Origin of the sequence: Aureimonas mangrovi (genome assembly GCF_014058705.1) — a bacterium.
Classification (GTDB): domain Bacteria; phylum Pseudomonadota; class Alphaproteobacteria; order Rhizobiales; family Rhizobiaceae; genus Aureimonas; species Aureimonas mangrovi.
Genome location: NZ_CP059692.1, coordinates 315,001 through 545,686 on the forward strand (window position 1 = coordinate 315,001; position 230,686 = coordinate 545,686).

At 66.9% G+C, this 230,686-nt stretch carries 200 protein-coding genes, 5 tRNA genes, 2 rRNA genes, 2 pseudogenes and 1 riboswitch (1 of these 210 cut by a window edge); of the genes and pseudogenes, 120 read left to right on the forward strand and 89 right to left on the reverse strand.

The annotated features are described in order from the left end of the window. The first annotated feature begins 590 nt into the window (after positions 1–590). Both H1343_RS01470 and rrf read left to right on the forward strand, forming a co-directional pair. A 23S ribosomal RNA gene (locus H1343_RS01470) occupies positions 591–3,506 on the forward strand. 348 nt (positions 3,507–3,854) lie between these two features. Continuing rightward, positions 3,855–3,969, forward strand: a 5S ribosomal RNA gene (rrf, locus tag H1343_RS01475). 1,001 nt (positions 3,970–4,970) lie between these two features. On the opposite strand, the gene H1343_RS01480 is transcribed toward rrf, so the two are convergent. Next, on the reverse strand, positions 4,971–5,990 hold the full coding sequence (locus H1343_RS01480) for a 1-aminocyclopropane-1-carboxylate deaminase (protein ID WP_185984228.1): 1,020 nt from the start codon (positions 5,988–5,990) through the stop codon (positions 4,971–4,973). A 141-nt stretch (positions 5,991–6,131) separates the two neighbouring features. On the opposite strand from H1343_RS01480, the gene H1343_RS01485 reads away from it, so the two are divergent. After that, on the forward strand, positions 6,132–6,602 hold the full coding sequence (locus H1343_RS01485) for an Lrp/AsnC family transcriptional regulator (RefSeq protein WP_185984229.1): 471 nt from the start codon (positions 6,132–6,134) through the stop codon (positions 6,600–6,602). A gap of 78 nt (positions 6,603–6,680) precedes the next feature. After that, positions 6,681–7,712, forward strand: coding sequence for an IS110 family RNA-guided transposase (locus H1343_RS01490; RefSeq protein ID WP_185984230.1), 1,032 nt, complete (start codon positions 6,681–6,683; stop codon positions 7,710–7,712). Between the two features lie 388 nt (positions 7,713–8,100). Here the strand turns inward: H1343_RS01490 and H1343_RS01495 are convergent. Next, a tRNA-Ala gene (locus H1343_RS01495) sits at positions 8,101–8,176 on the reverse strand. A gap of 243 nt (positions 8,177–8,419) precedes the next feature. After that, on the reverse strand, positions 8,420–8,833 hold the full coding sequence (locus H1343_RS01500; protein WP_185984231.1) for a TIGR02300 family protein: 414 nt from the start codon (positions 8,831–8,833) through the stop codon (positions 8,420–8,422). A 234-nt stretch (positions 8,834–9,067) separates the two neighbouring features. Here H1343_RS01500 and aroA point away from each other — a divergent pair, with 234 nt between their 5' ends. From aroA to ftsH, 10 genes and pseudogenes are all read left to right on the forward strand, one after another. Further along, a complete protein-coding gene (gene aroA, locus H1343_RS01505) occupies positions 9,068–10,423 on the forward strand; it encodes a 3-phosphoshikimate 1-carboxyvinyltransferase (RefSeq protein WP_246333192.1) in 1,356 nt (451 codons plus the stop codon). A 712-nt stretch (positions 10,424–11,135) separates the two neighbouring features. Beyond that, positions 11,136–11,813: a (d)CMP kinase gene (gene cmk, locus H1343_RS01510; protein ID WP_185985413.1), complete on the forward strand. Its 678-nt coding sequence runs from the start codon at positions 11,136–11,138 to the stop codon at positions 11,811–11,813. Between the two features lie 254 nt (positions 11,814–12,067). Continuing rightward, complete coding sequence (gene rpsA, locus H1343_RS01515) at positions 12,068–13,768, forward strand: 30S ribosomal protein S1 (protein WP_185984232.1); 1,701 nt, start codon at positions 12,068–12,070, stop codon at positions 13,766–13,768. Between the two features lie 314 nt (positions 13,769–14,082). Continuing rightward, positions 14,083–14,159, forward strand: a tRNA-Arg gene (locus tag H1343_RS01520). 545 nt (positions 14,160–14,704) lie between these two features. Then, entirely contained in the window at positions 14,705–15,181 is a 477-nt protein-coding gene (locus tag H1343_RS01525; protein ID WP_185985414.1) for an Hsp20 family protein, read from the forward strand. A 96-nt stretch (positions 15,182–15,277) separates the two neighbouring features. Continuing rightward, positions 15,278–15,785, forward strand: a pseudogene (locus H1343_RS01530) (Hsp20/alpha crystallin family protein). An 80-nt stretch (positions 15,786–15,865) separates the two neighbouring features. Next, positions 15,866–16,624, forward strand: a complete 759-nt coding sequence (locus H1343_RS01535) for an NADH dehydrogenase ubiquinone Fe-S protein 4 (protein WP_246333475.1) — start codon at positions 15,866–15,868, stop codon at positions 16,622–16,624. 9 nt (positions 16,625–16,633) lie between these two features. Continuing rightward, positions 16,634–17,353, forward strand: a complete 720-nt coding sequence (locus H1343_RS17170) for an SPW repeat protein (RefSeq protein ID WP_425484616.1) — start codon at positions 16,634–16,636, stop codon at positions 17,351–17,353. A gap of 102 nt (positions 17,354–17,455) precedes the next feature. Next, positions 17,456–18,838, forward strand: a complete 1,383-nt coding sequence (locus tag H1343_RS01550) for a DegQ family serine endoprotease (RefSeq protein ID WP_185984233.1) — start codon at positions 17,456–17,458, stop codon at positions 18,836–18,838. A 15-nt stretch (positions 18,839–18,853) separates the two neighbouring features. Next, entirely contained in the window at positions 18,854–20,710 is a 1,857-nt protein-coding gene (ftsH, locus tag H1343_RS01555) for an ATP-dependent zinc metalloprotease FtsH (protein ID WP_185984234.1), read from the forward strand. Here ftsH and H1343_RS01560 read toward each other — a convergent pair. Continuing rightward, complete coding sequence (locus H1343_RS01560) at positions 20,707–21,408, reverse strand: histidine utilization transcriptional repressor HutC (protein ID WP_185984235.1); 702 nt, start codon at positions 21,406–21,408, stop codon at positions 20,707–20,709. The genes ftsH and H1343_RS01560 overlap by 4 nt on opposite strands. Further along, positions 21,405–22,766: a formimidoylglutamate deiminase gene (locus H1343_RS01565; protein WP_185984236.1), complete on the reverse strand. Its 1,362-nt coding sequence runs from the start codon at positions 22,764–22,766 to the stop codon at positions 21,405–21,407. The genes H1343_RS01560 and H1343_RS01565 overlap by 4 nt, the downstream gene beginning before the upstream one ends. Before the next feature lie 121 nt (positions 22,767–22,887). Between H1343_RS01565 and hutI the strand changes: the two genes are divergently transcribed. From hutI to hutU, 4 genes are read left to right on the forward strand one after another with little or no spacing between them, the layout of a single operon-like run. Beyond that, on the forward strand, positions 22,888–24,057 hold the full coding sequence (gene hutI, locus H1343_RS01570; RefSeq protein ID WP_218624081.1) for an imidazolonepropionase: 1,170 nt from the start codon (positions 22,888–22,890) through the stop codon (positions 24,055–24,057). Beyond that, positions 24,054–25,595: a histidine ammonia-lyase gene (hutH, locus tag H1343_RS01575; protein ID WP_185984238.1), complete on the forward strand. Its 1,542-nt coding sequence runs from the start codon at positions 24,054–24,056 to the stop codon at positions 25,593–25,595. Before hutI ends, hutH begins: the two co-directional genes overlap by 4 nt. After that, a complete protein-coding gene (gene hutG / locus H1343_RS01580; RefSeq protein WP_185984239.1) occupies positions 25,592–26,389 on the forward strand; it encodes an N-formylglutamate deformylase in 798 nt (265 codons plus the stop codon). Before hutH ends, hutG begins: the two co-directional genes overlap by 4 nt. A gap of 3 nt (positions 26,390–26,392) precedes the next feature. After that, entirely contained in the window at positions 26,393–28,072 is a 1,680-nt protein-coding gene (gene hutU / locus H1343_RS01585; RefSeq protein WP_185984240.1) for a urocanate hydratase, read from the forward strand. Positions 28,073–28,096: 24 nt separating this feature from the next. On the opposite strand, the gene H1343_RS17130 is transcribed toward hutU, so the two are convergent. After that, positions 28,097–28,372: an aminotransferase class I/II-fold pyridoxal phosphate-dependent enzyme gene (locus H1343_RS17130; protein ID WP_343048889.1), complete on the reverse strand. Its 276-nt coding sequence runs from the start codon at positions 28,370–28,372 to the stop codon at positions 28,097–28,099. A 183-nt stretch (positions 28,373–28,555) separates the two neighbouring features. On the opposite strand from H1343_RS17130, the gene H1343_RS01590 reads away from it, so the two are divergent. Genes H1343_RS01590 through H1343_RS01600 form a run of 3 tightly spaced genes read left to right on the forward strand, consistent with a single transcriptional unit; the run spans position 28,556 to position 32,393 of the window. Continuing rightward, entirely contained in the window at positions 28,556–29,179 is a 624-nt protein-coding gene (locus tag H1343_RS01590; RefSeq protein ID WP_185984241.1) for a (2Fe-2S)-binding protein, read from the forward strand. Positions 29,180–29,181: 2 nt separating this feature from the next. Next, entirely contained in the window at positions 29,182–30,198 is a 1,017-nt protein-coding gene (locus H1343_RS01595) for an FAD binding domain-containing protein (protein WP_185984242.1), read from the forward strand. Next, the gene (locus H1343_RS01600) at positions 30,195–32,393 is read left to right on the forward strand and encodes a xanthine dehydrogenase family protein molybdopterin-binding subunit (protein WP_425484617.1); all 2,199 of its coding nucleotides are present in this window, start codon (positions 30,195–30,197) and stop codon (positions 32,391–32,393) included. Before H1343_RS01595 ends, H1343_RS01600 begins: the two co-directional genes overlap by 4 nt. Before the next feature lie 293 nt (positions 32,394–32,686). Here the strand turns inward: H1343_RS01600 and nikR are convergent, their stop codons facing one another. Then, positions 32,687–33,100 (reverse strand): nickel-responsive transcriptional regulator NikR, encoded by a 414-nt coding sequence (nikR, locus tag H1343_RS01605; RefSeq protein WP_185984244.1) that lies wholly within the window; start codon positions 33,098–33,100, stop codon positions 32,687–32,689. 100 nt (positions 33,101–33,200) lie between these two features. On the opposite strand from nikR, the gene nikA reads away from it, so the two are divergent. From nikA to nikE, 5 genes are all read left to right on the forward strand, one after another. Further along, positions 33,201–34,769, forward strand: a complete 1,569-nt coding sequence (gene nikA, locus H1343_RS01610; RefSeq protein ID WP_185984245.1) for a nickel ABC transporter substrate-binding protein — start codon at positions 33,201–33,203, stop codon at positions 34,767–34,769. Between the two features lie 3 nt (positions 34,770–34,772). Continuing rightward, positions 34,773–35,717 carry a nickel ABC transporter permease subunit NikB gene (gene nikB / locus H1343_RS01615; RefSeq protein ID WP_185984246.1) on the forward strand — a complete coding sequence of 315 codons (945 nt, stop codon included), beginning with the start codon at positions 34,773–34,775 and terminating at the stop codon, positions 35,715–35,717. A 68-nt stretch (positions 35,718–35,785) separates the two neighbouring features. Further along, positions 35,786–36,583 carry a nickel ABC transporter permease subunit NikC gene (nikC, locus tag H1343_RS01620; RefSeq protein WP_425484646.1) on the forward strand — a complete coding sequence of 266 codons (798 nt, stop codon included), beginning with the start codon at positions 35,786–35,788 and terminating at the stop codon, positions 36,581–36,583. After that, on the forward strand, positions 36,580–37,368 hold the full coding sequence (locus tag H1343_RS01625) for an ATP-binding cassette domain-containing protein (RefSeq protein WP_185984248.1): 789 nt from the start codon (positions 36,580–36,582) through the stop codon (positions 37,366–37,368). Before nikC ends, H1343_RS01625 begins: the two co-directional genes overlap by 4 nt. Beyond that, entirely contained in the window at positions 37,365–38,159 is a 795-nt protein-coding gene (nikE, locus tag H1343_RS01630) for a nickel import ATP-binding protein NikE (protein WP_185984249.1), read from the forward strand. The genes H1343_RS01625 and nikE overlap by 4 nt, the downstream gene beginning before the upstream one ends. Positions 38,160–38,217: 58 nt before the next feature. Here nikE and H1343_RS01635 read toward each other — a convergent pair whose 3' ends face one another. From H1343_RS01635 to H1343_RS01645, 3 genes are all read right to left on the reverse strand, one after another. Then, the gene (locus tag H1343_RS01635; protein WP_185984250.1) at positions 38,218–39,603 is read right to left on the reverse strand and encodes a PepSY-associated TM helix domain-containing protein; all 1,386 of its coding nucleotides are present in this window, start codon (positions 39,601–39,603) and stop codon (positions 38,218–38,220) included. 258 nt (positions 39,604–39,861) lie between these two features. Beyond that, positions 39,862–40,272: a DUF2946 family protein gene (locus tag H1343_RS01640; protein WP_185984251.1), complete on the reverse strand. Its 411-nt coding sequence runs from the start codon at positions 40,270–40,272 to the stop codon at positions 39,862–39,864. Positions 40,273–40,962: 690 nt separating this feature from the next. Then, positions 40,963–41,880 carry an AraC family transcriptional regulator gene (locus H1343_RS01645; protein ID WP_185984252.1) on the reverse strand — a complete coding sequence of 306 codons (918 nt, stop codon included), beginning with the start codon at positions 41,878–41,880 and terminating at the stop codon, positions 40,963–40,965. A gap of 259 nt (positions 41,881–42,139) precedes the next feature. Here H1343_RS01645 and H1343_RS01650 point away from each other — a divergent pair, with 259 nt between their 5' ends. The 5 genes from H1343_RS01650 to H1343_RS01670 all read left to right on the forward strand — a co-directional run bounded on the left by H1343_RS01650 (position 42,140) and on the right by H1343_RS01670 (position 47,108). Beyond that, a complete protein-coding gene (locus H1343_RS01650; protein ID WP_185984253.1) occupies positions 42,140–43,243 on the forward strand; it encodes a Gfo/Idh/MocA family protein in 1,104 nt (367 codons plus the stop codon). A 46-nt stretch (positions 43,244–43,289) separates the two neighbouring features. Then, on the forward strand, positions 43,290–44,312 hold the full coding sequence (locus tag H1343_RS01655) for an aldo/keto reductase (RefSeq protein WP_185984254.1): 1,023 nt from the start codon (positions 43,290–43,292) through the stop codon (positions 44,310–44,312). Positions 44,313–44,393: 81 nt separating this feature from the next. Then, entirely contained in the window at positions 44,394–45,353 is a 960-nt protein-coding gene (locus H1343_RS01660; protein WP_185984255.1) for a quinone oxidoreductase family protein, read from the forward strand. Between the two features lie 22 nt (positions 45,354–45,375). Further along, positions 45,376–46,407, forward strand: coding sequence for a homoserine dehydrogenase (locus H1343_RS01665; protein WP_185984256.1), 1,032 nt, complete (start codon positions 45,376–45,378; stop codon positions 46,405–46,407). After that, the gene (locus H1343_RS01670) at positions 46,404–47,108 is read left to right on the forward strand and encodes a glutamine amidotransferase (RefSeq protein ID WP_185984257.1); all 705 of its coding nucleotides are present in this window, start codon (positions 46,404–46,406) and stop codon (positions 47,106–47,108) included. Before H1343_RS01665 ends, H1343_RS01670 begins: the two co-directional genes overlap by 4 nt. A gap of 42 nt (positions 47,109–47,150) precedes the next feature. Here the strand turns inward: H1343_RS01670 and metE are convergent, their stop codons facing one another. From metE to H1343_RS01690, 4 genes are all read right to left on the reverse strand, one after another. Continuing rightward, positions 47,151–49,490: a 5-methyltetrahydropteroyltriglutamate--homocysteine S-methyltransferase gene (gene metE / locus H1343_RS01675; protein WP_185984258.1), complete on the reverse strand. Its 2,340-nt coding sequence runs from the start codon at positions 49,488–49,490 to the stop codon at positions 47,151–47,153. 105 nt (positions 49,491–49,595) lie between these two features. Continuing rightward, positions 49,596–49,818, reverse strand: a riboswitch (cobalamin riboswitch). Positions 49,819–49,876: 58 nt separating this feature from the next. Continuing rightward, a complete protein-coding gene (locus H1343_RS01680; protein WP_185984259.1) occupies positions 49,877–50,407 on the reverse strand; it encodes a response regulator transcription factor in 531 nt (176 codons plus the stop codon). Then, the gene (locus H1343_RS01685) at positions 50,404–51,567 is read right to left on the reverse strand and encodes an ATP-binding protein (protein WP_246333196.1); all 1,164 of its coding nucleotides are present in this window, start codon (positions 51,565–51,567) and stop codon (positions 50,404–50,406) included. The genes H1343_RS01680 and H1343_RS01685 overlap by 4 nt, the downstream gene beginning before the upstream one ends. A 197-nt stretch (positions 51,568–51,764) precedes the next feature. Beyond that, complete coding sequence (locus H1343_RS01690) at positions 51,765–53,090, reverse strand: MFS transporter (protein WP_185984260.1); 1,326 nt, start codon at positions 53,088–53,090, stop codon at positions 51,765–51,767. Between the two features lie 188 nt (positions 53,091–53,278). Between H1343_RS01690 and cyoA the strand changes: the two genes are divergently transcribed. Genes cyoA through H1343_RS01720 form a run of 6 tightly spaced genes read left to right on the forward strand, consistent with a single transcriptional unit; the run spans position 53,279 to position 58,895 of the window. Continuing rightward, positions 53,279–54,475 (forward strand): ubiquinol oxidase subunit II, encoded by a 1,197-nt coding sequence (gene cyoA, locus H1343_RS01695; RefSeq protein WP_185984261.1) that lies wholly within the window; start codon positions 53,279–53,281, stop codon positions 54,473–54,475. Beyond that, a complete protein-coding gene (gene cyoB, locus H1343_RS01700) occupies positions 54,472–56,472 on the forward strand; it encodes a cytochrome o ubiquinol oxidase subunit I (protein WP_185984262.1) in 2,001 nt (666 codons plus the stop codon). Before cyoA ends, cyoB begins: the two co-directional genes overlap by 4 nt. Next, positions 56,472–57,104 (forward strand): cytochrome o ubiquinol oxidase subunit III, encoded by a 633-nt coding sequence (gene cyoC, locus H1343_RS01705; protein WP_185984263.1) that lies wholly within the window; start codon positions 56,472–56,474, stop codon positions 57,102–57,104. Before cyoB ends, cyoC begins: the two co-directional genes overlap by 1 nt. Then, entirely contained in the window at positions 57,101–57,535 is a 435-nt protein-coding gene (gene cyoD / locus H1343_RS01710; RefSeq protein WP_185984264.1) for a cytochrome o ubiquinol oxidase subunit IV, read from the forward strand. Before cyoC ends, cyoD begins: the two co-directional genes overlap by 4 nt. Beyond that, complete coding sequence (locus tag H1343_RS01715; RefSeq protein WP_185984265.1) at positions 57,535–58,308, forward strand: SURF1 family protein; 774 nt, start codon at positions 57,535–57,537, stop codon at positions 58,306–58,308. Before cyoD ends, H1343_RS01715 begins: the two co-directional genes overlap by 1 nt. Then, the gene (locus H1343_RS01720; RefSeq protein WP_185984266.1) at positions 58,305–58,895 is read left to right on the forward strand and encodes an SCO family protein; all 591 of its coding nucleotides are present in this window, start codon (positions 58,305–58,307) and stop codon (positions 58,893–58,895) included. The genes H1343_RS01715 and H1343_RS01720 overlap by 4 nt, the downstream gene beginning before the upstream one ends. Here the strand turns inward: H1343_RS01720 and nagA are convergent, their stop codons facing one another. The 3 genes from nagA to H1343_RS01735 are packed head-to-tail and all read right to left on the reverse strand — an operon-like array spanning position 58,896 to position 61,827. Next, positions 58,896–60,047 (reverse strand): N-acetylglucosamine-6-phosphate deacetylase, encoded by a 1,152-nt coding sequence (nagA, locus tag H1343_RS01725; RefSeq protein ID WP_185984267.1) that lies wholly within the window; start codon positions 60,045–60,047, stop codon positions 58,896–58,898. After that, complete coding sequence (locus tag H1343_RS01730; RefSeq protein WP_185984268.1) at positions 60,044–61,069, reverse strand: SIS domain-containing protein; 1,026 nt, start codon at positions 61,067–61,069, stop codon at positions 60,044–60,046. Before H1343_RS01730 ends, nagA begins: the two co-directional genes overlap by 4 nt. Beyond that, entirely contained in the window at positions 61,066–61,827 is a 762-nt protein-coding gene (locus H1343_RS01735; protein ID WP_185984269.1) for a GntR family transcriptional regulator, read from the reverse strand. Before H1343_RS01735 ends, H1343_RS01730 begins: the two co-directional genes overlap by 4 nt. A gap of 284 nt (positions 61,828–62,111) precedes the next feature. Here H1343_RS01735 and H1343_RS01740 point away from each other — a divergent pair, with 284 nt between their 5' ends. The 6 genes from H1343_RS01740 (at position 62,112) to H1343_RS01765 (ending at position 68,271) form a co-directional block, all read left to right on the forward strand. Continuing rightward, entirely contained in the window at positions 62,112–63,014 is a 903-nt protein-coding gene (locus H1343_RS01740) for an N-acetylmuramic acid 6-phosphate etherase (protein ID WP_185984270.1), read from the forward strand. An 81-nt stretch (positions 63,015–63,095) separates the two neighbouring features. Then, positions 63,096–64,376 (forward strand): ABC transporter substrate-binding protein, encoded by a 1,281-nt coding sequence (locus tag H1343_RS01745; RefSeq protein ID WP_185984271.1) that lies wholly within the window; start codon positions 63,096–63,098, stop codon positions 64,374–64,376. A 67-nt stretch (positions 64,377–64,443) separates the two neighbouring features. Then, a complete protein-coding gene (locus tag H1343_RS01750; RefSeq protein ID WP_185984272.1) occupies positions 64,444–65,367 on the forward strand; it encodes a carbohydrate ABC transporter permease in 924 nt (307 codons plus the stop codon). 8 nt (positions 65,368–65,375) lie between these two features. Further along, the gene (locus H1343_RS01755) at positions 65,376–66,215 is read left to right on the forward strand and encodes a carbohydrate ABC transporter permease (RefSeq protein WP_185984273.1); all 840 of its coding nucleotides are present in this window, start codon (positions 65,376–65,378) and stop codon (positions 66,213–66,215) included. A 35-nt stretch (positions 66,216–66,250) separates the two neighbouring features. Continuing rightward, entirely contained in the window at positions 66,251–67,261 is a 1,011-nt protein-coding gene (locus tag H1343_RS01760; protein WP_185985418.1) for a Gfo/Idh/MocA family protein, read from the forward strand. A gap of 14 nt (positions 67,262–67,275) precedes the next feature. Next, the gene (locus tag H1343_RS01765) at positions 67,276–68,271 is read left to right on the forward strand and encodes an ABC transporter ATP-binding protein (protein WP_185984274.1); all 996 of its coding nucleotides are present in this window, start codon (positions 67,276–67,278) and stop codon (positions 68,269–68,271) included. 43 nt (positions 68,272–68,314) lie between these two features. Here the strand turns inward: H1343_RS01765 and H1343_RS01770 are convergent, their stop codons facing one another. After that, positions 68,315–68,458 carry a hypothetical protein gene (locus H1343_RS01770; RefSeq protein ID WP_185984275.1) on the reverse strand — a complete coding sequence of 48 codons (144 nt, stop codon included), beginning with the start codon at positions 68,456–68,458 and terminating at the stop codon, positions 68,315–68,317. 174 nt (positions 68,459–68,632) lie between these two features. Here H1343_RS01770 and H1343_RS01775 point away from each other — a divergent pair, with 174 nt between their 5' ends. Then, positions 68,633–70,726, forward strand: coding sequence for a TonB-dependent siderophore receptor (locus tag H1343_RS01775; protein WP_185984276.1), 2,094 nt, complete (start codon positions 68,633–68,635; stop codon positions 70,724–70,726). Positions 70,727–70,811: 85 nt separating this feature from the next. Here H1343_RS01775 and H1343_RS01780 read toward each other — a convergent pair whose 3' ends face one another. Then, the gene (locus H1343_RS01780) at positions 70,812–71,858 is read right to left on the reverse strand and encodes a siderophore-interacting protein (protein ID WP_185984277.1); all 1,047 of its coding nucleotides are present in this window, start codon (positions 71,856–71,858) and stop codon (positions 70,812–70,814) included. Positions 71,859–72,392: 534 nt separating this feature from the next. Here H1343_RS01780 and H1343_RS01785 point away from each other — a divergent pair. The 10 genes from H1343_RS01785 to H1343_RS01830 all read left to right on the forward strand — a co-directional run bounded on the left by H1343_RS01785 (position 72,393) and on the right by H1343_RS01830 (position 83,486). Beyond that, a complete protein-coding gene (locus H1343_RS01785; RefSeq protein ID WP_185984278.1) occupies positions 72,393–73,340 on the forward strand; it encodes an ImuA family protein in 948 nt (315 codons plus the stop codon). Positions 73,341–73,485: 145 nt separating this feature from the next. Next, the gene (locus H1343_RS01790; RefSeq protein WP_246333483.1) at positions 73,486–74,904 is read left to right on the forward strand and encodes a Y-family DNA polymerase; all 1,419 of its coding nucleotides are present in this window, start codon (positions 73,486–73,488) and stop codon (positions 74,902–74,904) included. Beyond that, complete coding sequence (locus H1343_RS01795; protein ID WP_185984279.1) at positions 74,904–78,350, forward strand: error-prone DNA polymerase; 3,447 nt, start codon at positions 74,904–74,906, stop codon at positions 78,348–78,350. Before H1343_RS01790 ends, H1343_RS01795 begins: the two co-directional genes overlap by 1 nt. A 125-nt stretch (positions 78,351–78,475) precedes the next feature. After that, positions 78,476–79,588 carry an S-(hydroxymethyl)glutathione dehydrogenase/class III alcohol dehydrogenase gene (locus H1343_RS01800; RefSeq protein ID WP_185984280.1) on the forward strand — a complete coding sequence of 371 codons (1,113 nt, stop codon included), beginning with the start codon at positions 78,476–78,478 and terminating at the stop codon, positions 79,586–79,588. A gap of 44 nt (positions 79,589–79,632) precedes the next feature. Continuing rightward, positions 79,633–79,914, forward strand: a complete 282-nt coding sequence (locus H1343_RS01805) for a BrnT family toxin (protein ID WP_185984281.1) — start codon at positions 79,633–79,635, stop codon at positions 79,912–79,914. Positions 79,915–79,936: 22 nt separating this feature from the next. Then, entirely contained in the window at positions 79,937–80,137 is a 201-nt protein-coding gene (locus tag H1343_RS01810; protein WP_246333198.1) for a BrnA antitoxin family protein, read from the forward strand. Between the two features lie 17 nt (positions 80,138–80,154). Then, complete coding sequence (locus H1343_RS01815; protein ID WP_185985420.1) at positions 80,155–80,619, forward strand: GNAT family N-acetyltransferase; 465 nt, start codon at positions 80,155–80,157, stop codon at positions 80,617–80,619. 32 nt (positions 80,620–80,651) lie between these two features. After that, positions 80,652–81,488, forward strand: a complete 837-nt coding sequence (gene fghA / locus H1343_RS01820) for an S-formylglutathione hydrolase (protein WP_185984283.1) — start codon at positions 80,652–80,654, stop codon at positions 81,486–81,488. 21 nt (positions 81,489–81,509) lie between these two features. Then, a complete protein-coding gene (gene gndA, locus H1343_RS01825) occupies positions 81,510–82,934 on the forward strand; it encodes an NADP-dependent phosphogluconate dehydrogenase (protein WP_185984284.1) in 1,425 nt (474 codons plus the stop codon). A 108-nt stretch (positions 82,935–83,042) separates the two neighbouring features. Then, entirely contained in the window at positions 83,043–83,486 is a 444-nt protein-coding gene (locus H1343_RS01830; RefSeq protein WP_185984285.1) for a hypothetical protein, read from the forward strand. Positions 83,487–83,502: 16 nt separating this feature from the next. On the opposite strand, the gene H1343_RS01835 is transcribed toward H1343_RS01830, so the two are convergent. From H1343_RS01835 to H1343_RS01845, 3 genes are read right to left on the reverse strand one after another with little or no spacing between them, the layout of a single operon-like run. Then, the gene (locus tag H1343_RS01835; RefSeq protein ID WP_185984286.1) at positions 83,503–84,030 is read right to left on the reverse strand and encodes a hypothetical protein; all 528 of its coding nucleotides are present in this window, start codon (positions 84,028–84,030) and stop codon (positions 83,503–83,505) included. 49 nt (positions 84,031–84,079) lie between these two features. Continuing rightward, entirely contained in the window at positions 84,080–84,832 is a 753-nt protein-coding gene (locus tag H1343_RS01840) for a pseudouridine synthase (protein WP_185984287.1), read from the reverse strand. Further along, complete coding sequence (locus H1343_RS01845) at positions 84,829–85,764, reverse strand: class I SAM-dependent methyltransferase (protein WP_246333200.1); 936 nt, start codon at positions 85,762–85,764, stop codon at positions 84,829–84,831. Before H1343_RS01845 ends, H1343_RS01840 begins: the two co-directional genes overlap by 4 nt. A gap of 95 nt (positions 85,765–85,859) precedes the next feature. On the opposite strand from H1343_RS01845, the gene H1343_RS01850 reads away from it, so the two are divergent. From H1343_RS01850 to H1343_RS01860, 3 genes are all read left to right on the forward strand, one after another. Next, positions 85,860–87,014 carry a CaiB/BaiF CoA transferase family protein gene (locus H1343_RS01850; RefSeq protein ID WP_185984289.1) on the forward strand — a complete coding sequence of 385 codons (1,155 nt, stop codon included), beginning with the start codon at positions 85,860–85,862 and terminating at the stop codon, positions 87,012–87,014. Positions 87,015–87,087: 73 nt separating this feature from the next. Beyond that, positions 87,088–88,755 carry a long-chain-fatty-acid--CoA ligase gene (locus H1343_RS01855; RefSeq protein ID WP_185984290.1) on the forward strand — a complete coding sequence of 556 codons (1,668 nt, stop codon included), beginning with the start codon at positions 87,088–87,090 and terminating at the stop codon, positions 88,753–88,755. A 222-nt stretch (positions 88,756–88,977) separates the two neighbouring features. Then, positions 88,978–89,054: transfer RNA gene (locus H1343_RS01860), tRNA-Met, on the forward strand. A gap of 476 nt (positions 89,055–89,530) precedes the next feature. On the opposite strand, the gene H1343_RS01865 is transcribed toward H1343_RS01860, so the two are convergent. Together H1343_RS01865 and H1343_RS01870 are read right to left on the reverse strand one after the other, a co-directional pair. Then, positions 89,531–90,640, reverse strand: a complete 1,110-nt coding sequence (locus H1343_RS01865; protein ID WP_185984291.1) for an aldo/keto reductase — start codon at positions 90,638–90,640, stop codon at positions 89,531–89,533. Positions 90,641–90,664: 24 nt separating this feature from the next. Further along, positions 90,665–91,633 (reverse strand): MBL fold metallo-hydrolase, encoded by a 969-nt coding sequence (locus H1343_RS01870; RefSeq protein ID WP_185985421.1) that lies wholly within the window; start codon positions 91,631–91,633, stop codon positions 90,665–90,667. A 155-nt stretch (positions 91,634–91,788) separates the two neighbouring features. On the opposite strand from H1343_RS01870, the gene H1343_RS01875 reads away from it, so the two are divergent. Together H1343_RS01875 and H1343_RS01880 are read left to right on the forward strand one after the other, a co-directional pair. Further along, entirely contained in the window at positions 91,789–92,679 is an 891-nt protein-coding gene (locus tag H1343_RS01875; protein ID WP_185984292.1) for a LysR family transcriptional regulator, read from the forward strand. A gap of 198 nt (positions 92,680–92,877) precedes the next feature. Next, positions 92,878–93,300, forward strand: coding sequence for a metallopeptidase family protein (locus H1343_RS01880; protein WP_185984293.1), 423 nt, complete (start codon positions 92,878–92,880; stop codon positions 93,298–93,300). Positions 93,301–93,303: 3 nt separating this feature from the next. On the opposite strand, the gene H1343_RS01885 is transcribed toward H1343_RS01880, so the two are convergent. The 3 genes from H1343_RS01885 to H1343_RS01895 are packed head-to-tail and all read right to left on the reverse strand — an operon-like array spanning position 93,304 to position 95,076. After that, complete coding sequence (locus H1343_RS01885; RefSeq protein ID WP_185984294.1) at positions 93,304–93,978, reverse strand: TIGR02117 family protein; 675 nt, start codon at positions 93,976–93,978, stop codon at positions 93,304–93,306. A gap of 7 nt (positions 93,979–93,985) precedes the next feature. Then, positions 93,986–94,192, reverse strand: coding sequence for a DUF1737 domain-containing protein (locus tag H1343_RS01890; protein WP_185984295.1), 207 nt, complete (start codon positions 94,190–94,192; stop codon positions 93,986–93,988). Next, a complete protein-coding gene (locus tag H1343_RS01895) occupies positions 94,189–95,076 on the reverse strand; it encodes an HpcH/HpaI aldolase/citrate lyase family protein (RefSeq protein WP_185984296.1) in 888 nt (295 codons plus the stop codon). The genes H1343_RS01890 and H1343_RS01895 overlap by 4 nt, the downstream gene beginning before the upstream one ends. Positions 95,077–95,183: 107 nt before the next feature. Between H1343_RS01895 and leuD the strand changes: the two genes are divergently transcribed. Then, on the forward strand, positions 95,184–95,789 hold the full coding sequence (leuD, locus tag H1343_RS01900; RefSeq protein ID WP_185984297.1) for a 3-isopropylmalate dehydratase small subunit: 606 nt from the start codon (positions 95,184–95,186) through the stop codon (positions 95,787–95,789). Between the two features lie 124 nt (positions 95,790–95,913). Beyond that, the gene (leuB, locus tag H1343_RS01905) at positions 95,914–97,026 is read left to right on the forward strand and encodes a 3-isopropylmalate dehydrogenase (protein WP_185984298.1); all 1,113 of its coding nucleotides are present in this window, start codon (positions 95,914–95,916) and stop codon (positions 97,024–97,026) included. 70 nt (positions 97,027–97,096) lie between these two features. Here the strand turns inward: leuB and H1343_RS01910 are convergent, their stop codons facing one another. The 4 genes from H1343_RS01910 to H1343_RS01925 form a co-directional block, all read right to left on the reverse strand. After that, positions 97,097–98,734 carry a BCCT family transporter gene (locus H1343_RS01910; protein ID WP_246333201.1) on the reverse strand — a complete coding sequence of 546 codons (1,638 nt, stop codon included), beginning with the start codon at positions 98,732–98,734 and terminating at the stop codon, positions 97,097–97,099. A gap of 133 nt (positions 98,735–98,867) precedes the next feature. Next, positions 98,868–99,434: a hypothetical protein gene (locus H1343_RS01915; RefSeq protein ID WP_185984299.1), complete on the reverse strand. Its 567-nt coding sequence runs from the start codon at positions 99,432–99,434 to the stop codon at positions 98,868–98,870. A gap of 70 nt (positions 99,435–99,504) precedes the next feature. Beyond that, positions 99,505–101,274, reverse strand: coding sequence for a sodium:solute symporter family protein (locus H1343_RS01920; RefSeq protein ID WP_185984300.1), 1,770 nt, complete (start codon positions 101,272–101,274; stop codon positions 99,505–99,507). A 24-nt stretch (positions 101,275–101,298) separates the two neighbouring features. Continuing rightward, on the reverse strand, positions 101,299–101,562 hold the full coding sequence (locus H1343_RS01925) for a DUF4212 domain-containing protein (RefSeq protein WP_185984301.1): 264 nt from the start codon (positions 101,560–101,562) through the stop codon (positions 101,299–101,301). A gap of 179 nt (positions 101,563–101,741) precedes the next feature. Here H1343_RS01925 and H1343_RS17060 point away from each other — a divergent pair, with 179 nt between their 5' ends. The 3 genes from H1343_RS17060 to H1343_RS01935 all read left to right on the forward strand — a co-directional run bounded on the left by H1343_RS17060 (position 101,742) and on the right by H1343_RS01935 (position 104,012). After that, positions 101,742–101,864, forward strand: a complete 123-nt coding sequence (locus H1343_RS17060; RefSeq protein ID WP_281374684.1) for a hypothetical protein — start codon at positions 101,742–101,744, stop codon at positions 101,862–101,864. Positions 101,865–102,064: 200 nt separating this feature from the next. Continuing rightward, the gene (locus tag H1343_RS01930) at positions 102,065–103,096 is read left to right on the forward strand and encodes an aspartate-semialdehyde dehydrogenase (RefSeq protein WP_185984302.1); all 1,032 of its coding nucleotides are present in this window, start codon (positions 102,065–102,067) and stop codon (positions 103,094–103,096) included. Between the two features lie 253 nt (positions 103,097–103,349). Continuing rightward, on the forward strand, positions 103,350–104,012 hold the full coding sequence (locus H1343_RS01935; protein WP_185984303.1) for a YiaD family glycine zipper/OmpA-like lipoprotein: 663 nt from the start codon (positions 103,350–103,352) through the stop codon (positions 104,010–104,012). A gap of 277 nt (positions 104,013–104,289) precedes the next feature. On the opposite strand, the gene H1343_RS01940 is transcribed toward H1343_RS01935, so the two are convergent. The 3 genes from H1343_RS01940 to H1343_RS01950 form a co-directional block, all read right to left on the reverse strand. After that, a complete protein-coding gene (locus H1343_RS01940) occupies positions 104,290–105,810 on the reverse strand; it encodes an argininosuccinate lyase (protein WP_185984304.1) in 1,521 nt (506 codons plus the stop codon). A gap of 89 nt (positions 105,811–105,899) precedes the next feature. Then, a complete protein-coding gene (locus tag H1343_RS01945) occupies positions 105,900–107,450 on the reverse strand; it encodes a tripartite tricarboxylate transporter permease (protein ID WP_185984305.1) in 1,551 nt (516 codons plus the stop codon). Further along, positions 107,450–107,899, reverse strand: a complete 450-nt coding sequence (locus H1343_RS01950; protein WP_185984306.1) for a tripartite tricarboxylate transporter TctB family protein — start codon at positions 107,897–107,899, stop codon at positions 107,450–107,452. The genes H1343_RS01945 and H1343_RS01950 overlap by 1 nt, the downstream gene beginning before the upstream one ends. 300 nt (positions 107,900–108,199) lie before the next feature. Between H1343_RS01950 and H1343_RS01955 the strand changes: the two genes are divergently transcribed. The 8 genes from H1343_RS01955 (at position 108,200) to H1343_RS01990 (ending at position 117,641) form a co-directional block, all read left to right on the forward strand. Continuing rightward, on the forward strand, positions 108,200–109,738 hold the full coding sequence (locus H1343_RS01955) for a cryptochrome/photolyase family protein (RefSeq protein ID WP_185984307.1): 1,539 nt from the start codon (positions 108,200–108,202) through the stop codon (positions 109,736–109,738). 106 nt (positions 109,739–109,844) lie between these two features. Continuing rightward, positions 109,845–111,167, forward strand: a complete 1,323-nt coding sequence (gene ugpB, locus H1343_RS01960) for a sn-glycerol-3-phosphate ABC transporter substrate-binding protein UgpB (RefSeq protein WP_185984308.1) — start codon at positions 109,845–109,847, stop codon at positions 111,165–111,167. A 72-nt stretch (positions 111,168–111,239) separates the two neighbouring features. Beyond that, the gene (gene ugpA, locus H1343_RS01965; protein ID WP_185984309.1) at positions 111,240–112,124 is read left to right on the forward strand and encodes a sn-glycerol-3-phosphate ABC transporter permease UgpA; all 885 of its coding nucleotides are present in this window, start codon (positions 111,240–111,242) and stop codon (positions 112,122–112,124) included. Continuing rightward, positions 112,124–112,972 carry a sn-glycerol-3-phosphate ABC transporter permease UgpE gene (gene ugpE / locus H1343_RS01970; RefSeq protein WP_185984310.1) on the forward strand — a complete coding sequence of 283 codons (849 nt, stop codon included), beginning with the start codon at positions 112,124–112,126 and terminating at the stop codon, positions 112,970–112,972. Before ugpA ends, ugpE begins: the two co-directional genes overlap by 1 nt. A gap of 4 nt (positions 112,973–112,976) precedes the next feature. Continuing rightward, the gene (gene ugpC, locus H1343_RS01975) at positions 112,977–114,041 is read left to right on the forward strand and encodes a sn-glycerol-3-phosphate ABC transporter ATP-binding protein UgpC (RefSeq protein WP_185984311.1); all 1,065 of its coding nucleotides are present in this window, start codon (positions 112,977–112,979) and stop codon (positions 114,039–114,041) included. Positions 114,042–114,120: 79 nt separating this feature from the next. After that, positions 114,121–115,953 carry a dihydroxy-acid dehydratase gene (gene ilvD, locus H1343_RS01980; RefSeq protein ID WP_185984312.1) on the forward strand — a complete coding sequence of 611 codons (1,833 nt, stop codon included), beginning with the start codon at positions 114,121–114,123 and terminating at the stop codon, positions 115,951–115,953. Between the two features lie 111 nt (positions 115,954–116,064). Then, positions 116,065–116,757 carry an orotate phosphoribosyltransferase gene (locus tag H1343_RS01985; protein ID WP_185984313.1) on the forward strand — a complete coding sequence of 231 codons (693 nt, stop codon included), beginning with the start codon at positions 116,065–116,067 and terminating at the stop codon, positions 116,755–116,757. A 65-nt stretch (positions 116,758–116,822) separates the two neighbouring features. Further along, positions 116,823–117,641: a sugar phosphate isomerase/epimerase family protein gene (locus tag H1343_RS01990; RefSeq protein ID WP_185984314.1), complete on the forward strand. Its 819-nt coding sequence runs from the start codon at positions 116,823–116,825 to the stop codon at positions 117,639–117,641. Here H1343_RS01990 and H1343_RS01995 read toward each other — a convergent pair. Further along, a complete protein-coding gene (locus H1343_RS01995) occupies positions 117,638–118,225 on the reverse strand; it encodes a class I SAM-dependent methyltransferase (RefSeq protein ID WP_210270060.1) in 588 nt (195 codons plus the stop codon). The genes H1343_RS01990 and H1343_RS01995 overlap by 4 nt on opposite strands. A 4-nt stretch (positions 118,226–118,229) precedes the next feature. Next, positions 118,230–119,618 carry an esterase-like activity of phytase family protein gene (locus H1343_RS02000; protein WP_185984316.1) on the reverse strand — a complete coding sequence of 463 codons (1,389 nt, stop codon included), beginning with the start codon at positions 119,616–119,618 and terminating at the stop codon, positions 118,230–118,232. 169 nt (positions 119,619–119,787) lie between these two features. Between H1343_RS02000 and H1343_RS02005 the strand changes: the two genes are divergently transcribed. Next, a complete protein-coding gene (locus H1343_RS02005) occupies positions 119,788–120,822 on the forward strand; it encodes a TAXI family TRAP transporter solute-binding subunit (protein WP_185984317.1) in 1,035 nt (344 codons plus the stop codon). 83 nt (positions 120,823–120,905) lie between these two features. Then, positions 120,906–122,945, forward strand: a complete 2,040-nt coding sequence (locus H1343_RS02010) for a TRAP transporter permease (protein ID WP_185984318.1) — start codon at positions 120,906–120,908, stop codon at positions 122,943–122,945. A 67-nt stretch (positions 122,946–123,012) separates the two neighbouring features. On the opposite strand, the gene msrB is transcribed toward H1343_RS02010, so the two are convergent. Further along, complete coding sequence (msrB, locus tag H1343_RS02015) at positions 123,013–123,462, reverse strand: peptide-methionine (R)-S-oxide reductase MsrB (protein ID WP_185984319.1); 450 nt, start codon at positions 123,460–123,462, stop codon at positions 123,013–123,015. Between the two features lie 212 nt (positions 123,463–123,674). Here msrB and H1343_RS02020 point away from each other — a divergent pair, with 212 nt between their 5' ends. The 5 genes from H1343_RS02020 (at position 123,675) to H1343_RS02040 (ending at position 132,442) form a co-directional block, all read left to right on the forward strand. Then, positions 123,675–125,273 carry a peptide ABC transporter substrate-binding protein gene (locus H1343_RS02020; RefSeq protein WP_185984320.1) on the forward strand — a complete coding sequence of 533 codons (1,599 nt, stop codon included), beginning with the start codon at positions 123,675–123,677 and terminating at the stop codon, positions 125,271–125,273. 72 nt (positions 125,274–125,345) lie between these two features. Beyond that, the gene (locus H1343_RS02025; protein ID WP_185984321.1) at positions 125,346–126,263 is read left to right on the forward strand and encodes an ABC transporter permease subunit; all 918 of its coding nucleotides are present in this window, start codon (positions 125,346–125,348) and stop codon (positions 126,261–126,263) included. Then, complete coding sequence (locus tag H1343_RS02030) at positions 126,256–127,407, forward strand: ABC transporter permease (RefSeq protein ID WP_185984322.1); 1,152 nt, start codon at positions 126,256–126,258, stop codon at positions 127,405–127,407. The genes H1343_RS02025 and H1343_RS02030 overlap by 8 nt, the downstream gene beginning before the upstream one ends. 1 nt (position 127,408) lies before the next feature. Continuing rightward, positions 127,409–129,067: an ABC transporter ATP-binding protein gene (locus H1343_RS02035; protein WP_185984323.1), complete on the forward strand. Its 1,659-nt coding sequence runs from the start codon at positions 127,409–127,411 to the stop codon at positions 129,065–129,067. 75 nt (positions 129,068–129,142) lie between these two features. Then, on the forward strand, positions 129,143–132,442 hold the full coding sequence (locus H1343_RS02040) for an autotransporter outer membrane beta-barrel domain-containing protein (RefSeq protein WP_185984324.1): 3,300 nt from the start codon (positions 129,143–129,145) through the stop codon (positions 132,440–132,442). A 44-nt stretch (positions 132,443–132,486) separates the two neighbouring features. Here the strand turns inward: H1343_RS02040 and H1343_RS02045 are convergent, their stop codons facing one another. Then, positions 132,487–133,290: an exodeoxyribonuclease III gene (locus H1343_RS02045; protein ID WP_185984325.1), complete on the reverse strand. Its 804-nt coding sequence runs from the start codon at positions 133,288–133,290 to the stop codon at positions 132,487–132,489. Between the two features lie 134 nt (positions 133,291–133,424). On the opposite strand from H1343_RS02045, the gene H1343_RS02050 reads away from it, so the two are divergent. Further along, a complete protein-coding gene (locus tag H1343_RS02050; protein WP_185984326.1) occupies positions 133,425–134,303 on the forward strand; it encodes an alpha/beta fold hydrolase in 879 nt (292 codons plus the stop codon). Positions 134,304–134,310: 7 nt separating this feature from the next. Here H1343_RS02050 and H1343_RS02055 read toward each other — a convergent pair whose 3' ends face one another. Together H1343_RS02055 and H1343_RS02060 are read right to left on the reverse strand one after the other, a co-directional pair. Beyond that, positions 134,311–134,958, reverse strand: coding sequence for an outer-membrane lipoprotein carrier protein LolA (locus tag H1343_RS02055; RefSeq protein WP_185984327.1), 648 nt, complete (start codon positions 134,956–134,958; stop codon positions 134,311–134,313). A 167-nt stretch (positions 134,959–135,125) separates the two neighbouring features. Next, positions 135,126–138,266 carry a DNA translocase FtsK gene (locus tag H1343_RS02060; RefSeq protein WP_185984328.1) on the reverse strand — a complete coding sequence of 1,047 codons (3,141 nt, stop codon included), beginning with the start codon at positions 138,264–138,266 and terminating at the stop codon, positions 135,126–135,128. 241 nt (positions 138,267–138,507) lie between these two features. On the opposite strand from H1343_RS02060, the gene H1343_RS02065 reads away from it, so the two are divergent. Beyond that, positions 138,508–138,819 carry a GNAT family N-acetyltransferase gene (locus H1343_RS02065; RefSeq protein ID WP_185984329.1) on the forward strand — a complete coding sequence of 104 codons (312 nt, stop codon included), beginning with the start codon at positions 138,508–138,510 and terminating at the stop codon, positions 138,817–138,819. A 77-nt stretch (positions 138,820–138,896) separates the two neighbouring features. On the opposite strand, the gene H1343_RS02070 is transcribed toward H1343_RS02065, so the two are convergent. From H1343_RS02070 to tesB, 3 genes are all read right to left on the reverse strand, one after another. Beyond that, positions 138,897–140,234 carry an ammonium transporter family protein gene (locus tag H1343_RS02070; protein WP_185984330.1) on the reverse strand — a complete coding sequence of 446 codons (1,338 nt, stop codon included), beginning with the start codon at positions 140,232–140,234 and terminating at the stop codon, positions 138,897–138,899. Between the two features lie 8 nt (positions 140,235–140,242). Beyond that, a complete protein-coding gene (locus H1343_RS02075) occupies positions 140,243–140,581 on the reverse strand; it encodes a P-II family nitrogen regulator (RefSeq protein WP_185985423.1) in 339 nt (112 codons plus the stop codon). 220 nt (positions 140,582–140,801) lie between these two features. After that, positions 140,802–141,677 (reverse strand): acyl-CoA thioesterase II, encoded by an 876-nt coding sequence (gene tesB, locus H1343_RS02080; RefSeq protein ID WP_246333208.1) that lies wholly within the window; start codon positions 141,675–141,677, stop codon positions 140,802–140,804. Between the two features lie 152 nt (positions 141,678–141,829). On the opposite strand from tesB, the gene H1343_RS02085 reads away from it, so the two are divergent. The 7 genes from H1343_RS02085 to cysN all read left to right on the forward strand — a co-directional run bounded on the left by H1343_RS02085 (position 141,830) and on the right by cysN (position 149,278). Next, positions 141,830–143,089, forward strand: a complete 1,260-nt coding sequence (locus H1343_RS02085; protein WP_246333215.1) for a ubiquinone biosynthesis hydroxylase — start codon at positions 141,830–141,832, stop codon at positions 143,087–143,089. 163 nt (positions 143,090–143,252) lie between these two features. Beyond that, positions 143,253–143,585 carry a DUF2849 domain-containing protein gene (locus H1343_RS02090; protein WP_185984331.1) on the forward strand — a complete coding sequence of 111 codons (333 nt, stop codon included), beginning with the start codon at positions 143,253–143,255 and terminating at the stop codon, positions 143,583–143,585. Between the two features lie 62 nt (positions 143,586–143,647). Next, on the forward strand, positions 143,648–145,333 hold the full coding sequence (locus tag H1343_RS02095; protein WP_185984332.1) for a nitrite/sulfite reductase: 1,686 nt from the start codon (positions 143,648–143,650) through the stop codon (positions 145,331–145,333). After that, the gene (locus tag H1343_RS02100) at positions 145,330–145,839 is read left to right on the forward strand and encodes a DUF934 domain-containing protein (RefSeq protein WP_185984333.1); all 510 of its coding nucleotides are present in this window, start codon (positions 145,330–145,332) and stop codon (positions 145,837–145,839) included. The genes H1343_RS02095 and H1343_RS02100 overlap by 4 nt, the downstream gene beginning before the upstream one ends. Before the next feature lie 16 nt (positions 145,840–145,855). Beyond that, positions 145,856–146,641, forward strand: coding sequence for a phosphoadenylyl-sulfate reductase (locus tag H1343_RS02105; protein WP_185984334.1), 786 nt, complete (start codon positions 145,856–145,858; stop codon positions 146,639–146,641). Positions 146,642–146,684: 43 nt separating this feature from the next. After that, the gene (cysD, locus tag H1343_RS02110; RefSeq protein ID WP_185984335.1) at positions 146,685–147,587 is read left to right on the forward strand and encodes a sulfate adenylyltransferase subunit CysD; all 903 of its coding nucleotides are present in this window, start codon (positions 146,685–146,687) and stop codon (positions 147,585–147,587) included. Further along, entirely contained in the window at positions 147,587–149,278 is a 1,692-nt protein-coding gene (gene cysN / locus H1343_RS02115; protein WP_185984336.1) for a sulfate adenylyltransferase subunit CysN, read from the forward strand. The genes cysD and cysN overlap by 1 nt, the downstream gene beginning before the upstream one ends. Before the next feature lie 23 nt (positions 149,279–149,301). On the opposite strand, the gene H1343_RS02120 is transcribed toward cysN, so the two are convergent. From H1343_RS02120 to trxA, 3 genes are all read right to left on the reverse strand, one after another. Next, on the reverse strand, positions 149,302–149,493 hold the full coding sequence (locus H1343_RS02120) for a Trm112 family protein (protein ID WP_185984337.1): 192 nt from the start codon (positions 149,491–149,493) through the stop codon (positions 149,302–149,304). Between the two features lie 19 nt (positions 149,494–149,512). Further along, entirely contained in the window at positions 149,513–150,190 is a 678-nt protein-coding gene (locus tag H1343_RS02125) for an LON peptidase substrate-binding domain-containing protein (protein ID WP_185984338.1), read from the reverse strand. Between the two features lie 114 nt (positions 150,191–150,304). Further along, positions 150,305–151,327: a thioredoxin gene (gene trxA, locus H1343_RS02130; RefSeq protein ID WP_185984339.1), complete on the reverse strand. Its 1,023-nt coding sequence runs from the start codon at positions 151,325–151,327 to the stop codon at positions 150,305–150,307. A 232-nt stretch (positions 151,328–151,559) separates the two neighbouring features. On the opposite strand from trxA, the gene H1343_RS02135 reads away from it, so the two are divergent. Next, a tRNA-Gly gene (locus H1343_RS02135) sits at positions 151,560–151,634 on the forward strand. A gap of 278 nt (positions 151,635–151,912) precedes the next feature. Here H1343_RS02135 and H1343_RS02140 read toward each other — a convergent pair. The 6 genes from H1343_RS02140 to H1343_RS02165 are packed head-to-tail and all read right to left on the reverse strand — an operon-like array spanning position 151,913 to position 158,868. Then, positions 151,913–152,386, reverse strand: coding sequence for a DUF6644 family protein (locus tag H1343_RS02140; RefSeq protein WP_185984340.1), 474 nt, complete (start codon positions 152,384–152,386; stop codon positions 151,913–151,915). Beyond that, entirely contained in the window at positions 152,377–152,844 is a 468-nt protein-coding gene (locus H1343_RS02145; protein WP_246333217.1) for a hypothetical protein, read from the reverse strand. The genes H1343_RS02140 and H1343_RS02145 overlap by 10 nt, the downstream gene beginning before the upstream one ends. Before the next feature lie 31 nt (positions 152,845–152,875). Continuing rightward, positions 152,876–155,026, reverse strand: a complete 2,151-nt coding sequence (locus H1343_RS02150; protein ID WP_185984341.1) for a xanthine dehydrogenase family protein molybdopterin-binding subunit — start codon at positions 155,024–155,026, stop codon at positions 152,876–152,878. A gap of 19 nt (positions 155,027–155,045) precedes the next feature. Beyond that, positions 155,046–157,205: a xanthine dehydrogenase family protein molybdopterin-binding subunit gene (locus H1343_RS02155; RefSeq protein ID WP_185984342.1), complete on the reverse strand. Its 2,160-nt coding sequence runs from the start codon at positions 157,203–157,205 to the stop codon at positions 155,046–155,048. Between the two features lie 2 nt (positions 157,206–157,207). After that, entirely contained in the window at positions 157,208–158,227 is a 1,020-nt protein-coding gene (locus H1343_RS02160) for an FAD binding domain-containing protein (protein WP_185984343.1), read from the reverse strand. Next, entirely contained in the window at positions 158,227–158,868 is a 642-nt protein-coding gene (locus tag H1343_RS02165) for a (2Fe-2S)-binding protein (protein ID WP_185985426.1), read from the reverse strand. The genes H1343_RS02160 and H1343_RS02165 overlap by 1 nt, the downstream gene beginning before the upstream one ends. Before the next feature lie 139 nt (positions 158,869–159,007). Between H1343_RS02165 and H1343_RS02170 the strand changes: the two genes are divergently transcribed. Next, positions 159,008–159,598: a TetR/AcrR family transcriptional regulator gene (locus tag H1343_RS02170; RefSeq protein WP_185984344.1), complete on the forward strand. Its 591-nt coding sequence runs from the start codon at positions 159,008–159,010 to the stop codon at positions 159,596–159,598. Between the two features lie 175 nt (positions 159,599–159,773). Here H1343_RS02170 and H1343_RS02175 read toward each other — a convergent pair. The 15 genes and pseudogenes from H1343_RS02175 to H1343_RS02245 all read right to left on the reverse strand — a co-directional run. Next, positions 159,774–160,270: pseudogene (locus H1343_RS02175) on the reverse strand (DDE-type integrase/transposase/recombinase); the annotation flags it as partial. Between the two features lie 253 nt (positions 160,271–160,523). Then, the gene (locus H1343_RS02180; RefSeq protein WP_246333219.1) at positions 160,524–162,053 is read right to left on the reverse strand and encodes a phospholipase D-like domain-containing protein; all 1,530 of its coding nucleotides are present in this window, start codon (positions 162,051–162,053) and stop codon (positions 160,524–160,526) included. A gap of 38 nt (positions 162,054–162,091) precedes the next feature. After that, the gene (locus H1343_RS02185; protein ID WP_185984345.1) at positions 162,092–162,415 is read right to left on the reverse strand and encodes a hypothetical protein; all 324 of its coding nucleotides are present in this window, start codon (positions 162,413–162,415) and stop codon (positions 162,092–162,094) included. Beyond that, positions 162,415–163,002 carry a phosphatidylglycerophosphatase A gene (locus H1343_RS02190; protein WP_185984346.1) on the reverse strand — a complete coding sequence of 196 codons (588 nt, stop codon included), beginning with the start codon at positions 163,000–163,002 and terminating at the stop codon, positions 162,415–162,417. The genes H1343_RS02185 and H1343_RS02190 overlap by 1 nt, the downstream gene beginning before the upstream one ends. A gap of 172 nt (positions 163,003–163,174) precedes the next feature. Further along, a complete protein-coding gene (locus H1343_RS02195; RefSeq protein WP_185984347.1) occupies positions 163,175–164,242 on the reverse strand; it encodes a CNNM domain-containing protein in 1,068 nt (355 codons plus the stop codon). Next, on the reverse strand, positions 164,239–165,615 hold the full coding sequence (locus tag H1343_RS02200) for a hemolysin family protein (protein WP_185984348.1): 1,377 nt from the start codon (positions 165,613–165,615) through the stop codon (positions 164,239–164,241). Before H1343_RS02200 ends, H1343_RS02195 begins: the two co-directional genes overlap by 4 nt. 252 nt (positions 165,616–165,867) lie before the next feature. Beyond that, positions 165,868–166,521, reverse strand: coding sequence for a DedA family protein (locus H1343_RS02205; protein ID WP_185984349.1), 654 nt, complete (start codon positions 166,519–166,521; stop codon positions 165,868–165,870). Positions 166,522–166,628: 107 nt separating this feature from the next. Continuing rightward, positions 166,629–167,261 (reverse strand): DUF2076 domain-containing protein, encoded by a 633-nt coding sequence (locus tag H1343_RS02210; RefSeq protein WP_185984350.1) that lies wholly within the window; start codon positions 167,259–167,261, stop codon positions 166,629–166,631. Positions 167,262–167,306: 45 nt separating this feature from the next. After that, positions 167,307–168,029 carry a Bax inhibitor-1/YccA family protein gene (locus tag H1343_RS02215; RefSeq protein WP_185984351.1) on the reverse strand — a complete coding sequence of 241 codons (723 nt, stop codon included), beginning with the start codon at positions 168,027–168,029 and terminating at the stop codon, positions 167,307–167,309. A gap of 61 nt (positions 168,030–168,090) precedes the next feature. Continuing rightward, positions 168,091–168,867 (reverse strand): anti-sigma factor family protein, encoded by a 777-nt coding sequence (locus tag H1343_RS02220; RefSeq protein WP_185984352.1) that lies wholly within the window; start codon positions 168,865–168,867, stop codon positions 168,091–168,093. Continuing rightward, positions 168,857–169,396: a sigma-70 family RNA polymerase sigma factor gene (locus tag H1343_RS02225; protein ID WP_185984353.1), complete on the reverse strand. Its 540-nt coding sequence runs from the start codon at positions 169,394–169,396 to the stop codon at positions 168,857–168,859. The genes H1343_RS02220 and H1343_RS02225 overlap by 11 nt, the downstream gene beginning before the upstream one ends. Positions 169,397–169,541: 145 nt before the next feature. After that, positions 169,542–170,054, reverse strand: coding sequence for a DUF808 family protein (locus tag H1343_RS02230; RefSeq protein ID WP_185984354.1), 513 nt, complete (start codon positions 170,052–170,054; stop codon positions 169,542–169,544). Positions 170,055–170,819: 765 nt separating this feature from the next. After that, on the reverse strand, positions 170,820–173,921 hold the full coding sequence (locus H1343_RS02235; protein ID WP_185984355.1) for an efflux RND transporter permease subunit: 3,102 nt from the start codon (positions 173,919–173,921) through the stop codon (positions 170,820–170,822). After that, entirely contained in the window at positions 173,921–174,994 is a 1,074-nt protein-coding gene (locus H1343_RS02240) for an efflux RND transporter periplasmic adaptor subunit (protein ID WP_185984356.1), read from the reverse strand. Before H1343_RS02240 ends, H1343_RS02235 begins: the two co-directional genes overlap by 1 nt. Before the next feature lie 11 nt (positions 174,995–175,005). Next, positions 175,006–175,587, reverse strand: a complete 582-nt coding sequence (locus H1343_RS02245) for a TetR/AcrR family transcriptional regulator (RefSeq protein WP_185984357.1) — start codon at positions 175,585–175,587, stop codon at positions 175,006–175,008. 198 nt (positions 175,588–175,785) lie between these two features. On the opposite strand from H1343_RS02245, the gene H1343_RS02250 reads away from it, so the two are divergent. Beyond that, on the forward strand, positions 175,786–176,337 hold the full coding sequence (locus H1343_RS02250; RefSeq protein WP_210270061.1) for a hypothetical protein: 552 nt from the start codon (positions 175,786–175,788) through the stop codon (positions 176,335–176,337). A gap of 369 nt (positions 176,338–176,706) precedes the next feature. Here H1343_RS02250 and H1343_RS02255 read toward each other — a convergent pair whose 3' ends face one another. Next, positions 176,707–177,162, reverse strand: coding sequence for a cyclic nucleotide-binding domain-containing protein (locus H1343_RS02255; RefSeq protein ID WP_185984359.1), 456 nt, complete (start codon positions 177,160–177,162; stop codon positions 176,707–176,709). Between the two features lie 143 nt (positions 177,163–177,305). Beyond that, the gene (locus H1343_RS02260) at positions 177,306–177,989 is read right to left on the reverse strand and encodes a response regulator transcription factor (protein ID WP_185984360.1); all 684 of its coding nucleotides are present in this window, start codon (positions 177,987–177,989) and stop codon (positions 177,306–177,308) included. 20 nt (positions 177,990–178,009) lie between these two features. Here H1343_RS02260 and H1343_RS02265 point away from each other — a divergent pair, with 20 nt between their 5' ends. Then, positions 178,010–178,630, forward strand: coding sequence for a L,D-transpeptidase family protein (locus tag H1343_RS02265; protein ID WP_425484621.1), 621 nt, complete (start codon positions 178,010–178,012; stop codon positions 178,628–178,630). 155 nt (positions 178,631–178,785) lie between these two features. Then, on the forward strand, positions 178,786–181,134 hold the full coding sequence (locus H1343_RS02270) for an FdhF/YdeP family oxidoreductase (protein ID WP_185984361.1): 2,349 nt from the start codon (positions 178,786–178,788) through the stop codon (positions 181,132–181,134). Positions 181,135–181,338: 204 nt separating this feature from the next. Here H1343_RS02270 and H1343_RS02275 read toward each other — a convergent pair whose 3' ends face one another. Continuing rightward, entirely contained in the window at positions 181,339–182,253 is a 915-nt protein-coding gene (locus H1343_RS02275) for an NmrA/HSCARG family protein (RefSeq protein WP_185984362.1), read from the reverse strand. Positions 182,254–182,353: 100 nt separating this feature from the next. Here H1343_RS02275 and H1343_RS02280 point away from each other — a divergent pair, with 100 nt between their 5' ends. Beyond that, the gene (locus tag H1343_RS02280; protein WP_185984363.1) at positions 182,354–182,767 is read left to right on the forward strand and encodes a winged helix-turn-helix transcriptional regulator; all 414 of its coding nucleotides are present in this window, start codon (positions 182,354–182,356) and stop codon (positions 182,765–182,767) included. 158 nt (positions 182,768–182,925) lie between these two features. On the opposite strand, the gene H1343_RS02285 is transcribed toward H1343_RS02280, so the two are convergent. The 6 genes from H1343_RS02285 to pimC form a co-directional block, all read right to left on the reverse strand. Beyond that, entirely contained in the window at positions 182,926–183,549 is a 624-nt protein-coding gene (locus H1343_RS02285; RefSeq protein ID WP_246333499.1) for a class I SAM-dependent methyltransferase, read from the reverse strand. Positions 183,550–183,778: 229 nt separating this feature from the next. Continuing rightward, complete coding sequence (locus tag H1343_RS02290) at positions 183,779–184,000, reverse strand: DUF3072 domain-containing protein (protein ID WP_185984365.1); 222 nt, start codon at positions 183,998–184,000, stop codon at positions 183,779–183,781. 52 nt (positions 184,001–184,052) lie between these two features. Continuing rightward, positions 184,053–184,493, reverse strand: coding sequence for an EVE domain-containing protein (locus H1343_RS02295; protein ID WP_185984366.1), 441 nt, complete (start codon positions 184,491–184,493; stop codon positions 184,053–184,055). A 4-nt stretch (positions 184,494–184,497) separates the two neighbouring features. Continuing rightward, the gene (locus H1343_RS02300; protein WP_185984367.1) at positions 184,498–184,788 is read right to left on the reverse strand and encodes a YciI-like protein; all 291 of its coding nucleotides are present in this window, start codon (positions 184,786–184,788) and stop codon (positions 184,498–184,500) included. A 63-nt stretch (positions 184,789–184,851) separates the two neighbouring features. Further along, positions 184,852–185,991 carry an acyl-CoA dehydrogenase family protein gene (locus H1343_RS02305; protein WP_185984368.1) on the reverse strand — a complete coding sequence of 380 codons (1,140 nt, stop codon included), beginning with the start codon at positions 185,989–185,991 and terminating at the stop codon, positions 184,852–184,854. 17 nt (positions 185,992–186,008) lie between these two features. Continuing rightward, positions 186,009–187,211, reverse strand: a complete 1,203-nt coding sequence (gene pimC / locus H1343_RS02310; protein WP_185984369.1) for a pimeloyl-CoA dehydrogenase large subunit — start codon at positions 187,209–187,211, stop codon at positions 186,009–186,011. A gap of 161 nt (positions 187,212–187,372) precedes the next feature. Here pimC and H1343_RS02315 point away from each other — a divergent pair, with 161 nt between their 5' ends. The 9 genes from H1343_RS02315 (at position 187,373) to H1343_RS02355 (ending at position 198,037) form a co-directional block, all read left to right on the forward strand. Further along, positions 187,373–189,484, forward strand: coding sequence for a 3-hydroxyacyl-CoA dehydrogenase NAD-binding domain-containing protein (locus H1343_RS02315; protein ID WP_185984370.1), 2,112 nt, complete (start codon positions 187,373–187,375; stop codon positions 189,482–189,484). 289 nt (positions 189,485–189,773) lie between these two features. After that, positions 189,774–190,637, forward strand: a complete 864-nt coding sequence (locus H1343_RS02320) for a branched-chain amino acid ABC transporter permease (protein WP_185984371.1) — start codon at positions 189,774–189,776, stop codon at positions 190,635–190,637. Beyond that, positions 190,637–191,647, forward strand: a complete 1,011-nt coding sequence (locus H1343_RS02325) for a branched-chain amino acid ABC transporter permease (protein WP_185984372.1) — start codon at positions 190,637–190,639, stop codon at positions 191,645–191,647. The genes H1343_RS02320 and H1343_RS02325 overlap by 1 nt, the downstream gene beginning before the upstream one ends. Further along, positions 191,640–192,419: an ABC transporter ATP-binding protein gene (locus H1343_RS02330; protein ID WP_210270096.1), complete on the forward strand. Its 780-nt coding sequence runs from the start codon at positions 191,640–191,642 to the stop codon at positions 192,417–192,419. Before H1343_RS02325 ends, H1343_RS02330 begins: the two co-directional genes overlap by 8 nt. Further along, positions 192,406–193,113, forward strand: a complete 708-nt coding sequence (locus H1343_RS02335) for an ABC transporter ATP-binding protein (RefSeq protein WP_185984373.1) — start codon at positions 192,406–192,408, stop codon at positions 193,111–193,113. The genes H1343_RS02330 and H1343_RS02335 overlap by 14 nt, the downstream gene beginning before the upstream one ends. A gap of 42 nt (positions 193,114–193,155) precedes the next feature. Further along, positions 193,156–194,316, forward strand: a complete 1,161-nt coding sequence (locus tag H1343_RS02340) for an ABC transporter substrate-binding protein (protein ID WP_185984374.1) — start codon at positions 193,156–193,158, stop codon at positions 194,314–194,316. Positions 194,317–194,430: 114 nt separating this feature from the next. Further along, positions 194,431–195,663 carry a TetR/AcrR family transcriptional regulator gene (locus H1343_RS02345; protein WP_185984375.1) on the forward strand — a complete coding sequence of 411 codons (1,233 nt, stop codon included), beginning with the start codon at positions 194,431–194,433 and terminating at the stop codon, positions 195,661–195,663. Between the two features lie 47 nt (positions 195,664–195,710). Further along, positions 195,711–196,958 carry an acyl-CoA dehydrogenase family protein gene (locus tag H1343_RS02350; RefSeq protein WP_185984376.1) on the forward strand — a complete coding sequence of 416 codons (1,248 nt, stop codon included), beginning with the start codon at positions 195,711–195,713 and terminating at the stop codon, positions 196,956–196,958. Continuing rightward, complete coding sequence (locus tag H1343_RS02355) at positions 196,955–198,037, forward strand: phosphotransferase family protein (protein ID WP_246333221.1); 1,083 nt, start codon at positions 196,955–196,957, stop codon at positions 198,035–198,037. The genes H1343_RS02350 and H1343_RS02355 overlap by 4 nt, the downstream gene beginning before the upstream one ends. A 45-nt stretch (positions 198,038–198,082) precedes the next feature. On the opposite strand, the gene H1343_RS02360 is transcribed toward H1343_RS02355, so the two are convergent. Beyond that, complete coding sequence (locus H1343_RS02360; RefSeq protein ID WP_185984377.1) at positions 198,083–199,285, reverse strand: acetyl-CoA C-acyltransferase; 1,203 nt, start codon at positions 199,283–199,285, stop codon at positions 198,083–198,085. 172 nt (positions 199,286–199,457) lie between these two features. Between H1343_RS02360 and H1343_RS02365 the strand changes: the two genes are divergently transcribed. From H1343_RS02365 to H1343_RS02375, 3 genes are read left to right on the forward strand one after another with little or no spacing between them, the layout of a single operon-like run. After that, positions 199,458–200,234, forward strand: a complete 777-nt coding sequence (locus H1343_RS02365) for an SDR family NAD(P)-dependent oxidoreductase (protein WP_185984378.1) — start codon at positions 199,458–199,460, stop codon at positions 200,232–200,234. Further along, positions 200,231–201,229 carry an NADPH:quinone oxidoreductase family protein gene (locus H1343_RS02370; RefSeq protein WP_185984379.1) on the forward strand — a complete coding sequence of 333 codons (999 nt, stop codon included), beginning with the start codon at positions 200,231–200,233 and terminating at the stop codon, positions 201,227–201,229. The genes H1343_RS02365 and H1343_RS02370 overlap by 4 nt, the downstream gene beginning before the upstream one ends. A gap of 2 nt (positions 201,230–201,231) precedes the next feature. Beyond that, on the forward strand, positions 201,232–202,974 hold the full coding sequence (locus H1343_RS02375; RefSeq protein WP_185984380.1) for a class I adenylate-forming enzyme family protein: 1,743 nt from the start codon (positions 201,232–201,234) through the stop codon (positions 202,972–202,974). Between the two features lie 3 nt (positions 202,975–202,977). Here H1343_RS02375 and H1343_RS02380 read toward each other — a convergent pair whose 3' ends face one another. Further along, positions 202,978–203,967 carry an NAD(P)H-dependent glycerol-3-phosphate dehydrogenase gene (locus H1343_RS02380; protein ID WP_185984381.1) on the reverse strand — a complete coding sequence of 330 codons (990 nt, stop codon included), beginning with the start codon at positions 203,965–203,967 and terminating at the stop codon, positions 202,978–202,980. An 11-nt stretch (positions 203,968–203,978) separates the two neighbouring features. After that, the gene (gene tsaD, locus H1343_RS02385; RefSeq protein ID WP_246333505.1) at positions 203,979–205,052 is read right to left on the reverse strand and encodes a tRNA (adenosine(37)-N6)-threonylcarbamoyltransferase complex transferase subunit TsaD; all 1,074 of its coding nucleotides are present in this window, start codon (positions 205,050–205,052) and stop codon (positions 203,979–203,981) included. Between the two features lie 160 nt (positions 205,053–205,212). Here tsaD and hemC point away from each other — a divergent pair, with 160 nt between their 5' ends. From hemC to H1343_RS02415, 6 genes are all read left to right on the forward strand, one after another. Next, on the forward strand, positions 205,213–206,166 hold the full coding sequence (gene hemC, locus H1343_RS02390; protein WP_185984383.1) for a hydroxymethylbilane synthase: 954 nt from the start codon (positions 205,213–205,215) through the stop codon (positions 206,164–206,166). Beyond that, positions 206,151–206,873 carry a uroporphyrinogen-III synthase gene (locus H1343_RS02395; RefSeq protein ID WP_185984384.1) on the forward strand — a complete coding sequence of 241 codons (723 nt, stop codon included), beginning with the start codon at positions 206,151–206,153 and terminating at the stop codon, positions 206,871–206,873. The genes hemC and H1343_RS02395 overlap by 16 nt, the downstream gene beginning before the upstream one ends. Before the next feature lie 89 nt (positions 206,874–206,962). Continuing rightward, positions 206,963–208,423: a COG4223 family protein gene (locus tag H1343_RS02400; protein WP_185984385.1), complete on the forward strand. Its 1,461-nt coding sequence runs from the start codon at positions 206,963–206,965 to the stop codon at positions 208,421–208,423. Between the two features lie 11 nt (positions 208,424–208,434). Further along, a complete protein-coding gene (locus H1343_RS02405; RefSeq protein ID WP_185984386.1) occupies positions 208,435–209,937 on the forward strand; it encodes a heme biosynthesis protein HemY in 1,503 nt (500 codons plus the stop codon). 5 nt (positions 209,938–209,942) lie between these two features. Continuing rightward, positions 209,943–210,413: a tellurite resistance TerB family protein gene (locus tag H1343_RS02410; protein ID WP_185984387.1), complete on the forward strand. Its 471-nt coding sequence runs from the start codon at positions 209,943–209,945 to the stop codon at positions 210,411–210,413. A gap of 60 nt (positions 210,414–210,473) precedes the next feature. Then, a complete protein-coding gene (locus H1343_RS02415) occupies positions 210,474–211,196 on the forward strand; it encodes a glutamine amidotransferase (RefSeq protein WP_246333507.1) in 723 nt (240 codons plus the stop codon). Positions 211,197–211,336: 140 nt separating this feature from the next. Here H1343_RS02415 and H1343_RS02420 read toward each other — a convergent pair. After that, positions 211,337–211,412 (reverse strand) — tRNA-Ala (locus H1343_RS02420). 165 nt (positions 211,413–211,577) lie between these two features. Here H1343_RS02420 and H1343_RS02425 point away from each other — a divergent pair. From H1343_RS02425 to H1343_RS02435, 3 genes are all read left to right on the forward strand, one after another. Next, entirely contained in the window at positions 211,578–211,880 is a 303-nt protein-coding gene (locus H1343_RS02425; RefSeq protein ID WP_185984388.1) for a YggT family protein, read from the forward strand. 65 nt (positions 211,881–211,945) lie between these two features. After that, positions 211,946–212,503: a hypothetical protein gene (locus H1343_RS02430; protein WP_185984389.1), complete on the forward strand. Its 558-nt coding sequence runs from the start codon at positions 211,946–211,948 to the stop codon at positions 212,501–212,503. Then, positions 212,500–213,072, forward strand: a complete 573-nt coding sequence (locus tag H1343_RS02435) for a hypothetical protein (protein WP_185984390.1) — start codon at positions 212,500–212,502, stop codon at positions 213,070–213,072. Before H1343_RS02430 ends, H1343_RS02435 begins: the two co-directional genes overlap by 4 nt. Positions 213,073–213,124: 52 nt before the next feature. On the opposite strand, the gene ppa is transcribed toward H1343_RS02435, so the two are convergent. The 6 genes from ppa to H1343_RS02465 form a co-directional block, all read right to left on the reverse strand. Further along, positions 213,125–213,664, reverse strand: a complete 540-nt coding sequence (ppa, locus tag H1343_RS02440) for an inorganic diphosphatase (protein WP_185984391.1) — start codon at positions 213,662–213,664, stop codon at positions 213,125–213,127. Positions 213,665–213,754: 90 nt separating this feature from the next. After that, on the reverse strand, positions 213,755–214,801 hold the full coding sequence (gene ltaE, locus H1343_RS02445; protein WP_210270062.1) for a low-specificity L-threonine aldolase: 1,047 nt from the start codon (positions 214,799–214,801) through the stop codon (positions 213,755–213,757). 33 nt (positions 214,802–214,834) lie between these two features. Continuing rightward, entirely contained in the window at positions 214,835–215,341 is a 507-nt protein-coding gene (locus H1343_RS02450) for a GNAT family N-acetyltransferase (RefSeq protein ID WP_185984392.1), read from the reverse strand. Positions 215,342–215,554: 213 nt separating this feature from the next. Beyond that, positions 215,555–217,384, reverse strand: coding sequence for a translational GTPase TypA (gene typA / locus H1343_RS02455; protein WP_185984393.1), 1,830 nt, complete (start codon positions 217,382–217,384; stop codon positions 215,555–215,557). Positions 217,385–217,561: 177 nt separating this feature from the next. Continuing rightward, on the reverse strand, positions 217,562–218,950 hold the full coding sequence (locus H1343_RS02460; protein ID WP_185984394.1) for a GntT/GntP/DsdX family permease: 1,389 nt from the start codon (positions 218,948–218,950) through the stop codon (positions 217,562–217,564). Between the two features lie 96 nt (positions 218,951–219,046). Beyond that, on the reverse strand, positions 219,047–221,098 hold the full coding sequence (locus tag H1343_RS02465; protein ID WP_185984395.1) for a M3 family metallopeptidase: 2,052 nt from the start codon (positions 221,096–221,098) through the stop codon (positions 219,047–219,049). Positions 221,099–221,260: 162 nt separating this feature from the next. Here H1343_RS02465 and H1343_RS02470 point away from each other — a divergent pair, with 162 nt between their 5' ends. Both H1343_RS02470 and H1343_RS02475 read left to right on the forward strand, forming a co-directional pair. Next, positions 221,261–221,767, forward strand: coding sequence for a MarR family winged helix-turn-helix transcriptional regulator (locus H1343_RS02470; RefSeq protein ID WP_185984396.1), 507 nt, complete (start codon positions 221,261–221,263; stop codon positions 221,765–221,767). Between the two features lie 97 nt (positions 221,768–221,864). Next, on the forward strand, positions 221,865–223,076 hold the full coding sequence (locus H1343_RS02475; protein WP_425484622.1) for a multidrug effflux MFS transporter: 1,212 nt from the start codon (positions 221,865–221,867) through the stop codon (positions 223,074–223,076). A gap of 3 nt (positions 223,077–223,079) precedes the next feature. Here H1343_RS02475 and H1343_RS02480 read toward each other — a convergent pair whose 3' ends face one another. Further along, positions 223,080–224,093: an LLM class flavin-dependent oxidoreductase gene (locus H1343_RS02480; protein ID WP_185984398.1), complete on the reverse strand. Its 1,014-nt coding sequence runs from the start codon at positions 224,091–224,093 to the stop codon at positions 223,080–223,082. Between the two features lie 154 nt (positions 224,094–224,247). Here H1343_RS02480 and H1343_RS02485 point away from each other — a divergent pair, with 154 nt between their 5' ends. After that, positions 224,248–226,032, forward strand: a complete 1,785-nt coding sequence (locus H1343_RS02485; RefSeq protein WP_210270063.1) for an L-lactate permease — start codon at positions 224,248–224,250, stop codon at positions 226,030–226,032. Between the two features lie 89 nt (positions 226,033–226,121). Further along, positions 226,122–227,615, forward strand: coding sequence for a sodium/proline symporter PutP (gene putP, locus H1343_RS02490; protein ID WP_246333241.1), 1,494 nt, complete (start codon positions 226,122–226,124; stop codon positions 227,613–227,615). Positions 227,616–227,637: 22 nt separating this feature from the next. Here the strand turns inward: putP and H1343_RS02495 are convergent, their stop codons facing one another. After that, the gene (locus H1343_RS02495) at positions 227,638–228,858 is read right to left on the reverse strand and encodes an argininosuccinate synthase (protein ID WP_185984400.1); all 1,221 of its coding nucleotides are present in this window, start codon (positions 228,856–228,858) and stop codon (positions 227,638–227,640) included. 40 nt (positions 228,859–228,898) lie between these two features. Then, positions 228,899–230,113, reverse strand: coding sequence for a chromate efflux transporter (chrA, locus tag H1343_RS02500; protein WP_185984401.1), 1,215 nt, complete (start codon positions 230,111–230,113; stop codon positions 228,899–228,901). 131 nt (positions 230,114–230,244) lie between these two features. Here chrA and H1343_RS02505 point away from each other — a divergent pair, with 131 nt between their 5' ends. Continuing rightward, positions 230,245–230,686, forward strand: the 5' portion of a protein-coding gene (locus tag H1343_RS02505) for a LysE family translocator (RefSeq protein WP_185984402.1). The gene runs 200 nt beyond the window's last position; 442 of the gene's 642 nt are visible here — the first part of the coding sequence; the start codon lies at positions 230,245–230,247; its stop codon lies beyond the right edge, outside the window.

Consider the following 230,686-nt stretch of genomic DNA (forward strand, 5'->3'; position numbering starts at 1 on the left):
AAAGGTTTGCAGCCTTGGCCATTCGGGCCGAGTGTCTGCCTGTTCTGATGACAATGTGAAGAGAAGACGGGTCCTGAAGGATCGCTTGCGCTTAAGTCGCGATGCGATCCTGTCCGGGGCAGGGTGCCAGAAGGTTCATCGCCTCCTGGGTTCACGCTCTGCGCCATACCCGGTCGCGGTAAGGCTTCGGCCTTGTTGCGATCACCGATTGATGTGCCTGACCGCCATCATCGGGGCCCGTCTCTGGAAGCTGGTCTTTTTGCCATTCGAGAAGATGCGCCCGAACCTCTCCAAGGCGGTTCGAGCGTTTGTCTCAAATGGCTGGACGTCCTCGCAGGACGCCGTCACCCGTTGCACGCGGGCCGGTGTTGAGGATGTCCGAAGAGAATGAAGCGACAATGTTCGTCTCTCTCATTCCTGGCCTTCAGCACGCTCCTCGACGACAGGAACGCCAAACCGAGGCATCGCAAGATGCTGAGGCAAGGCCGAACGGCCGTCGCGGCTCGTGCCGCGCGCCCCGCGTAGACGGCGATCTCGATAGATCGTCGGCGTGAGCGGAAACGGAATTGATGAGCATTGGCGATGAGAACGATCAAGTGTCTTAAGGGCATCTGGTGAATGCCTTGGCATGCACAGGCGATGAAGGACGTGATACGCTGCGATAAGCCATGGGGAGCTGCGAATAAGCTTTGATCCGTGGATTTCCGAATGGGGCAACCCACCTCGATCTCTAGAAAATTAGAATGGTTTTGGACGGCTGGACGCCTCGATCCCGATTGGGATCGCAAGGCCGAACGGCCGTCGGGTCTGTTGGCCCGCGCCAGCGCAGACGGTCGGCCCTTGGCCGGTCGGCGTGAGCGACGCAAAAACCCTTCTGGTTTCTAGAGGTCATCAAAGAGGTATCTGACTCTGAATACATAGGGGTTAGAAGCGAACTCGGGGAACTGAAACATCTAAGTACCCGAAGGAAAGGACATCAACCGAGACTCCGTCAGTAGCGGCGAGCGAACGCGGACCAGGCCAGTGGCCTTGCAAGAGAGAAGCCGAACCAGTTGGAAAGCTGGACATAAGTGGGTGACAGTCCCGTAGGCGCAATGCTCTGCAAGGTCCTCGAGTAAGGCGGGACACGTGAAATCCTGTCTGAAATTGGGGGGACCACCCTCCAAGCCTAAGTACTCGTGCATGACCGATAGCGAACCAGTACCGTGAGGGAAAGGTGAAAAGCACCCCGACAAGGGGAGTGAAAGAGAACCTGAAACCGGATGCCTACAAACAGTGGGAGCCATCATTGGTGACCGCGTACCTTTTGTATAATGGGTCAGCGACTTAGTCTGGCGAGCGAGCTTAAGCCGATAGGTGTAGGCGCAGCGAAAGCGAGTCTGAACAGGGCGTTCAGTTCGTCGGATTAGACCCGAAACCGAGTGATCTAGCCATGAGCAGGTTGAAGGTGCGGTAACACGCACTGAAGGACCGAACCCGCATCTGTTGCAATAGATTGGGATGACTTGTGGCTAGGGGTGAAAGGCCAATCAAACTCGGAAATAGCTGGTTCTCCGCGAAATCTATTTAGGTAGAGCGTCGGATGAATACTCCAGGGGGTAGAGCACTGAATGGGCTAGGGGGACTCACCGTCTTACCAAACCCAATCAAACTCCGAATACCTGGAAGTACTGTCCGGCAGACACACGGCGGGTGCTAACGTCCGTCGTGGAGAGGGAAACAACCCTGACCACCAGCTAAGGTCCCCAAGTTATGGCTAAGTGGGAAAGGATGTGAGGATCCCAAAACAACCAGGATGTTGGCTTAGAAGCAGCCATCATTTAAAGAAAGCGTAACAGCTCACTGGTCTAGATTTAAGGGTTCTTGCGCCGAAAATGTACCGGGGCTCAAGCCATACACCGAAGCTGTGGGTGTGCAGTTTACTGCACGCGGTAGCGGAGCGTTCCGTAGGCCTGTGAAGGCGGACCCGTGAGGGCCGCTGGAGGTATCGGAAGTGCGAATGCTGACATGAGTAACGATAAAGGGTGTGAGAGACACCCTCGCCGAAAGTCCAAGGGTTCCTGCTTAAAGTTAATCTGAGCAGGGTTAGCCGGCCCCTAAGGCGAGGCCGAAAGGCGTAGTCGATGGGAACCACGTTAATAATCGTGGGCCTGGTGGTGAGTGACGGATTCCGTGTGTTGTACATCCTTATCGGATTGGTTGTGCAGCGAAGGGGTCCCAGGAAATAGCCCCACCGTATAGACCGTACCCGAAACCGACACAGGTGGACTGGTAGAGTATACCAAGGCGCTTGAGAGAACCGCACTGAAGGAACTCGGCAAATTGCACGCGTAACTTCGGAAGAAGCGTGACCTCGCAGGACGCAAGTTTTGTGAGGTGGCACAGACCAGGGGGTAGCGACTGTTTATCAAAAACACAGGGCTCTGCGAAGTCGAAAGACGACGTATAGGGTCTGACGCCTGCCCGGTGCTGGAAGGTTAAGAGGAGAGGTGCAAGCTTTGAATCGAAGCCCCAGTAAACGGCGGCCGTAACTATAACGGTCCTAAGGTAGCGAAATTCCTTGTCGGGTAAGTTCCGACCTGCACGAATGGCGTAACGACTTCCCCGCTGTCTCCAGTGCGGACTCAGTGAAATTGAATTCCCCGTGAAGATGCGGGGTTCCTGCGGTCAGACGGAAAGACCCCGTGCACCTTTACTATAGCTTTACACTGGCATTCGTGTCGGCATGTGTAGGATAGGTGGTAGGCTTTGAAGCGTGGGCGCCAGCTCGCGTGGAGCCATCCTTGAAATACCACCCTTCTCGTCATGGATGTCTAACCGCGGCCCGTCATCCGGGTCCGGGACAGTGTATGGTGGGTAGTTTGACTGGGGCGGTCGCCTCCCAAAGAGTAACGGAGGCGCGCGATGGTGGGCTCAGACCGGTCGGAAATCGGTCGTCGAGTGCAATGGCATAAGCCCGCCTGACTGCGAGACGGACATGTCGAGCAGAGACGAAAGTCGGTCATAGTGATCCGGTGGTCCCGCGTGGAAGGGCCATCGCTCAACGGATAAAAGGTACGCCGGGGATAACAGGCTGATGACCCCCAAGAGTCCATATCGACGGGGTTGTTTGGCACCTCGATGTCGGCTCATCGCATCCTGGGGCTGGAGCAGGTCCCAAGGGTTTGGCTGTTCGCCAATTAAAGCGGTACGTGAGCTGGGTTCAGAACGTCGTGAGACAGTTCGGTCCCTATCTGCCGTGGGTGCAGGAATATTGACAGGATCTGTCCCTAGTACGAGAGGACCGGGATGGACGTACCTCTGGTGGACCTGTTGTGGCGCCAGCCGCAGTGCAGGGTAGCTATGTACGGTCGGGATAACCGCTGAAGGCATCTAAGCGGGAAACCCACCTGGAAACGAGTATTCCCTATCAGAGCCGTGGAAGACCACCACGTTGATAGGCCGGGTGTGGAAGTGCGGCAACGCATGAAGCTTACCGGTACTAATAGCTCGATCGGCTTGATCGTTCTCATTCGCCAATGTTCATCTCGGGCCCTGCCCGAATGAACATTGTCTCTTCAGCAGTCTCCTCCCGCCAACCGGCATCTGGCCGGTTGCCTGCGGAGGGCCGGGCCATCAGGTCCGCCGACCTCTTGCGGGTCGGGACTGCCGTATTCTCTTCAACATGGACCAGCTTATCGCCTCGCATGCTCTTCTCTCGAGGAGCAGGCGCCTTCCGAGATCCGACGGGGATCGAGGATCGGCTCGAAGGAGCCGGCGGAACCTTCAGGTTCCGGCCCGCTGCAGACGATCGCCCCGCAGGCGATCGGCGTGAGGCGAGAAGCAAAGCTTCCAGAATTGATGCCATTTGCCGACCTGGTGGTTCCAGCGAGGTGGCTGCACCCGTTCCCATTCCGAACACGGCCGTGAAACGCCTCAGCGCCTATGATACTTCGTCTTAAGACGCGGGAAAGTCGGTCGCTGCCAGGTCTGCAAATCGCATCATCCAGTTCTCTTCCATCTCGACACCTTAAACGCCCCGTCCGGAGAAATCCGGCGGGGCGTTTCTGCGTTCCGGCCAACGACTTGCCATTCGCCGGCACCCCATGCCGTAGGGTCCTGTCCCCCGCCGATCTGTGAAATCCAGGCCGGGCCCGTCGTCGCCGGCGCCGCCACTGCGAGGCCGTAGTCGCACGCAGGCAGAGTGCGAGCGGGGCTCGATGACGGGGAAAGCGCCGGGCGAAGAGGGGCGCGCAGGGCCGGGCTTGCGCAGCACAAGGCTCTGGCCGCCGAAACAATGCCGTGCGCGCCTTCCGCGACACCACCCGGCGCGGACAAGATCAAGGCGCCGCGCGGGCGCAAGGACACCGACGGCGCAGCCGGGATGCCTGCCGCGCGAAGGCGGCAAAGGGCCGCGGTCGGTCCTGCGAAGGGCGAAGACGGCAGCCGCCGGGCCGGAAGGGGGCGGTCGACGAGGCAGGGCCGAACGCTGCCTCGCACCGGCACGCATGGGACCGCGACGGCGTTCCGCAGACAAGCTGCGGACGGTCGGACCGCCATGGGCGGCGCTGACAAAATTGGTCCGTCAGGTTGGGCGACCCCGGTGCAGCTATGGGCAGCTATGGCAACCGAGGCCACAAAGGCGGGCTCAGCCCCGGCAGCCCCAGGCAGCCTCGTCGCCACGTTGTACCGGGCGCGGCGGACGGCGGGTCCATCAGAGCGGCGCGCAGCGTGATGCTTCCATCGAAAACGCACGGGGCAGCAGACGCAATCGAAAAAGCCCACGACCAAAGGCCGCAGGCTGCCAGCACGAAGCACGAACCGCGCCCGGCACGCCGCAAACGCATCACGGCACGCCCGCTCAGCTCCTCATAAAAGCCCGAGCAACGTAGCAACCGTCCGTATGCCGCGTAAAAGCCCATGAACTGCATGCCTGAACACGGTCGTTGGGACAGAGCGGCACGGCTGGGCGAGCATGGAAGCGGCCACCATCAACCCTGCCCGTAATAGCCCGCATACCCATTCAGAGCCGGCGCACCTCCCAGATGGACGTAAAGTACCCGAGAATCGGCCGGGAAGAAGCCCTTGCCGACGAGGTCGATCAGGCCCTGCAGCGATTTTCCCTCATAGACCGGGTCGGTGATCATGCCCTCCGTGCGTGCGCCGAGCCGGATCGCCGCACTCGTCTCCTGCGACGGCACACCGTAGGCCGGATAGGCGTAGTCCGGATTGATGACGATCTCGTCTTCGCGTACGGCGCGGCCGAGCTCGACGAGTTCCGCCGCGTTGTCCACAATCCCGCGAACCTGCGAGCGGGTCTGTTCCGGCGTCCCGGATGCGTCGATGCCGATGACGCTCTCGGCGCGGTCCTGTGCCGCGAAGCCGACGATCATTCCGGCCTGAGTGGAGCCCGTCACGACGCAGACCACGATGTAATCGAAGCGGAAACCGAGGTCCGCCTCCTGGGCTGCGACCTCTTCGGCGAAGCCCACATAGCCGAGCGCACCGTATTTGTGGACCGAAGCCCCCGCGGGGATGGGGTAGGGTTTGCCGCCGGCCTCTTCCACCGAGCGGATCGCGTCCTCCCAGCTCCTGCGGATGCCGATGTCGAAGCCGTCTTCGACGAGACGCGAATCGGCGCCCATCAGGCGGGTCATCATGATATTGCCGACGCGGTCGTAGACGGCGTCATGGTGCGGCACCCAGCTTTCCTGGATGACGACACACTTCATCCCAAGCTTTGCGGCCGTCGCGGCCACCATGCGCGTGTGGTTCGACTGCACGCCGCCGATCGACACCAGCGTGTCGGCACCGGACGCGATGGCATCCGGCACGATGTATTCGAGCTTGCGCAGCTTGTTGCCGCCCATCGCCAGCCCCGAATTGCAGTCCTCGCGCTTGGCGAAGATCTCGACTTTTCCACCGAGCGCGGCGGTCAGGCGCCGCAGATGCTCGATCGGCGTCGGGCCGAAGGTGAGGGGATAACGATCGAAGCGCGTGAGCAGGGACATAGGTGGGGCTCCGTGGTCAATGAGAGCCCAAAGGATAGTAAAGGCAAGGCGAAAGGTGCTCTCGAAAGTCGAGGCTTTCGCGCTGCGAGCAAATCGGATTTCTTTCGCCGGGAGGCATTTCTTTCAATCGGACGCACAGAAATGGAAGAAGCTTCGACGCTGGATCGAACGGACTTGCGGATTCTCCGCGTGCTGCAGGGCAATGGTCGCCTGAGCAACGCGGAACTCGCCGCGAGGGTGAATGCCAGCCCGGCCACATGCCACCGCCGCACCCAGCGCCTTGTCGACGAAGGCTTCGTTCGCAGCGTGCGCGCCGAAGTGGATCCCAACGCCGTCGGGCTCGGCGTGCTGGTCCTCGTCGGCGTCGTGCTCGATCGCTCGACGCCCGAAAGCTTCGCAGCCTTCGAGGGCGCCGTGACGGGCATGAAGGAGGTGCTGGACTGCCACCTCGTCGCCGGTGAGTTCGACTATCTTCTGAAAGTGCGCGTACGCGACATCGGCGGCTTCAACAAACTGCACGGCGAACGGCTGCTGACGCTGCCGGGCGTGCGCCAAATCCGCACATTCTTCGTGATGAAGGAGGTGAAGGAACACGGTCCTTTGTCGTTCTGAGCGGCGGGTGATGGGGTGGACGCCCCGACGGCATCGTCGCGCCAGAATGGGCGTTTCAACCATTCACAGGAGGCGTCCGTGTCCGAGGTTACCACGATCGGCCTGGATATCGCGAAGACCGTGTTCCACGCCCATGGCGCCGACGAGCGCGGCCGCGGCGTTTTCTCCAAGCGCCTGACGCGGGCAAAGCTACTGGCCTTCTTCGCCGCGCAGCCACGCTGCATCGTGGCGCTGGAGGCGTGCGGCGGGGCCCACCATTGGGCTCGCGAGCTGACGGCGCTGGGCCATGAGGTTCGACTGATCCCGCCTGCCTACGTGAAGCCGTTCGTGAAGCGGCACAAGAACGATGCGGTGGATGCCGAGGCGATCTGCGAGGCGGCGCAGCGACCAACCATGCGCTTCGTGGCCGTTAAGAGCGAGGAGCAGCAGGCATCGGCCCTCGTGTTCCGGACCAGGGACCTCCTCGTTCGCCAGCGCACCCAGCTCATCAATGCCATTCGCGGTCATCTGACCGAGTATGGCTGGGTTGCGCCGAAGGGGCCTGCCTATGTCTCGATGCTGAGTGATCTGCTCGACGACGAGCTGGGGGCCTCGTTGCCGCCGGCAGCGGTCTCAATGTTCCGCGTCATGCTCGACGTCCTCGTCGATCTCAACGAGCGCATCATCGCTCTCGACAAGGAGATCGCCCAGCGTGCCTGCGAGCAGGAGACGGCGCGGCGGTTGATGACCATTCCCGGGATCGGGCCGATTACCGCGACGGCGCTGCTGGCCCTGGCGCCGGCAGCCGAGACCTTCGCTAAGGGGCGGGACTTCGCCGCCTGGGTCGGCCTGACACCGTTACAGCACTCGACCGGGGGCAAGCAGAAGCTCGGCGCGACCTCGAAGATGGGTGAGCGAACGCTGCGTCGCCTTCTGATCATCGGGGCCAGCGCGGTGATCATCCAGGCCACGCGGCGCGGCACCGCGAAGGGATCGTGGCTGGAGCAGATGCTGGCGCGCAAGCCGCGCATGCTGGTGACGGTCGCACTCGCCAACAAGATGGCGCGCATTGTCTGGGCCCTTCTGGCGAAGGGCGGAACTTACCGAGCTCCGATGGCGGTCGCGGCGTAAGCCGGGGTCGTCGTCAGAGGCCGTCGGAACGCGAGGTCGGTCGAAGGAGGGTATGGCATAACAGTCGGCGAGACGGGGCCGGAAGAACCAGTGCTTTCCACCGTGCCATCGAGCACGCTCTGGGTGTTTTGGTTCCGGTCCGCGAACTCCCATACGGGCCCGCAGCCATGCGCTGCATCAGAGGCCGGACAGATGGCAGCATCCGACATCGTGCCAACCCGACAAAAACCACTTGCGCCCAAGGGGGCGTCCACAGATGAAAAGCCGCATTCGGCTTTCGCGGAGGGCGTATTCGATGAACGATCTCTGCGCGTCCGCGTCGCGGGGCGGTCAAACGAAAAACGGCCTCCCGCGCGGAAGGCCGTTTCGTCTGTCTTCACAGAATGTCTGGTGGAGCCAATCGGGATCGAACCGACGACCTCTTGAATGCCATTCAAGCGCTCTCCCAACTGAGCTATGGCCCCATGCGCCGGGCGGGCCGGCGAACCGTTCGTCGGGCCGGAGGGCCCGAAGGACCCGCTTGGGAGCGGGTCGAACTCGTTGGCGGGTTCGTATTCGAAACTTTCCGGAAGATCAAGCGACCCGAAGGGCTTCGCGCCCAAGATGACAGTTTTTCTTCACCCGTATTCCGTCACCGGCGCAGCATCGCTTCGCGGGACGAGCCGGCGCCGTGACGCGGCGCCGGCCACAGCGCGTTCGGCCCTGGCTCAAACGTCTTCCTCGTCGTCGCGACCACCGATGATGTCGGTCATGTCGTCGTCATCGTCCTCGTCTTCCTCGAGGAAGGTGTCGGCGTCGTTGTCGTCGTCCTCGATCTCGACGTCGTCATCCTCGTCGACATCGGGCATGTCGGACTTGCCGTCGTCGTTCTCTTCTTCCTCCACGTCGGACAGCGAGACCGTCTCCTCGTTCTCGCTCTCCTCCGTGGTCTCCACCTCCTCGACCTCTTCTTCCTCTTCCCGCTTGGTCGAGGTGCGCCCGCCGGACTTCACCGTCTCGAAGAAGGAGAGGGGATACTCCTTGCCCGTGAAGGGCGAGACGATCGGGTCCTTGTTCAGGTCGTAGAATTTGCGGCCCGTCTCGGGGCAGACGCGCTTGGTGCCAAGTTCGGGATTCGCCATGAACGCCTCGTTCTCGATCTTACAGATGGGCGGGCGGGCGCCCCGAATCGAGAGCCGCACGCCGCGATGGCCAAGCAGAACATGACATTGGCCGCCGGGAAATCGGAAGGTCCCTTACGGCGTCGTTTCCGCCTTGTCAAAGCGCGATTCCCTCGCCCTGCGCACGGCAGGTGACGGCCGGGCGGCAGCCATGCTAGGCGGTCGCGGGAAGCTCTGAAGACAAGCGAGGCGAGAATGGCCGGTCACGGTGGACAGGCGCAGGCGATGCGCGCGGCGGCGGGGCGCGCCCTGACGGGTTCCGTGCGCGTGCCGGGCGACAAGTCGATCTCCCACCGCGCCTTCCTGTTCGGCGGGCTCGCAGCAGGCCGCACGCGCGTCACCGGCCTGCTGGAAGGCGAGGACGTTCTGGCCACCGGCCGGGCCATGCGTGCGATGGGCGCGCGCATCGAGCGCGACGGCAAGGCCTGGGTGGTTGACGGCGTCGGCAATGGCTGCCTCCTGGAGCCCGAGGCCGCGCTCGATTTCGGCAATGCCGGCACCGGCGCCCGGCTGACCATGGGCCTCGTCGGCACCTACGACTTCGCCGCCACCTTCGTCGGGGACGCTTCGCTCTCGGCGCGCCCGATGGGCCGCGTCCTCGATCCGCTGCGCCTGATGGGTACGCAGGTGCTCTCGCGCTCCAAAGGGCGCCTGCCGCTGACGCTGCAGGGCCCGCGCGCCGCCGCCCCGATCGAGTATCGCGTGCCCATGGCCTCTGCGCAGGTGAAATCGGCGGTGCTGCTGGCGGGCCTCAACGCGCCGGGCGTGACCACCGTGATCGAGCCGGTGATGACGCGCGATCACACCGAGAAGATGCTGCAGGGCTTCGGCGCGGCGCTGAGCGTGGAGACGGACGCGGCTAGCGTGCGCACCATCCGCCTCGAAGGGCAGGGCAGACTTTCCGGTGTCTCCGACTTCGCCGTTCCGGGCGATCCGTCCTCGGCGGCCTTCCTCGTCGTCGCCGCGCTGATCGTGCCGGGCTCGGACGTGACGATCGAGAACGCCCTGATGAACCCGACGCGCACGGGGCTGATCGAAACGCTGATCGAGATGGGCGCCTCGATCGAGATCCTGAACCGGCGCGTCTCCGGTGGCGAGGACGTCGCGGACCTTCGCGTGCGCCACAGCGCGCTGCGCGGCGTCGACGTGCCGGCCGAGCGCGCGCCCTCGATGATCGACGAATATCCGGTGCTGGCCGTCGCCGCCGCCTTTGCGGAAGGGGAGACGCGGATGGAGGGGCTGGACGAGCTGCGCGTCAAGGAGAGCGATCGCCTCGCCGCCGTCGCCGCTGGGCTCGCAGCCAACGGCGTGACGCACGAGGAGGGCGAGGACTGGCTGACCGTGACCGGGCGGCCGGACGGGAAGGGCTATGGCGGCGGCACGGTCGCGACGCATCTCGACCATCGCATCGCCATGAGCTTCCTCGTTCTGGGGCTCGCCACGCCCGAGCCGGTGAGCGTGGACGACGCGGCGATGATCGCGACGAGCTTTCCCGAATTCACCGGCCTCGTGAGCGAGCTCGGCGGCACGCTGGAGCCCGTCGCGGGTTGAGCGCGGCCCAGACCCCGGACGGCGCGCGGTGCTGAGGTTCGACGGGGACAGCCTCTTCGGCCTCGCCGTCATCGGGGCCGGGCTCCAGTTCGCGCTTCTGGCGATCCTCGCCCTGGCGCTCGTCGCGGGGGCCTTCCATCTGAGGCGCCCAAGCGTGCGGACCGCGCGGCTCCTCTGGATTGCGCTGCTTCTGGCGCTCGTCTGGCTGTTCCTGTCGATGGGGGTCGGCATCGCCCTGCTGGCCCTCGCCGATCGGGGCACCCTGGTGGTCCTCGCGCTGCTCCTGCCGCTGGCCGCGGTCTACGGCCTGCGCAAGGCGCGGCGACACAAGGCGGCGATGGGCGAGAGCGGGCGCGGCCTCGCAGCGACGATCCTGTCGATGACATGGCCGCCCGTCCTCATGGCGCTGTCTCTCGCCCTGGCGCTCGCCGACATTGCGCTGGAGCGCGGCCGCGAACTCGCCCTCGTCCTGGCGCTGTACGGTCTCGAGGCGGGCCAACCCTTGCCGGCGAGCGTGGAGACCGGGAACGGCGTGGCGGATGCGGTCGTAGGGCTGCTGACGCTTCTGGGCTATGGCGCGCTCTTCCTGTTCTTCCTCTCGATCCCCTTCGTGATCGGCAGCTTCCTTGCGATCGTCCTCGTCATCCTCGACCGGCTGGGCTGGGACGCGCCGCTGAAACACCGCATGGGCGAGACGCCCGACAGGACCGCCATGAAAGCTCTACCGACCGCCAAGCCCACTGCTGCTGCCCTGACCATCGCGATCGACGGGCCCGCGGCCGCCGGCAAAGGCACGCTCGCCAAGCGTCTCGCGGTCCACTACGCGCTGCCCTATCTCGACACCGGCCTTCTCTACCGCGCCGTCGGGCGCCGCGCGGCTGAAGCGGGCATCGACCTCGACGATCCGCAGGCGGCCGGTGCGGTGGCGCGGGCGCTTGAACCAAGCGCCCTCGACGACGGCTCGCTGCGCGGGCGGGAAGCCGGCGAACTCGCCTCGCGCATCGCGGTCCACCCGCCGGTGCGCGCCGCGCTCGTCGCCTTCCAGCGGGGTTTCGCGGCAAGGCCGGAGGGCGCCGTCCTCGACGGGCGGGACATCGGCACGGTGATCTGCCCGCACGCGCAAGTGAAGTTCTTCGTCACCGCCAGCCCCGAAGTGCGCGCGCGCCGGCGCACCGACGAGCTGGCCGCCAAGGGCCGGGACGTCGACTACGAGACGATCCTTGCGGAAGTGCGCGAGCGGGACCGGCGCGATGCCGGCCGTGCGGAGGCGCCGCTGAAGGCCGCCCCCGACGCGCACTTGCTCGACACCAGCGAAATGGATATAGAAACGGCCTTCCGGGCGGCCTGCGATCTTGTCGATCGCGTCCTGGCCGAACGGGGCGGAGCCTGATCCCTCGCGCGTCTTCCGGCACAGCCGGGAAATCCCATCGCGCCGGCCGGGGCTCCTGACGAAGATTGCATTTCCTGCCTGCGGCGGTCCATCCGCGCCGAACGCTTAAGCGCCTTCGATGGCGCAAGCGTCGCCCGAGCCTCGTTTCGAGGCCGGGCTGGTCCCCGCGAAGGCAGGCCCGAAACACGAACCCAGCCGGCGCGGCGACCCGGGCGGCCCCATGAGGACGGGGCGCCGGGTTCCAAGGAGAACGAATGTCCAACGCAGCAGTTTCACGCGACGATTTCGCCGCGCTTCTCGAGGCCTCCTTCCACGAGCATGACGTCGCCGAAGGCGCCGTCGTCAAGGGAACGGTCGTCGCGATCGAGAAGGACATGGCCGTCATCGACGCCGGCCTGAAGGTCGAGGGCCGCGTCGCCCTCAAGGAATTCGGCCAGAAGGGCGGCGAGAGCACCCTGAAGGTCGGTGATGTCGTCGACATCTATGTCGAGCGCATCGAGAACGCGCTGGGCGAGGCCGTCCTGTCGCGCGACAAGGCGCGCCGCGAGGAGAGCTGGGTCAAGCTCGAGGTCAAGTTCAACGCCGGCGAGAAGGTCGAAGGCCAGATCTTCAACCAGGTCAAGGGCGGCTTCACGGTCGACCTCGACGGCGCTGTGGCGTTCCTGCCGCGCAGCCAGGTCGACATCCGCCCGATCCGCGACGTCGGCCCGCTGATGAACACGCCGCAGCCCTTCCAGATCCTCAAGATGGACAAGCGTCGCGGCAACATCGTCGTCTCGCGTCGCACCGTCCTCGAAGAGAGCCGCGCCGAGCAGCGCTCCGAGATCGTCCAGAACCTCGAAGAGGGTCAGGTCGTCGAGGGTATCGTCAAGAACATCACCGACTACGGCGCCTTCGTCGACCTCGGTGGCATCGACGGCCTGCTGCACGTGACCGACATGGCCTGGCGCCGCGTCAACCATCCGACCGAGATCCTGCAGATCGGCCAGACGGTGAAGGTCCAGATCATCCGCATCAACCAGGAGACGCACCGCATCTCGCTGGGCATGAAGCAGCTCGAGGCCGACCCCTGGGAAGGCATCGGGGTCAAGTACCCGATGGGCGTGAAGGTCACCGGCCGCGTCACCAACATCACCGACTACGGCGCCTTCGTGGAGCTGGAGCCGGGCATCGAGGGCCTGATCCACGTCTCCGAGATGAGCTGGACCAAGAAGAACGTCCATCCGGGCAAGATCCTCTCGACCTCGCAGGAAGTCGAAGTGGTCGTGCTCGAGGTCGATCCGGTTAAGCGCCGCATCTCTCTCGGCCTCAAGCAGACGCTCGCCAACCCGTGGGAGTCGTTCCGCGACATGTTCCCGGTGGGCACGATCGTCGAGGGCGAGGTCAAGAACAAGACCGAGTTCGGCCTCTTCATCGGCCTCGACGGCGACGTGGACGGCATGGTCCACCTCTCCGACCTCGACTGGAACCGTCCGGGCGAGCAGGTCATCGAGGAGTTCAACAAGGGCGACATGGTCAAGGCGCAGGTCCTCGACGTCGATGTCGACAAGGAGCGCATCTCGCTCGGCATGAAGCAGGTGGGCGGCGATCCGTTCGTCAACGCTGCCGAGGCGGGCGAGCTGCGTCGCGGCGCGATCGTCACCTGCGAAGTGACGGGCGTGACCGACGGCGGCCTCGAGGTGAAGATCGTCGATACCGACCTCACCTCCTTCATCCGCCGCGCGGACCTTGCCCGCGACCGCGACGACCAGCGCCCCGAGAAGTTCTCGGTCGGCCAGAAGGTCGACGCGCGCATCACGCAGTTCGACAAGAAGGCGCACCGCGTCGGCGTGTCGATCAAGGCGCTGCAGATCGCGGAAGAGAAGGAAGCGGTTGCCCAGTACGGCTCGACCGACTCGGGCGCCTCGCTCGGCGACATCCTCGGCGCGGCTCTGAAGAACCGCGAGGGCGAGTAAGCCTTTTGCCGGCGCGCCTTCGGGCCCGCAGGCACCTCACGATCGAAAGGCCCGCGGCAGGGATGTCGCGGGCCTTTCTCTTTGTCGAGAGGCGGTGACGTGATGCGTGCGAGCCGCCTCGGCGGTCATCTCCGCGGGCTCGGCTGGTTCGCAGCTTTTCGGCAGACTGCAAGCTGCCGGGGTGCGCGGAGTTGTGTGGTCGACGGCCGGGCCTGGCTCCGGGCCGTTGCCTGGCGGACGGTGATCGGCTAGGAACAGACTGCGTGACGTTCGGCTGCGCTGCCGATCCCACGCGGATGCGCCAGCCGCATTCGGCACCCGTAGCTCAGCTGGATAGAGCGCTGCCCTCCGAAGGCAGAGGTCACAGGTTCGAATCCTGTCGGGTGCGCCATTTCAGTACAGAACCACGAACATTGAGACGCGGAGGATCCTGTCCGGTGACGGCCGCAACGAGGGCTCCCTGCTGCCGGTGATCCGGATAGTCTTGTCGCTGCCGCCGACACTGCCGAGGAACGATCACAGGGCGGTTTTCAGCGCCAATACGTCGCTCTGCCTCAGAAATTCGTTCATCACCCGCGCGAACGCTTCAACTTTTTCGGGGGATCGACTGCGCCGGGGTTGGTTCCCTGCGACGGGGCCAGATCGAACGCAGCGTTGGCCCGCTCGGTTCGCCCTTCAGCGCAGTGATCCGGACGAGGGGTCGGTGCGACGCCCGGATTTTTTGGGAAGAGTTTCGAGGCGATCGGCTCGACGAACACGTCGGGGACTGCTGCAACTCGTCTTATAACTTTCGTCTGAGGGGGGCCTTGAACCGCAAATTGGCTGAAACTAAATCGCTGCCGCCTGACGCCCTTTCGGGGTCGGGATGCCGAGTGGATGCGACAGCATCCGGCGGCACGAGAACTTGTACCATGTTGCTCAACGGAGGATGTGGCTATGAGAACCACTTTCGATTTTTCTCCTTTATTCAGGTCGAGCGTCGGCTTTGACCGGATGCTGAACGCGCTCGAGGCTGCGAGCCGCGTCGAGAGTATCGACAACTGGCCCCCTTATGACATCGCCAAGCTTGGCGATGACGACTACCGCATCACCATGGCGGTAGCCGGCTTCGGCCAGGACGAACTGACCCTCACCCAGGAGCAGAATATGCTTTTGGTGTCCGGTCAGAAAGCCGACGAGGACAACGACCAGTATCTGCATCGCGGCATTGCCGGGCGCGCTTTCCAGCGTCGCTTCGAGCTGGCCGACCACGTCAAGGTCGTGAATGCCCGCCTCGTCAACGGTCTGCTGACGATCGATCTCAAGCGCGAGATTCCGGAAGAGATGAAGCCGCGCCGGATCGAGATCGCGGCCGGCGAGGCGTCGCACGAGATCGAGACGAAGCAGATCGAGGCTGAGCAGCAGGCCGCTTAAGGCCCTTCCACCAGCGCACTCCGCGCACGGCGTCGGGCACCGCCCGGCGCCGGCAGGAAAGCTTTGCCTATCGAATGAACGGAAAGGAGAGAAACAATGAGTGTCCGTGATCTGATCCCCTGGGGCCGAAGCAATGGCAATCAGGCCCCGAGCGTTTCGCGAAAGCGATCGCGACCCGTTCCTGTCGCTGCACCGTGAAGTGAACCGCCTGTTCGATGACGTCTTCCGCGGCTTCGGCTCGGGCCTGCCGTCCGTCGGCAGCTTGGCGGGTTTCGGCCGAGACTGGCCGACCGTCGAGATTTCCGATGGCGAGAAGGAAATCAAGTTGACGGCCGAGGTGCCCGGCCTGGAGGAGAGGGACATCGAGGTCCTGCTCAATGACGGCGTGCTGACCCTGAAGGGCGAGAAACGGTCGGAAACGGAGGACAAGGAGAAGCAGTTCTCCGAGCGCTTCTACGGCCGCTTCGAGCGTCGCATTCCGCTCGGCTACGAGGTCCAGGAGGACAAGGTCGACGCCCGGTTCAAGAACGGCGTCCTGACCGTGACGCTGCCCAAGAGCGAGAAGGCACAGTCGCAGGTCAAGCGCATCGCCATCAAGAGCTGACCCGGGGCGGGCCGTCGGCGGTGGGCCATCTGGCGGCCGCCGACGGTATCCTTCGCCGCATAAAGGGAGGGATGGAAATGATGGACAGTTTCACACACGTACACGAAACCACGAAACCGCATGTCCCGCACGCAACGCCTTCCAACGACAACCGGCACACGCCTCTTTCGCTGGTACGCCGGGCCTTCCCGGACGGTGCGGTCGCGCGCATCTTCAAGCCCTCGCGCGCGGTGACGACTTCAGGCAAGGCGCGCACCAAGGGCTGGCGCCTGGTCTTCGAGCGACTCACCGCGCCCTTCATTGAACCGCTCATGGGCTACACGGGCGGTGACGATACGCTGACCCAGATCGAGCTGCGCTTTCCGACGCTCAAGTCGGCCGTCCGCTACGCGGAGCGGCAGGGCCTTGCCTATGTCATCCAGACCGCGGGCGCGCAGGGCAGAAGCGGCGGCAGCGAACGCGCTGGCGGGACGCCCGCACGCAGCGGCGGTTCGACGCCTGCCTTCTGCGACGCGACGCTCGAGCGGCTCGGGCTTTCGGATCTCCAGGAACGTTACGGTCGCGCCCTCAATGGCGCGGCGAACCGCAACGATCCCTCCGGTCCGGAAAGCTGGCCAACGCCCATGGCCGTGGTCCGCGACCCGGCGCTGACGCTGGAGGCCAAGCGATCGCTCCTCATGAACTGGGCGTGGACGGAGTACCTGATGGATCAGGCGACCAGCGAAGGGATGCCTGAAAACGGCCGGCCCACACGCCTCGGCGAGGTCGAGCAGGCGCTGCTCACGCTGGAACGCGAGGCTGCCGATCGGAACGATTCGGGCACGCGAATGGCGGCATGAGGTGAAGAGATGGATCCGTATGTCGTCTTTGATTGCCAGAAGGTTCTGCCCAACCGGTTTGCGCTGACGCTTGCCGCTGCCGCACGCAGCCGGGCGCTCGGTCGCGGTGTCGAGCCGAGGCTCGACAAGAGCGATGCCGGCGCGAGGGAGGTGGCGCTGTATGAGATCGCAGCGGGCATGTTCGCGCCTAGCGAGCTCGCAGCGTTTCTGGCGGACAGGGCGGAAGGCCATCTCTTCCGCCTGCCGATTCCGTTCCCCGGCTTTGCGGCGGCTCGAGCGAGGCTGTTGCCGCCGCATCCGCCTTCCCCTCGCGGGAGACGGTCCATTGCTGACGCAGCCCAACCGACAAGGAGGAACGGAACGATGCTGAACTCTCAGTCTTCCGATAAGCGGGCCGTGCTCGACAGCGTGAATGTGGTCGCCGGTCTCGGTCTTTTGCTGTCGCCCTGGTATCTTGGATACGCGGCCGAAACCTATGCTGCGTGGAATGCCTGGGTCGGCGGGGCCGCCATTACCCTGATCGCGATTGCTGCACTCTTCGCGTTCCATGAGGTCGAGGAATGGGCCAATCTCGGGCTTGGCCTCTGGACGGTGATCGCACCGTGGGCCCTCGGTTTCCAGGCCGTCGCCGCCCCGATGTGGGCCCATGTGATCGCCGGCCTCGCGGTCGTCATCATCGCAGCGACCAGCCTGTGGTTCACGACGAACCGTCCACTCTCGACAGCATGATTTCGTAACCGGCCCGGCCTCTCCGCCGGGCCGTCTTTTACGCCTCCGTCCGACGCCAGGCGGAAAGGAGGAAGCAACCGTCTGGTCAAACGGAGATCGCTCATGTTCAGGAAGATCCCAGCCCTGCGCCCCGCCGTCATCGCGTTGTGTGCAGCTTTTGCTTTGGCGGGAGGGCTGCCGTTCGCCGCTGTGGGGCAGACCGTGCCGGGTATCGCGGGAGAGCTTCCCACCCTTGCCCCCGTGCTGGAACGGGTCACGCCCGCCGTGGTCAACATCTCGGTCGTTTCGCAAACGCCCGGCACGTCCAATCCGCTCTACAACGACCCGTACTTCCGACGCTTCTTCGACCTTCCCGACGCGTCCCCGCCGCGGCAGCGCATGAGCGCCGGTTCCGGCGTGATCGTCGATGCGGCCGAAGGCCACGTGCTCACCAACCATCACGTGGTGGCGAACGCGCGCGAGATCACCGTCACGCTGAAGGATGGGCGCAGTATGAGCGCCGAACTCGTCGGCTCGGACCAGGCAACGGACATCGCCCTTCTGAAGATCGAAGGCAGCAATCTCGCTGCGCTGGAGATCGGCGATTCGAACCGCCTCAAGGTCGGCGACTACGTGGTCGCCATCGGCAATCCGTTCGGCCTTGGGCAGACGGTGACCTCCGGTATTGTCAGCGCGCTCGGCCGCAGCGGCATGAGCAATGACGGCTACGAGGATTTCATCCAGACGGACGCTTCCATCAACCCGGGAAATTCCGGTGGTGCGCTGGTCACGCTGGATGGCAGGCTCATCGGCATCAACACGGCGATCCTCACACCCGCCGGAGGCAATATCGGCATCGGCTTCGCGGTGCCGAGCAACATGGCGGTGTCCGTCATGAACCAGTTGATCGAGCACGGCGAGGTCCAGCGCGGCAGGCTGGGTATCGGCATCCAGGATCTGACGCCGGACCTGGCAGAGGCGCTCGGGCTCGGGGAGATCCGCGGAGCGGTGATCGGCAATATCGAACCCGGCTCGCCGGCCGAAGAAGCCGGACTGCAAGTGGGTGATGTGGTCACCGCCGTCGACGGACATCCCGTGCGGAGCGCAACGGATCTGCGAAACCGCATCGGCCTCACGCCTGCGGGCAGCGTTGTCGGCCTGACGATCCGGCGCGGCGATGCCGAGGAGACCATCGACGTCACCATTGCTGGAGATCCCGGCGCGTCCGCCGACCTGTCCGCCACGCCGCTGGATGGGGCCCGGATGAGGAATGCTTCACCCGGCGAGGCGCAGCAGGCCGGCGCTGCGGGCATCGTGGTTGAAAGCATCCTGCCCGGCAGCCCGGCGGCGCGAAACGGCCTCCGACAGGGCGACATGATCGTGACGGTGAACCGGTCACCGGTCTCGTCGCTGGCCGAACTGCGACGCGCGATCGCGGGCCAGAGGCCCGCACTGGCGCTGGAGATCATCCGCAACGGCGCCCGGCTTCTGCTGGTCGTGCGATAACGGAGCGGGGGCACGATGGACGTGAACAACAAGACGCAGTTCAACATCTGGTACTGGATCGCCGCCTTCTTCATCCTGATGGCCTTCCAGTATCTGTTCACCACGGCCACGCAGGTGGCTCAAATTCCCTATAGCCAGTTCGAGACCTATCTCGAGCAGGGCCAGATCGCCGACGTGGCAGTGTCGGATCGCTTCATCCAGGGGCGGTTCAGGGAGCCCGTCGACGGCCGGCCGATGTTCGTCACCACCCGTGTCGAACCCGACCTGGCGCGGCAACTCCAGGAACACGGTGTCGTTGTCACGGGGCAGATCGAGAGCACCTTCCTGCGCGACCTCCTCTCCTGGGTCGTTCCGGTGGCGCTGTTTATCGGCATCTGGATCTTCATGCTCCGGCGCATGGGCGGCGGCATCGGCGGCGGATTGATGCAGATCGGCAAGTCCAAGGCGAAGGTCTATGTCCAGTCGGATACCGGCGTGACCTTCTCGGATGTTGCGGGCGTTGACGAAGCCAAGGACGAACTCAAGGAGATCGTCGACTTCCTCAAGGACCCGCAAGGCTACGGCCGCTTGGGCGGGCGGATGCCGAAAGGCATCCTGCTCGTCGGCCCTCCCGGCACCGGCAAGACGCTGCTCTCCAAGGCCGTGGCCGGCGAGGCCGGTGTTCCCTTCTTCTCCATCTCCGGCTCCGAATTCGTGGAAATGTTCGTGGGTGTCGGCGCCGCGCGGGTGCGCGATCTCTTCGAGCAGGCGCGGGCCAAAGCCCCGGCCATCATCTTCATCGACGAGCTCGATGCCCTGGGGCGCGCCCGCGGCATCGGACCGATGGCCGGCGGCCACGACGAAAAGGAGCAGACGCTGAACCAGCTCTTGGTGGAGCTGGACGGTTTCGATTCCTCGACGGGCCTCGTGCTGCTGGCCGCCACCAACCGGCCCGAGATCCTCGACCCGGCGCTGCTGCGCGCCGGCCGCTTCGACCGCCAGGTGCTGGTCGACCGGCCGGACAAGACCGGCCGTGTGCAGATCCTCGGTGTGCATCTCAAGAAGGCCAAGCTCGCCCGGGACGTCGAGCCCGAGAAGATAGCGGCGCTCACCCCCGGCTTCACCGGGGCGGACCTCGCCAACCTCGTCAACGAGGCGACGCTGCTTGCGACCCGCCGCAGGGCGGACGCCGTGACCATGGACGACTTCAACAACGCGGTGGAGCGCATCGTCGCCGGCCTCGAGAAGCGCAACCGGCTGCTCAATCCGAGGGAGCGCGAGATCGTCGCCTATCATGAGATGGGGCATGCGCTCGTCGCCATGGCGCTGCCGGGCGTCGATCCGGTGCACAAGGTCTCGATCATCCCGCGCGGCATCGGCGCGCTGGGCTACACCATCCAGCGACCGACCGAGGACCGCTTCCTCATGACGCGCGAGGAACTGGAGAACAAGATGGCGGTGCTCCTCGGTGGCCGCGCGGCGGAGAAGATCGTGTTCGGCCATCTCTCCACCGGCGCCGCGGACGACCTCGTCAAGGTCACCGACATCGCCCGCGCCATCGTCACCCGCTACGGCATGTCGGAGAAGCTCGGCCATGTCGCACTGGAGCAGGACCGTCGCTCCTTCCTGGCCACCGACCAGCCGTATTACGGCCCGCAGGAGCGCGGCTATTCCGACGAAACCGCCGCCGCCGTGGATGAGGAGGTGCGCCGCATCGTGGACGAGACCTTCGACCGTACGATCGACCTGCTCACGGAACGCCGCGACACGCTGGAGCGGACCGCCCGCCTCCTGCTCGAAAAGGAAACGCTCGACGAGCGGGAAATACAGGGGCTTGTCGGCGGGCCGAAAGATCCTGCCGCCTTCAACGAGATTGAGACGGACAAGGCCTAGAGCTCCGTGCGCAGGCGGTGCGTCTGCGGATGCACCATGCGCACATAGGTGATCGGCCGGGCGAGCAGCCAGGTTCGGCGCTCGCCGACGAAGACCGGCGCGGCGGGCGAGACGTTCAGCCGCTCGGCCTCTTCCGCGTTCGGAAGCGCGGCAAGAAAGGCGAACTCGGCGCGCGAGAAGGGGGCTGCGGCGACCAGCCACTCGTTCGGCCCCTGCGTCTCGAAGCTTTCGCTGAGCGCGCGGGGTGCTGCGGCCGGATTGATCAGCCGATCCTCGAACTGATAGGGCCGCTCGTCGGCGAAGTGCAGGCATTTGAGATGCAGCACCGTCTCACCCGGCTCGACGCCGAGCCGGGCCGCATCCTCGTCGCCGGCGGCGCGTTCGTCACGCGACAGAAGTGCATAGCGATAGGCGGCGCCGGACGCGGCGATTTCGGCCGCGACGATCGGGATCGCGAAGCGCGCCTCACGCACCGGATGGGTGGCGACGCGCGAGCCGACCTTGCGCTTGCGCTCGATCAGCCCGGCGCGCGCCAGTTCCTGCAAGGCGCGATTGACGGTGGCGCGCGCGGCGCCGAACTCGGCCGCCAGCGCTTCCTCGCCCGGAATGAGCGCGCCCGGCCGCCACTCGCGCTCGCCGATGCGCCGGGCGATCTCGTCCTTGATCGCGCGGAAGGAGGAGCGGGACGCCGGCTTCACAGGCGGCCCATGACATCTGCGAGAACGGCGCGGTAGCGCGCGGCGATCGCATCGCGGTAGAGGTGACGGCCACCCATCACGACATGGCGGCCGGCCGACCAGACGTCCGTCACGGCCCGGTCGTCGCCCGTGAAGATCCAGCCGTTCAAAAGGCCGTCGTCCTTGCCCGAGCCGGCGAAGCGCGCCGGGTCGAGCGCCACGAGATCGGCGAGCGCGCCCTCACGGATCGCGCCGCTTTCGCGTCCGAGCGCACGCGTGCCGCCCTTCAGCGCGCCGTCGTAGAGGCGCCGGCCGACGGAGCCGCCGGGTTCTGCGAGAACGGCGCGGCCCTTGTGCTTGAGGCGCTGGGAATATTCGAGCTGGCGCAGCTCCTCGCCTGCGGTGATGCGGATGTTGGAGTCCGAGCCGACGCCGAAATGCCCGCCCTCTTCGAGAAAGGCGACGCCCTCGAAGATGCCGTCGCCGAGATTGCCCTCGGTGACGGGGCACAGGCCCGCGACGGCGCCCGAGCGTGCAAGGCGGCTCGTCTCCTCGCCTGTCATGTGTGTCGCGTGGATGAGGCACCAGCGCGGGCCGACCTCGAAATTGTCCATCAGCCATTCGACCGGTCGCCGCCCGGTTGCGGCGAGGACCTCCTCGATCTCGGCTTCCTGCTCGGCGGCATGAAGGTGGAAGGGGGCGTCCGGTAGAAGCTTTTCCAGAGCCGCGATGTCCTCGGCGGGAGCGGCTCGCAGCGAGTGCGGCGCAAGGCCCATATGCGTGTCGAAGGGAAGCGCCTTCAGGATCTCGCGCGAGCGCTCGACGAGCTTGACGAAGCGGTCGAGATCGTTGCCGAAACGGCGCTGACCACCCGCTAGCGCGCGCCCGTCGAGCCCGCCGGTGCGGTAGTGGACGGGCAGGAGCGTGAGACCGATGCCGGTCTGGCCGGCGGCCGCGGCGATGCGTCCGGCCAGTTCGCCGAGGTCGTCATAGGGCAGGCCGCTCGGTGCGTGGTGCAGATAGTGGAACTCGGCGACCGCGCCGAAGCCGGCCTCCAGCATCTCGGTGAAGGCGAAGGCCGCAATCGCTTCGATCTCGTCGGGGGTCAGCACGTCGAGGAAACGGTACATCAGGACGCGCCAGGTCCAGAAGCTGTCGCGCCCCTCTGGCCCGCGCGTTTCCGTCAGCCCGGCCATGGCGCGCTGGAACGTGTGGCTATGAAGATTGGAAAGGGCCGGCAGAAGCGCTGGCACGGTGATGTCTGCTGCCGGGTCTGCACTTTTCGATACGCTTGCGATCCGTCCGTCAGCACCGGTCTCGACAACCACGTCCTGCGCCCAGCCATCGGGAAGAAGCGCCTGTTCGGCCTTGATACGCATAGGCTTGGTCCTCGGACACCGCAATTGACAGTATATGTCTATACATAATAGCGTTCGGGCTCAACCGATACGGAGGACCCCTGTGGCTCGACGCCTTCTGACCGATCTGACGCTGGCCACGATGGAGCCGGGCGGCGCACCATACGGGCTCGTAGAGGGTGGCGCGATCGCGATCGAGGACGGCCGGATCGCCTTTGCCGGGCGTGCCGCCGATCTCACTGACGACTGGCGCTGTGTCCGCGCGGAGGGTTTCGACGGGAGGCTCGCGACGCCGGCGCTGATTGACTGCCACACCCATCTCGTCTTCGGCGGAGACCGGGCGCGCGAGTTCGAGATGCGGCTCAACGGCGCCGCCTACGAGGAGATCGCGCGGGCCGGCGGCGGTATCGTCTCTTCGGTGAAGGCGACGCGCGCCGCCAGCGAGGACGCGCTTTTCGAAAGCGCCGCGCGCCGGCTCGACGCGCTTCTGGCAGAGGGCGTTTCGACGGTCGAGATCAAGTCCGGCTACGGGCTGACGATCGAAGACGAGCTCAAGATGCTGCGCGTGGCGCGGCGCCTCGGGGCCGAACGAGGGGTGCGCGTGCGCACCTCGTGGCTCGCGGCCCACGCGCTGCCACCCGAATACAAGGGCCGCGCGGACGAATACATCGCTGAAGTGGTGTTGCCGGGCATGGAGAAGGGCGCGGCCGAGGGGCTGATCGACGCCGTCGACGCGTTCTGCGAGGGGATCGCCTTCTCCATTGAGGAGACGCGGCGCGTCTTCAGCCACGCGCGCAGGCTCGGCCTGCCGGTGAAGCTGCACGCCGAGCAGCTTTCCGATCTCGGCGGGGCGGTGCTCGCGGCCGAGTTCGGCGCGCTTTCGGCCGATCATCTGGAGCATCTGTCGCCGGCCGGCGTCTCGGCGCTGGCGAAGTCCGGCACGGTCGCGACGCTCCTGCCGGGCGCCTACTACTTCCTGCGCGAGAGCGTGGCACCGCCCGTGGCGGCGCTGCGCGAGGCCGGGGTGCCGATGGCGCTCGCGACCGACTGCAACCCCGGGACCTCGCCCCTGACCTCACTCCTCCTCACCATGAACATGGGCGCGACACTCTTCCGCATGACGCCGGAGGAGACGCTGGCCGGGGTGACGCGCGAGGCAGCGCGCGCCCTCGGCCTGCAGGACGAGATCGGCACGCTCTCGCCCGGCAAGCTTGCCGAGATCGCGGTCTGGGACGTCGAGAGCCCGGCCGAGCTCTCCTATCGCATCGGGTTCAATCCGCTCCACGCGCTGGTGAAGGAGCCTTGCGCATGACCATCGTCCTCGACCCCGGCGCCGTGTCGCTCGCCACGCTGGAGCGCATCTATCGCGGCGCGGAAGCGGTGAGGCTCGCCCCATCCTGCGCGGCGCGCGTCGCGGCGGGCGCCGAACGCATCGCCGAGATCGCCGGCGGGGATGCGGCCGTCTACGGCATCAACACGGGCTTCGGAAAGCTCGCCTCGGTACGCATCGCGCCCGGCGACGTCGAGACGCTCCAGCGCAACCTCATTCTCTCTCATTGCTGCGGCGTCGGCGAGCCGCTCGCGCCCGAGATCGTGCGGCTCGTGATGGCCGCGAAGCTGATCTCGCTCGGGCGCGGCGCGTCCGGTGTGCGGCCCGTCGTCGTGGAACTGATCGAGGCGATGCTGGAGAAGGGGCTTTTGCCGGTGATCCCCGGTCAGGGTTCCGTCGGCGCCTCGGGGGACCTCGCGCCACTCGCCCACATGGCCGCGGCGATGATCGGCGAGGGGGAGGTGAGCGTCGACGGCGCGGCCCGTCCTGCGGCCGAGGCGCTGCGCGCGGCGGGGCTGGAACCGGTGACGCTCGCCGCCAAGGAAGGGCTCGCCCTCATCAACGGCACGCAGGTCTCGACGGCGCTGGCGCTGGCCGGTCTCTTCCGGGCCCATCGCGCCGCGCAGGCCGCGCTCGTCACCGGAGCGCTGTCTACCGATGCGGCGATGGGATCATCTGCGCCGTTCCACCCCGAGATCCACACGCTGCGCGGCCATCGCGGGCAGATCGAGGCGGCGGGTGCGCTGCGCGCGCTTCTGGAGGGTTCTGAGATTCGCGAGAGCCACCTGACCGGCGACGAGCGCGTGCAGGACCCCTACTGCATCCGCTGCCAGCCGCAGGTCGACGGAGCCTGTCTCGACCTTCTGCGGCAGGCGGCGGCAACACTCGTTATCGAAGCCAACGCCGTCACCGACAATCCGCTGATCCTCTCGGACGGCTCGGTCGTCTCGGGCGGCAATTTCCACGCCGAGCCCGTGGCGCTCGCCGCCGACCAGATCGCGCTCGCGGTCTGCGAGATCGGCGCCATCGCGCAGCGCCGCATCGCGCTCCTCGTCGACCCGGCGCTGTCCTTCGGCCTGCCGGCGTTCCTAGCGAAGAACCCCGGACTCAACTCCGGGATGATGATCGCCGAAGTAACCTCCGCGGCGCTGATGAGCGAGAACAAGCAGATGGCGCATCCGGCTAGCGTCGATTCGACGCCCACCTCCGCCAATCAGGAGGACCACGTCTCGATGGCCTGCCACGGCGCGCGGCGGCTTCTCCTGATGACGCAGAACCTTGCCAGCATCGTCGGCATCGAGGCGCTGACGGCCGCGCAGGGGCTGGAGTTCCGCGCGCCGCTGACGACGTCCCCGGAACTGGCGCGCGCACATGCGGCGATCCGCGCCGTCGTGCCCTCGCTCGACGAGGACCGGTACATGGCCGGCGATCTCGCGGCGGCGGGCGATCTCGTCGCTTCCGGCGCGCTGGCCGGCACAGTTTCGCCGGACATCCTGCCGAATCTGGAGAGCGTCGCTTGAGCCCGTTCGAAATCCGACGGGGTTCGTCCCCGGTCATTCTCGGCCTGCCGCACACCGGCACGGACGTGCCGCCGGACGTGTTCGAGGCGCTGAACGAAGAGGGCCGACGCCTTCGCGACACCGACTGGCACATCCACCGCCTCTATGACGGCCTCCTGCCGGAGGTCACCACCGTGCGCGCGACGTTCCATCGTTATGTCGTCGACGCCAACCGCGACCCCTCGGGCGTCAGCCTCTATCCCGGTCAGAACACGACGGGCGTGGTGCCGACGACGGATTTCGACGGAAACGCCATCTGGCGTGAGGAACCCGACGAGGCCGAGATCGCGCGGCGGATCGAGGCGTTCCACAGGCCCTATCACGAGGCGCTTGCGGCCGAGATCGAACGGGTGCGCGGCGTCCACGGCGTTGCCATCCTCTACGACTGCCACTCCATCCGCTCGCAGATCCCCTTCCTCTTTGAGGGGCGGCTGCCGGACTTCAACATCGGGACGGACGGCGGCAAGACCTGCGATCGGCGTGTGGAGGCATCGGTCGTCGAGGCCACCGCCGCCGCCGCGCCGGCCTATACCAGCGTCCTCAACGGCCGGTTCCGCGGCGGCTGGACGACGCGCCGTTACGGACGGCCGCAAGATGGCGTCCACGCGATCCAGATGGAGTTGGCGCAGGCGACGCACCTCGCCAGCGAGACGCTGCCCTTCGACTACGATGCGCACAAGGCCGAGCCGCTGCGCACCATCCTCTCCACGATCCTCAAGCGCCTCGAGGCGCTGGCGCCCGCGCTGAAAGGCTGAAGAATGTCCCTCATCGATCGTCGTCACAACGCGCGCACCGTGCGCGCCGCCACGGGACCTGAGCTTTCGGCCAGGAGCTGGCTCACCGAGGCGCCGCTGCGCATGCTGATGAACAATCTCGACCCGGAGGTGGCCGAGAACCCGAACGAGCTCGTCGTCTATGGCGGCATCGGGCGCGCGGCCCGCACCTGGGACGATTTCGACAAGATCGTATCGGCCCTGCGCGAACTGTCCGAGGAGGAGACGCTGCTCGTCCAGTCCGGCAAGCCGGTCGGCGTCTTCCGCACCCACAGGGACGCGCCGCGCGTCCTCATCGCCAATTCCAACCTCGTGCCGCACTGGGCGACCTGGGACCATTTCAACGAGCTCGATAAGAAGGGGCTGGCCATGTACGGCCAGATGACCGCGGGCTCCTGGATCTACATCGGCACGCAGGGCATCGTGCAGGGCACCTACGAGACCTTCGTGGAGGCCGGGCGCCAGCACTACGGCGGCGATCTCAAGGGCAAGTGGGTGCTGACGGCAGGCCTCGGCGGAATGGGCGGCGCGCAGCCGCTGGCCGCCGTCATGGCGGGCGCCTCGTGCCTCGCGATCGAGTGCAACCCGGATTCCATCGATTTCCGCCTGCGCACCCGCTATGTCGACGAGCGGGCCGATACGCTGGACGAGGCGATGGCGATGATCGAGCGCTGGACCGCCGCCGGGGAGGCGAAGTCCGTCGGGCTCCTCGGCAACGCCGCCGAAATCCTGCCGCAGATGGTGGCGCGCGGCATCCGCCCCGACATCGTCACCGACCAGACATCGGCGCACGACCCGGTCAATGGCTATCTGCCGGCCGGTTGGACGATGGGCGAGTGGCGTTCGACGCGCGAGAGCGATCCGAAGGCCGTGGAGAAGGCGGCCCGCGCCTCGATGCGCACCCATGTCGAGGCGATGCTCGCCTTCCACGCGGCCGGCGTTCCGACGCTCGACTACGGCAACAACATCCGGCAGGTCGCAAAGGACGAGGGGCTGGAGAACGCCTTCGATTTCCCCGGCTTCGTCCCGGCCTATATCCGCCCACTCTTCTGCCGGGGCGTCGGCCCGTTCCGCTGGGCCGCGCTCTCGGGCGACCCGGAGGACATCTACAAGACCGACGCGAAGGTGAAGGAACTGCTGCCCGACAACCATCACCTGCATCGCTGGCTCGACATGGCGCGCGAGCGCATCGCCTTCCAGGGCCTGCCGGCCCGCATCTGCTGGGTGGGGCTGGGCGACCGGCACAAGCTCGGCCTCGCCTTCAACGAGATGGTGGCGAACGGCGAATTGAAGGCACCCGTCGTCATCGGCCGCGATCATCTGGACTCGGGCTCCGTCGCCTCGCCGAACCGCGAAACGGAGGCGATGAAGGACGGCTCGGACGCGGTCTCCGACTGGCCGCTCCTCAACGCGCTCCTCAACACGGCATCCGGCGCGACGTGGGTCTCGCTGCATCACGGCGGCGGCGTCGGCATGGGCTTCTCGCAGCATTCGGGCATGGTGATCTGCGCGGACGGCTCGGACGATGCCGCGCGGCGCCTGGAGCGCGTCCTGTGGAACGATCCGGCGACGGGCGTCATGCGCCACGCCGATGCCGGCTACGACATCGCGCTCGACTGCGCCCGAGAGAAGGGGCTGAACCTGCCCGCCATTCTCGGGAACTGAGCGGTGGCCGTCACGCACCTTCGCTCAGGCGACGATCGTCGCATGGTCTGGGAGAACGGTGCGAGCGCGGCCGTCGCGGCGACTTGCGCTGCCGCATTCACGTCGAAAGGGCGACCTCGCCGCTTCGATCAGCCGGCGCACGTCCGGGCTCGAGCAGATCACATAGCCGGTACGAAGGCCCGCAAGCCCGTATGCCTTCGAGAAGATCCTGGGAACGACCCAGTCGATTCCGTCGCCCGATCGCGTCAGGCGCTCGATTGATCGGCCCCAGGCAGGCTTCTGGCAAGGCAGTCCTACCACCGGCGTCCAGACCGCTGCTGAGCGGGGCCTGCTAACTCACTCAAGCGCTTTGCGAAAGCGAGCTGATCGGATCGCATCGAACTGCGATCGGATCTGCATAGCGCTCTGCGTTCCTCTCGGTGTTGATGTCAGACATCAGCATCAGAACTTCGATTGAGTTCTCTACCACACGGATCGTTTGAGATGAGCGACAATCCAGACGAAAAGAGCGGCCATTCTCCCAACCGGCGGCGATTCCTTATCGGATCAGCGCTGACGGGAACCGTTCCCCTGCTTCCACGCGAGGCATTGTCGCAGACGACGGGGCGCGCCTCCGCCGCGCAAGATAACAGTGTGCCCGTCGACGTCGATCTTCACGTGAACGACCGGATGCACCGAGTGGCCGTCGACGTCCGGACAACTCTTCTGGACGCACTTCGCGAACATCTCGGGCTGACCGGCGTCAAGAAGGGGTGCGACCATGGCCAGTGCGGGGCCTGCACCGTCCTCGTCGAAGGCCGACGCGAACTCTCGTGCCTGACACTTGCTGTTTCGGTCGGCCGAAGAGAGGTCACGACGATCGAGGGCCTGGCTGCTCCGGAAGGCGCCCTGCATCCCATGCAGCAGGCCTTCGTCGACCACGATGCCTTCCAGTGCGGATATTGTACGCCCGGCCAGATCCTGTCCGCGATCGGCTGCGTCCAGGAAGGCCACGCCGGCTCGCCGTCCGAAATCAGGGAGTACATGAGCGGGAACATCTGCCGGTGCGCCGCCTATCCCAATATCGTCGCGGCCGTCACGCAGGCGCGCGACGAAATGGCGGGTTGATCATGCGACCTTTTCAGTACTCACGACCGTCATCCACCCCGGAAGCAATGCTGGAGGTGCGGAACATTCTCGCGGCCGGGTCGCTATCGTCCGCGTCGTTCCTCGCAGGCGGCACGACGCTTCTCGACCTGATGAAACTGGATGTCGTGCGTCCCGACCGGATCATCGATCTCGGCGCTCTTGCCAGCGAGTTCGGCGCCGTGCGGCGAGATGGTTCTTCGCTGCGCCTCGGTGCCTTCGCAAAGATGGCCGAGGTGGCCGCGCATCCCGACGTTACTGCCGAGTACCCGGTCATCGCGGAGAGCCTGCGGCTTGCGGCGAGCGCGCAACTGCGCAACATGGCGAGCCTCGGCGGCAACGTGCTTCAGCGCACGCGCTGCGCCTACTTTCGCAACCCTTCCTGGGAAGCCTGCAACAAGCGGACACCGGGAAGCGGATGCGCCGCGCGCGATGGCGCGAACCGCATGCATGCCGTTCTGGGCACGAGCGAGGATTGCATCGCGACATACCCGGGCGACTTCGCGCAGGCTCTCCTCGCTCTCGACGCCTCGGTCGCGATCATCGGCCCCCGAGGCAACCGCACCATCGCCTTCGCTTCGCTGCACCGACGGCCCGACGCGACCCCGCATGTCGAGACGAGCCTGGAGCCCGGCGAAATCATTGCGGAGTTCATCGTTCCAGCCGCCGCCTGGACGCGCCGGTCGCTCTATCTGAAGATCCGGGATCGGCAATCCTACGAATTCGCCGTAGCCTCGGTCGCGGTCGGACTGGATCTCGATGACGGGATGGTTCGCGAGGCGCGTATCGCACTCGGGGGGCTCGCGACCGTTCCCTGGCGAGCGCAGGAAGCCGAAGACGCATTGCAGGGGCGCCCGCTCACGGAGGAAGCCGCGCGCGCTGCTGCTCTCGTGGCTTTTCGGGGCGCGGTTCGCCAATCTCACAACGCGTTCAAAATCACGATCGGCCAGGCGGCACTGGTGCGCGCGCTCCTTCAGGCTGCGTCGATGGAGATTCGATGATGAGCGAGACCCTGTTTCCAGAACCGACCGGAACCATGGGTCAGGCCGTTCCGCGCTACGAGGCGCGCGCGAAGGTGACCGGCGGCGCGAATTACCCCAGCGACGTGCGGCTCGCGCGGACCGTCCACGCCTATCTTCATACGAGCCGGATCGGACGCGGCACCATTCGCGGCTTCGATCTCGAAGCAGCAAGAGCGGTTCCGGGCGTCATCGACATCCTGACGCACGAGACGATCGGCGGTCAGGTTCGGCCGGTGCCGGCCATCTATGCCGGCGGATACGCTTCGGATTCGGTCCTGCCCCTCGGCTCGGCCGAGATCGCCCATTGGGGACAGCCGATCGCGCTCGTCCTCGCCGAAACCTACGAGGCCGCCCGCGAGGCCGCGAACCGGATCGGCGTCAGCTACGAGGAACATCGCGCACTGGCCGTGGATCTTAACTCCGACCAGGCGAGCCCGCAGGAGCTGGAGCCGATGGCCCTTGCGGTGGGGGATTTCGCGGCGGCCTATGATACGGCGCCGGTGACGATCGACGCCTTCTACACCACCCCAGCGCAACACCAGAACCCGATGGAGCTCTTCGCCACGCAATGCGTCTGGGAAGGCGATCGGCTGACCGTCTACGAGCCAAGCCAGTACGTGAACAACGTCAAGTTCGGGCTGGCCGAGCAACTCGGCATCGATGCCGACCGGATCCGTGTCATCAGTACCTATGTCGGGGGTGCATTCGGCGCTAAGGGGTTCCTGACGCAGCGCACGGCGCTGGTGGCGGTCGCCGCGCGGCGTCTCGGACGTCCTGTCAAGCTGGTTGCGACGCGCGAACAGGGTTTCACCGTTTCCGGATATCGGGCCGAGAGCCGGCACCATGTCCAGCTGGGGGCCGACCGTGACGGCCAGCTCACGGCGATGCGGCACGAAGGATGGGAACTGACCTCGCGTGCCGACACGGTCGCGATGGCGGGGGTGTCAATGACGGCGAGGCTTTACGCCTGCCCGAACATCGCGGGGCGGGTGAACGCCGTTGCTGCAGATCGCTCGACCCCCGGCTTCATGCGAGCGCCCGGCGAGATGCCCTACGCCTTCGCGCTGGAGACGGCATTGGACGAGCTTGCCTATGAACTCGACATGGACCCGATCGAGTTGCGCCGCGTCAACGATACGCAGACCGAGCCGGTCGGCGGTCTGCCTTACACGAGCCGCTCGCTGATGCGCTGCTTCGACGAGGCTGCCGCGGCCTTCGGATGGGGCGGGCGGTCGCCGCAGCCCGGATCGATGCGGGATGGTGATTGGCTGGTCGGATGGGGATGCGCCGGCGCCTTCTATCCGGCCTATGCCGGCGATTCGGCAGCGCGTGTCCGGCTCTCGGCGGACGGGCGGGTGCACGTCTCGAGCGCGGGGCACGAACTCGGCCAGGGCATGTACACGATGATGGCTCAGGTGGCGGCCGAGGAGCTGGGCGTTCCCGTCGATCGGGTGACGGTCGCGCTCGGTGATACGGACCTTCCCCCCGCCATCGTCGCGGGGGGATCGGCGTCGACGGCCAGCGTCGCGCCCGCCATCATGGCCGCATGCGACGCCATCCGCGGGCGCCTCGGCATCGAAGCCGGTTCCGACGTTCTGTCGGCGCTGGAGGCTTCAGGTATCGGAACGATCGAGGAATTCGCCGAGTCGCGCGCCCCCGGCAACCCGCCGGACAGCATCCAACGCCTCTATCGTGGAGCGGCGAGCCCCAACGGTGGCGTGCATCTTGCCGATCGCGTCCAGTTCGCCCTGGGAGCCCAGTTCGTCGAGGTTCGCGTCCATGCGCGCACGCGCGAGATTCGTCTGCCGCGCGCTATCGGCGCCTTCGCCGCGGGTCGGATCATCAACCCCCGCACGGCCCACGGTCAACTCGTCGGCGGCATGATCTGGGGCATCGGGTCCGCGCTCCACGAGCACAGTGAGATCGACGGACGGAACGCGAGTTACATCAACGCGAACCTTGCGGATTATCTCCTGCCAGTGAACGCCGACGTCATCGATGTGCAGGCGATCATGGTCCCGGAGGAAGATCGGCTCGTGAACAGTGCGGGTGTGAAGGGTGTGGGGGAGATCGGAGTCGTCGGTGTCGCGGCAGCCATTTCCAACGCCGTGTTCCACGCCACCGGACGACGCCTCCGCGATCTCCCGATCAGACTTGAGCACATCGACGCCTGAACAGGTTCTGCCGGTCTCGAACGAGCCAATCGCCTTTACCCTTGAGCATGCGAAGAACGGCGCGCTGGTGGCCTAAGGCCGATCGATCCGGTGAATCGACCGGCGCGAGAACGGGCGTTGCGGAAGCGAAGGTCCGTTCGATGGAAGAAGGCTACGCCGTCGCGGACTTCAGCCCCAATACGGTGGTGTTGCAGGATGCGCCGAAAAAATGGTGAAGCCCGTCCATCGCCGCGTGGTGGTTCGGCGCCCCATCACGCTTGGCCATTGAAGCCATCCGCTTCGACGGTCTGACCTCACCTCGCGCTGCCCGGCTGCGGAACGATCTTGAGTTCGCCATAGGCGACGGCACGCTGCGAGATGATCGTGTCGGCGAAGTGTCGCACCTCGTCGCCCTGTCCCTTGAGCACGCTGATTTCCAGACACCGAGATGCATCCAGATGGACATGAAGCGACGCGACGGAGATATCGCGGTGATGGTGATGGGATGTCGTCAGGCGGCGAGCTAGATCCCGTGCCTCGTGATCGTAGACGTAGCTGAGAACGCCGACGCACTCTCCGACTTCGCCGGCCTTCTGTGCGGCCGTCCGCAGGCCCAGCCTTGTTAGATCCCGGATCGCCTCGGACCGGTTGGGATAACCGTCGCGCTCGATCATCCGGTCGAGCTCGCCCATCAATTCGTCGTCGATGGTGATCGTCATGCGTTGCAATCGATTGCTCCTGGGGTCGAAGGCAGGAAAGGGCTGGACGGCCTACGAGTATGATGATTTTTCTGTTTCGTCATACTAACGATTGCTTCAGGACACGGTCGTGCGCTCGTTCCCCAGCCTCTTTCTTGCGGCCTGCATTCTCTCGGCTTCCCTGTCCGCAAGCCCGGCTGCCGAGCGCCTGAACTTCTCCTGGCCGGTGAATGTCGGCCCGCTCAATCCGCATCTCTACTCCCCGAACCAGATGTTCGCCCAGAGCATGGTTTACGAGCCCCTCGTCAAATACCAGCGTAACGGAACGCTGGCCCCCTGGCTCGCCCAGTCCTGGGAGATTTCCGAGGATGGGCGGGTGTACACCTTTCACCTGCGCGAAGGCGTCACCTTCTCGAACGGCGAGCCGTTCGACGCCGCGGCGGTGGTCGCGAACATCGATGCCGTGCTGGCGGTGAGGGAGCAGCACAACTGGCTGGAACTCGCCAATCAGATCGAGACGGCGGAAGCTCTGGACCCCGGAACGGTGCGCCTGACATTGAAGGACGCCTACTATCCGATCCTCGAGGAACTCGCCCTGCCGCGTCCTTTCCGATTTGTCGCGCCGTCGCAGTTCGTCGACGGCGGCACGAAGGACGGGATTGAGGCACCGATCGGCACCGGCCCGTGGGTTTTGCAGGAGACGCGCCTCGGCGAGCACGATCTCTTCCGGCGCAACAAAACCTATTGGGGTGACGAGCCGGCCTTCGACGAGGTGAACGTCAAGGTGATCCCGGATCCGAACACCCGCGCCGTTGCGATGGAGACGGGCGAGATCGACCTGATCTACGGCACGGAAGGCCCGATTTCGCCCGATACCTTCGAGCGCTTCAGGGCGGCGGGCCAGTTCACGACCGAGCTGTCGCAGCCGATCGAGACGCGCGTCTTCGCGCTGAACACCGATCGCGGACCGACAGGCGACCTTGCCGTGCGGCGGGCGATCAACCACGCGATCGACAAGGATACGATGATCGCGACGGTTCTCTACGGCACGCAGGAGCGCGCAGATGCCTTGTTCTCGCCGCGCGTGCCCTATGCCGATGTCGGTCTCGAACCCTACGCCTACGATCCGGAAGGGGCGGTGCGTCTGCTCGAAGACGCCGGCTGGGCCGCGCAGGGCGACGGCGTCAGGGAGCGCGATGGCGAGCCGCTCGTCATCGAGCTGAACTACTTCGGCACCGACGCGGTGGTCCGGTCGATCGCCGAAGTCATCCAGGCGGATCTCGCGCGGGTGGGCATCGGCATCACGCTTGTGGGCGAGGAGGAGAGCAGCGTCTACGCGCGCCAGCGCGACGGTCGCTTCGGCATGATCCTCAACCAGACATGGGGCGCGCCCTTCGATCCGCACGCCTTCTTCTCCTCCATGCGGGTGCCCTCCCACGCCGACTATCAGGCCCAGCTCGGCCTGGCCGACAAGGACGAGATCGACGCGGAGATCGGCGAGGTCCTGACGACGAGCGACGAGGCGGAGCGAACGGCACTCTATGCCGACATCCTGACGCGGCTTCATGAAGAGGCGGTCTATCTGCCGCTCACCTTCACCAACATCATGGCGGTCGCCCGTCCGGAACTCGGGGCGATCCCCTTCGGAGCCATGGCGAGCGACATTCCGTTCGAGGACATCCGACCCGAGGGTCGTTGACGCATGGCGGGTTTCGTCCTCCGGCGCGTCCTGCTTCTCGTGCCGATGCTGTTCGCCGCCTCGCTGGTCATCTTCCTGCTGCTGCGCCTCGGCCCCAGCGATCCGGCATTGGATTACCTGCGCCTGTCGCGCGTGCCGCCCACGCCTCAGGCGCTGGAAGAGGCCCGCATCCTTCTCGGCCTCGACCGGCCGATCGCCGTCCAGTATCTAGACTGGCTCCGGGGGGCGCTTCAGCTCGATTTCGGGGTCTCCTACGCGACGCGCAGACCGGTGCTCCCGGATCTCCTCCACTATCTGCCGGCGACGCTCCAGCTTGCCGGCGTCGCCCTTCTGCTCACACTCTGCGTGTCGATCCCGCTCGGCATGTGGGCCGCGCGTCATCGCGATCGCATGCCGGATCAGATCGTTCGCCTCGTCGCCTTCGTCGGCGTGTCGATGCCGAATTTCTGGCTCGGCTTCCTGCTGGTCCTCTTCTTCTCCGTCCATCTCGGCTGGCTCCCGGCCATGGGGCGTGGAAGCTGGGCGCATCTCATCATGCCGGCCATCGCCATCTCGCTGATGTCGCTCGCCATCAACGCGCGGATGCTGCGCGCCTCCATGCTCGAGGTGGCCGGGCAGCGCCACGTGATCTATGCGAGGCTCAGGGGCCTAGGCGAGCGGCGGGTGGAGCGCAGTCACGTCCTGCGCAACGCGCTCCTGCCCATCATCACCGCGACGGGCATGCATATCGGCGAGCTGATCGGCGGCACGCTCATCATCGAAAGCATCTTCGGCTGGCCCGGCATCGGGCGATACGCGGTCGCTGCCATCTTCAACCGCGACTATCCCGTGATCCAGGGCTTTGCGCTTCTGATGGTCGCGATCTTCGTGATCTGCAATCTCGTCGTGGACATCATCTACGCCTATGCCGACCCGCGCATCCGTCTGTCAGCGGAGGGGGTCGAGTGAGCGAGCTCGTCGTGCGCGGAGACCAGAGGACAGCAGGCCGTCGCCAGGCGCTCGGCCGCACCGGACGGATCGGACTCCTGCTCGCGCTCGTCATCATCGCGGCCGCCATCTTCGGCCCGTGGCTCAGTCCTCACGATCCGGACGCCGTGAACCTGGCCGCCCGCCTTCAGGAGCCGAGCGCCACCCACTGGCTCGGCACCGATCACCTCGGGCGCGACATCCTCTCGCGACTGATCGTGGGAGCCGGCGTCTCGCTCGGCTCCGTCGCCGCGACGCTCTCGCTGATCCTCGCGCTCGGTATCGTGATCGGCGGCACGTCCGGCTTCATCGGCGGGCGGACCGATCAGATCATCATGCGCTGCACCGACGTGTTCCTGACCTTTCCCACGCTCGTCCTCGCGCTGTTCATGGTCGGCATGCTCGGAACGGGGCTCGTCAACGTGATCCTGGCGATCGCGCTGTCGCACTGGGCCTGGTACGCGCGGATCGTGCGCGGCATCGTCCTGTCGCTGAAGCACCGCGATTTCATCCTCGCCTCCCGCCTTTCCGGAATGAGCGGTGCTCGCATTTTCGCAACGCACCTCCTGCCGGCGACCCTCTCGCAGCTCGTCGTTCTCGCGACGCTCGATATCGGCCACATCATGCTGCATGTCTCCGCTCTGTCCTTCCTCGGGCTCGGGGTCGCGGCGCCGACGGCCGAATGGGGCGTGATGCTGAACGATGCGCGCCAGTTCGTCTGGACCGAGCCGCATCTGATGATCTGGCCGGGTCTAGCGCTCTTCCTGTCGGTGATGGCGTTCAATCTTCTCGGCGACGCCATCCGCGACCGCCTCGATCCGACCTTGCGCATGGAGCACGCCCATTGACCGCCGACCGGCTCGAGATCGAGGCGCTGACCGTCCAGACAAGACGGCAGGGCGATATCCGGACGTTGGTCGACAGCGTTCGCCTGGCTCTCAACCAAGGCGAGGTCCTGGCGCTTGTGGGTGCCAGCGGTTCGGGCAAGTCGCTGACCTGCGCGGGTGCTCTCGGCGTTCTGCCGCCGGGGGCGTGGCGTGCGTGCGGGCGGGTGACGATCGGGGGCCAGGAGCGGTCGCCGGAGGAGATGCGCGGTCGCCTCGTCGCCACGATTCTCCAGAACCCGCGCAGTGCCTTCAACCCCGTGAAGACCATGGGAGCTCATGCGCGCGAGACGCTCGATGCTCTGAACGTGCCGAAGGCGAAGTGGGACGATATCACCCGTGCGGCGATGGCCGACGCCGGGCTCGATGATGCGACGCACATTCTGCGGCTCCATCCCTTCGAAATGAGCGGTGGCATGCTCCGGCGCATGATGATCGCGCTCGCCTTGATGGTGGACGCCCCGTTCCTCTTCGCGGATGAGCCGACCACGGATCTCGATCTCGTCATCCAGCGCGAGATCCTCGATCTCCTCGATCGCCTCAGGGCCGAGCGCGGTCTCGGCATATTGCTCGTCACGCACGACATGGGCGTCGTCGCCCGCCTCGCGGACCGCGTGTCGGTGATGGCGGACGGCCGCATCGTCGACGAGGACACGGTGATGAAGGCCTTTCACAGACCTTCCCATCCGACGACGCGCGCTCTGGTTGAGGCGCATCTGTCGCTCTACGACCCGGAGCTCGCGGCTTGAGCGTCCTGACTGCGCGGAACGTCTCGCACGCCTACAGGACCTTCTCGCTCGTCGGCGCATCGAATCGCAAGACCGTTCTCGACCATGTATCCATGGAGATCGCAGCCGGCCAAACGGTGGCGCTTCTCGGTCGCAGCGGTTGCGGAAAGAGCACGCTGGCACGCCTCCTCGTCGGTCTCGAAAGACCGGACGAAGGCGAGGTCCTGTTCGAAGGCCGACCGGTCGACGCGCTTTCGAGGGAGGAGTTGCGGGCGTTCCGCCGTTCGGTGCAGATGGTGTTCCAGGACGCAGTCGGTGCCGTCGATCCGCGCCTGACGGTGGGCGAGATCGTCGCACAGCCGCTTCGTCACCTCTTGCGGCTCGATCGTGCCGAATGCAGGAGCAGAACGGCGCGGTTGCTTGGTCTGGTCGGGCTTGATCGCAGCGATGCCGACAAGCTCCCGGGCAGGATGAGCGGCGGTCAGTTGCAACGTGTCTGCATCGCCCGCGCGCTTGCGCCGGAGCCGCAGCTGATCGTCCTCGACGAAGCGGTGTCCAACCTCGACCTGCATCTCCAGATCCGGATGATCGACCTTTTCGACGCCCTGAGGCGAGAGACCGGCGTCTCCTATCTGTTCGTCACCCATGACCTGCGTCTCGTCGAGCGCTTCTGCTCGCGCGTCGTCGTCATGGACGCGGGGAGAATTCAGGAGGCGGCAGACGTATCGCGGCCGCTGGCGCTGACCTCTTCGGCGGGTCGTGCCTTGCACGAAGCGGTGCTGCCGGCGATGCCCGCGCTGAGGCAGACATGATTCAGGCTCGGGCCTGCTCCTGCGTCCAAGCCGCCGGAACAGGCCGATCGCCTCCTTTTCAGCCTGACGTCGCTTGGCGGAACGACCCGCTCTTCATCCGGCCGACCAGCCAGTCGAGCGCGAGCATGACTAGAAGCGAAGCGCCAACGAGCGGGAAGACGATCCCGCCGACGACCAGGATCGCCAGCAACCCGCGAAACACCCTCTTGTCCTTCGGCATCGGCGGCACACCCATCGAACGGGAGGGCCGTCGCTTCCACCACATCACCGCGGCCGAAACGGCGAGAAGGACGTTGCCGAGGCAGACGAGGACGAGCAGGACCTGATTGGCGAGCCCGAACTGCTGGCCCATGTGGAAGTTGATGCCGAACTCCAGCCAGCGTCCCATCGGCCCGTAGTCGGCATAGCTCATGTCGACCAGAGGTTCGCCCGTATACTGGTCGAGATGGACGACGCGCTGTTGCGAAAGGTCATCCGGATAGACCGAGGCGGAAAAGACACCCGTCGGCGTTTGGGGCAAGTTGACCGCATAGCCGCGGTGCAGCCCGAGGTCCTCGAAGGTGCGGACCGCATCGTCGACGCCGATCGGCTGTGCCTTCGCGACCGCGCTCGGCGACTCCGGTATCTGCGCCTGTTCCATCGACCAGGCCGTCAGTCCCTCCTCCGACAGGCGCTGACCGGACATCGGCACGTCGACGCGCACGCCGGACGGGTAGCCGAAGTTCGAGCCGTTCGCCCACTGGTTCACCTGTCCGCCCCAGACCTGGCTCCAGGGCATGCCTGTCACCGCAAGGAAGACGATGAAGCCGCCAAGGAAAAGACCGAGGACGGCGTGCATGTCACGCCAGAACACGCGCTTCCTGCGATCTCCGCGCACGGTGACGACGCCGCCCTTCTGCCCCCGCGGCCACCAGAGGAAGAGGCCGGTGCCGACGAGCAGGATCGTCCAGCCGCCGGCGATTTCGATGACGCCTCGCGCGACTGGGCCGAAATAGCGCAGTGAGTGCAGGTAGCGGATCGTCCACATGACGGTGCCTCGGTCGGCCATCGAGCCAAGGACCTGCCCGTCGTAGGGGTTCACGTAGACCGCGAGGCGCCCGTCATAGACCGAGTTGATGGTAATCTCGGCCGAGGCGTCCGGCGTTGCCGGGTCGGTATACTTCACCGCCGTGCCGGGATGGGCCGATAACGCCGCCCAGATCATCTGCGACGGAGAGGAAAGCTCGACACCCTGCTGCACCTCGACCCTTTTCAGGTCGGCATGGACGAAGGCGTCGATCTCGTCCCGGAACAGATAAAGGGCCCCGGTGATCGACAGGGTGATGAGGAAGGGCAGGACGAAGAGACCCGCGTAGAAGTGCCAGCGCCAGACGGCGCGGTAGAGATCGGTGGAGGCTTGCGAACGCGATGCGCCGCTCGCCCGTTCGGCGGTGAAGTCGGACATGGGTTTGGTCCCGGCGGAAGAGAGAAGGACAGGCGGTGGCGATCAGGCCACGCAACTCAGGACGAGCCTGACGAACGGGAGATGTCCAAGCCCTGTTCGGTCGCGATACGTGTGCCATCGCCGCTGCATGTCACTCGAAACCGCTGGCTCGCTCTTCGAAGTGCTCTACGAAAGCGTACCGATCAGGGGATTGGAGGGCAGCAGAATTCAGCTGCCGGACATCGAAACTCTGCCGGCAAGGCAGAGCGAACCGATGTCTCAGACCCGTCCCGTCGGTGGGCCCGTTCGATCCGGAACGAGATCGGGATCGACGGCCGTCGGCATCAACGCCTCGACGATCGCCGTCGTTCGAACGTCGTTCAGTTCGAGCGTATAGGCCGGACCGAGATCGACGTCGTCCAATGCCGCAGGGATCACTGCGACGTCCGCCACGCGGCAGAGAGGACAGTGGACGTTCCTGTCCGAATCGTTGTCGTCGGCCTTTGCCACGCCGCCCGGCGAGAGTGGAGAACAGATCACGAAATCGATGTCGCCACCGCCAGACGCGGCGACCTGCGCGACTCCCATGGCGCTGGAAACGACTGTCTGAAGAAACAGCAACAGGACGGCCAACGTCAGCACGGCAAGCGCGCTGCTCCGATCGTCCAGAATGCTACGAAATCTTCTCATCGGGCGTATCTGGCACGGATCGCGACCCTTGTCATGACCGCAGCAGCGGATCTGACATGTGGGCGGTCAGCAAGAAGCCTCTACAACTCCATCGACGCGCAGATCGGTCTCGTGGTCCTCATCCGGCTTGCGCGCACGGCCTTGAGGTCAGCTCAGCAGCCGGTCGGCTCTTGCGACGGTGGAGCCGCGCGCAACCTGAACCACCGGAGAGGAGAAGCGCGCCCTCACGCGGAGACATTGACCAACGCTCTGCCGATCCTTCCGTCGCCTGCTTCGTCGGTGCGATGAACCGGATCGAAGGGGTTGCCCGGAGCGGGATACTCCAGGCAGGAGCAGACGCCGCATGCATCCGGCTGACCGTTGGCGGATCGGACCGGACGATCGCCGTGTGGTGCGAGGGGTTGGACGAAATGTCCAATCGTGCTCGCCGTTCGGTGGGGCCTATCCAGCGGGCCGTTGCCGCCGGTCGATCGATCGGCCGCGGCGAATGAGCCGGAGAAGGAGCCCGAAATGATCCAGGATCGACGCCTTATCGAAGCAGGCCTTGCCTGCATCGCGGTCGCACTCATCTGCATGGCCGGTCTCTACGCCAGCGCCCTCTAAGCCGCCTCGCGAGCTTATCTCTGGTGCGGAGACGCCCGTGTCCGCACCCTCGATCGGGCCCGTGAACTCGTCAGGTGTCCCTGCGTCTCAGGCGGAGGCGGATTGTCGACCGCGTGTCGAGCCTGGCCGCATCACCGCCCGCAGGGTTGCGGCGTCGTCGCTCGGCGTCAGGTTGAAGAGCCGGCGATAGTCGCGGTTGAACTGCGATATGCTCTCGTAGCCGACGCCATAGGCGACGGACGAGATGGTGCCGGCTCCCGAAAGGTTGCGGCGCGCCTCCTGCAACCGCACACGCTTCTGGAACTGCACCGGCGACATCGACGTCACCGCCTTGAAGTGCCTGTGGAAGCTCGGCACGCTCATGTTCGCCTTGTCCGCCAGCTCGGGAATGCTCAGCGCCGCACTGAAATTGTCGCGTATCCAGGCGGTCGCGCGCCCGATCCGGGCCGCATGGCCGTTGGCGAAGGCGAGCTGGGCGAGAAGCGGGCCGTGCTCGCTGTGCAGGAGCCGCCAGACGATCTCGCGCCGGATGAGGGGCGCCATCACCGGGATGTCTCGCGGCCTGTCGAGCAGCGAGACGAGGCGGATCATCGGATCGATCAGGTCCGGCGAGAGGGGATGCTTGCCGGTGACGAGGCTCGCGGGCGCCTTGGGGAGGTCGCCCGCCTGCTCGCGCAGGAGGTCCGCGACGACGGAGGGGTCGAGCTCGAGGTGTACGGCGAGATAGGGCGCGGAGGGGCTGGCTTCGGCCACCTGAGACGTGACGGGCACGTCGGCCGTGCACAGAAGCGATTCCCCGGCCGCGTAGCGCACCGGCGTCTCGCCGATCATCATCTCCTTCACCCCTCGCGCGACGAGCCCGAAGGACGGCTCGTAGAGGGAGTGCATGGCCTGCGAGGGCAGGTCGGTGCGTCCGACCTTGAGCCCTTCGATCGCGGTCGCGTAATCATACTGCGCATGGCGCTCGATGATCGCGACGAGGTCGTCGAAGCGGGGTTGCGTCATGGGGTACGGCCCTCCTTCTCGGGGCTTCGGGCTGCCGCGCGGGCGGACCGTCACATCACCAGCACTCGGCGCGCGGCGCTATGCGTATTCTATCAACGGCGCGCCCGATCGTCTCAAACGCGTCCACGCCGCGGCATCCGCTCCGGTTGAGAGCGGCGAGCCAGCCTGTGATCGGATCTGCGTAGAGAGGGAGAGGGGCTCATCACTAGCTTCGAGGTCGAGGCGCCGAACGCGGCGCAGGCAGACCGGAGCATGACACATGTCGGACGGGAAATTTCGCGTCGGGATCATCGGGGCGGACACTCAGGCAAGTTGGGCCGGAGCCTCGCACGTTCCTGCGCTGGCCTCGCAACCTTTACTCGTTCTCTCGGCCGTGGCGACGCGGCGCGAGGAAAGTGCGAAGGCCGCCGCGCAGGCCTTCGGGACAGAGCGCTGGTTCGCGGACCCCTACGAGATGATCCGCGACGAGGCGATCGACCTCGTCACCGTTGCGGTGAAGGTGCCTGCCCACCGCGATCTGGTGATGGCGGCGCTTGCGGCCGGCAAGGCGGTCTACTCGGAATCCCCGCTTGGGGCGAGCATCGCCGAGACCGAGGAGATGGCGGCGGCCGCCGGTTCGCTGCACACGGCGATCGGCCTGCAGGGTCGGCACAATCCCTCGGTGCGGCGCGCGGCCGAGCTGGTCGCGTCGGGTGCGATCGGCCGGCCGATGTCGGCGCGCGTCGGCGCCACGACCTTCGGCTACGGTCCGCAGTCGCCGGCCTCCTACGACTACTTCAACAAGGCCGCGTCCGGCGCGAGCTTCCTGACCATCACCACCGGCCACGTCCTGGACGTCATCGAGGCGGTGCTCGGCGATATCACCGAAGTCGACGCGCGCACCGAGCTTTTGTGGCCGCAGGTCGAGATCGTGGACACCGGCGGGCTGTCGGACCGCGAGATCGCCGACCACGTCGATCTCGTCGCCAAGACCCGCAGCGGGGCGCCCGTCTCCGTACAGGTGCTCGCGGGCGTTCCTGCCGAGGACGCGAACTTCACCTTCGAGATCCGCGGCTCGGCCGGCTGGCTGAAGCTCACCGGTCATCATCTCGCCGGTGTGCAGGTTGGCGACCTCGTCTTGAGCGCGAGCGTCGGCTTCGACGCACCGGACGCGCCTATCGCCTCGGGCGTCGGGCCGACGGCGGCCGACTTCTGGGCCGGCGCCGCGATCAATGTCGGCGAGGTCTACGCCTCCCTCGCTCGGGACATGGCGGCCGGAACCCACGAGACGCCGGGTTTTGCCCACGCGCTTCATAACAGCCGCCTCGTCGCTGCTGTCGAGCACGCGGCGGCGACGGGCGAGCGGCAGCGAAACCTCGCCTGACCATACCCTTCGCGACAACAGCTTTGAACAATTGAGGTGAGACATCATGCGTATGCGCAAATTTGGAAACTCCGGCCTGATCGTGTCGGAGATCAGCTTCGGCGCCATGACCTTCGGCGGAACGGACGGCATCTGGGGACAGGTCGGCAGGCTTGGCCAGGAGGAGGCCGACGCCCTGGTCAAGGCCGCGCTCGATGCCGGCATCAACCTCTTCGACACGGCCAATATCTACGCGCATGGCCGCAGCGAGGAAATCCTCGGACAATCGCTGAAGAACCTCGGCGTGGCACGTGACGACGTCGTGGTCGCCACCAAGGCGGCATCGGCGATGGGCGAGGGGCCGAACCGGCGCGGTGGCTCGCGTGGGCACATTCTCGCGGAGGCACGAGCCAGCTTGAAGCGCCTCGGGCTCGATCATATCGACCTCTACCAGATCCACGCCTTCGACCCCGCCACCCCGATCGAGGAGACGCTGGAGGCGCTGGACACGCTCGTGAGGGCCGGCGACGTGAACTATGTCGGGCTGTCGAACTGGGCCGCCTGGCAGATCATGAAGGCGATCGGCATCACACGCGCGCGCAACCTCGCGCCGATCACCTCGCTGCAGGCCTACTACACGCTGGTCGGGCGCGAGCTCGAGCGGGAGATCGCGCCGCTCCTGTCCTCGGAGGGCGTCGGCCTCATGGTGTGGAGCCCGCTCGCGGGCGGCTACCTCACCGGCAAGTATTCGGATGGCGGCGACGGTGCGGGCGGCCGGCAGACCGATCTGGACTTCCCGCCGATCGACCGGGTGCGCGGCGAGCCGCTGATCGAGGTGCTGCGGGCGGTGGCCGACAAGCACGACAGCCAGCCGGCGCAGATCGCGATCGCCTGGCTCCTGAAGCAGCCCGTCGTCTCGACCGTCCTCGTGGGGGCCAAGCGCGTGGAGCAGCTTCAGGCGAACCTCAGGGCCATCGAGATCGCGCTCGACGAGGAAGACATGGCACGGCTCGACGCTGTGAGCGCCCTGCCGAACGAGTATCCGGGCTGGTCGCTCGCGCAGACTGCGGATCGCGCCGTCTTGGCCTGAGTTGCGGCCCAAGGTGGACGAAAGCGCGCTCCGTCACGACATGGGGGCGACTTCAGTGTTCGCTCACTCTCGGAGAACGACATGAAAGCGGCGATCTACGACCGGAACGGCGGCCCGGACGTCCTGCGATATGCCGATGTGCCGGACGCCCGGCCCGGTGAAGGCGAGGTGCTGATCGCCGTCGAGGCGATCTCGATCGAGGGCGGCGACCTCATCCATCGGCGCATCGCGCCGCCGCCCGGTCCAGGCCATATCGTCGGTTACGCGGCTGCCGGCACGGTCGTCGCTACCGGCGCCGGCGTTACGACGAGAAAGGTCGGCGAGCGGGTGACGAGCTTCGCGCTCGCCGGCTCGCATGCCAGCCTGCGCGCCGTGCCGGCCCACCAGACATGGCTCGTGCCGGAGGGCCTCGACATGGCGGATGCCGCCGCGTTGCCGATTTCCTTCGGCACCGCCCACCACTGCCTCTTCGCGCGCGGCGCGCTGAAGGCCGGGGAGACCGTCCTGGTACAGGCGGCGGCCGGCGGCGTGGGGCTCGCCACGATCCAGCTTGCCAAGGCGGGCGGCGGTCGCGTCATCGCCGTCTCCAGCGGCGCAGACCGCTTGGAAAGGCTTCGTGAACTCGGCGCCGACCATGTTCTCGATCATCGCAGCGACGATATCGCCGAGGCCGTCCGCGAGTTGACCGAGGGCCGTGGCGCCGATCTTGTGGTCGACCCCGTCGGCACGACGCTCCCGGTCTCGCTCAAGGCGCTCGTGCCGGAAGGTCGGCTCGTCTTCGTCGGCAATGCCGGCGGCGGCGCGCTGAATCCGGATCTGTGGCCCGCAATGGAGGCGAACCAGACGCTGCTCGGGGTCTACATGGGCACGCAGTTCGGCTATCCGCAGGTTGCGGCGACAGTGGACAGGATGCTGGCGGACGTTGCGGCCGGAACCTTGCACGTGCCGATCGACCGTCGCTTCGCGCTGGCCGAGGCGGCGAAGGCGCATGAGCACGCCGAGCGGGGCAAGCCCTTCGGCCGAGTCGTCATGCAGCCGTAAGAGGCGAAGAGGGGACGAGCGGATGCAGGATGTGAAGGTGGCCGTCGCGGGGTTCGGCGGTGTCGGGCGCGCGACGGCGAAGCTGCTTCTAGAGCGACGCGAGCGCTATCGCGCCGTCCATGGCGCCGATGTACGGCTCGTGGCCGTCTGCGGTTCGCGCGCCGGGCTGTTCGATGCCGACGGGCTCGAGGCCGACCGCCTCGACGCGCTGGAGGACGGCCTCACCGGGCCGGACTTCGTCGCGACAAGCGGAGCGGACATCCTGATCGAGGCCGGGCCGACGGACATCCGCACGGGCGGGCCGGGCCTTGCCTATCTGACGGCGGCGCTTTCCGAGGGGCGCGATACCATCGCGATCTCGAAGGGCGCTCTCGTCCATAGCGGCCGGCCCTTGCGCGAACTCGCGAGACGCTCCGGCGCGCTCCTGAAGATGAGCGGCGCGGCGGCCGCTGCGCTTCCGACGATAGACCTCGTGCAGCACAGTCTTCTCGGCTGCACGGTGCTGAAGGTCGAAGGCATCCTCAACGCCACGACCAACTTCCTTCTCGACGCGATGACGCAGCGCGGGCTCGATTTCGCCGAGGCGCTGCGCGAGGCGCAGGCCAAGGGCTTCGCCGAGGCCGACCCGCGCAACGACACGCAGGGGTGGGACACGGCGGCCAAGCTCCTGATCCTCGCCAATTTCGGGCTCGGCCTCGATATCGCGTTGGACGACGTGACCGTGACCGGCATCGAAGGCGTGACCCGTGCCGACCTCGAGGGCTGGGCGCGCGACGGGGTGGCGCCCCGCCTCGTCGGCAGCCTCGTGTGCGAGGGTGACGCGATGCGCGCCGAGGTCGGCATTCGCACCTATCGGGCTGACGATCCGTTCGCGCTCGTGAGCGGCAAGAACAAGGCGATCCGCATCGTGACGGACGCGATGGGCGAGACCTTGGCGATCGGGGCGGGCACCGAGCCGCTCGCGACGGCGGCGGCCGCGCTGAAAGACCTCGAACACATCCTGATCGCGCGGGCGGGCGGGAGAACGGCTTCGACGATGGAGAGCATTCTATGACGGCACGCAGCGTGCAGGCCCTTCGCCATGTCGGCTTCGAGGACCTCGGCAGTTTCGAGGCGCCCTTGCGCGCGGCTGGCTACGGCATCGAATATGTCGACGTCGCCGAACGCGACCCGGCCTCGCTCGACCCGCTCGGTCCGGATCTTCTCGTGGTGCTCGGCGGGCCGATCGGCGTCTATGACGACGCGGCCTATCCGGTGGTGACGGCCGAGCGCACGCTTCTGAAGGCGCGCCTCGAGGCGGGTCGGCCGACGCTCGGCATCTGCCTCGGCGCGCAGCTCATGGCCGCCGCGCTCGGCTCGCGCGTCTATCCGGGGCCGGCCAAGGAGATCGGCTGGTCGGCGCTGGAGCTGACCGAGGCCGGGACGCGCCATCCCATCGCCGCGCTGGAGGGCGTTCCGGTGCTGCACTGGCACGGCGACACGTTCGATCTGCCCGAGGGCTGCGAAAGGCTGGCCTCGACACCGATCTGCCGCAACCAGGCGTTTTCGCGCGGACGCAACGTCCTTGGGCTGCAGTTCCATCCCGAGGCCGTGGCGGCGCGTTTCGAGCACTGGCTCCTCGGCCATGCATCCGAGCTCGCGACCTCCGGGATCGATCCGGTGGCGCTGAGAGTGGATGCAGCGCGCTACGGCGCCGGGCTGGAGAGCGCCGGCGCCGCGATGCTGGCACGATGGCTCGATGGCCTCGAAGCATGAGGGGCGCCCGGCGGACTGCCGCCGGGCGCTCACTTGTGAACCTCAGGCGGAGGCGCGCAGTTCCTTCGCCGCCGCCACCATGTTGACGAGGGCAGGGCGCACCTCGTCCCACTTGCGCGTCTTCAGGCCGCAATCCGGATTCACCCAGATCTGGCCGGCCGAAAGGCGGGCGAGCGCGAGCTTCAGGAGATCGGTCATCTCCTGGGTCGCCGGAACGCGTGGCGAGTGGATGTCGTAGACGCCGGGGCCGATCTCGTTCGGGTACTTGTAGGTCTCGAACGCCCCGAGAAGCTCCATGCGCGAGCGCGAGGTCTCGATGGAGATGACGTCGGCGTCCATCGCGCCGATCGCCTCGATGATGTCGTTGAACTCCGAGTAGCACATGTGGGTGTGGATCTGCGTTTCGTCGGCAACGCCCGACGAACAGAGACGGAAGCATTCCACGGCCCAGTCGAGATAGGCCGCCCAGTCGCGCCGGCGCAGCGGCAGGCCCTCGCGAAGCGCCGCCTCGTCGATCTGGATCATCGCCGCGCCCGCCGCCTCGAGGTCGGCGACCTCGTCGCGGATGGCGAGCGCGATCTGCCGGCAGGTCTCGGCCCGCGGCTGGTCGTCGCGCACGAAAGACCAGTTGAGGATCGTCACCGGGCCGGTGAGCATGCCCTTCATCGGCTTCGTCGTGAGGCTTTGCGCATAACGCCACCAGGCGACGGTCATTGGCTCGGGGCGTGAGACGTCGCCGAAGACGATCGGCGGGCGCACGTAGCGCGAGCCGTAGCTCTGCACCCAGGCGTGTTTGGTGAAGACGAAGCCGGACAGCTGCTCGCCGAAATACTGCACCATGTCGTTGCGCTCGAACTCGCCGTGGACGAGGACGTCGAGCCCGATCTCCTCCTGCCAGCGCACGGCCCGTTCCGTCTCCTCTCGCAGGAAGGCCTCGTAGTCGGCGCTGCTCAGCGCTCCCTTGGCGTTGGCCGAGCGGGCCTTGCGCACCTCCGAGGTCTGCGGGAAGGAGCCGATCGTGGTGGTCGGGAAAGCCGGCAGCGAAAGGCGACCTGCCTGCGCCTTGCGGCGCTCGGCAAAGGCTCCCTTGCGCCGGGCGGCCGAAGCGTCGAGCCCGGCGATGCGCGCGCGCACGCCCGTATCATTGACGCGCGGCGAGGCCCGGCGCGCCTCGATGGCGGCCTGTGCTGCGCCGAGCTCTTCGGCGACGCTCTCGCGGCCTTCGCCCAGCGCGCGCGACAGGACCGAGAGCTCGCCGATCTTCTGGACAGCGAAGGCGAGCCAGCCCTTCACGTCGACGTCGAGCGCGTCCTCCAGATCGAGATCAATCGGCACGTGCAGGAGCGAACAGGACGGCGCGATCTCGACAAGGCCGGCACCGCGCGCGGTGACGACCGGTTCGATACGATCGAGGATCGCGCCCAGATCGGCGCGCCAGACGTTGCGCCCGTCGATGACGCCGAGCGACAGCACAGCGTCGGATCGCGCGGCGGCCAGCACGTGCGGCAGCTCGTCCGCCCCGCGCACGAGATCGACATGCAGGCCCGCGACGGGCAGGGAGGCGGCGGTGCCGAGATTGTCGCCGAGCGGGCCGAAATAGGTGGCGAGCATGATCTTCAGGCCCGGGGCGGCGCCGACGAGGCGATCATAGGCGAAGCGGAGCGCGTCGCGCTCGTTCGGCAGGAGATCGAGGGCGAGTGCCGGCTCGTCGATCTGCACCCAGTCCGCGCCCGCGGCCGCCAGCCGGCGCAGGACGTCCTCGTAGACGGCGAGAAGGCCGGGCAAAAGCGCCAGCGGGTCGAAGCCCGCATCGTCGGTCTTGGCGAGCTTCAGGAAGGTGACGGGGCCGAGCAGCGCCGGGCGCGTGTGGATGCCGAGGGCCTTGGCCTCCTCGAAATGGTCGACCGGCTTCGTCGAGGACAGCGCGAAGCGCTGGTCGTCGGAAAGCTCGGGCACCATGAAGTGGTAGTTGGTGTCGAACCACTTGGTCATTTCGAGAGCGCCGACGCCCTCGCCGTGCCCGTGCCCGTGGCCCGGATGGCCGCAGCCGGCATCGCCGCGGCTCTCGCTGCCGCGCGCCATCGCGAAATAGGTGTCGAGCGACACCCTGCCGCCCCTCCAGCCGTAGCGCGGCGGCACCGCGCCGACCATCGCGCAGGTGTCGAGCACATGGTCGTAGAGCGAGAAATCGTTCGACGGGATGCGCGTGACGCCAAGGGCCGCCTGCTCGCGCCAGTTGGCGGCACGGATCTCGCGGGCGGTTTTCTCCAGATCGTCTGCTGACGACTGGCCGGACCAATAGGATTCCAGCGCCTTCTTCAGCTCGCGCCGGCGCCCGATGCGCGGCACGCCGAGCGTTGCGAAGGATACGGTTGCATTCATGACTTCGACCCCAATCAATCGGGGGCATGGGTCAGCGAGCGCATGGGTGACGGCCGCCCGCTTCGGGCGGGACGTCGATGCGCCTCACCGGGACACCCCGCCCGTGGACGTTACTGCGTCACGGCAGGTCTCCTGGCTCGCGGGTCGCCGCCCATGCTCCGCCTTCCCGGGCGAACCCAGTGGCCTGATGGAGAACGGGCTCGCCGCTTACAGTTGCGGGGGCAGCGCCGGCCTTGCCTTCCCTTAGCGGGGAGGGCGCACCGGCTTCCCTCTTAGCTTCACGCCACACGGGAGGCGCGACGGAAGAACCATGACGCGAGCACCATCGCCGCATTCCGAAAGAACGTCAAGAGCGATATAAAGACATCCTTATATCGCTATGTCTGTTAGGTGAGGCGTCGCTTCTCGAGCTTGCGGGCAAGCGTGCGCCGATGCATGCCGAGCCGTCGCGCGGTTTCCGAAATGTTGAACTCGGAATCCACCAGCGTCTGGTGAATGCGTTCCCATTCGAGGTTCTTGAGCGACGTCGGTCGTCCGTCGAGCGGCACACTGGCGTCGCCTTCGACGCGCTCGAAGGCCTTCTCGATGTCGTCGGTGTTGGCAGGCTTGGGCAGGTAGTGCCGGGCGCCGAGCTTCACCGCTTCCACCGCCGTCGCGATCGAGGCGAAGCCCGTCAGAACCACGATGCGCATGTCCGGATCGTGCTCGCTCAGCGTTTTTACGCAATCGAGCCCGGAGCGGCCGACGAGCTTGAGATCGACCACGGCATAGCCGGGCGAGACGCGCTGCAGGAGCGTTTCCATCGCCTCGTAGTCGGCGCAGTGATGGACCTCGTAGCCGCGCCGCTCGAAGGAGCGGCTGAGCGCCCTGGCCAGAGCCAGATCGTCCTCGACGATCAGAAGGACATCCTCACTCATGGGGTGTTCTCCTCGATGGAGGCGAGCGGCAGGCGGATGGTGACGCTCGCGCCGCCGTGCCTGCCGTGCTCTTCGCTGTTGCGTGCCTCGACCTGCCCGCCGAGCTTGCGCACGACGTTCATCGTGAGGAACAGGCCGAGGCCGGCGCCGGGCCGCTCCTTGGTCGAGACGTAGGGGCGCCCGATCCGCGCCAGAACGTCCGGCGCGAAGCCGGGGCCATCATCCGTGATGCGCACGGCGAGGTCTTCGCCGAGCTGTTCGACGGTGAGGGCGATCCTCTCGGCCGAGGCTTCCAGCGCGTTGTCGAGAAGGTTGAAGACGACCTGCTTGAGCGTCAGATCCGAGACAATGGCGATGTCCTGCGCGAAGCGGTTCTCGTAGACGAGGCCGCTCGCGCCTCGCGCCTCGCGCCATTCCGCCGCGATCTCGTCGAAGAAGCGGCGTTGCGTCGTGTGGACCGTGCCCTCGCCGCGCGCCTCGCCGGCCGAGACGAGGATGCCCGAGACGATCGCCTTGCAACGGTCGAGCTGGCCCTGCATCTCGTCCATCTCGGCCGACATGTCGGCGTCGGCGCGCAGTGCCGGCATCTTGCGCCAGTCGCTCAGGATCACTGAGAGCGTGGCGAGCGGAGTGCCAAGTTCATGCGCCGCGCCCGAGGCCAGAAGGCCCATGCGCACGATGTGGTCCTCCTCCACCGCACGGCGGCGCAGTTCGGCAAGGCCGGCATCGCGCGCGGCGAGATTGCCGCTGATCCGCGCGACGAAGAAGACGAGAAGCACCGCCACGAGAAGGAAGCAGATGAACATGCCCTGCACGTGCAGGTCCAGGAAGGCAGGCCGCCCGCCGCGCGGCAGCGGCATCGGCCGGTGGAAGGCTGTGAGGCCAGCGAAGCACAGGGCGGTGATGCCCACCAGCGACCACACGATGCGCGGCCCGAACAGGACGGCCCCGAGGATCACCTGCAGGAGGTAGAGCGAGACGAAGGGGTTCCACGCGCCGCCGCTGAAATAGAGCTGGCCGGTAAGAGCGGCGACGTCGAAGAGGAGTTCGCAGAAGAGCTCGGTGTCCGAGACGCTGGTGCGACGACTGTGGCGCAGGAGCGTTGCGACATTGAGCCCGAGAAGAAGGACGACGATCGCGCCCATCTCGAAAAGCGGCAACTCGATGCCGAGCCAGGCATGGACGAAGAGGATCGTCGCAACCTGGCCCGCGACCGCGATCCAGCGGAGCTGGACGAGGAGAAAAAGGTTCTTCCGGTTGGTGTTGTCGCTGACGGAAATCGTCGCGCTCCCAATGGGCGGTCAGAAGGCGGGAGATCGGAGGTGGTCGGGAGCGCGGTGGCCCCCGACCCGTTCGATCAGTTGCTGGCGGCCAGGCGCCGGTTGAGGCGCAACGCGATCAGCGTGCAGATGGCGCCCGACAGAAGATAGCCGCCCGAGGAGATGACGCCGAGCTGCTCTGTAAGGACCAGCGCCACCAGCGGCGCGAAGCCCGCGCCGAAGAGCCAGGCGAGATCGGAGGTCAGCGCCGAGCCGGTGTAGCGGTGCTGGCGCGTGAAGTTGGCCGCGACGACGCCCGAGGACTGGCCGAAGGAAATGCCCAGAAGCGTGAACCCGAGGACCATGTAGACCGTCTCGCCGACCGTGCCGGCAGCCAGCAGCAGCGGCGCGAAGACGCTGAAGATCGCGATGGCGACGGCCGAGGCGCCGAGCAGCCAGCGCCGCCCGATCCTGTCTGCGAGGACACCCGACAGGACCACGGCTCCGAGGCCGACCACCGCCGCGACCCCCTCGATGACGAGAAAGTTCGAGGGCTGGTCGTCCGTGTAGAGGAAGACGTAGGAGAGAGGAAACACCGTGACCATGTGGAAGAGCGCGAAGCTCGCCAGCGGCGCGAAGGCGCCGATGACGATGTTGCGCCAATCGTCGCGGATGGTGTCCGAAACGGTTCCGGGCACGAGTTCGCCCGTCTCGAAGAGCTTGGTGTATTGCGGCGTCACCACGATGCGCAGCCGCGCGAAGAGCGCCACGACGTTGATGGCGAAGGCCACGAAGAACGGATAGCGCCAGCCCCAGGACAGGAAATCCTCCGCCGAGAGGCTCATCGTCAGATAGGCGAAGAGCGAGCTTGCGACGATCAGCCCGATCGGAGCGCCCAGCTGCGGCATCATGGCGTACCAGCCGCGCTTGCCCTCCGGCGCGTTCAGCGCGAGCAGCGAGGCCAGGCCGTCCCAGGCGCCGGCGAGCGCCAGCCCCTGCGCGCAGCGAAACACAACGAGAATGGCGATCGCCACCCAGCCGGCCCGTTCGTAGCTCGGCAGGAACGCCACCGCCACGGTGGAGGTGCCGAGGAGGAACAGGGCGATCGTCAGCTTCACGCCGCGGCCATAGGCGCGGTCGACCGCCGAGAAGACGAGCGTGCCGAGCGGACGGGCCACGAAGGCCAGCGCGAAGACCGCGAAGGACAGGACCGTGCCTGTCAGCGGATCGGCGAAGGAGAAGATCAGCGCGGGGAAGACCAGCACCGAGGCGATCGCGTAGACGAAGAAGTCGAAGAACTCGGACGTCCGCCCGATGATGACGCCGATGGCGATCTCGCCCGGATCGGCCCCGGCATGCTCGTTGACGGCGCGCGCGTCGCGCTCGGCCGCGGTCTGCGGGTGGGGAATGGACGAGGACGACATCTCACGCTCCGACAATGGCAGGCTGTTCGACGGACGGTATCGGGTTATAAAGACTACACCGCGCGGCGATCGAGGTCTGCCCTGCACCAAAGCCGCCCGCGCGGGCATTAGACAAAATGTCCAATGGCATCGCAGGCAGCGTCCGGCGTAGGCGCAGACACCCTGCGATCCAAGCCGAGCGAACGCCCGTGCCACGATTTTCGAAACTGCTCATCGTCCCGCTTCTCGCCCTGATCCTGTCGGGGTGCAATGCCGTCGTGATGGCTCCGGCCGGCGACGTCGCCATGCAGCAGCGCGACCTCATCGTCATCTCGACGGTGCTGATGCTGATCATCATCATTCCCGTGATGGTGCTGACGGTCGTGTTCGCGAGGAAGTACCGTGCCTCCAACAAGGATGCGGTCTACGAGCCGGACTGGGATCACTCGACGCGGCTGGAGCTCGTCATCTGGGCGGCGCCGCTGGCGATCATCATCTGCCTCGGCGCAGTGACCTGGGTCTCGACGCATCTTCTCGACCCCTATCGCGAGCTGGCGCGTGTCGGACCGGGGCGGCTTGTCGAGGAGAACACGCAGCCACTCGAGGTCGAGGTCGTGGCGCTCGACTGGAAGTGGATGTTCATCTACCCGCAATACGACATCGCGACGGTGAACGAGTTCGTGGCGCCGGTCGACCGGCCGATCAGCTTCAAGCTGACCTCCTCGACCGTGATGAACTCCTTCTACATCCCGGCGATGGCCGGCCAGATCTACGCCATGCCCGGCATGCAGACGCGCCTGCACGGCGTCCTCAACAACGAAGGCGAGTATCGCGGCATCGCCGCCCATTTCAGCGGCCGGGGCTTTTCCGGCATGCGCTATCCCGTGCACGCCGTCGACGACGCCGCCTTCGACGAATGGGTCGAGACCGTTCGCGGTTCTGACGACACGCTCGACCGGGCGCGGTACCTAGAGGTCGCGCAGCCGAGCGAGAACGTGCCGACGATGCATTTCTCGGGCGTCGAGGACGATCTCTACACCGCCATCCTCAACATGTGCGTCGAGCGTGACAAGATGTGCATGAGCGAGATGATGGCGATCGACCGGAGCGGTGGCCTCGGCCTTGCCGGCCTCGTCAACACCGTTCCCGAGCGCTACGCGGGCGTCGAGCGCAACCCGACGCCCTTCGGCCAGCGCAAGACCTACGTCGCCGCGATCTGCACCGTCGAGGAGGCGATGGCGATGTCGAAGGTGCGCGAGCCCGTCGCCGCGCCGTCCGACATGTCGCCCCTGCAGGGCAAGGGCCTCGGCGATGGATCGGCCTTCGCCTCGAGGCGCACACCGCTTCTCGAAATGATCGGCTTCGGCCAGTCCTCCACCCATCTTGCCGAAATGTCCGAACGATGAACTCGACCTGGTCCCCCCTCCTCGGCCGGCTCGGCTGGGACGCGCTTCCCTACGATCCGATCGTCATCGCCACCTTCGTCGTGGTCGCCATCGGCGGCCTCGGCGTCGTCGGCGCCTTCACCTACTACCGGCTCTGGGGCTGGCTGTGGCGCGACTGGATCACCACCGTCGATCACAAGAAGATCGGCATCATGTACATGATCCTCGGCCTGATCATGCTGTTGCGCGGCTTTGCCGACGCGCTGATGATGCGCCTGCAGCAGGCAATCGCCTTCAACGGTTCTGAGGGCTATCTCAACGCCCACCACTACGATCAGCTGTTCTCCGTGCACGGCGTGATCATGATCTTCTTCGTGGCGATGCCGCTGATCACGGGCTTCATGAACTACGTGGTGCCGCTGCAGATCGGCGCGCGCGACGTCTCCTTCCCGTTCCTGAACAACTTCTCCTTCTGGATGACGGCCGGCGGCGCTGTGCTCGTGATGATGAGCCTGTTCGTTGGCGAATTCGCGCAGACCGGATGGCTCGCCTTCCCGCCTTTGTCGGGCATCGAGAACTCGCCGGCCTCGGGCGTCGACTACTACATATGGTCTCTGCAGGTGGCGGGCGTGGGCACCACGCTATCGGGCGTCAACCTCATCGCGACCATCATCAAGATGCGCGCACCCGGCATGACCATGATGAAGATGCCGATCTTCACCTGGACGTCGCTGTGCACGAACATCCTGATCGTGGCGTCCTTCCCGATCCTGACGGCGGTGCTGACGCTGCTCGCGCTCGACCGTTACGTCGGCACCAACTTCTTCACCGCCGATTTCGGCGGCAACTCGATGATGTACGTCAACCTCATCTGGATCTGGGGTCATCCGGAGGTCTACATCCTCATCCTGCCGGCCTTCGGCATCTTCTCGGAGGTCGCCTCGACCTTCTCCAACAAGCGCCTGTTCGGCTACACCTCCATGGTCTACGCGACGGTGGTCATCACCATCCTGTCCTACCTCGTGTGGCTCCACCACTTCTTCACGATGGGCTCGGGCGCGAGCGTGAACTCGTTCTTCGGCATCACCACGATGATCATCTCGATCCCGACGGGGGCGAAGATCTTCAACTGGCTCTTCACCATGTACAAAGGGCGCATCCGCTTCGAGCTTCCGATGATGTGGCTGATCGCCTTCATGATCACCTTCACCATCGGCGGCATGACGGGCGTGCTCCTCGCGGTGCCGCCGGCCGACTTCGTGCTCCACAACTCGCTGTTCCTGGTGGCGCACTTCCACAACGTCATCATCGGCGGCGTGCTCTTCGGCATCTTCGCGGGCATCAACTACTGGTGGCCCAAGGCCTTTGGCTACAAGCTGAACGAATTCTGGGGCAAGATCTCCTTCTGGCTCTGGGTCATCGGCTTCTGGGTGGCTTTCGGCCCGCTCTATGTGCTTGGCCTCATGGGCGTGACGCGGCGCCTGCGCACCTTCGACGATCCCTCGCTCCAAATCTGGTTCGTGATCGCGGGCATTGGCGCCCTCATCATCGCCGCCGGCATCGTGGCGATGGCGATCCAGTTGGCCGTGTCGATCCTGTCGAAGAACAAGGAATGGGACACGACGGGCGACCCGTGGAACGGCCGGACGCTGGAATGGGCAACCTCCTCGCCGCCGCCGGATTACAACTTCGCCTTCACGCCTGTGATCCACGACAACGACGCCTGGGCCGACATGAAGGCGCGCGGTGCACAGCGCCCGACGACCGGGTTCCGCGACATCCATATGCCGCGCAACACCTGGGCGGGCGTGGTGATCTCGGGGATCAGCGTCGTCCTCGCCTTCGCGCTGATCTGGTACATCTGGTGGCTGGCGGTGCTGAGCTTCGTGGCGATGCTCGGCGTCATCATCCTGCACACCTTCAACTACAACCGCGACTATCATATCCCCGCCGAGGTCGTGACGCGTGAGGAGGACCGGCGCACGACGCTCCTCGCACAGGCGCAGGGGGTCCGCTGATGAGCACCAACGTGACCACAGCGTCCGGCGCCGACGCGCCGAGCTTCTATGATCTCGAGCCGCACGAGCACGCCGCCCACGGCTCGACGCATCTCGGCTTCTGGCTCTACCTGATGAGCGACTGTCTCATCTTCGCCTCGCTGTTTGCGATCTACGGCGTGGTGGGCGGCAACTACGCGGCCGGGCCGGGCCCGCAGGACCTGTTCGACCTCAGGCTCGTGGCGGTCTCGACGGCCGCGCTCCTCCTTTCGTCGATCACCTACGGCTTCGCCGTCCTCGACATGAACGAGGGCAACCAGCGCGGCACGCTCCTGTGGCTCTCGCTGACCGGCCTTCTCGGCGCGGCCTTCATGGGGCTGACGCTCTACGAGTTCTACCACCTCATCCACGAGAGCGCCGTGCCGCAGCGATCGGCGTTCCTGTCGGCTTTCTTCGTGCTGGTGGGAACGCACGCGCTGCACGTCTTCTTCGGCATCGTCTGGCTGGTCGTGCTCCTCGTCCAGATCAGCCAGCGCGGGCTCGTGCCGGCCAACCGGATCCGCGTGGATTGCCTGTCGATGTTCTGGCACTTCCTCGACGTCATCTGGATCGGCGTCTTCACCGTCGTCTATCTCATGGGAATGCTGCGATGAGCGCCAACGCCCAGACCGCCAACGCCCAGATCGCCCGGGGCGGCCATCACGCCCACGACGCCGATCATGGCCACGGACACGATTCCGGCCATGCGCACGGCACGCGCAAGACCTATCTGATCGGCTTCGCGCTGTCGGTGGTGCTGACGGCGATCCCGTTCTGGCTCGTGATGGCGGAGGTAATCTCCAATCCCGTCACCACCACCTTCCTGATCATGGCGTGCGGCCTCGCCCAGATCCTCGTCCACATGATCTACTTCCTCCACATGAACGCCAAGTCCGAAGGCGGCTGGACGCTGATGGCGGCGATCTTCACCATCATCGTCACCCTCATCGCGCTCGTCGGGTCGCTGTGGGTCATGTACCATCTGAACACCAACATGATGCCCGGCCACACGATGGAAGCGACGGACACGCCGGAAGTGCCGTGATGGAAGCCGAAAGGCCCCGGCGCGTCGGGCGACCGCTCGCCTTCGTCGCCTTCACGCTGTTGATGACCGTGCTCGCCGTCGGCTTCGTGGCGCTCGGCGTCTGGCAGGTGCAGCGCCTCGGCTGGAAGAACGACCTCGTCGCCGCCGTTGCCGAACGCACGCATGCGGCGCCCGTCGATCTCGCGGGCCTCGACTGGTCGGCGCTGAACGAAACGGACGATGCCTATCGCCGCGTGAGTGCGAGGGGGATGCTCGGTGCTCCGGTGGCCTACACCCAAGCCGTTACCGATCACGGTGGCGGCTTCTGGGTGATGTCGCCGCTACGTCTGGCGGACGGGCGGAGCGTCCTCGTCAACCGCGGCTTCGTGACGCGTGAGGGGCGGGACGCGATGGAGGCCGAGGGGCCCGCGCCCGAAGAGGTCACGGTCACGGGCCTCCTGCGCGCCACCGAGCCCGAAGGCGGCTTCCTTCGCAGCAACGATCCGGCAGCCGGGCGCTGGCATTCGCGCGACGTGGCCGAGATCGCATCGGCCGCCGGCATCGCCGACGTCGCGCCGATGTTCGTGGATGCCGACCCGGTGCCGGGTGCAACGCCCATCGGCGGGCTCACCGTCCTGACCTTCTCGAACAACCACCTCGTCTACGCTCTGACCTGGTTCACGCTGGCCGGTCTGTCGATCTTCGGCTGGGTGCTGGTCCTGCGCGAGCGCCGCAAGCGCGCCGGCGATGAAGGCGAACGCCTGGCGCGTCCAAGCTCGCAGGGAAGCCCATGACCCAGCGCAGAACCATCCTGATCGCGGTTGCCGCCCTCTGCTTTGCGGCGGCCGGTACCACGCTCGCCGTCCTCTGGTCGGGTGCCCTTTCCGGCACGCAGGCGGCTGGCCTCGGCGCCGGGGATTACCGGCTGGAGACGACCGATGGCGGTACGTTCACTGAAGGTAGGCTGAAGGGCCGGCCGACGGCGGTGTTCTTCGGCTTCACCCACTGCCCGGACGTCTGCCCGACGACGATGGCCGAGATGGTGAGCTGGTACGAGGCACTCGGGCCGGCCGGAGACGACCTCCAGAGCTTCTTCGTGACGGTCGACCCCGAGCGCGACACGCTCGACATGCTGCGCCAGTACGTCGAATGGACGGGCCATGTCGTCGGTGTCTCCGGCAGCGTGGAAGAAGCCGAGAAGGCGCGTGCGGCCTTCAACGTCTTCGCCGCCAAGGTGCCGACCGAGGACGGCAACTACACGATGGATCACACGGCTTCGGTTTTCCTGATGGACCGCGACGGCACCTTCGCCGGCACGATTCCCTACAGCGAGGACCCGGACATCGCGGTCGCGGAACTGCGCGAGCTCGTCGCCGGCTGATCAGCGGGCGGCGCGTCCACCGATCCACACGCCCGAAAGCCCGAGGTCGTCGTTGAGATGGACGATATCGGCTCTCGCACCGGGCTCGAAGCTGCCGATGCGCCCGCGCAGGCCGAGATAGATCGCCGGATAGAGCGAGCACATGCGCAGCGCCTCGACGAAATCGATCCCCATCTCCTCCATCAGATAGCGAAGCGCGCCGACCATCGACAGGTCCGAGCCCGCGAGCGTGCCGTCCGCCAGCGTCAGCCGGCCGCTCTCGCGCGTCGTCACCCGTCCGTTGAGGACGAAGCTGTCGGCCTCGGAGCCGACGGTCGGCATGGCGTCGGTCACGGCAAGCATCCGTCCCCTCCCGCGCTTGGCGCGGATCGCGGCGCCGAGCGCCGCGGGATGGACGTGGTGGCCGTCGGCGATGAAGCCGCAGAAGACGTCCGGCGCGTCGAGCGCTGCGCCGACGAGACCCGGCGCGCGGTGGGTGAGGGGGCTCATCGCGTTGAAGAGATGCGTGACGCAGGAGGCGCCGGCGTCGAATGCGGCCATCGCCGTGTCGTAGTCGCAGTCGGTGTGGCCGAGCGAGACGTGGATGCCGGCGGCGGAAAGACGCGAGATCTGGTCGTTCGTCACGCTCTCGGGCGCGACGGTCAGAAGCAGCGGGCGCACATCGGTTGCGACGAGGCGCTGGAGGTCTTCTTCGCCCATCGGACGGATGAAGGCCGGCTCGTGCGCGCCCTTTCGGGCCTGTGACAGGAACGGTCCCTCGACATGGATGCCAGCGCAGCCCGGAACGCCGATCGCCATTGCGTGCGCGACCGCCTCGATCGCCGCATAGGTGATCTCGGGCCGATCGGTGATGATGGTGGGCAGGAGCGCGGTGGAGCCGCCGACGCGTGCGTGCGCGGCGCAGATCGCGCGAACGCCCTCGACGGTGGGCGTCTCGTTCAACAAGACGCCGCCGCCGCCATTCACCTGGATGTCGACGAATCCGGGCGCGATCAGCCCGCCGTCGAGCTCGACGCGCGCCCAGCCGGGATCAACCTCGCCTTCCGGCAGAATCGCCTCGACGACGCCGCCCGTGACGACGAGCACCTGATGCTCGCGGCGTGAATCGCCGTCGAAGATCGAGGCCCCGAGAAAGACGGTCGTATCGCTCATAGGGTCTCCGTTACCTTCTTCAGCCCGCGCGGCTTGTCGGGGTCTTGGCCGCGCGCCTGCGAGACCTGTTCCACGAAAGCGTAGAAGGACACCAGCATGGACAAAGGCTCGGTGATCGGGTGACCGGTCGGCGCATACGGCAGGGTCAGTCCCCGGCCGGCGTCGCCGACGGCGAGGAGTGTGCCGCCGGATGCCGCGACGCGCTCGCAGATCTCGACGAGGCCCGGGCGGCTTGCATCGCCGGCGAGGAAGGCGAGGACAGGGAAGCCTTCGCCGACGAGTGAAACCGGTCCGTGCAGGACCTCGGCGCCCGAAAAGGCCTCCGCGTGCAGGACGCTCGTCTCCTTGAGCTTCAACGCGGCCTCCCCGGCGACGGCAAAGCCCGGCCCGCGCCCGAGCGTGTAGAGCGAGCGCGCCGCGGCGACCGTTTCCAGCGCGGCGCTCCAGTCCTGTTCCAGCGCCGTTTCGAAACGGGCCGGCAGATCGTTCAGCGCACGGGCGAGCGCGTCGTCCCGCGTCCACCCGGCGAGGATGGATAGTGCCGCGACGACCGCAACCACGAAGCTCTTGGTGGCGGCGACGCTGCGCTCGGGGCCCGCATGGAGCGCGAGCGGCCATGTCGCGCCCTGCGAGAGCGGCGCGTCTTCGGCGTTGACCAGTGCGATCGTCTCCGCGCCGCCCCGACGCGCGGCATCGAGAAGCGCGACGATGTCCGGGCTGCGGCCCGACTGGGAGATTGCCAGCGCGGCCTGTCCGGCGAGATCGAGGCGCGCGCCGTAGACGGAGACGATGGACGGTCCGATCGAGGCGACCGGGCGGCCGGTCGCGATCTCGGCGGCATATTTCCAGTAGGTCGCGGCGTGGTCGGAAGAGCCGCGCGCCACCGTGACGAGGACGCGCGGATCGAGCGTGGCGAGGCGAGTACCGATCTCATGTGCGCGCGGCGCCGATCTTTCCAGGAAGCGCTCGGTCGCTGCCGGAATCTCAGCGATCTCTCGCGCCATCAGGCTCTGTTCGCTCATCGGCTGCGGTGCCCCTGCGACAAGGTGAGTTCGGCGACGAAGTCGTAGGCGTCGCCGCGATAGAAGGAATGCGTGCGCTCCACAGGCCGGCCGTCCGCGTCGAAGGAGACGCGCAGGATCGCGAGCGCCGCCGTGCCGGGCGCGACGCCGAGGAGTTCGGCGTCGGCTTCGCCGACATTCTCGGCGGAGAGATGCTGGAGCGCGCGCACCGGGCGCCGGCCCGCCGCCTCCATCGCGGCATAGAGCGAATCCTCGACTACGGCCGGGTCCGGCAGGATGGAGGCCGGCACACATGCGCGCTCCACCGCCAGCGGCACGCCGTCTGCGCGGCGCCGGCGATGGAAGCGGGAGACGAAGGTGCCCGGCGAGACCGCGAGCGCCATCGCCTCGGCGGTCTGGACGCGGTCGAGGCCACGCAGGAGCCAGTCCGAGGTGGTTCTGCGGCCTCTGATGCGCATGTCTTCGCTGAAGGAGGTAAGGTGCGAGAGGCCCTGCTCGAGACGCGGCCCGCGATCGGCGACGAAGGTGCCCGAACCGTGCCGCTGCTCGACGACGCCTTCCGCGACCAGCCCTTCGAGCGCCTTGCGCACAGTGACGCGCGAGACGTTGAGGTCGGTCGCGAGGTCCCGCTCGGACGGCAGAGCCTCGGCCGGGCGCAGCCGCCCGTCGCCCACCGCCTCGCGAATCAGCGCCTGGAGGCGGCGATAGAGAGGCCCCTCGCTGATCGGCAGTGTGTCGAAGCGGAAGGGGTGGCTCATGACGCGCCGATCCTCGCGCAGGTCCGGGACCTCCCGCGCATCGCCATCGTCCGGGTCCTCGGTTGTGCCATCGGAAGACAAAGCCAAAACATAACCACTTTGCCTTGCTTATACGCAATCCACGGTGCGGCCAATACCTCCGTGGCTGGCAAACGCCGCGATGGCGGTCATTCGAGCCAGCGCGCGTAAGCCCTCTCGACAAATGGTTTTTGTTTGGTACTTTCCATCGACGGGCGGTCGACAGGCCAGCCGGAGAGGATCGCGAGACCGGGGGAGGAGAGCCGATGGCCGCGTCACTGCGCCCCACGGAACAGCTGCACCCGATGTCCGCCGGGCTCGATGCCCAGGCGTCGGCCCGCGTCGTGTCGATCCTCCTTGCGGGGCAGGTTGAGGCGGCGAAGGCCGTGGAGGATGCGTTGCCGGCGCTCGCGGCTGCCGTGGAACTCGTCGGCGACCGGCTCGCGGCCGGCGGACGCCTCGTCTATCTGGCCGCCGGTAGCCCCGCGCTGATGGCGCTCGCCGACGCTCTGGAAATCCCGCAGACCTATGGCGAGGATCCGAAGCGCTTCCTGACGATCCTCGCCGGTGGGCCGGATCTCGTCCGAGATTTCGCCGGCGGCCCGGAAGATGACGGGGAGGCTGCCCGCGAGGACGTCGCGCGTGCCGGCATCGGCCCGTCGGATTGTGTCGTCGCGATCTCGGCGTCCGGCTCCACGCCTTACGTTGTCGCGGGGCTGCGCGCGGCGCACGAGCGTGGCGCCGCGACCGTCGCCATCGCGAACAATCCCGGCGCACCGCTCTTCGCAGAAGCCGACATCGCCGTCCTTCTCGACACCGGGCCGGAGATCGTCGGCGGCTCGACGCGCATGGGCGCGGGCACGGCGCAGAAGATCGCGCTCAACATCATCTCGACGGCACTCGCGGTTGCGCGCGGCCATGTCCATGACGGGCACATGGTCGCGCTGCGCGCCGACAACGCCAAGCTGCGCGAGCGGGCGCGGCGCATCGTGGAGGATCTGGCCGGCGTCGACGCGCAGGAAGCTTCCCGCGCGCTGGAGGCGGCTGGCGGAGAGGTGAAGCCGGCGGTGCTGGTCGCCGCCGGCAAGGGCTCGGCGGAGGAGGCGCGCGCGCTCCTCGCGGCCCATGACGGATATCTGCGGCGCGCGCTTTCGAGCCACGACGGATAGGGACGCGGCGAAATCCTTCGCCGCGACGGTAAAGCCCGCCCACGAAGAAGGGGCGGAGAACGAGAGACAGGGGTTTTGACCATGCAGCACCGCATCCTGATGGCCTCGACGGGCCTTGCCGCACTCGCCTTCGCCCTGCCGGCCGCCGCGCAGACGACGCTGACGATCGAGAGCTGGCGCTCGGACGACATCGCCACCTGGCAGGAGACGATCATCCCGGCCTTCGAGGCGGCCCATCCCGATATCAGCATCAATTTCTCGCCGACGGCGCCGACCGAGTACAATTCGGCGCTCGGCGCCAAGCTCGACGCGGGCACAGCGGGCGACCTCATCGCCTGCCGCCCCTTCGACGCCTCGCTCGCCCTGTTCGAGCGCGGCCAGCTCGCCGATCTCTCCGATCTAGAAGGGATGGACAATTTCTCGGCCGTCGCGCGCACCGCATGGGCGACTGACGACGGCTCGCAGACCTTCTGCGTGCCGATGGCCTCGGTGCTGCACGGCTTCATGTACAACGAAACGGCCTTCGAGGAGCTCGGCATCACGCCGCCAACCACCGAAGAGGAGTTCTTCGCCGCGCTCGACACCATCCAGGAGGACGGGACCTACATCCCGATGGCGATGGGCACGCTGGAGCAGTGGGAAGCGGCCACGATGGGCTATCAGAACATCGGCCCGGCCTACTGGCGCGGCGAGGAAGGGCGCGAGGCGCTGATCGCGGGCACCGAGAAGCTGACCGACCCGGAATGGGTGCGCCCCTTCGAGGCACTGGCGCGCTGGCGCGACTATCTGGGCGACGGCTTCGAGGCGCAGAGCTACGCCGACAGCCAGAACCTCTTCACGCTCGGCCGCGCGGCGATCTATCCCGCCGGCTCCTGGGAGATCGCGATCTTCGAGAGCCAAGCTGACTTCCCGATCAAGGCCTTCGCCCCGCCGGTCGTGGAGGCGGGCGGCACCTGCTACGTCTCCGACCATCCGGATATCGGCATGGGCCTGAACGCCGCCTCGCCGAACGCGGAGGCCGCGCGCACCTTCCTCGCATGGGTCGCGAGCCCCGAATTCGCGGCGCTCTACGCCAATGCCGCACCCGGCTTCTTTCCGCTGATCGACCAGCCGGTGGAACTGGAGAACGAACTGGCGCGCGAGATCGTGGCGTGGCGCGAGAGCTGCGAGCCGACCATCCGATCGACCTACCAGATCCTGTCGCGCGGCACGCCCAATCTGGAGAATGAGACCTGGACGGCCTCGGCGAATGTCGTGAACGGCACCGAGACGCCGCAGGCAGCTGCCGAGCGCCTGCAGCAGGGCCTCGACAGCTGGTACACGCCGGGCTCGGCGCCGAACGCGGCGGACGCGGCGCAGTAAGCGGCCAGGGGCCGAACGGGGAGGGCGCCGAGCGGCCCTCCCGAGACATCCGGAAACGAGGAGTGCCATGACCGACAGGCCCATTGCCCGCCGCCGATGGCACATCGCCGTGTTCCTGGCGCCGGCGCTTCTCGTCTACACGGTCGTAATGATCGTGCCGCTGTTCCAGACGCTGGCGCTCGGGCTGGAGAACGTGCGCGACGGCGCGACGCGCTTCGTCGGGCTCGACAATTTCCGCGTTCTGTTCGGCGACCCGCGCTGGTCGGCCGGCTTCTGGAACGCCTTCCAGAACAATCTCGTCTTCTTCGCCTTCCACATGCTGGTGCAGAACCCGATCGGCATTGCGCTGGCGGCCCTTCTCACCGTGCCGCGCCTTCGCGGCGTCGCGCTCTACCGCACGGCGCTCTTTCTGCCGACAATCCTCTCCTTCGTGATCGTCGGCTTCATCTGGCGCCTTCTCCTCTCGCCTCTGTGGGGCGTGGCGCCCAGCGTCCTCGACGCGGTCGGGCTGCGCTTCCTCTTCGCGCCATGGCTCGGCCAGGAGGGATCGGCGCTGATCGCCGTCTCGCTCGTCTCGGTCTGGCAGTTCGTCGGCATCCCGATGATCCTGATCTACGCCGCGCTCATCACCATCCCGAGCGAGATCACGGAAGCGGCCGAGTGCGACGGCATCACCGGCTTCAAGCAGTTCTTCAAGATCAAGCTGCCGCTGATCCTGCCGACGATCGGCCTCGTCTCGATCCTGACCTTCGTGGCCAACTTCAACGCCTTCGACATCGTCTATGTCATGCAGGGCGCGCTCGGCGGCCCGAACGGCTCCACCGACATCCTCGGCACCTATCTCTACCGCACCTTCTTCGGCTTCCAGCTCCAGAGCGGCGACCGGCACATGGGCGCGGCGGTGGCGACGGCGATGTTCCTGTTCATCCTCGTCGGCGTCTCATTCTATCTCTTCGTGATCCAGCGGCGGATGCGCCGCTACCAGATGTGAGGCCGGCGATGGCGACCGCACCCAGCCAGCGCTTCCGCATGGGCCTCGTGCACGCGGCGCTCCTCGTTTACACGGCGATCTCGCTCGTGCCGGTCCTCGTCGTCCTGATGAACTCTTTTAAAGCGCGGCGTGACATCTTCGGCTCTCCGCTGACACCGCCTTTGCCGGAAACGGCGAGCCTTGCCGGCTATCGGCAGGTGATGGCGCAGGGCGATTTCGTCCTCTACTTCCAGAACTCGCTGATCGTCACGGTCGGCTCGCTCATCTTCGTGCTGCTCTTCGGGGCGATGGCGGCCTTCGCCTTCTCCGAATACCGCTTCCGGCTGAACAGCGTCCTCGCCCTCTTCCTGGCGCTCGGCATCATGGTGCCGATCCGGCTCGGTACGGTCGCGATCCTCCAGATGATGGTGGCCGCCGGCCTCGTCAACACGCTGACGGCGCTCGTCCTCGTCTACACCGCGCAAGGGCTGCCGCTCGCCGTCTTCATCCTCTCGGAGTTCATGAAGACGGTGCCGGAGGATCTGAAGAACGCAGGCCGCGTCGACGGGCTGTCGGAATACCGCATCTTCTTCCAGCTGGTCGTGCCCTTGGTGCGCCCGGCGCTCGCCACCGTCGCGGTGTTCACGATGATCCCGATCTGGAACGATCTCTGGTTCCCGCTGATCCTGGCGCCGGGCGAGGAGACGCGCACGGTGACGCTCGGCGCGCAGATCTTCCTCGGCCAGTACGTGACGAACTGGGAGGCGGTCCTCTCGGCGCTGTCGCTCGCGATCGTGCCGATCCTCGTCCTCTACCTCATCTTCTCGCGCCAGCTCATCCGCGGCATCACGGCGGGGGCGGTGAAGTGAGGGCGTTGAGAACCCTGGTGGTCGGGCTCGGCCAGATGGGGCGCTCCCACGCCCTCGCCTATGCGCGCGACGAGGGGTTCGAGCTCGTCGGCCTCGTGAATCGTTCGGCACCCAACCTGCCGGACGAACTGACGGGCGTGCCGCTCCTTTCGGGCTTCGAGGAAGGGCTGGCGCTGAAGCCGGACCTCGTGTGCATCGCCACCTACACCGACACTCACGCCGATCTCGCGATCCGCGCGATGGAGGCCGGGGCGCATGTCTTCGTGGAGAAGCCGTTGGCCGCGAGCGTCGAAGACGCGCGGCGCGTGGTGGAGGCGGCCCAGCGGCTGAACCGCAAGCTCGTCGTCGGCTACATCCTGCGCCATCATCCGTCCTGGGTGGAGTTCGTGCGCCGGGCAAGGGCGCTGGGCGGCCCTTACGTCTTCCGCATGAACCTCAACCAGCAGTCCTCGGGCGCGGCCTGGGGCATCCACAAGCGGCTGATGAAGACCACCTCGCCGGTCGTCGACTGCGGCGTGCATTATCTTGACGTGATGCTGCAGATCACCGACGCCGCGCCTGTGGAAGTGCGCGGCATGGGGCTGCGGCTGTCCGACGAGATCGACGCGGCGCAGGTCAATTACGGCCATCTCCAGGTGTTCTTCGAGGATGGCTCCCTCGGCTGGTACGAGGCCGGCTGGGGCCCGATGATCTCGCAGGCCGCGTTCTTCGTGAAGGACGTGATGAGCCCGAACGGCTCCGTCTCGATCGTCATGGACGAGGGCGCGGCCTCCGCCGACATCGACACCCACACCAGGACCGCGCGCATCCGCGTCCATCACGCCGCTCTTTCGCCGGACGGCGGTTTCGCGAAGGCCGACGAGTTCCTGTCGATGGACGGTGAGCCCGGCCACCAGGAATTGTGCGAGGCCGAGCAGCGTTTCGTCCACCGCGCGATCGCGCAGGATCTCGACCTGTCCCGCCACATGGAGGACGCGGTGCGCTCGCTCGCCGTGGTCCTCGCCGCCGACCGCTCGATGCGCGACGGCGCGCCCGTCCGCTTTTGAGAAGGATCGCTTTGGTGCAGTCCCTGAAACTCTCCAACATCGTCAAGAGCTTCGGCAAGGTCGAGGTCCTGAAGGGCATCGACCTTGCGGTCGAGAAGGGCGAGCTCGTCGTCTTCGTCGGCCCGTCCGGCTGCGGCAAGTCCACGCTGATGCGCATCATCGCCGGGCTCGAGATGCAGACGGAAGGGACGGTGGAGATCGCCGGGCGCAACGTCGACGCCGTGGTCCCCGCCAAGCGCGGCATCGCGATGGTCTTCCAGAGCTACGCACTCTACCCCCATCTCGACGTTGCGGGAAACATGAGCCTTGCGCTGAAGCAGGACGGCGTGGCCAAGGCCGAGCGCGAGAAGCGCGTTTCGCAGGCGGCGGACTTCCTGAAACTCGCCCACCTCCTGGAGCGCCGCCCGGCGGAGCTGTCCGGCGGGCAACGCCAGCGCGTGGCGATCGGGCGCGCGGTGGTGCGCGAGCCGACGCTGTTCCTTTTCGACGAGCCGCTGTCCAATCTCGACGCGGCGTTGCGCGTCAACACGCGGCTGGAGATCGCGCGGCTGCACCGCTCGCTTGGCGCGACGATGGTTTATGTCACGCACGACCAGATCGAGGCGATGACGCTGGCTGACCGGATCGTCGTCCTCGAAGCTGGCGTGGTGCAGCAGGTCGGCCGGCCGATGGACCTCTACAACAAGCCCGCCAACATCTTCGTCGCCGGCTTCATCGGCTCGCCGAAGATGAACTTCCTCGCCGGGGAGGCGGCGGCGGAGCGCGATGCGCACACGGTCGGCATTCGTCCCGAGCACGTGCGCGTCGATCCGCAGGGCGAATGGCTCGGCCGGGTGCGCCACGCCGAGCATCTGGGCTCGGACAGCTATCTCTACGTCACGCTCGACGGCGGAGAGGAGATGACGGTGCGCATTCCGGAGGAGACGACGATCGCGGTCGACGAGACGGTCCGCCTTGCGCCGCTGCCCGGGCGCGTCCATCGCTTCGCGGCGGACGGGACGGCGCTGTAGTTCAAAGGACGCGATGGCACGACCGGCCAGCGCATCCGCCGCTTCAGGCGTTCTGCGCAGCCTCGGCGAAGCGCGGGTCGAAGGTCGCCGAGAAGCCGTCCTCGTCGGTGATGCCGTCCGGCGAGTACATGGCGCGCGAGTTCTCGAAGGCTGTCGGGGCGCCTTGTGTGACCCGCCGGCAGCACATGTGATGAATAAGCGACGCTCCGGCCGAGCTTAAGTTGACCCTCTCATTCCACTTATCGTAACGCTGACGCGTTCGCGACCCGGCCGGGCGCGACAGGGAATTCAGGGGGCATTCATGGTTTGCGGTCGACGCCTCGGCTCGTTTGGGTTCACGCTTCTGGCGTCGAGCTGCCTGATGGCAGCTGGCGCCTTGGCGCAGGGAACCGTCACGCTCGACACGGTGGTGGTCGAGGGAGACGGTACCGGCGAGGGCGGTACCGGCCCGTTCAACGGCTACGTCCCCGAAGACAGCGCCAGCGCCACCAAGGGCGACGTGCCTCTGAACGAGACCCCGCAGGCTGTCAGCGTGGTCGGCGCCGAGCAGATTTCGGATCAGGCGGCGCGCTCGGTCGTCGAGGCGACGCGCTACACCCCCGGCATCCGCTCGGAGACCTTCGGCGCCGACACGCGCAACGATTGGTTCCTCATCCGCGGCTTCACCTCGCAGATCAATAGCTACTTCCTCGACGGGCTGCAGCTCCAGTCGAGCGACAGCTTCGCGACCTGGAAGGTGAACCCCTATCTTCTGGAGCGCATCGACGTCCTTCGCGGGCCGTCCTCGGCGCTCTATGGCGGCTCCAATCCGGGCGGCCTTGTCAATCTCCAGTCCAAGCGTCCGACCTTCCAGAACCGCGGCGAGGTGTCCGTCGGCGTCAACGAGTTCGGCAATGTGTGGAGCGGAGCGGACGTCGAGGGCGTGAGCGCCGACGGTACGGTCGCCTACCGCTTCGTCGGTACCGGCAATTTCGGCGAGACGAAGGTCGATTTCACCGACAACGACCAGTTCGCGATCCTGCCGACGATCAGCTGGGCGCCGACCGAGAGCACCACGCTCAACCTCTACGCCAACATCTCAAAGCTCGAGACGCGCGGGCAGAACTTCCTGCCCTACGAGGGCACGGCGGTGGACGCGCCCTTCGGCCGCATCCCGCGCAGCCTGTTCACCGGCGAGCCGGACCTCAGCTCGTTCGAGCGCACGCAGGCGCTCGCCGGGTACGAGTTCGAGCACCGCTTCAACAACGATCTCGCAGTGCGCCAGAACCTGCGCTACGGGCGGCTGGAGATCGATTTCATCGACGTCTACGGCGTTGGATATGCTGGCGATCCGGCCGATGCACAGCTTGCGCGCGGCAATTTCCTGACGACACCGACCGTCGACCTCTTCACCGTCGACAACCAGCTCGAATGGAACGTCGAGACGGGGCCGCTCGCCCACAGCTTCCTCTTCGGTCTGGACTACAAGAACTTCCAGCTCGACGACGAGGCGGGCTACGAAGCCGGCGCGCCGCTCGACCTTCTCGATCCGAATTACGGCGAGCCGTTCTCTCTCAATTCCCGCTACAGCCTGTCGGACACCAGTCAGAGCCAGCTCGGCCTCTACGCCCAGGACAACATCAAGTTCGATCGATGGTCGCTGCTTCTGTCGGGCCGCTACGATTACGTCGACACCGATTTCGACGACAACCGCAGCGCAGCGGACCGTTTCGGCGCCGATCCGGCGTCCTTTGCCTCGAGCGAAGACGCCTTCTCGGGCCGCGCGGGCCTGATGTACAATTTCGACAACGGCCTAGCCCCGTATGCGAGCATCTCCCGCTCGTTCCTGCCGCGCACCGGCCTCGACGATCTGACGGGCGACCCATTCGAGCCGGAGGAGGCAACGCAGTACGAGGTGGGCCTGAAGTATCAGCCGACCTTCCTGCCCGGCACCCAGTTCGCCGTCTCCGTCTTTGATCTGACGCGCGACAACTTCGTCACCAGCGACGGCCTCTTCTTCAACCGCCAGATCGGCAAGGTGTCCTCGCAAGGCGTCGAACTCGAAGCCAGCGGGCAGATCACCGACGACCTGAAGGCGATCGCCTCCTACACCTGGTATGATCTCGAGGTCGAAGAGGGCAATCCGCTGGAGATCGGCAACGTGACGCCGGCGACGCCGGAGAGCTTCGCCTCGCTCTGGCTCGACTACACCGTGCCGTCCGAGCGCCTGGAAGGCCTCAGCCTCGGGGCTGGCGTGCGCTACACCGGCTCGTCCTATGCCGACACGGCCAACGAGTTTAAGGTGGACGACTACGTTCTGTTCGATGCGGCCATCCGCTACGAGAAGGACAATTTCGCCGCGGCGCTCAACGCTTCCAACCTCTTCGACGAGGAGACGGTTTCGTGCTCCAGTACCATCGCCTGCTTCTACGGCGAGGCGCGAGAGGTGAACCTGACGCTGACCTACAAATGGTGAGCTGAGGGGCACGCGGCGCGCGCGTTCGCGCCCCGCCGCCTTGCCTGGATGCCGGCCCGGCTTCGCTCTTGCGGGACCGGGTCGCTCAGTGCTCTTCGGCGACCCCGCGCCGCCAGTAGGCGGTGACCATGTGCTGCTCCTTCGGCAGCTTCAGGACCGAGCGGCAGCGGCGGCGGATCGCCTTGAAGTCGTCGAACTCGCAGCCTGCCCACACGAAGCTGTCAGCCGGCAGCGCGCTCCAGTCGAGCGCCTCGAAGCGCTCGGCGAGCCGGCCCGGCCCAGCATCGCGATGCACCCACTCGACGCTGAGGCCCGCATGGCGCCCGAGCGGCTGCTCCTCCTCCGGCCCAGCCACCTCGACGATGGCACGCGCCGTCGCGTCCTTGGGCAGCCGCTCGATGATCCGGGCGATCGCCGGGATCGCCGTCTCGTCGCCGATCAGCACCAGCGAACGACCCGGCGCCTGTTCCCCGCCGGAGGGGCCCATCATGCCGACGATGTCGCCCGGCGCCGCCTCGACCGCGAAGCGCGAGCCGGGCGTCGTGTCGCCGTCGTGGCGCAGGATGTCGATCCAGACCTCGCCGGTCGAAACATCGATGCGCCGGATCGTGTAGATCCGCGCGACCGGCGCGTCCTCGCCCTGCGGCCAGACGAGGCAGCCATCCTCGCCGAGGATCGGCCAGACCGGAGCGCGCCCCTTCGGCGGGAAGACCAGGCGCACGTGGATGCCACGCGAGAAGCTTTCGAGGTCTTCCCCCGAGAGCACCACACGGCGCATCATCGGCGTTACGTCGTAGGCCTTCACCACCCGCATCTGCCGGAAGAAGGGGGGCAGAACGCCGAGCCGTCCGTCGCCTTCCCACGCCACCTTCGGCATCGCGTCGCCTACGAACTCGCGCAGGTGATGGACGATGCCCATCTGCATGTAGGCGAGATACGTCTCGCTCGTCGCCTCGACCTCGGCGAAGATGGTCGCCTCGCGCGCCTCGAGCCGCGCGTTGCCGTAGACGATCGAGATTGTGCCGAGCGGGCCCTCATGGCTCGCCGAACCATGTTCGAGATAATGCTCGCAGAGCTCGCCGAGAATGGCGAGCGGCTGGTCGAGGGGCACCTCGCAACGGGCCTTCAGCATCGGGACGCGGCCTTCCGGTCTGCCGGCCGCCGGAAAGGCGGCGCGAAAACGAGCGTGGCTTAGCGCCCCGACCGGGCGGCGTCGAGGAAAAACCGTTCCGAGCTTCTGGAACATCAATGGTTTAGAATGATTCCTATCTTCCGCGGCGACGGGAGACGGGCGCGATGGCGGACGAGAACAAGCGGGTGAAGGCCCTTCGCAGGAAGCCGAATGGGAAGGATGCGCTCGCCTCCTGATGCCGTAGGGGCCTTGCCAAGGCAGAAGCCTCGGCGCACCCCTCGAAGGCCGCGACCCAGCGTGACGGGTCTTCGAGCTGAGGCGAGAAGCAGGGAGTTCGGACGGCCGCTAAGCGGCCGGATCGCAGCGCGCGACAGAGGCGCGGCGATCACATCGCAGGCCATCCACTCGGCGCTGGCTTTCCTCTGCTTGACTCTAGCCCGCCGCTCTGGAATCCATAAGAACATATCAGGAACATTCGTCCCGTGAGACGGATTGGACGGCCGGGCGCCATGCGCTTCGGCCGATGGGTGTCTTATGGCTTTTTTCGATGCTCGGCAGGAGCATGAGATTTCGGAAGAAGGGCCTGGCAACGACGCCCGGCCTTCCGTTGTCGCCGCCAGACTGGAGCGGCTGCGCCTCGCGATCGCCCGGATCGAGGATCGCGGCGATCCATCGGGGCGGGGTCGTGGAGTGAACCGGGCCGGGGCGCAATCCGCCCGCAAAGTGCCCGATCTCCTCTCCCTTGGTCATGCGCGTCTCGACGCCTGTCTGTCGGGCGGGCTCTCGCGGGCGGGGTTGACCGAGATCCGGGTGCGCGAGACGCGCGAAAGCGGAGCCGCGACGGGACTTTGCCTGGCGCTCGCCGTGCTTCTGGGCGCCGAACGCCGCCATCCGCTCCTGTGGATCGGCCAGGGCAACGGCTTTGCCGAGGCGGGAAGCGCCTGCCGCGCGGGTGTCGCCGGGTTCGGCCTCGACCCCCGCGCGCTGGTGACGGTCTGCGCGCGCCGGACGCAGGATGCCGTATGGGCCGGCGAGGAAGCCGCGCGTTCGGGTGCCCCCTCGCTCACGGTCCTGGAGATTCGCGGCAATCCGAAGCTCCTGTCGCTGGAGGGCACGCGGCGCCTGCATCTGCGGGCGCGCGAAAGCGGACGGCCCTTCATCCTCCTGCGCCAGAGCGCGTCGGCCGAGACGACGACCGCCCCCGTGCGCATCTGCGTCCTGCCCCATCCGGCTGCGCCCGTGCGCGCGATAGCCGGCCAGAACAGGCTGATCGGCGCGCCGGTCTTTCGCCTGCGCGTGGAGAAGGCGCCGGGCGGGCGCAGCGGTGAATTCCTTCTGGAGTGGAACGTCCATGACAAGCGATTCGACATCTTCGCCGCGTCCCGTGCCGCAGCGCTTCCTCGCCCTGTGGCTGCCCTTCCTTTCGACCGACCGGTTGCGGCGGGCCGAACTCGGCCCGGCCTGGCGATCGGACGCGCCTGAGGGGCGGGCGCGACACGTTCTCGCGCAACCTGCCTTCTCCTTCGCCGAGGTACCCGGCAGCGCCCATCGCGCGCGCGGGGCGGTGACATCGTCGCCGGTCGCGGCCGGCGGCAACGGCCCCGCACCGCTCGTGCTCTTCGAGAAGGTGGAGGGCGCGCTTCGCCTCTGCGCGCTCTGCGAAAGCGCGCAGGCGCTCGGCCTGTCTCCCGGCCTTGGGCTCGCGGAGGCACGCGCCCGGTTTCCAGGTCTTGACGCGCGTCCTGCCGACGAGGGCGCGCTGGCGCGGCTTCTGGACGATCTCGCCTGCTGGTGCGAGCGCTGGACGCCGCTGGTGGCGTTCGACGGGCCCGACGGGCTGATCCTCGACATTTCCGGCTGTGCGCATCTGTTCGGTGGCGAAGCGGCCATGCTGACCGACATCGTGCGGCGCCTTCGCGCGCAGGGGATCGCCGGGCAGGCCGCGGTCGCCGCCCATGCGGCCACGGCCCGCGCCCTCGCGCGCCATGCGCCCGGCACGGTGCTGGCCGCCGGCGCTGCGGTGGACGCGCTTTCGCCTCTGCCGGCTGCGGCGCTCGGGCCCGAGCCGCGCACCGCCGCCCTCCTGTCTCGACTCGGCCTGAAGCGCGTCGGCGACGTCCTCGCGCTGCCGCGCGCCGGTGCCGCGCGTCGCTTCGGGCCGGATTTCATGCGGCGGCTGGACGAGGCGACCGGGCGCGCGAGAAGCCCGATCGGCCCGCGGCGGCCGGTGCCGCTCATCCTTCACGAGCAGCGCCTGTTCGAGCCTGTCTCGCGCCAGGAGGACATCCTGCGGATCGCCGAAGTGCTGGCCGCCCGCGTCGCAGGCGACCTCGAGCGGCGCGGCGAAGGCGCCCGGCGCCTGGAACTCGCTTTGTTCCGTGTCGACGGGGCGGTCGAACGCATCGACGTCGCCTTGTCGCGCCCGGCGCGAAACCCGGCCCGCCTGTCGCGCCTTTTCAAGGAACGCCTGACGGCGGGCGGCGAGGAGCGCGACGCAGGCTTCGGCTACGATCTCGTGCGGCTCTGCGTCCTCGTCGCCGATCCGCTGGACGAGACGCAGGCAACGTTCGCCGAGGCGTCGGGCGAGCGCCGCGAGCCGGTTGAGGCGCTGATCGACCGGCTGAGCGCGCGCCTCGGGGAGGTTGCCGTCCACGGCCTCGACGCAGTGGAAAGCCACCGGCCCGAACGCGCGCAGATCCGTCGTCCGGGAATGGGCGGAGAGTGCGCTGCGCGGGCGCTCCTGCCCGAGGCGCAGATCGCCCCGCGGCCCCTGCGGCTTCTCGCCCCGCCCGAGCCGGTGGAGACGACGGCCGAGGTGCCCGAGGGCGCGCCGGCGCTCTTTCGCTGGCGCCGTGCGCTGCACAGGGTGTGCCGCGTCGAGGGCCCGGAGCGCATCGCGCCCGAATGGTGGCGCACTGATGCCGGTGAGACGCGCGACTACTGGCGCGTGGAAGACGAGGCCGGGCGGCGCTTCTGGCTCTATCGCGAGGGTCGCTACGGCGAGGCGCGCCGGCCTGCCTGGTATCTGCATGGGCTGTTCGCCTGATGGCCAGGGCCCGGAAACAGGGGTTCTTCCCGGCTCGGGATGGGTTTTGCGAACTCGGCGTCGCCTCGAATTTCTCGTTCCTGCGCGGCGCCTCGCACCCGAAGGAGCTCGTCGTCGCCGCCAAGCTTCTGGGCCTTGGCGGCATCGGCCTTGCCGATCGAAACACGGTGGCCGGCGTCGTGCGCGCCTACCAGCAGGCGCGCGAGGAGGCCTATGCCTTTCGGCCCGGCGCCCGGCTCGTCTTCTGCGACGGCACCCCCGACATTCTCGCCTATCCGCGCGACCGCGAGGGCTGGGGCCGGCTCTGCCGGCTCCTGACGCTCGGCAATCTTCGCGCGCAAAAGGGAAGCTGCCTTCTTTATCTCCGCGATCTCCTGGAATGGGGCGATGGGCTCAATCTCGCGCTGATCGCCCCCGATGCGCTGGGGGCGGTCGGGCCGGCCTTCGAAACCGCGCAGGATCTTTGCCGGCGCTCGCTCGCTCCTCTTGCCGAGCGGTTCGAGATGCGCGTGCGCCTTGCGGCCGCCGCGCGGCACGACGGGCTCGACGCGCGTCGCTTGTCGCTCGCGGCGCGGATCGCCGGGGAGGAAGGTGCGCCCCTGATGGCCACGAACGATGTGTTCTGCCATGTCGAGGGCCGCCGCCCGATGCAGGACGTCCTCACCGCCATCCGCGAGCATGTGCCGCTCGACGAAGCGGGCTTCCTTCTGTCCAGGAACGCCGAACGCCATCTGAAGCCGCTGGACGAGATGGCTTTCCTGTTCCGCGATCACCCTGATGCGTTGGACGAAAGCAGCCGCTTCTTCTTGGAGCTTTCCTTCGACCTGAAGAGCCTGAAATACGTCTACCCGGAGGAAAAGCTCAGGCTCGGCCGCACGCCGGCAGAGGAGTTGCGGCACCTTGCCTATCAGGGTGCGAAGGCGCGCTATCCGGAGGGCGTTCCGAACAAGGTGCTCGGGCAGATCGAATACGAGCTGAAGCTCATCGGGAAACTGGAATACGAGCCCTATTTCATCACGGTCCAGCGCATCGTGGAGGCAGCCCGGCGCATGGGCATCCTGTGCCAGGGCCGGGGATCTGCGGCCAATTCCACCGTCTGCTACTGCATCGGCGTGACCGAGGTTAATCCGGCGCTGGCCGACCTTCTCTTCGAGCGCTTCATCTCGGAGGACCGCGCCGAGCCTCCCGACATCGACATCGATTTCGAGCACGAGCGCCGGGCGGAGATCATCGAATGGATCTTCGAGGAATACGGGCGCGACTCGGCGGCTCTGGCGGCGACCGTCATCTCCTATCGCGCCCGCTCGGCCGCGCGAGAGGTCGGCAAGGCCTTCGGTCTGTCGGAGGATGCGGTCGCCGCCCTGTCCGGCTCGGTCTGGGGCTATTCCTCCTCGGACCTCGGGGAGCGCGAGGCCCGTGCGGCGGGACTCGCCGAGGCCGACATGACGACACGCAACGTCCTCGATTTCTGCGCCGAGATCTCGGGTTTTCCGCGCCATCTGTCGCAGCATGTCGGCGGCTTCGTGCTGACGCGCGGACGCGTGGACGAGACGGTGCCGATCCTGAACTCGGCGATGGAGGGCCGCACCATCGTCGAATGGGACAAGGACGATCTCGAAGAGCTGGAAATCCTCAAGATCGACATACTCGCGCTCGGCATGCTGTCCTGCCTGAAGCGCGGCTTCGAGATGCTCGAGAAGCATTATGGACGGCGACTGTCGCTCGCGAGCGTCCCGCTGGAGGAGAAGCGGCACGAACGCGACGAGGACGGGCCAACATGGAAGATGACCCATCGGGCCGACACGCTCGGTGTCTTCCAGATCGAGAGCCGGGCGCAGATGTCGATGCTGCCCAAGATGCGGCCGAAGGTCTTCTACGACCTCGTCATCCAGGTCGCGATCGTGCGGCCTGGCCCGATCCAGGGCAACATGGTGCATCCTTATTTGAAGCGGCGCATGAAGCTGGAGCCTGTTACCTATCCCAGCGAGAAGCTCAGAAGGGTTCTGGAGCGCACGCAAGGGGTGCCGCTGTTCCAGGAACAGGCAATGCAGATCGCCATTGTGGCGGCGGGCTTCGAGCCGGCAGAAGCCGACAGATTGCGCCGCGCCATGGCGACCTTCAAACGCTCGGGCGAGGTGGGCAGTTTCAAGACCAAGATGATCGAAGGCATGGTCGCCAACGGCTATGAACGCGATTTCGCCGAACGCTGCTTCAGCCAGATCGAGGGGTTCGGCGAGTATGGCTTTCCGGAAAGCCATGCGGCCTCCTTCGCGCTCCTCGTCTATGCCTCGTGCTGGCTGAAATGCCATTATCCGGACGTCTTCGCGGCCGCGATCCTGAACGCCCAGCCGATGGGCTTCTACGCGCCGGCCCAGCTCGTGCGGGACGCGCGCGAGCACGGTGTCGAGATGCGACCGGTCTCGGTCAACGATTCCCATTGGGACCAGACGCTAGAGCCGGCCGATTTCCAGCCTTCGCGCATCGTCGCGCGCCATCGCGAAATGGCCGGCGCGATCAAGACGCGCCATGCCGTGCGTCTCGGGTTTCGGCAGGTGAAGGGACTGCCCGAGGCCGAAATGCGGCGTATCGCCTGGATCCGCGAGACGGGCACGCCCTTCGATTCGGTGCGCGACCTGTGGCTGCGCACCGGCGCCTCGCGGCGCACCGTCGAGCGGCTGGCCGACGCGGACGCCTTCGCCTGCCTCGGCCTGACGCGGCGCGAGGCCCTGTGGGCGGCGCGTGCGCTCGACGAGGCAGGGGCGGCCGAGCGCCTGCCGCTCTTCGATACGGCTGACCGCAAGGATCTGCAATCGGAGACCGAGGCGGTGCTGCCGCCGATGCCGTTGGGCGAGGAGGTCGTGAACGACTACCGCTTCCTGTCGCTCACGCTGCGCGCCCATCCCCTCTCATTCCTGCGCGCGGAACTGCGTCGGCGCTCCATCCTGACCTGCGCCGCATCCGCCGAAACCCCGTCCGGGCGGCGCGTCTCGGTCAGCGGTCTTGTCCTAATCCGGCAAAGGCCGGGCTCGGCCAAGGGCATCATCTTCATCACCGTCGAAGACGAGACCGGCATCGCCAACGTCATCGTGAAGCCGACGGTGTTCGAACGCTTCCGCTCGCAGGTGCTCGGGGCCCGGCTGATGCGGGTTCACGGGCGGGTGCAGTCGGACCGGGGGGTCGTGCATCTCCTGGCCGAGACGATCGAGGATCTGTCGCCGCTTCTGTCGCGCATCGCCGAGGGTGGGCTCGATGGCGCGCAGACGCTTCAGCCGACCGACCACGTGAAGAGCCCGTTGCGTGCGCCGACCCCGCCGCGCGGCAGGCCGACCGTGTCGCCACGGATCACCGAGGCGGCCGCCGCGCTCGGCTCGGCGCTGGCGCGGGCCGACGAGGTCCGGCGGCCAGGCCCTTCCCCCTTCCTGCCCAAGAGCCGCGACTTCCATTGATGCGGACGGGCCATGCCGGTAAATGACGCCGCGATTGTTCCATCTGGTGTCGCACTTTCGGGCGACGGTCGCTAGAAGCCGCACTAGTCTCGCGCCAACCGAGCGAAGACGACAAGGAGACCATCATGCAGACACGTGCCGCTGTCGCCTGGGAAGCCGCAAAGCCATTGACCATCGAGACCGTCGAGATCGGCGGGCCGAAGGCCGGCGAAGTCCTCGTCGAGATCATGGCGACGGGCGTCTGCCACACCGACGCCTACACGCTCTCGGGGCTCGATTCGGAAGGAAAGTTCCCGGCGATCCTCGGCCACGAGGGCGCGGGCATTGTGCGCGAAGTCGGCGCGGGCGTGACCTCCGTGAAGCCGGGCGATCATGTGATCCCGCTCTACACGCCCGAATGCCGCCAGTGCAAAAGCTGCCTGTCGCGCCGCACGAACCTGTGCACCGCCATCCGCTCCACACAGGGGCAGGGCGTGATGCCGGACGGCACGTCGCGCTTCTCCTGCGAAGGCGGCGAGGTGTTCCACTACATGGGCTGCTCGACCTTCGCCAACTTCACCGTCCTGCCGGAGATCGCGGTGGCGAAGGTGCGCGAGGACGCCCCCTTCGACAAGATCTGCTACATCGGCTGCGGCGTGACGACGGGCATCGGCGCGGTGATCTACACGGCCAAGGTCTGGCCGGGCGCGAACGTCGTCGTCTTCGGCCTCGGCGGCATCGGGCTCAACGTCATCCAGGGCGCGAAGATGGTGGGTGCCGACAGGATCATCGGCGTCGACATCAATCCGAGCAAGGTGGAGATGGCGAAGAAGTTCGGCATGACCGACTTCGTCAATCCGCGCGAGGTCGGCAACGACAAGGTCGTGCAGGCGATCCAGGATCTCACCGGCGGCGGGGCGGACTTCTCCTTCGACGCGACAGGCAACACGGCCGTGATGCGCCAGGCGCTGGAATGCTGCCATCGCGGCTGGGGCGAATCGATCGTCATCGGCGTCGCGGAAGCGGGCAAGGAGATCGCCACGCGCCCCTTCCAGCTCGTCACCGGCCGCGTCTGGAAGGGCACGGCCTTCGGTGGCGCGCGCGGGCGCACGGACGTTCCGAAGATCGTCGACTGGTACATGGACGGCAAGATCAACATCGACGATCTGATCACCCACACCATGCCGCTGGACGAGATCAACACCGCCTTCGACCTCATGCACGAGGGAAAGTCGATCCGCTCGGTGGTCATCTACTGATTGAAGTTCCAAGGCTTGATCTCCATTAAGCGTCGGTACATTTAATGGAGATCGGCTACGATCCGGCCAAGCGCCGGAAGACGCTGGACGAGCGCGGCATCGATTTCGTGGATGCCGTGCTTGTCTTCGCCGGGGCGACGCTGACGCTTGAGGATGTGCGCTTCGACTATGGCGAAGCGCGATTTCAGACGTACGGCGTCCTTCGCGAGCGGATCGTGATGGTCGTCTGGACGGCAAGGGGCGAAAGCCGGCACGTCATTTCGATGAGGCACTGCCATGAGCGCGAAGCCAGAAAAGTCCGAGAGCAGCTGGATCGACCCCGATGATGCGCCGGCATGGACAGATGAAATGTTCGAGCGTGCCGATCTCTACCACGGGGAGACGCTGATCCGGCGCGGCCGTCCAAAGGTCGAGCATCCCAAGCAGCGCGTGACGCTTCGGCTGGACGAGGACGTCGTCTCGGCCCTTCGCGCTTCCGGCCGTGGTTGGCAGACGCGTGTCAACCAGGCCCTGCGCGAGTGGATCGAGAAGGGCGCGGCAGCGCGGTGACGAGCGGGGCGAATGGCGTGACGGGCGACCGAAGCAGGTGCGACGAGGATTGGCGCTGGTCACGTTTCGGCGATCTTTCGGGCCGCGAGGTTCACGACCTCCTGAAGCTGCGCGTGGAGGTCTTCGTTGTCGAGCAGGCCTGTGCTTTTGCCGAGATCGATGGTCTCGACATCGAGGCCCTGCATCTGCGCGTCCTTTGCGAGCACACGCTCGCGGGATGCCTGCGCATCCTCGCCGACGATGACGGCGCGCCGCGTATCGGGCGCATCGTCACCTCGCCTTCTGCGCGGGGGTCGGGGCTCGGTCATCGCATGATGGAGGCCGCCGTCGCCCGCTGCACCGAACTGCATCCCGGCGAAGCCATCGTGCTATCCGCGCAGGCCCATCTGCAGAACTTCTACGCCGCGCACGGTTTCATCCCCGCCTCCGGTGCCTATCTGGAGGACGGCATTGCCCATGTGGACATGCGCCGGCCGGCGTGACGTCCCGATTCCGAACGAGGAGAGCGTAGCCAGTGGAGACCATCTCGACGTCGAAGGCGCATGGCGGAACACAGGGCGTCTATCGCCACCGCTCGCGCACCACCGATTGCGACATGACCTTCGCGGTCTTCGTTCCAGAGCATCAAGCCGGGCAGAAACTGCCCGTCGTGTGGTTTCTTTCAGGTCTCACCTGCACGCACCAGAACGCCATGGACAAGGGTGAGTACCGCAGGGCGGCCGCGGAGCACGGGCTGATCGTCGTGCTGCCCGACACGAGCCCGCGCGGAGACCATGTGCCCGACGACAAGGACGATTGGAAGTTCGGCTCCGGTGCCGGTTTCTACGTCGACGCGACGCAGGCGCCCTACGCCGAGAACTATCGCATGTACTCCTACGTCACCGAGGAACTGCCGGCCTATCTCGCGGTCAACTTCCCGGCCGACACCGACCGCATGGCGATCATGGGCCATTCGATGGGCGGTCACGGCGCGCTGACGATCGCCCTGAAGAACCCCGAGTTCTATCGCAGCTGCTCGGCGCTCGCCCCGATCGTCAAGCCGACGGCGGCGGGCTGGTCGCGCCCTGCGCTCGACCGGTATCTCGGCCATGACGAGCGGGCGCAGCGGGCCTACGATGCCTGTCTCCTGATCGAGGACGGCAAGCGGTTTCCCGAATTCTACGTCGACCAGGGAAGCGCCGATACATTCCTCGAGGACGGGCTGAAGCCCGAGCTACTGAAAGAGGCCTGTGAAAAGGCGGGCATCCCCCTGACGCTGAACATGCGGGAAGGGTACGACCACTCCTACAATTTCATCTCGACCTTCATGGGCGATCATCTGGCGTATCACGCCGGGCGCCTTCGAGGCTGAACGGACGGCACGGAGGCAGTCATGGCACAGGCGGCGACGAAGATCGGCGTGGTGGGGCTCGGCACGATGGGCGCGAATCTCGTGCTCAACATCGCCAGCCACGGTTTCGGGACGACGGGCTTCGACCCCGTGCCCGATAAGGTTGCGGACCTGGCGAAGGCGGTCGGCGGGATCGGCGGCAGCTACGTGTCGGTCGGCTCGCTCTCCGAGATGGTGCAGGCGATCGAAGCGCCGCGCATCGTCCTGATGATGGTGCCGGCCGGCCCCATCGTCGACCAGCAGATCGAGGCTCTGACGCCGCTCCTGTCAAAGGGCGACATCATCGTCGACGCCGGCAACACCGATTTCAACGACACGATCCGGCGCACCAAGGCGCTGGAGGGCTCGGGTCTGCTTTACTGCGGCATCGGCGTTTCGGGCGGCGAACTCGGCGCGCGCTACGGCGCCTCGATCATGGCCGGCGGCCCGCCGGAAGCCTACGCCATCCTCGAACCGATCCTCAGCGCGATCGCCGCGCGGCACGAAGGCGAGCCCTGCGTGGCCTATCTGGGGACCGACGGGGCCGGCAATTTCGTCAAGACCATCCACAACGGCATCGAATATGCCGACATGCAGATGATCGCCGAGATCTACGGCATCATGCGCGACGGGCTGAATCTCGACAACGCGGCGATGTCGAAGATCTTCTCGCGCTGGAACGAGGGCGGGCTGCAGTCCTATCTCATCGAGATAACCGGGGTCGTTCTGGCCGAGAAGGACCCCGAGACGGGCAAGGACCTCGTCGACCTGATCGTCGATTCGGCCGGTCAGAAGGGTACGGGCCGCTGGGCCGTGATCGAGGCGCAGAAGCTCGGTGCGGGCGCGACGACGCTGGAGGCCGCCGTCTCGGCGCGCTCGATTTCGTCGCGCCTTCAGGAGCGGGCCCAGGCCGCCGAAGTCTATGCCGGCCTCACCGCCACGCAGCCGGAGTTTGCCGGTGACGACGCGGGTATCGCCGAACTGGAGGCGGCACTGGAAACCGCTAAGATCATCGCCTATGCGCAAGGCTTCGCGGTGATGCAGACCGCGTCGAAGGATTACGGCTGGGAACTGCCGCTCGGCACCATCGCCCGGATCTGGCGTGCCGGCTGCATCATCCGCTCGCGCTTCCTCGACGACATCGCGGCCGGCTACGACAAAGGCTCGGTGGCGAACCTGCTTCTGGCGCCAGACTTCGTCGAGCGCGTCTCGAAGGGCGAGGGCGCCCTGCGGCGCACCGTCTCGCGCGCCACGCTGGCCGGCCTGCCGGTGCCGGCGCTTTCGGCGGCGCTCGCCTATTTCGACGACTACCGGCGCGCGCGCGGTACGGCGAACCTCACGCAGGGACAACGCGATCTCTTCGGCGCGCACACCTTCCAACGTACCGATCGCGAAGGCACTTTCCATCACAAATGGCCGGCGGTCTGACGACCGTCGCATCTCTTCCGAACGTTTCGCGCAAGCTTGGGGGTTGGCTTTTCGCCGCACCGCAATAGGCTTTGCACCGGGAGGCCGGAAATACGGGAGCCATTGACGATGGCACGTATCGACAACGCGCCGCGCGCGCTTCTGGCGCTTCTGATGGTTTTCACGCTCGCTGCGTGCGCCGGCACCTACCCTGCGCAGCGGGTCAACTCGGCCAAGACAGTTCTGATGGGTCTCACCCAGGAAGACGTGCGCATGTGCGCGGGTTTCCCCACGCGCCAGCACGAGGATTCGGAGGCGGGCGTCTCGATCTGGAACTACGAGCTTCGCAACCAGGCGGGCGGCGTCAATCTCTCCGCCCCGCTTTGGGTCGCGAACACCAATCTGTCGATCAGCGGCGGCGGCTCCTGCCAGGCCCAGTTCCGCTTCGTGGACGGCGTCCTGGACCGGCTCGCCTATGCTGGCGACAATGATGGGCCGGGAGGCAGAGACACTCTCTGCGCCCCCATCGTCGATGGCTGCCTCTCCTATGTCGTGGAGGAGACCGGGCGCTGAGCGAGGCGTGCGAGCTTCAGCGGATCGGCAGGCCGTTCAGCCGACGATAGCTTTCGATCTCGGACCGGCGCCCGGCAAGGTTTTCGCGCAGCGACGCGAGGCCCGCCCTTACGGTCGCGAGATCATCGGCGTTGGCGGTCTTATCGGTGAAACCGTTCGGGTACGCCTCGTCCCAGGCCAGCGCATCGTCGATCGTGGCGAGCCATTCGTCGAAGTCGCCGCCGATATACTCGTTGATCGGCCGCCCGACATTGTTCATCAGCGAATCGAACAGCGCCGGGTCGCCGCTGCGCGGCAGGTCCGGATTGGCTGTCAGATGGAAGCGATAGCGGATCTGTCCGATATAGAGCCATTCCGCCGCTTCCTCACGCCGGCCCTCGTTGTAGAGTTTGGCCGCCAGCGCAAAATAGGCGGCCGGATGCGTGTTCTCGACCGTGTCGAGGAGTTCGGCCGAACTCATTGCATTGAAGTTCTGCGCGGCCGCCGGTAGCGGGAGAGCCGCCATAAGGGCCGTCACCGCCAGTGCGAACAGGGTCGTGCGCATTGTCGAATTCCTCATCTGGATGCGGCGCGGGCGCACCGCGTTTTCCGGTTTACCGCGTATCGGAAGAAGGCGCCAAAAAGATCGCGGCGATATCCTCCACCGTGAGCCGGCGCCATTGCCCGGCCGCGAGGTCTTCGGGAAGGTCGAGCCCGCCGATGCGCTCGCGGTGCAGCGCCTCCACATGGTTGCCGAGCGCGGCGAACATGCGGCGCACCTGATGGTAGCGTCCTTCGTGGACCGTCAGCACCGCCTCGCGCTCGCCGACAGGCTCCAGTTCGGCGGGCTTGAGCGGCTTGTCCTCGCCCTCCAGCATCAAGGTTCCGCTGGCGAACGCCGCCGCCTCCGTGCCCTCCAGCGGGCGTGCGAGATGCGCGCGGTAGCGCTTGGGCACGTGCCGGCGCGGCGAGATGATGCGGTGCAGGAGCGCCCCGTCGTCCGTCATCAGGAGCAGGCCCGAGGTCTCCTTGTCGAGCCGGCCGACCGTGGAGATCGCAGGCTCGCGCCGCCGCCAGCGCGCCGGCAGAAGATCGTAGACGAGCGGCCCGGCCTCCTTGTGCGAGCAGGTCACGCCGAGCGGCTTGTGCAGCATCAGCGCAAAGCCCGGCAGCGGGTCGAGCCCCTCGCCGTCCACGTCGAGGCGGTCCTCCAGATCGGGCGTCAGCTTCAGCCGCTCGTCGCCGGCGGACAGCGGCGCGCCGTCGAGGCGGATGCGCCCGTTTCTCGCCAGCATCTGGATCTCGCGCCGCGAGGCGTAGCCCATGCCAGACAGAAGCTTGTCGAGGCGTGCTGTCGGCGTCTTCATCCCTTGCGCGCCTCGAAGATCTTGTAGCCGCCGCCCTCGGCGACCGTTTCGACGCTGCGGAAGGCGGCGCGCAGCACCGCTTCGTAGGGCAGGTGCCGATTGGCGACGAGATGCAATGTGCCGCCACGGGCGAGCATCGCGGCGGCCGCGCGAACGAACTCCTGCCCCAGCGACTTGTCCTCGGCGCCCTCGGCGTGGAAGGGCGGGTTCGTCACGACGAAATCGAGACCGGAGAGGGCGCTGCGGCGAGCGTCCGCCCACAGGATGGTCGCACGCGGATCGACAACGTTGCGGCGCGCCGCCTCGGCGGCCCGGCGGTCGATCTCGACGAGGGTCAGGGACGTGACGGCCTCGCTCGCCAGGATCGCGCGCGACAGGATTCCGAGCCCAGCGCCGAGATCGGCTCCACGACCCTTGAGGGTCGGCAGGTGGGACATAAGCAGCGCGCTGCCGGGGTCGATCCGGTCGAACGAGAAGACGCCGGGCTGCGACCACAGGCCGAGCGCCTCGTCGAAACGCGGTGCCCCTTGCGCGATGGCCGGGTCGAGACCTGCTGCAAGTTCCAAGGGCCGCTCGCACTCGCAGATGCGCTGGCGCGCCTTGAAGCGCTCGGACACGGCGCAGCCGAAGGCTTCCAATTCGCCCGCGATGCGCGCGCCGCCCTTGTCCTTGGCTGCCAGGGCCGTCAGGCGTCCGCTGGGCCTGAGCGCGCGCAGGGCGTGGGCGAGGACGAAGCGGCGTTCGGCAGCACCGGGCGGCGCGGCGACGACGATCGTTTCCAGGCTTTCGTCGGGAAGGCCGGCGATGTCGAGCGAGCCCTCGCGAAACGGCGAGAGCTGCGCGGCTGACGCGTCGACATCGACGAGACCGGGGTCGGGCTCGCCATAGACGGCCTGGCGGACGGCGGGTGCGGAGGAGGCGGAAAGGGTCACGCGGGGAGCCATAGCAGTTCGGCGGGGCGCGCGGGTAGCCTCTTCCGACCCTGCGTGCCAGATAGCCCGGACGCAGAGATGGAGGATACTCGCAGATGACCGACGCCGCGCTCGCCGCCCCGCCGTTGCAGGGCATCAGGGTCCTGGAGCTCGCCCGCATCCTCGCGGGTCCCTGGATCGGGCAGACGCTGGCCGACCTCGGCGCTGACGTCATCAAGATCGAGAGCCCGGCGGGGGACGACACGCGCGCCTGGGGGCCGCCCTTCATCGAGAACGAGGGCGAACGAGCCGCGGCCTATTTCCACGCCTGCAACCGCGGCAAGCGCTCCGTGACCGCTGATTTCACCAGCGCGGAAGGCCGTGCGCTCGTCCTCGACCTCGTTCGCGAGGCGGACGTCCTCATCGAGAACTTCAAGGTGGGCGGCCTGAAGAAGTACGGTCTCGACTATGCGAGCCTGCGCGAGATCAACCGGCGCCTCGTCTACTGCTCGGTGACGGGGTTCGGGCAGGACGGCCCCTATGCGGCGCGCGCGGGCTACGATTTCATGATCCAGGGGATGGGCGGGATCATGGACCTGACGGGCGACCCGGCCGGCGAGCCGCAGAAGATCGGCGTCGCCTTCGCCGACATCTTCACCGGGCTCTACGGCGTGGTGGCGATCCAGGCGGCCCTCCTGCGCCGCGAGCGCCTCGGCGTCGGCGACCATATCGACATGGCGCTGATGGACTGCATGACGGGTGTCCTCGCCAATCAGGCGCTCAACCATTTCGCCGGCGCGACGCCGACCCGCATGGGCAATGCGCATCCCAACATCGTGCCCTACCAGACCTTCGCCGTCGCCGACGGGCACGTCATCGTCGCCTGCGGCAACGATCGCCAGTTCGCAAAGCTCGCCGCGATCCTCGGCCTTGCCGACCTGCCGGCGGACCCGCGCGCGGCGACCAACGAGGCGCGTGTCGCAAACCGCGCCGAGGTGGTCGCGATCCTCGCGCAGGCGATCGCCGGCTGGGAGCGCGATCCGCTGCTGGCAGGTCTCGAGGCGGCAGGCGTGCCGGCCGGTCCCATCAACACGGTCGCAGACGTGTTCGAGGACCCGCAGGTCCTCCATCGCGCTATGCGCATCGAGGCGAAGGGGGTGCCGGGCCTGCGCACGCCGATCCGGTTCACAGACGCGACGCTCGCGCTTGACGAGCCATCTCCGCGCCTCGGCGCCGACAGGCCGCGGTGGCGCGGTCCGTCTTTGACGTAAACGGAAAGGCATTTCCGCAGGATCACCCTTCGTATATCGATGGGTTGGAGGAACAATGAAGGGAGGAAATTTCATGAACAAGCCGTGGCTGCAGAACTACCCCGAGGGCGTGCCGGCCGAACTGCCGGAAATTCCCTATCGCTCGCTTTCCGAACTCCTCCAGGAAGCGTTCGGTCGCCATGGCGAGAAGCCGGCCTTCAAGTTCATGGGCCGCACGATGACCTATCGCGAGCTCGACGAGGCTTCGCGCGTCTTTGCGGCCTATCTGCAGTCGACCGGGCTCCAGCCCGGCGATCGCGTGGCGCTGATGATGCCGAACGTCCTGCAATATCCGGTGGCGGTGGCGGGCGTGCTGCGCGCCGGGATGGTGGTGGTCAACACCAATCCGCTCTACACGCCGCGCGAACTGGAGCACCAGCTCAAGGATTCCGGCGCCAAGGCCATCGTCATCCTCGAGAACATGGCCAAGACGCTCGAGGCATGCCGCTCGAAGGTGCCGGTCGAACACGTCGTCGTCGCCTCGGTGGGCGACATGCTGCCGGCCGTGAAAGGCTTCGTCGTCAACCTCGTGCTGCGGCACGTGAAGAAGATGGTGCCGGCCTTCTCGCTGCCGGGCTCGATCACCTGGAAGGAGGCCATGGGCCGCGGCAAGGGCGCGCGCTTCACACCTGTGGAGACCGGCCCGGAAGACGTCGCCGTCCTCCAGTATACGGGCGGCACGACCGGTGTCTCGAAGGGGGCGACGCTCACCAACTCGAACGTCGTCTCGAACGTCCTGCAGGCCGAGGCGTGGCACGAGCCGGCCATGAGCCTGATCGAGACCGAAGAGCAGCCCAACACCGTGTGCGCGCTACCACTCTACCATATTTTCGGCTTCACCGTGAACATGATGCTGGCCGGGCGCACGGGAGGCTGCAACATCCTGATCATCAATCCGCGCGACATACCGGCGGTGATCAAGGAACTGAAGGCCCACAAGTTCCACCTCTTCCCGGCGGTCAACACGCTGTTCGGGGCGATCGCGCGGCATCCGGACGCGAAGACCGTGGACTGGTCGACGCTGAAACTCTCGGTCGGCGGCGGCATGGCCGTGCAGCCCGCAACGGCCAAGCTCTGGCTGGAGACGACCGGCTGCCCGATCTGCGAGGGCTACGGCCTTTCAGAGACGTCGCCGGTGGCGACGTGCAACGTCGTGACCTCGACCGCCTTCACCGGCACGATCGGCTTTCCGGTGCCCTCGACGGAGGCCAAGATCATCGACGAGGACGAGCGCGAGCTGCCGCAGGGCGAGCGCGGCGAGATCGTCATCCGCGGGCCTCAGGTGATGAAGGGCTACTGGAACCGGCCGGAGGAGACCGCGAAAGTCTTCACCCATGACGGCTTCTTCCGCACCGGCGACATCGGGACGATCGACGAGCGCGGGGCGATCAAGATCGTCGACCGCAAGAAGGACATGATCAATGTCTCCGGCTTCAACGTCTATCCGAACGAGATCGAGGAGATCGTCACCCATATGCCGGGCGTCGTCGAGGCAGCGGCTGTCGGCATTGAGGACGAGAACTCCGGCGAGGCCGTGAAGCTCTACGTCGTGAGGAGCGACCCTTCGATCACGGAAGAGCAGGTGAAGGCCTACTGCCGAGAGAACATGACGGGCTACAAACGGCCGAAGGCGGTGGAATTCCGCGACGAGTTGCCGAAGACCGGCGTCGGCAAGGTGCTGCGCCGCGCGCTCAGGGACTGAGGGCAAGGCCGCGAGGGCCGGGTATCGATCGCGGGCAGGGGAGACAGGATGGCGGGCTTGCGCAAGAACCGCCATCGTGGCCTATTGCGGGTCCGGCAGGACAGGCGCGCGAAAGCGGTTTCGCGCGGGCATGACTTCTTTTCTCGTCCGCAGGGGCTTCACAGGACGGTCATGATCGCCTATATCGCTCTCACCGACGGCGCAGCGCGCCAGCGGACATGGCGCGGGGTGGAGCAGCCCGGTAGCTCGTCAGGCTCATAACCTGAAGGTCGCAAGTTCAAATCTTGCCCCCGCAACCATATAAACGTGCGATCCCCGTCCTTGTGGCGGGGTTTTTGCTTTTCGGGGATATCATGGGGGTTCCAGCAAGATCGCCCCGAAGGTCGATCCCGATTTTTCTCTCCACGGGCGTCGAATGACCAGCGAGCGGATGAGTTCGCAGGCTGTCATGCGCTTCGCCTCGGCATCCGATGGCGGGTCTCGTAAAGTTCAGCGATCTGGATCCAGTAGAACGCCGCCATCCCGGATGCAGCAGGGGGGGGCTCGACGGCCTCCGCGGGGAACACGTCCAGCTTCTTCCTGGGGTGTTCGAGACCGACCATCTTGTCGTTGACCCGATTGGTGGTTCCGCCCTTCAAGATCCAGTCAGGAGCGTGTCCCACTCCCGCTCGTTACGCTTCACCTTAGCTTCGGATAGCTTCAGCGCCGCACGATGCGCGAGCGGGCGCAACACCTTGGCCATGCGCGAATCGGAGTGCTGGCAGGCTGAATGCGCTCAGCCTCCGAGCCGGCGCTGTGCCAGCGCCTGCGACTCCCGGATTTGTCCTCGATACAGATCGCCCTTACCCGGATACCAGGCCATGGTTCCGATCGCATCAAAGCCGGGGATCGTCTCCATGTGACGCACCATGCGCCGGCGCATCGCCTCGTCGGGCAGAGGACCGCGCATTGCGTGGAGATTGTCGGACATGTGGTCCGGGTTGGACGTGCCGCATAGAACGCAGGTCACCGCCGGATGTGCGATAACCCATTTGAGGAAGAACTGCGCCCAGCTCGTGGCTCCGAACTCGGCGGCGAAATCCGGAAGCGCGTGCCCCTCGACGATATGCGTCAGGCGCGCCTTCTCCAGCGGGAGGTTCACCAGGACGCCGACGCCCTGATCGGATGCGGCAGGCAGAAGCCGCTCCTCCGCCGCCCGGTCGAAGATCGAATAGTTCGTCTGGACGACGTCCACCGCGCCCCGCTCGACGATGTCTGCCAGTTCGCCCTGGTAGGAGGCTTCATGATGCGTGACGCCGACGTGGCCGACGAGCCCCTCCCGTTTCCAGGCCTGAAGAAGCGGAAGGACGACGCCGGCATTGGTGATGGAGTGGCATTGCATCAGGTCAATCACCGGCCGCCAGGTGCGCAGCCGGGATTGCTCGAGGCTCGCCGTCGCATGGCTGGTGTCGCCGAGATACGAGCCGGTCGACCAGATCTTGTTGGCAAGGAACACGTCCCCCGTGCCCGGCAGTTCGGAAAGGAACGCGCCGACGGTCACCTCCGCCGAGCCGTAGAGAGGCGAGGTGTCGATGAGACCGCCGCCGCCGGCCACGTAGCGTGAGACCACCTCGCGCAGCCGATCGCGCGGATCTCCCGGCAAGAGGTCGAAGGTCAGGAACGTGCCGAGGCCAAGCGCCGTGACGCTGCGCCCCGTTCGCCCGATCTGGCGGGTGATGACGGGTTCCGAGAGCTGCGGATCCGCAGCTTCAGGAGCCTGCGCGCCGGCCTGCGCGTAGACGGGGCCGGTTGCGGCCGTGGCGATCCCCATCGCGGTGGCCCCTGCCGCCACGCCCGCTGCTCCGAGAAAGCTGCGACGATCGATCTTCAGGGTTTCGTTCTGCATCGAGTTCAGCCTTTCGAGCGAGAATTAGAACTGCCAGCCGGCGGGAACCCACGCATAGCCGGTATCGGTGCGCAGGATCCGGCCGAGGCCGGGGAAGGGGTAGTGGAAGCCGAGGACGAGGGTCCGGTCGGCCGCCGCCCGGTCGAAGATGCGCCGCCGTGCGCTCGCGGCCGCGTCCTGGTCGCGATCCGGCCCCGGCCGCCATGGCCGGTCGATGTTAACGACCGGGTGGTAGGCGAGATCGGCTGTCAAAAGGAGCTGGTCGTCACCCGAATGGACGAGAAAGGCCGCCATTCCGGGCGTATGGCCGGCGGCGGCGATCGTCGTCAGGCCGGACAGGACTTCATCACCCGCCTCGTAGAACTCGATGCCGTTCGCGACTGGCTCCACGCTCTCCTTGATGTTGGCCGCGAAACGTCTCCGAAATTCCTCCGGCACGGGCATGTAGGAGAGGTCCGGATCGTTCTCGACGAAGAAGGCCCAGTCCGCGCGAGGGACCATGACGGTCGCGCGCGGGAAGGCCCGCCCGCCATCAGCCGCCCGGAGATTGCCGACGTGATCCGGATGGGTGTGCGAGATCACGATGGTGTCGATATCGTCGGCGGAAAGCCCGACCGCGGCGAGGTTGTCGAACAGGCGCCCGCCGTTCGGCCCCATCGTGCCGCCCGCTCCCGCCTCCAGGAGGACCCGGCGCCCGCCAACTTCGAGAAGCAGCGTGTTCAGGTTCAGTGTCATGTGGTCGGTCGGTAGAAAGGCCCGCCGCAGAACCTCCTCGAGCTCGGCCTCGTTCGCGTCCCCGGCATAGACGGTCGGCGGCCCTCCGATGAGCCCGTCGCTGAGCACTGTCACGGCGATGTCACCGACCTGGAACCGATAGTGGCCAGCATTGCCGATAAGCGCTGCGGTCGACGGTGCGGGGGCTTGCGCCAGGACCGTATTGGGGCGGCCAAGGCCAATCAGTGTTCCGGACGCCCCTGCGAGCGCGGTCAACATGATCTTGCGTCGGTTGATCGTCAGCATGGTGTTCCTTCCCGCACGCGCAAATGGTCGGTCGCGGATCGACCGTGGTTCACGCGGAAAGGTGACGCCGAAGCACTGTTTTGATAAGCTTGGCAAAAGCAATCAGGCCGATCGCTAAACGAGATCAATTGACGGTACGACTCGATCATCTGGAGGTTTTCGCGCTGGTCGTTCGCGCCGGCGGCTTCCGCGCCGCTGCTGCGGCGCGTGGGGTTTCCCAGTCGGTGATCAGCCAAGCGATCCGCGGACTGGAGCAGACGCTCGGAATCCGGCTGCTGAACCGCACGACGCGCAGTATGGCGCTGACGGAGGCGGGTGAGCGTCTCCTGGAGCGGCTGCGCCCGGCTCTCGACGACATCAACTCGGCACTGGTCGAACTCGACCGGTTGCGCGAAGAGCCGTCCGGCACGCTCCGGATCAATGCGCCTGGACCGGCCGTGGACCACATTCTATGTCCGCTCGCGTTCGCCTTCATGAAGGCTCATCCGGCAGTGAAGATCGAGATCGTCAGCGACGCGGCGATCATCGATATCGTCGAACACGGCTTCGATGCAGGCGTCCGGTTCGGCCAGCAGCTCCAGCAGGACATGATCGCGGTACCGCTGGGGCGGCCGTTACGCTACGCGATTGTCGCTTCGGCGGACTATCTCAACGAGCGAGGGCGGCCCGGAACACCCTCAGATCTCATCGGCCATGACTGCATCCGGCGACGTTATCCCGGCGGCGCGCTCGCCGATTGGGCATTCCAGAAGGGCGACGAGAGCCTCCAGATCACGCCTGAAGGCCGGCTTACTCTCAGTTCGGCTCATCAGGAGCTTCAGGCGGCAATTGCCGGTCAGGGCATCGCGCATGTGTTCGAAGACTACGCGCGTTCGCATATTGCGGACGGTTCGCTCGTCGAAGTGCTCGCCGACTGGAGCCCGAGATTGCCGAGCTGGTTCCTCTACTACCCCGACAAGCGGCACCAGAGCGCGGCAATGCGGGCCTTCCTGGAGATGGTCCGCCAGTCGGCACGATAGGTCCTTGGTCCTGACCCGAGAGCTCATGACGCCTTGGACCGAGTCCGGGGCTCCTGAGAAAGCCGTGGCAAGCCGCGATGCCGGCGCGGTTCTCAGCCAATACCGTGGCCATCGCTCGCGCCTTGCGTCTGTGTGCGTGACGCGGCACGTGCGGCCCCCTATCTTCGCCGCGAAACGGGGTGGCAGGGTATGAATACGATGGCGTTGCTCGATCGGAGCGAGGACTGGGGCGGGCGCATGGCGCCGGGGCTCGATGTGTTCGAGAGTCTGGCGCTCGAGGCCTATGCCGGCCTTCCGGAAGCCTTTCGCGCGCTGTGCGGCGAGATTCGCTTCTTCATCGCCGATTTTCCGGAAGACGCTGTGGTGGAGGAGATGGGCCTCGAAAGCCCGTTCGACATCCTCGGTCTCTTCGAGGGCCGCGCGCTCGGCGAATCGGACGTCCCCGGCACGGGCGAACTGCCGAACCGCATTCTCCTCTATCGCCGGCCGATCCTCGACTACTGGGCCGAGCACGAGGAAACGCTCGGCACCATCGTCAGCCACGTCCTGATCCACGAGATCGGCCACCATTTCGGACTCTCGGACGACGACATGGAATCGCTGGAAGCCTCGGTCGACTGACGCCTATTCGCGGTGCCAGTCGAGCGAGCGGAAGAGCGTCTGCGGCAATGGCGTCCACCAGCCGGTGCGAAGGCCGGAGGCCGCAAGAGCCGCGGACGTCCAGACGTTGCAGCCGACGACGATATTGAAGATGCCCTTCGCCTCGAAGAAAATATCGAAGGGGCCGTAGCCGGGGCTCGCCACGATCGGCCGCCCGTCCGCGCCACGTGTCAGGCTCTCCTCCACGAAATGCAGCAGCGCCTCGAACTGCGCGTCGGAAAGGACGAGGCGGCGCGTTTTCGGAAAACCGGGCTCGATGGGCGGCGCGAGGCCGAAATGCAGGACCGAGGCGTCGCGAGTGAGCGAGGCGAAGACGGCCCTTGCGCCGAGGTCGGCCCAGGTGGGCGTCTGCGTGTAGAACTCGCGCCCGCCCCAGCCGATCAGGATCGTGCCGACACCTGAATGGTCGAGCGGCAGTCCGGCCTCGCCCAGAAACCCGAGGCGGGCCAGCACTTGCGGACTGGCAGGCAGGGCGATGTCGGTGTGGATCGGGTTGGCGACGAGCACGATCTCGTGCGCGCCGCCGGATGCGGAAACCCCCGACACCGGCCTTGGAAGGAGGACGCCCGCCAGAAGCGCGCCCGACACCGCGAGGGCGAAGACAAGGCCCGCGAGCGCGAAGCGCGTCAGAAGGCGCAAGGCCCGCTTACTGCTCGCCGAGCTTCATCGAAGGATCGTAATCCTTGCCATCGACGATTTTCGTCACCGGCTGCGCGCATTTCATCACGCCTTCCTTGGCGTCGAAGGCATAGGCGGGGCTGCCGGCGAGTTCCCAGCCCTTGGAGAGGGCGAGCGAAACCTTGTGGCAGAATGCGGAATCGTCGATCCCGGTGAGGAGGCGGTAGAGCTTCACGCGTGGTTCCTTTCCTGAATGGCGCGGTGGCGGGCAAGAAGCGCCTCGGCCTGCCGCAGGTGAAGGCGTTCGACCATGCGCCCCTCCACGGCGACGACGCCCTTACCGTGATTGGCCGGCTCCTCAAAGGCTTCAACGACGGCCTGTGCGTGGGCGATGTCGCCGGGCGAGGGTGCGAAGGCGGCATTGGCGGCCGCGATCTGCGCCGGATGGATCAGCGTCTTGCCGTCGAAGCCGAGGGCGCGGGCCTGCCGGCATTCGGCGAGCAACCCCGCCTCGTCACGAAAGTCGTTGTAGACGCCGTCGATGACGGCCACGTTCGCGGCTTTCGCGGCGAGGACGATCTCCATCAGCCAGGGGACGAGCTGCGGGCGCCCGTCGGAGAGCTGCAGATCGGCGGCGAGCACGATGTCGTTGGGGCCCACGACGAGCGCACCGAGCGGACGCGACAGGCTGGCCTCCGCGATCTCGCTCGCGCGCCGGATGCCGCGAGGCGTCTCGATCATCGCCCAGATCGCGGTCGTTGCCGGCCGGCTCGCGAGCGCCGCATCGAGCGCCTGTAATTCTTCGGCGCTCTCGACCTTCGGCAGGAGCACGGCGTCGAGCGGCGCGTCGGCAAGGGCTGCGAGGTCGTCTCGACCGCCTTCCTCCAGCCGGTTGATGCGCAGAATGCTCAGAGCGCGCGCCGATCGTCCGGCACCCGCCAGATGAACGGCAAGCCTCTCACGGGCCGCGAGCTTCTCGCTGTCGGCCGCCGAGTCCTCGAGGTCGAAGATCAGCACGTCGGCGTCGAGCCCGGCGCTCTTCTCGAGAGCGCGGCGGTTGGCGGCCGGCACGAAGAGGACGGAGCGCAGGAGAAGCGGAGCGGCCGGAGCGTCTGTCATGGAGCCTCAATGCAGAAGGCGACAACTCCGTGCAAGGGGCCGTGCCGGTTTTGACCGCGCGACAAAGGCGGGTGTATGAGAAACGCGAGTTTTCGATGGAGGATGCCATGCAGAAGTTCGACCGCGTGACGGGCGTTGCCGCGCCGCTGCCGATCGTCAACGTCGACACCGACATGATCATCCCGAAGAACTACCTCAAGACCATCCGCCGCAGCGGGCTCGGCGTCGGCCTCTTCGCGGAACTGCGCTACAACGAGGACGGCTCGGACAACGAGGACTTCGTCCTCAACAAGCCGGCCTACAGGGGCGCGGAGATCCTGATCGCAGGCGACAATTTCGGTTGCGGCTCCTCGCGCGAGCATGCCCCCTGGGCGCTCCTCGACTTCGGCATCCGCTGCGTGATCTCCACGTCCTTCGCCGACATCTTCTACAACAACTGTTTCCAGAACGGCATCCTGCCCGTGCGCGTCACGCAGGAGCAGCTCGACGCGCTGATGGACGACGCCAGGAAGGGCGCGAATGCGCGCATCGCCGTCGATCTCGAGAGCCAGACCATCACGCGGCCGGACGGCGAAACGATCGCCTTCGATATCGAGGCCGCGCGAAAGCACCGCCTCCTGAACGGCCTCGACGATATCGGCCTGACGCTGCAGCAGGACAATGCGATCGGCACCCACGAGGCACGGCTGGCTGCCGAGCGTCCCTGGGCCTGATACGCTCATATCGCAGCGCAGCAGCAAAATTGCTGCGCAGCATTTCCGTCGTCGATCCCACGTCATGTTGCCGCTGCGCCATCCTCGTGATTAGACGGCGGCGCATGCATATGGAGGGACAATGATGGCGAGCCGCAAACTTCTGCTACTGCCCGGGGACGGCATCGGGCCCGAGACGATGGCCGAGGTCGAGAAGCTCATCGCGCTGATGAACGCTTCGGGCGCCGGCTTCGAGACGCAGACGGGCGCCGTCGGCGGCGCGGCGATCGACGAGGGGGACGTGCCGGTCTCCGAGGCGACGATGCAGGCGGCGCTTGGCGCCGACGCGGTTCTCTTCGGCGCGGTCGGCGGGCCGAAATGGGACGGCGTTCCTTACGAGACGCGCCCGGAGGCTGGCCTCCTGCGGTTGCGCAAGGATCTCGAGCTCTTCGCCAATCTGCGCCCGGCGATCTGCTATCCGGCGCTCGCCGACGCCTCCTCCCTCAAGCGCGAGATCGTCGAAGGGCTCGACATTCTCATCATGCGCGAGTTGACCGGCGGAGTTTATTTCGGCGAGCCGAAGGAGATCGTCGATCTCGGCAACGGCCAGAAGCGCGGCATCGACACGCAGCTCTACGACACGCACGAGATCGAACGCATCGCGCGCGCGGCCTTCGAGGCGGCGCGGACGCGGCGCGGCAAGGTCACCTCCATGGAAAAGCGCAACGTCATGAAGACGGGCGTCCTGTGGAACGAGGTGGTGACGGCCGTCCACAAGGCGGAATATTCCGACGTCACGCTCGAACACATGCTGGCCGATGCCGGCGGCATGAAGCTCGTGCAGAACCCCAAGCAGTTCGACGTCATCGTCACCGACAATCTCTTCGGCGACATGCTGTCGGACGTCGCCGCACAGCTCACGGGTTCGCTCGGCATGTTGCCTTCGGCCTCGCTCGGCGCGCCGGACGAGCGCACCGGCCGCCGCCGCGCCATGTACGAGCCGGTCCACGGCTCGGCGCCCGACATCGCCGGGCAGGGCATTGCCAACCCGCTGGCGATGATCGCCTCCTTCGCGATGATGCTGCGCTATTCCTTCGCGATGACCGACGAGGCCGACGCGTTGGAGGGCGCGATCGCGGAAGTGCTGGAGGCGGGCGTGCGCACCGGCGACATCATGGCGCCGGGCTGCCGACAGGTCGGCACGGCGGAGATGGGCGATGCCGTTGCCGAAGCCTTCGGGCGCCGGCTCGCCGCTTGAGGATTTCAATTCACGCACGCAGAAAGGGGCGCCGTTGGCGCCCCTTTTTCGTTCGATCGATCCGCGCGCCTCAGGCGCTCTGCTCGGACGGCTCCGGCGGCCCCTTCAGCCGGTTCTCGTCCTTGTAGGCGTTCGGCTGGTTGGCCTCGGCCTCCTGCTCGGTCAGGTACCACTGCGCGGTCCGGTAGAGGACGAGCCGGTCACGCCCGAAGCCGCGCAGGAGGCCCCACATCATCACGAGGATGACGAAGGCGAAGGGAAAGCCGGCAACGACGGCCGCCGCCTGAAGGGCCGAAAGGCCGCCGGCGACGAGCAGGATGGCGGCGATGGCGCCCTCCGTGAGCGCCCAGAATAGGCGCTGGATGCGCGGCGGGTCGTCATGGCCGCCGGCCGTGAGCATGTCGATAACGAAGCTCGCGCTGTCAGAGGACGTCACGAACCAGATCACGATCATGAAGACGACGAGTGTGTTCAAAAGCGCGGTGAAGGGGAAGAACTCCATCAGCGCGAAGATGGCGCTTCCGTAGCTCGCCCGCGTCGCTTCCACGAGGCCCGGATCGCCGCCCGCGAGCTCCAGGTTCAGCGCGGTCCCGCCGAAGGCGGTGAACCAGAAGAACAGGATGCCGCAGGGGATGAGGAGAACGCCGAGCGTGAACTCGCGCACGGTCCGACCGCGCGAGATGCGCGCGATGAAGATACCGACAAAGGGCGACCACGAAATCCACCAGGCCCAGTAGAAGAGCGTCCAGTCCACCTGCCAGTTCGTGCCCGAATAGGATTCGTTCCAGAAGGAGAAGCGCACAATGCTCTCGGCATAGAGGCCGAGATTCTCAACGAAAGAGCCGAGGATGAAGAGCGTCGGCCCGGCGATCACGACGAAGGCCAGGAAGACGAGGCTCAGCGCGATGTTGAAGTTCGACAGGCGCTTGATGCCGCCGTTGAGGCCGAGCATGACCGAGATCGTGGCGAGCGCGGTGATGATGGTGATAAGGCCGAGCTGCAGCGCCAGGCTGTCCGGCACGCCGATCAGCGTCGTCAAGCCGTCGTTGATCTGCATGACCCCGAGGCCGAGCGAGGTGACGACGCCGAACATCGTGCCGAAGACGGCGAGGATATCGACCGCATGCCCGATCGGCCCGTAGATGCGCTCGCCGATCAGCGGATAGAGCGCCGAGCGCACCGAGAGCGGCAGGCCGTGGCGATAATGGAAATAGGCGAGCGACAGACCGACGACGGCATAGACCGCCCAGCCATGGACGCCCCAGTGGAGGAAGGACAACACCATTGCCTGCTGCGCTGCCTCTGCCGTCTCGGGGTCTCCGAGCGGCGGAGCTAGGAAGTGCTGGAGGGGCTCGGCGACGCCCCAGTAGAGAAGGCCGATGCCGATGCCGGCCGAGAACAGCATCGAGACCCAGGAGAAGAAGCCGTGTTCGGGCTGCTCCGTCTGCGCGCCGAGGCGGATGTCACCATAGACCGAGCAGGCGATGTAGATGACGAAGATGAGGGCGAGATTGGTGGTGGCGGTCAGGAACCAGCCGAACCGGTCTGCGATCTGCGTCTGCGCTGAGGTGAAGACGGTGCCAGCCAGTTCCGGGGCGGCGATGCCGAAGGCGACGAAGCCGAGAATCAGGGCCGCCGACACCGAGAACACCATACGGCTCACATGCGGGAACGGCCCGAGCGGCCCCGTCTTGACTTCACTCGCCAAATCTCTCGTCCCCTGGTCGTTTCACGTTCTGCGCGGCAGCCTCCCCCGGTTCTGCACGCTTTCGTGAGCGGCATATGGCGCGCGCTGCGCAAAGGTGAACCATGCGCAGGGGAAAGGCACAGATCTCGGCGCGTCAGCCGCGTGAGATGTGGGGCAGCGAGCCGGCGACGGGTGTCTCGCAGGCCGCGGTGAGCAGCGAGTCGCCCTCGGGCAGGGCGATCCAGGCGAGATCACCTGCGCCGATCGAGCCATCGACTAGGCGCGTCAGATCGCCCGTCTCCGTGACCTGCGCGCGCCGGTCGCCTCGACAGTCGACGATTTGCCGCACCCGCGCGACGGGCATGCGCCTCGTCACGAGGAACACTTCGGCCAGCGCGAGATCGGGATGATCCGGGTTGCGGGCCACCGCGTCGCGGTCGAGCGCGGAGAACCGCTCGGTGACGGGCAGGACATAGGTCCAGGGACGCCAAGGCGAGCTTTGCGAGAAGGATGAGAGGACGACGAAGTTCGGCGGCAGCTCGCCCTGCGTGCGGCCGGCCCAACTGTAGTCGCTCCAGATGCCGAAGCCGAGCATGGCAACGCCCGCGGAGATCGGAACGATGGCGCGGCCGATGCGACCGCCCGACAGGCGGACGAGAAAGAGCGCGATGCCGGCGGCGACGAAGCCGAGCGCGATCGCGCCGATGAGTTCGAACGCCATGACGGGTCTTTCCTTGGTGCTTGTATGGCAAAGGCGGCCCGCCGGAGCGGGCCGCCCTCCGTCACGTTGGTCAGTGGTTCGTGGCTGCACCCGCGCCGCGCGGGATGCGGATCGAGCGCACCAGCGCCTGGATGGAGGCCGGCGGGCTCTTGGTCACCGCCGACAGGGCGAAGGCGACCGCGAAGTTCAGCGCCGCACCCACCGCGCCGATCGACAGGGGCGAGATTCCGAGGAACCAGTATTCCGCCGTGTCGGGGAACGAATTGGTGCCCGGAATGAAGAACCAGCCCTTGTAGAGGAAGATATAGACGGTGGTGAAGACGAGGCCGGCGACCATGCCGGCGACAGCGCCGACATTGTTCACGCGCGTCGAGAAGATGCCCATCATCAGGACCGGGAAGATGGACGCGGCCGCGATGCCGAAGGCGAAGGCCACCGTCTGCGCGGCAAATCCCGGCGGGTTGATGCCGAGCCATGTGGCAAGAGCGATCGCCGCGGCCATCGCGATACGCGCAGACAGGAGTTCGCCCTTCTCCGAGATGTTCGGGTTGAGCGCGCCCTTGATGAGGTCGTGGCTGATGGCGCTCGATATGGCGAGGAGCAAACCCGCCGCCGTCGACAGCGCGGCGGCGAGGCCGCCGGCGGCCACAAGCGCGATCACCCAGCCGGGCAGGTTGGCGATCTCCGGATTGGCGAGGACGATGATGTCGTTGTTCACCGTCAGTTCCGAGCCCTGCCAGCCAAGCTCGGCGGCCCGCTCGGCAAATTCCGGGCTGGTGTCGTTATAGAACTGGATCCGCCCGTCGCCATTCTGGTCATTGAAGGTCAGAAGGCCCGTCGTCTCCCAGTTGCGCATCCATTCGGGCCGCTCGTCATAGGCGAGCGCCTGCTCGTTGACGCCGTTTGGGTAAAGCGTGTCGAGGATGTTAAGACGCGCCATGGCGCCCACGGCCGGAGCCGTGAGGTAGAGCGCGGCGATGAAGACCAGCGCCCAGCCCGCCGACCAGCGCGCGTCCGACACCTTCGGTACCGTGAAGAAACGGATGATGACGTGCGGCAGGCCCGCCGTGCCGATCATCAGCGTCAGGGTGAAGAGGGTGAGGTTGAGCGTGGAATCGTGCTGCGTCGTGTACTGGTTGAAGCCGAGGTCCGTGACGATCGCGTCCAGCGTCTGCAGGAGCGGCGCACCGGAACTCGTGTGTTCGGAGAAGAGGCCGAGCGGCGGGATGGGGTTGCCGGTGAGTTGCAGCGAGATGAAGATTGCCGGGATGGTGTAGGCGATGATGAGGACGATGTACTGGGCGACCTGCGTGTAGGTGACGCCCTTCATGCCGCCGAGAACGGCGTAGAAGAACACCACGGCCGCGCCGATCAGGAGCCCCGTCGTCGACGACACTTCCAGGAAGCGGGAGAAGGCGACGCCGACGCCCGTCATCTGGCCGATGACGTAGGTGACGGAGGCGATGATGAGGCACAGAACCGCGACCATGCGCGCCGACTGGCTGTAGAAGCGGTCGCCGACGAACTCGGGCACGGTGAACTTGCCGAACTTGCGAAGGTAGGGTGCGAGAAGCAGCGCGAGCAGCACATAGCCGCCGGTCCAGCCCATCAGGTAGCCGGAATTGTCGTAGCCGACGAAGGCGATCAGGCCCGCCATCGAAATGAAGGAGGCGGCCGACATCCAGTCGGCGGCCGTCGCCATGCCGTTGGTCACGGGATGGACGCCGCGGTTGGCAGTATAGAACTCAGCGGTCGAACCCGCGCGCGCCCAGAAGGCGATGCCGATATAGAGCGCGAAGGTCGCGCCCACGATCAGAAGATTGAGATAGTACTGGCTCATGTCGTCCCTCCCCCCGAGGCTCTCTTATTCTTCGTTGACGCCGTATTGGCGGTCCAGCTTGTTCATGCGGATGGCGTAGAAGAAGATCAGGATGATGAAGACGACGATGGAGCCCTGCTGGGCGAACCAGAAGCCGATGTCCGTTCCGCCGATGCGGATGGAGGACAGAAGCGGACGCAGGATGATCCCGAAGCCGAACGAAACGAGCGCCCAGATGACGAGGCAGATCGCCATCAGCCGCAAGTTGGCTTTCCAGTAGGTTTCTTCGGACGAATAATCCGGTTGCATATGCTTTGCCTCCCCTTGCAATGCGTCGCGCATGGAGCCTTGGATTTCCTGATTTGGCAAGGCGGTATTGAGGAAGGCGCCGTTTTTCCGACGCAATTGCGCACAGCGGCTGCGTCGCAGCAGCGCAACCTTCGTTGCCCCGATGCATTTCTATGCGTCAACGCAAGGAGATAAGTGCGATGATCCGCTCCATTCTGAAGGCCGTCATCGTCGGCTGGGTCGCAAAGAAGTTCCTCGGCCGGGGCAGTTCGCCCGCGCAACGCCCGGCACCGCGTAACGGTCCGGCGCCACACGCCGACTGAGCGTAGGGAAGGGCGATAAAGAATATCGTCCGGCATGCATCCGATTGACAGAACGCACGGGTACGCGCATAGGGAGCCTATGTTCCCGCGCTCCGCGATCAAAACCACGATTATCTGACGCCTCGTCCCGCACTCCCCCGGGACGGGGTCGAAGTGCTGGATCGTCGTCTCGTGGGGAGCTGAGAGGGTGAGTTCCGAAAATGGGCTACAAGATCGCTATCGTCGGCGCGACGGGCAATGTCGGCCGGGAGATGCTTGCCATCCTCGACGAGCGCGGCTTCCCGGCCGACGAAGTCGTGGCGCTGGCATCCCGGCGCAGCCAGGGCACTGAGGTTTCCTTCGGCGACAGGACCCTGAAGGTGAAGGCGCTCGAAAGCTACGACTGGGCGGGCACCGACATCTGCCTGATGTCGGCCGGCGGCTCGGTGGCCAAGGAATGGGCTCCCAAGATCGCTGCGCAAGGTGTCGTCGTCATCGATAACTCCTCGGCCTTCCGGTACGATCAGGACGTCCCGCTGATCGTGCCGGAGGTGAATGCCGACGCCGTCGCAGGTTTCACGCGCCGCAACATCATCGCCAATCCGAACTGCTCCACCGCGCAGCTCGTCGTGGCGCTGAAGCCGCTGCACGAGAAGGCGAAGATCCGCCGCGTCGTGGTCTCGACCTACCAGTCCGTCTCGGGCGCCGGCAAGGACGGCATGGACGAGCTGTTCGAGCAGAGCCGCGCGGTTTTCGTCGCCGATCCGACGACGAACAAGAAGTTCACCAAGCGCATCGCCTTCAACGTCATCCCCCACATCGACGTTTTCATGGAGGACGGCTCCACCAAGGAAGAGTGGAAGGTGATGGCCGAGACGAAGAAGATGCTGGACCCGAAGATCAAGGTGACATGCACCGCCGTGCGCGTGCCGGTCTTCATCGGCCATTCCGAGGCCGTCAACATCGAGTTCGAGGAGCCGATCACGGCCGACGAGGCACGCGCCATCCTGCGCGAGGCTCCGGGCTGCCTCGTCGTCGACAAGCCCGAGGACGGCGGCTACATCACGCCGATCGAGACGGCTGGCGAGGACGCGACCTACATCTCGCGCATCCGCGAGGACCAGACGCTGGAGAACGGCCTCAACCTCTGGGTCGTGGCCGACAATCTGCGAAAGGGCGCGGCCCTCAACGCGGTCCAGATCGCCGAGCTTCTCGTCAATCGGGGCCTTTTGCGCGAGAAGCGCGCGGCCTGAAGGCGACGGGCATTCACAGTCGATGGTGGAAGGGGCGCTTCGAGCGCCCCTTTTTTCGTCTCGCGCGACGCCGAGTGTGGTGCGGGAGGGCAACAGCGGCGGCCGCATCGACGGCTCGCCTCGATTTCGGCCGTTTCACCTTACTATGAGGCCGGACACGCGTATTCATTCGCTTTTTAATCGAATCTGAACCATGTGCGAGGAAAGTCGCCCCGTCCCTCGCCTTCAGCCCGACCAGTCCAAGGACCGTTTCATGAAGAAGATCATCGTCGCCACAGCGTCGCTCGCCATCCTCGCGGGCTGCACCACCAATCCCTATACCGGCGAGCAGCAGATTTCGCGCACCGCGGCCGGCGCGGGTATCGGTGCGGGCGCGGGCGCGCTGGGCGGCCTTCTCGTCGGTGAGCTCGCGGGTCTCGACCGCAGCGATTCCGCGCTGATCGGCGCCGGCATCGGCACGATCGCAGGTGGCGGCATCGGCGTCTACATGGACCGTCAGGAGGCCGACCTGCGCCGCCAGCTGCAGGGCACGGGCGTCTCGGTGACCCGCGTCGGCGATCGCATCATCCTGAACATGCCGTCCAACATCACCTTCGCAACCGATCAGGACCAGGTCCGCTCGGAGTTCTACCCGACGTTGACCTCGGTCGCGATCGTCCTCAACCGCTACGACCAGTCGATCGTCGACGTCGTCGGCCACACCGACAATGTCGGCTCGGCACAGTACAATTTCGGCCTGTCGCAGCGGCGCGCCTCCAGCGTCGCGGGCTTCCTGCAGAACCAGGGCGTCAACGGCCGTCGCCTGAACGTGCAGGGTCAGGGCCTGTCGCAGCCGATCGCGTCGAACGCCACGGAGCAGGGCCGCGCGCAGAACCGCCGGGTCGAGATTTCCATCTCGCCGCTCCAGGCCGGCTGATCGCTCCCGGGCGCTTCGCACGGACATCGAGAATGCCGCCCCGACAGGCACGGGGCGGCATTTTTCTTGGGCGCTTTGCCTGATGCCACGGCGTCGTCGTCGGTCCATGACGCAAAAACGTCACGATCGTCTTCTGCTCCGGCCCGGGTCGCTGCGGCTCGACCGTCATGACGAACGTGACGGTGGATACCAGCCTCAGCGACCCGCGCACGCGCGTCTCGCGCTGAACTGTTGAAAGCAAACGCGCGCCCTGAGGCAGGCCACGCCTTTCTTCGTTTCAGTCCGCCTCGGCCATCAGGTCCTCGAAGTCGGCGCCGAGCCGCGCCAGCGAGGCGTCGATATGCTCGCGCCGCTCGCGCACCCAGGCATCCTGCCGGTCGAGCGCTCCGCGCGCGGCCTCCAGCATCCGCGTCATCTCGGCCGGCTGCGGGCCGCCGGCCGAAGCGCGGTTGGCGATGATCACCTGCGGATCGAGCGCGTTGCGGAACTCTTCCTCGCTCATCGGCAGCTCGTCCGAGGGCAGGTCCATGTCGCCGAGGGACTCGGCGTAGATGCGCTGGGCCTCGGCGTAAGGGAACTCGCTCGGGCGGATGTTCTCGGCCTTGGCGAAGTCCACGATTTCCGACGCGAAATGATGGCCGGCGCGGAAGGGCAGGCCGTGCTCGCGCATCAGGATGTCGGCGACCTCCTGCGAGGCTGTCCAGTCGCTGTCGAGTTCCTCCAGCGCGCGCTCGGGATCGATCGCGAGCGCGCCCGCGATCTCGTTCCACGCCTGAAGGACCTCGACGGCGTTGTCGATCACCTCGTTGTTGGCCGAGACGTCCTTGGCGTCGTTCTGGCCGGGGGTGATGTTATGCGCCCGCAGGACCGGGCCGAAGGCGGTGGCGATCGCCGTCGAGGCGGCGCCGCGCGCATCGTTCAGGATGCCCGGGTTGCGCTTCTGCGGCATGGCGCTCGAAACGTAGGTGTTGCCGCCGCCCTCCTGCAGAAGGATCCACGGGCGCGGCTGGGCGTACTGCACCATCACGTCCTCGACGAAATGGCCGGCGTGCAGAGCGATGCTCGTAACCAGCGCGCCGACCTCGACGGGATGCTCCGTGGAGGAAATCTGCGAGGCGTCATAGGCATTGTCGACGGTGGAGGCGAAGCCGAGATAGTCGGCCATGCGCTCGCGGTTCAGAGGCCAGCTCGTGCCGTTGAGGACAGTGGTTCCCATCGCCGAGCGGTCGATGCGGGCATAGGCCTCGCGGATGCGCTGCGCGTCGCGCTCGAGCCCTGCGACATGGCCGAGAAGGTAATGGCCGTAGCTGTTGGGCTGTGCCGCGACGCCGTTGGTGTAGTTCGGGACGATCGTGCCCTGGTGCTGGTCGGCAAGCTCCACCAGCGTGCGCGTCGTGGTGTTGAGTTCTTCCGCCAGCTCCAGAAGCCTGTCACGCAGGATCGCGGCCCGATAGGTCGCGTGCATGTCCTGGCTGGAGCGGCCGGCATGCAGCAGCGTCACCTCGACGCCCGCCGCCTCGATCATCAGCGGTTCGAAGCTGATGACGGTGGAGGGGCGCTTCGCGCCCTCGGCCGCGCCGTTCTCCAGCACCGTGCGGATGCCTTGCGCGATGCGCGGGGTCAGCGCCGGGTCGAGCAGACCTTCCTGCGAGTTGATGACGGCGCTCGCCTTGTTGATCTCGCCGAGCCAGAAGAACTGGTCGCGCATTGGACCCTCGGCCTCCTGGGCGCTCGCGCCCGCACAGGACGCAGTCAGGATGATCGCCGCCGCTGCGGCGCGCAGATTGATGCTGGACATGGCTTTCCTCCCTCGTCCGGGCCCTCCCGGCCCGGATCACCCGTATGGCGCGGCATGCGCGGCGGAAAAACGCTGGCAGCCAATGGCGGCTATTCGCGGGCAGAAGCAGCCATGCGCTGCGCCGCTCGCTCCCCGCGGCGTGCCTGCCAGCCACGATAGGCGCCGACCGCGCTCCACACGAGGAGAAGACCGGTCATCGCCATCACCGTGCCGGAAATCGGGCGATCGATGAAGGTCATCAGGTCGCCGCGCGAGATCAGCATGGCGCGCCGGAAATGCTCCTCCATCAGCGGCCCGAGCACGAAGCCGAGAAGCAGCGGTGCGGGCTGGAAGCCGAGGAGGCGCATCAGGTAGCCGAGCGCGCCGAAGAAGGCGACGAGCCAGACATCGAAGGCGTTGTTGTTGACCGTGAAGACGCCGATGCAGATGAACATCAGCACCGCCGGATAGAGCAGGTGATAGGGGATCAGCAGGAGGCGGACCCACAGGCCGATCAGCGGTACGTTGAGCAGGACGAGCAGGACGTTGCCGATCCAGAAGCTCATCACGAGGCCCCAGAACAGGCTCGGCTGAGTCGTCATGAGCTGCGGGCCGGGCGTGATGCCGTGGATGATCAGCGCGCCGAGCATCAGCGCCATCGTCGGGCTGCCGGGGATGCCGAGCGTCATCGTGGGGATGAAGGATGTCTGATCGGCAGCGTTGTTAGCCGATTCCGGTGCCATGATGCCTTCGATGGCGCCCTTGCCGAAGCGCGACTTGTCGCGCGCCACGCGCTTTTCCATTGCGTAGGCCATGAAGGCGGCGACGGAGGGCCCGGTGCCGGGCAGGGTGCCGAAGAACGAGCCGATGCTCGCGCCGCGCGCCATCGGCATGACCGAGCGGCGCATATCGTCCCTCGTCGGCTTCATGGACCGCAGCGACACGCTCTTGCGGTCCACATGGCCGGCGTGGACATGACGAATGGAGGCGATGATCTCGGCGATGCCGAAAAGGCCCATCGCGAGCGCGACGAGGCTGATGCCGTCCGAAAGCTGCAGCATGCCGAAGGTGAAGCGCTGCGAGCCGGTGTACAGGTCCATGCCGACCGTGCCGAACGCGATGCCGAGGACGACCATCGCCAGTCCCTTGATCGCCGAACCGTCGGCGATAGTGGACGCCGCGACGAGACCGAGCAGCATCAGCGCGAAATATTCCGCCGAGCCGAAGGAGAGCGCGTAGGTCGCGATCACCGGCGCGAAGAGCATCATCAGGAGGATGCCGATCGAGCCGCCGATGAAGGAGGCGATCGTGGTCATCAGGAGCGCGACGCCGCCGCGTCCCTGCCGGCTCATCGGGTAGCCGTCCAGCGAGGTGACGGCGGTGGAGGGCGTGCCGGGAATGTTGAGGAGGATCGCTGCGGTCGATCCGCCATAGGTCGAGCCGTACCAGATGCCGGCGAGCATGATCAGCGCCGAGGTCGGGTCGAGATGGAAGGTGATCGGGAACAGCATCGAGATCGCCGCGAGCGCGCCGATGCCGGGGATGACGCCGATGACGGTGCCCAGAAGGACGCCGATGAAGCAGTAGAAGAGATTGGACGCCGAAAGCGCGGTGTCGAAGCCGAGTGCGACGTTGCCCGCCAGATTGCCGAAGATTTCCATCAGAAGGGCCACCGGGCCATGGCAAGCGGCAGGCCGAGCCCGACGCGGAAGATGAGATAGGCCGCGAGCGGCAGCGTCACGCACATGACGAGCAGCGAGACGGGGCGGAACCGGCGCTCGGCCAGCGAGGAGACGACGAGGAGCAAGATGATGGCCGGGACAAGACCGAGGGGGCGGATGGCCAGTGCGAAGGCACCGACGCCGGCAAGAACGGCGATCGCCGCCCGCCATTCGATTGCCTCGAAGTCGCCGGCGCGGAAGAAGGCGGGGATCATCAGCGCTATGCCGAAGACGGCGAGGATCACGCCGATCGACATCGGGAACATGCCCGGACCCATACGTCGCACGGTGCCGAAGTCGAGCGTCGCGCTCGCATACCAGGCGATCAGGATACCCGTCAGGAGAAGCAGTGCCCCTCCCGCAATGTTGCGATAGTCGCGCTGATACATCCGCAATCTCCTCCCAGAATCCGGTCGTTTCACAGAGCATAGGCGCGAGGCGATTGGAAGCCCGGGCGCTGAACTTCGGTCGGTGAACTTTGAGGATGCGCAATGCGAGGCGGTTCGGACATTGCGTCGACCCGAACGTGCCGAGTCGATGCTTTCACGTTGCTGGCGCGGGCTTCTCGCGCCGATGCGTCGCACTTGATGCGGGGCCCGGGCATCTAGGTAGGGGACTCACCCAAGCCATTGAGTGACCGTCGCGATCAAGTGCAGTCTTCGATTGCTCGGCAGAATTGGATACCCGTCATGGCCCGCCTTCGCTTCGTTCTCGGCGACCAGTTGACCCGCGACCTCTCCAGCCTGCGCGATTGGAAGCCCGGCGACGTCGTGCTGATGGCCGAGGTCGCGGACGAGGCGACCTATGTGCGCCACCACCAGCGCAAGATCGCCTTTCTGTTTTCCGCCATGCGCCATTTCGCGGACGAACTGCGCAGGCGGAAAGTGACGGTCGACTATGTCGCGCTCGACGATTGCGGAAACTCGGGAAGCTTCACCGGCGAGCTGGAGCGCGCCCTGAAGCGGTACGATGTCGAGGGCGTCATCGTCACCGAGCCGGGCGAGTGGCGGGTGAAGGCAATGATCGAGGGGTGGGAGAGCCGCCTCGGTGTCCCCGTCGAGATCCGGGCCGACGATCGCTTCCTGTGCGACCAGGAGGCGTTCGCGGAGCTTACCGGCGGCAGCAAGACGCTCCTGATGGAGACGTTCTACCGCAATATGCGAAAGCGCACCGGCTATCTGATGACGGCGTCCGGCGAGCCGGAGGGCGGACGCTGGAACTTCGACGAGGACAATCGCGAGAGCCTGCCGCGCGACGTCGAGCCGCCCGAGCGCCCGACCTATTCTGTGGACGAGACGACAGAGGCGGTGCTGGCCCTTGTCGCGCGCCGCTTCGGCAATCATTTCGGCTCGCTCGACGATTTCGACTATCCGGTCACGCGGCGCCAGGCTCTCGGATATCTGCGCTGGTTCGTGCGCGAGGCATTGCCGGAGTTCGGCCGCTACCAGGATGCGATGCGCGAAGGCGAGCCGCTGCTCTTCCACTCGCATCTGTCGGCGCTCATCAATTGCGGGCTCCTGACGCCCGCAGAATGTTGCGGGGCCGCCGAGAAGGCCTTTCGCGACGGGCATGCGCCGATCAACGCCGCCGAGGGGTTCGTGCGCCAGATCATCGGCTGGCGCGAATTCATCCGCGGCGTCTACTGGCGCGAGATGCCGGGCTACGGCGAGAAGAACGCCCTGGATGCGCGCCGCGCGCTGCCGGACTTCTTCTGGACGGGGCAGACAGAGATGAACTGCCTCGCCCAGTCGATCGGCGAGACGCGGGCCTACGCCTATGCCCACCACATCCAGCGGCTGATGGTGATCGGCAATTTCTGCCTTCTGGCCGGCTTTGATCCGAGGCAGGTGCAGGAGTGGTATCTCGTCGTCTATCACGACGCTTACGAATGGGTGGAGATGCCCAATGTGGTCGGCATGATCCTCTACGCCGACGACGGGCTTTTCGCGACGAAGCCCTACGCGGCGTCGGGCAACTACATCAACCGCATGTCGGACTACTGCCGCTCGTGCCGCTACGACGTGAAGCAGCGAACGGGCGAGGATGCCTGCCCGTTCAACTATCTCTACTGGGATTTCGTCGCCCGCAACGAGAAGCGCCTCGCGCAGAATCCGCGCACGGGCCGTGTCGTCTCCACACTTCACCGCATGGACGCGGGCAAGGTCGCCACCATGCGTGCCGACGCGAGCCGCTTCCTCGACGGCCTGCCGTCCTCGGGCGACTACTGAGACCCGCCTGTCATCCAGATGACATCCAAACGTCGCAAAAGCGTTTCGCATCGACCCTTAAGCGTGTCGCCGCCGCACCGGCGCGGCGACAACGGAGCTCGACGCGATGACGCACGCCTTCAAGACCGCGGCACTGGCCGCCATCCTTCTCTCCGGCGCCGCCCTCCCGGCCGCCGCACAGACCGAAATCCAGTGGTGGCATTCGATGTCGGGCGAGCTCGGCACGAAGCTCGAGGGCCTCGCCACCGCCTTCAACGAAACGCAGTCCGATTACCGCGTCGTGCCCGTCAACCGCGGCACCTATCCCGAGTCGATGACGGCCGCGATCGCCGCCTTCCGCGCCGGCGAGCAGCCGCACATCCTGCAGGTCTTCGAGGTCGGCACCGGCACCTTCATGGCCGCGGGCGACGCGATCTATCCGGTGCAGGAACTGATGGCCGACACCGGCGAGGCGTTCGACCGCGAGGGTTACCTGCCGGCCGTCGTCGGGTACTACTCGACCGCCGAGGGCGAGATGCTCTCCTTCCCGTTCAACTCCTCGACGCCGATCCTCTATTACAACAAGGACGCCTTCGAAGCGGCCGGCCTCGACGCCGAGACCCCGCCGACGACGTGGGACGAGCTGGCCGAGGCCGCCGCGACCATCGTCGAATCGGGCGCGGCCTCCTGCGGCTTCACCACCACTTGGCCGTCCTGGCTGAACCTCGAAAGCTTCTCGGCCTGGCACAACACGCCGATCGCGACCCGGCAGAACGGCATGGCCGGCCTCGACACCGAGTTCGAGTTCGCCGACGCCGGCCTCGTCGCACGCCACTGGGCCAACCTTGCCGAATGGCAGCAGACGGGTGCCTACCAGTATCGCGGCCGCGGTTCTGATGCCGGCCCGGCCTTCCGCTCGGGCGAGTGCGCGATCCTGCTCGAATCCTCGGCCGGCCGCGCGGCGATCCTCGCCAACACCGACTTCGAGGTCGGCTTCGGGATGCTGCCCTACTACGACGACGTCGAGGGCGCGCCGCAGAACTCGATCATCGGCGGCGCCTCGCTCTGGGTGATGCGCGGCAAGGACGAGGCGAGCTATCCGGGCGTCGCGCGGTTCCTTGCCTTCCTCTCCAGCCCCGAGGTCCAGGCCGACTGGCACCAGTCGACCGGCTACCTGCCGATCACGCAGGCTGCCTACGAGCTCTCCCAGGAGCAGGGCTATTATGACGAGAACCCGGGTTCGGACGTCGGCATCCAGGAGATGACGCTGAACGAGCCGACCGAGAACTCCCAGGGCCTGCGCTTCGGCAACTTCGTGCAGATCCGCGCCATGATCGAGGAAGAGCTCGAGGCGGCGCTGAACGGCAGCAAGAGCGCCGAGGAGGCCGTCGAGGCCGCTCAGACGCGCGGCAACGAGATGCTGCGCGAGTTCGAGGCCCAGAACCAGTAAAGCTCGATCGAGCCTTCAACCCGCCGCTCCCCATGGGGCGGCGGGTTTTCCTGACCCCGAGACGGCCGCCCGATGTCCGAAAAGCGTGTGATCTTTCGCGGCACAGCCCTGCCGCTCCTGTTGCTGGCGCCGCAGCTCGCGGTGACGGCGGTCTTCTTTCTCTATCCGGCTGCGCAGGCCGTGCGTCAGTCGATGTTCCGCTCGGACGCCTTCGGCTTCGGGGAGCGCTTCGTCGGCTTCGATAATTTCTCCGCGCTCCTGAATTCGGCGCGATACTGGGATTCGGTCGGCGTCACCGCCGTCTTCGCCGCGTCCGTCGCCATCATCACCCTCGTCGTCTCGCTGGCGCTCGCCGCCGCCGTCGACCGTCTGATCCGCGGCTCGTCCGTCTATTCGACGCTGCTGATCTGGCCCTACGCTGTCGCGCCGGCCGTCGCTGGCATCCTGTGGTGGTTCCTGTTCAACCCTTCGATCGGCATCCTCGCCTACGTTCTGCGAACCTTCGGCATCCGCTGGGACCAGTTCGTCAACGGAGACCACGCGCTGATCCTCGTCATCATCGCGGCGAGCTGGGCGCAGATCTCCTACAACTTCATCTTCTTCCTCGCCGGGCTCCAGTCGATCCCGCGCTCGATCATGGAAGCGGCGGCGATCGACGGCGCCGGGCCCGTGAAGCGCTTCTTCACCATCACCCTGCCGCTGCTCTCGCCAACGGTGTTCTTCCTGTCGGTGATCAACGTCGTCTACGCCTTCTTCGACACCTTCGCGATCATCGACACGACGACGGCGGGCGGGCCGGGCCGTGATACGACGACGCTCGTCTACTCGGCCTATTCGGACGGCTTTCTCGGCCAGAACTTCGGCTCCTCGGCCGCACAGTCCGTTCTCCTGACGGCGGTCGTCATGGTGCTGACGATCGTCCAGTTCCGCTTCGTCGAGCGGCGGGTGCATTACTGATGGTCGAAAAGCGCCCGCTCGTCACGATCGCGACGCATGTCGTCCTCGTCCTCGGCGTCATCCTGGTGCTGCTGCCGGTGTGGGTCGCCTTCGTCGCCTCGACCCATACGAGCTTCCGGCTGAACACCGGCCTCGCGCCGCTTTGGCCGGGCACGGCGATGCTCGACAATTACGCGCTGATCTTCTCGGAAGGGGCACGCCGCAACGGTCTGCCGCCGGTCGGCCCGATGATGTTCAATTCGCTGGTGATGGCGCTCGGCATCACCTTCGGCAAGATCGTCATCTCGATCCTGTCGGCCTTCGCGATCGTCTATTTCCGCTTCCGCTTCCGCATGGCCGCCTTCTGGGTCATCTTCATCACCCTGATGCTGCCGGTGGAGGTGCGCATCGTGCCGACCTTCCAGGTCGTCGCCGGCTTCGGGCTCCTGAACTCCTACACGGGCCTCATCCTGCCGCTGATCGCGAGCGCGACGGCGACCTTCCTCTACCGCCAGATCTTCCTGCAGATCCCGGACGAGCTTCTGGAGGCCGCGCGCATCGACGGCGCAGGGCCCTTAAAGTTCCTGTGGGACATCGTCGTGCCGCTGACGCGCACCTCGACCGCCGCTCTCTTCGTCATCCTCTTCGTCTACGGCTGGAACCAGTATCTCTGGCCGCTGCTGGTGACGACGCAGCCGGATTTCTACACCATCGTGCGCGGCATCAAGGGCATCGCCACAGCGGCCGATTCCGAGCCTGTCTGGAATCTCGTCATGGCCGTCGCCATGCTCGCCATGCTGCCGCCCATCGCCGTCGTGATCTTCATGCAGAAGCTCTTCGTGCGCGGCCTCACCGAAACGGAGAAATAGAGCCTTGGCTTCCATCAACCTCGAGGAGGTCGGCAAGACCTATCCCGGCGCGCGAGAGGAATCGGTCAAGGGCGTTTCCCTCAACGTGCGGGACGGCGAGTTCGTCGTCCTCGTCGGCCCGTCCGGCTGCGGAAAATCCACGCTTCTGCGCATGGTGGCAGGGCTCGAGACGATCACGCGCGGCACCGCGCGGATCGGCGAGAGGGTGGTCAACGACATCGAACCGGCCGATCGCGACATCGCGATGGTCTTCCAGAACTACGCGCTCTATCCGCATATGAGCGTGCGGCAGAACCTGGCCTACGGCCTGCGCAACCGCGGTACGCCCAAGGCCGAGATCGCGCGGCGCATCGAGAGCGCGGCGGCGATCCTGGAGATCGCGCCCTTCCTCGACCGCAAGCCGCGCCAGCTTTCAGGCGGCCAACGCCAGCGCGTGGCGATGGGACGGGCGATCGTGCGCGAGCCCGCCGCCTTCCTCTTCGACGAGCCGCTGTCCAATCTCGACGCCAAGCTGCGCGTCCAGATGCGCGCCGAGATCCGCTCGCTGCAGAAGCGGCTCGGCACGACGAGCCTCTACGTCACGCACGACCAGCTCGAGGCGATGACGCTGGCCGACCGTCTCGTCGTCCTCAACGGCGGGCGGATCGAGCAGGTCGGCACGCCGCTGGAGGTCTACGAGAAGCCGGCGAGCCTCTTCGTCGCGAGCTTCGTCGGCTCGCCGGCAATGAATTTCCTGCCTCTCGAGAGCACGCCGCCCGCTCATGTCCTCGGGCTCGATCAAGCAGATGTGCGCACCGGTCAGACGCTCGGCCTTCGCCCCGAGCACATGACGATCCTGCCCGCCGGCGAGCGCCGCGCAGGCGGCCTCGTCTTCGATCTGTCGGTGACGGCGGTCGAGGTCGTGGGCGCGGAAAGCTACGTCTACGGCGTGCCGCAAGGCGGTGGAGCGCCCGTCTCCGTGCGCGTTCCGGGCTATGCGCGCTACGAGATCGGCGAGGCCTTCGCTGCCCATGCCGACCCGTCGCGGCTCCACCGCTTCGATACCGCGAGCGGCCTGCGCGCCTCCTGACGCACGTAAAAGCAATGGCTTGGAACCTGCGCCGATAAGGTGTAATGGCGGGTACGCCTTATCGAGGAAAGGTTCCGCCATGCCCGCCTATCGCTCCCGCACGACCACCCACGGCCGCAACATGGCCGGCGCGCGCGGCCTCTGGCGCGCCACCGGCATGAAGGACGGCGATTTCGGCAAGCCGATCATCGCGGTCGTCAATTCCTTTACGCAGTTCGTGCCGGGCCATGTCCATCTGAAGGACCTCGGCCAGCTCGTCGCGCGCGAGATCGAGGCGGCCGGCGGCGTCGCCAAGGAGTTCAACACCATCGCGGTCGATGACGGCATCGCGATGGGCCATGACGGCATGCTCTATTCGCTGCCCTCGCGCGAGATCATCGCCGACTCGGTGGAATACATGGTCAACGCGCACTGCGCGGACGCGATGGTCTGCATCTCGAACTGCGACAAGATTACGCCCGGCATGCTGATGGCGGCGCTGCGCCTCAACATTCCAGTGGTCTTCGTCTCCGGCGGCCCGATGGAGGCCGGCAAGGTCGTCTGGAAGGATCAGGAGAAGAAGCTCGACCTCGTCGACGCGATGGTCGCGGCCGCCGACGACCGCATCTCCGACGAGGAGGTGCAAGCGATCGAGCGCTCGGCCTGCCCGACCTGCGGCTCCTGCTCGGGCATGTTCACCGCCAATTCGATGAACTGCCTGACCGAGGCGCTCGGCCTGTCTCTGCCCGGCAACGGCTCGACGCTCGCCACCCACGCCGACCGCAAGCGCCTGTTCGTGGAGGCGGGTCACCTGATCGTCGATCTCGCCCGCCGTCATTACGAGGAGGAGGATTTCGGCGTCCTGCCGCGCGAGATCGCGACTTTCGCCGCTTTCGAGAACGCGATGACGCTCGACATCGCGATGGGCGGATCGACCAACACGGTCCTGCATCTTCTGGCCGCCGCCCACGAGGGCGAGGTGGACTTCACCATGGCCGACATCGACCGGCTGTCGCGCCGCGTGCCGGTCTTGTGCAAGGTCGCGCCCGCCGTCGCCAACGTCCACATGGAGGACGTCCACCACGCCGGCGGCATCATGGGCATCCTCGGCGAACTCGACCGCGCCGGCCTCATCGACACCTCGGTCGGCTGCGTGCACGCCGAGACGATGGCCGACGCGCTGGAGCGCTGGGACGTCAAGCGCACGCAGAGCCAGTCGGTCCACGACTTCTTCAAGGCCGCCCCAGGCGGCGTGCCGACGCAGGTCGCCTTCTCCCAAGAGCGCCGCTTCGACGACGTCGATCTCGACCGTGAGAAGGGCGTCATCCGCTCGGCCGAGCACGCCTATTCGAAGGATGGCGGGCTCGCGGTCCTCTACGGCAATCTCGCCGAGGACGGCTGCATCGTGAAGACGGCGGGCGTCGACGAGAGCATCCTGAAGTTCGCCGGCCCGGCGCGCATCTTCGAGAGCCAGGACGCGTCCGTGAAGGCGATCCTGTCGAACGAGATCGTCGCGGGCGACATCGTGCTGATCCGCTACGAGGGCCCGCGCGGCGGCCCCGGCATGCAGGAGATGCTCTATCCGACGAGCTACCTGAAGTCGAAGGGTCTCGGAAAGGCCTGCGCTCTCGTCACCGACGGTCGCTTCTCCGGCGGCTCCTCGGGCCTGTCCATCGGCCACGTTTCGCCGGAAGCGGCCGAGGGCGGCACGATCGGCCTCGTGCGCGAGGGCGACCGGATCGAGATCGACATCCCCAACCGCTCAATCCATCTGGCGGTGGACGATTCCGAGCTCGCCGCCCGCCGCCAGGCGCAGGAGGAGGCCGGCTGGCACCCCGCCGAGACGCGCAAGCGCAAGGTGACGACGGCGCTGAAGGCCTATGCCAAGCTCACCACCAGCGCGTCGCGCGGCGCGGTGCGCCAGGTCGACTGAACCTTCCCGCACGGCTCATCCTGTTCATCGCGGGCGCGGGGCGGTTGAAGCCGCCCGCGCCCTGCGGCAAAGAACGCGGCGACATTCCCATCCTCGCGAAAGGACGCGACATTGACGAGCTTCACCGACAAGGCGCTGGTGGCCGAACTGACGGCCAAGATGCTTCTGGAGGTGCAGGCCGTGCATTTCCGCGCCGACGAGCCCTATCGGTTCACTTCCGGCTGGGCGAGCCCGGTCTATATCGACTGCCGCAAGCTCATCGCCTATCCGCGCGTGCGCTCCACGCTGATGGACTTCGCGCGCGACTCCATTCTGCAGAATGTCGGCTTCGAGGCGCTGGATGCCGTTGCGGGCGGAGAGACGGCGGGCATCCCCTTCGCGGCCTGGATCTCCGACCGCCTCGGCCTGCCGATGCAGTACGTGCGCAAGAAGCCGAAGGGCTTCGGGCGCGGCGCGCAGATCGAGGGTGACTTCCGCGAGGGCGCGCGCACGCTTCTCGTCGAGGACCTGTCCACCGATGGGCGCTCCAAGGTGCGCTTCTGCGAGGCGATGCGCGAGGCAGGGCTGAAGGTCGAGCACACCTTCGTCATCTTCCACTACGACATCTTCCCCGAAACCAGGGGCATCCTCGAGAATGCCGGGCTGCAGATGCACGCGCTGGCGAGCTGGTGGGACGTTCTGAAGGTCGCGCGCGAGAACCGCTATTTCGACGAGACGACGCTCGAGGCCGTCGAGGCCTTCCTGCACGGGCCCGCAGCATGGTCCGCGGCGCATGGCGGCGTCAGCGAGCTGTCGGAAGCGTAAGGCGTCACCGGCCTGTCATTGCGCGCACAGTAGGAGCGGTCGAGACCGCCTCGACGAGTGCCGCGATGACAGACCTTCCTCTTTTGGGCGCCGCCCTGATGATCGACGACCTCGCCGTCCACCGCGATTTCATCGTGGGCGAGGGGCGCGATCTCGAACTCCAGGACTTCATCGACGGCGATACGCTGGGCGGTGACTGGCAGCCGCTGGTCGCCCGCGCCAAGGCGCTTCTCGATGGCCACGAAGGCCGGCTCGGCCTGCACGGGCCGTTTTACGGCCTGCCGCTGGCAGCGCGCGACCGTGAGGTCCGCGCCCTCGTTACGCGGCGCCTGGAGCAGGGTCTGGCGGTGTGCGCGGCGCTCGGCGCCACGCAGATGGTGATCCACAGCCCCTACACGACCTGGGATCACAACAATCTCGACGCGCGGCCGGGCGCGGGCGCGCGCGTCGTGGAACTCGTCCACGAGACGCTGCGTCCGATCGTTCAGCGCGCCGAGGACATCGGCTGCACGCTCGTCATCGAGAATATCGAGGACAAGGACCCGGACATCCGCTGCACGTTGGCCGAGAGCTTCGGCACGGCGGCGGTGGCTGTCTCGCTCGACACCGGCCACGCCCATTATGCGCATCGCTCGACGGGCGGTCCGCCGGTCGATTTCTACGTCGCGCGGGCCGGTGAACGGCTCGCCCACGTCCATCTGCAGGATGCCGACGGCCATGCCGACAGGCATTGGCGGATCGGGCGAGGAAGCGTCGACTGGCACGCGGTTTTCGCCGCGCTCGCTCGTTTGCAAACGATGCCGCGCCTTCTCCTGGAGCTGGACGACTTGGCCGACATCCCGGCCTCCGCGCGCTACCTCATGGAGGAAGGGCTCGTGCGTTAAGCGCCGATGCGGCTGATCCGATAGACCTGCGCGGGCGGCAGATTGCGCATCGTGTGGCCGGTCGCCTTCGCCTCGAGGCCCAGCCGTTCGAGGATCGCCGGGGCGATCGGGCAACGCCAGGCATAGGTGAACTGATAGAAGGCGCCGCCTTCGTGCATCAGCGCGAAGGCGCCCGAGAGGATGCGCATCACCGCGCGCGGGTTCATAGAAAGCACCGGCAGGCCGCTCACCGTCGCCCCGTGCAGGCGCGGGGCCTCATCGCGCGAGAGCCGCGAGGCGTCGAGCCGCAGGATGCGGGCCTGCGGGTGGCGAAGGGCGAGGCGCGCCGCGAAATCCTCTCCGAGTTCGACGAGCGTGAGGTCGCTTTCGGCGACGCCCCGCGCCAGAAGCGCGCGGGTGAAGACGCCGGTGCCCGGCCCCAGTTCCAGAACGGGGCCTGTCTGTGGGCCGATCTGGCGCGTGATCTCGCGCGCCAGACCTTCGCCGGAGGGCACGACGGAGGCGACCCGCAAGGGGTCGCGCATCCAGTCGCGGAAGAAGGCGAGCGTATCGCCGTCCGCCATCGCCCCCGGGCTCCGTCGCATCGCGTTACTCCGCCCGCAGGAAGTCGCCGACTTCCAGGAGCACGAACTCGTTGTCGTCCGCCCGGTCGAGCGCGCGGCCGGCCGAGAAGGGGAAGTTGTTGTCGTTGCCGACGATGATATGGTCCTCGTCGACGCGGTCGACGTTCTCGATCGTCACGAAGGGCATGTCGTAACGGCCGTCCTCCCCGCCCTGCCGGGCGAGACCTTCCGGGTCGGCGATCTCCATGAGGTCGATATAGCCGATCTTGCGGACCGCTTCGCCGACGTTCTCGTCGCTCATCTCGATCTTGTAGACGCGCTTGAAGAGGGCAGGCGTCGCGAAGCAGTCCTCCGCCGGTTCGCCCTCGCAGGCCTGAGCCGGCCGACCCGCGCCGTTGTCACGCTCGATGACGAGGGCGGTGGTTGCGTCCAGCATGTTGAAGTCGCCGATCGCCTCGCCGCCTTCGGCCAGCGGGTAAAGCCAGGATCGGCCCGTCCACTCCTGTCCGGCGACGTCGAACTCGATGACGCGCAGGCCCGTCCGGCCGTCCTCGACCGTTTCGACCGCGCCGTCCGTGTAGATCGGCCCCTCGAGCATGGCGTAGAGATGCGCGCCGTCCGGCGAGAGCGCGAGGCCCTCGAAGCCGCCCGAACGCTTGAGGTTGAAATCGGGCATCGCGGCCGTCGGATTGGCCGGCACGGTCAGGGCCGGATGATCGGGCGAGCGTACGAGCGTCTCGCCGACATGCGTCTCGAAGGCGGCGAGAAGCTGCCCCTGCGTGTCGAACTTCAGAAGATAAGGCCCGAATTCCTCGCCGATCCAGAAGCCGTCCGCGACGGGCTGGATGGATTCGACGTCGAAGTCCGAGCCCGTCAGGTAGCGCGTCTCGGAGCCTTCCAGGACGATCGGGAAGGGTGTGATCCTGTTCGGATCGGAGAGGAAGATCGTCTCCTGCCGCTCGGCCTCGCCGCTCTCCCAATCGAAGGACATGCGATGGAGCATCAGGGCGGCGTCCGAGGAGTTCAGCTTGTTGCCGAAGCCGTTGTCGGACAGGCTCCAGAAAGTGCCGTCTGCCATCGCCTTGATGCCCGAGAAGCCCTGCACGCTCTGGCCGTCCACCGGCAGGCCGAAGCCGGTGGGACGCACGCCGTCGCGGCCCTGCGCCGCGCCGAGTTCCGTGGTGCGGCGGCGGTCGGGCGTCGAGAACTTGCCGGCCTGGCGCAGATGCTCGGGGGCATCGTCGGGCGCGGCGACAGTGGTGTCGGCCGGCAGGATCGCCTGGCCGGCGAGCGTGGCGGTGAAGGCTTGGCCTTCGGCCTCCGATGCGCTGTCCCGCGCCCCGTCCTGGGCGAAGGCCGCACCGATGAGGAGGGCAGTGGAAAGGGCCGTGGCGGCAGCCAGCTTGGTCTTCATCGTCGGTGGTCTCCGCAGGGAACGTGCTGGCGGAAGACATCCCGCTTCGATGAAGAGCGTTTGACAGGGTGGTGACATTCCTGTGGTGGAGCCCGACGCGAAGCCTTGCCGCCTGCCGCTTTTTCGCCGTAATGTCAGGCGGATGCGATCCAGACGAAAGGAAACGGGGATGGCGAGACGGGCAGTGGCGGCGTTGGTCGCGGCGGTGATGGCCGGGGCGGCTCTGGCGTCCGGCGCGGCGAGCGCGCAGGAGATGAACTTCTTCCGCATCGCGACCGGCGGCACGGCCGGAACCTATTTCCCGATCGGCGGCCTTCTGGCCAACGCCATCTCCAGCCCTCCCGGCTCGCGCGCCTGCGACGACGGCGGCTCCTGCGGCGTTCCGGGGCTGATCGCCACCGCCGTCGCCTCGAACGGATCGGTCGCCAATATCAACGGCATCAAGGGCGCGACGCTGGAATCGGGCTTCTCGCAGTCGGACGTCGCCTACTGGGCCTACACCGGCACTGGCGTGTTCGAAGGGCAGCCGCCCGTCGAGACCCTGCGCACCATCGCCAATCTCTACCCCGAGAGCATCCATCTCGTCGCCCGGGCGGATGCCGGCATCCAGAGCGTTGCCGATCTCGCCGGCAAGAAGGTCTCGATGGACGAGCCGGGCTCGGGAACACTCGTCGATGCGCGGCTGATCCTGGCCGCCTACGGTCTGTCGGAAGAGGACGTCGAGCCCGAATACCTCAAGCCCAACCAGGCGGCCGACCTGATGCGCGACGGGAACATGGACGCCTTCTTCTTCGTGGGCGGCTTCCCAGCCGGCGCGATCGCCGAACTGGCGACCGGCTTCGACATCACGCTGGTCCCGATCTCCGGCCCGGAGGCCGACGGCATCACGCAGGAATACGGCTTCTTCTCCGCCAATACCGTTCCGGCCGGCACTTATGAAGGCGTCGACGCGGATGTGCAGACACTGGCCGTCGGCGCGCAGTGGGTGACGAGCGCCGACCAGTCGGAAGACCTCGTCTACGAGATCACCAAGGCCGTGTGGAACGACAGCACCCGCGCGCTTCTCGACGCCGGTCATGCCAAGGGCAAGGAAATCGTCCTCGAACACGCGCTCGACGGTGTCGGCGTTCCCCTGCATCCGGGCGCCGCGCGCTACTACGAGGAAGCCGGGCTCGAGATCCCCGAAGCGGCGATGCCGCAGTAAGCTTCGACACGAACGAAGGGGAGGCGGGCGCGGCGCGAGCCGGCCCGCCTTTTCGATGGCACGATAGAAGAGGCGGCAGGGCGATGGCGGGACAGGAAGTCGCGTTCGACGAGGCCAAGGCACGCGAACTGGAAGAGAAGTTCGATTCGGAAGTCCGCTTCCGCCCGCTCGGGCCGACGGCGGCCTGGATCGCGGCGATCGCGCTCTTCTCGCTGTCGCTCTTCCACTACTACACCGCCGGCTTCGGGCTCCTGCGCGAGGTCACGCATCGCGGCGTCCACATGGCCTTCGTCCTCGGCCTCATCTTCCTTGTCTTCTCGGGAAAGCGCGGCGACGACAAGCTGTACGTGCCCTCCCTCTGGCGCCCGGCGGGCATTCCCCTCTACGACTGGGCGCTGATGGCCGCAGCCTTCGTCTCGACGCTCTACGTCCCGTACATCTTCGCCGACCTCGCCTTCCGCGTCGGCAACCCGCTGCCCGTCGACGTCGTCATGGGCACGCTTCTCATCGTCGTGCTTCTGGAGGCGACGCGGCGGTCGATGGGCTGGCCGCTGCCGGTCATCGCCATCCTCATCATGGCCTACGGCCTGTTCGGGCGATACGCGCCGGGCGTTCTCGTTCATCCGGGCGCGTCGTGGACGAGCCTCGTCAACCATCTCTACCTCACCAGCCAGGGCATCTACGGCCTGCCGGTCGGCGTCGTGGCGACCTACGTCTTCCACTTCGTGCTGTTCGGCGTTCTCGCCACGCGCATGGGCCTCGGCCAGCTCTTCATCGACGCGGCAACCTCCGTCGCGGGGCGCTTTTCGGGCGGCCCGGCGAAGGTGTCGGTCGTCGCCTCGGCGCTGATGGGCTCGATCTCGGGCTCCTCCATCGCCAACGCGGTGACGACGGGCTCGCTGACGATCCCGGCGATGGTGCGTATCGGCTACCCGCGCCACTTCGCGGCGGCGGTGGAGGCGGCGGCCTCGACGGGCGGGCAGATCACGCCGCCGATCATGGGCGCGGCCGCGTTCCTGATGATCGAGTTCCTGGCAATCCCCTACACGCATGTGATGATCGCGGCGCTGGTGCCGGCCTTCATGCACTTCTTCGGCGTGCTGATGCAGGTGCATTTCGAGGCCAAGCGCCAAGGCCTTCGCGGCCTCACCAAGGAGGAGATGCCGAAGATCTGGCTAGTCCTGAAGCGCGACTGGCCGACGCTCTTCCCGCTCTTCATCCTCGTCGGCATCCTGATGAACGGCTACACGCCGTATCTGGCCGCCTTCTGGGGTATCACCGCCTGCATCGTCATCGGCCTGATCAACCCGCGCAACCGGTTGAAGCCCGCCGACATCTTCGAGGCCTTCGTGACGGGCGCGAAATATGCGCTGGCCGTCGGCGCGGCGGCCGCGACCGTCGGCATCGTCATCGGCGTCGTCACGCTGACGGGCGTGTCCTTCAAGGTCGCCTACATCGTCACCTCCACGGCGGCGAACTGGGCTGGCGCGGTGGAGGCGTTCATTCCTTTCGGCCTGATGACGACCGCGACCCTCACGCTCCTGATGACGCTGATTCTGGCGGGAGCGGTGTGCATCATCATGGGCACGGGCGTGCCGACGACGGCGAACTACCTCATCATGGTGACGGTGACGGCGCCGATCCTTGGGCTCCTCGGCGTCGAGCCGCTGGTCGCCCACTTCTTCGTTTTCTACTACGGCATCCTCGCCGACATCACGCCGCCCGTGGCGCTGTGCGCGTATGCGACGGCGGGCATCGCGGGGGCGAACCCGTTCAAGGCGGGCAACACGGCCTTCCGGCTCGGCATGGGCAAGGTGCTGGTGCCGTTCGTCTTCGTCTTCTCGCCCTCGCTCCTGATCATGGTGCAGGACTTCTCGCTGAACGAGTTCCTGCTGGCGACCTACGGCTGCGTGCTCGGCATCACGGCGCTGTCGGCCGCCTTCTCGGACTATCTCACCGACCGGCTGTTCTGGTGGGAGCGCGTCGTCCTCGCCTTCGCCGCGATCCTCCTCGTTGCGCCGGAACTGAACACGACCATCATCGGGACGGTTCTGTTCGTGCCGATCGCGCTCAGGCCGTTCCTCTGGAAGCGCCGCGATGCGCAGCTAACGCCCACGAGCTGACGATACGAAAAAGGCCCTCCGGTTTTGCCGGAGGGCCTTCGTCATGTCCGCTTCGGGCAGCGCTGGGTCAGTCGACGGTCTCGACCTGGGACACGTAGTCGCCGTAGCCTTCGGCCTCCATCGCCTCCAGCGGCACGAAGCGCAGCGCCGCCGAGTTGATGCAGTAGCGCAGGCCGCCGCGATCGACCGGCCCGTCCTCGAAGACGTGGCCGAGATGGCTGTCGCCGCCGGCCGAGCGCACTTCGGTGCGGATCATGCCATGGCTCGCATCGCGCAGTTCGGCGACGTTGGCCGGCTCGATCGGCTTGGTGAAGCTCGGCCAGCCGCAACCGGACTCATACTTGTCGGACGAGGCGAAGAGCGGCTCGCCGGAAACGACGTCGACATAGATGCCGGGCTTCTTGTTCGACAGGTATTCGCCGGTGCCCGGGCGTTCGGTGCCGCTCTGCTGCGTGACGTAGAACTGCTCGGGCGTCAGCTTGGAAATCGCTTCTTCGGTCCGGGTGTAGCGGGTCATGTCGGATGTCCTTCGCTGGGGAAGACGGGCGGCCCGGCTCGGGGAGCGCGGCCGCGAACACGGCCGATATAGGTTGCGCGGACGTCAGCTTCGAGGGCTCGCATCCCCGCTGTCCACGGCCACGAGGTCCCGCTGCCGCAGCGGCACGGTTGCGCGCCACATTGTGCCCGGCCATACTCGCCGTTCGAAAATAAGGGATCGGGATGATTTCCATGATGCGTGAAACGATGCGGGCGCTCGGCCTTTCGACGGCGATACTGGCGGCTGGCGCCGCCACGGCGGCTCCGGCGCTCGCGCAGGAGATGGTCTACAACCGGGGCAACGACACCGATCCCTCCACGCTCGACCATCACTTGACGTCCACGGTGGCCGAGGGCCACGTGATGCGCGACCTCTACGAAGGGCTCGTCGTTCAGGACGCAACCGCCGAGATCGTGCCGGGTGTCGCCGAGAGCTGGGAGATGTCGGACGACGGCCTTGTCTACACCTTCCGCCTGCGCGAGGACGCGCGTTGGTCGAACGGCGATCCGGTAACCGCGAACGACTTCGTCTTCGCCTATCGCCGCATCCAGGACCCGGCGACCGCGGCGCCCTACGCCAACATCCAGTACCCGATCGTCAACGCCGAGGCCGTCAATTCGGGCGACATGGAGCCCGATCAGCTCGGCGTGCGCGCCGTCGACGATCGCACGCTCGAGATCACGCTGCACCAGCCGACCCCCTATTTCCTCGAACTCCTGACGCACCAGACGGGCCTGCCGCTGCATCAGGCCTCGGTGGAGGAGTTCGGCGACCAGTTCACCCGCGCCGGCAACATGGTGACGAATGGCGCCTACATGCTGGAGCGCTTCACGCCGAATGACCAGATCGTGCTGCGCAAGAACCCGGAGTTCCACGACGCGCAGAACGTTGCGATCGATGTCGTCAACTTCATTCCGTTCGAGGATCGCGCGACGTGCCTGCGCCGTTTCGAGGCGGGCGAAGTGCAGTCCTGCTCCGACCTTCCGCTGGAGCAGATGGCCTACATGGAGGCCAATCTCGGCGATCAGGTGCGCATCGCACCCTATCTCGGCACCTACTATCTGCCGGTGAAGACGACGAAGGACGAGTTGTCCGATCCGCGCGTGCGCCAGGCCATGTCGATGGCGATCGACCGCGACTTCCTCGCCCAGGAGATCTGGCAGGGCGCCATGGTGCCGAGCTATTCCTTCGTGCCGGCGGGTATCGGCAATTACGGCGAGCCGGCCGAACTGCCCTACGCGGGCGACGATCTCCTCGACCGCGAGGATGCCGCGATCGCGCTTCTGGAGGAGGCCGGCTACGGGCCGGGCGAGCTCTCGATCCGCCTCCTCTACAACACCTCCGAGAACAACCGGAACACGATGACCGCCATCGCGGACATGCTGAACAATATCGGCATCAGTGCCCAGCCGGAGGAGATGGAGGGCACGACCTACTTCAACTTCCTGCGTTCGGACGGCGACTTCGACGTCGCCCGCGCCGGCTGGATCGGCGACTATTCGGATCCGCAGAACTTCCTCTTTCTCAACGAGAGCGAGAACCCGGGATTCAATTATTCCCGCTGGTCGAATGCCGACTACGATGCGCTGATGGAGGAGGCCGCGGCCGAGACGGACCTCGACGCGCGCGCTGAAATCCTGTTCCGCGCCGAGACGCTGCTTCTGGACGAGGTGCCGGTGATCCCGATCCTCACCTACACGTCCAACTCGCTCGTCTCGGATCGTCTCGATGGCTGGGAGGACAACATCATGAACGTCCACGGATCGCGCTGGATGTCGGTCAGCCAGTAACGCCGCACGGCCAGTTCACCTCTTCGCGTCCGCATGGCATCAGTCGTGCGGACGCTGTCGTTCGGAGCGCCCATGTTCCTCTATGTCCTTAGGCGTCTGGCAAGCGCGATCCCGACGCTGTTCGTGATCGTCACGCTCGCCTTCTTCATGATCCGGCTCGCGCCCGGCGGCCCGTTCGACCTCGAGCGCCCGCTCGACCCGCTGATCATGCAGAACCTCGAGCGCGCCTACAATTTCGACCGGCCGCTCTACGAGCAGTACTTCCTCTATCTCGGCAGTCTTTTGCAGGGCGATCTCGGTCCGTCCTTCACGCGGCGCGACTTCTCGGTGGTGGACCTCTTCCGCGTCGGCCTGCCGGTCTCCATCCAGATCGGCGGCTTCGCGCTTCTGATCGCGCTCGTCCTCGGCGTCCTTCTCGGCGCCTTCGCGGCGCTGCGCCAGAACACGTGGGCCGACTATATGGTCGTCGGCACCGCGACGCTCGGCATCACCATTCCGACCTTCGTGATCGCGCCCGTCCTGTCGCTCGTCTTCGGGGTGATGATGGGCTGGCTGCCCGCCGGCGGCTGGGGCTCGTGGCAGCACATGGTGCTCCCGATCGCGACGCTCGCCCTGCCGCAGATCGCCATCATCGCGAGGCTGACGCGCGGCGCCACCATCGAGGCGCTGCGCTCCAACCACGTTCGCACCGCCCGCGCCTACGGCCTGCCGACGCGCACCGTCGTCGTCGTCCACGCGCTGCGCGCCGCGATCCTGCCGGTCGTCTCCTATCTGGGGCCGACGGCCGCCGCTCTGCTCACGGGTTCGGTGGTGGTGGAGACGATCTTCGGCATTCCGGGCATCGGCCGCTACTTCGTGCAGGGCGCTCTGGGGCGTGACTACACGCTCGTGATGGGCACGGTCGTCGTGATCGCCTGCTTCGTCATCGTCTTCAACCTGATCGTCGACGTCCTCTACGCCTGGCTCGACCCGAGGGTGCGCTATGACTGACATCGCCACCGCCGATACGCCGTCCGGCGAGGTGCCGGCGCCGGGCCGTTCGCTCGGCCAGGACGCCTGGGCACGCCTTCGCCGCAACCGCGCGGCCGTCGCCAGCGCCTTCGTACTGATCGCGCTGGCGCTCGCCGGCATCTTCGGGCCGATGATCCACCAGCACCCCTACGACCGGATCTATCCGCAATATGTGCGCGCGCCGGCGAGCCTCGAGGCCTATCCGCGCGCCGACGATATCCTGCCGGCCTTCGAGCGCGCCGCGGCTCGCTCGCGGGTCGATCTCGGACAGACCGAGCTCGATGGATCGACCGTGCGCGTGCCGGTCACGTCGGACGAGGCGCTCGATCCGCGCATCACCCGCTATGTCGACCGGTCCGACATCTTCTTCGGCGCACGGCTGGAGGACGCTGACGGCCAGGTCCTACCGGATGGAGCGACGAGCGGCTTCCTCGCCGCGGAAGTCCAGCGCCTGCATTTCTACTTTGGCACCGACGCGAACGGGCGCGATCTCCTCTCGCGCATCCTCATCGGCATCCGCATCTCTCTCGCCATCGGCGTCCTCGCCTCGGTCATGGCCCTTCTCCTCGGCGTCACATACGGGGCGATCGCGGGCTATGTCGGGGGACGGCTCGACAATCTCATGATGCGCGTCGTCGACATCCTCTACTCGCTGCCCTTCATCTTCTTCGTCATCCTGCTGGTGGTGTTCTTCGGACGAAGTTTCGTCCTGATCTTCATCGCAATCGGCTGCACGGAATGGCTCGACATGGCGCGCATCGTTCGCGGCCAGACCCTGTCGATCAAACGGCAGGAATACGTGCAGGCGGCCGAGGCGCTGGGCGTCTCGGATGCGGGCATCGTGCGCCGCCACATCATCCCGAACGCGCTGGGGCCGGTGGTGGTCTTCGTAACGCTCCTCGTGCCGAAGGCGATCCTCCTCGAGAGCCTGCTCTCCTTCCTCGGCCTCGGCGTGCAGGAGCCGCTGACGAGCCTCGGCCTCCTGATCTCGGAGGGTGCGGCCAACATGCGCGGCGCGCCGTGGCTCCTGTTCTTCCCGGCCGCCACACTGACGGCGATCCTCTTCGCGCTGAACTTCCTAGGCGATGGCCTGCGTGACGCCCTCGATCCCAAGGACCGCTGAGATGAGCGAACCGATCCTCAAGGTCCGGGGCCTCACCGTCGCCTTCGAGACCAATGACGGCACAGTGGAGGCGGTGAAGGGCATCGACCTCGACGTTGCGCCCGGCGAGACGGTCGCGATCGTCGGCGAATCCGGTTCGGGCAAGAGCCAGACGACGATGGCGATGATGGGCCTGCTGGCCTCGAACGGGCGCGCGAAGGGTTCCGTGCGCTATCGCGATCAGGAACTGATCGGCCTGTCGGAGCGCAGGCTCAACCGCATCCGCGGCGAGAAGATCACCATGATCTTCCAGGAGCCGATGACCTCGCTCGATCCCCTCTATCGCATCGGGCGTCAGATCGCAGAGCCGCTGCGCTTCCATGCCGGGCTTTCCGGCAGCGCGGCGCGCAAGCGCGTGATCGAGCTCCTGAACCTCGTCGGCATTCCGGAGCCCGAGCGTCGCATCGACGCCTATCCACACGAGCTTTCCGGCGGGCAGCGCCAGCGCGTCATGATCGCGATGGCGCTGGCCAACGATCCCGACGTCCTGATCGCCGACGAGCCGACGACGGCCCTGGACGTAACCATCCAGGCTCAGATTCTGGCGCTTCTGGCCGATCTTCAGACGCGGCTCGGCATGGCGATCGTCTTCATCACCCACGACCTCGGCATCGTGAAGCGCTTCGCCGACCGCGTCTACGTCATGCGGCGCGGCGAGGTGGTGGAGGAGGGCGCGTCCGCCGTGCTCTTCGCAGAGCCGAAGCACGATTACACGCGCATGCTGCTCGCCGCCGAGCCGACGGGCCGCAAGGCGCCGCCCGCCGAGGGTGCGCCGACGCTGCTCGAAGGCCGTGACGTCGAGGTGATCTTCACGCGCCGACGCGGGCTCTTCTCGCGCAAGGACGGCGAAGTGCGCGCCGTCGACGGCATCTCGCTGGCGCTGAAGGGCGGCCAGACGATCGGCGTCGTCGGCGAATCGGGCTCGGGCAAGTCGACGCTCGGCCGCGCGCTCCTGCGCCTCCTGCCGAGCGAGGGCACGGTGCTCTTTGAGGGGCGCGACGTCTCCCACGCCGGCAAGGGTGCGATGCGCCCGCTGCGGCGCGAGCTTCAGCTCGTCTTCCAGGATCCGTTCGGCTCGCTCTCGCCGCGCATGACGGTCGGCCAGATCGTCACCGAGGGCCTCAAGGTCCACGCACCCGAACTCTCCGGGCGCGAGCGCGACCGGCGCGCGGTGGAGGCGCTGCGTGAAGTCGGGCTCGATCCCGCCATGCGCAACCGCTACCCGCACGAATTCTCCGGCGGCCAGCGCCAGCGCATCGCCATTGCGCGGGCCATGGCGCTCCAGCCCAAGGTCGTCGTCCTCGACGAGCCGACCTCGGCGCTCGACCGCTCCGTGCAGAAGCAGATCGTCGACCTCCTGCGCGACCTGCAGAAGAAGCACGGCCTGTCCTACCTCTTCATCAGCCACGATCTCGCGGTGGTGCGGGCGATGGCCGACCACATCATCGTCATGCGCTCCGGGCGCATCGTGGAGGAGGGGCCGACGGAGGCGATCTTCGACGCACCGCGCGAGGCCTACACACAGGCGCTGATGGCGGCGGCGATCGACACCGCGCCTTTCCGCATCACGGAAATTGCCGCTGCGGAAGGTCGTGCGGAGACTGTCACGCAAGCGTTATAGAACGGGTCTATGGGGCCGACTGGCCGATGGGGGTGCGAGGGGCATCGTTCATCGGGCTTTTCCGGAGAGTTTCCCATGTTTCGCCTGCCGTCCCCGTCGCGCAGCCTCACGCTGGCCGCGACCGTCTCGATCCTTGCCCTGGCCCCTGCGATGGCGGCGGACTTCACGGTGCCCGCGGGAACGACCGACACGTCGTCCAAGACGGTGGCCGGCGCCGATCGCGGCTCGATCGCGAACGGCGCGGAACTGAACACCAGCGGCACCGCGATCACGCAGAGCGGCGCCGCGCAGGACGTGCGGATCGAGAACGCCGGCACCCTGCGTTCGGGCAATCGCGGCCTCGACGCGACCGGCGGCTCGGGCACGCGCACGATCACCTTCGTCAATTCCGGGCTCGCGGAAACCGACGACGACACGTTCCGCGTCAACACGGACGTGACGCAGGGCACCGTCACGATCGACAACTCGGGCGTGATGCGCTCGGACGGCGGGCAGGTGCTCGATTTCGCCTCGATGCGCTCGGGCGCCTCGCGCGTGGAACTGACCAACAGCGGCATCATGGAAGCGGCCGACAACGACGCGATCCGCTTCGGTGCGGGCTCGACCACCCTGCGCAACACCGGCGACATCCTCTCGACGCAGTCTGCGAACCGCGCGATCAACCTGAACTACGCCGGCAACCTGCCGGTGTTCGAGCTCTACAATGACGGCCGCATCCTCTCGATCGACGACGCGGTGCGCATCAGCGAGGTGCCGACGCTCGGCAACGTGCTCGTGGAGAACCGCGGCACGATCGCCTCGCGGGGCACCGGCGACGATGCCGGTCAGGCCATCGACTTCAACGGCGCACGCGCCGAAAGCATCGTCATCCGCAACTACGGGCTGATCGAGACGGCCGATGCCGACGCCGTGCGTCCCGGCCAGGGCGGCATGGTGGAGAACTTCGGCACCATCATCGGCCGCGCGGTCGATCCAAACGATTCCTCCGACGGCATCGACTTCCAGGACACGAATGTCGGCATGGTCGTCAACCGCACCGGCGGCGTCGTCGACGGCAACCGCCACGGTATCACCGGCAAGCTGCCGATGCCGATCCTCAACGAGGCCGGCGCGCTGATCATCGGGCGCAACGGTTCGGGCATCAACTACGACACGCTCGCCGACCAGGGCCCGATGGTGGTCACGAATTACGGCGAGATCGTCGGCGCCTTCAATCCGGATGCCGAGTACGGCGACGGAGACGGCGTCGACATCGACGCGATCGGCGAAATCTATAATTACGGCACGATCCGGGGCCTCGGCTCCAACGGCACCAAGGAGGGCGACCTCCTGCCCGCCACGAGCGAGGCGATCGCCATCGGTGGCGGCCTCGTCGTCAACGGCTCGGCCGAATACCGCGACGCGCTGATCAGCGGTGTCGACAACGGCATTCTGGTGGACGACAGCGACACCGGCAACGCCTTCGCGGCGATCTCGATCCTCAACCACGGCCGCATCGAGGGCCTCGACGGCTTCGGCATCCGCATCGTGAGCGCGGACGCCAACACGATCGAGAACCACGGCACGATTGCGGGCTCGAACGGCATCGCGGTCGAGTTCGGCGAGGGCGACGACCTCTTCGTCCATCACGACGGCGCCTCGGTCGAGGGTACGGTGAACGGCGCGGCCGGCACGGACACCTTCCGTCTCGGCGGCGCGGCCGGCCGCTTCGACGTCTCGCTCCTCGGCGAAGAGGCGACCTATCGCGGCTTCGAGACCGTCGATGTCGCGGCCGGCAGCGCCTGGACGCTTTCCGGTGAGAGCGCCTATGCCGGAGAGATACGCGTCGCGAACGCCTCGCTGATCCTCGCCGACGCTGGGCTGTCGCAGTCGGCCGTCTCGCTCGTCGATGCTTCGCTCATCGGGACGGGCCGCCTTGGCTCGCTCGACGTAGCCCGATCGCAGGTCGCCATCGCTTCGGGGGAGAGCCTGGCGGTCGCCGGCGACGTCGCCTTCGACGCGGGCTCCAGCCTCCTTCTCGACGTTCAGGGCCGCAGCGGCGTGCTCTCGGCCGGCGGCGCGGTCTCGATCGCGGAGGGGGCGAGCCTCGTTCTCACCGGCACCAGCGGCTGCGCGACGGCGAGCCCCTGCACGATCGTCACCTCGGGCGCCGGCATCGACGGTGCCTTCACGCTCGACAACCGCCTCGCCTTCCTCGGCGCCGACGTTTCCTATGTCGGCAATGACGCACTCCTCGCCCTGTCGCGCAACGGCGTCGGCTTCGCGGACGTCTCCGAGACGCGCAACCAGCGCGCCGTCGGCACGGCGCTCGACGTGCTCGGCTCCGGCGCCCCGCTCTACGACGCAGTGGTCGGGCTCGGCGCCGACGATGCGCGCGGCGCCTTCGACGCCCTCTCCGGCGAGGCGCACGCCTCGGTGAAGACGGGCCTCGTCGAGGTTTCCAACCAGGTCGCCTCGGTCGTCGGCGCGCGCCTGCACGCTTCGATGAGCGGGCCGGACAGCGCCTTCTCGACCTCGGGTCCCGGAGAGAGCGTCATGCCCGCCTACGGCGGCGGCATCGAGACGTGGATCAGCGCCTTCGGCGCGAGCGGCGAGACCGACGCGACGGGCGGCACCGCTAGCCTCGACCGCGACACGCTCGGCGTTCTCGTCGGTGCGGATGCGCTGGTCGGCGGCAACACGCGCCTCGGCATCTTCGGCGGCTACTCGCGCTCCTCCTTCGATGTCGATGCACGCGGCTTCTCGGCCGACAGCGACGACATCCATGTCGGCGTCTATGCCGGCACGCAGCTCGGCGGCCTGTCGCTGCGCGGCGGCGCCGCCTTCGGCTTCCACGACATCGAGACCGAGCGCGGCGTCGCCTTCGCCGGTTTCGCGGATACGCTGGAAGCGGGCACTGACGCGCGCACCACGCAGGTCTTCGGAGAGGTCGGCTACGCCCTCGCTTTCGGCGCCGTCGAGTTCGAGCCCTTCGCGGGCCTCGCCTATGTCGATGTCGACATGGACGGCTTCTCGGAGACCGGCGGCCTTGCCGCGCTCTCGGGCGGGGGCGACGGTTTCGACGCGACCTTCTCCACGCTCGGCCTGCGCGCGGCGACGGCCCTCGACCTGGGCGGCATGGACGCGCGCCTGACCGGCACGCTCGGCTGGCGCCACGCCTTCGACGACGAGGCGCCGGTCTCGACCTTCGCCTTCGACGGCGGGCAGGCCTTCACGGTCGCGGGTGCGCCGATCGCACAGGATGCCGCTCTCGTCGAGGTGGGCTTCGAGGTCGACCTGTCGCCGGCCGCAACGCTCGGCCTCTCCTATGCCGGTCAGTTCGGCGATGACGCCAGCCAGCATGGCGGGCGCGCGACCTTGCGCTTCGCCTTCTGAGGCAGGGCTCCGGTCCGGCGGGCGTGGCCCGCCGGACCGTCACGTCAGATGTCGATCGTGGCCATCACCGGCACATGGTCGGAGGGGCGCTCCCAGGAGCGCGCCTCGCGCAGGACCCTCGCCGAGACCAGCTTTTCGCCGAGATCGGGTGAGGCCCAGATATGGTCGAGCCGGCGGCCGCGATCGCCCACCGTCCAGTCCTTCGAGCGGTAGCTCCACCAGGTGTAGAGCTTTTCCGGGCGCGGAATGTGACGGCGAACGAGGTCGTCCCAGTCGCCTTCTGAAATGACGCGCAGAAGCCCGTCGGTCTCGACGGGCGTGTGCGAGACGACCTTCAGGAGCTGCCTGTGGCTCCAGACGTCCTCCTCGAAGGGCGCGATGTTGAGATCGCCGACGAGGATCGCCGAGACGTTCGGCTCGCCGCCCGAGCGCATGGCCCGCAATTCCTCGATGAAGTCGAGCTTGTGGCGGAATTTCGGGTTGATCTCCGGGTCCGGCTCGTCGCCGCCCGCCGGGACGTAGAGGTTGTGGATGCGCACCTGCCTCTCGCCGACGCGCACGCGCGCAGAAAGATGCCGGGCATCGCCGATGGCGCAGAAATCCTGCCGCACGATGTCCTCGAAGGGCGTCTTCGAGATCGTCGCGACGCCATGGTAGCCCTTCTGGCCGTGGATCGCGACGTGCTCGTAGCCGAGCGCGGCGAAGGCCGCCTCGGGAAACAGCTCGTTCGGACATTTCGTCTCCTGCAGGCACAGGACGTCCGGCGCGTGCGTCTTCAGGAAATGCTCGACCAGCGAGAGGCGCAGGCGCACGGAATTGATGTTCCAAGTGGCGATGGTGAAGGGCAAGGAGGTCTCGCGGGCAGATCGTGTGGGGAGGGCTTTGCGCATCCTGTAGCCGAGTGTTGCGCGCCGAGGCAACGATGCCGGGGCCGGTGCGTTTGAACCGATCCCGCGCATCGGCGCATTCGAAGGAGGGCGCCATGTTCGAGGGTTTCGAGACGCGCACGATCGCCGGCGAGGGTGCCGAGATCTTCTGCCGCCTCGGTGGCGACGGACCGCCGCTTCTCCTCCTCCACGGCTACCCGCAGACCGGCGCCATGTGGGCGCCGGTCGCGGCGCGGCTCGCGGAGCGTTTCACGCTCGTCGTGCCGGACCTTCGCGGCTACGGGCAGTCCTCGCGGCCCGAATCCAAGAACGGCGAGGGCTATTCGAAGCGCATCATGGCGCGCGACATGGTGGCGGTGATGGCAGCGCTCGGCCATGAACGCTTCCGCCTCGCGGGACACGATCGTGGTGCGCGCGTCGCCTATCGCCTTGCGCTGGATTCAGGGCCGGGCGTCGAGCGGCTCGCGCTCCTCGACATCGTTCCGACTGCGGAGATGTGGTGTGCGATGGACGCGGCGTCTGCGCTGAAGTCCTATCACTGGCCGTTCCTCGCCCAGCCGAACCCGGTGCCGGAGCGCCTGATCGCGGCCGACCCGGTCTTCTATCTCGACCACACGATCACGAGCTGGACCAAGGGGCGCTCTCTCGCGCCATTCGCGCCGGAGGCGATGGTGGAATATCGTAAGGCCTTCGCGCAGCCGGGCGCGGTCCACGCCATGTGCGAGGACTATCGCGCCGGGGCCACGATCGACTGTGAAAACGACGAGATCGACCGCAAGGCGGGGCGACGGATCGCGGCGCCGACGCTCGTCCTGTGGGGCGAGCACGGCACGCCCGCCGCCGGCGGCGACGTCCTGGCGACATGGCGCAACTGGTGCGAGAGCGTCGAGGGTAAAAGCTTCGATGCCGGCCATTTCCTCGTCGAGGAAGCGCCGGATGAGACCGGCGCCGCGCTGGAACGCTTCTTCGCCTGAATGCCGATCAGCGACCGCCGCCGATGCGCCCGCGCGACTGCTGGGAAATCTGGTTGTAGGGGATGGCGAACTGCGCCTGATCGACGGACACGCCTTCCTGGACGTTGTCGATGATGACGGTCGTGTCCTTGCCCTGCTGGTCGCGGATCGTCCACTGGCGCAGATCGTAGGTGTTCGGATCGAACATCATGGTAATGCGGGACGAGCCGAAGACCGAGCGATCGCCCATCACGATGGTGATGAGCTCCGGCGTCTGCTGCACGTCCTGGATGTTGGCGGCCGAGAGGTCGATGCGCCTATCGAGCAGGAGCTTCATCGGGGTCTGGGACAGCGGGTAGAGGTCCCAGGTGTTGAGGCGCGCATTGTTGATCGCCACCTGGCTGCCGTCGGCGATCACACGCAGCGGCTGGCCGGAATAGTCGAAGCGGATCTTGCCCGGTCGCTCGATCGAGAAGGTGCCCTCGGACTGGTTGCCGGCCGCGTCGAACTGCAGGAAGTTGCCGGTCATTGATCGCACGGACGAGAAATGGTCGGCCACGGCCTGCGCCGTCGCAGCAGCGGGCTGTTGGGCCGCCGCCGGCAGCGGAGCGAGCGCCGCGCTCGCGAGCGGCGCTGCCAGTGCGAGAGCGAAAAGGGCGTGGAACGGTCGTTTCATGTCGGTCTGTCTCGTCCTCGAATGTCCGGCGCGGGGCCGAGCCTCGTCCCGATCGCGAAGCTAGCTTCGCGCTGCGGCCCGATTGCGGCGCGGCCCGTCCGTGACAGATGGGACGCCATCACGCTTTCGCCAGCGCACGGGGCCTTACCGTTTGGTCAGGCGCGCTTTCAGGCGTTGTCGGTCGGCACCAGGATCTCGCGCTTGCCGGCGTGGTTGGCCGCGCCGATGACGCCTTCGTTCTCCATGCGCTCGATGAGCGAGGCGGCGCGGTTGTAGCCGATGCCGAGGCGGCGCTGGACGTAGGAGGTGGAGGCCTTGCCGTCGCGCAGCACCACCGCCACGGCCTGATCGTAGAGATCGGCGGAATCCTCGAGCCCGCCGGCGCTGCCGCCGCCCGAGCCGGAGGCACCGGCATCGCCGTCCTCGTCGTCCTCGAGGATGGAGTCGAGATAGTCCGGAACGCCCTGGCTCTTCAGATGCGCCACGATATGCTCGACCTCGGCGTCGTCCACGAACGGTCCGTGGACGCGCTGGATGCGCCCGCCGCCGGCCATGAACAGCATGTCGCCCTGGCCGAGAAGCTGTTCGGCACCCTGCTCCTGCAGAATGGTGCGCGAATCGATCTTCGACGTGACCTGGAAGGAGATGCGTGTCGGGAAGTTCGCCTTGATCGTGCCGGTGATGACGTCGACCGAGGGACGCTGGGTCGCCATGATGACGTGGATGCCGGCGGCGCGGGCCATCTGCGCGAGGCGCTGGACGGTGCCTTCGATCTCCTTGCCCGCCACCATCATCAGGTCGGCCATCTCGTCGATGATGACGACGATGTAGGGGAGCGGTGCGAGGTCGAACTCCTCCGATTCGAAGATCGGCTCGCCGGTCTCGCGGTCGAAGCCCGTCTGCACGGTGCGCGAGATGGTCTCGCCCTTCTCGATCGCCTGGCGCACGCGCGTGTTGAAGCCGTCGATGTTGCGGACGCCCACCTTCGACATCTTGCGGTAGCGGTCCTCCATCTCCTTGACCGTCCACTTGAGGGCGACGACGGCCTTCTTCGGATCGGTGACGACGGGAGAGAGGAGGTGCGGGATGCCGTCGTAGACCGAAAGTTCCAGCATCTTCGGGTCGATCATGATCATGCGGCACTCGGCCGGGGTCAGCCGGTAGAGCAGCGACAGGATCATGGTGTTGATCGAGACGGACTTGCCCGAGCCGGTGGTGCCCGCGACGAGAAGATGCGGCATCTTGGCGAGGTCGGCGATCACCGGCTCGCCGCCGATCGTCTTGCCGAGGGTGAGGGCGAGCTTGCCCTTGTTCTGGCTGAAGCTCTCGGCGCCGATCATCTCGCGCAGGTAGACCGTTTCGCGACGGGCGTTCGGCAGCTCGATGCCGATGGCATTCTTGCCAGGGATCACCGCGACACGCGCCGCGATCGCCGACATCGAACGGGCGATGTCGTCGGCAAGCCCGATGACGCGGCTCGACTTGATGCCAGGCGCCGGCTCCAGCTCGTAAAGCGTGACGACAGGGCCGGGGCGGACCTCGATGATCTCGCCCTTCACGCCGAAGTCGTCGAGAACACCCTCGAGCAGCCGGGCGTTCTCCTGCAGAACTTCGGGTGACAGCGAGGTGTCCTGCGTGCGGGCCTTGGGCGGCGAGAGGAGGTTGACGGGCGGCAGTTCGAAGAACTCCGGCGCATAGGCGTGAGCCGGCTCACCCTGATAGACACGCTGCGGCTGCGAGGCCTGCCGCGAGACGGCCTGCTGGGCTGCCGCCGGCACGACGCGCACGCCGTGGTCCATGACCGGGGCAGGGGGGCGCTGGGGCTGCGGCTGGGGCTGCGGCTGCGGTGCGCGCATGGCAGGAGCCGGCATCGAGGCCGGCGCTTCGTCGCGGCGCTTGGGGAAGGCGACGATGTTGGCGGCGCGGCCGAGCCAGCCGCCGGCCGTTTCTTCGCGGGCGGGCGCGTTCGCCGGCTGAATCCGGTCGCCGGCGTCGAGGCGGAAGCCGCGATCCTCGGACGGCTCGTCCCGGTAAGCGCCGGCATCGTCCTCGTGGACGTCGAAGGGGGGCTGTTCCTCGCCGATCTCGTCGCCGAGATAGGCGTCGAAGGCCTCCTCCTCGGTCTCGAAGACTTCCTCGTCGGCGGTGCCGCGCGCGGACTGGCCGCGCGGCTGCCCGAGGCGGGAGGCGGCGACCGAACCGTTCCAGTCTGAGCGGCCGTGACGCACGGTGGCGCGGCTCGTGTCGACCGCGCGGCGCGCCGGAGCGTCCGGGGCGACGTCCGGTTCGTAGGCGTCGTAGGCCTGGCCGTCGTAGGCGTCGGCGTGTGATGCTTCCTGCCAAGCGGCTTCCGCCTCGTAGCCGTCGTAGGCCGCATACGGCGCCGGTGCGGGCTCGAAGACCGGCTGCGGTGGCTGCGGCGCGACGATGCGCACCTCGCGCACCTCGCGTTCGGTGCGCAGGCGCGGAGCGGGTGCAGGTGCGCCGAGCGGCGCCTCGGGCGACCAGTCATGCGTGCCGAACGGGTCCGTGCGCTCCCGGTCGAAGCGCTCCTCGCGCTTGAAGCGGCGCGACAGGGCCGAGCGTGCGGTGTAGGCGAGATGCGAGGCGGCGCCGACCATAAGCTGGAAGCGGCTTTCGCGCTCGTCCTCGCCCTCGTCCTCTTCATCGAAGGCCGGCGCGTGGCGCAGCTGAGGGCGCTCGGCAGGGCGCGGGGCGGCGACGTTGCGGGCCGTCAGAATGTTGCGGCTGCCGGCGCCGATCAGGCCCGTGCCCGCGAGGAACAGCCAGCCGGCCGGCGCCGCGAGGATCACGCCGAAGACGAGGCCGAGGAAACCGGAAGGATAGGCGCCGGTGATCAGCGCCGGGAACTTCAGGACGAGATCGCCCGCGATGCCGCCGAGGCCGATCGGCAGAGGCCAGCTCGCGGCTGCTGGGAAGCAGCCGAGCGCGGCCGCCGCCAGCACGATGCCGCCGAAGGCGAGCCAGCCCCGGCGCCCGAATTGGCCGATATGCCGGCCCGAGATCAACGTCACCGCCCAGATGGCGGGCAGCACGACCAGAAGCACGCTGGCGAGGCCGAAGATCTGCATGGCGAGATCGGCGACGATCGCGCCGGACGGTCCGGCGAGATTGGTGACGGGATCGGCGCTCGCGAGGCTCAAGGAGGGGTCGGAAACGTTCCAGCTCGCCAGCGACATGCCCATGAAGAAGGCGAGGGCGAGAAGGCCGAGCCCTGCGCACAGGCGCAAGGGGCGCCCCAGGGGGGAGCGGGAAACCTCGTTCGCCTCGATCGATGCCATCGCCATGGTCGCTTCGTCCTGCCTTAATGCGTCCTCGCCGGCGACGAGCCGGCGTAACCTTGAGCGCCGCGCGGCCTTTCCGGCCGCAGTTCGCCACTGTTGCGCCGAGGATAGGCCGACAGGGTTAAGGCCCGTTTAACCTTGACGAATCCTTCGCAGGCGGTGCCGGCGCCGCGCCGCGATTGCTTCGCGTCGCCGGCACCCCAGATAGCGGAGCATGGAAGCATCATCGGGCGGAGGAAACGCCATGGAATTCAAGCACGACGACCGCGGTCGGGCCGGGCTCTTCACGGCCGGCGAGGGCGAGGACAAGGCCGAACTCAGCTATTCGCCGGCCGGCCTGCAGGACGCACTGGTCTTTGACCACACCTATGTGCCCGAGCACATGCGCGGGCAGGGAGTTGCCGAGAAGCTCGTCGACTTCGCCGTCGACTACGCGCGCTCGAAGAACATGAAGGTCGTGCCGGCCTGCTCCTACGTGCGCACGCTCTTCCAGCGGCATCCCGACAAGTACGCCGATGTGGCGACCGAGGAGGAAAAGCCCTTCGGCCGCGTCTGAGCCTTTGGCGCTAAATCAAGAAGGGCCGGCGGAGCGATCCGCCGGCCCTTTGTTCTTCGCTCTTGTTCCGGTGCGGATCAGATCCGCGAGGCCGAGAACTCCGGATAGGCTTCGACGCCCACTTCCGCACGATCGAGGCCGAGGGCTTCCTCTTCCTCGGTCGGGCGCAGGCCGATCACCGCCTTGATGACGAACCAAACGACGGCGGAAGCCACGACCGTGAACGCGCCGACGGCGACGATGCCGAGGATCTGCGAGCCGAAGTTCGTGTCCGCGTTGGTGAACGGAACGGCGAGCGTGCCCCAGATGCCGGCCACGAGGTGGACCGGGATGGCGCCGACGACGTCGTCGATCTTCAGCTTGTCGAGGAGCGGCACGGTGAAGACGACGAGCGCCGCGCCGACGCCGCCGATCACGGCCGCCGACAGGAAGGTCGGCGTCAGAGGCTCGGCGGTGATGGCGACCAGGCCGCCGAGGGCACCGTTCAGCGCCATCGTCACGTCCACCTTCTTGTAGACAACCTGCATGATGATCATCGACACGATGACGCCGGCCGCGGCCGCCGTGTTGGTGTTGACGACCACGCGGCCGACCGATGCCGCGTCTTCCAGCGTGCCGAGGGCAAGCTGCGAGGCGCCGTTGAAGCCGAACCAGCCGAACCACAGGATGAAGGCGCCGAGCGTGGCGAGCGGGATCGAGGAACCCGGCATCGCGATAGAGCGACCGTCCGCACCGAAGCGGCCCTTGCGCGCGCCGATGATGATGGCGCCCGTGAGCGCGGCCCAGCCGCCGACCGAGTGGACGAGCGTCGAGCCGGCGAAGTCGGAGAAGCCGGCCTCGGAGAGCCAGCCGCCGCCCCACTGCCAGGAGCCGGTGATCGGGTAGAGGACGCCGCAAAGGATGACGACGAAGAGCAGGAACGGCCACAGGCGCGTGCGCTCCGCGACGGTGCCCGAGACGATCGAGGCGGCCGTGGCGCAGAACATCGACTGGTAGAAGAAGTCGGTGGCCAGCGAATAGTCGCCCGTGTCGGACGCCGGATCCGGGAACACCATCCAGGAGGGGGTGCCGAACCAGCCGCCGTCGACGCCGGTGTACATGAGGTTGTAGCCGACGATCCAGTAGACGAGGACGCCGACCGAATAGAGCGAGATGTTCTTCAGGCACTGCATCGAGACGTTTTTGGAACGCACGAGGCCGGCCTCGAGCATGCAGAAGCCCGCCGCCATCCACATGACGAGGATGCCGCCGAGGAAGAAGAGCAGGGTGTTGAAGACGTAGAGGTTCACGTCGACGGCCGCTTCCGCGGCTTCAGGGGCCGCCTCGACGGCGGGAGCGGCATCCTGCGCGAAGGCCGCGGTCGCGGCGAGCGCCGAGACGATGCCGGCGGTGAGAAGTGTTTGTTTCAGGCGCATGGATCCCCTCACAGCGCGTTGACGTCGGTTTCGCCGGTGCGGATGCGCACGGCGCTGTCGATGGAGAAGACGAAGATCTTGCCGTCGCCGATCTGGCCGGTCTTGGCCGCGCCTGCGATGGCCTCGACGGCCGCGTCCACCATGTCGGCCGGCACGCCGACCTCGATCTTCAGCTTCGGCAGGAAGCTGACGGCGTATTCGGTGCCGCGGTAGATCTCGGTGTGGCCCTTCTGCCGGCCGTAGCCCTTCACTTCCGTCACGGTCAGGCCCTGAATGCCGACGGCAGTGAGCGCCTCGCGCACCTCGTCGAGCTTGAACGGCTTGATCACCGCCATCACGATTTTCATGGTCACCTCGAGCTTCCTGTCTCCGGGTCGCGGCCGCTTGATCGCCCGCTGGAAAGAGCCCCAGCGCGGCGGTGCCCCGACACCCTACAAGCAAGAAGCGTGCCACTCAGCGTGCTGACACGAAAAAGCCGCGATCTTGCCTGACCGCGGCTGTCGTCTGCCCAGATTGGCTTCATCGCCTACGCCCAATCGGGCAGCATGATGCGCGATTTTTGAGCGCTCAGGTGGCCGGTGTGACCCGTCGGGGGCGGATCAGTCCCTCCTGCGCGACCGAAGCGACGAGCACGCCGTCCTCGCGGAACAGCGCGCCGCGCGTCAGCCCGCGCGCGCCGGAGGAGGAAGGGCTGTCCTGCGTGTAGAGATGCCAGTCACTCGCTCGCACGGGGCGGTGAAACCACATGGCATGGTCGAGGCTCGCCGCCTGGATCCGGGCGTCGAAGACCGAGAGCCCGTGTGCGAACAGAGAGGTGTCGAGGAGCGTCATGTCCGACAGATAGGCGAGGATTGCCGCGTTCAGCGCGGGATCGTCGCCGACGTCTCCGACCGCCCGCACCCAGACGTCCTGGCGCGGCGGCAGCTTTTCCTCGCTGACATAGTGGTCGAGCGAGACCGGGCGGAACTCGATCGGACGCGGACGTTTCCAGTACCGCAACACCGGCTCCGGCGCGCCTTCGAGAACCCTAGCCGCCAGTTCCTCGCCGTGCAGCAGCTCGTCGGGCCCCGGCACATCCGGCATGGCGGCCTGATGATCGAGCCCCTCCTCATGCTTCTGGAAGGAGGCCGAAAGCGTGAAGATCGCCTCGCCGTGCTGGATGCCGATGACGATGCGCGTGGTGAACGATCCGCCGTCCCGGATGCGCTTCACTTCGTAGATGACCGGCGCCTTGGGGTCGCCCGGCCGCACGAAGTAGCCGTGGAGGGAGTGGACGTGTCGCTCGGCCGGTACCGTGCGCTGCGCGGCGACGAGGGCCTGCGCGATGACCTGTCCGCCGAAGATGCGCTGCCAGCCGCTCTGAGGGCTGGTGCCGCGATAGAGGTTTTCCTCGAGCCGCTCGAGGTCGAGCGTCTGGATGAGGCCCTGCATCAGCTCGTTCATGGCGTGCGCTGCTCTCTCGTCGTCCTGCATTTCATTCCGGCGGCCTTCATCCGGCATTCGCCATGCGCGGGCAAGGGTGGTGTCCGTGTTTGCCACGCGCGTTCGCTCAGCCTAAATGCCCCGCATCGGCGGCAGGCAAGCGGAGCGGACGCATGGTCGAGGAACGGGCAGGCGCGATGATGGCGGCATTGCCGCGCGGGCGCTTCGACGTCGTGATCGCGGGCGCCGGCTATGTCGGGCTGACGGCGGCGGTCGCGATCAAGGACGCGGCGCCCGAGCTTTCCGTGCTTCTGGTGGACGCGGCGCCCGAGGGTGTGTGGCGCAAGGATGCTCGCGCCTCGGCTCTCGCCGCCGCGGCCGTTCGGATGCTGAAGACGCTCGGTGTCTGGGACGCGATCGGCGCGGAGGCGCAGCCGATCAACGAGATGATCGTCACGGACTCGCGCACGTCGGATCCGGTGCGCCCCGTGTTCCTGACCTTCGGCGGCGAGGCGCGGCAGGGCGAGCCGTTCGCTCACATGATGCCGAACGTCGCGTTGAACGGAGCCTTGCGCGAGCGCGCCCAGGCGCTCGGCGTCGAGATGCGGGCGGGCGCGGCCGTCACGGCGCTTACGGAGGGGCCGGGCGCGATGTCCGTCTCGCTCGCGGACGGCTCGTTGATTGAAGCGCGCCTGCTGGTCGCGTGCGACGGTGTCAAGTCCAAGATCCGCGACATGGCGGGGATTCGCACCGTCCACACCGACTACGGCCAGTCCGGCATCGTCGTCACGGTAGCGCATGAACGACCGCACGGCGGGCGGGCGGAGGAGCATTTCCTTCCGGGCGGCCCCTTCGCCATCCTGCCGCTGAAGGGTAACCGCTCCTCGCTGGTCTGGACAGAGCCGACGCGCGAAGCCGAACGGCTCGTCGCCTCCGACGAGATGGTGTTCGAAATGGAACTGGAGCAGCGCTTCGGCCTGAAGCTCGGCCCGCTCACCGTCGAGGGAGAGCGTCGGGCCTTCCCGCTCGGGCTGACGCTTGCGCGTGACTTCGTCAAGCCGCGCGTGGCGCTGGCCGGCGATGCGGCACACGGCATCCACCCGATCGCAGGGCAGGGGCTCAATCTCGGCTTCAAGGACGTCGCGGCCCTCGCCGAGACGGTAGTGGAGGCCGCTCGGCTCGGGCTCGACATCGGCACGCTCGACACGCTGCGCCGCTACGAGCGCTGGCGCCGTTTCGACACGGTGCAGATGGGCGTGACGACCGATGTCCTGAACCGGCTCTTCTCCAACGACAGCCTCGCCTTGCGCCAGCTGCGCACCTTCGGGCTCTCGGTGGTCGACCGGCTCCCCTTCGCCAAGCGCTGGTTCATCGAGGAGGCGGCGGGACTTTCGGGCCCCGCGCCGCGGCTTCTGGCGGGCGAGCGCATCTAGCGCGTCCCAATCCTTCTCGGGTTTCGCGCAAAAATCGTTCGCACTGGAGCGGGCCTTTGGAACGCCCGCCAGGTGCGCGCCCGTGCGCGATGGCCTATTTAGAACCTTCACAAGATGGCGTGGCTCATCCATGCCGCCTCGAGACGAAGGACGACGCCCGGACATGGCGGAATCGAAGGTTGCAGCGCGCGGCAAGGGGCCCAAGCTGCCGGTGATCATGACCGCGAACGACCTTCTCGACGGCGAGGTGGTGTTCCTGGGCGCCGAAGGCTGGACCTTTGATCCGCACGGCGCGCTTGTCGCGGAGGACGAGGAGACTGCCGAGCGCTACGAGGCGCAAGGCAGGCAGGATCTTGCCGCCAACCGGATCGTCGACCCCTATCTCGTCGAGGTGACGGTGGAGAACGGCGAAGTGACCGCGCGGCACTTCCGCGAGGCCATTCGCCTCAAGGGGCCGACGATCCATCCCGAGATGGGCAAGCAGGCCGAATACTGAGAACGCACGGGCGCGCGCAAAGGCCGCCGCGGCCGTGACGCGATACGAAGGACGAGAGTGCGATGTACCGCTACGACGAGTTCGACGAGCGCTTCGTGCGCGAGCGTGTGGCGCAGTTCCGCACCCAGGTGCAGCGCCGTCTCGACGGCTCGATCACCGAGGACGAGTTCAAGCCGCTGCGCCTGAAGAACGGCCTCTACCTCCAGCTCCACGCCTACATGCTGCGCATCGCCGTGCCCTACGGCACGCTGAATTCGGCGCAGCTGCGCCAGCTCGCCGCGATCGCCGACACCTACGACAAGGGCTACGGCCACTTCACGACGCGCCAGAACCTCCAGTTCAACTGGCCGAAGCTGAAGGATGTGCCGGACATCCTGGACAGGCTCGCCGACGTCGAGATGCACTGCATCCAGACGAGCGGCAACTGCATCCGCAACGTCACGGCCGACCAGTTCGCGGGCGTTGCCGCCGACGAGGTGGAGGATCCGCGACCGACCGCCGAGCTGATCCGCCAGTGGTCGAGCCTGCACCCGGAGTTCTCCTGGCTGCCGAGGAAGTTCAAGATCGCCGTCACCGGCGCCGAGCACGACCGCGCGGCCGTGAAGGTCCACGACATCGGACTGCGCATCCTGCGCCACAAGGAAACGGGTGAGGTCGGCTACGAGGTGATCGTGGGCGGCGGGCTCGGGCGCACGCCCTTCGTCGGGAAGGTGATCCGCGACTTCCTGCCCAAGGACGAACTGCTCGGCTATCTGGAAGCCGTCATGCGCGTCTACAATGCGGAAGGGCGGCGCGACAACAAGTACAAGGCGCGCGTAAAGATCCTCGTCCACGAGATCGGCACCGAAGAGTTCCGCGCTCGCGTCGAGGCCGAATATGCCGAGCTCGACGGCCCGACGGTGAATGCGCCGGAAGAGGAAGTCGAGCGCATCGCGGCCTATTTCGCGCCGCCGGCCTACGAGACCCTGCCGGAGAGCTCGCCCGTGCTGGCCGCCGCGCGCGCGGCCGATCCGGAGCTGGACGCCTTCGTTTCGCAGAACGGCTTTTCGCATCGCGTCCCCGGCTACATCGCGCTGACGGTCTCGCTGAAGCCGATCGGTGGGGTGCCGGGCGACATGACCTCAGACCAGATGCGCGCCTTCGCCGACATCGCCGCGCGCTATTCCTTCGACGAACTGCGCGTCACGCATGTGCAGAACCTCGTCCTGCCGCATGTGAAGCAGGACGATATTCCCGCCGTCTACGCGGCGTTGAAGGCGGCCGGGCTCGCAACGCCCAACGCCGGGCTCGTCACCGACATCATCGCCTGCCCCGGCCTCGACTACTGCGCGCTGGCCACCGCCCGCTCGATCGGCGTCGCGCAGGACATCGCCAACACCTTCGCCGCCCCCGAGCGCCAGCGCGAGGTCGGTCCGCTGCAGATCAAGATTTCCGGCTGCATCAATGCCTGCGGCCACCACCATGTCGGCCATATCGGCATTCTGGGGCTCGAGAAGTCGGGCAAGGAGAACTACCAGATCACGCTCGGCGGCGACGCCTCGGAGAATGCCAGCCTCGGCGAGCGTCTCGGTCCTGGCATCGACGGCGACCAGGTGGCGGGCGCCGTGGAGGCGATCGTCGCGACCTACATGCGCGAACGGCGCGATGGCGAAATCTTCATCGACACGGTGCGGCGCGCCGGGCTCGAGCCCTTCAAACAGGATTTCCAGTCTTTCGTTTCGGGCGAGCGCGTCGGAGACGTGGCATGAGCGCGCTGATCGGAGCCGAGGGCGCGCTGGAGGACGAGTACACGCCCGTCGAGGCGGTGGAGGATCTGTCGCTGGCCGAGGGAGCCGTTCTCGTGCCGCTCGCCGTCATCGATCAGGCGATTGCCGATCGGCGCAACGCGCGCCTCGGCCTTCTCCTGCCCAACGACGTGCCGGTGAGCGCGGCCGAGCCCTATCTCGGCGCGGTCGATCTCATTGCCGTCGCCTTTCCGAGCTTTTCGGACGGGCGAGGCCTTTCGATCGCCATGCGGCTGCGCCGGGCCGGCTTCACAGGGCGTCTTCGGGCGCGCGGGCCGCTGATCGCGGACCAGTTCGCCGAGGCGCTGGCCTGCGGTTTCGATGAGGTCGAGCTTCCCGACGCGCTCGCCGGGCGGCAGCCGGTCGCGCAATGGCTCGCCGCTAAGGATTCCGTCACTGCCCACTATCAGACGGGCTACGGCGAGACGCGCTCCATCCTGCAGCAGCGCCTCGATGCCCGCCGGGGATGAGAAGAGGACGAAGAGCATGTCCGAGAACCAAGAGGCCCTCGCCCGCGAACTGAACGAGGCCTTCGCCGGCTTGAAGCCCGAGCAGCGCCTGAGGCTTCTGACCGAGCGTGTCGACGGCCCGGTGGTCTTCACGACCAGCCTCGGCATCGAGGATCAGATGCTCACGCATCTGATCTTCCGCGCCGACCTGCCGATCCGCGTCGTCACCCTCGACACAGGACGCCTGTTTCCGGAGGCCTACGCGCTCTGGCGCACGACCGAGGAGACCTACGGACGGCGCATCAAGGCGAAATACCCGCAAGGCGACGCGCTGGAGGCCCTGGTCGACGATCAGGGCATCGACGGGTTCTACTTCGCGCCGGAGATGCGCAAGGCCTGCTGCGGCGTGCGCAAGGTCGAGCCGCTCGGCCGCGCGCTCGCCGGTGTCGGCGGCTGGGTGACGGGGCTCCGGCGCGACCAGTCCGCCAACCGCGAGACGCTGGATTTCGTCTCCTTCGACAAGGGCAGGGGGCTGATCAAGGCCAACCCGCTCTTCGACTGGACGCGCGAGGAAATCCGTCTCTTCACCGTGGACCATTCGGTGCCCGTCAACCCGCTGCACGAGCGCGGTTTCCTCTCCATCGGCTGCGCACCCTGCACCCGCGCGCTCAAGCCCGGCGAGCCCGAACGGGCCGGTCGCTGGTGGTGGGAGGAGGAGACCCGCAAGGAATGCGGCCTGCATGTAGACGACAGCGGGGTTCCCACCCGCGCCCGTCCCGTGCCGGGCGTCGGCGACGCCGCCTTCGAGGCGACGCGCTCCTGATCTTTCGAATGCGCGGCCATCCCGGTCGCTGAAGGCGTTTCACATGAAACCGATGACCCATCTGCAGCGGCTCGAGGCCGAGTCGATCTTCATCATCCGCGAGGTGGCGGCCACCGCCGAGAATCCGGTGATGCTGTACTCGATCGGCAAGGATTCGGCCGTGATGCTGCATCTGGCCATGAAGGCCTTCGCGCCCGGCAAGCCGCCCTTCCCGCTGCTCCATGTCGACACGACCTGGAAGTTCCGGGAGATGATCGAGTTCCGCGACCGCCGCGCGAAGGAACTCGGCCTCGACCTCATCGTCCACATCAACGAGGAGGGCGTCGCAGCCGGCGTCAATCCCTTCTCGTCCGGCTCGCGGGTCCACACCGACGTCATGAAGACGCAGGCCCTGCGCCAAGCGCTGGAGAAGCACCGTTTTGACGCGGCCTTCGGCGGCGCGCGACGCGACGAGGAGAAGAGCCGCGCCAAGGAGCGCGTCTTCTCGTTGCGTTCGGCCGAACACCGGTGGGAGCCGAAATCGCAGCGGCCCGAGCCCTGGCGGCTCTACAACACGCGCAAGCGGCAGGGCGAGAGCTTCCGAGTCTTCCCGCTCTCCAACTGGACGGAAGCCGACGTGTGGGACTACATCGCGATCGAGAACATCCCCGTCGTTCCGCTGTACTTCGCCAGGAAGCGCCCGATCGTGAAGCGTGACGGCATGCTGATCATGCGCGACGACGATCGCATGGAGCTCAAGCCCGGCGAAGCCGTGGAGGAGATGGAGGTCCGCTTCCGCACCCTCGGCTGCTACCCGCTGACGGGCGCCGTGCGCTCCGAGGCGCGCGATCTGCCCGGCATCATCTCGGAAATGCGTTCCTCGCGCTCCTCCGAACGCGAGGGCCGGATGATCGACAAGGACGGCGGCGCGTCCATGGAAGAGAAGAAGCAGGAAGGTTATTTCTGATGTCCACTGCCCTGCGCGTTCTTCCCGACGGCGAGATCGAGGCCGCGAGCGCCGTCGCGCTGGCCGAGGACGAGACCTTCGCCGGCCCTGCGCCGGACGAGGTCGTCCAGCCGGCGGCCTCGCTCCTGCGCTTCATCACCTGCGGTTCGGTGGACGACGGCAAGTCGACCCTGATCGGCCGGCTCCTGCACGACACCAACTCCGTCTTCGACGACCAGATGGAGGCGCTGGAGCGCGACTCGAGGAAGTTCGGCACGACCGGCGGCGACCTTGACTTCGCGCTTCTCGTGGACGGGCTCTCGGCCGAGCGCGAGCAGGGCATCACGATCGACGTCGCCTATCGCTACTTCTCGACGGCAGGCCGCGCCTTCATCATCGCCGACACGCCCGGCCACGAGCAGTACACCCGCAACATGGCGACCGGCGCCAGCCAGGCCGAGCTCGCGATCATCCTCGTGGACGCCCGAAAGGGCATCCTGCCGCAGACGCGCCGCCATTCGTTCATCACCTCGATGGTCGGCATCCGATCGGTCATCGTGGCGGTGAACAAGATGGACCTCGTCGACTACGACGAGGCCGTCTTCAGGAGGATCGAGACCGAGTATCGCGCACTGCTGCCGCGCCTCGGCTTCACCGACGTCGCCTTCGTGCCGATTTCGGCCAAGAGCGGTGACAATGTCGCGAACCGCTCGGCTTCCATGCCCTGGTATGACGGGCCGACGCTTCTGGAGCGGCTGGAGACGGTGCGGCCCGAGACGCTGGAAGACACGAGCGCGCCCTTCCGCATGCCGGTGCAGTGGGTCAACCGGCCCAATCTCGACTTCCGGGGGTTCTGCGGCACCGTGGCGAGCGGCAGGGTCGCGCCCGGCGATGCCGTCGTCTCGTTGCCGAGCGGGCGCCGGAGCCGCGTGAAGGCGGTCTTCGGCGCGGACGGCGAGGCGCCGGGCGCCGGCACGGGCGAAGCAGTCACCCTGACGCTCAACGACGAGATCGACGCCTCGCGCGGCGACGTGATCGTGGCGGTCGGCGACGCGCTGAAGCCTTCGCGGCAGGTTGCGGCAGACATCCTCTGGATGTCGGAGCGGCCGTTGATCGAAGGGCGCAGGCTCGTCGCCAAGCTCTCGTCCTCGCAGGGGCCGGCCACAGTGCGCCGTCTTTCGGAGGCGGTGGACATCCACTCCTACGAGCCGCGCGCGACGAGCGCGCTCTCGATGAACGAGATCGGGCGCGTCACGCTCGCCTTCGAGCGGCCGACGGTCGCCGCCCCCTATGACAGCGCGCGCGAACTCGGCGCCTTCATCCTGATCGACCCAACGACCAACGAGACCGCCGCGCTCGGCGTCGTCACCTCGGTGGAGATCTCTTCGGGAGAGGACAGCGTCGAGGCCTCGGCCGGTACGACCTATGCGGCGGTCCCGCGTGGCAATGTCGGCGAACGCCTGCGGGCGCGCTGGCTGGGGTCCGCCGCTCGCAGACCGGAGGTCGCGCGCGCGCTCGTGCGCTTCCGTGCGGTCTCGGCCGTTATCCTCGGCATCCTCGCGATCCTGTTCGGGATGCCGATCCTCGGGGCGGTGGTGCTGGCCGCGATCGACTTCGCGCTGCGCCCCTTCCTCTGGCAGGTGCTCTCACCGATGCCGCCACGTCGGGACGCGACCGCGGGCGACGCTTTCGGGGACGGCGCCGGGATATAATTCCTCGCCGTCCATCCGGCGTCTCAGTCGAGCTCGCGAGCCTCGGAAGCCAGCATGATCGGGATGCCGTCGCGGATCGGAAAGGCGAGCCTGGCCGCCTTCGAGACGAGCTCGTTGTGCTCGCGATCGTAGGTCAGCGGGGTCTTCGTCAGCGGGCAGACGAGAAGCTCCAGAAGCTTCGGGTCGGGCCGCGCGCGGTCGATCGGGTCGGTCATTGCGTCTTGTCCGTGGCGTTCATTGAAGCGTGCGCGCGCCGCCATCCTCGCCCTCGCGGGCCAGCGAGATCTCGGTGATGGCGATCAAGGTCTCGGCGCGGGTCTTGAGGTCCGGCGCTTCCAGAAGCGCCTGCTTTTCGGCCGCGCCGTAGGGCGACATCATGCACAGCGCGTTCACGAGGGTCTCGTTGGAGGCCTTGACCACGCTGTCCCAGTCCGCCTCGAGCTGGTTGGCTTCCAGATACTGCCGGAAGGCCCGCAGAAGCCCCTCGCGATCGACGTCGTCGGCTCCCGCGCCGAGGTCGAGATCGGCGAGAAAGGCCTTCACGCGGCAGACCCGATACGGTGCTCCCGCGTCCACCTCTTCCACCACGCGGAAGCGCACAATGCCGTGCAGCGTGATGAGATAGCGGCCGTCTCCTGTTTCCGTCACCGACGTCACGCGCCCGAGGCAGCCTACGGCGCAGAGTTCGGGATCGCCAGAGGCGTTCTGCGCACCGTCGAGCCGCGGCTGGATCATGCCGATGACGCGTTCGCCCGCGAGCGCGGCGTCGATCATCTCGATATAGCGCGGCTCGAAGATGTTGAGCGGCATCTGGCCGCCCGGCAGCAGCAAGGCGCCCTCCAGCGGGAACACGGGCACCGTTTCGGGGAGTTCGCGTTCGCTCGTATAGCTTCGATTTCCGGCCTGTCCCACGCTTGCGCGTCTCCTGTCTCGTCGCCGCGCGGCATCACCCGCACGGCCTGTCCCACGAACTGGCGCGCCCGCGCCATCCCGCAAGGGCGGCGTGGCGATCGCCCGCAGGCCGGCTCAGGAGAAGAGGAGCGAGGAGAGCCGGCGGCGGGCATCCTTGGTGGCCGGGTCCATCGGGCCCCAGACCTCGAAGAACTCGAGAAGCTTGCGGCGCGCGCCATCCTCGTCGAAGGTGCGGTCGCGGCGGATGATCTCGAGAAGATGGCCCGCCGCCTCGCTTCGCTCGCCGCGCGCCTGGGCGATCAGGGCCAGATCGTAGCGGGCCTGATGGTCGTCAGGATCGCCTTCGAGACGGGCGGCGAGGGCCACCGGATCGCCGAGCCCGGCGATCTCCTCGGAGAGCTTCAGCTTCGTCAGCACCGTCGCGAAGGCGGGGTCGGCGAGCATCTCGGGGCCGACCTTCTCGGTCACCGACTTCGCGGCCTCCATGTCGCCCTGGGCGATCAGGCATTCGGCGAGGCCGGCTGCCGCCTTTGCGTTCGCCGGATCGTGTTGGAGGACGGCGCCGTAGATCTGCACGGCGCCGGCCGGATCACCGGCGGCGAGGCGCTCCTCGGCCTGCGCCAGTGCGTCAGCGATCGGGTCGTGCGGCTCGGCTCCGCCGGGCAGGCGGTCGATGAAGGCCTTAACCTCGCTTTCGGGCAGGGCGCCCATGAAACCGTCCACGGGTTGGCCGCCCACGAAAGCGAATACGGCAGGGATCGATTGGACGCCGAGCTGTCCCGCGATCGAGGGATGCTCGTCGATGTTCATCTTGACGAGCTTCACCTTGCCGCCCGCCGCGTTGACGACGCGCTCTAGGATCGGGGTCAGCTGCTTGCAGGGGCCGCACCACGGCGCCCAGAAATCCACCAGCACCGGCTGGTTGCGCGACTCGCGGACGACGTCTTCCGCAAAATTCGCCGTCGTGGTGTCCTTGATCAGCGGTCCTGGCGCGCCGTTCGTCGCGCCGCCGGCTCCCATCGCGCCAGAAAAGCCCGTCGCGCTCGGACCTGCGTTCGGCGATCCGGCCGCCGAGGCCGCGCGGGTGGTCTGCTGGCCGTAGCCGCCTTGCGCCGGAGCGTAGGGATTGTCGCTCATGGATCCGTTCCCGATCGTCTCGTTTACGCCCACAACTGCGGGCTCTCGTGTCGTAGATCGGTGTCCGTGCCCGCCAAGTCAAAGTCAAGTCATCCATGTGGGTGCAGCGGGACGGCTGGCAGAGCTGTTTTGTGAAACCGATGTGAAGATCGGCGTCGATTTTGAGTTGCAATCGCCTCGGCCTTGGGTCATATAGCGGCCGTTCGCGGCGCCGAGGCGCTGCGAGGAGCGGGCGGGTGTAGCTCAGGGGTAGAGCACAACCTTGCCAAGGTTGGGGTCGAGGGTTCGAATCCCTTCGCCCGCTCCAATTCTCTCCAGTATATCGATGCTCTAAGATTTCTACTTCTCCGATTTTTCGCAGTCGGGAGTCGCCCGTTTTCGACGATCTGTGGAAGCGCAGAGGAAGTTGGGGTTACTTCCGGATCGCGCTTACAATCGCGACGGGCGTTGCGGGAGTGGTGGCGGTCGCGGGCGATCGGCAGAAAAGAAGATCACGTTCGCAGCTCGGCTCGCAGCAGCGCTTATAGGCGCGCAGGTTCCTGAGGGTCTTGCTCGGCGACAGGACAGCCCCGCGGCGCGCAGATTTCATATGAAGGCGATCCAGCGTCCTGCGACAACGGCGCCGGACCAGAGGGAGAGAGATACAAGAGCAGCGGTGCGCCCTCCCAAACCGCCGACCATGCCAACGACGTCGCTCGTGTGCGAAGCGACCCTCAACGCAATCGCATTGGTTCCAGCTGCCAGCAAGATCACGAGTTTGGCTAGAAACGCCGGGTTCTGCGCGTAGCTTCCGATCCGTACCGACGCAAGCACGATGCCCGTCGTCGCAGTGAGAGCGAAGCCGCAGAGCGCCAGACGGATTAGTGCCGGGACGACGGCATCGAAATCCGCGCCCAGAACGCCCAGCAGCCGGAGGTCGACGGGCAGGATAGAGCCGAAGAGGACGCCGATGCCGAGGATGTGCAAGGCCGAGATCATGGGATAGATCCCCGGCACCGTCACGATGAGACGAACGGCCTGCAGCCCCTCTATCCATTCGAAGAAGGACGTCAGCGGCATCCGTCCACCCCGGGTGCCCAGTCTCCCGTGTAGGAAACGACGGTGCCGTCCGACAGACGCAGCCAGGTGCTGCGCAACTGGTGCGGCGCGAGACAGTTCCGCAAGGCAACCACGACGACGCGGTCACCGACGCTGAGTTGGTCGGCAAGATCGTAAAACATGCGCACGGGAGAAAGCTCGACCTCACGCACCGGACCCACATCCTCAGGTCGCACGACAGCCGGGCCAAAATATTCGTCGGGTCGGCCGACGACGAAGGCGGGCGGCTCGTTCGTATCCACCTGGATCGAGAGCATGGGATGGGGAGGAGAGAACGCTGCCGCTGTCAACGTTCCGGAGAGGACGATCGGCGTCGCGGCATCGTATTGCCCGGTCACGCCGTGGTGTGCGCGGGCGGCTCCGGCAACGCCGAGCGCAAGGGCTGCAACGACGCAGAGTCGGTTGATCATGGAGAGCATGAATGTGACCCTTCCGATTTGGGTGCTGGTCTCACAACAGATCCTCGACGCGGATCGGCAGATGGCGAACCCGTGTCCCGGTCGCGTGGAACACCGCATTGGCGATCGCCGCGGAAGCGCCGACCATCACGACCTCGCCGAGCCCTTTAAGGCCGGTCTCGTTGGCCAGCGGGTCCGGCTCGTCGATCATGCCGACCTCAATCGCGCCGATGTCGGCATTGACGGCAACGACGTAGTCGGCGAGGTCGCAGTTGAGGTAGCCGCCGAAGCGCGGATCGATCTCGGTCTCCTCACGCAAGGCCGCACTCAGCGCCCAGACCACGCCGCCGTAGATTTGCGATCGAGCGGTGCGCGGGCTGATCACACGGCCGCAATCGGCGATGGAGACCACGCGTGGCACGCGGATGCGACGCGTGCTCGGCTCGATGCGCACCTCCACGAAATGAGCGATGTAGCTCATCGTCGTGAACGCCGGATAGGCCGGTCCTGCAACCGCAAAGCCGCCTTGACGCAGCTCGTCCACGGCGCTCGGGTCCTGTCCGGGTGCAAGATGTGTGATCTCGACCTCCAGGAACGGCCTGCGAACCGCCGCGAGTTGCTGGTGCGCGTTGCCGACGATCCGGCGCCCGTCGAGAAGTTCGGCAAGGCGCTCGGCCATGCGGCGCGCCGCCTGCTCGGCTGCGGGGATCGCACCTGCCGAGCCCCAGGATCCAGCGGTCATGTGCTGAGGCGCGGCGCCGGTGTCGCCGATCGCCACCTCCAGCCGCCCGGCGTCGATCACTATATGCTTGAGGACAGCCTGGACCACCGAGGTCCGCAATCCTTGCCCCATTTCGTGACCGGAGAGCGCGATACGCGCGGTGCCGTCTGCGTTCACGCGGAAGGTCACGACCGATGCCGTCATGCTCGAAGGGTAGGCACCGCATGCCATACCCCAGCCTACCCGCATGCCGTCCTGGCCGGTCATTGAACCCGGCTCCGGCGATCGCGTCGACCAGCCGAAGCGGCGGGCACCCTCGCGGATGCATTCGTTGAGGAACCGGGAGGACAAGGGATTGCCGGAAAGCGGATCGGTGACGGTGTCGTGCGACAGGCGCAACTCGACCGGATCGCCCCCAAGAGCGTAGGCCATCTCGTCCACGGCACTCTCGAACGCGAAGCAGGAGGCCTGCGGATGCGGTGCACGCATGTAGCCGGGGTCCTGCCGGTCGATCCTCAGGTTGGCGGCGGAGCCGTGGTAGTTCGGAATATCGTAAAGGCGGCTCGGTGCTTCGTGGTACTCGTTTGGCGGAAAGAAGCCGGAGCGAGACTGTTCGTGCTCGGCCTCATAGCGCACGGCGACCAGGCGCCCGTCACCGTTCGCTGCAAGCTGGACATGGTGGTTCGAGCGCGGTCGGTAGGTCGCCGTATGGAAGATCTGGGAGCGCGGCGTCACCAGCTTTACGGGGCGGCCCAGCAGGATCGATGCATGCGCGACGATCGCCGACTGGCGCAGCGGGATGCCTTTCTGACCGAAGCCACCGCCGACATGCGGGCTTTTCACGTCCACGAAGGCCGGATCGATCCCCAGCGCGCCGGCGACCGCGTTGCGGGTACCGGTGGTGAACTGAGAGCCCTCGTAAATCGTCAACCGCCCCGCCTCCCACACGGCCGTCGTCGACAGAAGCTCGATCGGGTTGTGGTGTTGGGTGGGCGAACGGTAGCGCTGGTCGATCAAAGTCGCGGCGTTGGCGAGGAGCGGCAAGGCGTCGCCAGCAACGGTGTCGTCTACCGCTTCGCGCTCGGCACCCGCGCTGTCCATCAGCGCGGCGAAGGGTGATTCGCGATATTGTGGTCGGATCGCCTCAGCGCCCTCCACCGCCGCCTCCAGCGTTTCGGCCACCACGAGCGCGACGGGCTGACCGCAGTAAGCGATTTCCCATGTCAGTGTCGGCGGCGGTGGCCAATCACTCGCAGCGTCGGCGGCTGGGAAGTCGTCCGGCGTCAGGACACGGACGACGCCAGGGATTGCCAAGGCGTCCGCCGTGTCGATCGTCGTGACCACGCCGAGGGCGATGCGCGCGGGCACCGTCATGGCGTGGATAAGACCGGGCAGCGGTATGTCGGCGGCGTAGATCGGGCGGCCGCGGACCTTCTCGGCCGCGTCGACCCGGGCTCGGTCACCGAAGGGCGTGGTTGGCATCGATGCCTCTTCCGAGCAGCTAGAGAAGGTGTTCGATACGGATTGGCAGGCGCCGGAGGCGAACGCCCGTCGCGTGATGGACTGCATTGGCGATCGCCGCCGAACCGCCGGCCATCGCCACTTCGCCAAGACCCTTCAGCCCCGTTGCGTTGGCGATCGGGTCCGGCTCGTCGATCATGTCGACCTCGATAGTGCCGATATCGGCGTTCACCGCGACGACATAGTCGGCGAGGTCGCAGTTGAGGTAGCCGCCGAAGCGTGGGTCGGTCTCGGTCTCCTCGCGAAGGCTCGCGCTGATCGCCCAGACGACGCCGCCGTAGATCTGCGAACGTGCCGTGCGCGGGCTGACCACACGGCCGCAGTCGGCGATTGTCACGACGCGGGGTACCCGAATCCGCCGCGTGCGCGGTTCGACGCGCACCTCCACAAAATGGGCAATGTAGCTCATGGACGTGAAGCCGGGATATTCAGGCCCGCCGACGGCGTAGCCGCCACCTTGCAGCGCGGCCAGCGCTTCGGCCTGATCCTGCCCTGGCGCCGTCTGCGATACTTCGACCTGGAGATAGGGTCGGCGCGTGGTGGCGAGCTGGCGATGCGCATTGCCCGGGACCGCACGCCCGTCGAGAAGCTCGTCGATCCGAGCGCGCATCTGCCGGGCCGCAGCCTCGGCGGCGGGCACCGCACCGGCGGTGCCCCATGAACCGACAGTGATGTGTTGCGGCGCGCTGGCGGTGTCGCCGATCACGATCTCCAGGCGAGCCGGGTCGACATCGATATGCTGGAGCACGGCCTGGGCAATCGCCGAGCGGATGCCCTGACCCATCTCGTGGCCGGAAAGGGCGATCCGGGCGCTGCCATCGGCTCGCACCCGGAACGTCGTGATCGAAGGCACCATCATCGCGGGATAGGCGCCGGCGGCGACACCCCAACCGATAAGCGTCCCGTCTCCTGCGGTCATGGAGCCGGGGCGCGGATCGCGCGCCTGCCAGCCGAACCGCTGTGCTCCTTCTCGCAGGCACTCGTCTAGGAAACGCGAGGAAAGCGCGTTTCCGGTCAACGCATCAGTCTCGGTCGCGTTGGCCAGACGGAACTCCACCGGATCGCGGTCGAGTGCGATCGCCAGTTCATCGATCGCGCTTTCAAAGCCAAACAGCGCCGGCTGCGGATGCGGGCAGCGCATGAATCCGGGGTTTTGCCGATCGGAGCGCAGATAAGTCGACGTGCCGAGATAGTGCGGGATACCATACATGCGCGGCGGCGCGTCGTGGTAACGGTCCGGCGGCGGATCCATCCCGAGGCGGGACTGCTGCTGCTCGGCATCGTGCCGCACGGCCACCATGCGTCCGTTGACATCGGCGCCGAGGCGGATCCGGTGCTGGCTCATCGGGCGATAGGTGGCAACGTGAAAGATCTGCGAGCGCGGCATCACGAGCTTCACCGGTTGGCCAAGGATCATCGCAGCACGCGCCACGATCGCAGTCTGGCGCTGTGTCGGCCCGCGTTGCCCGAACCCTCCGCCGATATGGGGGCTTTTCACCTCGACCAACGCCGGGTCCAGGCTGAGAAGGCGCGCGAGGTCCTGCTGGACGCCGGAGGAGCGCTGCGTGCCCTCGTAGATCGTCAAACGGCCCTCCGCCCAGACTGCCGTGGTCGCGAGGAGCTCCATCGTGTTGTGATGCTGCGTCGGCGAAATGTAGGCTTGATCGATCACCGTCACCGCGTTTGCGAGCCCGGCTGCAGTGTCGCCAGCAATGACGTCCTCGATCGCATCGCGCGTGGCATCGTCACCGCCGACCGTGAACGCCTCCTCCTCGAACACGGGTCGGATGGTCTCGGCACCCTCGATGGCCGCCTCCAGCGTTTTGGCCACCACCAGCGCGACGGGCTGGCCACGATAGGCGATCTGCCAGGTCAGCGTTGGCGGAGGCGGTGCGTAGTCACCGCCGGACTGCACCGGGGTGGCCGGGAAGTCGTCCGGCGTGAACACGCGCACCACGCCCGGAACGCGCATCGCTGCCGCAATCGACATCTCGACCACGACGCCACGCACGATGCTGGCGGGCACCGTAATCGCGTGCAGCAGGCTCGGCAGGGGCATGTCGGCGGCGTAGATCGGCCTACCGAGCACCTTCTCGCGGGCATCGAACCGCGGCCGTTCCGCGAAGACAGCACTGGGCATCCTCAGGTCCCCCGACCGGCGGCGATCAGAAGCGCGTCCGCCACGGTCCGGGCGCCGAGCTCCACCTTGAAGATGTTCGCCCGTCCCGGCACGGCCTCGGCGAAGGCGGCTCTTCCGGCCTCGAGCGCGACCGTGTCCGAAAGCTCGCGCCCGGCGAGTACGCCTTCCGCGGCCTCCGATCGCCACGGGCGCGTCGCGACGCCGCCGAGCGCGACCCGCGCGCGCTCGACCCGCGCGCCCGTCATCTCCAGCGCGACCGCCGCGGATGCGATCGCAAACGCGTATGATTCGCGGTCGCGGATCTTGTGATAGGTGGATCGTGCGCCGGCTGCGCTCTTCTCCACCACGATGCCGACCACCAATTCGCCGGGCTCGAGCGTGAACTCCAGATGCGGCGTCTCGCCCGGCAGCCGATAGAGGTCCGCGACCGGGAGCTCGCGCTCACCCGCGGGACCTACGAGTTGAATTCGTGCGTCCATGGCGACCAAAGCGACCGGCCAGTCTCCCGGCGAGACCGCGGTGCACGCGTTGCTGGTACCGAGCACCGCTTGGCCACGATCGAGCCCGCCGATTGCCGCGCAGCCACTGCCGGGCACGCGCTTGTTGCACGGATAATCCGCCGCGCCGCCGCTCGCTCCGCCGTAGCCATTTCGGAAATAGAGGCAACGCGTGCGCTGGAGGAGGTTCGCCCCAACGGTCGCCATGTTGCGCAGCTGCTGTGAAGCCGCCTTCGACAGTGCTTCGGCGAGGACCGGATACTCGTCGCGTATGACAGGGTCCGCGGCAACCTGCGCCATACGGGCGTTCGCGCCGAAGCGCAGCGTCTCGCCTGCGGTCTCGACTGCGTCCAGCCCTTCGATGAAAGTGACGTCGACGAGCGCCGTAGGCCGCTCGATGTTGAGCTTCATCAGATCGTAGAGGGTGGTGCCCCCGGCGACGTAGCGTGCGCCGTCGCTGAAACTTGCATAGGCAGCGATGGCGTCCGCTATGCTGACCGGGCGCTCGTAGCGGATCGGTCGCATCAGCTTCGCCTCATCTCGACGGCCGCTTGCTGGATGGCGGCGACGATGCCGACATAGGCGCCGCATCGGCAGATGTTGCCGCTCATGTACTCGCGGATGCGCTCGACTGAATCCGCATTGCCTTCTCGAACGCAGGCGACTGCCGCCATGATCTGCCCTGGCGTGCAGTAGCCGCACTGGAGCGCGTCGTGATCGATGAAGGCCTGCTGCATGGGATGCAACTCATCGCGGTCCGAAAGACCTTCGATGGTCACCACCTCGCGACCTTCCACCTTGGCGGCGAAGGTCAGGCAGGAGACGATCCGCTGTCCGTCAATGTGGACGGTGCAGGCCCCACATTGCCCATGATCACAACCTTTCTTCGTGCCCATGAGCCCGAGTTGCTCGCGCAGCAGGTCGAGCAGCGAAGTGCGCGCATCCACGTCGATTTCGATCGCTTCGCCGTTGACCGTTGTACGCACGGTGAGTGCGTGCTCGGCAGCGACAGGAAGCTTGGGCAGGAGGTTTGCGTGCTCCTGCGCATGAACGCGGCCAATGAACGGCGCGGTGGAGGCCGCCGCCCCTGCAAGCAGTGCAGAGCGACGGGAAAGGACGAGCGCCCCTTCGGCTCGCGGATGTCGGTGGTCTGGTTCGTCCGTCATCGATCTCATCCCCAACTGACACGGGCCCGGCATGCTCGGCGTTGCCGAAAACACGGCATCCGCCTATAAGTACGATTGGTATCGCTACATATGTACCAATCGTATCTATACGTCAATTCTAAAGCGACGAAATCTGCTGATGAACACTCCGAAACGACGCCGCTCCATTGGCGCGCGGCCCAATCCGGAGGCGGCGAACGCGATCCTCGACGCCGCAGCCTCGCTTCTCGAGCGCAAGGGTCTGCGCGGTCTGACGACGGACGCGATCGCGCGCGAAGCGCGGGCCAGCAAAACGACACTTTACCGATGGTGGCCGAACCGCGGTGCGTTGCTTCTCGCGCTTTACGTGCGAGCGAAAGGTGACAGCGCGACGATCGACACCGGGTCGCTCGTCGAGGATGTTGCGCGGACCTATGCCCGGGTCTTCGAAGCCTGGCGGGAGCGCGGCCGTCTCTTCTCGCTTATCATTGCCGAAGCCCAGCATGATGACGGCGTGGCGCAGGCTCTGACCGTTTTTCGCGAGGAGCGCGTTCGCGAGTGGTTACCGACGTTGCGCCGATCCCGCGAACGCGGCGAACTCGCGGAGAATGCCGACCTTGATGCTATCGCCGAATCAATCGTCGCGCACGCCTGGTTCTACCTGTTGTCTAAACGTCTCGATGTTGATGCGAATATACTAGCCAAAAAGGTGGTTGGTGCTTGGATGCGCAATAAAGATATCGAAACGTAGATTTTATCGTAGAAATACATCTGACACACTGGGTCGTTCTAAGCTTGGATTCTGTGAGCGTTTGATGACGCTAAGTTAGCCTGTTTCGCTTTTCCAATGAGCTTTCAATCCAAAGTAATTATCGGGATCTTGCTGGGCCATTTCTGTCAAGATCAGGAACCATTCTAGAAGCCTACACTCGCTCGACCTGACCGTTCGTCCAAAGGTGACAGGGCTTGGTCAAGCGATGTTCGATATCGAGGTCTGCGCAGTCCCTCGAAGGCATGGCAGCGGAAGAGAACCGTATCGGCTCGCATCCGCCTGATCTCAGCCGGTGTCCACGTCGTGCCGGAAGGTTCGGTGAAGTGCGTTCCATTGTCGGTCAGCACCGCGTGGATCTTGTAGGGAACGGCGGTAGCGAGAGCCCGAAGGAAGTCTTTGGCGATGCGGCGGGTCGCCCTCTCGTGCAGTTCGACGAAGGCGAACTTGGTCGTGCGGTCGATGGCCACGAGGAGACAGAGCTTGCCCTCAGCGGTCCCACCTCGGCGATGTCAAAGTGGAAGTACCGATCGGGTAACGCTTGAACTTCGAGCGCCTGGGCTTGTCACCTTCGACATCAGGCAGCCGGGAGATGCCGGGGCGCTGAAGACATCGGTGCAGCGATGACTTCTTCAGATGGGGGATCGTTGACTTAGCCTGCGACAACGCGTGGTGGGCCGCCGTTTAAGAACTCGCTTCAACTGTAGCCACGGAGGCAGTTCCGTAAGAACAGCTTATCCAATTCTGTAACGGCGAGGCGCGGCTAATTGCCCCCAACACACGCAGGCAGTACTTTCGGTATGCCTCAAACGGACCAATAGTCGAAAACGAGCTATCCCACGGCCTTGATCCCGACGCGTCGCGGATGCCTGAGTCGTCTGCCGTGTGGTAGGAAGCCGTCATACGCTCAGCGAGTGCGACGCTTTGAACCTTGCGAAAACTTGTCCGGCAGTCTTCTGAGAAGCCCTCTCTTTGCCAGCGGCTCGAACATCTGTTCGGGACCTTCAGGATCGAGAATCTGGTTCTCAGCGAGCCATTCCTCGATGTCCTTTAGTTCCGGCGGTTCATAGGGTCGAAGCGACCGATCACGGCCGCGCAGGTTCTCGATCGTCGCGACCAGCGAGCCGGTGTCGTGAATCCCTTGCTTCACGGTCTCTGCGCTGGCCCCCAGATGTTCGCCGAGCAGATCGTTGCGGATAGCCGCTATGCGCCCTCCGGTGCCTGGCGGGCTTCCGGCCGCGTCAATCGTGATGTCGCATTCGGTGTCGAGCCGCATCGAGCGGTTGTTCATGTTGGCCGAACCGATGCGCAGGAACCGGTCGTCGACGATGAGAACCTTGGCGTGAACGTAAATGGCTTCGCCGCCGTCATTGAACGGATGGTAGATGCGCAAGCGCCCTTCGTGATCCAGTCGCCGCAGAGCCTCGAAAAGGCGGGCGCGGGCCGTATCCATCGCCAGCGGTTCGAGCCAGCCCTGCGCGGTTACCGGATTGACGATCACAATTTCCGGACCGCCGGATTCCTGCAGTCGCCGCGCGATCGCCGCCGCGATCTTGCTGGACGCGAAGTACTGGCTTTCCGCATATATGAAACGCTTTGCCGACAGGATCTGATCGACGAACAACTCCTCGACCTCGCGGACGGATGGCCGCTCATCCAGTTCTGGAGCAGACCGCGAGATCGCGACATCAACGTTTTCGAAATCAGGTTCAAGGCCGGATGGCCAGCACGCAGAGGCGCTCTCGATCGGCACAAGCGCCGGGGAGCCACCAGCCGTCGCCCAACGCTCCCGGCAGACCTCGGCGATGACGCCCGTCACCGGTCCCGTGATCGCGGTCGTGACGTCGTGCCAGGGCTTGTAACGCCGGCGGGTGAACGGACGCCGTCGACGCTCGTCCTCGAACGCGTGCTCGCGCGTGTCCCAGCGATCGCCGGTCATGTCGATGCCGCCGCAGAAGGCGAGACAGTCGTCGATCATCACGATCTTCTGGTGGTGAGATGAGCCGAACGGGTGAGCGCTGTCCAGCTTGGTATGGATGCGCGGATGCCGCATCCACTTCACGACCGTGACGATCGTCGAGCCTCGCTGCAACGTTGCAAGAGCCCCTATGTCCCAGCGGAGGAGGAAGATTTCGAGATCGGGATTGCGCTCCACGAGCCACAGAACAAAGTCGCCGAGCTTTGCCGGACCGTCGTCATCCCGATCACGGCCGAGTTCGATGCGACCGTCGAAATCCCAGCCGATCATGGTGATGCGCCGCTTGGCGGAGACCATTGAACGCCGCGCGAAGCGGAAATAATCGTCGGCGTCGATGATCACGGACAGGCGGTCCGCCCGATCGATCGCCATGCAGTTGCGTCCGGGTTCGAGAATGTCCGAAGTGGCGGCATCGGACACACCTACGATGTCGTTCTCACCAAGGATACCTGCCGACAAAATACAGCTCCGTTCTCGCCAAGGGGGGCGCGATCTATCTAAACCAGCGAGATGCCGATGGCCCACAGGGTCGCGAGCGGCCCGGCAAACTCCGAGAGGCCCGAACGCCGACGCGCCGCGGTCCGCCAGACGCAAAAGCACATGAAGGCGTTCATGGGCCATGGCAGTACCCAGACGCCGACCGCAAGCCAGGCTGGGGCGTCGCTCGCGAACAGGACGAGCGCCGTGGCACTCGTCGTCAGATTGACGATCGTGCCCCATATCAGCATGTCGATGAAGAACAGCCGTGCGAGCGGAACTTCGCCGCTCCATGCGGAGCGCAGATAGGCGCGCCAACGCCACCATTGCAGCGCGCTGGACATCACGGTTTCGGTCCGTTCTTTGTAGAGCGCGACGTATCCGCCATCAGGGCACTGCCATTTTTCATTGTCCGCCCGCACGTCGCTCCGCGATAAGCAAGTGTCGCTTTGGGCCAAGCCAGCCATATAAGGAGGGCGGCCGATCCGACGATCGCGCCGGCGGCCATGTCGTCCGCCAGGACACCGAAGGGCGACGGGATCGTCTCGATCACATTCAGCGGCCACGGCTTCCAGCGGTCAACGAAGAGGAACAACGCAGCGACAGCGGTGATGGCGATGCGTCTCCAAGTGGCAATCAGCGCGACAAGCACGAGCACACCCAGAACCTCGTCCACGACGATCCGACGATCGTCGCCGATTCCTGATCGTACCTCCAGCGAGGCAATCGCGAGCGCGGCCGCGATGGAAAGGAGCATTGCCCAAGAAGCCGATGCGGTTCGACCTGGTCTTGCGACCAAGATCACGGTGAGAACGCTCGCAACGGCGAGGCCGGCGCGCAACGGTTCAACGAGCCCGGCGCCGAACCAGGTCGCTAGGAGAACGTCGGGACTGAACCAGGCGAGTGCGCCGGGAGGCGGGAGGAGCTCCATCAGTTCAGTTCGAGACCGCGCGTCCTACCCGGCGACAAGCGTGCACAGTGTCGCCGTGTCATCATCATGCAACTCGCGCGCTTGGGCGACGGCGCGACCGTCGACGTCTCCGCGAGGTGACCGACATCGGAAGGGGCGGCGTATTCCACAGCCGCGGATCTTCTGAACAACATCAGCCCGTCTCGGATAGCCGACCTGCTGACGGCATCGTGGCGGGAAGCTTCGATGCCGCCGACCCGGCTGGGAGAACGCGCTTAAGGATATCGGCAAGCGTCACGATCCCTATCACCTCGCTATTCTCCATCACGACGGCAAGTTGCACGCTCGCTTCGCGCATTCGAGCCAGCGCTTCGTAGACGGGTGTCTTTGCCGGAAGCGTGAACGCGGGCCGGGCGCTACCCACTGCGAGCTGCGCATCGGGGAGCATGAGCGTATCGCGGACATGCACCACCAAGGGTGCCGCACTGTCCCCGCCAAGCATCAGGATGCGCATATGCCCCGATTGCAGCGCGGCTGCGCGAACTTCGGCAACGGTTGCATCGCGCGTAACATGCGTCGGCATCACGCCGCGAGCCACAAGGGTTTCGACCGGCAGGGTCCCCAGATCGATAAGCCCGGAGATCTGCTGCTGCATCTCCGGCTCGAGAGTGCCGACCTTGGCGGAATGTTCGACGAGCTGCCGGATGGTCGCGATATCCTGTCCGCCGACGGCTGCGCTCTCGACCGGCTCGACCCCGCTCGCGCGTACGAGGCGGTTGGCGAGATGGTTGACCCATCTCAAGAGCGGTCGAAGCGGCCACATGTAAGCCTGGGAGATGAGCCCGATCGCCAGAGCGGAACGTTCGGGGTGGGCGATCGCCCATGATTTCGGCGCCATCTCGCCGACGACGAGGTGCAGGAAGGTGACGATGAAGAGCGACAGGGCAAAAGCCGCTCCGCCGGCGGCCCAGTCCGGCATACCCATTGCGACGAACAACGGACCAAGCCACGCGTCGACGGCGGGTTTCGTAACGGCGCCGAGAGCGAACGTGCAGACTGTGATACCGAGTTGGGCGCCAGCCAGCATCAGCGTCAGATCGTTCATCCCGCGCAGGGCTGCCCGCGCCGAGCTGCTTGCGACGGCAAGTTCCTCCAGCCGATGTCGCCGCGCTCCCAGAAGCGCAAATTCGATGATGACGAAGAACGCGCTCAATGCGATCAGAGCGATCGTCGCGAGCGTGACGGTCAGCGGGTCGCTCATCGGTCTTCCACCGTCATTGCCAGTTCCGTGAGTTTGACCCGCACCTCGGTCGGCACGTGCCTCTCGACACGCAGGACGTCCACTTCCAGACGACGGCGCACGGGTCGATCGGCGACGAGCTCGGCCGGATCGACCGGCAGGTCGACGGTGACGGTGGCGCCCTCTGTCGGCAGGGCGCCGAGTTCGGCAATGAGCATTCCCGCGACGGTCTCGACATCGCCGCGAGGCAGATCGTATCCGATGGCGCGCTCGACTTCGTCGAGGTGCACGTCGCCTTGCATGAGCCAGATATTCTCACCTTCCGGAACGACTGCGTCGCCGATCTCGGCATCATGCTCGTCGGTGATCTCGCCGACCACTTCCATGGCCAGATCCTCAAGGGTCAGCACCCCGGCAAAGCCGCCATACTCGTCGATCACGCAGGCGAGCTGGTTGTTGGAGCTCGACAGTTGGGCGAGCGCGTCGGGCAGTAGCATCAGGGTCGGCAGCACCGTTGCAGGTCGCATCACCGCGGCGACGGTTTCGTTCGCACGACCCGAAGCACTGTGGGCGAGAACGTCGGCAAGGTGAACAACGCCGATCGGCGTATCGTCTTCGTCGATGACCGGGTATCGGGTGTGCGCGCGGGACATCAGTTCGCGCAGTTCATCGAGCGTCGCGCTCGGGCTCACCCAGTCGACCTGCGAGCGCGGGATCATCGCATGTTCGACATCGCGTTGGGGGAAGTCGAGGATGCGATCCAGCATGAGAGAGAGCTCGTGCGGAAGATGTCCGCTTTCGCGCGAATCTTCGATGATGCGGGGCAGGTCGCCTGCGGATGCGCTGACATCGAGGTCATGCACCGGTTCGATGCGAAGAGCCTTCAGCAACAGATTGGCTGACTTGTCGAACAGGCCGATCAGCCAGCCGAAAACGGTGAGGTAGACGAGGGTCGAGCCGGCAAGACCGCGCGCGAGCGGTTCAGGGTTCGAGATCGCAAGGTTCTTCGGGTAGAGTTCGCCGAAGATCATCTGGATGATCGTCGCTGCGGCCAGCGCCAATACGGTCCCTGTTGCTACCCCGACCTCAGTCGGAACGCCTGCCGCGCCGAGCAGAACGCCAAGCGATTCTCCCACGAGCGGTTCTGCGACGAAGCCGACGAGAAGACCGGTGACAGTGATGCCGAGCTGTGCGCCCGACAGCATGAAACTGGTGCGCCTCGTCACCGCCAAGGCTCTTTTTGCCGCCACGTCGCCCTCGGCGACGCGGGCCGCCAGGCGCGTGCGATCGACAGACATGTATGCGAACTCCTGGGCGACGAAATACCCGTTCGCGGCAATGATCGCGAGGATCAGGAGAATACCGAGCAGCAGGAAGAGAAGCGGCTCGATCACGGTGTCACCGCCAGCGCGTTCGTTTCAGCAGTCAGAATTGTTCCGATGTTCACGGGGATCCGTCATCCTTTATGGAAGTGTCTTGCGAGCGCGCTGGTGCGACGCCCGTTCATGCGGCCATACGCAGGCATGTGCTGCGGAAGAGATTTGCCGTCTCCGGCGGAATGTCGGAAATGCAATTCGAGAACCTCAAACTGGGAGCTCATCACGGGCGACGAGGTATAGGGTTCGACGGCAGAGACGTGGTGCGGCTTACGATCGAGCGGCGGCCCGCACCCGTTCGGGGCGCCGCGTGGCGAAAAAGCGCTTGCCGCCGATGATCGTGGCGACAACCGTCACCGCAAGGACGAGCGCGATGATGCCGAGCCCGCCGCCGCCCGCCACCGCATCAACTTCGCCCGCGCCGCGAGCGCCAAGATAGCCCGGCGCGAGCATCACCGGCGCCCAAAGGACGGCCGACAGAACGTTGGCGATCTGGAAGCGCCACTGGCTCATCGCCATCATGCCGGCGACGAGCGGAACCGTGGAACGGATCGGGCCGAGGAAGCGTCCGATGAAGACAGCCGCGAAACCGTATCGCCGGAAGAACAGGCGGGTTTTGGCAATCGGGTGACGGTAGCGGCGAAGCGGCTTGCGATAGACGATGCCCGGCCCGAGCCATCGGCCGATCGCGTAGGAGACGATGTCTCCCAGGATCGCACCGAGGATCGCGCCGGCGAGGATCGGCAGCGGATCGACGATCCCGGCACCGGCGAGCCCGCCGATCAGAAGCATGATGGCGGTGGCCGGGATCAGCAGCCCGACAAGAACAAGCGACTCCCCGAGGCAGATCAGGGTGACGATCGGCAGCGCCCAGGCCTGGTGCGTCCGTATGAACTCGCCGAGATCGGCGATGAAGGATTCCATCGATTCAGGTTCCGGTTCAATGAGGAGGCCAGGGTCGCGGAAACGACCCTGGCCTCGAAGTCGGTTTCCGGCAGACGGGCGGACCCGTTCTCGCCGAGGATCAGACCCTAGAGCTCTTCGTCGCCGCCGAAATCGTCGAAGCCCATGGCTTCGCCGGCGTCGGCAAATTCGGTCTCGACCGCGTCGCCGGCGTCGGCCAGCGCATCACCTGCTCCGTCGATCGGGTTCTCGCCGTCGAACAGACCGCCGAGCATGGATCCGAGCATCATGCCGCCGGCGACACCCACCGCAGTCTGCGCCGCGCCGGCGAGGAAGCCGCCACCGCCACCGCCCGCCTGTCGTGCGGTGCCCTGAGCTCCGCTGCCACCCCACGCGCCGGACGCCCCTGCCGAGCCCGCATGGGGGCGGGCTGCCTGAGCGTAGCCGCCGGAACGCGGCTGAGATGCGCGCGCCGGCTGCTGCGAGCCGCCCCCGCCGAACAGCGAACCGAACAGCCCGCCGCCCGAACCCTGCGACCGGCTTGCCTGTGCTTCCAGTTCCTGTATCCGCGCCTGCGCGGCTTCCAGCGCCTGCTCCTGCACGATGATCGTCTGTGCCATGTAGTAGGGCGCGCCAGGCTGGCTGGAGACCCGCTCCTGGATGAAGCGGTCGGCCTCCGGGTCACGCGGTGGCGCGGTGCGCTCGGCGTCGGAGAGCTTGCCGAAAAGGTTCTGGATCAGGCCCTGTTCGTCACGGTTCATGATGGTCGTTCCCTGCTGATGTTCGACGAAGCGGTGCCAAGCCCGCTACTCCTCTCGCTGCCCGGTGAAGTTCAGGAGGAGCTGAAAGAGGTTGATGAAGTTGAGGTAGAGCGAGAGGGCGCTCATCACCGCGATCTTGCCGGCGGCCTCGTGGCCGTGGTGCTCGGAATACTCTTCCTTGATGCGCTGGGTGTCCCAGGCGGTCAGCCCGGTGAAGACCAGAACGCCGATCACCGAAACGGCGAACTGCAGCGCGCTCGACTGGAGGAAGAGGTTCACGAGGCTGGCGATCACGACGCCGATCAGCCCCATGAACAGGAAGGTGCCGAAGCCGGAAAGGTCACGCTTCGTGGTGTAGCCGTAGAGGCTCATCACGCCGAAGACGCTGGACGCGATGAAGAAGGTCTGCGCGATGCTGGCCCCGGTGAAGACGAGGAAGATCGAGGCCATCGACAGGCCCATCACCGCGCAAAAAGCCCAGAAAAGCATTTGCGCCGTCGCGAACGAAACCCGCTCGATACGGAAGGAGAGGAACATCACGAACGCGAGCGGCGCCAGCATCACCACCCATTTGAGCGGCGTCGAGAAGATCGGCACGTAGAGCGCCGGCGTGTTCGCCACTGCAAAGGCCACAAGCCCGGTGATGACGAGGCCGAGGCCCATGTAATTGTAGACGCGCAGCATGTGCGCGCGCAGGCCTTCGTCGAAGATCGCTCCGGAACGGGCGGGCGCGGCTGGGACGCCAGCGCCGCGGAAAGGCGTATTCATGCGGTCGAACTCCTTGAGGGAATGGGTCGGAGGTTTGTTAGAAAAGGTCGGTTTCGGAGCTTCAGCGAAGGCCCTCCTCGATCGCGCCTGCTTCGGTCTCCAGCGCGTCGCGGCTGCCCCCAACCGTGACAAGCGCGTAGGCGACCTCGCCGATCTGCCAGTAGGCAGCCGTCGTGTTGGCCTCGACGAAGACACCGACGGGCACGACATCGAAGGTGCCGGGGCGGACGGCGAAGAGGGAGACGTCGCCGAGGTCCGGCGAGCGGAGCGCCATCTCGACGCTCGGACCAAAGGTTGACGGGAACACCTGGACGTCCTGCACGGCCCATTTGCGCGGCAACTCCGGAACTCGGATCGCGGTCGCGGAAAGGATTTCCGCTGGATCGTAGTCCGCGGTTTCGATCTGCGAGACCATGCCTGCCCGGATCGCGCTGGTGCGATGGGCGCGCATGGCATCGGCGACGAAGGCAGGGGGCGGTGCCGAAGCGACACTCTCGCGCACGCCGAGCGCGTTGAACTCGGCATGGGCGATCCAGCCGGCGCCCAGCATCAGGGCGAGCGCGGCCGCCCGCGACAGGCGCCGGAGAGCGACGCGTCGCCTGAGCGAGCGTTCGAGCCGCCCCGCCACCGCGTTCGCGCGCACGCTGGCGGGAAGCGGCATGGTCGACAGCGCCAGCCGAAGTTCGTCGCGCGTGCGCAGTTCCGCCATGACCCGCGCCGCCTCGTCGGGCCGTTCGGCAAGATACGCTTCGATCTCGATCCTGCGGGGAACCGGAAGCTGATCGTCAATGTAGGCGATGAGGTCGAAGTCGGTGATCGGGTCCGCCTCAGGATGCATCGTGCACTCCCCTCGCTCTGAACGGCACGACCTGTGCGTCGATGGGGCCGTCTTCTATTTCCCGTAAGCGGGCTCGCGCCCGCGAAAGGCGAGAGACGAGCGTGCCCACAGGGATGCCAAGCGCATCCGCTGCCTCGTTGTAGGAGAGACCTTCGACCGTCACGAGGTGGAGCGCGGCGCGCTGCTCGTCGGGCAGCATCATGAAGGACCGACGAACGTCGGCGAGGCGTGTCGCCTCGTCCTGTCCGCCACTGACGGCCGCTTCGGCATGAAGATCGATCGCGGCGTCACGCGCGCGGTCGGCGCGCTTCCGGCGCGCTTCGTCGATGAAACGGTTGTGGAGGATCGACATCAGCCAAGAGCGGAGGTTCCCGCCCTTTCGGAACCGGTCCTGCCGCTCTATTGCCCGTACGAGCGCGTCGTGGACGAGGTCCTCCGCGTCCTGCGGGTCGCGCGTCAACGAGAGCGCATAGCGCCGCAGCGGCCCAAGCAGGCCAACGACATCGAGGTCACGCGAAGGGTCGCTCATGTGAGGTATACGGACGACAGCCGGATTCCATCCGTGAGGCGGGCGAGAAATCTCCACATCTGGCGAAAGGAAGTCAGCGCGTCGCCGATGACCCGAGCCTCCGGGGCTGGAAGAGACCGCGTTACGCCCGAACCGAGACGCGTTGCTATGCCGATTTCTCGGCAAGAGAGCGTAGGCCCGTCACGGCCTTCCACAATGGTGCCACCACCTTGCCGACGATCGGGATCGAGGCGAAGCCTGCGACCAGCCCGACGATGCCGGACCCGATCGCGGTGACGACCCATTCGGCGATCCCTCCGGCCGCGGACACAGACTGGCCGACCGCGACGGCGATGTCGTGGATCAGTCGCTCCGGCCCTTCCAGTCCATAGCCCGCGAGGCTGTGGACGATGATCCCTCCACCGATCCAGAGCATTGCGGCGGTGCCGAGAACCGCCAGCCCTTTCAGAAAAGTCGGCATGGCGCGTACGACCCCCCTGCCGAAGGCAGCCGTTGCACCCATGTCGCTTTTGGCAAGCGCCAATCCGGCGTCGTCGGCCTTCACGATGAGGGCGACCGCACCATAGACGGCAATCGTGATGCCGATCGCGACCACCGCCATAACGGCGGCCTGTGTCCAGACCGACGATGTCGTCAGCCCCGACAGGGTGATCGCCATGATCTCTGCGGAGAGATGAAGTCCGTCTTGATGGCTCCCGCGACGCGCTCGTCTTCGAGCGTCTTCGCATTGGGGGCGACGGTTCCGAGCGCAGCCTCGTGGGCGTGAGCCTTGTGCGGCGCGAAGGCTTCGCCGTGCGCTGGCCCGGCTGGCTTGGCGGTCCTCTCGTTGGCATGCTCGGCACCTTCGCCTATCTGCGCGTCGCGCCCCTCGCCTTGACGGCGGAGCTTTCGGCCCGCGCCCGGGAGACGGGCTCGGCTCTGGATTTCGTTCCGCCAATACTTCTCGGCCTCGACTGCGCGGCTGCGTCTCGATCGTTGCTGACCCACTCCTTTCGAACAACGGCGTGTTCGTCGTCGCCATGGTCGCGGCCAGTTTCGCGGCCGCGCTTACTGCCGGCCAATTCCATCCGACCCGTCCTCGTCCCGCGCAGAGCGTGCGCGGGCTTCTCGGCGGACTGCTCGGGTTCGCTCCGCAGAGGAGACAGTGCGTTTTCCGCATGCCTCAAGAGGTAAAGCTTGTCATCGCTGGCAGCGCGCTCGCGCCATCTCGGTCAGCTCTCACTCGACACGGGGCGGCAACTCGGGAAAGTAGTAGCGCGTCAGGAGTCTATCGCGCTCAAGGTGCAGCGTGACTTACCAGTATGCCCTGCGTGAGCGGAGGCTGCCACGCTGAGCTTCTCTTAAGACGTCAGAACCATCAGAATCTTCATGGCCGTACTCCAGTATGGTCTTCGTATGGGTTCCCGATCGCGGATCGGATCGGTCAAGCTGCCGTGGGAGCCTCGATCGGCTCTTCGCCGGGTTTGCTGCGCTGCTCGTAGAGGAGGAGCCAGAGCAGAAGACAGGGAAGCAGGAGGAGCGTCGCGACCGTCGCGACGGCCAGGCCGCCGATGATCGCGAAGGCCATCGGCCCCCAAAAAATCTGGAACGCGATCGGGACCATGCCGAGCATGGCGGCCAGCGCCGTCAGGACGATGGGGCGGGCGCGGTGGGTGGAGGCGTGAACGATCGCTTCCCAAGGCTTTTCCCCATTCGCGACGTTGACATCGACCTCCTGGATCAGGATCACGGCGTTGCGGATGATCATGCCGGCGAGCGCGATGACGCCGAGCTGCGCAACGAAGCCCATGGGCGTTCCTGTCGGGAGCATGGCCAGTACCACGCCGATCAGGCCGAAGGGCGCCATGAGGATGGCGAGCCCCGTGCGTGCGAAGCTCTGAAGCTGCACCATCAGAAGGGCGAAGATCACGAAGCCCATGGCCGGAAGAACGGCGAGGATCGAATCCGTGCCCTTGGCGGCCTCCTCCACCACGCCCGAGATCTCGATCGAATAGCCGATGGGAAGTTCGGCGCGGATGGGCTCCAAAGCGCGATCGATGTCGAGGGCGACGGTCGCCGGCTGGACGTTCGACGCGACGTCGGCCTGAACGATCACCATCGCGTTGCCAGACCGGCGCCAGATCACCGGCTCGTTCGTGCCATAGCTGACCGTCGCGATCTGGCGCAGCGGAATGCTGGCCCCGGATGCTGCGCGGAACTGAAGGTTCTCGATAACCCGGACCGAAGAGCGGTCGTCTCCTTGCCCGCGAATGACGACATCGACCATTCGATTGCCGTCACGCACGGACGTCACGGGCGCTCCCGCGATCGTCGCGGCGATCTCGCCGGCGACGGACTGCGAGCTGATGCCGAGCGCCCGGGCCTCAACTTGATTGATCTCGACACGGATGCTGCGCTGCGGCTCGCCGGCGGTCAGGTTGATGTCGGAGGTGCGGCTGTCGCGAGCGACGATCTCTGCGACCTCGGCGCTCAGGTTCTTGACGATCGCATAGTCCGGGCCGAGGACACGGTAGCGCACCGGCCAGCCAACGGGCGGCCCGACCTCCAGCGGTGAAACGCGCGTGACGATGTCGGCGTGGCGGTCCGCGAAGAACGCTTCGATCCGACGCTGCACCTCGTCCCGCTCGGCGACGCTTTTGGCGACGATCACAGTCTGCGAAACATTGTCGTTGTCGAGGAGCACGTCCATCGGCAGGTAGAAGCGCACGGAGCCGGATCCGACATAGGTTGTGAAGTGCTCGACGGCAGGGTCGTCCACCAACAGAGCTTCCAGATCGCGGGCACGGGCTTCCGTCGCCTCGCGCGAGGCGTTCTGCGGCAAGGTCAGGTTGACCAGGAGTTCGGGGCGATCGGACGCGGGGAAGAACTGTTCCTCCAGCTTCGTCGCACCGAAGATGGATACAGCGAACGCGGCAAGGAACAGCGCGAGCGTCGCGAACCGCCAACGCATCGCGAGATCGAGCAGGCTGCGGAACGCCCGCATGATCCGCCCCTCGCCATGCCCCGCGTGAGCCATCTTGTCCGGCAGTAGCCACATGCCGAGAAGCGGCGCGAACAGGACGGCGACGATCCAGGACGCCGACAGCGAGATCAGCACGACCATGAAGAGCGAGTAGGTGTATTCGCCAGCGCTCGACGCCGCGAAACCCACGGGGATGAAGCCGGCGATCATCACGAGCGTGCCGGTCAGCATCGGGAAGGCCGTGGTGTCGTAGGCGTGGCTGGCCGAAACGTCCTTCGGCTGGCCGATCTCCAGCTGGCCGACCATGCTTTCCACCGTGATCATCGCGTCGTCGACGAGAAGACCGAGCGAGATGATGAGCGCGCCGAGCGAGATGCGCTGCAGGCCGATTCCCGCCACCTCCATACCGATAAAGGTCATCGCGAGGACGAGCGGGATCGCCGCGGTGATAACGAGACCCGCTTTCATGCCCAGCGACAGGAAGGAGACCGCGAGTACAATCGCGATGGCTTCGAGAAGGACCTTCACGAAACCGCCGATCGCGTACTGAACCACGGTGGACTGGTCGGCGACCTGGACGACGTCGATGCCGGGCGGAAGGTCGTTTTGGATCTCCGCCATTCGCTCCTGAAGCCGCGCACCGAAATCGATGAGGTTGCCGCCTTCTCGCATCGAGATGGCGAGCGCGATCACCGTTTCGCCGTTGACGCGAACGCTGGGTGCCGGCGTGTCGACAAGCCCGCGCCTGACATCGGCAATGTCAATTAGACGCACGAAGCGATCGTTGACGCGCAGCACGAGCTCGCGCAGGTCGTCCTCCGAGGCCAGCGCGCCGCTGACCTGAAAGAGGATCTTGTCCTCCTGCGTCTTCAGCTCGCCAGCGGGCGCAACCGCATTCTGCGCTTGGATGGCCTCGACTACCGCCGCCTTGTTAAGGCCGAAGGCCGCAAGCCGGGCGGAGGAAAACTCGAGTACGATCTCCTCCTCCTGCACGCCGAGCAGGTTGACCTTCCCGATATCCGGCACCGACAAGAGCTGGTTGCGGATAATGTCGACGCGATCGCGAAGGTCGCGATGCGTGAAGCCGTCGGCGGTGAAGGCGAAGATGCTGCCGAACGTGTCGCCGAACTCGTCATCCAGAAAGGGGCCCTGGATGCCGTCGGGAAGCGCCGGAGCGAGGTCGCCGATCTTCTTGCGGACCTGATACCAGACCTCGGCGACCTCGCTTGGCGGCGCGTCGTCCTTCAAATTGACGAAGATTACCGACTGGCCGGGCTTCGTATAGCTCTGCGTGTGGTCGAGAAAGGCAGTCTCGGCCAGCCGCTTCTCCAACGGCTCGGTCAGGAGGCGGACCGTATCGGCCGTGGTCGCGCCGGGCCAGTTGGCGGCGACCACCATGGTCTTGATCGTGAACGGCGGGTCCTCGTTGCGCGACAGGCGTGTGTAGCTCAGCGCCCCGGCAATGAGGGTCGCGAGCATGAGGAAGACGACGAAGGAGCGGTGGCGGAGCGTCCAGGCGGACAGGTTGAAGCCACTATGGGTCGGGGGAGCACCGCCGGACATCAACGTGCTCCCTCGCGGACGAGAACCTGTTCCCCGTCGCGCAGCTTCGCGACGCCCGTCGTGGCGACTGTGTCGCCGTCCGCCAAGCCGGCCGACACGTAGAGGAACCGCTCGTCGAAGCGGGCCACCTCGACGGATCGCCGCTGGACGGTACCGGCTTGCGGGTCGATCACGAACACTGCCGATCCGCCTTCCGACTTGGTCAGCGCGGATGCCGGCAACCTCGCGAGTTGGTCTTGGCCGACGACGAGTGTGCCGAGGACCGGCGCGCCGAACGGCATCGCCGCTGCGTTTGCGTTCACGGCAACCATGACCCGGTAGGCTCTCGTCGACGGGTCAGCCAGCGGCGCGACCTCATCGATCGTCCCCATCGCGGTAATGCCAGGATCCGTCACGAGCTGCAGTGCGATCGTCGCGTCCTCGGGCGTGGTCCGGTAGAGGACTTCGGGAACGTCGAAGACCGCGTGGCGCCGTTCTTCCGTCACCAGGCGAAGAACGACCTGCCCCGAAGCCACCACCTCGCCCTGGTTGGCCTGGACGGCCGAGATCGTGCCTTCGTGAGGGGCGCGGAGTTCCGTGTAGGAGAGGGCGTCCTCGGCCTGCTCCAGCGCGACGGTCGCGGCGTCGACACGCGCCTGCGTCGTCGCGAGGTTGGCATTCGCTTCGTCGACGCTCGCACGGGCGGTGGCGTTTCGCTCCAGCAACGTGCGCTGGCGTTCGGCGGCGAGCCGCGCCAGTGACATCGCCGCGTTCGCCGCCGCAAGTTCCGCCCGGGCGGTGCGCAGAGCGGTCTCTGCCGGACGCTTGTCCAGAACCGCGAGCACATCGCCTTCCCGCACCGTCTGGCCAAGTGGAAGGCGCGACGCGAGCATTCCGTTCAGGCGAAAGGCGAGCGCGGTGTCGTGGTATGGCTGGATCTCTCCAACCTGACTGAACGTCTCCTCAACCGTCTCGGCTCGGACCTGGATCGCATCGACAGTGCGCGGTTCCGTCGGCCTTGCATCATCGTCGGAAGAACAGCCGACCGCGATCACGGCCGCGACTGCGACCGCGCTGGCTTTCCAAATTGTCATCGTGACGTCCCTTAAGGTGATAGGCCGTTCAAGATCGTGTCTATGGTCCGCTCAACGAACTCTTGCGGATCTCCGAGGTCCATCTCCGGCGCAGTGATGGCCAAGGTGATCGACCCATGTAGAGCTGCCCAGATGATGTCGGTCTTCTGCTTCGCCTCGCCAGGGGCCAACACGCCGGCCTCTATGGCGGCAGCGGTTCGGCGAATGAATTCGCCATAGGCGTCGGTGACTGTCTGGATGAGGCCTGCATTTCGCGTTGCATGGCTGTCTTCGAGAAACATCAACCGGTAGCGAACAGGATCAGACAGCGCGAAGTCTGCGTAAGACATTGTGAGATCACGAAGTGCCTTCAGAGGATCCGCTGAGACCTCGCGCGCTTGTACTTGCTCGTAGAGCTCGCTCATGCCCACGCTGAAATATGCAAGGATCATGTCTTGCCGGCTTGTGAAGTACCGGTAGAGGTTCCCAACCGTCATTCCCAAGTTCGACGCAAGATACCGCATGGACAGCGCACCGATCCCCTCCTCCTCGACGATCGAAGCCGCTTCCCGAAGGATGCGCCTTCGTACCTCGTGGACCTCCTCAGGCGTCATAGCCAGTCGTGGCATTCCGTCCTCATATGTTGACAGTGTTCAGTAAACGCGTTCATTATTGAGCGCAAGTGGGATAGTGTTCTTTGCGCGGGCAGCGTTGATCGCCGAGCCTTTGAGAGCGGTCGCCCAATGATCATCTCAACGTCAGCCGAGCGAGTGGAGGCTCCGTCCGGAGTGAAACCCTTTTCTGGAGAGCCTGTGTCCGCACTCACGATCGAGGATCGTCGCCTGGGGTACGAAGCCAAGAGGTTCGCGCTGGAGACGTTGGTCAAGATATATATCGAGCATACGAACGGTTCCCGCGCGCTCTTGATGTCGCATGCGCGCATCATGCTCACGCTCGCGATTGCCGCCATGGCCGGCTTCATAACGGTCTACGCCGCGATGCTTCGCAGCAATCCGGCCGGGCTCGATTGGATCGAGCCCATTCCCGCGTTTCTGGCACTGTCCGGTCTTGCCCTGATCGTCACATCCGCGCTGCTGTCGAGCAGGGCCCTGTCATTGGCCGCAAAGGTCGCGACGGATCTGCTGCGAGACCCGTTTCCAACGGCGCAGCGCGAATTGCGGGAGATGTTCGACGCCAAGAACGAGGACATCGTTCTCAGCAGTCTCGTGGCGACGATCCAGCTGCATATCGCTGACACGGCCCCGAAGAACAATCATAGCGTCTACGCGACGATGTCGCTCATCGCTGGCACCATTCTAGCCGCCGCCTCGCTTGTCGTTTCGTTTGTCATGCCTGTCTCGTGACCGCGGGGAACGACGGAATATCTAGGCGTAAGAAGCGAGCCGCGAGACGGCCGGGCAAGCTATCTGGAATCGCGGCGGAACAGCAGTGCCCCGACGACGAGCGACCTGAGTCGGCCCCGCGAAAATGTCGCTGTCGTGACGCGGCAGTTCGGAGGCAAGGATCAGAAGATAGCGGTCCCGGTCCCGGTCGCGCAGCGCAGTGCGCTGTAGCCGTTTCGCCGCGCTTATGCAGGTCATCGAGCCGATTGGCGGTCCGCCGGGTGAAAGCGTGCCGCTGGGGGTGGACCACCAGCGGATCGGCCGCGCGGTGCGGCTGTTCTCGCCGGGCTGGAGGCGGAACTGGCGGCTGGAGCCGGTTGAGGCGGTCGGTCAGTCCTCGAAGCGGCCTTCGAGCGCGACGACGCTCTGCGTCATGTCGGCGAGGTCGGCGGCGATGCGCGCGCGCACGCCCTCGGCGATCTCGGGAAACTCCTGGAGCATCCGGCGAAAGAGCGGGCGGGCGATCCGGATGACGTCGCAGGGCGATGCCGTCACCGCATTCGCCCCGCGCCGGGTCTCGGTGATGAGCGCGAGTTCGCCGAGAAGCGTGCCAGGGCCCGCCTCGGCCAGGACGCGACGGCCGCGCTTGCCCTCGACGACGAGCTCGACCCGGCCGGAGACGATCACGAAGCCCGCGTCGGCGCGCGCCTCGGCGCGGTACAGGAACTCCCCCTCGCGCAGCGAGCGGTGCTCCGCGCCGAAGGCGAGCAGCCGCAGCTGATCGCGCGTCAGGTCCGAGAACAGGGCGACCCCGCTCAGGATGTCGATGTCGCTTTCAAGGCTCATCGCCTGCGTCGCACTCCGTCACGCCGCGCCCGCCGACCGGAGGTCACACGGGCGCATCGCCGTCCATTGTGCGGGCGATGTCCTTCCAAAAGGTCAAATTTCTCTCAAAGTCGAGAGATCGAGGCTCGAATCGACCGAAGCCGTCACGGCATCAGCTTGTAGCCGCCGGATTCCGTGACGATGAGCCGCGCATTGGAGGGATCGGGCTCGATCTTCTGCCGCAGCCGGTAGACATGGGTTTCAAGCGTGTGCGTCGTCACGCCCGAATTATAGCCCCACACCTCCTCCAGCAGCACGTCGCGCGTCACCACGCGTCTATCCGCCCGGTAGAGATAGCGGATGATCGCCGTCTCCTTCTCGGTCAATCGGATCTTGCCGCCCTTCTCGTCCGTCAACGCTTTCTGGCTGGGACGGAAGACGTAGGGGCCGACTTGAAAAGTGGCGTCTTCGCTCTGTTCGTGCTGGCGCAGCTGGGCGCGAATGCGCGCAAGAAGGACGGCGAAGCGGAAGGGCTTCGTCACGTAGTCGTTGGCACCGGCCTCCAGGCCGAGAATGGTGTCGGCATCCGCGTCATGGCCGGTGAGGATGATGACAGGCGCCTTGAAACCCGACTTACGCAGAACCTTCACCGCCTCGCGGCCGTCCATGTCCGGCAGGCCGACATCCATCACCACAAGATCGACATGGTCCGAACGCGCGGTATTGATGCCCTTCGTAGCGTTCGCCTCCTCCAGCACCGTGAACTCCTCGTGCAGGCCGAGTTGCTCGGCCAGCGCAGAGCGCAGGTCGTCGTCGTCGTCGATGATGAGAATGCTTCGCGCGCTCATGAAATCCCGTTATCAGTTCGGTGGCTGCGGGCCCCGCAGCGCCCCTCCCACGACTCTTCGAGAAACAATCTGTGAAGCGATCGGCCTCATTTCCACCTCTGCGCCACGCGGAGCGCGCAAAAAGTACGAAGTTCGTGGTGCGCCGGTCGCCGCTCGGCGCGCGCCGCGGCATCCTGCAAGCTGGAACGATGCGCCTTCCATGCGTGCTGGGGCGAGGGGGAACCAGCATCTTCAAGCGCGAGGGGGACGGCGCGACGCCGGTGGCGTCGATGGCTCTCCTCTTCGCTTATCGCAGGGCCGCGGGCACGGTTCGCGTCGTGCCGCCGATGCCCTGGCGCTTCTCGCGAAAGGATGACGGCTGGTGCGACGCGCCGCTTCATGCCGCCTATAACCGCCCGGTCCGCCTGCCTTTTTCGCAAAGCGCGGAGACGATGCAACGTGCCGACCGGCTCTACGATCTCGTTGTTGTACTCGACTGGAACATTGTTTCGCGGCGGCGCGGGGCGGGCAGCGCCATCTTCCTCCACGTCGCCAAGAAAGGTTATCCGCCGACGGCCGGTTGCGTGGCCGTCAACCCCCATGACATGCGCCGCCTCGTGCCCTTCCTGCGGACCGGAACGCGCCTTGTGGTTCACCGCTGACGCGACAACGCGGACGCGATCAAATTGCGAACACGCACGCGTGATCGGCCTCTGGGGACCGCGCGATCCTGCCGCAGAGATCGGATTGAACGCGGACGCCTCTGCGACGTTATGTTCGAGAGCGAGCAGCGGCAGACATTGCGACGGAGAGTGACATGAGGCGCAGCGAGATCACCGATCGACCGAAGGTGCGCGCCTACGACCAGCCGACGGGCGGTTGGGGGTCGATGAAGTCGCTTCTCGAAAAATCCTTCGCGGAAAACGTTTCCAAGACAGCGCTCTGGGGCGTCCTGTCGAAGCAGAACAAGACCGGCGGTGTCATGTGCGTCTCCTGCTCATGGGCCAAGCCCGCGGGCAAGGACGCCCACCTCTACGAATTCTGCGAGAACGGCGCCAAGGCGACCATCTGGGAGATGACCGAGGCGCGCACCGGCCGCGATTTCTTCGCGCGGCACCGCGTGAGCGAGCTTCTGGACTGGACGGACTACGACCTGGAGAAGAGCGGTCGTCTGACGAGCCCGATGCGCTACGACGCCTCGCTCGACCAGTATGTGCCCGTCACCTGGGAAAGCGCCTTCGCGGAGATCGGCAAGGAGCTGAAGGCGCTCGATCCGAAATCGGTGATCTTCTACGCGTCCGGCCGTGCGTCGCTGGAAACGAGTTTCATGTACCAGCTTCTGGCGCGTATCTACGGCAACCAGAACCTGCCGGACTCCTCCAACATGTGCCACGAGTCCACCTCGGTCGGCCTCAAGGCCTCGATCGGCTCGCCGGTGGGAACGGTGACACTGGAGGATTTCGACCACACCGACATGATGTTCTTCTTTGGGCACAACACCGGCACCAATGCGCCGCGCCTTCTTCACCAGTTGCAGGAGGTGCGAAAGCGCGGCGCCCCGGTCGTGACGTTCAACCCGATCGAGGAGCGCGGACTGATGCGCTTCAAGAGCCCGCAGAACCCCGCGGAGATGCTCTCGCCCGGCCCCGGCACCAAGATGTCGAGCGACTATCTGCAGCTTAAGTGCGGCGGCGACATCGCCGCGATGACCGGCATCGCCAAGACGGTATTGGCGCTCGACGACGAAGCGAAGGCCAGCGGCGGCCCCCGTGTCCTCGACGTCGACTTCATCGAGGCGCACTGCGACGGCTTCGCGGAATTCGAGGCGTTCGTGCGCGGTTCCGAATGGGCCGAGATCGAGCACTATTCCGGACTCTCGCGCGAAGACCTCGAGGATGTCGGCCGCACCTATTCTCGGGCCAACGCCGTCATCGCCCACTACGGCATGGGCCTGACGCAGCATCGCCACGGCGTGAAGAACGTGCAGATGCTCGTCAATCTGATGCTGATGCGCGGCAATGTGGGCAAGAAGGGCGCCGGCCTGTCGCCGATCCGCGGCCATTCCAACGTCCAGGGGCAACGTACGGTGGGCATCACCGAGAAGACGGAACTCGTCCCCGTGGAGAAGTTCGAACAGTTCTACGGCTTCCAGGCCCCGCGTGAGAAGGGGCTCGCGACGGTCGAAGCCTGCGAGGGCGTGCTCGACGGCTCGGTAAAGGCCTTTATCGGGCTCGGCGGCAATTTCGTGCGCGCCATTCCCGAAACCGAGCTGATGGAAGGGGCGTGGGGCGGGCTGCGGCTGCATGTCGAGATCGCCACCAAGCTCAACCGCTCGCATCTCGTGCCGGGCGAGGTGACGTATCTCCTGCCGTGCCTCGGGCGCACCGAGCTCGACCATCAGGCGACGGGCGACCAGTGGGTGTCGATCGAGGATTCCACCGCCACCATCCATGGCTCCTTCGGCTTCCGCCCGCCGGCCTCGCCGGAACTTCTGTCGGAGCCGAAGATCGTCGCCGAGATCGCCAAGGCGACGATCGCCGGCAAGAGCACTATCCCGTGGGACGAGTGGGTGGGCGACTACAGCCGGGTTCGCGACGAGATCGAGCGCTGCTACCCGGAGCATTTTAAGGATTTCAACGCCCGCTTTCGCCAGCCCGGCGGTTTTCACCGCGACATCAAGGCCTGCTACCGCGAGTGGGAGACCGAAAGCGGCAAGGCGAATTTCGTCCTGCCCGACGGTTTCGATGCCAATCCGGACGTCGACATGAGCGGCGAGAACGTCTTCAGGCTGATGACGCTGCGCTCGAACGACCAGTTCAACACGACGGTCTACGGTTATGACGACCGGCTGCGCGGGGTCTGGGGCTCGCGCATGGTGCTCCTGATGAACGGCGAGGACATGCAGCGTCTCGGCCTGCGGGACCAGGACCTCGTGGACGTGCGCACCCATGTCGACGACGGTGTGGAGCGGCGCGTCGAGGCACTGCGCGTTCACTCCTTCAAGTTGCCGAAGGGCGATGTCGGCGGCTATTTCCCGGAGCTGAACAAGCTCATTCCCCTGTGGCACCACGCGGAGGAGAGCCTGTGCCCGGCAGCCAAATGCGTGCCCGTGGAGGTGACGCGCTCGGCTGTGCAACATGTGGAGGCGCCGGTGCGGGCGGCATGATCTCGAGATTAGCATCGCGCGGAGCCGCGCGGCTCAGATCGTTTCCTCATGAGATGTCGTGCCTTCAGAAGCCGGCTGGGCAACTTCCCTTATCAACGCCGGCCACTCGCATGCTTGGAAATCGCCGACGGACACAGGCAGAAAGCGGCAGCCTGCTTCCGGGCTCAGTTGCCCTGAAGCAGGCCTAAGCATTCCGCCGGCCTCTCAGGCGCTGTTATAGGCCCAGGCGCCTTTGGCACCGAGCGCTCGGGCAAAGGGCTCTCGTCCGCTCCCTGCAAGCCATGTCGAGAAGCGCGTAAGGCCCGGTTCGATCGCGCGCAGAGCGTCGAGGTCGGCGTGTCCAGCGACCGGACCCTCGTCCAAGAGCCTTGTCAGCTTGGCGAGAAAGGGATTGGCCGCCAGAACGTCGTCGGAGAAACGTGCGTAGGCGATGGGACGGCCTGCCTCGCGGCTAAACAGCGTCTCCAACTCGCGTCCCGTCAACTGATCGCCTGCAATCTCGAACGTCTGCCCACCGAACCGCTTCGGCGCGGCGAAGACGGTCGCGACGATCCGACCGATATCCTCGACGGCGATGAACTGCATGGACTGGTCCGGCCGGGCGAAGAAAGTAAAGCGGTCCTCGTCCAGACCGAAGCCCGGCATCACGAGCATTTCCATGAAGATCGCGGGACGCACAATCGTCCAGGTGATCGGCAGGGCGCGGACATGCGCCTCAATGCGCATTTTCGTGTCGAAATGGGCAACCCCCGTCGGCTTGTCGCCGACCGCAGCGCCCGAGCTGTAGACGAGGTGCTGGACGCCCGCCTCGGCTGCCAGGTCTGCGACTACAATACCGTAGCGCACTTCCTCCTCGTCTGTCACCGTGCCGCCTGGCGAACTCGGCTGGACGCTGAATACGCCTTGGACATCCTGCATGGCCTGCTCCATCGACGCTTTGTCGTCGAAGCTACCCTCTACCAGCTCTGCGCCGGCGTCCCGCAGTGCCAAGGCGCCCGGTGACGACAGGTCGCGCACGATGGCGCGAACGGAGTGCCCTGCTTTCAAGAGCGCGGCCGCGACCGATCCGCCCTGCTGACCGGTAGCCCCGAACACAAGGATCGGCTGATGAAGTGACATGAAGAACCCTCCTGTCGTCTCGAGGGTTACCCATCTATACTCATACCCTCCGGGTCGGAAGGCGGCACACGGGGCACCCTCGGGCACAGGAATGATACGAATGGAGCGGCTGATACACGGAAGGCCCTACCAGGAGACCGACAAAGGTCCCGTGTTCCGGCCCTGCGCTCCGAATAGCGTATTGGCGCGGCTCGGCGACAAATGGACGATCCTCGTCATGAGTCATTTGGCGGTGGCCCCTGGGCACCGCCTCCGCTTTTCGGAGCTGAAGTCGGGAATCGAGGGCATCACGCAGCGCATGTTGACGGTTACGCTTCGTCTCCTCGAGCGCGACGGGCTCGTCTCGCGCCACTATTTTCCCGAGGTGCCGCCTCGCGTCGAGTACGAGCTGACCGAGATGGGCGCGAGCATGCTGCCGGCGTTGGAAGGTTTTACGTCCTGGATCCGAGACAACTGGCCTCGTATAGCGGCTTGCCGTCGCCAGTACGATGGCAAGCAGGACAATGCGGGTTAATGACCGTTGACCGGACCGCCGATGGACTAGACTAGACGGTGACGGCAGCTCCTGGGACGAAGACGATCACGCTATAGCGACCGAGAGGGGCGCGAAAGCGAGCGCGCGATTCGGGTGCAGGCCGGCGTTGTCTCCTGTTCATGCGTTGCAGCGGACGATCAACCGCGCCAGCGCCAGACGGTGGTGCGCTTGACCTCGGCGTCCTCAAGCGCGCGGGACACCGGCACCTCGTAGACAGCGAGCTGTTCGATCCGGTTCTTCGGCAGATAAGCGCGGCCGGGATCGCCGACGACGATCTTGGTCCCGGCGGCAGCCAGCTCGTCGAACCACGGTACGAGCCGCGCGGCGAACTCCCGGTCGTAGAAGACGTCGCCCGCCAAAAGCACGTCGGCTTCGATCTGCTGGCCGATGACGTCGCGCTGCGTGAAGCGGATCGCGGCCCCATTCGCTGCCGCATTGAGCGCGGTGGCGGCTTCGCAGAACGGGTCGACGTCGACGGCGGTGACGTCCCGCGCGCCGGCCTTCGCCGCCGCGATCGCGACGAGGCCGGAGCCTGAGGCGAAGTCGAGGACGGCGCGGCCTGCGACGAGTTCCGGATGATCGAGGACATGGCGCGCGAGCCCCTGGCCGCCGGCCCAGGCGAAGGCCCAGAAGGGCGGCGGGAGGCCGATCTCGGCCAGTTCCTCCTCCGTCTTCAGCCAGAGATCGTGCGCCTCGCTCGCAAGGTTCAGCACGATCTCCGGCACATGCGGCGGGGCAAGGCGTGCCGTGTTGGCGAGGATGAAATTCCGGCGTTCCGAAAGCTCGGAAACGGCGGAACCGCAGGGCTCTCCAGAGCCTTTCTCTTCCAGAGAATGCGAGGAGAATTCGATGTTCAAAGGTGGCCTGCTCTGGCTGATCGGGATTCCGATCCCGATCATTATCATACTCTGGCTGACAGGATTTCTGTCCTGACAGCCATCGTCGAAAGTGGCGGCGCCCGAAAGGCGCTGCCACTTTCGTGTCCTGTCGTCAGCCGTTCTTCTTCAGCCGCGAACTCCTGCCCTGCAACTCGTCGATGAGCTTGGAGGCGTCCGCCTTCGTCAGCGTCTCGTCGAAGGGCGTTTCCGTCTCCTCGCACAGCGTCTTGAGATAAGACGCCTGTGCGCCGGTCATCGGCTCCTCGCCGGTCGTCCAGTCTTCCGGGTCCTTCTCCGTGTTGGAGAGGCCGGCATGTTTCGGGTCGCTCGCCATGGCTCGAATGCTTTCCGTATCGGGTTTGATTGTTCCCGAAACGTTCGCGCCGTCAGCGTGTTCCCGCCGCCTCCTTCGGGTCGAGCCCTGCCATGCGGCAGATGTGGTCGAACTCGGCCTTGGTCACCGGCTGCACCGAGAGGCGCGAATTGTTGACGAGCACCATGTCCTTCAGCGCAGGATCGGCCTTGATGGCCTCCAGCGTCACCTCCTCCTTCACGGGCATGACGGCCTTCAGGTCCACGCATTCCCAGCGCGGGTCCTCGCTCGTCGTGTCGTGGTGAGCCTCCGCGATCACCTCGACGATGCCGACGACGGCCTTGCCCTCGTTGGAATGGTAGAAGAAGCCGCGCTCGCCGACCTTCATCTCGCGCATGAAGTTGCGGGCCTGGTAGTTGCGCACGCCGTCCCATTGCGTGCCCTTCTCACCGGCCTTCACCTGCGCCTCGAAGGACCATTTGTGCGGCTCGGACTTGAACAGCCAGTGTGCCAAGGTCTCAGGCTCCCGGCTTGTTGAAGACCCAGTTCCAGGCACGGATCTCGACATTCGAGAACAGCCCCGCCTTCGCATAGGGGTCCTGCGCCGCGATGGCTCGCGCCGCCGCCTCGTCCGTCGCCTCGATGACCACGAGGCTGCCGTTCGGCTTGCCGGCATCGTCGAGGAAGGGACCAGCGAAGCCGAGCGCGGCGCCGAGACCGTTCAGGAACTCGACATGGGCCGGGCGCGTGTCGGCGCGCAGCGTGCCCGCATCCGGGCGGTCGTTGCAGATGAGGGCGAAGTGCGGCATCGGGCGTCTCCGGGCAATGGACCTGCCCGCGTTCTAAAGGCGGGGCACGTTGCCCTCAACCACCTAGAGCCTGCCACCGTTCGCCGCGACCATGCGAAGGTGGTGGTCGGCGTCGCCGAACATCGTCTCGATCATCGTGAGACGTTTGAAATAGTGGCCGATGGCCGTCTCCATCGTCATGCCGATGCCGCCGTGAAGCTGGATCGCCTCCTGGCCGATCAGCCGGGCGGAGCGGCCGATCTGGACTTTCGCCGCGCTCACGGCCTGCGCGCGCTCGGCCGCGTCCTCGCTGCCCGCCATCATCGTCGCGAAGAGCGCCATGGAGCGCGCCTGCTCCAGCGCGACATACATGTCGGCCGCGCGGTGCTGGAGCGCCTGGAAGGAGCCGATGGTCGTGCCGAACTGCTTGCGGGTCTTCAGGTATTCCACCGTCATCGTGCAGGCCGCGGCCATCGCGCCGACGGCCTCGGCGCAGAGAGCGGCGATCGCCTCATCGACGATGGCGGCCAGCACGTCCGCGCCCTTGTCCGGCCCGGCGACGATGTCGCCCGGGGTCACGCGCACATTCGAGAACTGGATCTCGGCGGCGCGTCGCCCGTCCTGCGTCGGGAAGGGCCGCAGCGTCACGCCCTCAGTGCGCGGATCGACGAGAAACAGCGCGATGCCGCCACGCTCGCGCCGCTCGCCGAAGACGCGCGCTGAAACGACGAGCTGATCAGCGCTGTCGCCCCCGAGCACCAGCGACTTCTCGCCGTCGAGGATGAAGCCGTCGCCGTTTTGCCGGGCTGTCGCAGCGACGTCGAAGATTTCGTAACGCGCCTGCCGCTCGTGATGGGCGAAGGCGAGCACGGCCTCGCCGCTCGCGATCTTCGGCACCCATTCCGCCCGCAGGGCATCGGGCGCGCGGCGCAGTGCGCCGCCGGCGAGCACGACCGAGGCGAGATAGGGCTCCAGCGTCAGCTTGCCCCCCAGCGCCTCCATCACGATCATCGTCTCGACGGGCCCGCCGCCGATGCCGCCGTCTTCCTCGGCGAAGGGCAGCGCCAGAAGGCCGAGCTCCGCGAAGCGGGACCAGATGTCTTCGCTCCAGCCCCTGTCGCCCTCGCCATGCCGGCGCCGCGCCTCGAAATCATAGCGGTCGGCGAGCAGGCGCTCGGCCGAATCCTTCAGCATTCGCTGCTCTTCGGACAGATCAAAATCCATGTTCTCGTTTCCTGACCCTAAAGCCCGAGGATCGCCTTGGCGACGATGTTACGCTGGATCTCGTTCGATCCGCCGTAGATCGAGACCTTGCGGGCGTTGAAATAGGTCGGCGCGACGACGCTGGCCCAGTCCGGCCCGACGGGCGGCTCGTTGGAGCCGTCCCCGTGCTCGGGTGCGAAGGGCATGGCGTAGGGGCCGGCGATCTCCAGAAGCAGCTCGGTCGTCTTCTGCTGGATCTGGGAGCCGCGCAGCTTGAGGACGGAGGAGAGCGGGTTCGGCTTGCCGCGTCCGCCGTCGCGTTCGGCGGCGAGCACCCGCATCTGCGTGATCTCCAGCGCCTTCAGCTCGATCTCGACCTCGGCCACCTTCTCGGCGAAGCGCGGGTCGTCCATCAGCGGGGCGCCGTCGCTCGCGCGCTCGGCGGCCGCGAGCTCGCGCACCTTGCGCAGCCGCTCCTTCGAGATGCCGATCCGCGCGATGCCGACGCGCTCGTTGGAGAGAAGGAACTTGGCATAGTCCCAGCCCTTGTTCTCCTCGCCGACGAGGTTCTCCGCCGGCACGCGCACATCGTCGAAGAAGACCTCGTTGACCTCACGCCCGCCGTCGATCGTCACGATCGGGCGCACGGTGACGCCCGGCGTCTTCATGTCGATCAGGAGGAACGAGATGCCGGCCTGCTTCTTCGCGTCCCTGTCGGTGCGCACGAGGCAGAAGATCCAGTCGGCATACTGGCCGAGCGTCGTCCAGGTCTTCTGGCCGTTGACGACGTACTGGTCGCCCTCGCGCACGGCGGTGGTCTTGACCGAGGCGAGGTCCGAGCCCGCGTCGGGCTCCGAGAAGCCCTGGCACCACCAGTCGTCGATATTGGCGATGCGCGGCAGGAAGCGCTTCTTCTGTTCCTCGTTGCCGAATTCGGCGATCACCGGTCCCACCATGTAGACACCGAAGGCCAGCGGCTCCGGCGCCGGCGCGCTCTGCAACTCCTCGCGGAAGATGTACTGCTTCACCGGGCCCCAGCCCGTCCCGCCCCATTCGACCGGCCAGTGCGGCACGGCCCAGCCCTTGGCGTTGAGGATCTTCTGCCAGCCGGCGATGTCGTCCCGCGTCGGGTGGTGGCCCGCCAGCATGCGCTCTCGCGTCTGCGCCGGCAGGCTTTCCCGAACGAAGGCGCGAACCTCCTCGCGGAACGCGCGCTCGTCCTCTGTGAAGCGAAGGTCCACGGCGTCTCTCCCATCCCGCCCGATCCTTTACGAAATAAGAGTACGGCCCGTCATGCGGAGTTGTAAAGCGCAAGGTGATTGATTGTGGAGGCATGATAGGCCACCCTCGCAAAAGATCGAAAGAGCGGTACGGAACCGCCGGTGTTCGAAGGAGGCAACGCATGCCCGATATCGTCAGGCTGGAACGCGAGGGCGACATCGGCCTCATCGTGGTCGACAACCCGCCGGTCAACGCGCTGGGGCAGGCCGTGCGGCAGGGGCTGCTCGCGCGGTTGGCCGAGGCGCAGGCGGACGAGGGCCTTCGCGCCGTCGCGGTGATCGGGGCGGGGCGAACCTTCATGGCGGGCGCCGACATCCGCGAGTTCGGCAAGCCGCCGATGCCGCCCGGGCTCGGCGAGGTCGTCGACGCCTTCGAGGCCTCCACCAAGTCGACGATCGCGGCGATCCACGGCACTGCGCTCGGCGGCGGGCTGGAGGTCGCACTCGGCTGCCACCACCGCGTGGCGCTTGCCGGCGCGAAGGTCGGGCTCCCCGAGGTGACGCTCGGCCTCCTGCCGGGCGCGGGCGGCACGCAGCGCCTGCCGCGCCTCGTCGGCTTGGACGCCGCCATCGAGATCATGACCGGCGGCAAGCCGATCTCCGCGCGCGAGGCCGAAAGCCTCGGCATTCTTGACGCGGTGGACGAGGGTACGGATGTGCGCGCCGCAGCGCTCGCCTTCGCACGCAAGGTTGTGGACGAGGGGCGCCCCGTGCGGCGCACCGGTGCACTGGACGATAAACTGGCAGCCGCGCGGGAGGATCGTGCGGTGCTGGAGGCGGCGCGGGCGCGTGTCGCCAAACGTTCCAAGGGCCTCGTCTCGCCGCTCCTCATCGTCGATGCGGTGGAGGCCGCGCTCGACATGCCGCTGGATCAGGGGCTGGCGCGCGAGCGCGAGCTGTTCATGCAGGCGATGGACTCATCGCAGCGGAAAGGCCTGATCCACGCCTTCTTCGCCCAGCGCCAGGCCGCCAAGCTCGCCGGCGAGGCTGCTGACGCCAAGCCGCGAAAGGTGGGCGAGGCCGCCGTGATCGGCGCCGGCACGATGGGCGGCGGCATCGCCATGAACTTCGCCAATGCCGGCATTCCGGTCTGGCTGCTCGAAACGGACGGCGCCGCACTCGAGCATGGACTCGCGACGGTCCGGCGCAACTACGAGAGCACCGTGCGCAAGGGGCGCATGACGCAGGCTGAGCTGGACGAGCGCATGGCGCTGATCCGCCCGACCCTCTCCTATGACGACATCGCGCAGGCGGACCTCGTGATCGAGGCTGTGTTCGAGGCGATGGCCGTGAAGAAGGAGGTGTTCGCAAAGCTCGACGCGGTGATGAAGCCCGGCGCGGTGCTCGCCACCAACACCTCCACCCTCGACATCGACGAGATCGCCGCCGCGACGAAGCGGCCGCAGGATGTCGTCGGCATGCACTTCTTCTCGCCCGCCAACGTCATGAAGCTTCTGGAGAACGTGCGCGGCGAACGCACGGCCGGCGACGTGCAGGCGACCGCTATGGACGTCGGCCGGCGCATCGGCAAGGTCACGGCGATGGTGGGCGTGTGCTACGGCTTCGTCGGCAACCGCATGCTGCACCAGCGCGGCGCGCAGGCGACGCAGCTTGTGGAGGAGGGCGCATTGCCCGCCGAGGTCGACGCCGCGCTCACCGATTTCGGCTTCCCGATGGGGCAGTTCGCCATGTCGGATCTGGCTGGCATCGATGTCGGCTGGCGCATCCGAGAGGAGCGCCGCAAGGCGGGCGACCCGGACGCGCAGGCGCCCTCCTGGCTCGATCGCATCGCCGAGATGGGGCGCTTCGGCCAGAAGACGGGCGGCGGCGTCTACGCCTATGAGGCTGGCGACCGCACGCCGCGCCCGGCGCCCGAGATCGACGCGCTGATCGAGGGCTGGCGACGGGAGAAGGGCATCAACCCGCGCCGCATCGAGGCCCAGGAGATCGTCGAGCGCTGCCTCTACGCGATGGTCAACGAGGGCGCGCGTATCCTGGAGGAGGGCATCGCGGCCCGCCCCGGCGATATCGACGTCATCTGGGTCCACGGCTACGGCTTTCCGGCCTGGCGTGGCGGGCCGATGTTCTGGGCCGACGAGGTTGGCCTCCCGGCGATCGTCGCCGCGCTCGATGACTACTCGAAGCAGCCGGGCGGGGAGGCGCTCGCGCCCGCGCCGCTCCTGCGCCGTCTGGCGGGTGAGGGCAAAGGCTTCGCCGATCTGGAAAGGGCTTGAGAACGTGCTGCGTCGCAGCGGCATCGTTCGCGTACCGTATTTTCGATAAACGACGAAGACGGTATCGGAATCGTGTATAATGCCTTTTGAAATAGTCTCTTGCATCGCTTGACGGTTCCGGCGGTCCATGCCAGCATCGCGAAACTGATATAGCGACGGTCGCTCGTGGGGCGCTCTTCGCCGGGCGATTGGGAGATCGTCCGGATCAGGTGGGAGGTCGGTCGGCGGGCATATCCTGGCCCGCGCCGGCATGGTCAGGCGGCGCTTCTGGGGAGGAGACGCGGCACCGATGAACATCTTTTTCCAGCAGGTGCTGAACGGCCTGACGCTCGGCAGCGTCTACGCGCTCGTGGCCCTCGGCCTCACGCTCGTCTACGGCATCCTGCACATCCCGAACTTCGCCCACGGCGCCTTCTACATGGTCGGCGCCTATGTCTCGTTCTATGCGGCCGGGTCCTACGGGCTGAACTTCTGGGCGGCGATGGCCTGCGCGGCCGCCTTCGTGGCGGTCCTGTCGGTCCTGGCGGACCGGCTGGTCTTCCATCCCTTGCGCCATTCACCGCCGCTGCACGACATGATCGCGGCGATCGGCCTTCTCCTGTTCCTCGAGGCCGTGGTGCAGGCGATCTGGGGCGCCGAGTTCCACCGCATGCCCGCGCCCTACACGACCATCCTGCGTTTCGCCGACCTCACGGCGCCCGTCAGTCGCCTTCTCATCATCGGCGCGGCCTTCGTTCTGATGATCGCGCTGCAGGTCTTCCTGCGGCGCACGACCACGGGCTCGACCATCGTCGCCATGGCGCAGGACCGCGAGGGAGCATCGCTCGTCGGGATCGACCCGGTGAAGGTCTCGATGCTGACCTTCGCGATCTCCGGCGCGCTCGCCGCCATCGCCGCCACGCTCTTCGCGCCGATCAACCTCATCTACCCGTCGATGGGGCATCTGGTGATCATGAAGGCCTTCGTGATCATCATCCTCGGCGGCATGGGCTCGATCCCCGGCGCCATCGTCGGCGGGCTGCTGATCGGCTTCGCCGAAGCCTTCGGCGCCTTCTACATTTCCACCGCCTACAAGGACATCATCGCCTTCCTGCTGCTCGTGGCGATCCTGTCGCTGCGCCCGCAGGGGCTGTTCCCGAGCGAGGTGCGCTGATGAGTGCCCGGCCCGTCGCCGAATACGCCTTCTATGCGCTGCTGGTCGCCGGCGCCTTGGTCTTCCCGTTCCTGGCCACCAACGAGTACCAGGTCTACGTCATGGCACTCGCCTTCATCTGGGCGATCGCGGCGATGGGATTGAACCTCATCGTCGGCTACACGGGCCAGCTCAACCTCGCCCATGCCGGCTTCATGGCGATCGGCGCGTACACGACGGGGCTGCTGACGGTGGACTACGGCGTGCCCTTCTGGCTCGCCCTCCTGCTTTCCGGGCCGGTCGCCGCGTTCCTCGGCTTCTTCGCGGGCATCCTGTCGCTGCGGCTGAAGACGCACTTCTTCTCCATCTTCACGCTGTGCGTCGGCTACATCGTCTACCTCGTCATCGAGAAATGGGACGTCGTCACCCACGGCACGGTCGGCGTCATCGGCATCCCCGCGCCGAGCCCCATCGGGCCCATCAGCTTCGATTCCACGCGCGCTCTCTATTTCATGGTGCTCGCCTTCCTCGTGGCGACCATCTTCTTCAAGCGCCGCCTCGTGCGCTCGCTCGTCGGGCGGTCCTTCATGGCCATCCGCAATTCCGATGAGCTCGCCGAAGCACTCGGCATCAACCTGATGCGCACCAAGGTGGTCGCCTTCATGCTCTCCACCTTCATCGCGGGGCTGGCCGGCGGGCTCTATGCGGGCTTCGTGCGGTTCCTTGGGCCCGATCTCGCACGCGAGTACCACACGTTCGACATGATCGCCTTCGTCCTCGTCGGCGGCATCGGCACGCTGATGGGCCCGGTCCTCGGCGCCATCTCGATCACCTGGCTGACGCAGTCGCTGCAGTTCCTGGAGAACTACCGGATGATCGTCTTCGGGCCGATGCTGATCCTGCTGGTGATGTTCATGCCGCACGGCATCATCGGAACCTTCGGGCGCTGGCAGGCACGGCGCCGCGAGAAGCAGATGCGGGCGTCGCGCGGCGCCGGCCGGGTCGGCGCGGAGGCGCGGGCGCATGGCTGAGGCGATCCTCGAGGCCGAGGGCCTGACCAAGCGCTTCGGCGGCCTGCACGCGGTGAAGGAGGTGAGCGCGCGCGTCGAGACGGGCCGCATCACCGCGATCATCGGGCCCAATGGTGCGGGCAAGACCACCTTCTTCAACCTGATCAGCGGCACCCACCAGGCGACATCGGGCGAACTGCGCCTCGAGGGCGCGCGCATCAACGGCAAGCGACCGGACGAGATGGCGCGGCTCGGCGTCGCGCGCACCTTCCAGACGACGAGCCTCTTCGACGGCGCGACCGTGATGGACAATCTCATTGTCGGCCATCGCCTGCGCACGAGTTCGGGGCTCTTCGACGCGATCTTCCAGACCAAACGCCTGCGCGAGGACGAGGCGCGTTGCCGGGCCAAGGCCGAGGAGGTGCTCGAGTTCGTGGGCCTGTCGCATCTGGCCGGGCGGCTCGCGGCGGACGTCACGCAGGAGGAGCGCAAGCGCATCGCCTTCGCGCTGGCGCTGGCGACGGAGCCGAAGATCCTCCTTCTCGACGAGCCGGCGGGCGGCGTGAACCCGGAGGAGACGGCGGGCCTTGCCGCGCTCATCCGCAAGATGGCGGACAGCGGCCTCACCGTCTGCCTGATCGAGCACAAGATGGACATGGTGATGGGCCTCGCCGACCACATCATCGTCCTCGACCACGGCGAGAAGATCGCCGAGGGTCCGCCGGCCGCCATTCGCGCCGACGCCAAGGTGATCGAGGCTTATCTCGGAGCGGGTCACGATGCTGCGGCTTGAGGGTGTCACGCTCAACTATGGCGGTTTCCGCGCGCTGGATCGGATCGACATCCATGTCGGCGCGGGCGAACTGGTGGTGATGCTTGGCGCGAACGGCGCCGGCAAGAGCTCCATGTTTCTCGCCATCTCCGGCCTGCGCAAGACCTCGGGCGGAGCCATCCGCCTCGACGGGCGCGACATCTCCGGTGCGTCCGCCGCCAGCATCGTCGCGCAGGGCCTCGTCCAGTGCCCCGAGGGGCGCAAGCTCTTCGCCCACATGACCGTCGCGCGGAACCTGATGCTCGGCGCCTACGTCCATCGCAGCGACAGGGAGACCAACAAGCGCAGGCTCGACGAGGTCTACGCCATGTTCCCCATCCTTCACGAGAAGCGCGACGACAATGCCGGCTCGCTCTCGGGCGGCCAGCAGCAGATGGTGGCGATCGGACGCGCGCTCATGGGGCGGCCGAAGGTGCTCCTTCTCGACGAGCCCTCGCTCGGCCTCGCCCCGCTCGTCGTGCGCCAGGTGCTGGACACGGTGAAGGCCATCAACGCCGAGGGCACCACCGTGCTCCTCGCCGAACAGAACGCCTATGCCGCGCTCCAGATCGCCGACCGGGGCTACGTCATCGAGAGCGGCCGCATCGTCACCGAAGGAAGCCGGGAAGAGCTTCTGAACAACGACACCGTCCGCCGGGCCTATATCGGCGGCTGAGAGGAGACGGGGCGCGCGCCCCTTCACGAAACGGGAGGTCACATGAGCATCGTCAGGACAACCGGGCGGCTTGCCGCCGGCATCGCGTTCGCGGCCTTCGCCGCCACGGGCGCGCTTGCGCAGGAAACGGTCAATATCGGCTTCACCGGCCCGCTCTCGGGCGGCGCGGCGCTCTACGGCGAATACACGCTGACGGGCCTTCGCATGGCGGCCGAGGAGATCAACGAGGCCGGCGGCATCGAAGTGGGCGGGGAGACCTACAATTTCGAGATCGTGCCGCTCGACGACCAGTACGCGCCGAGCAACGCGGCGGTGAACGCCAAGCGCCTCGCCACCCAGTACAATGCGCCCATCGTCTTCACGCCGCATTCGGGCGGGGCCTTCGCGCTGCAGGCCTTCAACGAACAGGACGGCTTCATCGTCGGCGCCTACACCAGCGTGCCGGAGATCACCGAGCGCGGCAACTCGATGACGCTGCGCATTCCGCCGGCCTTCGACGGCTATTTCGACGTCTTCGCCAGGACCGAAATGGAGCGCTTCGGCCCGCGGCTAGCGATGGTCGGCGGCGACCACGACTACGCCAAGGTCTGGGCGGCGATGTTCAAGCCGGTCTGGGAGGCGGCGGGCGGTGAGGTCGTTGCCGAGAACCCGATGTCCTACAACAAGGACACGGACTTCTACGCCGGCGTCAGCCGCGCGTTGTCCGAGAGCCCCGACGTTTTGTTCGTGGGTGGAGCCTCCGAGCCGACGGCGCTCGTCATGCGCACGGCGCGCGAACTCGGTTTCGCCGGCGGGTTTATCGTCATGGATCAGGCCAAGCTCGACGAGATCGACCGCGTCGTCGGAGACATGTCGCTTCTGGAGGGCGCGATCGGCGTGATGCCGCTCTCGGCCGACACGCGGGCCCCGCAGGCGGCTTTCGTCGAGCGCTTCATGCAGGCGAACAACCGCGCGCCCGGCACTGAAACCTCTTACATGTATTCGGCGATGAATGCCGTGGCCGAGGCGATGGTGCTGGCCGGCACGGTCGAGGATTCGCAGGCGATCTTCGACAGGTTGAGCGAGGCCTACGCCGCGCTGCCGGCCGAGCGCAACCCGGCCGACGTGCATTCCGTCGACGAGAACGGCGGCACCGACACGCTCATCACCACCGCGCTTGTCGAGAACGGCGAGATCGTGCCGATCGAGGCACCCACGCAATAGGGCCGGCGATGCCCGCGGCGCGGCGCGACGCCCGTCCCGCGGGCTTCCTTTCGCGGTGCGATCTCCTATGCTCGGCGGGCACGCGACCGCCGCGCTCCCATCTGCGAAGAGGCCATGACGACCACCGCCACCGCGACCCGGCAGACGCGCCGCTTCGAGGAGAAGCGCGAACTTATCCTCGGCGCAGCAGCATCGCTCTTCAACCGGCACGGCGTTCGGGGAACGACGCTGGCGGACGTTGCCGCGCGCGTCGGCCTCGTCACCAACTCGATCAGCTACTACTACCGCCGCAAGGAGGATCTGGCGGCCGCCTGCGCGTTGCGTGCGGTGGAGACCATCGCCGACGTTGCCGAGCGGGCTGCCCATGCGCCCGACATGGCAGAGCGCGTGCGCCTGTTCACGCGGCTCTACTTCGACGTGCTGGCCGACATCGCGGCCGGGCGCCGCGCCGAACTCCTCTCCTCCAACGACCTGCGGGCGCTGGAGGAGCCGCATGCGGCAACGATCTTCGCGGCCTATACGGAGATGTTCCGTGCCATCCGCCGGCTTCTAGACGGTGCCGGTGCGCCGGATCTCGAGCGAGACGACCGCAACGCACGGGCGCTTCTTCTCGTCTCCGTCGTCCACGCCGCGCACAACTGGATCCGCCGCTACGAGCCGGAGGATTTTCCGCGCGCCGCCGAGCGCACGGCCGACATTCTCCTGAACGGCCTTTCGCCGTCGGGCGCTGCGTTCGCGCCGCTCGATCTCGGGCTCGACGCCCGCGTGCGCCCGGCCTCGGGCGATGCCGCGGACGAGCGCTTCCTGCGCGCGGCGAGCTTCATGATCAACGAACAGGGCTATCGCGGAGCCTCCGTCGACAAGATCTCGGCGCGGCTTTCGGTGACGAAAGGCTCGTTCTACCATCACAACGAGCACAAGGACGATCTCGTCGCCGCCTGCTTCGAGCGGACCTTCGCGCTGATCCGCGCTGCCCAGTTCGCCGCCATCGAGGCAGCGCCGGACGGCTGGACGCGCGCCGCGAGTGCGGCCAACGCGCTCGTCGCCTTCCAGCTCTCGTCGCGCGGGCCGCTCCTGCGCATCGCAGCGCTCGCGGCCATGCCCGAGGCGACGCGCCCGGCGATGGTGCAGCAGCTCGACCGGCTCCTGCAGCGTTTCGTCGCCATCGTTTCGGACGGCATCGCCGATGGCTCGATCCGCGCCGTCGACGCGCGCATCGCCGGACAGCTCCTCTACATGCTCACCAATTCGGCCGCCGAACTTCACCGCTGGGTGCCGGTCGACGATCCGCAGGAGGCGGCACGGCGCTTCGCGCGGCCGCTCTTCACCGGCCTGTCGCGCGCCTGAGGAGAGGCGCGGCGGACCGGACGAAACCGAGGGAGGAAAACGGGACGATGAACTTCGATCTGTCCGATCGCCAGCGCGAATATCGCGACCGCGTGCGCGACTTCATCCGCACGCATGTGGAGCCCTGCGACAAGCGCTACGACGTCGAGATGAAGGGCTTCGGCACCGATCGCTGGCAGGTGGTGCCGGTGATCGAGGAACTGAAGCCGAAGGCGCGGGAGGCGGGGCTGTGGAACCTCTTCCTGCCGCCCAACCCCGAGCACGACACGGAAGAGTATCGCGGCGCGGGCCTCACCAACCTCGAATACGCGCTGTGCGCCGAGGAGATGGGGCGCTTCTCATGGGCTTCGGAGGTTTTCAACTGCTCGGCGCCGGACACCGGCAACATGGAGGTCTTCCATCGCTACGGTACCGACGAGCAGAAGGAGCGATGGCTGCGCCCGCTGATGGCCGGGGAAATCCGCTCCGCCTTCCTGATGACCGAGCCCGCCGTCGCCTCCTCGGACGCGACCAACATCGAGACCTCGATCCGCCGCGAGGGCGACGAATACGTCATCAACGGCCGCAAATGGTGGTCGTCCGGCACCGGCGATCCGCGCTGCAGGATCGCCATCGTGATGGGCAAGACGGACCCCGATGCCGAGAAGCATCGCCAGCAGAGCCAGGTGCTCGTGCCTCTCGACGCGCCGGGCGTGACGATCGAGCGGATGCTGCCGGTCTTCGGATATGACGACGCGCCGCACGGCCACGGGGAAATTCGGCTGGAGAACGTGCGCGTGCCCGTCTCGAACATCGTTCTGGGCGAGGGGCGCGGCTTCGAGGTGGCGCAGGGGCGGCTCGGTCCCGGCCGCATCCATCATTGCATGAGGACGCTGGGCGCCGCCGAGATGGCGCTGGAGAAGATGTGCACGCGGCTCCTGTCGCGCACGGCCTTCGGCCGGCCGATCGCGCAGCAGTCCGTCTGGCAGGAGCGGATCGCGCAGGCGCGCACCGATATCGAGATGACGCGGCTCCTGTGTCTCAAGGCCGCCGACATGATGGACAAGGTGGGCAACAAGGAAGCCCGCCTCGAGATCGCGATGATCAAGGTGGCGGGCCCGCGCGTGGCGCTCAAGGTCATCGACGATGCCATTCAGGCGCACGGTGCGGGCGGCGTCTCGGAGGATTTCGGCCTCGCCAAGCGCTATGCCGGCATCCGCACCATGCGCATCGTCGATGGGCCGGACGAGGTGCACAACCGCGCCATCGCGCGGCTGGAGCTGGCACAATATTCCAACGAGCGGGGCGCGGCGTGAGCGGTCAGCCGCCGGTCTCGACCAAAGTGCTCTTCGCCGGCACCAAGCCCGTGGAGGAACGGCACAGGCTGGACGAGGCGGCGCTCGATGGGTGGCTCGCCGCGCATGTCGAAGACTATCGGGGCCCGCTGACGGTTCTGCAGTTCCGGGGCGGCCAGTCCAACCCGACCTATCGTCTCGACACGCCGTCCCGCGCCTATGTGCTGCGGCGCAAGCCTTTCGGCCAACTTCTGCCTTCGGCCCATGCGGTGGACCGCGAGTTCCGTGTGATCTCCGCGCTTCATGCCGCCGGCTTTCCCGTCGCCCGCCCCTACGGTCTTTGCGAGGACGCCGGCGTGATCGGCGCGGCCTTCTACGTGATGGAGATGGTGGAGGGGCGCATCTTCTGGGACGCGCAGCTTCCCGAGCTCGCTCCCGCCGAGCGAAGAGCGGTCTTCGAGGCGGAGATCGACACGCTGGCGCATCTGCACGCCTACGACCCGGAGGCGATCGGGCTCGCCGATTACGGCCGGCCGGGCAATTATTTCGAGCGCCAGATCGGGCGATGGTCGAAGCAGTATCGTGCCTCTGAGACGCGTGAGATCGCCGAGATGGATCGGCTGATTGAGTGGCTGCCGAACAGCGTGCCGCCCGGCGAGGGACCCGCACGGGTGGTCCACGGCGATTTCCGGCTCGACAATATCGTCTTCGATGCGAAGGCGCCGTCCGTGCGGGCCGTCCTCGACTGGGAGCTGTCCACACTCGGCGATCCGCTCGCCGACATCACCTATTTCCTGATGGCGTGGTGGATGCCGCCGGACGGGCGCAGCGGCCTTGCCGGCCTCGATTTCGACGCGCTCGGCATCCCGCAGGCCGAGACGCTTTTCGAGCGATACTGCCAGGAGACAGGGCGCACCGAACGGCCGGCGCTCGAATGGTATCTCGCCTATAATTTCTTCCGCTTTGCGTCGATCCTGCAGGGGATCGCGGGCCGCGTGCGAGATGGCACGGCATCCAGCCCGCAGGCCGCCGACATGGCCGCGCGCGTCGAGCCGCTGTCGAAGGTGGCCTGGGGGCTGGCGATGAAGGCGGGGGCCTGAGTATCGGCTCGAACCAGGGTGCGTCCCCATAAACAGGGACACGCCCTAAAGAACCTCGAAGAGCCCGGCCGCGCCCATGCCGCCGCCGACACACATCGTCACGACGACGTGCTTCGCACCGCGCCGCTTGCCCTCGATCAGCGCGTGGCCCGTCATGCGCGCCCCCGACATGCCGTAGGGATGGCCGATGGAGATCGCGCCGCCGGAAACATTGAGCTTCTCATTGTCGATGCCGAGCCTATCGCGGCAATAGATCACCTGTACGGCGAAGGCCTCGTTCAATTCCCACAAGTCGATGTCATCGACGGTGAGGCCATGCTGCTTGAGGAGCTTGGGCACCGCGAAGACGGGTCCGATGCCCATCTCATCGGGCTCGCAGCCGGCCACCGCGATGCCGCGATAGAGGCCGAGCGGCTGGAGCCCGCGCCTTTCGGCCATCGAGGCTTCCATCAGGACGGCGGCGGAGGCACCGTCCGAGAGTTGCGAGGCGTTGCCGGCGGTGATGAAGCGCCCTTGCGCGATCTCCTGTCCGTCCTTGAAGACGGGTTTCAAGGACGCGAGACCAGGCAGGTCGGTGTCCGGCCGGTTGCCCTCGTCCTTCTCGAGGCGCACGCGGCGCCGGCTCGTCTCCCCGCTCGCCTTGTCGGTGACGAGCATCTCGCTTTCCATCGGCGCGATTTCGGCGTCGAGCCGGCCCTCGGCCTGCGCCACTGCCGTGCGCTGCTGAGACTGGAGGGCGTATTCGTCCTGGCGCTCGCGCGAGATGCCGTAGCGGGCGGCCACGACCTCCGCCGTCTCCAGCATCGCCATGTAGATCGCCGGCTTGTGCTCCACGAGCCAGGGATCGCGCGCTCGATAATTGTTCTGCTTGTCGTTCTGGACGAGCGAGATCGATTCCAGTCCGCCGCCGACCGTGACGTCCACGCCGTCCATGATGATGGTGCGCGCCGCGGTCGCGATGCCCATCAGGCCGGAGGCGCATTGCCGGTCTAGCGTCATTCCCGCGACAGAGGCCGGCAGCCCGGCCGCGAGCGCGATCTGCCGGGCGACGTTGCCGCCGGTCGACCCCTGCTGGCGCGCGGCGCCCATCGTCACGTCGCCGACCTCGGCGGGGTCGATGCCGGCGCGGCGCACGGCCTGCGCCACTGCATGGGCGCCGAGCGCCTGGGCCTGCGTGTCGTTGAAGGCGCCGCGATAGGCCTTGCCGATCGGCGTGCGGGCAGTGGAAACGATGACGGCTTCGCGCATTGAACGATCCTCCCCGGTATCCGGTATGTCGATATATCTCCCGATATCGCGATACTACAGGGCATCGATACCGTGTCATTCGATTTTTAGAAGTTTCGGGTTGCTTTCGGCGCCTGCGCGCAGCATCCTTTCGCATCGGATGCGGAAACGGCTTTGGGAGGAGCGCGTAACGATGTCCCTCTTCGATCTTTCGGGCAAGGTGGCGATCGTCACGGGCTCCTCGCGCGGCATCGGGCGCGCCAGCGCCGAGCGATTGGCGGAGGCCGGCGCGTCGGTCGTCATCTCCTCTCGCAAGGAAGGGCCGTGCCGGGAGGTCGCCGAAGCAATCGTCGCGAAAGGCGGCAGGGCGATCGCGGTGCCGGCCAACATCTCGTCGGGCGAGGAGCTCACAAACCTCGTGCGCGAGACGCGCGAGCGGCTCGGCCCGATCGACATCCTCGTCTGCAACGCGGCGTCCAATCCCTATTACGGGCCGATGGGCGGCATCACCGACGAGCAGTTCCGCAAGATCTTCGACAACAACGTCCTGTCCGCCCACAAGCTGATCCATCTCTGCGCGCCGGACATGGCGGCGAAGGGCGGCGGCGCGGTGGTCATTGTCTCCTCCATCACCGGCCTCTACGGCTCGACCTCGATCGGCGCCTACGGCATCTCGAAAGCCGCCGACATGCAGCTCGCCCGCAACCTCGCCGTCGAGTTCGGCCCGCAGAACATCCGCGTCAATTGCGTGGCGCCGGGCCTCGTCCGCACGGACTTCGCGCGCGCCCTCTGGGACAATCCGGACAATTTGCGCCGGGTGGAGAACGGCACGCCGCTGCGCCGGATCGGCGATCCGGACGACATCGCCGGCGTGGTGCAGTTCCTCGCCTCGCAGGCCGGGGCCTTCGTCACCGGGCAGACGGTGGTGGCCGATGGCGGGCGGTTGATCACCGGTGGGGCGGAAGGGTGAAGGCGCTTCTCAGTCGCGAGCCCGGCGGGCCGGAAACGCTCACGCTCGAGACCGTGCCTGATCCGGTGCCGGGGCCGGGCGAAGTGCTCGTTTCGATGCGGGCCTGCGGGGTGAACTATCCGGATGTCCTCGTCATCGAGGATCGCTACCAGTTCCGGCCGCAACGCCCCTTCGCACCGGGCGCCGAGATCGCCGGCGTAGTCGAGGCCGTGGGGAAGGGCGTCACCACTCTGAAGGCGGGCGACGCGGTGATCGCGTCGGTGCGCATGGGCGGCATGGCCGAGAAGGCCGTCGCCGAGGCGGCGCGCTGCCTGACGAAGCCGGCATCCATGCCTTTCGACGAGGCGGCCGCCTTCGTCCTCACCTATTCGACGACCATCCACGCCCTCAGGGACAGGGCCGCGCTGCAGGCCGGCGAGACGCTGCTGGTGCTGGGCGCGGCCGGGGGCGTCGGCATCGCGGCGATCGAACTTGGCAAGGCGATGGGCGCACGCGTCGTCGCCGCGGTCTCGACGCCGGAAAAACTGAACTTCGTGATGGAGCAAGGCGCCGACGACGCGCTGATCTATCCGACCGGAGCGCTCGACCGCACGGCGGCCAGGGACCTTTCGGCGCAGTTCAAGGCGCTGTGCGGCGGCGATGGCGCGGACGTCGTCTACGACGCGGTCGGCGGCGACTATGCCGAGCCCGCCTTCCGCGCCATCGCACCGGAGGGGCGCTATCTCGTCATCGGCTTTCCGGCGGGCATCGCCTCGTTGCCGATGAACCTGCCGCTCCTGAAGAACGCCTCCCTCGTAGGCGTTTTCTGGGGCGATTTCGTCAAGCGCCGGCCGGAGCGGCACGCGCAGAACATGCGCGAGCTGTTCCAGTTGTACGAGGACGGCGCGATCCGGCCGCGCATCGGCGCGCGTTTCGCGTTGAAGGACGGTGCGAAGGCCATCGCCCGGCTCCGCGACCGCGCCGCCCTCGGCAAGATCGTCGTGACGACGGGCTGAGCATGGGCGAGACGCGGGACGAACGCGGCGGCTGGCCGGCCATCTCGCTCAACGAAGCGCATCGCCGGCTGACGGCGCCCGGCTCCGAGTTCGGGATGGATGAAATCCGGATCGACGGGCGGCCGGTGCGGATCTGGAAGAACGCGCCCGCCACGCTGCGTGCGGTCTTCGAGGCCGGGCGCGGCTTCGGCGAGAAGGACTTCATCGTCCACGAAGGCGAGCGCGTGAGCTTCGAGGGCTTCGCGCGCGCCACACTGCACCTGGCGAACGCCTTCGTCGACGCCGGCACGCGGCCGGGCGACCGGATCGCCGTCGCGATGCGCAATCTTCCCGAATGGATCACGAGCTTCTTCGCTGCCTCGCTGGCGGGGGCGATCGTGGTGCCGGTCAACGCCTGGTGGAGCGCCGACGAACTCGCCTACGGCCTCGCCGACAGCGGGGCGCGGCTTCTCGTCTGCGACGCCGAGCGGCTGGAGCGCGCCAGGGCCGTGCAGGATCGTTGCCCCGATCTCGCGCGCATCCTCGTCTGCCGCGCCGACGAGGCGACTGCCGCAAGCGCCGGTGCGACGCGCGTCGAGGCGCTGATCGGAACGCCCGACCGCTGGGCCGATCTGGCGTCCGTGGAAGGCCCCGACATCGATGCGCAGGACCCCGACGCACCCGCCGCGCTGTTCTACACTTCTGGAACCACGGGGCGGCCGAAAGGGGCGGTGAATTCGCATCGCAACATCACCAGCAACGTCATGGCGCACGGTTTCAGCCAGGCGCGCGTCTTCCTCAGGCGCGGGCAGGCGGTGCCGGTGCCGCCGCCGGATGCGCCCCAGAAGGTCAGCCTCCTGTCGATCCCGCTCTTCCACGTGACGGGCTGCTGCGCGACCATGCTCTCGGCGCTCTATCGCGGAACACGGCTCGTGCTGACCCGGCGTTTCGACGCGCAGGAAGCGCTCGCCATCATCGAGCGCGAGCGGGTGACGACGATCGGCGGTGTGCCGACCGTCGCCTGGCGCATCCTCGACCATCCCGCGCGCGGCCGCTACGATCTTTCCTCGCTGCAGGTCGTCTCCTATGGCGGTGCGCCCGCCGCGCCCGAACTGGTGCGCCGGCTGGAAAGCGACCTGCCGCTCGGCCTCGGCGCGGCGACCGGCTGGGGCATGACCGAGACCTCGGCGACCTTCACCCACCACATGGCCGAGGACTATGCCGCGCGGCCGGGAAGCTGCGGCCCGGCATTGCCGGTCTGCGACATGCGCATCGTCGGCGACGATGGTGCGGCGCTGCCGCCCGGCTCCGTCGGCGAACTGCAGGTGCGCGGACCGATGGTCGTGTCCGGCTACTGGCAACGTCCCGACGCTGACGCCGAGACCTTCGTCGAGGGTTGGCTGCGCACCGGCGACCTCGCCTCGATCGACGAGGAGGGCTTCCTCACCATCCACGACCGGCTCAAGGACATGATCATCCGGGGCGGCGAGAACATCTACTGCGTGGAGGTGGAGGCCGCGCTCTACGAGCACCCGGACGTGACCGACGCCGCGATCGTCCCGATCGCGCATCCGACGCTGGGCGAGGAGCCGGGCGCGGTCGTCTCATTGCGGGAAGGCGCCAAGACCGACGAAACGCAGCTGCGCGAATTCCTCGCCGGGCGGATCGCCGCCTTCAAGCTGCCTGTGCGCTACGTCTTTCTCGATACGCTCGGGCGCAATGCGGCCGGCAAGATCCTCAAGCGGCCGCTGCGCTCGCTCTTCTGACGTTCACGCTTCCTCGCGCTTGAGCGGGCGCGAGAGCAGCGCCTCGATGGCGGCGTCCAGCGAAAGGACACCGCGCAGGATCGCGGCCACCGTCTCGATGATCGGGGCCTCGATGCCGCGTTCTCGCGCGAGCCTTGCCGCGATCGCGGCCGAATGAACGCCCTCGGCGAGCTTCAGGCCGGAAAGGTCGCGCCCCTCTCCGAGTGCCACGCCATAGGAGAAGTTGCGCGACTGCGAGGACGCGCAGGTGAGGACGAGATCGCCGAGGCCGGACAGGCCCATCAGCGTCTCTGGTCGGGCGCCGAGCGCCTCGCCGAGGCGTCGCAGCTCGACGAAGCCGCGCGTCACGATGGCCGCCTGCGCGGACGCGCCGAGGCCGCGCCCGGCCACGGCACCGGCCGCGATGGCGAGGACGTTCTTCAAGGCGCCGCCGGCCTCGACGCCGAGGACGTCGGAGGAGGCGTAGACCCGGAAGGTCTGGGAGGAGAGGGCGGCGGCGAGGCTTTCGGCCAGCGTGTCGCTCTCGGCCGCCAGCGTGACGGCGGTCGGCAGACCGCGCGCGACGTCGGACGCAAAGCTCGGCCCCGACAGGACCGCTAGGGGCCACGCGCCGAGCTCGGCATGGACGACATCCGAGGCGAAGAGGCCGGTCTCCTGCTCGATGCCCTTGGAACACAGGACGAGCGGTGCGCCGGCCGGAAGCATCGGGCGCACCGCCCGGAGAACGCCGCGAAGGGTCTGCGCGGGCACGACGAGGAGGACGGCCTCGGCGCCCTGGAGCGCCATCGCCGGGTCGGCGCTCGCCTCGATCCCGGATGGAAGACGGACGCCGGGCAGATAGCGCGTGTTCTCGCCTGTCTCGCGGATCGAAGAAACGGTCTGCGCATCGCGGGCGTAGAGCGTGGTGGCGAGGCCCTTGCGCGCGGTCGTCGCGGCCAGTGCCGTGCCCCAGGCGCCGCCGCCGATCACCGCGACGCGCGAAATGCCGTTCATGCCGTCCCCCATCAGGCCTTCGCCCCGCGCTTGCCGAAGCCGACGCGCGGGGCCGCGGTCTCGTCGAGCGGCCAGCGCGGGCGCACCGGCGCGCCGAGCTCGTCGGTCATGCCGGCCTCCAGCCGCTCGAGCCCCGCAAAGGCGATCATCGCGGCGTTGTCGGTGCACAGCGCGAGCGGCGGCGCGACCATCCGCACGCCGTGCGCCGTCGCCGCGCGCTCCAGAGCGGCCCGCACTGTGCCATTCGCCGCCACGCCGCCCGCGACGGCGAGGACGGGGGCGGCCAGATCCGGCAACTCAGTGCGGAAACGCGACAGCGCGCCGCCGATCCGCTCGCCGAGGCTTTCGGCGGCCGCCGCCTGGAAGCTCGCGCAGAGGTCGGCGACATCCTCGTCGCTCAGGGGGGCCGCTGCCTCGGCGGCCATGCGCATCGCCGTCTTGAGGCCGGAGAAGGAAAGGTCGAGGCGCTTCTCGCCGCGCAGGGGGCGCGGCAGGGAAAAGCGCGTCGCGTCACCCTGCGCGGCATGGCGCTCCACCGCCGGCCCGCCGGGGCCGGGCAGGCCGAGGAGCTTTGCGGTCTTGTCGAACGCCTCGCCGAGCGCGTCGTCGATCGTCGTGCCCCAGCGCTCGTAACGGCCGAGCCCGCGCACGAGAAGGATCTGCGTATGACCGCCCGAAACGAGAAGCAGGAGATAGGGATAGGCGAGGTCGTGGCTGAGGCGCGGCGTCAGCGCATGGCCTTCCAAGTGATTGACGGCGAGGAACGGCAGGCCGCGCGCGGCGGCCAGCGCCTTGCCCGTCATCGCGCCGACGATCAGCCCGCCGACGAGGCCCGGCCCGCTGGTCGCGGCCACGGCATCGACCTGTGCCAGCGTCACATCCGCCTCCTCGAGGGCTGCGCGCACGATACCGTCCAACGCCTCGACATGGGCGCGCGCGGCGATCTCGGGCACGACCCCGCCGAAGGCCGCGTGCTCCTCCACCTGGCTCAGCACCACGGACGAGAGGATGCGTGGCGCGCCTGCGCCGTCGCGCGAGACCAGCGCGGCGGCCGTCTCGTCGCAACTCGTCTCGATGCCCAGCACGAGGGGGGCGCGGACGAGGGGAGCGTCATGGTCAGGGGCGGCGTGCACGCGCTGTCGGGTCCTCTGGTCGAGCGAATGTAAGCCCCTGCAGATAGCGGCCCGAGGCGCGATGCGCCACCCGCCGTTTGACGGCGCGCGCGCGGCCCGGCAGAAAGCGCCCATGACGACAGAGACGATCCGGATCGGAACGCGGGGCAGCCGCCTCGCCTTGGCGCAGGCGAGCGAGGTGCGCGCCCGGCTCATGGCGGCCCACGCCCTGCCGGAAGAAGCGTTCGCGATCGAGGTGATCTCGACCTCGGGAGACCGCATTCTCGACCGGCCGCTCTCGGAAGCCGGCGGCAAGGGGCTCTTCACCAAGGAGATCGAGGAAGCGCTGCTCGATGGGCGCATCGACCTCGCCGTCCATTCCTCCAAGGACATGGCGACGGCGATGCCGGAAGGTCTCGCGATCGCCGCCTATCTGCCGCGCGAGGACGTTCGCGACGTCTTCATCGGGCGAACGGTCCAACGGATCGCGGACCTGCCGCTGGGCGCCCATGTCGGCACCGCCTCGCTGCGGCGCCAGGCGCTCCTGAAACGCCTGCGGCCCGATCTCCGCCTCTCGATCCTGCGCGGCAACGTGCAGACGCGCCTCGCCAAGCTCGAAGCGGGCGAGGTGGACGGCACGCTCCTCGCTTTCGCTGGCCTGAAGCGCATGGCGATGGAGTCGGTCGTCGGCGAATTCCTCGACGAGGAAACCTTTCCGCCCGCGCCGGGACAGGGGGCGATCTGCATCCAGACACGCGACGGTGACGAGCGCGCGGCCGGGCTGCTCTCCCCGGTCGCGGATCCTCGGACGGCGGTGGAACTTGCGGCCGAACGCGCGTTCCTTGCCCGGCTGGACGGCTCGTGCCGCACGCCGATCGCCGCGCGCGCAATCCTGGAAGCAGAGTTGCTGCGCTTCCACGGCATGATCCTGACACCGGACGGGGCGCGGATGCACGAGACGCGCGGCGAGGGCCTTGCAGAGCGCGCGGCTGCGATCGGTGACGAGGCTGCACGCACGCTTCTCGCCGAGGCAGGCACCGGCTTCTTCGCCGGCTGGTCCGGAGCGGACGGTTGGCGCGCATCCTGATCCTGCGCGCGCGGCAGGCCGCGACCGCGACCGCCGTGCTCGTCGAGAGCTTCGGCGATACGCCGCTTCTCCTGCCGACACGGCAGGTCGAACAGCTCGACCCACCCGCGCCGCTGGGACCGTTCGGTGGGCTGGTCGTCACGAGCGCCAATGCCGTTTCCTATCTCGCCCGCCACCCTGAATGGTGCCGTCTGCCCGCCCTTGCGGTCGGCGGCGCGACGGCGCAGGCTCTGCGTGCCGCGCGCTTCGAGGTGGTGGAGGCGGGGCCTGGGACGGCCGAAGAGCTGGTGGTGCCGGCCATCGCTCTCTACCGAAAGGCCGGCCTTCCGCTGCTCTATCCCACAGGCATTGTGCGCCGGCCGGATCTCGAAGTCGGTCTGGCCGAGGCGGGCGTGCCCTGCAGGACGATCGAGGTCTATCGCGACCGTTCGCGGGAGCCCTCGGGCGCCGATGTCGACGCTGTCCTGGCGCAGGGGCCGCCGGATGCCGTCCTCCTGCTTTCGCGCGCACAGGCGCAGGATTTCATGGCGCTGCGGTCGCGCTTCCCGGATCGGCTCGGCGATGCGGTGGCGATCCTGTGCCTTTCTCCCCGAATTGCCGCGCTTTTCGAAGGCGCGGATGCCGCGCGTGTGGTGGTAAGCGAAAAGCCGGAGCTTTCGGCGCTTCTGGCGCGTTATCGCTCGTTGTGTATCTCGGGGCTGGATTGACCCGCGCCTGTCGTTGCAGGATCGGGTCGCGACCCTAACTTGCGAAGAATGCCGCGGCGTCAGCCGCGTGGAAGACCTGGAGCAACCGAATGGCGCAACGCCCCCGCCGGCCCAAGGCGACCCCTTCGACTGCTGCTGATGCGGCGCAGGCCACGCCCGCCGACAAGCCGGTAGAGGAAGGCGAGACGCCGGCGAAGCCGGACCCGCAGCCGGCCGATCCTGCACCTGCCGAGGACGAGACGCCAACCGCCAGGTCCGCTTCCCGGCGGCCGGTCGGGGCGAGCGCACTGCCCCCGCCCGCCGACCAGCCTGCGGTGCCGGATGCCGGCGTGACCGCCGAGCAGGCCGGCGCGGTGGAACTGTCCCGCGATACGCCCGCCGAGCCAGAAAAGGCGGGCTCGACGGACGCTCCGGATGCGACCAAGGCCTTCGCCGAAGAGGAGGGCCTTTCGCCTACGCGCCGTCATCTCGGCGAGTTCGAGGACGACGAGGTCATCTCGGCGGCCGAGCCGCACACCGCGAGCGGCGTGACGGATGCTTATCGCTCCCCGGCCGACAGCCACCATGAGCGGCCCGCCATCGCCGCGCCTGCCGGGAACGGCCCTGGTCTGGGTAGCCTCGTGGGCGCGGCGGTCGGCGGCGGTGTCGTCGCTCTTCTGGGCGCCTGGCTCCTCTCCTCCACGGGCGTCTTCGGGCCGAGCACACCTGCCGAGGGGCAGAGCTTCGCCACGACGGCGGACGTCGATGCGGTGTCCACCCAGCTCGCCGATACGCGTAGTATCGTCGATCAGCTGCAGTCCGCACAGGCCGCCGGCGGGTCGGGCACGAGCTTTGCGCCGGCAAGCGATGTCGCGGCCCTTTCGGATCGTCTCGGCGCCGTAGAGCGCACCCTACAGGAGAGTGGCAACAGCCAGAACGAAGCCGGCGCGCAGGCGCTTGAGGCTGCCCAAGCCGCGCAGAACCAGGCGAACGACCTTTCCGGCCGGCTCGACGAGATCGGTACCCGCGTGGCGAACGTCGAGACCGAGACGCGGCAGGCTCGCGTCGCCCTGGCGGCGGCGGGCCTCAAGGCGGCGATCGATCGCGGCGGGCCGTTCATGCCCGAGCTCGAGACCTTCGCCGCCGCATCGGACGGTAGCCCACAGGTGGACGCTCTTCGCGACTTCGCGGCGGCTGGCGTGCCCACGCAAGGTGCGCTTCTGGAGGAGTGGCCGGACGTGGAGGCGCAGATTCGCACCGCGCTCGCCAGCGAGGGCGGCACGGGTGTCGGCGACCAGATTCTGAGCGGGCTCTCCTCGCTGGTGACGGTGCGCCGTACCGGCGAGGCTTCCGGGGAAGGCGACGGCCCCCAAGCCGCGCTCGACGCGATGACGACGGCGCTGCGTGAGGGTGATCTCGCCGCCTGGCGTCAGGGCTGGGATGGGCTCGACGAGGGTGCGAAGAGCGTCAGCCAGGACTTTGCCGACAAGGTCGCGGCGCGGCGGCAGGCGGTTTCCGTCGTCGATGAGGCCTTGACCAATGCCGCCGCCAATCCCGGAACGGAAGGCTGAAGAGACAAACGATGCTGCGTATTCTCGCCTTTCTCGCCGTCGTCCTGGCCGCCGGGTTCGGTTTCGCCTGGCTCGCCGACCGTCCCGGCGAAGTGACGATCGCCTGGCTCGGCCAGGAGGTCCAGACGAGCTTTCTCGTCTTCCTCGTCGCCGCTGTGCTCGCGATCGCGGCGATCCTCGTCGTCTTGTGGCTGATCTTCGGCGTCTTTCGCGCGCCGGGCCGCATCGGCGACTTCTTCTCCAATCGCCGGCGTGAACGTGGCTATCGCTCGCTGACGGCCGGCATCCTTGCGGCCGGTGCGGGTGATGCCGCGGCCGCGCGTCGTTTCGTGGTGAAGAGCGAGCGCGACATCGACCGCAAGAAGGAGCCGCTGCTGCGCTTCCTCGATGCGCAGACGGCGATGATCGAGGGCGATCACGCTCGCGCCCGCAGGCTCTTCGAGGAGATGGAGAAGGACCCCGACACGCGGCTTCTGGCGCTGCGCGGCCTCTATCTCGAGGCCGAGCGGGTCAACGATCCGATCGCCGCGCGCCACTATGCCGAGCGCGCCGTGCGCGTATCGCCCAATGTACCGTGGGCGGGTGGCGCCGTTCTCGAGCTCAAGGCGGCCGAGGGTGATTTCGACACCGCGCTCGACATCCTGAAGGCGCAGCGCAACGCCAAGCTCGTCGAACCCGAAGAGGCCAGACGCATGCGCGCCGTCCTCCTCACCGGCAAGGCGCAGGCTCTGGTCGAAAGCGATCCGGCGGGCGCGAAGAGTGCGGCCCGCGAAGCCCAGAAGCTCGCGCCCGATCTCGTGCCGGCCGCACTCGCCTTGGCGCGTGCGATGATCCAGCTCGGCGATACGCGCGGCGCCTCGCGGGCGCTTGAAAAGGCGTGGGGGGAAAGCGCCCATCCCGAGATCGCGGAGCTTTACGTCCATGTGCGCCCGGGCACGAGCGCGGCCGAGAGGCTGCAGCGAGCGAAGAAGCTGCAGAGCCTGCGCCCGAGCGAAGCGGAGGGTGACATCGCCGTCGCCTTCGCCGCTCTCGACGCGGGCGACCTGAAGCTCGCCCGCAGTTCGGCCGAGGCGGCCGCCCGCAAGGAGCCGCGCGAAGCGGCCTTCCTGCTTCTTGCCGATATCGAGGACGCCGAGACGGGCGATGCGCGCCGCATCCGCTCCCATATGGCGGATGCGCTGAAGGCGCCGAAGGACCCGGTGTGGATGTCCGATGGCGAGGCGGCGGCGGAATGGCGCGCCGTCTCCCCGACGACCGGCCGGCTCGACAGCTTCGAGTGGAAGACGCCGATGGAACGGCCTCTTTCACCGCGCATCGTCGCCATCGCCGCGAACGAGCCGGTGAAGGAAGAGCCTGCCGCCGTCAACGGCAGCGCGACGACGACGGAGGGCGAGCGCTCACCAATGGTGATCGAGCACAAGCCCCAGGAGGACGAAGACACCCAGCCCGGCCGAGACAGCGCGTCGACGCCGACCGATCATGAGGCGCGCAAGGAAGCGCGTTTCGCGAATTGACGGGTATGTTTGATCGTCTCCAGCGCTTCTTCGACGAGGTCAGCGGCGCAAGGGCGCGTGAGATGGGGACCGACGACCCGCAGGTGGCGGCCGCCGCGTTGCTCGTCCATGTCGCGCGGGCCGACGGCGAGGAACGGCAGAGCGAAGACGAGCGGCTGCTCGCCTCGCTGCGCAGCGCTTTCGGGCTCGATCCGCACGAGGCCGCGCGTGTGGCCGAAATGGGGCGGCGCGCCGATGAGGAGGCTGTCGATCTCTACCGCTTCACCAGCGTGATCAAGGCGCATATGGACGAAGCCGAGCGCATTGCCTTCGTCGATCTTGTCTGGGACACGATCTACGCCGATGGCGAGGTTCACGAGCTGGAGGATAATCTTGCCTGGCGGATCGCGGAGCTGCTCGGCGTCTCGTCGCGCGACAGGATGATCGGCAAGAGACGCGCAGCAGAACGCAGCAGCGCGGAAAACGCCGAAAGCTGAGGCGGGGTGAGGGTGCAGGCAGGCATAGCCGACAGCGCAACGCCGGAGCGGCGCTATGAACTGGATAGCGGGGGCGACGAGCGCCCGATCCTCATCGTGCTTCATCAGGAAAACTCGACGCCCGGTCGCGTCGGTCAGGTGTTGGAAGCGGCCGGCCTTCGCCTCGACATCCGCCGCCCGGTCCTCGAGGACGCACTGCCCGAAACGCTCGAGAACCACCGCGGCGTCGTCGTTTTCGGCGGGCCGCCGAGCGCCAACGACACGGACGCCTATCTTCGCCGCGAGATCGACTGGCTGGATGTGCCGCTGCGCGAGAGGGTTCCTTTCCTCGGCATCTGCCTCGGCGCGCAAATGCTCTCGAAGCATCTCGGCGGCACCGTCGCGCCGCATCCCGATGGGCTGGTCGAGGTCGGATACTATCCGCTGGAGGCGACGCCGGAGGGGCGGCGCCTCGTACCGCACTGGCCGGCGATGACCTATCAGTGGCATCGCGAGGGATTCTCGCTGCCTTCCGGCGCAACGCTGCTGGCGCGCAGCGAGCGCTTTCCCAACCAGGCCTTCCGCTATGGCGACCACGCTTACGGCGTGCAGTTCCACGCCGAGCTGACGCTTGCGATGATGCATCGCTGGACTGTGCGCGGCCACGAGCGGCTTTCGCTGCCGGGGGCACAGGGGCGCCGGGCGCATCTGGAAGGACGGGCGCTGCACGATGCGGCCGTCAAGCGCTGGTTGGTACAATTCCTCGGCCTCGTCTTCGGCCGGCCGGCTCCCTCACCGCAATAGGCGGACAACGGGTCCTGCCGAAACGGGGTGTGTGCGCCTCAGGTGTTCGATCGTCGGCGATCGCAGGCTCGCGCCATCGGCCCCAAGCCGGCGCCGCGTGCCTCGAAGGCTCGAAAACCAATATTCCGGAAGGAGGCGAATGGTGGAGCTGAGCGGGATCGAACCGCTGACCTCGTCATTGCGAACGACGCGCTCTCCCAACTGAGCTACAGCCCCGTCCACCTTTCGAAGGCGCTTCTAAGCTCGCCGCCCGCGACCTGTCAAGCAGGAGCAGCAGGGGAAGACGCGATCCAACGGGAGCGGCAGAGCCGCCCGCGCTTGCGTGGCCGCAGGGCGGCGTCTACATCAGGGCTCGATCGCTAGAAGGACTTCCAACGCCCCATGCTCGCCGTTCTGCAAGTCGTGCTCGTCGTCCTGAACATCTTCTGGTGGATCGTCATCGCGTCGGCCATTCTGTCCTGGCTCTATGCCTTCAACATCGTCAATCCGCGCAACCAGTTCGTGGGCGCGATCGGCGAATTCCTCTATCGCATCACCGAGCCGGTCTATCGACCGATCCGCAATATCCTTCCCAATCTCGGCGGGATCGATCTTTCGCCGCTCGTGGTGCTTCTGGCGATTATCTTCCTCCAGCAGTTCATCCTGATCTACCTCGCCCCCGCCGTGGTGCGCGCCGGCATCTGACCGCGCGCTGCGCCGCCCGGACTGAAGGGGGTGGACGTGCGTGCCGGCGGGGCTACTGTGAGGCGATGCGCGGCCTTGCCCCTTTCGTGCTCGTCCTCCTGATCACAGCGCCGGCTTTCGCCGCGACGCTGACGGGCGCGGCCTCTCCCATCGGGGAGCGCTTCTGCGGGCCGAGCGTGGAGGCGGAGGGTGTCCTGCGCTGCCCCGGTCCCTCCGGTGTCGAAGCCTATATCCACACCGCGGACGGGCTGTCCTCGATCTCGCTGGGCGATCCCGTCGAGGGCTACGTCTCCTTCGGGGAGACGAACAGCCTCGGCGCCACAATGGAATGGCGCCTTTCGGACGGGCTGCCCTTTGCGGGCGTCGTGCGGTTCCGGCTGCCGGCCGAGGCGGCGGGCGAGGGCACGCGCGACCTGATGGCGGTCATCAAGGTCGCCGAGGGCGGCCGCGCGAGCTGCCTCGTCGCGGTCGTCGATCTCACCGTCAATCCCGAGGGTCGCGACATGGCGCGCCGCACGGCCGACGAGCGCGCGGCGAGCTTCACCTGCGGACGCGACGAGGCGCGGATCGTCGGCATCAGTTCCGAGTGGGCGCGGGATCTGGTCCTTCGCGAGATCCCTTGAGGGCGCTGCTCGCCCTGCTCGTGGCCTCGTGCGCCGGTTCCGCCCACGCGGCCGAGGCGCGGTACACGGACGTGAACTTCGATGCGTGCGCCGTGGAAGAAGTCTTCGAGGAGGGCGTCGGCGCGGCGCTGACCTGCGAGGGGTTGGACGGAATTCCCGTCTACGTGACCGAGGGCGATCTGCGGTTCGACGTCGATTTCGGCGCGCGAAACGGTGCGACGGAGACCTTCGGCCCGTTCAACTATCTCGGCCCGCGCATCGAGTGGCGCGTGGAGGACGGCAAGGCTTTCGCGACCATCCTGCGCTTCGTGATCGAGAATCCGGAGGGTGGGGCGGACCCTGCCGACAAGGGCTCCGTGCTCGGGGTCTTCCAGATCGGGACGCAGGAGGCGCCGGGCTGCGCGGTCGCCTATGTCGACGCTCTGGCCAACGACAACGCCAACGAGATCGCCCGGCAGGTGGCGGACGCTTTTGCGCGCCCGTTCCGCTGCGGGACCGACCGCGCCACCTATGTCGGCCATGTCGGACCGAAGGCCGGCAGCGCGACGGCGACCCACGAGCCGCGCTGAAACGAGAGAGGGCCCGCCTGAGCGAGCCCTTTCTCGAAGAGGTTCAGGGCGTTCAGCCCTCCTTCTGCGCGTCGAAACGCTCCACGGCTTCCGAGATCAGCTTCTTGGCCTGATCGACGCCGCCCCAGGAGCCGATCTTCACCCACTTGCCGGGCTCCAGATCCTTGTAGTGCTCGAAGAAGTGCTCGATCTGCTTGCACGAGATTTCCGGCAGGTCGTTGTAATCGACGATCCTGTCGAACTGCGAGCTCATCTTGCGCGAGGGGACCGCGATGATCTTTTCGTCCTGGCCGCCGTCGTCCTCCATCACGAGGACGCCGATCGGGCGCACGTTGACGACGCAGCCGGGCACCAGCGGGCGGTCGATCGCGATCAGGACGTCGATCGGGTCGCCATCGTCCGAAAGCGTGTGCGGCACGAAGCCGTAATTGCCGGGATAGACCATCGGCGTGAACAGGAAGCGGTCGACGAAGAGCGCACCCGATTCCTTGTCCATCTCGTACTTGGTCGGCACGCCGCCGACCGGCACCTCGACGATGACGTTGATGTCCTCGGGCGGGTTCTTGCCGCGGGAGATGGCGTCGATGCGCATGGATCGTCCTTCGAAAAGCGTCTGGTGAAACTGGCGGGACGCTTAGCCGTTGCGCCTCGCGCTGGCAACATCGCCGCTCGCGTCGGGCCCCTATTCGGCGGCCTCGGCACGGCCGGCGCTTTCGAAATAGCGCCTCACGCTCTCGATCACGCGGTTCACCTGCGCGCGCGAGACGTCGAGATGGGTAACGAAGCGCGTGCGCGTGCCGACCGAGGCGATGATGCCGTCACCCTTCAGATGCGTGGCGAGCGGCGCCTGATGGCGCGGCTCGACGTCGAAGAAGCGGATGTTGGTGCCGCCGCCCTGAAGGCGCATTCCCTCGATGCCTTCGAGGCCCTTTGCCAAAGCCTCGGCGTTCTCGTGGTCTTCGGCGAGCCGTTCGAAATGATGGTCCATCGCGTGGAGGCAGGCGGCCGCGAGGAAGCCGGACTGGCGCATGCCGCCGCCGAGCATCTTGCGCCAGCGCAGCGCCTCCGCGACGAGTGCCCTGGAGCCGGCGAGCGCCGAGCCGACCGGCGTACCGAGGCCCTTGGAAAAGCACAGCGAGACGCTGTCGAAGGGTGCGCAGATCTCGCCGATCGATACGCCGCCGGCAACCGCCGCGTTCCATCCGCGCGCGCCGTCGAGATGAAAGCCGAGGCCGAATTCGCGGGCGAGCTTCGCCGCCTCCGCGACATAAGAGGGCGGCAGCACGCGGCCGCCCGTCGTGTTCTCGAGCGTGAAGAGGCGCGTGCGGGCGAAGTGGAAGTCGTGCGGCTTGACGGCGGCGCGCACCTTGTCGAGCGGCAGCGAGCCGTCCTCGGCATGTTCGATCGGCTGCGGCTGGATGGAGCCGAGCACGGCCGCACCGCCGCCCTCGTACTTGTAGGTGTGGGCGATCTGGCCGACGATATATTCGTCGCCGCGGCCGCAATGGGCCATAAGCGCGGCGAGATTGCTCTGCGTGCCCGACGGGAAGAACAGTGCCGCCTCCTTGCCGGTGCGCTCGGCAAGCACGGACTGGAGGCGGGAGACGGTGGGGTCGTCGCCATAGACGTCGTCTCCCACCGGCGCGTCCGCCATCGCCTTCAGCATGGCCGGTGTCGGCCGCGTGACGGTATCGGAGCGCAGGTCGATCAGGGAATTGGCGTCGGTCATGATGGGGCGATCCCGATGGGAGGAGGGTGCCCCTTACTGCCAGAGGAAGGCGACCTTGCTCAAGGTGACATGCTCGAAACGCTCGGAGCCCACCGCCACCTCCCGCCCGGCGAGGCCGCGATAGAAGGCGAGCGCCCGGTCGTTGTCCTCCAGTGCCCAGACCGCAAGCCCCTTCAGCCCGCGCGAGGCGAGGAAGGCACCGGCGCCCTCGAAGAGATGCCGGCCGAAGCCGACGCCCTGATAATCCGGCAGGATGTAGAGCTCGTAGATCTCGCCCTCGGCGCGGATCGCGCGGGTGCGGTTGTGGCCTATCGTGGCATAGCCGACGGTCCGCCCGTCATAGTCGAGCGCGAGCACCGCCGCGCCCCCGCCGATCGCGTGGCGCCACCAGTCCGGCCCCCGCCGGCCGATCATCGCGTTCAGCGCCTTGTGGGGAATGATGCCGGCATAGGCGCCGCGCCAGGCCTGTGCATGGACGTCGCAGAGCGCGGCGGCGTCCTCGCGTGCGGCACAGCGGATCTCAGCGGCGATCGTCTTCATGGCCTGTTAACCATAAAGTTCGCGATGCGATCCACGCCGCGATGCAAGTCTGGGCGAAGGATCGGGAGCTTGGTCACGAGAGAAGCTTAACGCGAAGCGCCGTTCGGCACACCCGCCAACGGCGTTTTTCCCCGGCTTGCTGCCCACCCCGCCATTCCGACAAGCAAAAGGGGCGGAGCCTTGCGGCCCCGCCCCTTCAAATAATCGTCTACGTCAGGCGGCCTTCCGGCTCTTCTCGAAGCGCTTGCGCTCGTGCGGGTCGAGATAGAGCTTGCGCAGGCGGATGGTCTTCGGCGTGACCTCGACAAGCTCGTCGTCCTGGATCCACGACAGGGCGCGGTCGAGCGTCATGCGGATCGGCGGTGTCAGCTTGACCGCCTCGTCCTTGCCGGACGCGCGCATGTTGGTCAGCTTCTTACCCTTGAGGACGTTCACTTCCAGGTCGTTGTCGCGCTGGTGGATGCCGATGATCATGCCGGCGTAGACCTTCACGCCCGGATCGATGATCATCGGGCCGCGGTCCTCGAGGTTGAACATGGCGTAGGCGACCGACTCGCCGTCCTCCATCGAGATGAGCACGCCGTTGTTGCGGCCGGTGAGCTGGCCCTTGAACGGCTGGTAGGAGTGGAACAGGCGGTTCATGATCGCCGTGCCGCGCGTGTCGGTCAGCAGCTCCGACTGGTATCCGATCAGGCCGCGCGTCGGCGCGTGGAAGACGAGGCGCTGGCGACCGCCGCCCGACGGGCGCAGCTCCACCATCTCGCCCTTGCGCTCGCTCATCTTCTGGACGACGACGCCGGCATGCTCCTCGTCGACGTCGATCACGACCTCTTCGATCGGCTCCATCGTCTCGCCGGTGGCCTCGTCCTTCTGCATGACGACGCGCGGGCGCGAGACGCCGAGTTCGAAGCCCTCGCGGCGCATGGTCTCGATAAGGACGGCGAGCTGCAGTTCGCCGCGGCCCGAGACGTAGAACGAGTCCTTGTCTTCCGATTCCTCGATCTTGAGCGCGACGTTGCCCTCGGCCTCCTTCAGGAGGCGATCGCGGATCACGCGGCTCGTCACCTTGTCGCCCTCGGTGCCGGCGAGCGGCGAATCGTTGACGATGAAGCTCATCGTGACCGTCGGCGGGTCGATGGGCTGGGCCTCCAGCGGCTGGCTCACGGAGGGGTCGCAATAGGTGTCGGCGACCGTGCCCTTCGAAAGGCCGGCGATGGCGACGATGTCGCCCGCCTCGCCGAGATCGACCGGCGTGCGCTCGAGCCCGCGGAAGGCGAGGATCTTGGAGACGCGGCCGTTCTCGAGGACTGTACCGTCGCCGTGCAGCACCTTCACGGCCTGGTTCGGCTTGATCGAGCCGGACTGGATGCGCCCGGTGATGATGCGGCCGAGGAAGGGATCGGCCTCGAGGATGGTGCCGATCATCTTGAACGGCTCGTCCTTGGAGGCGGTGTCCGGCTCGGGAACGTGCTTGAGGATCAGGTCGAAGAGCGGGGCCAGGCCCTGATCCTGCGGCCCCTCGGGTGCCTCGGCCATCCAGCCGGCGCGGCCCGATCCGTAGACGACCGGGAAGTCGAGCTGCTCGTCGGTGGCGTCGAGATTGGCGAAGAGGTCGAAGATCTCGTTGAGCACCTCGTCGTGGCGCTCGTCCGGACGGTCGATCTTGTTGATCGCCACGATCGGCTTGAGGCCGACCTTCAGCGCCTTGCCCAGCACGAACTTGGTCTGCGGCATCGGCCCTTCGGCGGCGTCGACGAGGATGACCGCGCCGTCCACCATGTTGAGGATGCGCTCCACCTCGCCGCCGAAATCGGCGTGGCCCGGCGTGTCGACGATGTTAATGCGAACGTCCTTCCAGACGACCGAGGTCGCCTTGGCGAGGATCGTGATGCCACGCTCCTTTTCCAGATCGTTCGAATCCATCGCGCGCTCCTGCGTGCGCTGGTTCTCGCGGAAGGCGCCGGACTGGGCGAGGAGCTGGTCGACGAGCGTCGTCTTGCCGTGGTCGACGTGGGCGATGATGGCGATGTTGCGCAGCTTCATGTGCAGGCACCGGTGGTTGGCCGGCGAGCTTCAAGCCGGCTGAAACGGGGATCGACCATGACAAAAAACCCCTTCGGAGCCGAAGGGGCCACGATTGCGCCGTGTTCGATTGCGCGCCCTCTTAACGCATTTTTCGCGCGTGCGAAAGAGGAGGGGGTGGGGCGGGCTCCCCGCCCGTCAGAACGCGCCGAAGGTCGAGCCGAGTGCGACCACGGTAATCGTGGCCGCCAGCGGGACGACGAGCGTGACCACCGCGAGGTCGAAATAGGACTGGCGGTGCGTTAGCGCCGTGATCGTCAGTAGGGAGATCACCGCACCGCTGTGGGGCAGGGTGTCGAGGCCGCCCGAAGCGATGGTAGCCACGCGGTGGAGAAGGTCCGGGCTGATCCCCAGCGCCTCGGCACGCTCCAGATAGGTCGCCCCCAGCGTCTCCAGCGCGATCGACAGGCCGCCTGAGGACGAGCCGGTGATGCCGGCGAGCGTCGTCACGGAAACGGCGAGTGAAATCGCCGGCTGGTCGGGCGCGATCGACAGGACGGCGTTGCGGATGATCTCGAAGGCGGCGAGCGATGCGATGACGGCACCGTAGCCGACCTCGCTCGCAGTGTTGAAGATCGGCAGGAGGGAGCCCATCGCGCCCTTGTTGATCGTGTCCTTCGGGTCGTCGATGCTCTTCCAGTTGACGGCGAAGCCGATGAGGATCGCGCCGACGAGCGCGGCGATCAGCGACCATGTGCCGATGACGGTGCTCGGCGCGACGGCGCCGTAGGCCTCTTCCGCCAGATAAGCGAGGTCGAGGCTCGGGAAAACCAGGAGCGAAAACAGCGCGTTCAGTCCGATGACGGCGACAATCGGCAGAAGCGCGAGCGCGAAGGAGGGCGCGGCCGCGTCAGGAGCGACGGTGCGGAACGTCTCCTCGTGCTGGCCGTAGCCCTCGCCCGCGAGGCTCGCGGCGCGGGTGCGCCAGGACAGCCATGCAAGACCGCCGCCGATCATGATCGCGGCGGCGATGAGCCCGAGGCCCGGCGCGGCGAAGGTGGTGGTGCCGAAGAAGCGCGTCGGGATCGCGTTCTGGATCGAGGGCGTGCCGGGCAGCGCCGTCATCGTGAAGGTGAAGGAGCCGAGCGCGATCGCCGCTGCGATGAAGCGCTTCGGGATGTCGGCCTCGCGGAACAGGGCGGCCGCGATCGGGTAGATCGCGAAGGCGACGACGAAGAGCGAGACGCCGCCATAGGTGAGGATGCCGCAGGCCAGCACCACCGCTAGAACCGCCCGCTGGGCGCCGACGCGCTCGATGAGCGTCGACGCGATGGACAGCGAGGCGCCGCTGTCGGCCATCAGGCGCCCGAACAGCGCGCCGAGCAGGAAGACCGGGAAGAACAGGACGACGTAACCGCCCACGCTCTCCATGAAGACCTGCGTGTAGGTGGCGAGCACCGGGCCGCCCTGTGCCAGAAGCACCGCGACAGACGCCATGATCGGCGCGAGGAGGATGACGCTCACGCCGCGATAAGCGAAGAAGATCAGCCCGCCCAGCGACAGGAGAATGGCGAAAATGCCGATCATGCTGCGTGTCCCCTCCCGCAGGCTCCCAATTCACCGCGAGTACTGCGATGCGGCCTGCAAACTAGAGGGGGCACGCTGCAATGCAACCCGGATGGGTCAGGCTGCCAGTCCGCGCTTGCGCATCAGCGCGTCCGGGCTCGGCATGCGGCCGCGGAACGCCTTGTAGAGCTCGGCGGGATCGCGCGAATTGCCGGCCGAGTAGATGTTGGCCGCAAGCCTTGCCGCCGTATCGGCATGGAACGGGTCGCCCTGTTCGGTGAAGGCCTCGAAGGCGTCCGCGTCGAGCACCTCCGACCACATGTAGGAGTAGTAGCCCGAGGAATAGCCGTCGCCCGAGAAGATGTGCGCGAAGTGCGGCGAGCGGTGCCGCATCACGATCTCGGCCGGCATGGAGAAATCGGCGAGGATCTCGGCCTCGCGCGCGGCCGGGTCCTCCGGGGCCTCGCCCGCCTCGTGCAGCGCAAGGTCCACGATCGCGGAGGAGGTGTATTCGACCGTGTCGAAGCCGGCGTCGAAACTGCGGGCGGCGGCCAGACGGTCGGCGAGATCCTGGGGCATCGGCTCGCCCGTCTCGACATGGCGGGCGTGCGCGGCGAGCACCTGCGGCGTCTCCAGCCAGTGCTCGTAAAGCTGCGAGGGCAGTTCCACGAAGTCGCGGGCCACCGCCGTACCGGACAGGCTCGGCCATGTGACGTCCGACATCAGGCCGTGCAGCGCATGCCCGAACTCGTGGAAGAGCGTGCGAGCGTCATCGAGCGAGAGGAGCGCCGGGCGGCCCGGTGCGGGCTTGGCGAAATTGCAGATGTTGTAGATGATCGGGGTCTGCCCGCCATCCATCTTGTGCTGGGATCGCAGGGCGCTCATCCATGCCCCCGAGCGTTTGGAGGACCGCGCGAAATAATCGCCGATGAAAAGGCCCTTCTCGCCGCCGTCGGCGCCGCGCACCCGCCAGACGCGCGCGTCGGGATGCCAGACCTTCGCGTCCGGCATCGGCTCGAAGGTCAGGCCGAACAGGCGGTTAGCGACATCGAAGGCGGCCGCGATCATCCGGTCGAGGCTGAAATATGCCTTCACCTCGCCCTCGTCGATCGCGAACTCGGCCTGTCGGCGCTTCTCGGCGTAGTAGCGCCAGTCCCAGGGAGCGATGGCCCCGTTCTCGCCTTCGGCGGCGGCGATCTCGCGCAGCGCGCCCGCATCGTCCCGCGCGCGTTCCAGCGCCTTGTCCCAGACGGCGGAAAGGAGCGAGCGCACGGCGTCCGGCGTCTTCGCCATGGTGTCGTCGAGCTTGTAGGCGGCAAAGGAGGAGAAACCGAGGAGCTTGGCCTTTTCGGCCCGCAGCTTCAGCGTTTCGGCGATGATGGCGCGGTTGTCGGTCGCCCCGCCGTTCTCGCCGCGGCGCGTCCAGGCGCCGAACGCCTGCTCGCGAAGGTGCCGCCGGGGCGAATAGGTCAGGAAGGGAACGACGATCGAGCGAGACAGCGTCACGACATGGCCGGGAAGCTCCCGTTCGGCGGCGGCGGACGCCATGGACGAGACGAGGAAGTCCGGAAGGCCGGCAAAGTCCTCCTCGGCGACGGGCATCGCAAAGGCGCTCTCGTCGGCAAGGACGTTCTGCGAAAAGGCGGTGCCGAGCTCGGACAGGCGCGCGTCGATCTCGGCGAGGCGCTCGCGGTTCGCGCCCTGAAGTCTGGCGCCGCGCCGCACGAAGCCGGCATGGACGCGCTCGAGAAGCCGCAGCGTTTCGGCGTTGAGGCCGAGGGTTTCACGCTGGCCGAACAGCGCGTCGATGCGCGCGAACAGCGCCGGGTCCAGCGAGATCGCCGAACCGTGGCGCGAGAGCTTCGGCGCCACCGCACGTTCCACGCTCTGCAGCCGGGTGTTCGTATGCGCCCCGGCCAGCGCGTAGAAGGCGCTCGCGACGCGTGTCAGGCCGCGACCGGAGCGCTCCATCGCGGCGACCGTGTTGTCGAAGCTCGCCGGCTCGGGGTTGTCCGCGATGGCGCGGATCTCGTCACGGTGCTCGGCCATCGCAGCGTCGAACGCGGCCTCGAACCCCTCCGGCGCGAGAGCGGCAAAATCGGGCAGCCCGTTCGCGTCGGTCTGCCCGTAGGGAAGAAGCGTTGAAGCGTCGGTGCGAGGAGCCTGCATGAATGGGCGTCTCCGGTTTGCAGTTCGCGATGGCCGAGGCTAGATAGTGTCGGTCGCGCGCAAAGTGAAAGCCTCGGCCGGCAAGCGGCGGCGAAAGTCGTGAGCTCGTCCGCCGTCCGCCGCGCTTCGGCCGCGCATCGAAGCCGGTCACAGGAAAACCGCGTGTCTCATCTGACGACTGGAAATACGCTCGGCTTTCTCCTGACGGATACTGCCCGCCTTTTCCGGCAGTTCTTCGAAAAGAACGTGACGGAAAACGGCCTCGGGCTGACGCCGGGGGAAATCCGCGCGCTCGCCAACACCGTGCGCTTCCGGGGTTCGCGCCAGGCGGTCCTGGCCGAACGGATGGGCGTCGAGCCGATGACGCTGTCTTCCTATCTCGACCGGCTGGAAAGCCGCGGCCTCGTTGCGCGCACGGTCGATCCGGCGGACCGGCGGGCCAAGCTCGTGGAGCCGACGGACGCCGCCTTCGACATCCTCGACCAGCTCGACCCGCTTTTCGAGGACGTCTATCTCCAGGCCACGCACGGGCTCGAAGAGGCGCAGGTCGATGCGATGTCGGCGAGCCTGCGGATTATCCGCGCCAACCTGACGAACGACCATGGGCTCCTGGCCGAGATGAACATTCTCTCGCGCCAGAACGGCACGCCCGGCGACAAGGCGGACTGAGGCGGGGGCGCTCGCGTTTGCATCGCCGCGCACCGGCCTTATAACGGAATGAGCGCCACCGTTCCCCGGCGCGGCACGCAACTTCCCGGCGGTCTTAATGCCACGAGCGATGTCGGAACGTCGCACGAGCCTGATCGGCGCGCTTCTCGTCGCCATCGGCCCCATCTCCATGGCCCTCTACACGCCGGCCATGCCGACGCTCGTCCATGTGTTCGAAACCGACGAGAGCCTCGTGAAGCTCACGCTCTCGCTCTATTTCGCGGGCTTCGCCGTCACCCAGCTTCTCTGCGGCCCGCTGTCGGACGGTTTCGGCCGACGGCGCATCACCATCATCTTCCTGATCCTCTATCTCGTCGGCTCGGTGATGGCGATCATGGCGCCCTCGATCGAATGGCTTCTGGTCGCGCGCCTCGTGCAGGGAGCGGGCGCCTCGGTCGGCATCGCCACCTCGCGGGCCATCGTGCGGGACCAGTATTCCGGCGAGACATCGGCGCGGATCATGAACGCCATCGGCATCATGCTGGCGATCGGGCCGGCCTTCGCGCCCTTCATCGGCGGCTTCACGCTGGCGCTGGCCGGCTGGCATGCAAGCTTCGTGGTGATGCTTTTCTTCGGCCTCGCCGTCATTGGGGTCGTCTTCGGCGCCATGCGCGAGACGACGGTGGCGGACCCGGAGCTGGTGCGCCCGCGCCAGCTGATGCGCTCCTATCGCCGGCTCTTCTCCAGCCGGCAATTCCTGACGACGGTCATCACCGTCGCCGGGTCGGTGGGCGCGATCTACACGCTCGCCACCGTCCTGCCCTTCGTTCTCATCGATGGCGCAGGGCTGACGCCCACGCAATACGGCATCGGCATGCTCGCCCAGTCGGGCCTGTTCTTCCTCGGCTCGCTGGTGATGCGCGGGCTGATGCGGCGCTACACCGCCTACGGACTGGTCCCGCTCGGCCTGTTCTGCGTCGGCCTCGGCGGCGCAATGCTGCTTCTCAGCATCTGGCTCCTGCCGGTGTCCTATCTGTCGATCATGGTGCCGATCGGTGTCTATGCCTTCGGCGTCGCGTTCGTGATGCCGGCGATGACGACGGCCTCTCTCGCGCCGTTCCCCGGCATCGCCGGCGCTGCAGCCGCCGCAATGGGTTTCGTTCAGATGGGCGCGGGTCTCGTCGGCGGGCTTATCTGCGCGGCGATCGGGGAGCCGGTTCTGGCCACGCAGATCGTCATCCCGGCGATGGCGGCGATGGCGATCGCCGCCTATCTCGTCTACCGCGCCGACGAGCGTTCACTGCCGCCCGCGCAAGCGACCGGCGAGTAGGGCCTATTCGGCCGCGAGGCTCGGCTCGGCGTTCCCCAGATCCTGCATGATCTGGGCGGCGATGCGGAAGGAGTTCACCCGCGCGGCATGGTCGTGAATCTGGCCGGTGAGGATCACCTCGTCCGGCCTGTAGGCCTCGATGAAGCCGCCGAGTTTCTCGCGCACCGTCTGCGCGGACCCCACCGCCGAAATGCGCAGTGCCTCATCCACCATTGCCCGCGCGCCCTCGCCGATCTCGGCGTCGATGTCGTCGACCGGGCGCGGCAACGGCCCCGGCTGCCCGGAGCGAAGCCGCGCGAAAGCCTGCTGCATGGACGACTGGAGCCGCCGGCCCTCCGCGTCCGTCTCGGCGGCGAAGACGTTGATCGCGAGCATGAAGTGCGGCGCGTCGATCGCGCCGGGCCGGAAGGTCTGGCGATAGACCTCGACGGCCTGCTCCAATGCGGCCGGCGCGAAATGCGAGGCGAAGGCGTAGGGCAGCCCGAGATGGGCGGCAAGCTGCGCGCCGAAGAGCGAGGAGCCTAGAATCCAGACGGGGACGTTGGTGCCCATGCCAGGCACGGCGCGAATGCGCTGGTTCGGCTCGGCCTCCTCGAAATAGGCCATCAGCTCGACGACATCTTGGGGGAAGTTGTCGGAGTTCTCAAGGCTGCGGCGCAGCGCGCGCGCTGTCAGCATGTCGGTCCCCGGCGCGCGTCCGACGCCGAGGTCGATCCGGTCCGGATAGAGCGTCGCGAGCGTGCCGAACTGCTCGGCGATCACGAGCGGGGCGTGGTTCGGGAGCATGATCCCGCCCGCGCCGACGCGGATCGTCTTCGTCCCGCCTGCCACATGGCCGATGACGACGGCCGTCGCGGCGCTGGCGATCCCGGTCATGTTGTGGTGCTCGGCCAACCAGAAACGCCTGTAGCCCCAGCTTTCCGCGTTTTGCGCAAGGTCCAGCGTGTTGGCCATCGCGTCGGCCGGCGTCGAGCCTTCGGGCACGGGCGAAAGATCGAGAACGGAATAGGGGATCATCGCGGAACTCTCCGTCTTGCGTCCCCGGCAGATGGGAAGGCAGGCTTCGCATTTCCACCGCTTCGAGCAACTCTCGCACAGGAAGAGGAAGACAACACCGAATTCCTCCGATAGCTTCACACTCGGGAGTAGGATGACCGGGGGAGGCGTCGTCGTGAATCAAGGCCTATTGTTCGTACTGGCGCTCGCGCCGATCGCCATCGTCTTCATTCTTCTGGTGGTGATGCGACGTTCGGCGAAGCTCGCGATGCTCGTCGCCTATCTCGCGACGGCGCTGCTCGCGCTTACAGTCTGGGGGCAGGCCTTCTCCACCGTCGCGGCGGCTACGATCAACGGCATCGTCACCGCGCTGACGCTGCTCTTCATCATCTTCGGCTCCATCCTCCTTCTGCAGACGGTGCAGGAAAGCGGCGCGATTCGCGCGATCCGCAACGGCTTCACCGAGCTTTCGCCCGACAGGCGCATCCAGGCGATCATCATCGCCTGGCTCTTCGGCTCGATGATCGAGGGCGCCTCGGGCTTCGGAACGCCGGCTGCCGTCGCCGCGCCGCTGCTCGTTGCGATCGGCTTCCCGGCGATGGCGGCCGTTCTTGTCACGCTCATCATCCAGTCCGTCCCGGTCTCCTTCGGCGCGGTCGGCACGCCCATGCTCGTCGGCGTCCAGACGGGCCTCGGATCGAGTGCGGAAGTGGCCGCGAGCATCGCGCCGCTCTCGGTCCCCGAATACATCGTGGCGGTCGCCGCCAACGTCGCGATGGTCCACGCCATCGTCGGCTTCGTCATTCCGTTGATGATGGTGGGCATGCTCACGCGCTTCTTCGGCGCCAACCGTTCCTTCGCCGATGGCTTCCGCGTCTGGCCCTTCGCGCTCTTCGCCGGCTTCGCCTTCACGGTCCCGTACTATCTCGTCGCCTGGCTCCTCGGGCCGGAGTTCCCCTCGCTCCTCGGCGGGCTCATCGGCCTCGCCATCGTCGTGCCGGCGGCGCGCGCCGGCTTCCTGATGCCGAAGGACCGGTTCGACTTCCCGGCGCGCTCGGCGGCGAACGAGCACTGGTTCGGCACGCTGCGCTCGGCCGAGGCCGAAGACATGGCGGCCGCGCCTGCAGCGCCCGGCCGCGGCATCTCCCTGATGCGGGCCTGGTCGCCTTACCTCATCGTCGCGCTGCTTCTGGTGGCCACGCGCGTCATCGCGCCCCTGAAGGCCGCCCTGACTTCGCCAGAGGCGACACTTGCCTTCACCGACCTGTTCGGCTCGGGGATCAACGCCACCGCGCAGCTTCTCTACTCGCCGGGCTCGATCCTGATCATCGCCTCCGTGATCTCCTTCTTTCTGTTCAAGATGAGCGGCGCGGCCTACGGGCGCGCCTGGTCCGGCTCGGCGCAGACGATGGTCGCAGCCGCGCCCGCTCTCCTCATTGCCGTGCCGATGGTGCAGGTGTTCCTGAACACTGGGCGCGGGCCCTTCGAGTCCATGCCGCTGGTGCTGGCCGAGGGCGTGGCCGGCGCGACGGGCGGGACCTGGCCGCTGTTCTCGCCGCTCATCGGCGCGCTCGGCGCCTTCATCGCCGGGTCGAACACCGTCTCGAACATGATGTTCTCGCTCTTCCAGTTCTCGGCCGCCGAGCAGATTGGACTTGCCGGCTTCGGCGCGATGATCGTCGTTACGCTGCAGGCCGTGGGCGGCGCCGCCGGCAACATGATCTGCGTGCACAACGTGGTGGCGGCCTCGGCGGTCGTCGGCCTCACCGACCGCGAGGGCGACGTCATCCGCATGACGCTGATCCCGATGGCCTACTACGTGGTGCAGGCCGGCCTCATCGGCATGTCGCTGATCTACGGCGGCATCTGGTGGGCGCTGGCTCTCGTCTGGCTTGCAGGCGTCGTCACGGCGATGGCCTACAATCGCGGCGCGACGAACCCGTCGACAGTCGCTGCCTGAGACAAAGGCTTCCGCTGGGGCTTGTCTCCGCGTGTCCGGTCGATAGAAGTCCGGCACGTGAAAAGACGGGACGCAGCGGGAGCATCGCCTTGACAGGTATCTGGATCAGCCTTTCGGCCTATTTCGTGCTGATGCTCGCCATAGGCCTCTATGCCTGGCGACGCTCCACGGCCAGTTCGGAAGACTACATGCTGGGCGGGCGCCGTCTGCGCCCTTCGGTTGCGGCGCTTTCGGCCGGCGCGTCCGACATGAGCGGCTGGCTCCTGCTCGGCCTGCCGGGGGCGCTTTATGCCTCGGGTCTCGTCGAGGCCTGGATCGGCATCGGGCTCTTCGTCGGCGCCTTCGTCAACTGGATCGTCGTCGCCCCGCGCCTGCGCGAGCAGACGGAACGCTACGACAACAGCCTCACGATCCCGCAATTCCTCGCCAGCCGGTTCCCCACGCGGGCCGTGGCGTTGCGCACCATCTCGGCGCTGGTGATCGTCGTCTTCTTCGCGGTCTACACGGCTTCCGGGCTCGTTGCCGGGGGCAAGCTGTTCGAGAGCGCCTTCGCCGACCTCCTCGATCTGCCGGGCGTGAGCGACTATGCGCTCGGCGTCTGGCTGACGCTGCTCGTGGTGCTCGCCTACACCGTCGTCGGCGGGTTCCTGGCTGTCAGCCTCACCGATTTCGTGCAGGGCCTCATCATGATGCTGGCGCTGATCATCATGCCGGCGGTGGTTCTTTACGCTGGAGAGGGCGCGGGCTTCGCACAGGCGGGCGAGCGCCTGTCGGCGGTGGATCCGAATTTCCTCTCACTCACCGGAGGGCTGACCTTCGTCGGCTTCCTCTCCGCCGTCACCTGGGGTCTCGGCTATTTCGGCCAGCCGCACATCATCGTGCGCTTCATGGCGATCCGCTCGGTGCGCGACGTTCCCGCCGCGCGCAACATCGGCATGGCGTGGATGGCGGTCTCGCTCCTCGGCGCCGTCGGCGTCGGCATCTTCGGGCGCGCCTACGCGCTGCGCAACGGGTTGGAGGTCACGGATCCGGAGACGATCTTCATCGTCCTTGCCGACCTTCTCTTCCACCCGCTCGTCACGGGCTTCCTCCTGGCCGCTCTCCTGGCGGCGGTGATGAGCACGATTTCCTCCCAGCTTCTCGTCGCGTCCTCCTCGCTGACCGAAGACCTCTACCGTCTGTTCCTGCGGCGCGAGGCAGGCGAGCGCGAGCGCGTGACGGTCGGGCGCGTCTGTGTGGTGCTGGTGGGGCTTGTCGCGGCGGTGATCGCGGGTGATCCCGAGTCGCAGGTTCTCGGCCTCGTGGCCAACGCCTGGGCCGGCTTCGGCGCCGCCTTCGGCCCGCTCATCCTGCTCGCGCTCCTGTGGCCGCGCATGAGCGGCGCCGGAGCGGTCGCCGGCCTCGTCACCGGCGCGGTGACGGTGCTTGTCTGGATTTCGCTCGGCTGGAACGCGAGCTTCCTCGGCGGGCCCGGCGTCTACGAGATCATCCCGGGCTTCCTGTTCTCGCTCCTGGCCATCGTCGCGGTTTCGCTCGCGACGCGCAGCGAGAACGAGTTCCGGCCGCTGAAGGCGGCGGGCTGAGCGCCCGCCGCCTTCAGGCTTCCTATAGCCTGTCGCGCTTGGCGAGGGTGCGAAGACGCAGGGCGTTCAGCTTGATGAAGCCGGCCGCGTCCTTCTGGTCGTAGGCGCCCTGGTCGTCCTCGAAGGTGACAAGTTGGTCCGAATAGAGAGACTTCGGCGAGCTGCGGCCGATGACCATCACGTTGCCCTTGTAGAGCTTCAATGTCACCTCGCCTTCGACATGCTCCTGGCTCTTGTCGATCAGCGCCTGCAGCATCTCGCGCTCGGGCGAGAACCAGAAACCGTAATAGATCAGCTCCGCATAGCGCGGCATGATCTCGTCCTTGAGGTGCGCCGCGCCACGGTCGAGCGTGATGGATTCCATCGCGCGGTGGGCGGCCAGCAGGATCGTGCCGCCCGGCGTCTCGTAGACCCCGCGCGACTTCATGCCGACGAAGCGGTTCTCGACGAGGTCGAGACGACCAATGCCGTTGTCGCGGCCGAGATCGTTGAGCCTGGCCAGAAGGGTCGCGGGTGAGAGGCGCTCCCCGTCGATGGAGACCGCATCGCCGCGCTCGAAGCCGACGGTGATGGTCGTCGCCCTGTCCGGTGCGTCCTCGGGTGAAATCGTGCGCATGTGGACGTATTCCGGTGCCTCGACGGCCGGGTCCTCCAGCACCTTTCCTTCCGAGGAGGAGTGCAGGAGGTTGGCATCGACCGAGAATGGGGCCTCGCCCTGCTTGTCCTTGGCGACCGGGATCTGGTTCTTCTCGGCGAAGTCCAGGAGATCGGTGCGGCTCTTGAACGCCCAGTCGCGCCACGGCGCGATGATCTTGATGTCCGGGTTCAGCGCATAGGCGGAAAGCTCGAAGCGGACCTGGTCGTTGCCCTTGCCGGTGGCGCCGTGCGCGATGGCGTCGGCGCCCGTCTTCTTCGCGATCTCGATGAGATGCTTGGAGATCAGCGGCCGCGCGATCGAGGTGCCGAGCAGATAGACGCCCTCGTAGACGGCGTTGGCGCGGAACATCGGGAAGACGAAGTCGCGCACGAACTCCTCGCGCACGTCCTCGATGAAGATCTCCTTGATGCCGAGCATCTCGGCCTTGCGGCGCGCCGGCTCCAGTTCCTCGCCCTGGCCAAGATCGGCGGTGAAGGTGACGACCTCCGCGCCGAGCTCCGTCTGGAGCCATTTCAGGATGATGGAGGTGTCGAGCCCGCCCGAATAGGCGAGGACGACCTTCTTCACGTCGCGCGGCAGGGCCATTGTCTGTTCGGATCCCGGAAAAAGTGACGGTGGCCGTCGTCTACAGCACTCGCGCCAGACCGCAAAGGGCGGCGAAGGCGACGACGGCAAGCGGCGAAACCCTCCAGACCGTCAGCATCAGGAAGGCGGCGACGGCGACGAGGAAGTCCACCGGCCCGCGCACGGCCGATGTGAACACCGGATCGTAGAGCGCGGCGCCGAGGACGCCGACCACCGCCGCGTTCGCACCGGCCACTGCACCAAGCGCGCGGGGGCGGCGCTTCAGCCGGTCCCAGAAGGGCAGGGCGGCGAGAAGCAGGAGGAAGCCTGGCAGGAAGATCGCGACAAGCGCGACGAGCGACCCCGCGAGAGCGCCGGCGGGACCGGTTCCCGCGGCAAAGCCGAGATAGGCCGCGAAGGTGAAGAGCGGTCCGGGCACGGCCTGTGCGGCACCGTAGCCTGCAAGGAAGGTGTCGGCGGCGACAAGGCCGGTGGCGACGGTCTCGGCCTCCAGCAGCGGCAAGACGACATGCCCGCCGCCGAAGACGAGTGCACCGGCCCGGAAGAACCCGTCCGCCAGGCCCGCGAACGGGACACCGAGAGCTGCGAGCGCAGGCAGGAGCGCAGCGACGACGATGAGGGCCGCCAGCGCGAAAAGGCCGGTGCGCGGCCGCAAGCTGCGCGCGGACGGGAGCGCGTCGCCGGGCGCGTCGGCTCTCAGGCCGATAAGGCCGATCGCCATTCCCGCGAGGATCGCGGCGAGCTGGCCAGCGGCGCCGGCGACCAGCGTGACGAGCGCCAGCGCCAGGAGCGCGATCGCAGTGCGCGGCCTGTCGGGGCAGAGCGAGCGCGCCATGCCGAGGACGGCGTGGGCGACGACGGCGACCGCCGCAAGCTTCAGCCCGTCGACGAAGCCGGCGAGGACAGGCCCGTCCAGCGCCGGGGACAGCGCGGCGAAGGCGACGAGCAGAAGCGCCGAGGGCAGGGTGAAGGCGATGAAGGCCGCCAGCGCCCCTGCGAGCCCGGCTCTTCCGAGGCCGAGCGCGAAGCCCACCTGGCTGGACGCCGGGCCCGGCAGGAACTGGCACAGCGCGACAAGATCGGCGTAGTCGGCGTCGCTCAGCCAGCGACGCCGCTCGACGAACTCCGTGCGGAAGTAGCCCAGATGCGCCACCGGTCCGCCGAAGGCGGTCAGCCCGAGGCGGGCGAAGGCGCGCAGGACCTCCTGCACGGAGCCGGCATCTCGACGAGGAGGAGAAATTTCAGGCGAGGTCATTGCTTCGTAGCATGGCGCAGGTTTTATGACGTTCGAGTGAAAGTCGCGGAAGAGCCGTCGAAAACCGGGTGGCGGGCCGGGCGGCGCCGGCGTAAGGCTGCGTGCGATCCGCCACGGCTGACGAGAGCCGCATGACATTCCTGCCCGACGCCCCCTCGCTTCTCGCCTTCACCCTCGCCGCTCTCGTTCTGACGATGACGCCCGGGCCGGACATGACGCTGTTTCTCGGACGTACGCTCAGCGCGGGCCGGGCGGCCGGGATCGCGACGATGCTGGGCGCCTCGACCGGGATCCTCGTCCATACGACGCTCGCCGCGCTCGGTCTGTCGGCGCTGATCGCCGCCTCCCCGCAGGCGTTCCTCGTCCTCAAGGTCGTCGGCGCCGGCTATCTCGTCTTCCTTGCCGTCCAGGCGCTGCGCTCGGGCTCCGCGCTGCGCCTCGACACGCAGGCGGTGAGGGCGCCGCGCAGTCTGACGAGCCACTGGCTGACCGGGGTCGGGGTGAATCTCCTCAACCCCAAGGTCATCCTCTTCAACGTGACGTTCATGCCGCAGTTCGTCTCCGCCGCCGATC

Coding starts and splice junctions, on each gene's coding strand:
- H1343_RS01835 (WP_185984286.1), bottom strand. CDS start 84,030: ATGCGCACGACCCTGTTCGCACTGGCGGTGACGGCCCTTATGGCGGCT.
- H1343_RS01855 (WP_185984290.1), top strand. CDS start 87,088: ATGAACAAGCCGTGGCTGCAGAACTACCCCGAGGGCGTGCCGGCCGAA.
- H1343_RS01830 (WP_185984285.1), top strand. CDS start 83,043: ATGGCACGTATCGACAACGCGCCGCGCGCGCTTCTGGCGCTTCTGATG.
- H1343_RS02480 (WP_185984398.1), bottom strand. CDS start 224,093: ATGATCCCCTATTCCGTTCTCGATCTTTCGCCCGTGCCCGAAGGCTCG.
- H1343_RS02035 (WP_185984323.1), top strand. CDS start 127,409: ATGAGCGAACCGATCCTCAAGGTCCGGGGCCTCACCGTCGCCTTCGAG.
- H1343_RS01670 (WP_185984257.1), top strand. CDS start 46,404: ATGACGGCACGCAGCGTGCAGGCCCTTCGCCATGTCGGCTTCGAGGAC.
- H1343_RS01930 (WP_185984302.1), top strand. CDS start 102,065: ATGGGCTACAAGATCGCTATCGTCGGCGCGACGGGCAATGTCGGCCGG.
- ugpA (WP_185984309.1), top strand. CDS start 111,240: ATGTCCGAAAAGCGTGTGATCTTTCGCGGCACAGCCCTGCCGCTCCTG.
- H1343_RS02095 (WP_185984332.1), top strand. CDS start 143,648: ATGTACCGCTACGACGAGTTCGACGAGCGCTTCGTGCGCGAGCGTGTG.
- H1343_RS02215 (WP_185984351.1), bottom strand. CDS start 168,029: ATGAATACGCCTTTCCGCGGCGCTGGCGTCCCAGCCGCGCCCGCCCGT.
- H1343_RS17060 (WP_281374684.1), top strand. CDS start 101,742: ATGATCCGCTCCATTCTGAAGGCCGTCATCGTCGGCTGGGTCGCAAAG.
- H1343_RS02050 (WP_185984326.1), top strand. CDS start 133,425: ATGTTCGAGGGTTTCGAGACGCGCACGATCGCCGGCGAGGGTGCCGAG.
- H1343_RS01690 (WP_185984260.1), bottom strand. CDS start 53,090: ATGTCGTCCTCGTCCATTCCCCACCCGCAGACCGCGGCCGAGCGCGAC.
- H1343_RS02220 (WP_185984352.1), bottom strand. CDS start 168,867: ATGCATCCTGAGGCGGACCCGATCACCGACTTCGACCTCATCGCCTAC.
- H1343_RS02040 (WP_185984324.1), top strand. CDS start 129,143: ATGTTTCGCCTGCCGTCCCCGTCGCGCAGCCTCACGCTGGCCGCGACC.
- H1343_RS01565 (WP_185984236.1), bottom strand. CDS start 22,766: ATGCGTATCAAGGCCGAACAGGCGCTTCTTCCCGATGGCTGGGCGCAG.
- H1343_RS01595 (WP_185984242.1), top strand. CDS start 29,182: ATGCGACCTTTTCAGTACTCACGACCGTCATCCACCCCGGAAGCAATG.
- H1343_RS02055 (WP_185984327.1), bottom strand. CDS start 134,958: ATGAAACGACCGTTCCACGCCCTTTTCGCTCTCGCACTGGCAGCGCCG.
- H1343_RS01650 (WP_185984253.1), top strand. CDS start 42,140: ATGTCGGACGGGAAATTTCGCGTCGGGATCATCGGGGCGGACACTCAG.
- H1343_RS02335 (WP_185984373.1), top strand. CDS start 192,406: ATGCTGCGGCTTGAGGGTGTCACGCTCAACTATGGCGGTTTCCGCGCG.
- cysD (WP_185984335.1), top strand. CDS start 146,685: ATGAAACCGATGACCCATCTGCAGCGGCTCGAGGCCGAGTCGATCTTC.
- ugpE (WP_185984310.1), top strand. CDS start 112,124: ATGGTCGAAAAGCGCCCGCTCGTCACGATCGCGACGCATGTCGTCCTC.
- nikB (WP_185984246.1), top strand. CDS start 34,773: ATGGCGGGTTTCGTCCTCCGGCGCGTCCTGCTTCTCGTGCCGATGCTG.
- H1343_RS01805 (WP_185984281.1), top strand. CDS start 79,633: ATGGAGATCGGCTACGATCCGGCCAAGCGCCGGAAGACGCTGGACGAG.
- H1343_RS01950 (WP_185984306.1), bottom strand. CDS start 107,899: ATGTATCAGCGCGACTATCGCAACATTGCGGGAGGGGCACTGCTTCTC.
- H1343_RS01590 (WP_185984241.1), top strand. CDS start 28,556: ATGAGCGACAATCCAGACGAAAAGAGCGGCCATTCTCCCAACCGGCGG.
- H1343_RS02060 (WP_185984328.1), bottom strand. CDS start 138,266: ATGGCGATGGCATCGATCGAGGCGAACGAGGTTTCCCGCTCCCCCCTG.
- H1343_RS02330 (WP_210270096.1), top strand. CDS start 191,640: ATGGCTGAGGCGATCCTCGAGGCCGAGGGCCTGACCAAGCGCTTCGGC.
- H1343_RS02290 (WP_185984365.1), bottom strand. CDS start 184,000: ATGGCGAGCGACCCGAAACATGCCGGCCTCTCCAACACGGAGAAGGAC.
- leuD (WP_185984297.1), top strand. CDS start 95,184: ATGCAGAAGTTCGACCGCGTGACGGGCGTTGCCGCGCCGCTGCCGATC.
- H1343_RS02260 (WP_185984360.1), bottom strand. CDS start 177,989: ATGAGCGCGCGAAGCATTCTCATCATCGACGACGACGACGACCTGCGC.
- H1343_RS02375 (WP_185984380.1), top strand. CDS start 201,232: ATGGGCGAGACGCGGGACGAACGCGGCGGCTGGCCGGCCATCTCGCTC.
- H1343_RS01785 (WP_185984278.1), top strand. CDS start 72,393: ATGGCTTTTTTCGATGCTCGGCAGGAGCATGAGATTTCGGAAGAAGGG.
- H1343_RS01660 (WP_185984255.1), top strand. CDS start 44,394: ATGAAAGCGGCGATCTACGACCGGAACGGCGGCCCGGACGTCCTGCGA.
- H1343_RS02185 (WP_185984345.1), bottom strand. CDS start 162,415: ATGTCCAGCGCGCTGCAATGGTGGCGTTGGCGCGCCTATCTGCGCTCC.
- H1343_RS02230 (WP_185984354.1), bottom strand. CDS start 170,054: ATGGCGATCACCCTGTCGGGGCTGACGACATCGTCGGTCTGGACACAG.
- H1343_RS02160 (WP_185984343.1), bottom strand. CDS start 158,227: ATGCGACCGATCCGCTACGAGCGCCCGGTCAGCATAGCGGACGCCATC.
- H1343_RS01745 (WP_185984271.1), top strand. CDS start 63,096: ATGCAGCACCGCATCCTGATGGCCTCGACGGGCCTTGCCGCACTCGCC.
- ilvD (WP_185984312.1), top strand. CDS start 114,121: ATGCCCGCCTATCGCTCCCGCACGACCACCCACGGCCGCAACATGGCC.
- H1343_RS01935 (WP_185984303.1), top strand. CDS start 103,350: ATGAAGAAGATCATCGTCGCCACAGCGTCGCTCGCCATCCTCGCGGGC.
- H1343_RS01640 (WP_185984251.1), bottom strand. CDS start 40,272: ATGAGAAGATTTCGTAGCATTCTGGACGATCGGAGCAGCGCGCTTGCC.
- H1343_RS02030 (WP_185984322.1), top strand. CDS start 126,256: ATGACTGACATCGCCACCGCCGATACGCCGTCCGGCGAGGTGCCGGCG.
- H1343_RS01770 (WP_185984275.1), bottom strand. CDS start 68,458: ATGTGCTGCCGGCGGGTCACACAAGGCGCCCCGACAGCCTTCGAGAAC.
- typA (WP_185984393.1), bottom strand. CDS start 217,384: ATGAAGCTGCGCAACATCGCCATCATCGCCCACGTCGACCACGGCAAG.
- cmk (WP_185985413.1), top strand. CDS start 11,136: ATGAAAGCTCTACCGACCGCCAAGCCCACTGCTGCTGCCCTGACCATC.
- H1343_RS02410 (WP_185984387.1), top strand. CDS start 209,943: ATGTTTGATCGTCTCCAGCGCTTCTTCGACGAGGTCAGCGGCGCAAGG.
- H1343_RS02025 (WP_185984321.1), top strand. CDS start 125,346: ATGTTCCTCTATGTCCTTAGGCGTCTGGCAAGCGCGATCCCGACGCTG.
- H1343_RS02120 (WP_185984337.1), bottom strand. CDS start 149,493: ATGACCGACCCGATCGACCGCGCGCGGCCCGACCCGAAGCTTCTGGAG.
- H1343_RS01995 (WP_210270060.1), bottom strand. CDS start 118,225: ATGCGACGGAGCCCGGGGGCGATGGCGGACGGCGATACGCTCGCCTTC.
- H1343_RS01955 (WP_185984307.1), top strand. CDS start 108,200: ATGGCCCGCCTTCGCTTCGTTCTCGGCGACCAGTTGACCCGCGACCTC.
- H1343_RS02430 (WP_185984389.1), top strand. CDS start 211,946: ATGCGCGGCCTTGCCCCTTTCGTGCTCGTCCTCCTGATCACAGCGCCG.
- H1343_RS02090 (WP_185984331.1), top strand. CDS start 143,253: ATGGCGGAATCGAAGGTTGCAGCGCGCGGCAAGGGGCCCAAGCTGCCG.
- tesB (WP_246333208.1), bottom strand. CDS start 141,677: ATGAACGAGCTGATGCAGGGCCTCATCCAGACGCTCGACCTCGAGCGG.
- ugpB (WP_185984308.1), top strand. CDS start 109,845: ATGACGCACGCCTTCAAGACCGCGGCACTGGCCGCCATCCTTCTCTCC.
- H1343_RS01800 (WP_185984280.1), top strand. CDS start 78,476: ATGCAGACACGTGCCGCTGTCGCCTGGGAAGCCGCAAAGCCATTGACC.
- H1343_RS02280 (WP_185984363.1), top strand. CDS start 182,354: ATGGAGCGGCTGATACACGGAAGGCCCTACCAGGAGACCGACAAAGGT.
- H1343_RS01635 (WP_185984250.1), bottom strand. CDS start 39,603: ATGTCCGACTTCACCGCCGAACGGGCGAGCGGCGCATCGCGTTCGCAA.
- H1343_RS02475 (WP_425484622.1), top strand. CDS start 221,865: ATGCCACGAGCGATGTCGGAACGTCGCACGAGCCTGATCGGCGCGCTT.
- H1343_RS01895 (WP_185984296.1), bottom strand. CDS start 95,076: ATGACAGACGCTCCGGCCGCTCCGCTTCTCCTGCGCTCCGTCCTCTTC.
- ftsH (WP_185984234.1), top strand. CDS start 18,854: ATGGACGTGAACAACAAGACGCAGTTCAACATCTGGTACTGGATCGCC.
- H1343_RS01655 (WP_185984254.1), top strand. CDS start 43,290: ATGCGTATGCGCAAATTTGGAAACTCCGGCCTGATCGTGTCGGAGATC.
- H1343_RS02020 (WP_185984320.1), top strand. CDS start 123,675: ATGATGCGTGAAACGATGCGGGCGCTCGGCCTTTCGACGGCGATACTG.
- H1343_RS02365 (WP_185984378.1), top strand. CDS start 199,458: ATGTCCCTCTTCGATCTTTCGGGCAAGGTGGCGATCGTCACGGGCTCC.
- H1343_RS02275 (WP_185984362.1), bottom strand. CDS start 182,253: ATGTCACTTCATCAGCCGATCCTTGTGTTCGGGGCTACCGGTCAGCAG.
- trxA (WP_185984339.1), bottom strand. CDS start 151,327: ATGAGCGACAATCCCTACGCTCCGGCGCAAGGCGGCTACGGCCAGCAG.
- H1343_RS01600 (WP_425484617.1), top strand. CDS start 30,195: ATGATGAGCGAGACCCTGTTTCCAGAACCGACCGGAACCATGGGTCAG.
- H1343_RS01735 (WP_185984269.1), bottom strand. CDS start 61,827: ATGAGCCACCCCTTCCGCTTCGACACACTGCCGATCAGCGAGGGGCCT.
- H1343_RS01500 (WP_185984231.1), bottom strand. CDS start 8,833: ATGGCGAATCCCGAACTTGGCACCAAGCGCGTCTGCCCCGAGACGGGC.
- chrA (WP_185984401.1), bottom strand. CDS start 230,113: ATGACCTCGCCTGAAATTTCTCCTCCTCGTCGAGATGCCGGCTCCGTG.
- H1343_RS01715 (WP_185984265.1), top strand. CDS start 57,535: ATGGAAGCCGAAAGGCCCCGGCGCGTCGGGCGACCGCTCGCCTTCGTC.
- H1343_RS01525 (WP_185985414.1), top strand. CDS start 14,705: ATGAGAACCACTTTCGATTTTTCTCCTTTATTCAGGTCGAGCGTCGGC.
- H1343_RS01740 (WP_185984270.1), top strand. CDS start 62,112: ATGGCCGCGTCACTGCGCCCCACGGAACAGCTGCACCCGATGTCCGCC.
- H1343_RS01775 (WP_185984276.1), top strand. CDS start 68,633: ATGGCAGCTGGCGCCTTGGCGCAGGGAACCGTCACGCTCGACACGGTG.
- H1343_RS02140 (WP_185984340.1), bottom strand. CDS start 152,386: ATGCCGCTGACGTCCTTCTTCGAATGGATAGAGGGGCTGCAGGCCGTT.
- H1343_RS02165 (WP_185985426.1), bottom strand. CDS start 158,868: ATGACGGACGAACCAGACCACCGACATCCGCGAGCCGAAGGGGCGCTC.
- H1343_RS01990 (WP_185984314.1), top strand. CDS start 116,823: ATGACAGACCTTCCTCTTTTGGGCGCCGCCCTGATGATCGACGACCTC.
- H1343_RS02320 (WP_185984371.1), top strand. CDS start 189,774: ATGAACATCTTTTTCCAGCAGGTGCTGAACGGCCTGACGCTCGGCAGC.
- H1343_RS02245 (WP_185984357.1), bottom strand. CDS start 175,587: ATGACGCCTGAGGAGGTCCACGAGGTACGAAGGCGCATCCTTCGGGAA.
- rpsA (WP_185984232.1), top strand. CDS start 12,068: ATGTCCAACGCAGCAGTTTCACGCGACGATTTCGCCGCGCTTCTCGAG.
- H1343_RS02350 (WP_185984376.1), top strand. CDS start 195,711: ATGAACTTCGATCTGTCCGATCGCCAGCGCGAATATCGCGACCGCGTG.
- H1343_RS02155 (WP_185984342.1), bottom strand. CDS start 157,205: ATGCCCAGTGCTGTCTTCGCGGAACGGCCGCGGTTCGATGCCCGCGAG.
- H1343_RS01665 (WP_185984256.1), top strand. CDS start 45,376: ATGCAGGATGTGAAGGTGGCCGTCGCGGGGTTCGGCGGTGTCGGGCGC.
- H1343_RS01680 (WP_185984259.1), bottom strand. CDS start 50,407: ATGAGTGAGGATGTCCTTCTGATCGTCGAGGACGATCTGGCTCTGGCC.
- H1343_RS01925 (WP_185984301.1), bottom strand. CDS start 101,562: ATGCAACCGGATTATTCGTCCGAAGAAACCTACTGGAAAGCCAACTTG.
- metE (WP_185984258.1), bottom strand. CDS start 49,490: ATGAATGCAACCGTATCCTTCGCAACGCTCGGCGTGCCGCGCATCGGG.
- hutU (WP_185984240.1), top strand. CDS start 26,393: ATGTCCCTCATCGATCGTCGTCACAACGCGCGCACCGTGCGCGCCGCC.
- H1343_RS02065 (WP_185984329.1), top strand. CDS start 138,508: ATGGAATTCAAGCACGACGACCGCGGTCGGGCCGGGCTCTTCACGGCC.
- aroA (WP_246333192.1), top strand. CDS start 9,068: ATGGCCGGTCACGGTGGACAGGCGCAGGCGATGCGCGCGGCGGCGGGG.
- H1343_RS02405 (WP_185984386.1), top strand. CDS start 208,435: ATGCTGCGTATTCTCGCCTTTCTCGCCGTCGTCCTGGCCGCCGGGTTC.
- ltaE (WP_210270062.1), bottom strand. CDS start 214,801: ATGACCGACGCCAATTCCCTGATCGACCTGCGCTCCGATACCGTCACG.
- H1343_RS01915 (WP_185984299.1), bottom strand. CDS start 99,434: ATGGCGTTCGAACTCATCGGCGCGATCGCGCTCGGCTTCGTCGCCGCC.
- H1343_RS01810 (WP_246333198.1), top strand. CDS start 79,937: ATGTTCGAGCGTGCCGATCTCTACCACGGGGAGACGCTGATCCGGCGC.
- H1343_RS01720 (WP_185984266.1), top strand. CDS start 58,305: ATGACCCAGCGCAGAACCATCCTGATCGCGGTTGCCGCCCTCTGCTTT.
- H1343_RS02495 (WP_185984400.1), bottom strand. CDS start 228,858: ATGGCCCTGCCGCGCGACGTGAAGAAGGTCGTCCTCGCCTATTCGGGC.
- H1343_RS01535 (WP_246333475.1), top strand. CDS start 15,866: ATGGACAGTTTCACACACGTACACGAAACCACGAAACCGCATGTCCCG.
- H1343_RS02100 (WP_185984333.1), top strand. CDS start 145,330: ATGAGCGCGCTGATCGGAGCCGAGGGCGCGCTGGAGGACGAGTACACG.
- H1343_RS01480 (WP_185984228.1), bottom strand. CDS start 5,990: ATGTCCCTGCTCACGCGCTTCGATCGTTATCCCCTCACCTTCGGCCCG.
- H1343_RS02425 (WP_185984388.1), top strand. CDS start 211,578: ATGCTCGCCGTTCTGCAAGTCGTGCTCGTCGTCCTGAACATCTTCTGG.
- H1343_RS02205 (WP_185984349.1), bottom strand. CDS start 166,521: ATGGAATCCTTCATCGCCGATCTCGGCGAGTTCATACGGACGCACCAG.
- hutI (WP_218624081.1), top strand. CDS start 22,888: ATGGAGCCGGGCGGCGCACCATACGGGCTCGTAGAGGGTGGCGCGATC.
- H1343_RS01795 (WP_185984279.1), top strand. CDS start 74,904: ATGGCCAGGGCCCGGAAACAGGGGTTCTTCCCGGCTCGGGATGGGTTT.
- H1343_RS01850 (WP_185984289.1), top strand. CDS start 85,860: ATGACCGACGCCGCGCTCGCCGCCCCGCCGTTGCAGGGCATCAGGGTC.
- H1343_RS02465 (WP_185984395.1), bottom strand. CDS start 221,098: ATGCAGGCTCCTCGCACCGACGCTTCAACGCTTCTTCCCTACGGGCAG.
- H1343_RS01880 (WP_185984293.1), top strand. CDS start 92,878: ATGGCGTTGCTCGATCGGAGCGAGGACTGGGGCGGGCGCATGGCGCCG.
- H1343_RS02105 (WP_185984334.1), top strand. CDS start 145,856: ATGTCCGAGAACCAAGAGGCCCTCGCCCGCGAACTGAACGAGGCCTTC.
- H1343_RS01755 (WP_185984273.1), top strand. CDS start 65,376: ATGGCGACCGCACCCAGCCAGCGCTTCCGCATGGGCCTCGTGCACGCG.
- H1343_RS02195 (WP_185984347.1), bottom strand. CDS start 164,242: ATGAGCGACCCGCTGACCGTCACGCTCGCGACGATCGCTCTGATCGCA.
- nagA (WP_185984267.1), bottom strand. CDS start 60,047: ATGAGCGATACGACCGTCTTTCTCGGGGCCTCGATCTTCGACGGCGAT.
- cysN (WP_185984336.1), top strand. CDS start 147,587: ATGTCCACTGCCCTGCGCGTTCTTCCCGACGGCGAGATCGAGGCCGCG.
- cyoD (WP_185984264.1), top strand. CDS start 57,101: ATGAGCGCCAACGCCCAGACCGCCAACGCCCAGATCGCCCGGGGCGGC.
- H1343_RS02005 (WP_185984317.1), top strand. CDS start 119,788: ATGGCGAGACGGGCAGTGGCGGCGTTGGTCGCGGCGGTGATGGCCGGG.
- H1343_RS01945 (WP_185984305.1), bottom strand. CDS start 107,450: ATGGAAATCTTCGGCAATCTGGCGGGCAACGTCGCACTCGGCTTCGAC.
- leuB (WP_185984298.1), top strand. CDS start 95,914: ATGGCGAGCCGCAAACTTCTGCTACTGCCCGGGGACGGCATCGGGCCC.
- hutH (WP_185984238.1), top strand. CDS start 24,054: ATGACCATCGTCCTCGACCCCGGCGCCGTGTCGCTCGCCACGCTGGAG.
- H1343_RS02325 (WP_185984372.1), top strand. CDS start 190,637: ATGAGTGCCCGGCCCGTCGCCGAATACGCCTTCTATGCGCTGCTGGTC.
- H1343_RS01750 (WP_185984272.1), top strand. CDS start 64,444: ATGACCGACAGGCCCATTGCCCGCCGCCGATGGCACATCGCCGTGTTC.
- H1343_RS02380 (WP_185984381.1), bottom strand. CDS start 203,967: ATGAACGGCATTTCGCGCGTCGCGGTGATCGGCGGCGGCGCCTGGGGC.
- H1343_RS02075 (WP_185985423.1), bottom strand. CDS start 140,581: ATGAAAATCGTGATGGCGGTGATCAAGCCGTTCAAGCTCGACGAGGTG.
- H1343_RS02190 (WP_185984346.1), bottom strand. CDS start 163,002: ATGGAGCTCCTCCCGCCTCCCGGCGCACTCGCCTGGTTCAGTCCCGAC.
- H1343_RS01865 (WP_185984291.1), bottom strand. CDS start 90,640: ATGCAGAACGAAACCCTGAAGATCGATCGTCGCAGCTTTCTCGGAGCA.
- H1343_RS02300 (WP_185984367.1), bottom strand. CDS start 184,788: ATGCCGCACTTCGCCCTCATCTGCAACGACCGCCCGGATGCGGGCACG.
- H1343_RS01870 (WP_185985421.1), bottom strand. CDS start 91,633: ATGTTGACCGCGCTCGCAGGGGCGTCCGGAACACTGATTGGCCTTGGC.
- ppa (WP_185984391.1), bottom strand. CDS start 213,664: ATGCGCATCGACGCCATCTCCCGCGGCAAGAACCCGCCCGAGGACATC.
- H1343_RS01760 (WP_185985418.1), top strand. CDS start 66,251: ATGGGGCGCTCCCACGCCCTCGCCTATGCGCGCGACGAGGGGTTCGAG.
- H1343_RS01940 (WP_185984304.1), bottom strand. CDS start 105,810: ATGTCCAGCATCAATCTGCGCGCCGCAGCGGCGGCGATCATCCTGACT.
- H1343_RS01780 (WP_185984277.1), bottom strand. CDS start 71,858: ATGCTGAAGGCCCGTTGCGAGGTGCCCCTCGACCAGCCGCTCGCCATT.
- H1343_RS02085 (WP_246333215.1), top strand. CDS start 141,830: ATGGTCGAGGAACGGGCAGGCGCGATGATGGCGGCATTGCCGCGCGGG.
- H1343_RS01550 (WP_185984233.1), top strand. CDS start 17,456: ATGTTCAGGAAGATCCCAGCCCTGCGCCCCGCCGTCATCGCGTTGTGT.
- H1343_RS01840 (WP_185984287.1), bottom strand. CDS start 84,832: ATGAAGACGCCGACAGCACGCCTCGACAAGCTTCTGTCTGGCATGGGC.
- H1343_RS02340 (WP_185984374.1), top strand. CDS start 193,156: ATGAGCATCGTCAGGACAACCGGGCGGCTTGCCGCCGGCATCGCGTTC.
- H1343_RS02010 (WP_185984318.1), top strand. CDS start 120,906: ATGGCGGGACAGGAAGTCGCGTTCGACGAGGCCAAGGCACGCGAACTG.
- H1343_RS02450 (WP_185984392.1), bottom strand. CDS start 215,341: ATGAAGACGATCGCCGCTGAGATCCGCTGTGCCGCACGCGAGGACGCC.
- H1343_RS17170 (WP_425484616.1), top strand. CDS start 16,634: ATGGATCCGTATGTCGTCTTTGATTGCCAGAAGGTTCTGCCCAACCGG.
- H1343_RS02270 (WP_185984361.1), top strand. CDS start 178,786: ATGAGGCGCAGCGAGATCACCGATCGACCGAAGGTGCGCGCCTACGAC.
- H1343_RS02315 (WP_185984370.1), top strand. CDS start 187,373: ATGCCCGATATCGTCAGGCTGGAACGCGAGGGCGACATCGGCCTCATC.
- H1343_RS02240 (WP_185984356.1), bottom strand. CDS start 174,994: ATGACAATTTGGAAAGCCAGCGCGGTCGCAGTCGCGGCCGTGATCGCG.
- cyoB (WP_185984262.1), top strand. CDS start 54,472: ATGAACTCGACCTGGTCCCCCCTCCTCGGCCGGCTCGGCTGGGACGCG.
- H1343_RS02235 (WP_185984355.1), bottom strand. CDS start 173,921: ATGTCCGGCGGTGCTCCCCCGACCCATAGTGGCTTCAACCTGTCCGCC.
- H1343_RS02225 (WP_185984353.1), bottom strand. CDS start 169,396: ATGAGCGACCCTTCGCGTGACCTCGATGTCGTTGGCCTGCTTGGGCCG.
- H1343_RS02145 (WP_246333217.1), bottom strand. CDS start 152,844: ATGCTCTCCATGATCAACCGACTCTGCGTCGTTGCAGCCCTTGCGCTC.
- H1343_RS02000 (WP_185984316.1), bottom strand. CDS start 119,618: ATGAAGACCAAGCTGGCTGCCGCCACGGCCCTTTCCACTGCCCTCCTC.
- H1343_RS02210 (WP_185984350.1), bottom strand. CDS start 167,261: ATGAACCGTGACGAACAGGGCCTGATCCAGAACCTTTTCGGCAAGCTC.
- hemC (WP_185984383.1), top strand. CDS start 205,213: ATGACGACAGAGACGATCCGGATCGGAACGCGGGGCAGCCGCCTCGCC.
- cyoC (WP_185984263.1), top strand. CDS start 56,472: ATGAGCACCAACGTGACCACAGCGTCCGGCGCCGACGCGCCGAGCTTC.
- H1343_RS01730 (WP_185984268.1), bottom strand. CDS start 61,069: ATGAGCGAACAGAGCCTGATGGCGCGAGAGATCGCTGAGATTCCGGCA.
- H1343_RS01645 (WP_185984252.1), bottom strand. CDS start 41,880: ATGACGCAACCCCGCTTCGACGACCTCGTCGCGATCATCGAGCGCCAT.
- H1343_RS02150 (WP_185984341.1), bottom strand. CDS start 155,026: ATGCCAACCACGCCCTTCGGTGACCGAGCCCGGGTCGACGCGGCCGAG.
- H1343_RS02305 (WP_185984368.1), bottom strand. CDS start 185,991: ATGGATTTTGATCTGTCCGAAGAGCAGCGAATGCTGAAGGATTCGGCC.
- H1343_RS02400 (WP_185984385.1), top strand. CDS start 206,963: ATGGCGCAACGCCCCCGCCGGCCCAAGGCGACCCCTTCGACTGCTGCT.
- H1343_RS02360 (WP_185984377.1), bottom strand. CDS start 199,285: ATGCGCGAAGCCGTCATCGTTTCCACTGCCCGCACGCCGATCGGCAAG.
- H1343_RS02460 (WP_185984394.1), bottom strand. CDS start 218,950: ATGATCGGCATTTTCGCCATTCTCCTGTCGCTGGGCGGGCTGATCTTC.
- H1343_RS02345 (WP_185984375.1), top strand. CDS start 194,431: ATGACGACCACCGCCACCGCGACCCGGCAGACGCGCCGCTTCGAGGAG.
- H1343_RS01485 (WP_185984229.1), top strand. CDS start 6,132: ATGGAAGAAGCTTCGACGCTGGATCGAACGGACTTGCGGATTCTCCGC.
- H1343_RS02170 (WP_185984344.1), top strand. CDS start 159,008: ATGAACACTCCGAAACGACGCCGCTCCATTGGCGCGCGGCCCAATCCG.
- gndA (WP_185984284.1), top strand. CDS start 81,510: ATGGCACAGGCGGCGACGAAGATCGGCGTGGTGGGGCTCGGCACGATG.
- H1343_RS01920 (WP_185984300.1), bottom strand. CDS start 101,274: ATGAGCCAGTACTATCTCAATCTTCTGATCGTGGGCGCGACCTTCGCG.
- H1343_RS02255 (WP_185984359.1), bottom strand. CDS start 177,162: ATGAGCCTTGAAAGCGACATCGACATCCTGAGCGGGGTCGCCCTGTTC.
- H1343_RS02070 (WP_185984330.1), bottom strand. CDS start 140,234: ATGCGCCTGAAACAAACACTTCTCACCGCCGGCATCGTCTCGGCGCTC.
- msrB (WP_185984319.1), bottom strand. CDS start 123,462: ATGACCCGCTACACCCGGACCGAAGAAGCGATTTCCAAGCTGACGCCC.